Origin of the sequence: Brevibacterium sp. FAM 24630, from assembly GCF_049804075.1 — a bacterium.
In the GTDB taxonomy this organism is placed as follows: Bacteria; Actinomycetota; Actinomycetes; order Actinomycetales; family Brevibacteriaceae; genus Brevibacterium.
Window position 1 is genome coordinate 1 of sequence record NZ_JBNBZD010000007.1, and the last position, 186615, is coordinate 186615.

Below are 186615 nucleotides of genomic sequence, written 5' to 3' on the forward strand. Positions count from 1 at the left end.
CACCAGACAGATCCCGACGAGGACATCGTTGGAGTCAGTAGCAATTAGAGTCATGATGATCGATGGAACGGTCAGTCCCTACTCTGCCAGCCAGTCCCAGACCAGCCACTATCAATACTCACAGTAGCAATTAGGTGGGGGTTTCTAGGGTGAGCAGGTGTCGCTTCTTCACCTCGCCCCAGGCGTAGCCGGTGAGTGAACCGTCGGCACCGATCACCCGGTGACACGGCACGATGATGCTGATGGGGTTCTTCCCGTTCGCCGCACCGACCGCCCGGGCCGCGCTCGGTCTGCCCAGCATCGCTGCCAGCTGCCCGTACCCGACGGTCCGGCCGTAGGGGATCTCGGTCAGTGCCTGCCACACCGAGCGTTGGAATTCGGTGCCTCGAGCGGCCAGCATCAGGTCGAACTGTGTCCGCTCGCCGGCGAAGTACTCCCCCAGCTGGGTGCCCGTGCGGGTGAAGATCTCGAGTTCATCGTTCGGAGTCGGCTCGGCCCCGAAGGCCTTGTGCAGGCGCTGGATGGTCGCTTCGGAGACATCGAGGTAGACGCCCGTGAGGTGGATGCCGTCCGAGGTGGCCAGCATCGGTCCGAGCTCCGTGTCGAGCACCGTCGAATACACCGGCGCCGAGGCGATCGGCAGCTCGAGTGGACCGCCGATCGAGGCCGTCTGGTCCGGCTCGGTGGTCGTCGTCGACCTGGTCGTGGTCTGCTGGCGAATCGTGTGTTGAGAAGTCATGATTTCTCGTCCCTTCTTCAAGGATGGCGGGCGAGTCGAGTCGGTCTCGTCGGCTGTCATTTCAGTCCGGTCGTCTGCCATGTCAGTGTTCCGCCTGGGCGTGTTCTGCCCACAGGAGATGAGTGAGATAGGAGCGCCATGGGCTGCAGGCCGCGACGACGTCTGCCCAATCGCCTGCCGGAGCCGATTCGGCGAGCTCGGCCACGGACTTCTTCACTCCGAGGTCGGAGCCGAGGAAGACATCGGGATCTCCGAGTGCGCGCATCCGGATGTACCCATTGCTCCACGGTCCGATCCCCGGCAGGGCGAGCAGATCCCGGCTCGCCGCCTCACGATCGCTGCCGGCGCCGAGGTCGAGGCGCCCCTCGGCCAGGGCTGTCGCGAGGGCGTGGATCGTGCGGATGCGCGAGGCCGGCAGCGCCCAGTCGTCGGCGGGGACCGCGGCAATCGCCTCGGCAGTGGGGAAGAGTCGATCGACACAGTCGGTCCGCAGCTCCTCGGGAAGGGGCTCCCCCGCCCCTGCGACGAGCCGCTGAAGATGAGTGCGTGCCGCGGCCAAAGAGATCTGCTGGCCGAGGACCGTGCGCACGGCCAGTTCGACGGAATCGCAGTGTCCGGGCGAACGCATCCCCGGGTGCCGGTCGATGAGAGTTCCGAGTCCTGCCGCGCGCAGAGTCTGGGCGACCGCCACGGGATCCGCATCGAGATCGAGGATCCGCCTGGCCCTGGCCACGGCACTGCCGAGATCACGGGTGTCCGCCAGTCGCAGTCGACAGTCCACGAAGTCTCCGGCTGCTTGGCTCAGCGTGATGACCGCCGGGCCGTGTGCCAGGCGCATGGATCGGGAGTAGGCGCCGTCGGCAACGGTCTCGATTCCCGGCACGGCACGCACGGAGTGGTAGGCCAGGAGGTACTCGAAGTCGAAGGGCGGACGATAGGCGAGCCTGAGGACCAGCTGGTCGGCGACGGCACGGTCAGATCCTGTGGTGCGCAGCTCTCGCGGGCTGATCGAATACATGTCTCGGAAGGAGTCGTTGAACTGACGGATGCTGGCGAATCCCGCGGCGAACGCGATATCGCTCATCGGCAGCGCCGTGGCTTCGATGAGGGTCCTGGCCGTGCGCACCCGTTCGGTCCGGGCCAGCGCCAGCGGTCCGGCACCGAGCTCCTCGTGCATGAGGCGAGACAGCTGTCGGGAACTGTAGCCGAGTTCCGCGGCCAGGGCCTCGACTCCCCCGCAGTCGATGATGCCTTCGCGGATGAGGCGCACGGCCCGGGCGACGACATCACCGCGGGTGTCCCATTCGGGGGAATTCGGGCTGGCATCGGGTCGACACCGTTTGCAGGCGCGAAAGCCCGCTTCGGCGGCGGCCGCGGCGCTGATGAAGAAGTCGACATTCTCCCGTCTCGGGGTTCTGGCCGGGCACGACGGTCGGCAGAAGATCCCGGTGGTGTGCACCGCAGTGAAGAACATGCCGTCGAAGCGTCTGTCACGGGAGGTGACCGCCTGATAGCACTGATCGGTGGTGAGCATGCTCCCATTCTGGTCGCCGCAGGTGACAAATACTAGCGGATTTCAGACATGGCAGTGTCGGGGATGAGCCTCGGGAGAACGCGGACGAGCAGGAGGAGGATCAGCAGTTCGATGAGCGTCTGCGTGACCACAGTCGCCGGTCCGATGCCGTCGCCGGTGGCCGCTCGCACGATCGGGAGCATGACGAGAGAATTTCTCGTCACGGCCGACAGCACGACCGAACGCGCCTGTCGGGCCCCGAAGCCCAACGCGCGAGTCACCGCCCACGCGAGGGCACCGATGACGAGTGCGAAGACCGCGAAGACGATGGCGACGGTGGTCAGCTGAGCGATCGCGCTGACGATCAGCGGCGTCGATGAGGCGGTGATGACCAGCAGCGTCAGAGTCATCACCGGGGTCATCAGCGACGAGGAGGCCTTCACGAGCCGTTTCACGCGCAGTGCGCGTCGCGAGATCGAACGGACGATGATCGCTGCGGTGAGAGGGACGAGGATGAACAGAAACAGCGCCGAGACCAGTGCGCGCACCGGCAGGTCGGCGCTCAGATCACCGCCGGTGATGGCCCACAGGCTCACGGGCAGAAGGAGAAGCTGAGCGACCGTGAGCACCGGGGTGAGCACGAGGAGGTGCTCGTACGCACCGCCGGCGGCGCGAGTGAAGACGATGACGTAGTCGATGCACGGACACAGCAGGACGACGAGCGTGGCCAGCAGCATGGGCTCGTCGATGTCGAAGACAGCGACTAGCCCGGCCACGAGGACCGGGACGACGAGGAAGTTGAGGACCGCCACGGTTGCCAGGAACCGGACATCCTCGAAGGCTTTCGCCGCCCTTTCGAACGGAAGTTCGAGGAAGGTGAGGAAGAGAAGCACGATGAGACACGGCGTCACCGCCCAACCGGCGGCGTGCCCGAGAGCGGGAAGTCCCGCCCCGAGCAGAACACCGAGGGCGAGTCCGCCCACCCACCAGACGGCCTGGGCCGATGTCGACAAACCGATCTCGGCTCTCAGCCGTTCTCCGGCCAGTAGTGGGAATCGGGAACGGAACGCCTGCCGAAGATCGCCTGGCCGACTCGCACACAGTTCGCGCCCTCTTCGATGGCGACTTCGAAGTCCCCGGACATCCCCATCGACAGATGCCCCGGCCCGATGAGCTCGGGATCGGTGTCCCGCGCGCGGTCACGCAGCTCGCGCAGCATCTGGAAACAGGGGCGGACGCGTTCGACGTCTGAGGAGAATATCGCCAAGGTCATCAGTCCCTGCACCTTGAGAGTGTCGAATTCGCGCAGCTGCCTGAGGAACCCGCTCAGTTCCTCCGGGGGCATCCCGAACTTCGAATCCTCTGCAGAGGTGTTGACCTGGACGTAGACGTCGAGGCTGCGGCCCTCGCTCTGCAGCCGACGATCGAGGGCACGAGCGACCTTGATGCGGTCAAGGGCCTGGAATTCGGCGGCGAACTGGGCGACGAACTTCGCTTTGTTCGACTGCAGGTGCCCGATGACCGCCCAGTCGATGTCGAGATCGGCCATCTCCTCGGACTTCCGGTGGGCTTCCTGAACCTTGTTCTCACCGAGCTTGTGGCAGCCGGCCGCTGCAGCGGCCCGGATGCGCTCCTGCGGTACGGTCTTGCTCACCGGCAGCAGTTCGATCTCGGATCGATCCCGGCCCGCCCGCTTCGCTGCCGCAGCGATCCGCTGCTCGACCTCGGCGATATTGGTCCGGAAGTCCTCGACGCTCACGGCCGTCGAATACTGTTCGTCATGACTGAGTCCGCTGTTGTCTCCCATGTCCTCATGATAGGCAGGCGGCGCAGAAGCCACCGGCGAACGGCGCATGCTGATACTCCTGCGTCCACGATTCCGGTGGACAGACGGTGCACGCACGGAGGATCTCGGCCACAATGGGTCACGAGGGAGACTCTTGAGGAATGAGAAAGCCGCCGAATGACATCGACACCCACGCCGAAACGCCAGCTGGCCAATGTCGGCCCCATCGAACAGCTGCGCGGGGGCCGGCTGTGGCGACGCATCCCGCAGCTGCTCATCGGCCTCTACCTGTTCGGGGCCTCCATGGCGATGATGGTCAATGCGGGTCTGGGCATGATGCCGTGGGACGTTCTCAACGCCGGCATCCTCCGGCATATGCCGGTGACCTTCGGCACCGTCGTCACCCTGCTCTCCTTCGTCGTGCTCCTCATCTGGATCCCGCTGCGACAGCAGCCGGGCATCGGCACGGTCCTCAATGCGCTGCTCATCGGGCCCGCGCTCGACCTGACCCGACTGTTCCTGCCCGAACCCGATCACCTCGGGTGGCAGATTCCGCTCATGCTCGCGGGTGTCGCCCTCAACGGACTCGCCTCGGCGATGTACATCGGCTCCCAGTTCGGCCCCGGTCCGCGTGATGGACTGATGACCGGACTCGCCCGAGTCACCGGCCGGTCGATCCGGCTCGTGCGCACCCTCATCGAAGTCACTGTCGTCGCGATCGGCTGGCCGCTGGGCGGAGTCGTCGGCATCGGCACCGTTCTCTACGCGGTGGGGATCGGCCCGATCACCCAGGCGCTGCTGCCGACCTTCACCGTCGAACTCCGCCCCCGACAGAGGCGCTGAAGCCCAGAAGAGGCGCTGATCCCGGCCTGCGCCGGAGGGGACGAGAGCCGCCCGCCTCGGTTCACTCCATGGTGTCGAGGATGTCGACGAGGTCCTCGAATGTGGTGAGCGGGTTGACGATCGCGAACCGGGCGTTCGGACGCCCCGCATGGGAGCTGGGCACGACGAACGCCCGCTGGTCCTCGAGCAGTCGATCCGACCACGCATCGTAGTCCCCACGCTGCCACCCATCGCATTCGAAGACGACGACGGAGAGTTCGGGTTCGCGCACCAGACGCAGGTTCTCCCGCCGTCGGATCTCCGTAGCGATCTGCCGCGCCAGATCGATCGAGTGCCCGATCGCCTCCCTGTAGGCCTCGACCCCGTAGCTGGCCACGGAATACCACAGCGGCAGTCCGCGAGGTCGTCTGGTCAGTTGGATGGCGAAATCCGACGGGCTCCACTCCTGGGCGTCGGTGAGCGTGTCGAGGTACTCCGCCTTCTGCGTGTGCGCTCGCCTGCCGGAGTTCGGGTCCCGGTAGATCAGCGCGCAGGCATCGAAGGGAGCGAAGAGCCATTTGTGGGGATCGACGATGAGCGAATCGGCCTCCTCGACGCCGGCGAACTTGTGCCGTGCCTGCGGTGAGAGCATCGCGGCCAGTCCGTAGGCGCCGTCGATGTGCAGCCAGAAGTCGAACTCCTCCTTGAGCGCCGCGATGCCGGCGATGTCATCGATGGTGCCGAAATTCGTCGTCCCCGAGGTGGCCACCACCGCGATCACGGCATCACCGTGCTCCTGCAGCGCCTCCTTCACTCCTGCCGGCCGGAGGATCCCGTCCTCATCTGTGAGCACGGGGGCGACATCGACGTCCATGACCTCGGCCGCCGAGGCGATCGACGAGTGGGCTTCGGCACTGCACACGATGACCCAGCGTCCGGGGCGCTTGTCACCCAGCTTCTCCTTCTGGGCATTGCGTGCGGCGACGAGGGCCGAGAGGTTGCCGATGGTCCCTCCTTGGACGAACACTCCCCCGGCGGTCTCGGGCAGACCGAACTCCCCAGCCAGCCAGCGCAGCACTTCGTTCTCCGCATGGACGACACCGGCACCTTCGAGCCACGATCCGCCGTAGAGGGCGCTGGCGGAGACGACGAGGTCGAACGCGACGGCCGCTTTCGTCGGGGCGCTGGGGATGAAGGACAGGTACTTCGGATGGTCGGTCGAGATGCAGGCGGGAGCGAAGATGTGCTCGAAGATCGCCAGCGCCCGCGCCGACCCGAGCCCCTCCTCGGTGACGGTGGGACCGGCCAGACGACGCAGCTCGGCCTCCGAGGTCGGGTGGTCGAGCGGAGTGTCCTCGGCCAAGGTGCGACGGCGGGAGTATTCGAGAACGAGATTCACGAGGTTGCGGGTCTCGTCGGAGACGACGTGCATGCGGGAATGAAGACTGTCGGTCATGGGTGGCTCCTCGTCGGGCTCGATGATGGTGGGGGTCTCCCACCGTCTATGAGACTAACGTCATGCGCGGGATTTTGGGCAAAACCACGGGTTGATCGCAAGTTTTGATTTTCAGTCATTTTTACTTGCGATCACTGTCGGATCTGCGGTAGGTTCGCCCCATGAGTGGTGATCAGCCTCCCGAAGTGACAGCGGCTCGGGCGAGGGAAGCCATCGGCTGGAGCGGCCTGTCTCAACGACGCGTCGCCGAGGCGATCGGCATCGACGAGACGAAACTGTCCAAAGCCCTGGCGGGGCGCCGCCGATTCACCGCCGAGGAGCTCCTCGGCCTGGCCACCGCCACGGGCGTGACCGTGCGGTGGATCCTCGGCGACGAATCCCAGGTCTCGGCCCTGCCGCCGAACTCGTCGACCGACGCAGCCGCCGCACCCGAAGAAGCGACCCCGAGGCGCACGATCGCCGAGGCGGCGTGGACTCTGTTCGGCCGTCATGGCTTCGATGCCGTGCGCATCGCCGACATCGCCGAGGCGACCGGGGTCTCGACTCCGAGCATCCACTACTACTTCGCGAACAAGGCAGAGCTCTTCGACGCCGCTCTCGACTATTCGGTCAAGCTCGCCTTCGACCGGCAGATCGCCTGGCTCGCCGACATCGACGATCCCTCTCTGCGGCTCGAACGTCTCCTTGCGCTGCAATCGCCGCTGGGCCGCACCGAACGCGGAGAGTGGTCGATCTGGCTGCAGACCTGGGCGCGTCTGGCTCTCGAAGACGCAGCACTGGAGGACTATCCCCTCAGCTACGAACGCTGGTCGCGAACCGTGCAGACCACGCTCGAAGACGGTCAGCGCACCGGGTGCTTCCGACCCGGCGATGCCCGTGCCATGGCCGATGAGCTCACTTCGCTGCTCGACGGGCTCGGCATCAAAGTCCTCACCGGGGTGATGGATGCCGAGACCTTCACCCTGCGCCTGCGGTCTTACCTCGACCGTTCCATCATGCACACCAACGACACCACCGATCACGACAGAAGCACCGATTCGAAGAAGGAGTCATCATGAATCGCAAGGTCATCCTCACCTGTGCCGTCACCGGAGCCGGAGACACCACGGGCAAGAGCGAACACGTTCCCGTCAACCCCGAAGAGATCGCGAACGACGCGATCGCTGCCGCCCGAGCCGGCGCCTCGATCGTCCACATCCACGTCCGCGACCTCGAGACGAAGCAGAGTTCCCGTGAGGTCGCGTACTACCGTGAGGTCGTCCGCCGCATCCGCGCCTCCGACGTCGACCCGGTCATCAACCTCACTGCGGGGATGGGCGGCGACCTCGTCGTCGACCCGCAGGACCCGCTGACCACGATGCCGGGCACGGACCTCATCAACGCCCTCGACCGTCTCCCCCACGTCGAGGAGCTGCTGCCCGAGATCTGCACGATCGACTGCGGAACTCTCAACTTCGGCGAGGGTTCGAACATCTATGTCTCCACTCCGGACATGCTCCGTGAGGGGTCGAAGCGGATCCAGACCCTCGGCGTGCGTCCCGAGCTTGAGATCTTCGACACCGGCAACCTGTGGTTCGCCAATGTGCTCGTCGAAGAGGGCCTCATCGACGCCCCGCCGCTCTACCAGCTGTGCATGGGCATCCCCTACGGCGCCCCCGCGGACCCCGGCCTGCTCGCTGCGATGGTGAATATGCTGCCCAAGGGCGCCCAGTTCACGTCCTTCGCCATCGGCGCGAACCAGCTGCCGTGGGTCGCCCAGTCCGTGCTCGCCGGCGGTCACGCCCGCGTCGGGCTCGAAGACAACCTCTACCTGTCCAAGGGCGTCAAAGCCACGAACGCCGACCTCACTTCCCGCGCCGTCGAGATCATCAGCAGCCTCGGCGCAGCCGTGGCCACGCCGGACGAAGCCCGCGAGATCCTCGACCTGCGCGTCCAGACCCCGACCATCACCGGAGGCGATCTGTGAACGATTCCACCGCACCTGCCTTCCCCGACTTCGCGTCGATCGACACCGTCACCTGCGTCGGGGCCGGAACCATCGGCGGCGGTTGGGCCGCCTACTTCCTTGCCCAGGGATTCCGGGTGAAGATCTGGGACCCCGCCCCCGAGGCCGCACAGAAGTTCACCCGCCTCCTCGACGCCGCCTGGCCGGCGCTGGCCGAACTCGATATGGCCCCCGACGCCGACCGTGATGCATGGTCGGTTCACACCGACCTCGCCGAGGCGGTCGCGGGCACCGGATTCGTCCAGGAGTCTGCGCCGGAGGACCTGTCCCTCAAACGGGGTCTGCTGTCCCGAATCGATGCCGTGTGTGCCCCGGAGATCGTCATCGGATCGTCGACCTCGGGATACAGCATGACCGAAATGGCCACCGAGGCGACCCACCCCGAACGTCTCGTCGTCGGACATCCGTTCAACCCGCCCTACCTCATCCCACTCGTCGAGGTCGTCGGCGGCGAGCAGAGTTCGCCGGCGGCCGTCGACTGGGCCGGCGACTTCTACACTCGCATCGGCAAGTCCGTCATCCGGATGGACCGCGAGGTGCCGGGCTTCATCGCCAACCGCCTCCAGGAGGCCCAGTGGCGCGAGGCACTGCACATGGTCGAGCAGGGAGAGGCCACGGTCGAGCAGATCGACCGCTCGATCACCGACGGACCGGGACTGCGCTGGCCCTTCCAGGGGCCGATGCTCACCTTCCATCTGGCCGGAGGTGAGGGCGGAATGGCGCATATGCTCGATCACTTCGGGCCCTCGCTGAAGTCGCCGTGGACGCGGCTGACCGCCCCGGAGCTCAGCCAGACTCTGCGCGACGATGTCGTGGCCGGGTGCGAAGTCGAGGCCGGCCCGCGCACCATCGCCGATCTCGTCGCACACCGCGATGCCGGGATCATCGCTCTGCGCCGGCTCACCGCCCAACTGTCGACAGCCGGATCCGAGACCGTCGGCACTGACCCCACCTCAGGGACCGGGTCGGCCACCGCAGCAGATACGGCAGAGGCGAACGGTTCGGCAACCGAATCGAGCGCTCGAAGCGCCGAGCCCTCCCCCTGCCTCGCGCGCTACACCACGGAAGTGGCACCGGAGTGGATCGACTACAACGGGCATATGTCTGAGGCGTTCTATGTCCTCGTCTTCGGCTTCGCCACCGATCAGGTGATGGATGAGCTCGGGCTCGACGCGGGCTACCGAAACACGGCGAACGCCTCGCTGTACACCGTCGAATCCCATATCCGATACCTCGACGAGGTGGCTCTCGGCGCCCAGCTGACCGTGACACCCCAGCTGGTCAGTGCCGGTGAGAAGAAGCTGCACCTGGCGTACGAGATGCACGTGGACCAGCGCCTGGTGGCCACCGAGGAGATCGTCGCCCTTCACGTCGACCAACAGGCAGGAGGTGCTGTGGCCTTCCCGGACACGATCCTCGATCGCATCGACGAGGTGAAGCGGTCCCAACCGGACTGGTCAGGGCGCCACATCGGCTGAGACCCCGTGGACCGCAGACATCAGGTGCACAGTCATCAGGATTCGAGAAGTCGCGGCGTCTCGACGGAGTTATCCTGGTGCTCACACCGGTCCCGCACTCACGGGGCCAGGCCCGCAGAGGAGAGACCATGTCCACCACGACAGCCACCACCGAGATCGCATTCACAGCCGTCGCCGAGCTGCTCAACGAGCGCCCGATCCTGCGTCTGCCCGCCGATGCCAGCGGGCAGCTTCCCTCACGCGGTCAGGTCGCGGTGCAGGGATCGCTCAACGCAGTCGAGTTCTCCACCGTCGTCGAGCCCGATGGCCTGCGCGGTCATTGGATCGGCCTCGACGAGGAACTGTGGAACCGGCTCGGCCTCTCCCCCGGTGACGAGGTCGCCGCGGCACTGACTCCGCAGAGCCGGTGGCCCGAGGTCGTCGTCCCCGCTGATATGCAATCGGCGCTCGCCGATGCTCCTGCGCTGGCCGAGGTCTGGCAGGAACTCACCCCGATGGCCCGTTGGGAGTGGGTGCGCTGGGTGAAGTCCACGAAGAACGCAGCCACTCGGGCCCGCCGCGTCGAAGTCACTCTCTCGAAGCTCGAGTCGGGCCTGCGTCGACCCTGCTGCTTCGACAGGTCATCGTGCACGGACCCCGAGGTGTCGAAGAGCGGAAAGCTGCTCGGGCAGTCCTGAACCGGTCTCCGACCTCATTCGGGTGCGGGGTCGCGGAGCACCGACTGCTTCGGGCGGACGGTGAGCGTGAGCAGGGCGCCGACGACTGAGACGACAGCTGCTGAGGCGAACAGCAGCCAGAAGCCCCCGACGAGGGCCACGAGTCCTGCCCCCAGCAGGGGTCCGACCAGCTGTCCGAGGTTCGCTGCGCTGTTGACGAGGCTGAGATCGCGGGCGTGGTCCTCGGGATCGAGCAGCAGATCGGTGGCGAATGCGAGGCTCACGGCCATGTACGCGCCGTAGCCGGTCCCCATGAAGGCGGCCGCGACCGCGGTCACCGGGTAGCTCGGACTGATGAGGATGATGACGCCCGATGAAGCCTGGATCAGGGCGGTCGTCACCGTCCACAGCCGTCGGTTCCCGCTGCGGTCGGAGATCATCCCGACGATGATCGAGGCGATGACGACGAAGACCGTGTAGATGACGATGAGCACCAGCAGCTTGTCCTCGGCCGTCGCCGACGGCACCCCGATGCCGTAGAGCAGGAAGAACAGCAGCAGCGATGTGCCGCAGGCATTGCCCACATTGACGATGAAGCGGCTGACGAGCAGTCTCGTGAAGTTCGGGTCGAGGAGCGAGGACACCCGCGCCCGCGTCAGCGATGTCCGCTCATGCAGCGCCTGCACTGCCGGGTGCAGCGGCGGCGGATCGGGCAGCAGCAGTGCCGTGCCCACCCCGATCACGGCGATGAGGCCGGCGAGCACGACATAGGCTGTGCCGAGACCGAGGCCGAGCAGGACGACAGCGCCGACGCCGACGACTATGCCGATGGCCTGGGCCGAGCTGGCCGCCGCCGAGGCTGCACCCCGTTGAGCGTCGAGCTGATCGGCGATGAGTGCCGTCAGCGCCGCAGACGCAGTCGAAATGCCCACAGAGGTGATCACCCAGGCGCCGCCGACGTTGACCGGGCCCTCGGCGACGCCGGTGAGGACGAGGCCGAGAGCGGCACACAGCGAACCGCCGATCGCCCACGGTCGCCGGCGACCGAGACGAGAACGCGTGCGGTCGGAGAACCGACCGGCGATCGGGGCGATGACGATTCCGGCCAGCCCGCCGGCGGAGAGGACGAGTCCGGACCAGACGACGCCGTCGATCCAGTGACCACTCTGAGTATCGAGCTGCATCGGCAGGAGCAGTTGGACCGGGGTGAGCTGCACAGTCCAGATCGCCAGCCACGCCAGCGTGAACCATGCCATCCACCCGGGTCCGACCCGTTTCGCGGTCCCATCACCGGAGGCGGGACTCGACTCGATCCCGAAGCTCATGATCGAGCGGCAGCGATGAGTTCGCGATACCAGTCGTAGGAGGCTTTCGGACTGCGTCGGGCGGTGTGCATGTCGACATGGACGAGGCCGAAGCGCTGGGTCCACCCGTCGGCCCATTCGAAATTGTCGAGCAGCGACCAGACGGTGTATTGGTCGATCCGGACTCCCGCGGCTCGTGCCTCGGCGACGGCGCCGAGGTGGTCACGCAGATAGGCGATGCGCTCTCGATCCTCGATCTGCCCGGCAGCGGAGTCCGGTTCTGGGAAGGAGGCACCGTTCTCGGCGATGACGATCGGCGGCAGCGCCTGACCGTACCGGTTGCGCAGATCGATGAGGAAGTCGCGCATGGTGTCGGGCCGGATCGGCCACTGCGGGCCGAACCCCGTGGTCGGGGCCCCGGGCGTGGGCACCATGTCGAAGGGCAGCGGACCTGCGGAGGCGGCGCGGACGGTGATCGGATTGTAATAGTTGAATCCGTAGATCTCGTTGTGCGCCGAGATCACATCCATATCCCCGTCCCGGATGGGCATGTCGACGCCGAAGGCGCCGAGATCGGGATACGCGCCCAGCAGCAGCGGTTCGGCGAAGAGCCGGTTCATGATGACATCGAGGATCCCGGCTGCCTCGAGGTCGGCATCGGCGTCAGTCTCCGGGAGGATGAGGCTGTGGTTGATGGTCGGCGCGGCCTGCACTGCACCGCGTTCGCGCAGGATCGCTGCGGCGAGTCCGTGGGCGAGCAGCTGATGGTGGACCGTCGGCAAGGCGTCGAAGAGCATCGTATGCCCGGGAGCGAGTTCGCCGAGGGCATAGCCCTGCAGAGAGGTCGAGGCGGGTTCGTTGATCGTGTACCAATGTCGGACCCGATCATCGAGACGATCGGCGACGGCGGTGACATACTCGCCGAACCGGTCGGCCGTATCCCGGTTGAGCCACCCGCCTGCGGCTTCGAGGGGCGAGGGAAGATCCCAATGGTAGAGGGTCGGCTCCGGGGTGATCCCGGCATCGAGCAGTTCGTCGACGAGTTGATCGTAGTAGTCGAGTCCGGGTCGGTTGACCGCGGTGTGGGGCCCGCCGTCGGGGATGATGCGAGGCCAGGAGATCGAGAATCTGTATCGGTCGACGCCGAGTCCGGCCAGCAGTCCGACGTCCTCTGAACTGCGGTGATAGCTGTCGGGTCCCGGTTCTGCGCTGCTGCCGTCGATCACCGCGCCGGGTTTATCGACGAAGTCATCCCAGATCGATCGTCCGCGACCGTCTTCGCATCTGGCGCCTTCGATCTGGAAGGCGGCAGTGGCCGCCGAGAACCGCAGACCGTGCACAGCCGCACCAGCGACATCCATGTCTTCCATAACCAGAATATGTCACGGACGCATCACTGCCGCAATGCCTTCACCAGGGTGAGCACCGGTCAGCGCCGCCGATATGCGCTGAGACGGAGTGCTCAGGAGCCGGCTGCAATGCCCTTCGACATCCAGACCAACGGGATCTGCAGCGGCAGGCGCGCGAGTGCGATCGCGCGGGCTTTCGGCTCGTCCCGATGTTTGACCACGGTGTAGATGTTGGCGGGGAACACACCGATCATGAGCGCTGCGGACGCGGCACCGCCGAGGCGCCGCGTAGACGGAACGGCCAGGAGTCCGGCACATCCGAGTTCGGCGACACCGCTGGCATAGGTCCAGAATCGCGGATTGCCCAGCCGGGGCGGAACGATGGCGTCGAAAGGCTTCGGCCGGGCGAAATGGATGATTCCCGCCGTGCCGAGGAGCCCTGCCATGATCGCTGTCTGGATCTTCACTGATGGGCCACCTCTGCGGCTGGTGTCGGGACGACGAGTGGAGCTAAGGGGATTCGAACCCCTGACCTCTTCATTGCGAACGAAGCGCTCTACCAACTGAGCTATAGCCCCTTGCGCTCTTCAGCTTACGCCGCCTGCCCGCCGCAGATCAAAACGACGACTGTCTTGTTCGAACACCGCCTCACCTGGGCACGGATCCCTGGAGACTGCTCGGTGAGACGAGTACAGTCGTGAGCAGGTCCCCTCTATGAAAGGACGTGTTATGGCAGAGGAATTCGGAACCGTCGTCATCGGCGCAGGCATCGGCGGAGGAACCGTCGTCGAGTCGCTGCGAGACTCCGGATACGCAGGGTCCGTCGCTCTGGTAGGAGCCGATCCCGCCGCTCCCTACTACCGTCCTGACCTGTCGAAGAAAGTCATGCTCGAAAACTCGGACCCAGCCGAGTCCGCACTGCGCGGCGACGACTGGTACGCAGCACATGATGTGTCGACATTCTTCGGCTCCCCCGTCGCCGCACTCGACCCCACCGGACAGACGGTGACTCTGGACTCCGGTGAAGAACTGAAGTACGGGCAGGCGATCCTCGCCACTGGATCGACACCGCGCACACTCGACGTTCCGGGGACCCAGCTCGGCAATATCCACACACTCCGCGACGCCGGCGATGCCGTGGCCATCCGCTCCCAGTTCGGCGAGGGCAAGAGAGTCGCCGTCATCGGCGGAGGGTGGATCGGCCTCGAGGTCGCGGCCGCGGCGAAGACCCGGGGCTGCGACGTCACCGTCATCCTCCACACCGACGCTCCCCCGCTGTCTTCGGTTCTCGGCCATGAGATCGGTGAGCACTTCGAACAGCTGCACCGGAAGAACGGGGTGAAGTTCATCAAGGAGGCGGAGACGACCGCCTTCACCGGTTCCGATTCCGTCGAAGTCGTCGAGACGAGCGCGGGCAGCGTCCCTGCCGACCTCGTTGTCGTCGGCATCGGTGCGGATCCGGCCACCGGTCCGGCCGCCTCGGCGGGGTTGACGGTCGACGACGGGGTGATCGTCGACGAACACATGCGCACCTCTGACGGCAGCATCCTGGCCATCGGCGACATCGCGAATGCGCACAATGTGCTCCGCGAAGAGCGACTGCGGATCGAGCACTGGGACAACGCGGTGCGGCAGGCCGAGGTCGCAGCCTCGACGGTCACCGGCGGGTCCAAGGCCTATGATTGGCAGCCGTATTTCTACACCGACCAGTTCGACCTCGGCATGGAATACGTGGGTCGGGGCGGCGCCGATGACGAAGTCGTCATCCGCGGTGACCGGGCCGGCGGAGAATTCATCGTGTTCTGGCTCCGCGACGGCCGCGTCTCGGCGGCGATGAATGTCAACATCTGGGACTTCGGTGATGAGCTGCGGGCTCTCATCGGCAAGGAGGTCTCAGCCGAACGGCTGGCCGATGAGCAGGTGCCGGTCGGCCAGCTGTGAACCGCCCCTGCCGGAGGCACGCGCCCTGGAGCTGCCTCTGGCATCCTGGTAGGCATGGAATCGCTCTTCGCTGATGAGGCCTTCGACCGCCGGCCCGAGATCGTCGCCCCCGGAGCGGTCTGGCTGCCGGGTTTCCTCGGTCCCGAGGCGCAGTCATGGATCATCGCCCGCTACGCCGAGTGGCAGGCCGGTCCGGTCCCGCCGCATGCCACGGTGATCGCCGGTCACCCGATGAGTGTGCAGACGATCGGACTGGGCTGGCACTGGCGGCCGGGACGCTACGATCGCCGGGCCGACGATGTCAACAGAGAATTCGTGCTGCCGTTTCCCGACTGGATGAAGCGGCTGGGCCGTCAGGTGCTGCAGGCGGCGACGGAGGTCGTCGACGACAGCGCGGGATTCGGGCCGGATGCGGCCGGGGTCTGGGGGTTCGCTCCCGAGGATTACCACCCGGATGTGGCGCTTGTGAACTACTACGATGCGCACGCGAAGATGGGCATGCACCAGGACAAGGACGAATTCGATCCCGCCCCGGTCGTTTCTCTGTCCCTCGGCGACACCTGCCTGTTCAGGTTCGGCAACTCGGAGACCCGCAACCGCCCGTTCACAGACCTGCGCTTAGCGTCCGGCGATGCGTTCGTCTTCGGCGGGCCGGCCCGCTTCGCCTTCCATGGGGTGCAGTCGATCCGTGCGGCAACCGCGCCGGACCACGGACGGTTGGACCACCTCGGCGGGGGCAGGATCAACATCACCATGCGCACGACCGGTCGAGACTGACGACGACCGGCTTCACGCCTCTTCGGATTCGACGTCGATCACGCCTTCCGGTGGGAAGGCCAACCGGTTCGGAGAGGTCTTGCGGAACACGGGCTGCCCCGACAGCACGGTCGACCGGGCAAGCGTATTGCTGGCCACCGAGGACACGATGATCAGGCACAGCACGGCGACGACGGCCATGAGCAGGGATGACCAGGAGAAGCCTGCGGAATGCAGGTCGAAGACGTAGGCGGCGGCGACGATGAGCGGCATACCCAGCCCTGTAGCCGGTGAGAACACGTTGATCCGGGACAGAGCGTCACGGACGCGGAACATCGCCAGGGCGGAGCCGAGCAGCAGCAGCGACCCGGTGATGCCGAAGATCCCGACGAGGGAGGTAGCCAGAGTTTCGTTCATCAGCGGTGCCCCCTCGTGAGGATGCGCGACAGGGCGATGGTCGCGAGGATGCCGACCATGGAAGCCAGAAAGACCACGTCGAGGACGACCGAGGACGACACGGCGATGCCGAGCATCGTGACGATCGCGATGGCGGAGAAGTAGATGAGGTCGGAGACCACTGCCCGTGAACCCTGATCGCGGGCGGTGAGCACCCGGATCAGGCCGATGATGATGGCGGCGGCCAAGATGACGGCGCAGATGCCGACGACGACGATCACGACAGGTCTCCTTCCGGCTCGGCCCGCGGCGCCCGGCCCCGGGTCATGGCGAGCAGACGTGATTCCATATCGACCAGACCGGCCAGGGCATCCTCTTCGGAATCCTCGAACAGAGCGTGGACGAAGATCGCGGGAGGTGTCGTGCTGGTACCGGCCGCGATCGCGGCGACCAGGGTGCCCGGAGTGATCGTGATCGATGAGGCGAAGAGGGTGACTTCGAGGTCGGTGGCGCAGCGCATCGGCAGTTCGACGATCATCGGTTCCGCATAGTCGGCACGGAAGAGCCGGGCGACGATGGTGACCGAACCGGTGATGATGGCCCAGACGATGAAGCCGAGGTAGGACACTCCGTGGACGAGACGCATCATGGTGTCAGCACCGCCTGGATGTAGTCACTGTGGTCGAGCAGTCCGGTCGCCGCCCGATGCGTGAGGTCGAGCAGAGGCTCCGGATAGGCGAACAGGGCGACGGAGACGCCGATCATCACCGTGGCGGGTGCGAGCAGCCGAGCAGGGATGCGCACGCTGCGCAGGATCGGTTCGGCCGGGGCACGGCCGGTCTCGGCCGAGTCGGGCCGATAGGTCTGCATCGGCGGTCCCCAGAAGGTGTTGCGCCAGGTCCGCTGCAGCGCCAGGAGACTGATCAGAGCACCGATGACGATCGCGGCGACGAGGACCCAGCCGATTCCCCCGCCGAAATCCGTGGCCGCGGTGATGAGTCCGACCTTGCCCCACAGCCCCGATGTCGGAGGCAGACCGACGAGGGAGAACAGGCCGAGGATCATGAGCACGGTGGCCCACCTCTCACGGGACGCCAGGCCGGAGAGCTTCCGGAAGGACCCCGTTCCGTAGGTCTGTTCGACCGCCCCCATGATGAGCAGCAGCCCGGACATCGTGATCATGTGATGGATCATGTAGAAGGCACCGGCCCCCAGTGCCGCTGAGCTCAGCAGAGTGACGCCGAGGAGGATGTGCCCGACGCCCGCGGTCATCTGGAACCCGAGGACGTTGCGCACGCGCGCCTGCCCGAATCCGGAGAGCGCACCGATGAGGATGCTGGCCACGGCGACGACGAGCAGCACGTTCACCCACGGGGCGGGTTCACCGTAGACCGTGGTGTAGATGCGGTAGACGGCGTAGAGTCCGACCTTCGAATGCAGGCCGGAGAAGAGGGACATCATCCCCGCCGAGGTGTTCGGGTAGGTGCGGACGAGCCAACCGTGGAAGGGCGCGCCGCCGGCTTTGATGAGCAGCGACAGCAGCACCACTCCGAGGGCGATTCCCGCCTGCCCGGTCGGTCTGCCCTGGTCGGCGAGGACCGCGAGGTTGACCGTACCGGTGGCACCGTAGACGAAGCCGACTCCGATGAGCAGCATCGTGGAGGTGAGCAGGTTGACCATGACATAGAGCCGTCCGATGCCGAGCCTGCGCCAGGTGCCGGTCACGGCGATGAGGGCGTAGGCCGGCAGCATCATCACTTCGACGAAGACGAAGAAGTTGAACAGGTCCCCGGTCAGCAGGGCCCCATAGACACCGGTGAGCATCATGAGGATGAGCGCGGGAACGAACCGATACTGGTCCTCTCCCGTGGTGATGAGGAACAGACAGCTGATGAACGCGACCAGGGAGGTGAGCGCGAGCATGAGCGCGGTGAAGGTGTCAGAGACGAACACGATCGCCAGGCCGGGCACATAGTCGCCCACCGAATGCGCGAGCACCGGGGTGGACCGGTGGAGGCCGAGCAGCACGATGCCGCTGATGGCCACGAAGGCCGGGACCGCCAGGAGCAGCAGCCGGTCGAAGGTGCGTGAGGTGATGAGCACGCTCAGCGCCGAGGCGAGCAGCGGCACCCCGATGAGGAGGAGAAGCAGGGCGGAGTTCATGAGTCGCGCTCCTCCCCTGTCTCGGGGCTGCGTTTCTGATCGTCGTCATGACCGAGCACGGCCAGGGCGAGCATGAAGATCGTCACCGCCAAGGTGATGACGATGGCGGTGAGGACGAAGGCCTGGGGCAGAGGGTCGGCCGCTTCCGCCAGGCCGCTGCGGCCGGCGAGCGGTTCGCCTCGCCATGCTCCGACTCCGGCCGAGAGCAGAATGAAGTTCGCGGCATGTGAGATGAGGGTGAGCCCGAAGACTCCCCGGACCATCGACCGCTGCATCATGAGGTAGACGCCGCCGGTGGTGAGGACGCCGATCGTCAGTGCCAGAATCATGCTTCCTCCTCTCCGTCGACGGGTGGGTCCCCGTGGAGGATATGCGTCGAGGTGGCGCGCACCTTCTTCTCCTGCGCGGTCTCCACACTGCGGCGGCTGCGGTCGGGCCGCTCTCCGCGGATGGCTTCCATCGGCCCGCTGAGCTCACCGTAGAGCAGCTCGTCGGCGCGTTCACGGGTGCGTTCGACGTCGCGGCGGATGATGCCGTTGGTGAGCACATCGTCGCCGGCCGGCGTCGCAGCGGAGTCCGAGACGCCGAGGAGGTTGAACGACAGCAGCATGAGTCCGAGCACCGCGAGGTAGACGCCGAGGTCGAAGAGCATCGACGTCGTCCAATGCTGTCCGGCGAATTCGATGTGCATGGGCTTGAGGAACGATCCGGCGAAGAGCAGACCGATGATGCCGGTGACCACGGCGACGCCGACGCCGGAACCGATGAGGTAGAGGGGCGCGCGCGGCGGACCGATCGCCCGGTCCTTCGGTGTGGACAGGTAGGCCAAGCCGATGACCGCCGCACCGATGAGCGCGGCGATGAACCCGCCGCCGGGCGAATTGTGTCCGCGCCAGAACACGATCAGCGATGTCACCGCCAGCAGAGGGCCGAGGACCTTGATCGTCAGCTGCAGCGGGATGACGTTCGGCCAGGCCTCGTGCACGGCGCGATAGGCGGTGGTGCCCTTCGGGCGGATCGACACCCAGGGCGGCCGCGGCGGCTCGGGAATGTTCTCGGCCGGCGGGTCGATGAACTTGTCCTTGACTGTCGACATCACGGCGACGATCGCGATGCCGGCCATGCCGAGCACCGTCAGCTCTCCCAGGGTGTCGAGGGCACGGAATTCGACGAGGATGGTGTTGACGATGTTCTTCCCGCCGCTGATGTCGGGGGCATGGTCGAGGTAGTACCGGCCCAGATCGGAGCGTTCCCGGCGCCCGTTGAGGACGAGTGTGAGAGCGGTCATCGCCGCGCCGACGATGATCGCCAGGATCAGACGCGGGGACTGCTTGCGCTTCGGATAGCGCCAGAACGAGCGAGGCAGCTTCTGCAGCACGAGCATGATGACGATGATCGTCATCGCTTCGACGAGGAGCTGGGTCAGCGTGACGTCGGGAGCACCGAGGGCGAGGATCTGCACGGTGGCGAGGATGCCGATCGCCGAGAGCGCGACCACGGTCGTCAGACGGGAATGGGAGGTGCACAGGACGAGCACCGCGACGGTGATGAGGATCAGCAGGATGATGTCCACCGGTCGGCTCAGTCCCTGCTCGAGCGGCGGCAGACTCGGGTACACGAGGGGGATCGCACAGATGGCCAGCAGGCTCAGTCCGCCCAGGGAGATCGCCAGGTAGGGTCCGGAGTTCATCGGGCGGACGAACACACCGAGTCCGTGACCGACACGGCGCAGGCCCGCATTGAGGCCGTCGATGACGTTCGCTCCGTCGAAGGGCGGTGTGGCCCGGTGGAAGAACGCGAACACGCGGGAGCGGCGGAGGATGATGACGACGCCGATGGCGATGATGAGGCCCGAGGCGAGGAGTTCGGCGGTGAAACCGTGCCACAGAGCCAGATGCACCGATCCCGCGGATTCGGGCATCGCCGCCCGCACCACTTGGTCGAGCGGGTTGTCGAAGACGAAGAGGACGAAGCTCAGCGGAATCGAAGCGAGGATCGGCACTGCGGCGGCCGTGAGCATGACCGCCGACCCCCGGTGGATCTGCCGCGGTTCGGGTTCGCTACCGTCGATGAAGCTGCCCCACACTGTCTTCGCACAGTAGGCGAAGGTGAGCACTGAGGCGCCCGCTGCGATGAGCAGAGCCAACCAGCCGGCCCATGGACCGCCCGGCGCCTCGCCGAGGGCGGTGAACAGGGATTCCTTGGAGACGAAGCCGAGCAGCGGCGGAATCCCGGCCATCGAGCCGCAGCCGATGATGAGCACGACGAACGCGGCCGGAGCGCTGCGTCTGAGCTTCGGGATCCGCGCGAGGTCGCGGGTGCCTGCGAGGTGGTCGACGACGCCGACCATCATGAACAGACCGGATTTGAACAGGGCGTGGGCGATGACGTGCAGGGTGGCTGCGGCGATCGCGGCTTCGGTGCCGACGCCGATGACGGCGGTGATGAGGCCGAGCTGCGAGACCGTCGAATAGGCCATGAGCTTCTTCACGTCGTGCTGGTTGAGGGCGAACCACCCGCCCAGGCAGGCGGTGAAGAGACCAGCGGTGATGAGCAGGATGTTCCAGGCCGGGGTGGCGTGGAAGGTCGGCGAGAACCGCAGCATGAGGAAGATTCCGGCCTTGACCACCGCTGCGGCGTGCAGATATGCCGAGACCGGCGTGGCTGCGGCCATGGCATCGGGCAGCCAGGAATGGAAGGGGAACTGTGCGGACTTCGTCATAGCGGCGATGCCGATGAGCACGGCGACAGCGGTCGTCACCTCAGGCTGGCCCGCCCACACCGGGGAACCGATCGCCTCGCTCAGATGCGTCGTGCCGGTCACCGCGATGATGACTCCGGTGGCCACCAGCAGACTGAGTCCGCCGATGAAGGTGAAGAACATCGTCCGCAGCGCCGGTGCCTGTCCGGGGGAGCCGGAGCGAGCGATGAGGAAGAACGAGGCCAGTGACGTCAGTTCCCAGCAGACGAAGAGCACGAGCACATCATTGCTGAGCACGAGCGCGACCATGGAGAAGGTGAAGATCACCATCAGCCAGTAGAAGCTCGTATTCCGTCCGTGCGGGAGGTACTTCGTCGAATAGGCGAAGACGACCGCCCCGATGATGAGCGCGATGTAGGTGAAGACGACGCCGAGCCCGTCGGCTCGCAGGGCGAGGTCCACGCCGAACCGGGGAATCCACGGGTAGGCCGCTTCCGGGGTGTTCCCGGCCATCACCTCGGCGGCGGTGGGTGTGAATAGTGCGGCGACGCCCAGATAGGCGACCGCCAGCGGCCAGCCGCTCGCCCGGCCGGCGAACCGAGTGATGCCCGGGGTGATGACGACGAGCGCGGCGAGTGCGATGAGAGTGAGGATCATGACCGGCCCTCAGCGGCCGCAGACGCAGGTGATGGTTCCTTCACTCACTGATCCTTCATCGCGATGTGCGAATACTGATTATCGTAGACTTACGAAGAATCAGACTATCGACTCGGAGTTCCATGAGCAAAAGCACAATGACCCCTCGGCCCGAGTCGCGGCTGTCGGTGTTCTTCGACGCGCGCTTCACCCGCACAACGCATCATGACGGAATCTCCCGCTACGGCGCGTGCCTCCTCGCGGCTCTCCTCGAAGCCGTCGAGGACACGGATATCGACGTCACCGCCATCATCAGCGATCGGGCGCAGCTGGCCCTGCTGCCGGAATGTCGATGGGTCGAACTCAACGACCCCACCTCCCCCGCCGAGGTCGCCGTCGCCGGCAGGCTCAACGCCCTCGGGGCCGATGTCGTGTTCTCCACAATGCAGACGATGGGCTCCTTCGGACGTCGCTACGGCCTCATCCTCACCATCCACGACCTCATCTACTATTCGCATCCGCAGCCGCCGGGCGATCTCCCGCTGCCGATCCGTCTGCTGTGGCGGGCCTACCACCTCAGCTACACTCCGCAGCGGCTTCTGCTCAACCGAGCCGATGCCGTCGCGGCCGTGTCCGAGACGACGAAGGACCTCATCGCCGCCCACCACCTGACCACCAAGCCGGTGGCTGTGGTTTCAAACGCCGCCGAGGTGGCCGCGGCGAGCACGCGGACCGTGAACCGCAGCGATGCGAAGACGCTCATCTATATGGGCGCCTTCCTGCCGTACAAGAACGTCGAAGCACTCATCCGCGCACTCGAACACCTGCCGGGATGGACCCTGCACATCGCCAGCAGAATCGAGGGACGCCGAGAAGCGCAGCTGCGGTCGCTCATCCCCGACCGGGCGAAGGTCGTGTTCCATCGCGGGATCAGCGAAGAGGACTATGCTCGACTCCTCGACGAGGCGACAGCACTCGTCACGGCATCCCGCGAGGAGGGCTTCGGTCTGCCCGTCATCGAGGCGATGGCGCAGGGGGTTCCGGTCGCGGTCTCGGACATTCCGATCTTCAATGAGATCGCCGGTGCGGCGGCGGTGTACTTCGACCAGGAGGATCCGCGCTCGATTGCGGAGGCGATCACCCGGCTCACCGACGCGGGAACTTGGGAGAAGCAGTCACAGGCGGGCCTGGTCCAGTCGCAGAAATTCGATTGGGCCGACTCGGCTGCGGCTCTCGTCGAGCTCATCCGTTCGGTCGCTGCCGAACGGACAACGGGTGCGACGAAGCGCATCGGCGGTGCCGACGAGCGGGAATCGAGGAGCTGAGGCCGGGATTGCCGACCGGTCCGTCGGACGCAGGGAACGGGCTCAGCGGGTGTTCGTGCCCCAGCTGCGCAGCACCCATCCGCGTTCGGACCAGCCGAACTCTCCGTGCCCGCAGTTGCCGAGCACGCCGATGCGACCGGTGCCGGTCATGTCGAGGAGGATCTCCGCGGCCCCGCGGAGCACGGCACCGTGGGCGACGATGGCGATCGTCTCGGCGGTCGCCGATTCGACGATGTCGGTGATGGCAGCGGCGACACGGTTGCCCGATCGGGACCGGGATTCTCCTCCCGGGGGTGCGCCATCGGCACCGGAGACCCAGTCGGCGAGTTCGGACGGCCAGGTCAGGCCCACCTCGGCGCGGGTCGATCCTTCCCACTCGCCGAAGGCGGCTTCGCGCAGACGAGCGTCACGGGATGATGCGAGGCCGACGAGCGAGGCGAGGATATCAGCGGTCTCCGCGGCCCGGGAGAGGTCTGAGGAGACGATGTGCTCGGGGGCGAACTCGGCGAGCCTACGGGCGGCCTCAGCGGCCTGAGCGCGACCGGTGTCGTTCAGCGGCACATCGGACTGTCCCTGGAATCGCCCCTCGACGTTGAAGTCGGTCTGACCATGGCGCCAGAACAGGACGGTCTTCGTCATTCGTCTGCGTCGGGTTCGGGCAGGTTCAGGTCGATGACCGGCACGTCCTTCCACAGTCGCTCCAGCGCATAGTACTCGCGCTGTTCGGCGGAGAAGACGTGGACGACGATCTCTCCGAAGTCGAGCAGGACCCAGTCGCCCCCGCGTCCCTCACGCCGCAGCGGTGTGCGGTCGTGTTCGCGTTGGACGGCCTCTTCGACGGAGTCGATGATCGCATCGATCTGGCGTTCGTTGTCGGCGGAGATGATGAGGAAGGCATCGGTGATGTAGAGCGTGGAACTCACATCGAGGCCGATGATGTCGGTGCCGAGCTTCTCGTCCGCGGCTTTCGCGGCGGTCTGAAGCAGCTGAGTGGAATCGGCGATCTCGCTCACAAGATCCTTTCGCATGGATGCAGGAATGCAGGTGGTGTCACTGGAACATGATGAAGGCGACGACGATGAGGGCCAGCGCGAAGAAAGCGGCGATCCCGAGGATGATGTAGGGCATCTTCGAGGGCTCTTCCCCCATGAGGATCTGCCCGTCGTGTCCGGTCACCGACCTGGCGGGGATGCGGGTTCCCGGTGGGTTCTCCGTCTCCTCGTCTTCGTAGTCGCTGTTCGGCAGAGCCCAGGCTTCGGGGACGGCGTCCATAGGACGGGTCTCCGGGTTCGCAGCCAGTGCCCGTGCCGCATCATCGGATCCGGGCTCGTGAGCTGGGGTGTTCGCCTCACGGTTCGTCGCATCGTCTGCCGATGCCGTTTCGGTGCCGGCCGACGCTGCGGTCGGTTCCTCAGCGGTGCCGGGTTCGTCGGTCGTGGGGATCTGCGCCGAGGCCGCGGTGACGACACGCACGCCCGAGGTCGACGGCGGCTGGACGATCGGCATCCGGCGCGAACGGGAGGCCGGTTCCGGCCCGTCCTGTTCGGACTGTCCAACCTCGGTCTTCTCAGTGGGTTCGTCCTTCGCGGCAGGTTCTTCACTCCCCAGTGCTTCGGCAGCCGAATCAGCACCGTCCGTCTCGCCCGACGCCGCGGCATCGGTCGAGCCCGGAGCCGGTGTCTCGGTCGAGCCCGCGGCCGGTGCGTCGGTACCCGGCGTCGTCGGGGACTCGTCGACGGCGTCCTCGTCGAGAGCGGAGAACGGCATCGAGAGCGCATCGTAGGGTTCGCTCTCACGGGACGTCGGCCGCGGGGCGGAGTCGGCGGTCACCGGGGCTTCGAAGTCGCGTGCGGCGACTTCCTCGGTGGCTCCGCCGAACCCGGCGGCATCGTAGGATTCGTGTTCGGCCAGGGGCTCGCTCTCCGAGCTTTCGCCGAAGGCGGGGTCGGAGTCCGCGGTCGTCGTCTCGCCGGATGCGTCGTCGTCGACCGCTGCCGCGGCGGACTCTGTCACAGTGGGCGAAGACTTCGCAGGGGTGCTCTCGGCAGGCGCGTCCTCGCCGGCCTCGGCGATCTCGGGCAGCGGACCGGTCAGTCGACCCTCGGAGGCGGCCTGACGTTCGGCCAGTTCCGTCTCATCGGCGACGACGGGCAGGGCACCGGTCGACAGATCGCCATAGTGCGAGAGGCCGTGTTCGCGCAGGTAGCGCTTCTTCTCGGCCCGGGACTGGAAATGCGGCAGCGGGGCCCGTTGCGGATCGAGACGATCCTCGGCATGCACCGGGGGCCGCGACTCCTGCGGGTGGTCCGAAGCCAGGGCTCCGCGTGCGTGGCTGGTTCGCGGCGCAGGGGCGGGATCGATGCGGGAGCTCGCGGCGTGGTCGCCCTCAGCCTCGGGTGCACCCGTGTCGGACGTGCCTGCATCGCCGGCTTCCTCACGGGGTGCCGGCGGGGTCTCGGGCTTCTTCGGCGACGCCGGGGTGAGGAGATCGGCGCGAGAGTTCGGGGCCTCTTGCGGCTGCTCAGGAACCGCTCGTGCCTCGAACGCCTGTTCCGCCGCCTGCCGTTCGGCTTCGCGCCGGGCTCGACGTGACGTGAACTGCTCCTCAGCCATTCTCACTCCTGTACAACTCGTATTTCGCGATGTATTGCACGACGCCGTCCGGTACGAGATACCAGACAGGCGCGCCGTCCATCACCCGTTGTCTGCAATCCGTGGACGATATCGCCAGCGCCGGAATCTGCACGAGACTCAGCCGATCCACCGGGAGTCCCTCACCATGGAGTTCGTGCCCGGGGCGGCTGACCCCGACGAAGTGTGCCAAGGAAAACAGCTCATCCACATTCTTCCACGTCAGGATCTGAGCCAAAGCGTCCGCGCCGGTGATGAAGAACAACTCTGTATCCGAACCGTAGCTGCGGGCCAGATCCCGCAGCGTATCGATGGTGTAGGTCGGACCCGGGCGGTCGACGTCCGCGCGAGAGACGGTGAAGCGTGGATTCGATGCGGTGGCGACGACGGTCATCAGGTACCGGTGTTCGGCGCTGGTGACCTCTTCGACGTCCTTTTGATACGGCCGTCCGGTGGGGACGAAAACCACCTCGTCGAGGTCGAAGGTCGCTTGGACCTCACTTGCCGCGACGAGGTGGCCGTGGTGGACGGGGTCGAAGGTGCCGCCCATGACACCGACTCTGCGTCTGTGCTCTGCCATATCAGTGGCGGTGCGAGATGCCCTTCCACGACCGAGTCACAATGCCGATCGTGAGGAAGATCGCCAGGGTGGTGAGTCCGAACCAGATCGGATCCATCGGCAGCTCGGTGTGGGCTGCATGCTCAGCACCTTCGGCCGCGGCTGCCAAGATGGCTGCGTTCACGTGATTACTCCTTCTCATTTCCTCCGACGCGGAAAGTGCGCGCCGGTTTCACTGTTCTCTCATTTTCTCATGAACGACCCCGTTATTCGGCATCGACATGACTTCGATCGGTTTCGAATCCGCCGATGCGGGGCCGGGGAGGCTCCGATCGTGACGGTTTCGCCCCGGTTGGGAATCAGGAACGGATCTGTCCGTTGCCCATCATCACCCACTTCGTCGTCGTCAGCTGCTCGAGGCCCATCGGACCGCGAGCGTGCAGCTTCTGCGTGGAGATGCCGACCTCGGCTCCGAAGCCGAGCTCTCCCCCATCGGTGAATCGGGTGGAGACGTTGACCCCGACGGCCGCGGCGTCGATCGCGGCGACGAAGGTGTCGGCATTGTCGAGGTCCTTCGTGACGATGACTTCGGTATGCCCGGAGCTGTAGGCGCGGATGTGGTCGATGGCCTCTTCGATCCCGGTGACGAGCTTGATCGCGATCTCCAGACCGAGGTATTCCTTGGCCCAGTCGCGCCGTGAGACCCGGCGGACCTTCATCGTCGAGGGGGCCAGGGCAGAGACATCGGAGTCGGCGTGGACGATGACACCGGCCTGATCGAGGCGTTCGAGGATCTTCGGCAGCACCCGTTTGGCCGCTTTCTCATGGACGAGCAGCGTCTCGAGGGAGTTGCAGACGCTGGGCCGGTGCGTCTTCGAATTCAGCACGAGGTCGACGGCGGTCTTCACCGTGGCCGTGGAGTCGACGAACATGTGGACGTTGCCGACGCCGGTCTCGATGACGGGCACGATCGATTCCTGCACGACCATATTGATGAGTTCGGCGCCGCCTCGGGGAATGAGCAGGTCGACGAAGTCACGGGCGTTCATGAGCACGTTCGCTCCCTCACGGCCGTACTGGTCGATGCCGTTGATCGTGTCGGCGGGCAGCCCTGCCGATTCGACGGCGCCGCGGAGGACGGAGATGATCTCCGCGTTCGAGTTCTGCGCTGCCGAACCTCCGCGCAGCACCGAGGCGTTGCCCGATTTCAGGGCGAGCACGGCGATGTCGACGGTGACGTTCGGCCGGGCTTCGTAGATGGCTCCGATGACGCCCATCGGCACTCGCGTCTGGGTAAGCTTGATGCCGTTGGGCAGGGTTCGGCCGAGGACGACGTCGCCGACGGGGTCGGAGAGGTCGATGACGGCTTCGACCGAATCCGCGATCGCGGCGATGCGATCGGCGTCAAGACGGAGGCGGTCGAGCAGCGCTTCGCTCATTCCGTTCTCGGTGCCGGCGGCGATGTCGGCGTCATTGGCCTTGACGATGCGGTCGGTATGGGTCCGCAGCGCCTCAGCGATGGCGTGCAGGGCGGCATTCTTGTCGGCCGTCGAGGTCGTGGCCAGCAGGCTCGATGCGGTTTTGGCATTGCGCGCGATCCGGGTCACGCCGCGCACAGTCTTGGGGTGGATCTCGGCTGCAGCGCTCATGTGCTATCTCCCCCCGCTCACATGTGTGAGAACGAGATCGTTACGATGGATGACCTCTTTACGGTAATCATTTCCCAGACGGGTGCCAAGTTCCTCGGTCGTGGACCCGAACATCAGCGGCAGCTCCTCGGACGAGAAGTTCGTCATCCCCCGGGCGATGACCTCGCCGTCGATGCTGCGGATCTCGACCGGGTCGCCGGCCTCGAAGTCTCCGTCGGCCGCGGTCACGCCCGCCGCGAGCAGAGAAGTGCCTCGGGAGAGCACCGCCTGCTCGGCCCCCCTGTCGATGGTCACCGACCCGAAGGTCCGCGCAAGGTGCCGCAGCCACAGCAGACGTGTGCCGCGACGTCGGTGGGTGACCGCGAAGTACGTGCCCACTTCGTCCCCGGCCAGCACCGAGGCGACCTGGGGCGCCGATGTCAGCAACGCGGGGATACCGGAATCGGCGACCATGATCGCGGCGTCTACCTTCGTGGCCATCCCGCCGGTGCCCGTCCCGGCGGAGCCGACCCCGCCGATGGCGATGGTCTCGAGATCGCTCGGACCGTGCACATGATCGATGAGGCGCGAGCCGGGCCGGTCCGGGGGCCCCGAGTAGAGGGCGTCGACGTCGGAGAGGAGGACGAGTGCATCCGCGTGGGACAGGTGTGCGACGAGGGCTGCGAGCCGGTCGTTGTCACCGAAGCGGATCTCCTCGGTGGCCACGGCATCGTTCTCGTTGACGATGGGCAGAGTGCCCAGGGCGAGGAGTTTGTCGATGGCCCGCTGGGCGTTCTTGTACTGTGTCCGACGGATGAGGTCGTCGGCGGTGAGCAGCACCTGACCGGGCACGAGATCGTAGCGGCCCAGAGCACGGGTGTAGGCGGCCATGAGGAGCCCCTGGCCGACGCCGGCCGCGGCCTGCTGAGTGGCGAGATCGCGGGGCCGTCTGTTCAGACCCATCGGGTCGAGTCCGGCCGCGATCGCACCGGAGGACACGAGGATCACCTCATGCCCGGCGGCGCGATGAGCACCGATGACATCGGTGAGCGCAATGAGCTTGGCCTCGTCGAGGCCGCCGTCGATGGTGGTCAGAGACGACGAACCGACCTTGACCACGACACGACGCGCGGTCGCGATGTCCTCGCGGACGGCCGGCGCTGCAGTTCTCCCGTGCGAAGAGGCGCTCACTCCTCGTCGGTCCCCGACTCAGTGGCTGCCGACGGCTCGGAGCCGGCGCTGCCCTGACGCCGAGCACGCTCGGAGAGGCGTTCCTGTTCGAACTCGGCGCGCACGGCGGCCTTCGCGTCCATTCTGTCGTGGTAGGCGGCCTTGCGCTCCTTGCGGGTGGCGCGAGCCTCGTCCTCAAGTCGGGCGTCGGAGCCGCGGGAGCCGAGCAGTTCGGCTCCGCCGATGGTCGTGGGGTCCCAGTCGAAGACCACTCCGTCATCGCCGCCGACGACGATCGTGTCCCCGGGTTTGGCACCGGCCTTGAACAAGGCATCTTCGACACCGAGGTGTTCGAGTCGGTCGGCGAGATAGCCGACGGCTTCGTCGTTGCCGAAGTCCGTCTGCTGCACCCAGCGGCGCGGTTTGTCGCCGAGGACGCGGAACAGCGGTCCTTCGGCGTCGTGTTCGACGCGGATCTCGAAACCGCGATCGTCGACGGCCTTCGGGCGGATGACCACACGCTGCGGGGTGGCTTCGATCTCGGCGCGACGTTCGCGTTCGGCCAGCACGAGTTCGGCCATGGCGAAGGACAGCTCGCGCAGTCCGGCGTGGCTGACCGCGGAGATCTCGAAGACTCGGTACCCCGCGGCTTCGAGGTCGGGGCGCACGATGTCGGCGAGATCGCGTCCGTCGGGGATGTCGACCTTGTTCAGTGCCACGAGCTTCGGTCGTTCCGACAGCGGCAGCAGTCCGCTGCCGTCGTCGAGGTCGACGGCGTAGGCGGCGAGTTCGGATTCGATGATCGTGAGATCGGAGACCGGGTCGCGTCCGGGCTCCCACGTGGCCATATCGATGACGTGGACGAGGCCGGCACAGCGTTCGACGTGGCGGAGGAACTCGAGCCCCAGACCCTTGCCCTCCGAGGCCCCGGGGATGAGACCCGGCACGTCAGCGACGGTGTAGCGGGTGTCGCCGGCCTGGACCACACCGAGGTTGGGCACCAAGGTGGTGAAGGGGTAGTCGGCGATCTTCGGCTTCGCCGCAGACAGCGCAGCGATGAGGCTCGATTTGCCCGCGGAGGGGTACCCGACGAAAGCGATGTCGGCGATCGTCTTGAGCTCGAGGACGAGGCTCAGCGTCTCTCCGGGCTCACCGAGCAGAGCGAAGCCGGGAGCCTTGCGCTTCGTCGAGGCCAGGGCGGCGTTGCCGAGTCCCCCGCGTCCGCCTGCGGCCGCGGTGAACTCGGTGCCGTCTTCGACGAGGTCGATGATGATGCTGCCGTTGGTGTCCTTGACCACTGTGCCTTCGGGCACATCGATGACAAGGTTCTTGCCGTCGGCTCCATGACGCAGGTCGCCCTTGCCGATCCCCCCGCCGTCAGCGCGCAGGTGCGGTCGATGGTGGAGCGGCAGAAGAGTCGTGGACTGACGGTCGACTCGGAAGATGATGTTTCCGCCATTGCCGCCGTCGGCGCCGTCGGGGCCGCCGAGCGGTTTGAACTTCTCGCGCCTGATCGAGGCGCACCCGTTCCCACCGTCGCCGGCGGCGAGGTGAACAGTGACACGATCTACGAACTCGGTGGCCATAATGTCCTTATATCAGATGAAGGGTGAGTCGTTCGACTCACCCTTCATGGTCCCCTAACAGGGGAGAAATCCTATTGACGACGGAACGGATCCTAAAGGATCAGGCTCCGACGATGTTGACGATCTTGCGACCGTTGCGGGTGCCGAATTCCACGGCGCCTGCACTCAGTGCGAAGAGGGTATCGTCTCCGCCGCGGCCGACGTTGGAACCGGGGTGGAACTTGGTTCCGCGCTGGCGGACGATGATCTCGCCGGCCTTGACGGTCTGACCGCCGAAGCGCTTGACACCGAGGTACTGTGGGTTCGAGTCGCGACCGTTGCGGGTCGAGCTGACTCCCTTTTTGCTTGCCATGTGAGAAGTCTCCTCTTACTTGATGTTCGTGATCTTCAGGCGGGTGAGGTCCTGGCGGTGGCCCTGACGCTTCTTGTATCCCGTCTTGTTCTTGTACTTCTGGATCACAATCTTGGGCCCGCGGAGCTCGCCGGTGACCTCAGCGGAGACCGAGACCTTCGACAGGGCATCGGCATCGGTCGTGACCGTCTCACCGTCGACAAGAAGCACGGCATCGAGTTCGACGCTGTCTCCAGCCTTCGCCTTCATTCGGTTGACTGTGATGATGTCGCCGACGCTCACCTTTTCCTGGTGGCCTCCGGCGCGGACGATGGCATAGACCATGGTCGAACCCTCTTTCTGCTAATTCTCAAACGAACGGCGGTTGTCCCTTGGCTGCCGCGAAGAGTCTTCGCAGGCTTCCCATTGAGAGGAATCACCAGCCGTGGTGCGTCACACGCACCGACGGTCAATTCTAATCGAGACTGCGCGACATCGGCAAACCCGTTCGACATCGGTCGACGACTGAGATGCTGACTGTGAGACATCTCTCACAGCTTCATGAGTCTGCCTCATCTCCGCAGACGCCTCTGTCTCTTCAGCTGTCGCGCGACTCCGCGATGCGTTCGTGCCGGCGGATCACCTCGGCGACGATGAAGGCGAGGAACTTCTCGGCGAAGGCGGGATCGAGGTGTGAGTCCTCGGCCAGCACCCGCAGTCGGGCGACCTGCTCGGTTTCACGGGATTCGTCGGCCGGCGGCAGTCCGTGGTCGGCCTTGAGCTCGCCGACGCGTTCGGTGAGCTTGAATCTCTCGGCCAGGAGATGGACGAGGGAGGCGTCGATGTTGTCGATGCTTCCCCGCAGCTCCCGCAGCCGCTGAAATGCGTATGTATTGTCGTCTCTGTTCTGCTCCACGCATCCCAGTCTAACGATGCCCGGGCATGATTGTGCGCCGCGTCCGGGCGCGCGGCGCACAATCGGCAGACATGCCCGGGAATGCGGGAGTCTCAGTCGCTCAGGCAGGACGTTCGACAGAGACGGCGTCGACGGTGTCCGGGTCGCCGAGCGTGCCGGCCCTGCGGTCGGCCAGGTACTTCTTCATCTCCTTCTTCACCACCGGCATGAGCAGGTAGAGGCCGAGAATGTTGATGAAGGCACACATGAACAGGGCCGCATCGGCGAATTCGACGACCTTCGAGAAGGTGGCCACGCAGCCGATGACGACGAAGATGCACACGAGGGCGCGGAACACGGTGACGCTGCCCTTCGCCTTGCCGAACAGGAAGCCCCAGGCCTGCTCTCCGTAGTAGGCCCAGGTGATGAGCGTGGAGAAGGCGAAGAGCGCGACAGCGATCGCCAGCAGCACCGGATACCAGGACGCGACGGTGGAGAAGGCGTCCGAGGTCAGGGCCACTCCCCCGATCTCTCCTGCGCCGAGGTCCTCACGGTAGGAGGCCTGATTGGCCACGATGATCGTCAGCGCCGTCATCGTGCACACGATGACGGTGTCGATGAAGGGCTCGAGGAGCGCGACGAATCCTTCGGAGATCGGACGTCGGGTCTTGACTGCGGAGTGTGCGATCGGGGCGGAGCCGATGCCGGCCTCATTGGAGAAGGCCGAACGCTGGAAGCCGATGATCATCACGCCGACGACGCCGCCGGCGATGCCCTGCGGGTTGAAGGCGCCGGCGAAGATCTCGCCGATGGCGTTCGGGATGTTCGCGTAGTTGAGCCCGAGCACGAGCAGACAGGAGACGACGTAGAAGATCGCCATGCCGGGAACGAGCTTGTCGGTGACCTTCGCGATGGAGCGGATGCCGCCGAGGATGACGAGCGCCACGAGGACGGCGAAGATGATGCCGAATACGAGCGAGGCGAAGGGGCCGGCGAGGAATCCGTCGTCCCCGCCGGTGGCCGTGCGCACCTGAGCGAAGGTCTGGTTGGCCTGGAACATGCCGCCGCCGACCACGCCGAAGATGAGGATGGCGATCGCGAAGAGACCGGTGAGCGTCGTCGCCACCGGCTTGCTGAAGCGGCGGAAGGCCACGGGCAGGTACTTGAACGGACCGCCGTGGACCACGCCGTTCTCGTCGATCTCGCGATACTTCACACCGAGAGTGCATTCGACGAATTTCGTGCACATGCCCAGGAGGCCCGCGATGATCATCCAGAAGGTGGCGCCCGGACCGCCGAGCGCGATGGCAACGCCGACACCGGCGATATTGCCGAGGCCGACAGTGCCGGACAGCGCCGAGGCGAGAGCCTGGAAGTGAGTGACCTCGCCGGGGTCGTCCTTCGACGAGTACTTCCCGCGGATGATCTCGAGAGCGAGTTTCGCTCCGCGCGCTTGGATGAAGCCGAAGTAGACAGTGAAGGCCAGGGCCGCGAAGATCAGCCACAGGACGACGAACGGAAAGGAGAAGTCTCCGAGGGTGATCGGAAAGAAGATGATGTTGCCGAACCACGTGGCGATCGGATCGAACCATGAGTCGATGGCATCGTCGACCGGAGAGACCGGCGCTGCTGAGATATGAATGGTGTTCATGATCTGTCAACCTCCCTGAGACGCACATCACATTCAAGCGCCCCGACCCGCGGAGCCGGTTCAGTTATCAAACCGTTACCGAACCGCCCGCACGCGGCTGCTCCTGAGACCCGCGTCTCATTCTGTGGCCTAGACTGGAGGCATGACTCAGAACCCTCAGCAGCCAGCTCCCCGACGGAATCAGCCACCCGGTCATGGTCCCGTGCCCAGCGGTGATCCGGCCCCGCACTACCAGGCCGGGCACACGCAGCCGGCCGCGTATCCGGGCGCCGAACCCGTGACCAACCCGAACGGGCATTACGGTTCACAGGGGTCTCAGGCAGGCTCTTCGGGCATGTCGGATTCGGGGCCCGCTTATGGTCCGCCCGGCGGTGCGCAGGCGAACACGGGCGCACCCCAGCATCATGGTCCCGGCCCCGCCTCTCCGATCCCCCAGGAGGCTCGTCGTCGACGTTCGGCGCCGAACCCGACCTCGAACCGGTCCACTGACTCTCCACAGCACCCCACCTCGGCGAATGGGCCGACCCCGGCCCGAATCGTCTCTCCCGAGGGAGAACGGGTGCGCGAGAAGCCTGCGGGAGGAGTCTCCGGCTACTTCGCAATCGTCGGAGCCATCGGTCTGCTTCTGCTCGCCCTCATCCTTGGTGTCTTCGGCTTCATCATGACGTTCGTTCAGGTCGCAATCGGCGTCATCCTCATCGTCTTCGGTGTCCTCAGCTTCATCGCATCGATGTTCCTCTTCAAGGGCTGCACTTCGGTGGCACCCGGTCATGCCGTCGTCCTCCAGCTCTACGGCAAGTACGTCGGCACGGTCCGCCAGTCGGGCCTGCGCTTCGTCAACCCCTTCTACACGAAGGATCAGGTCTCCACGCGCATCCGCAATCATGAGACCTCGACGCTGAAGGTCAACGATCTCGACGGCAACCCGATCGAGATCGGTGCCGTCGTCGTCTGGCAGGTCAAAGACACTGCGCAGGCGATGTTCGAAGTCGACGACTTCGAGGAGTTCGTCGCGATCCAGGCCGAGACCGCGGTCAGGCACATCGCGAACTCCTATGCCTATGACTCGTCTGATCCACAGCGGATGTCGCTGCGTGACAATGCCGATGAGATCACCTCGAAGCTCTCCGACGAGGTGGCCGCCAGAGTGATGGCGGCCGGAGTGACGGTCATCGAGTCCCGCATCACCCAGTTGGCCTACGCTCCCGAGATCGCCCGCGCGATGCTCCAGCGCCAGCAGGCGACCGCGGTCGTTGCGGCGCGTCAGCTCATCGTCGAGGGCGCGGTCGGCATGGTCGAGACGGCCATCGAAGAGATCGAGGGACGACAGATCGTGCGGCTGGGTCAGGCCGAACGCAGCGATCTCGTCTCGAACCTCATGATCGTCCTCTGCGGTGATCAGGCGGCGCAGCCGACGATCAGCACCACCCGCAATCAGCAGTCGGCGGGCTGAGCACCGCCTCTCCAGAGCGTCAAGCGCCCCGCCGACGGAACTCCGTCGGCGGGGCGCTTGACTGTCCGCTCAGCAGACTGTCTGCTCAGCGCGGCGGCGGTGTCGCGCACCGCCTCGAGGCTCAGTTCTCGCCGATGATGACGAATGAGGTCGGCAGCTCTTCCTGGACCTTCTCACTCGTCTTCTTCGCAGGTGCCGGGGACTTCTTCGCAGCGGCCTTCCGGACGGGCGCGACGGCGGCCACCTTCGTCTCGGTGTCAGCACCGATCATCAGCGGCAGATCCTTCGGCTCCGGTGCGGGAGCGGGCGCTGAGTCCTCACTCTTCTGCGCACGCTTTGCCGATGAGACCTCGGCCGCGGGCTTCTTCGCTCCCGAGTCCTTGGACTCGGGCGTCGCGGCCGCGGTTTCGGGCTCCGCCTTCGAGCCCGCGTCCTTCGGCTTGTCTGCGGAACCGTCCGCAGAGTCCTTCGCGTCCGCGGTGTCGGACTGGCCGGACCGGGAGTTCGAGCGGCGACGCCCGTTGCGCGAACGCGAACGGGACTTGCCGGTGTCCTCGGCGCCCGACTTCTCCTCGTGCCCGCTCTCAGACTTCGCTTCTGCGGAGTCCGTTTCGTCCTTCTTCAGCGTCGCCTTCGCAATCGCAGCGACTGCAGAGCGGGAGGCATCGGACGAGACCGGCTCCTCCTGCGTCTCCGGTTCGCTCTGCTTCGACTTCGATCCCGAATCTCCGCGGCGCTTGCGGTCGCGACGGTTGTCGTTGTTCGATGATCGGTTGCCGCGGTGCGACTTCGATCCGTCCTCTTCGGAGCCCGGCAGCAGCAGGCCGCGACCGCTGAGGTCCTCTCCGGCGCTGACGAGGGATTCGGCCAGGCCGGTGCCGATGCGCTTGCGGGTCATCTGGACGAGACCCAGCGAGGTCACCTCGGCGACCTGGTGCTTCGTCCTATCACGTCCGAGGCATTCGACGAGGCGGCGCACGACGAGGTCGCGGTTGGACTCGAGCACCATGTCGATGAAGTCGACGACGATGATGCCGCCGATGTCACGCAGACGCAGCTGACGGATGACCTCCTCGGCGGCTTCGAGGTTGTTGCGAGTCACCGTCTCCTCGAGGTTGCCTCCGGAACCGGTGAATTTGCCGGTGTTGACGTCGACGACCGTCATCGCTTCGGTCCGGTCGATGACCAGCGAACCGCCCGATGGCAGGTTCACGGTGCGCTGCAGAGCCTTCTGGATCTGCTCTTCGATCCGGTAGTGGTCGAAGATGTCTTCGTCTTCGCTGTAGCTGTGGACGCGTTCGAGCAGGTCGGGGGCCACGGATTCGACGTATTCGTGGATCGTGTTCCAGGCTCCGTCGCCGTCGATGACGAGCGAGTTGAAGTCTTCGTTGAACACGTCGCGGATGATGCGCACGATCATGTCCGGCTCGCTGTAGAGCAGCTGCGGGGCGAGCACCTTCGTCGACTTGGACTTCTTCTCGATCGTCTCCCAGCGCTTGGCGAGGCGTTCGACGTCACGGGAGAGATCCGAATCGGTGGCTCCCTCGGCGGCGGTGCGCACGATGACGCCGTTCGAATCGCCGACGAGCTCTTTGAGCAGCTTCTTCAGTCGGGCACGTTCGTTGTCCGGCAGCTTCCGCGAGATGCCGGTCATCGAATTGCCGGGCACATAGACGAGGAACCGGCCGGGCAGGGAGATCTGGCTGGTCAGTCGAGCACCCTTGTGCCCGATCGGGTCCTTCGTCACCTGCACGAGCACGGGGTCGCCGGGGCTCAGCGCGGTTTCGATGCGACGGGCTTTGCCGTCCATGCCGAGAGCGTCCCAGTTGACCTCACCGGCGTAGAGCACGGCGTTGCGGCCCTTGCCGATGTCGATGAACGCCGCTTCCATGCTCGGCAGCACGTTCTGCACCTTGCCGAGGTAGACGTTGCCGATGAGCGAGGACTGCTGGCGGTTCTCTTTGAGATAGTGTTCGACGGCGATTCCGTCTTCGACGACGACGAGCTGGGTCTGGTCACCGCTTTCGCGCACGAGCATCGTACGTTCGACGGATTCGCGGCGGGCGAGGAACTCGGCCTCGGTGATGATCGGGCGACGGCGCCCGGCCTCACGGCCCTCCTTGCGACGCTGACGTTTCGCTTCGAGTCGCGTCGATCCCTTCAGGGACGTGACCTCGTCGCGCTCGGAGCTGCGTGTGCGGGAGCGACGACGGCGGCGCCGACGTGAGCCGCCGTCGGAGTCGTCGTCTTCGTCATGCTCATCCGAGTGGGAGTCATCGGAGCTGCTGGCATCGGAGTTGTCGTCGGAACCGTGATCGGACTTCGAGTGCGAATCGTGTGAGTCCGAATCGGACTTCTGCTTCCCACCGCGATTGTTCGACCGGGAGCCGCGACGAGACGACCGCGAGTTCTCCGAATCGGAGTCGTCGTCCTCGGAGTCCTGGGGCTTCTCCGACTTCCCGGAAGCCTCGTCGGCGTCGTCGTGGGAGTCGTCGCGGTTGCGCGAGCGGCGTCCGCGGCCTCCTCGACGGCGACGCGGACCATTGGAGTTCTCGTCTTCGTCATGGTCGCCTCGGCGAGAGGGCGAGGAGTCCTCGTCGGAGTCCTGGGAATCGTCCCAGTCATCGTCAGAGCCTTCGTCGTCGATGTTCACGACCTGAGCGTGTTCTGCCTTCGGCACCTGGAAGATCAGGCCGCCGTCGTGCGGAACGGACGGCGCGGGGCGGGGTTCGGCCGGCTCCGCTGCCGCCGGGGCGGGAGCGGCGAAGGGATTGCGCGGATCGAAGCTCACGGCCGGCTCACGCGGAGAGGAGTCCTCCGCCGAGTTCTCCTCGTCGTCTTCGTCGTCATCGGAGCCCTCGTCGTCGGAGCTCTCAGCGTCCGCGTCCCCGCGGATGAACTCCTCGAAGACGAGTCCTCGATTGGCGACGGCCTCACGGGCGGACTTGGGCCGGCCCCGGCGGGGAGCCGGCTCCGGTTCCTCATCATCGCCGTCACCGTCGACCTCGTCACCGATCCGCAGCGATTCGGCCGCCTCGGCGATGTCATCGAGACGTGCACGCACACTGTCGTCGACGTCGTCGGAGGAATTGCTCTTGGCGTTGACCGACTGCTCCAGATTCGCCAGATCGGCGAGGATGCCTTCGGTTGGATCTGTCGACTCTGTACCGTCGTTCGACATATCGTTCATCAGTTCTCCCAGTCCGAAGACGCCGTCCACACCAAACGGATCTTCGGATCCTTACATGGTCCCCAGTGGACCGAAACTTGTGGATGGCACGTTCCGGCTCGCGCTCAGCGCGTAGGCCTTCGGTGCAGCCTCATCTTGTTGTCGACCTGCGAGGTCATACCCTCGACTCGGTGGAGGCCCTTCTCCTGCTCGGTGTGAGAACAGGTATCCGTCATGCCATTATGTCACAGATGTCCGTCTGAGCTGAGGTTTCGGCCCTCGGGGTTTGCCGCGGTGAGGTCGGCCAGGCATTCTTGAAGGGTGAACAGTGCACAGAGCCTCTCCGATGACATCGATGCCACTCCGACCGTCTCTTCGTGGGTGCTGAGATCCGGCCCGTTCGGGATCTTCCTCATCGTCGGCTCGGTGATCGGCTTCCTCGCTTCCTTCTCCCTGTCAGCAGAGAAGTACGAGAAGCTGGCGAATCCGGATGTCGTGCTCTCCTGCGACCTCAACCCCTTCTTCTCCTGCGGTTCGGTCATGGAGCATGCGGAGTCGGAGCTGTTCGGGTTCCCGAATCAGCTTCTGGGCATCGCCGCGTTCATCATCCCGCTGCTCATCGGTGTCCTCATCCTCTCCGGCACCAGACTGCCCGGTTGGGTGATGATCGGACTCAACCTCGGGCTCGGCCTCGGCGTGGTCCTGGTCATGTTCCTGTTCTACATCTCGATCTACAAGATCGGCGTCGGCTGTCCCTGGTGCATCGTCGTGTGGACCGTGACGATTCCGATGTTCCTGGCGGTCACCGCCCGCAATGTGCTCTCCGGCCACTTCGGCCGCGGTGTCGCAGGCAACGCGTTCGCCCGGGTCGCCGCCAAGGAGAACATCGCCTTGTCCGTGCTCTGGATGCTCATCATCTTCGCCTGCATCGTCGTCCAGTTCTGGGCGTACTTCTCCAACCTGTTCTGAGGTTCTGCAGTCCTCAGACCCTGAGCTGCAGTGAGGGCGCCCCACCGCAGCAGTGGGGCGCCCTCACTGGTCATCCGCGACCTGCGCCTGCAGGTTCGGCCTGCACCGGCACGATCGATCTGTGCTCGCGGGCCGTGGTCTGGTCAGGCTTCAGCCGGGTACCAGATGCCGATCTCGCGTTCGGCCGATTCGGTGGAGTCGGATCCGTGGACGAGGTTCTTCTGCACCTTCTCACCCCAGTCGCGGCCGAGGTCACCGCGGATCGTGCCAGGAGCCGCGCTCGTCGGATCGGTGGCACCGGCCTGAGACCGGAAGCCGGGAATGACACCCTGGCCGGAGGCGATGATCGAGACGATCGGGCCTTCGGACATGAAGTCGACGAGCGGCTGGTAGAAGGGCTTGCCTTCGTGTTCGGCATAGTGCGCGGCCAGTTCCTCGGCCGTGGCCGTACGCAGGTCGAGCGCATCGATCGCGTAGCCCTTGGCTTCGATGCGTGCGACGATCTGTCCGACGAGGCCGCGTGCGACTCCGTCGGGTTTGATGAGGATGAGGGTACGTTCCATTCTGGTCCTTCCAAGTTCGAGTGGACGTCGGTGAACAGTCTACCCGGGCGCAACCGCGGTTCTGCCCGGAAGTGTTGGGGCTCAGGAGCGAGCGGCGACCTCACGGTCGATGCGGGCCGACCAGTACACTGCCGCCGCCCACAGGGCGAGGAACAGAGCACCGACGAAGAACATCGAGCTGAGCACGAATCCGGAGGCCAGCAGCAGCACCTGGACGATCCAGCCGAGGATCACACCGGGTCGTTTCTCACCGATGCGACGCGGCAGCAGGATCACCGCGACAACCGCGAACACGGCGATGATCGACGCTCCGATGAGCAGCTGTCCCAGAGTCAGGGTCTGCGCCGACTTCACGGACAGACCGAAGGTCGTGAGCACGGCGAAGTAGACGACGAGGAGCTCGCAGATGAGGATCGACCCGCACAGGACGGGATACTTGGATTTCACAGATCATCTCCCCTGCCCAGCAGCAGCCGGGCCTCGGCGACGGTGTAGAGCGACCCGGTGACGACGATGCCGGGGCTCTTCGCGTCGACGCCGTTGGCCAAGTCGATGGCCTTCATCAGCGCGGCGTTGAGGTCGGAGGCGACGAAGACGTCGTCCTCATCGACCCATTCGCGGGCCGCCTCGGCGAGGTCTTCGGCCGGCAGTGCACGGGCGCTGAGCATCTCGCTGACGACGAACACGTCCGCGCTGCGGTGAAGCTCTTCGAGCACCCCGTCGATGTCTTTGTCCTCAAGCATTGCGAGCACCATGACCACGTAGTCGAAGTCGAACGCCTCGGCGAGGGTGTCGGCGAGGACATGGGCGGCATCGGGATTGTGTGCCCCGTCGACGACGACGCTGGGCCCGGTGCGGACGAGTTCGGCGCGCCCCGGCGAGGTCACCCTCGCCAAGCCCTCGGCCACGGTCTCCAGGTCCAAGGGCTTGTCGTCGGCGCCGAGGAACGCTTCGACGGCGACGAGCGCGACGGCGGCATTGTGCGCCTGGTGGACACCGTGCAGCGGTACGAAGACATCCGAGTAGACGTCCCGTCGGCCCTGCACGGTGATGAGCTGTCCGTCGACGGCACGCTGCCGGTCGAGGAGGCGGAAGTCCCTGTCCTCGGTCACCAGCGGGACCTCACGACGGGCTGCTTCGGCATCGAGCACGACCTGCGCGGTTTCGTCCTGAACTGCGCTGACGGCGACCGGGGTCGGTGCCGGGCTCGGCTCGACAGTGCGGTCGAGGATGCCCGACTTCGTGGTGGCGATCTCCTCGATCGAGTCGCCGAGGAATGCCTGATGGTCGAGTCCGATCTTTGTGAACACGCACACCTGAGCGTCGGCGACGTTCGTCGAATCCCACTGCCCGCCCATGCCGACCTCGGTGATGACGACATCGACGGGAGCATCGGCGAACACGGCGAAGGCGAGCACGGTCAGCGCCTCGAAGTAGGTGAGCTTCGCGCGGCCTTCGGCCCCGAGCTGGGCGTCGACGATCTCGAGGTAGGGGGCGATCTCATCGAAGATCCGCACGAATGTCTCCGCCGACACGGGCGCGCCGTCGACGGAGATCCGCTCGGTCACCGAATGCAGGTGCGGGCTTGTGAACCGGCCGACCCGCAGTTCGTGCGCGGTGATGAGCGAGTCGATCATCCGTGCCGTGGATGTCTTCCCGTTCGTGCCCGTCACCGTGATCGTCGGGGCGGCGGTGTGGATATCGCCGAGGAGCTCACAGGCCCGCGACGTCGCGTCGAGACGCAGCTCGACCTGGGTCTCTCCCGCTCGAGCGAGCAGCAGGGCGTAGACCCGAGCGAGTTCGGCCCGGGAGGCTTCCTGGGCCTGCGGGTCGATCGCGGCCGCGGAGTCCTGACCGGGGCCCTGGGTGCTGTCGTTCCCGGTCGTGGTGTCCGCGACGCGGCTATCGTCGTTGCTCATACCGGGCTCACCGCCAGACGGGTGCCTTCCGGCAGCTCTTCGGGGGTGAAGACCTCACCGCCGTCGGCGGACTGGCCGAAGGTCAGCGAAGAGGCCAGGGTCTCTCCCGCGATGAGGCCCGAGTGGGGCTCGAGGGCGGCTGCCATTTCGGCGTTCGCTTCGATCGTCACGGCGATCCGGTCGGAGATGTGCAGGTCGAGCTGCTTGCGGATGCCTTGGATGGCGCGGACGGTGTCACGCGCCATGCCTTCGGCTTCGAGCTCCGGGGTGACCCGGGTGTCGAGGGCGATGAAGCCGGAGTCCAGTGCCGCGAGCTCCATGCCCTCGGTGCCGGATTCGGCCACCGAGTCCAAGGTGTATTCGCCTTCGACGAGTTCGATGCCGCCGCTGATGACGGTGCCGTCGGTGACCGACCAGTCGCCGGTCTTCGACGCCTTGATGACCTGCTGGACCTGCTTGCCCAGGCGCGGGCCCGCCGCCCGGGCGTTGACGACGAGGTTCTGCGACAGGGAGAACCCGGCCGCCTCCGCCTCGTCGACGTCGAGGACCGATACGGTGCGGACGTTGAGCTCATCGGCGATGATGTCGGTGAAGTCGCTGCCGAGCTCGGTGTCCGTGGCCACCGTCATCTGCGACAGCGGCAGCCGCACACGCAGATGGTGGGCCTTGCGCACCGAGGACGCGGTCGAGCAGATATCGCGAGTGAGATCCATCGCCGCCACCAGGTCGGCATCGGCGGGGAACGCCGCGGCGTCGGGGTAGTCGGCCAGGTGCACCGACCGTTCGCCGGTGAGTCCGCGGTAGATCTCTTCGACCGTGAACGGCAGCAGCGGGGCCGCGACCCGGCAGAAGGCTTCGAGGCAGGTGGAGAACACGTCGAAGGACTCGTGCGTGTCGACGCCGCCGTCCCAGAAACGGCGGCGCGATCGCCGCACGTACCAGTTCGTGAGCATATCGAGGTAGCTTCGCACGAGATCGCAGGCGGACCAGATGTCGAGTCCGTCCATCGCCTCGGCGAATTCGACGATGAGGTCATGGGTCTTGGCCAGCAGGTACCGGTCGAGGACCTGGGAGGAGTTGTATCGGGTCTGCGACTGATAGCCGGTCTGCCCCCCGTCGACCCCGTCGGCGGCATTGGAGTAGGTGGCGAAGAACTGCCAGGTGTTCCACAGCGGGAGCACGACCTGGCGGACTCCGTCGCGGATGCCCTGCTCGGTGACGACGAGGTTGCCGCCGCGCAGAATCGAGGAGGCCATGAGGAACCAGCGCATCGCGTCCGAGCCGTCGCGGTTGAAGACCTCGTTGACATCGGGGTAGTTGCGCAGCGACTTCGACATCTTCTGTCCGTCCGAGCCGAGGACGATGCCGTGGGAGATGCAGTTCGTGAACGCCGGACGGTCGAAGATCGCGGTGGCGAGCACGTGCAGCAGGTAGAACCAACCGCGGGTCTGGCCCACGTATTCGACGATGAAGTCTGCCGGGAAATGGTTGTCGAACCATTCGGAGTTCTCGAACGGGTAGTGCACCTGGGCATAGCTCATCGACCCGGAGTCGAACCAGACGTCGAAGATCTCAGGAATGCGGCGCATCACCGACTTGCCGGTCGGGTCGTCCGGGTTCGGACGGGTCAGGTCATCGACCCACGGGCGGTGCAGGTCCACTTCGCCGGAGTCATTGACCGGAAGGCGTCCGAAGTCGGCTTCGATCTCGGCCAGAGAGCCGTAGACGTCGGTGCGAGGATAGGAGGGATCAGAGGAGATCCACACCGGGATGGGCGACCCCCAGAAGCGGTTGCGCGAGATCGACCAGTCGCGGGCGTTCTCCAGCCATTTGCCGAATTGGCCGTGCTTGACGTTCTCGGGCACCCAGGTGATCTGCTCGTTGAGTTCGACCATACGATCCTTGAACTCGGTGACGCGGACGAACCAAGACGACACCGCACGGTAGATCAGCGGGTTCCGGCAGCGCCAGCAGTGCGGGTACGAGTGCTCGTAGGACTCGTGACGGACCAGCAGAGCATGGCGCGATTCCATCGGGCCGGTGTGATTGCGCAGGTCCTTGATGATGGCCTTGTTCGCATCGAAGACCAGTTGGCCGGCGTAGTCGGCCACGGTCGATTCGAAACGACCGGCGTCGTCGACGGGGCGGGCGGCGGTGATGCCGTAGGAGTCGGTGAGCTCCTTGTCCTCTTCACCGAAAGCCGGCGACTGGTGGACGATGCCGGTGCCGTCTTCGACGGTGACGAAGTCCGCGGCGAGGATGGTGTGCATGTTCTCACCGAATTCCTCCTGGCGGCCCTCGAAGTACGGGAACGGAGGCTCGTAGGCGGCGCCGACCAGTTCGCTGCCGGCGAAGGTGCGCACGATCTGCGGGTCCTCACCGAGCTCTCGGGCGTACGCGCCCAGTCGCGCCTCGGCGAGGATGAGGGTTCTGCCCTGCAGCTCCTCGGCTCCGTCGGTGCCGGGGATCACTGCGACGAGCGGGATCTCGGGGTTGACGGCCACCGCCTGGTTCGACGGCACGGTCCACGGGGTCGTGGTCCAGATGAGGACCCACTCTTCGGAGTCCTTGAGTTTGTACCCGATCGTCACCGCCGGGTCCTGGCGCATCTTGTAGACATCGTCGTCCATGCGCAGCTCATGGTTCGACAGCGGTGTCTCGTCCTTCCAGCAGTACGGCAGGACCCGGTAGCCCTCGTAGACGAGGCCCTTGTCCCACAGCTGCTTGAACGCCCAGATGACGCTTTCCATGTAGTCGACGCCCAGCGTCTTGTAGTCGTTCTCGAAGTCGACCCAGCGTCCCTGTCGGGTGACATACTCCTCCCACTCCTTCGTGTACCGAAGGACGGAGGAGCGGCAGGCGTCGTTGAAGGCGGCCAGCCCCATCCGGCCGATCTCGGACTTGTCCGTGATTCCCAGCTGGCGTTCTGCCTCGAGCTCGGCGGGCAGGCCGTGGGTGTCCCAACCGAAGCGACGCTCGACCTTCTTCCCGCGCATCGTCTGGAAGCGCGGGACCACGTCCTTGACGTAGCCGGTGAGCAGGTGACCGTAGTGGGGCAGACCATTGGCGAAGGGTGGGCCGTCGTAGAAGACGAACTCATTCTCACCGTTGACGCCGGCATCCCGCTGTTCGATCGACGCTTTGAATGTGTCGTCCTCCTGCCAATAGCGGAGCACAGCGTCTTCGATCTCCGGAAAGTTCGGAGAGGTGGATAGGCCGAAGGTCGAAGTCGATACCTTGGGGTAGAGAGGCTGAGTCATGAGCGTCCTTCTGGGTCACTGCGGTCACTGACACGAGGACGACAGTCTGCCGCGGTACCACCTCGCTTATCCGCAGTCGGTCCCGATGGGGCCGGGGCGCGGATCGCTCATTGTCAGGACTGTGACGGATCCACCCGTCCGGTTCTACTGAGATCCCCGCGATGGCTCGCAGGGTCCGTTCTTCCGGATGCTCCCCGGTGATGGCCGGATCAACGCACATCCCATCGTATACCCCATGGCCGCGCCCGGAAACTTCGCTTCGGCGCAGCCAAGGGGTGATGATCACAGCCCCTTGTGCCTGGCCACCTTGTACTGCTCGGCCTGCGCGATGGGACGAATGACCATGAGATCGACGTTGAAGTGATGCGGACGGGTGAGCGCGTAGACCACCGCGTCGGCGACATCCTCGGCGGTCAGCGGATTCTCGACGCCTTCGTAGACCTTCGCCGCACCCTCCTCGTCTCCCCCGAGCCGTTTGACGCTGAACTCCTCGGTCGCGACCATGCCCGGAGCGATCTCGATGACCCGCACCGGCTGGCCGAGCAGCTCGAGTCGCAGGGTGGCCGCAATCGTATGCGAGCCGTGCTTCGTCGCCACATAGCCACCGCCCTTCTCATACGCCTGGTGCCCGGCGGTCGAGGACATCACGGCGATGTCTCCGCGACCGGAGTCGATGAGTCCGGGCAGGAGTGCTTTGACGACGCGGAGGACACCGAGGACGTTGATGTCGAACATCTTCTTCCAGCCCTCGACATCGGAGTCGGCGATGGTGTCGACGCCGAATGCGGCTCCGGCATTCGCGACGAGCGAGTGCACGGCTCCACCGGCGAGCACCTCGGCGGCCATGGATTCGACGGCGGCGTCATCGGTGAGGTCGGCGACGATGTAGCTGGCTCCGGTCTCCTCGGCGAGAGCCTTGAGCTTGTCCTCACGGCGGGCCACGGCGACAACATCCCAGCCCTGGTCGCGCAGCTGCCGAACGGTGGCGGCGCCGATGCCCGAGCTCGCGCCCGTCACCACTGCTCTCAGTGTTTCCATCTCCGTACTCCCTGGTCTCGGTTCCGGTGATCGCGGGCACGATCACCTGTTTCGAGCCCAGTCTACGGACTCTCCGGCTCCAGCGGGTCGGGATCCGAGGCGTGCGGGGACAACGGCTCAACCGATGCCCCCGCTTGGCCCGGCGGCTGAGGATGTTCGTGTGCGCCTTCGGCCTTCGACTCACGCTGCTCCTTCGCTGTGGGCCGCGAGTGCGGGTTGCGTGGCCCGCCCTCGCCGAAGACCGCGCGGACTCCGGGGATCTTCACGGCCAACCAGGTGACGGCGGCGCAGATGACGGTGTAGGCAAGCGGCATGACGAAGGCGTGCAGCAGGACTCCGGCAACAGTCGTCGGCAGTCCCATCTCATTGCGCACCGGGTAGAGGACGAGCGGGTGGAGGAGGAAGACGCCGAAGGAATACGGGTAGAACCAGTGGAGGAAGCCGAAACCGGTGCGCAGGTGGTGGTGGAAGAGCAGATAGGCCGACAGCGAGGCGATGACGACGCCCGGAGACAGGTACTCGTAGGGAAACATCCACGGTTTCTCGCCCGAGCCGAAGCCTGCCCACAGAGCGGTCACGGCGATCGATCCGATGAGGCTGACCCAGGCGAGCACGACGGCCCTTCTGCTCAGCACGATGTCGCGCAGCACCCAGCCGAGGATGTAGAAGCCGGCCATGGGCAGGAAGCGGGTGGCGATATTGGCCTCGCCGACGTCGAAGATCATCGACACCCACTGGTCGAGCATGCCGATGCCCAGGAAGATCAGGCCCGTGCCCCATTGCAGGCGGCGGGAGCCGTGGACGCTGAGGAGACGGAAGAACGGGGTGAGCAGGGTCAGGCCCGCGAGGACGTAGAGGAAGTAGAGCTGAACGAACGGCGAACCGGTGAGGATGGCGATCCCCGGGCTCCAGCTCTCATCGTCAGGCTGGAGATAGTAACGGCGGAACAGAACGTAGACGGCCGTCCAGAACACGAGCGGGATGCCGATGCGCCACACACGCTTGCTGAGGAACTTCCGAGGTTTGCTCCCACGCGCGGGGTCGAGCGCCAAGGCACCGGAGATCATGATGAACACCGGCACCGACCACCGGCAGGCGGAGTCGATGAGATTGGCCAGCCACCAGTCGTGGCCCATGTCCGCGAAATTCTGTTCGACCACGGTGCCCAGGGAGTGGATGGCGACGACGGCGACGATCGCGATCGCCCGAGCCGGGTTCATCCACGCCGTCGAGGTGGCAGGCGGATTCTCTGTCGGAATTCTGTCCAAGGGCGCCATGCGTCCATATTCTCATTGACCGCCGCGCTCGCGTCTCAACTCGCATTCAGAGTATGAGTCCTGACGTTCCTCCTCTGTCCTGACGATCGGCTTCCCGACATTCCGGTCCACTCCTCGGTGCGGCTCCTTTGGGGGCGTGCAGCCGCCTCGCCGATCGGTTTCGACACGGTCGACGAATTTCGCCTGTGTTCCGGCGCGGCCGGGGCGGGAACCGGTTTGGCCAGAAGCGAACCGGGTGAGAAAATCAGCAATTATGAACACACCTGCCTTTTCGGACTCGACGCACGAGTCAGTGAACCTGCCTGACAAACCCGCCCTTGAGGGTCTGCGGGACAAATGGGACGCCGCGTGGAGCGAGCAGAACGTCTACGCCTTCGACGTCGAGACCGATCGTGAGCAGGTCTACTCGATCGACACTCCCCCGCCCACGGCTTCGGGGTCCCTGCACGTCGGGCACGTGTTCTCCTACACGCAGACCGACATCATCGCCCGCTACCAGCGCATGACCGGCAAGAATGTGTTCTACCCGCTCGGCTGGGATGACAACGGACTGCCCACCGAACGCCGGGTGCAGAACTACTACGGCGTCACCTGCGACCCCAGCGAAAGCTACGACCCGAATTTCCAGCCGCCGGAGAAGGCGCCGAAGAATTCTCGTGACTTCGTGAAGATCTCACGCCAGAACTTCATCGAGCTGTGTGAGAAGCTCTCGGCCGAGGACGAGCACGTCTTCGAGGACCTGTTCCGGTCCACCGGTCTGTCCGTGGACTGGACGTACACGTATCGCACGATCGACGACGACTCCCGCGCCGTGAGCCAGCGCGCCTTCCTCAAAGACCTCGAGGGCGGCCACGCCTACTCCCAGGACGCCCCGACGATGTGGGATGTGACCTTCGGAACCGCCGTGGCCCAGGCCGAGCTCGAAGACCGGGAGAAGGACGGCGCCTACCACAAGGTGAAGTTCTTCCCCGAAGGTGCCGACGGACTCGCCGACACCTCGGCCGAGCCGATCATCATCCTCACCTCCCGCCCCGAGCTCATCCCGGCCGTCGTCGCCCTCGTCGCTCACCCCGATGACGAACGCTACGCCTCCCTGTTCGGCACGAACGTCGTCTCACCCCTCTTCGGCGTCAGCGTCGAGGTGCGTGCCCATGAGCTCGCGAAGTCCGACAAGGGAACCGGCATCGCCATGGTCTGCACCTTCGGCGACCTCACCGACGTCACCTGGTGGCGTGAACTCGATCTGCCCACACGTGCGGTGATCAACCGCGGCGGCCGCCTCAACCTCGAGGTTCCCGAGTGGATCGCGTCCTCGCCGAAGTCCGATGCCGTGGCCAACTACGAAGCTCTGGCGGGCAAGACGACGTTCTCCGCGCGCAAGGACATCGCGCAGATGCTCATCGATTCCGGTGATCTCATCGGAGAGATCGAACCGATCACGCACCCGGTTCCGTTCTATGAGAAGGGCGACAAGCCGCTCGAGGTCGTCACCAGCCGCCAGTGGTACATCCGCAACGGCGGTCGCTCCGCCGAACTGCGCGATGCGCTCATCGCCCGCGGACGTGAGATCGAATGGCATCCGACGTTCATGCGCTCACGCTATGAGAACTGGGTGGAGAATCTGCACGGCGATTGGCTGGTCTCCCGTCAGCGCTACTTCGGTGTGCCGATTCCGCTGTGGTACCGCCTCGATGCCGATGGGCAGCCCGACTACGAGGATCCGATCGTTCCCGAATCGCTTCCCGTCGATCCCATCGCCGAGGTGCCCGCCGGCTTCACCGATGACCAGCGTGACGTACCCGGCGGGTTCACCGCCGATCCCGATGTCCTCGATACCTGGGCGACGTCGTCGCTGACTCCGCAGCTGCTCGGCGGCTGGTCACGCGACGAGGACTTCTTCGGCAAGGTGTTCCCCTTCGACCTGCGCCCCCAGGGACACGACATCATCCGCACGTGGCTGTTCTCCACCGTGGTGCGCGCGAATTCACTCAATGATGCGGCTCCATGGAAGCACGCGGGACTCTCGGGCTGGATCCTCGATCCGGACCGGAAGAAGATGTCGAAATCGAAGGGCAACGTCGTCGTGCCCTCGGACATCCTCGGCGAGGCCAAGCCCGGGTTCGGCCCCGATGCGGTGCGATATTGGGCTGCGAGTGCGAAGCTCGGTGCCGATACCGCCTATGACGTCACTCAGATGCAGATCGGGCGCCGTCTGGCCATGAAGCTGCTCAACGCCTCGAAGTTCGCACTGGCGCAGGGCGTGCACTCCGGTCTCATCGGTGCGCTCGGTGCGGTCACCCACGATCTCGACCGTGCACTGCTCACGCGGCTGTCCGCGGTCGTCGACCAGGCCGGAGCGCATATGGCCGACTACGACTACGCCCATGCTCTGCGTGTGGCCGAGAGCTTCTTCTGGGAGTTCACCGACGATTACGTCGAGCTCGTCAAGGATCGTTCATACGGTTCGACAGGCGAGGACGATCAGCTGTCTGCCCATGTCACGCTCGCCACAGCGCTCGATGTGCTGCTGCGCCTGTTCGCTCCATTCATGCCCTTCGTGACCGAAGAGGTCTGGTCCTGGTGGCGCACCGGTTCGATCCACCGTGCGCCGTGGCCGGCGGATGAGTCGCTGAGCCACCCGGAGTCGAGCGTGGATCCGGAGCTGTTGGCGTCGGTGGCTGCGGCCCTGACCGAGATCCGCCGCACGAAGACCGAAGCGAAGGTCTCGCAGAAGACCGGCGTCGCCTCGGTGACGATCCAGGCACCGGCTGCAGTCGTCGCTGCGATCAAGTCTGCCGAAGGCGATCTCAAGGCCGCCGGCCGTGTCGAATCGCTGACCACCGTCAAAGCCGGCGAGGAGATCAGCGTCGACGAGATCACCTTCGTCGACCAAGCCTGACCGGAGAGCTCTTGCCCGGTCCGCAGCATCGGACCCCATGGCACCCACCACGACGTCTCATCGCCGGCGGCGGATGCCATGGGGTTTCTTCGACTCTTCCGACGACAGCCCCGGGATGCGGCCGAGACTGCGCGGGCCCCTGTTTCTGTCACGGCGGAGCATCTCGAGTGTTCCCGAATGGGCACACGGCTGGCCGGGGACGACGGCCTCGCCCACGTACTATGGTTTCGACACCATAACCAGTCAGGACCTCCTGCCTGAAGAAAGGCCCACGGAACGTGAGAAGCGAACTCTTTTCCCAGCGCAATGCCGAGATCCAGAATCAGGATCGCTGGACCCTCCAGTCGAAGAAGATGCTGCGCACGGTGGTCACGCCGAACGCACCGATGATCGCCACCAAGGGCGCCATGGTCGCCTACCAGGGCGACGTCCGCTTCACCCACCAGGGCTCGAAGTCGGTCGGGCAGTTCATGAAGAAGGCAGCCACCGGCGAGGGCGGCAATGTCATGCGCGTCGAAGGTCACGGCGAAGTGTTCTTCGCCCGCGAAGCGTCGAACATCTTCATGATGGCTCTCGAAGGGCCCCAGGACGCTCTGACCGTCAACACCTCGAACCTGCTGGCCTTCGACGACGCGCTCAACTGGGAGATCAAGCGCATCAAGGGCGGTGTCGGTGCCATGGTCAGCGGCTCGGGACTGTTCAACCTCGAACTCGCCGGGCAGGGTACCGCGGCCATCTGCTGCAAGGGAGATCCGATGGTTCTCGACTGCTCGCAGCAGCCGACCTTCGTCGACCCGCAGGCCGCAGTGTGCTGGTCCTCGGCTCTGGCGCCACAGATCAAGACCGATGTCAGCGTCGGCACGTTCTTCGGCCGCGGCTCCGGCGAATCCGTGCAGCTGGCCTTCCACGGACCCGGCTTCGTCGTCGTCCAGCCCGCGGAGAATGCCGTCTATTCGGCGACTTCCAACTGACCCGGCCGCACTGATCCGCGCGGCAGTCTCTTGCCGCGCGGCAGTTGCGAGCACCATCCCCCACCAGCAGCTTCACACCACCCCGGTGCACCAGTGGGTGCTGCCGCCGACGGTGACTGATGCCGAAACTATCGGTGCAGACAGTCGGGTGCGCGAGGACGTACGGTCTGCGGTGCGCAGTGCGGAAACCGGTGAGGGCTGCGGGCACGCGGTTCTGCCCGGCGCAGCGGCGTCGGTGAGTCAGTCGACGGTGACGGAGTGCTCGGAGTCGCCGCGGTCGACCCGGTACCTCCTGAAGGCTGGGAAGATGAAAGCGCAGGCGAGCACGAGCACGATGACGGCGATGCCGCCTCCGGCCGAGGCTACCGTCGTGTTCGTCACCGCGGCCGCCGAACCGTGGAGCAGATCGGCGACGCGCGGCCCTCCGGCGACCACGACGATGAAGACACCCTGCATCCGACCGCGCATGTCATCGGTCGCGGCCTCCTGAAGCATCGTGGACCTGAATGCGGAGGAGATGATGTCCGCTCCCCCGCCCACGGCCAGTGCGCTCAAGGCGACGACGAGTGCGACGAGCCAGAGATTCGACACGAGTTCGAGACTGAGACCGAAGATCGTCATCGCCGAACCCCACACGACGATCGCGATGATCACCGCCAGCCCCTGCCGTTCGACGCGGGACACCCAGCCGGAGAAGATACCGGCCAAGGCGCTGCCGGCGGCCAAAGCGGCGAAGAGCAGCGAGAAGACGATGCCGCCTTCGTCAGGTCCGTCGAAGGTCTCGGTGGCGATCTGCGGAAACAGAGCCCGAGGCATTCCGAAGACCATGGCGATGACATCGACGAGCAGAGACACCATGACGACGGTGTTCGTCTTGAGATACCGGAATCCGTCGATGATGCCTTTGAATCCCGAACGGGTATCGGGCTGCTTCTTCGGCGGGAGGGACGGGAGTCTGACGACGGCGTAGAGGGTCGCGAAGAGGAACACCGCGTCGAGGACATACAGCAGCTGATACCCGAAGAGCGGGATGAGGGCTCCGCCGATGACCGGACCGATGACCGCGCCCAAGGTCATCACCGTCATGTTCAGCGAGTTCGCGGCGGGCAGCAGTCTCAGCGGCACGATCGTCGGCAGCAGCGCCCCTTTTGCGGGTTGGTTGAGACCGAAGAATGCCTGCTGCAGGGAGAATGTGCACAGCAGCAGCCACACGTTCTCCAATCCCAGGAGAGCCCAGAGCGCCAGCAGCGCGCTGGTGACGATGAGGCCGATCGTCGAGATGACGAGAAGTCTGCGGCGATCGACGACATCAGCCAGTGAACCGCCCCACAGTCCGAAGACGACGAGTGGAACGAAGCCGAAGGCTCCGGCCAGTCCGACATACGCCGAGGACCCGGTGATGTGGAAGATCTGTGCAGGAATGGCCACGACCGTCATCTGCGCACCGATGACGGTGACGATATTGGCCAACCACAGCCGCCTAAAAGCGGCGTACTTCAGCGGTCGGGTATCAGCGAAGAGCCTCATGTGTCAGAGGCTCAGGCAGATTTCTTGTTCGTCCTGTTCCGCGACTTCGGCACGAGCGTCGGTGCGACATTGCTGTCGACGACCTCCTTGGTCACGACCACCTCGGCGATGTCCTCTCGCGAGGGCACATCGAACATGACAGGTTGCAGGACCTCTTCCAAAATCGACCGCAGTCCGCGAGCACCCGTGCCGCGCAGCAGCGCGAGATCGGCGATGGACTCGAGGGCGTCGGTTTCGAAGGTCAGCGAGACATTGTCGAACTCGAACATGCGCTGATACTGCTTGACCAGGGCGTTCTTCGGTTCGGTGAGGATCGACATGAGCGCCGCGCGATCGAGGTTGGACACCGTGGCCAGCACGGGCAGGCGGCCGATGAACTCGGGAATGAGACCGAACTTGAGCAGATCTTCGGGCAGGATGTCGGCGTAGAGGTCCTCTTCGTCGTTCTTCGACTGCAGCAGGGCCCCGAAGCCGATTCCGTGCTTGCCCTTGCGACCGGCGACGATCTCTTCCATACCGGCGAATGCGCCGGCGACGATGAAGAGCACATTGGTCGTGTCGATCTGCAGGAAGTCCTGATGAGGGTGTTTGCGACCACCCTGCGGAGGCACCGAGGCCTGCGTGCCTTCGAGGATCTTCAGCAGTGCCTGCTGCACCCCTTCACCGGAGACGTCTCGGGTGATCGACGGGTTCTCCGACTTGCGGGCGATCTTATCGATCTCGTCGATGTAGATGATGCCGTGTTCGGCGCGCTGGATGTCGAAGTCGGCGGCCTGGATGAGCTTGAGCAGGATGTTCTCGACGTCTTCGCCGACATAGCCGGCCTCGGTCAGCGCGGTGGCATCGGCGACGGCGAAGGGCACGTTCAGGCGCCTCGCCAGTGACTGCGCCAGATAGGTCTTACCGGACCCGGTGGGACCGACGAGGAGGATGTTCGACTTCGCGATCTCCACATCGTTCTCGCCGCCGAGTGTCTTCGTGTCCTCACCGGACTGCAGGGAGCGGATACGCTTGTAATGGTTGTAGACGGCCACGGACAGAGCCTTCTTCGCCGGTTCCTGACCGACGACGTACTCCTGCAGGAAGTCGAAGATCTCACGCGGCTTGGGCAGCTCGAGTTCCGCCTGATCAGGAGTGGATTCGCTGAGTTCCTCTTCGATGATCTCGTTGCAGAGCCCGATGCATTCATCGCAGATGTAAACACCAGGTCCGGCGATGAGTTTCCGAACCTGCTTCTGGGACTTCCCACAGAAGTTGCATTTGAGCAGGTCTGCTCCGTCCGCACTGCGAGCCACTGTCACAACCTTTCGCCAGGACGCTTGGCCCCAACTCTACCGCTCGTGTTTCCTGTACCTCAATAGCTTCCCATACGTGGCTGACGCGAGCCGCCAGCAACGTCATTCGGTGTGTCGGCCGGCGAAGCCGAAAACGGGCCCGCACGGTCATCGCCGTACGGGCCCGTTCACACCGGATTCGTTCGGTCCGCGAAGGGCTCAGCTCGCGTTCTTGCGCGAGGAGAGCACCTGGTCGACGAGGCCGTAGTCCTTGGCCTGCTCGGCCGTGAGGAAGAGGTCGCGTTCGATGTCGTTCGAGACCTGCGAGGCTTCCTTGTTCGAGTGCTTGGCCAGAGTCCCCTCGAGCCATTCGCGCATCCGCAGCACTTCAGCGGCCTGGATCTCCAGGTCGGACGCCTGGCCCTGCCCCTGCCCCTGCATGGCCGGCTGGTGGATGAGCACACGCGCGTTCGGCAGGGCCAGTCGCTTGCCGGGAGAACCGGCGGCGAGCAGCACGGCGGCGGCCGAAGCGGCCTGGCCGAGGCAGACGGTCTGGATCTCCGGCTTGATGTACTGCATCGTGTCGTAGATCGCTGTCATCGCGGTGAACGAACCACCGGGCGAGTTGATGTAGAGGGTGATGTCCCGGTCGGGATCCTGCGACTCGAGGACGAGCAGCTGAGCCATGACATCGTCGGCGCTGGTGTCATCGACCTGCGCACCGAGGAAGACGACACGGTCGTCGAAGAGCTTCGTGTACGGATCCTGGCGTTTGAAGCCGTAAGGGGTGCGCTCCTCGAACTGCGGCATGACGTAACGTGACTGCGGCATGTTCGACGCCGTCGAACCCGGCATAAAGTTCATTGAATTCATTCTTCCCTCACTCCTGCTCAGTTGTTCTCGACGTCGGACGCGCGGGTGACCATCTTGTCGATGAAGCCGTACTCGAGGGCCTCCTCGGCGGTGAACCAGTGGTCACGATCATTGTCCTTGAGGATCTGCTCGAGCGACTTTCCGGTCTGCTCGGCAGTCAGTTCGGCCATCTGCTTCTTCATGTGCAGGATGAGCTCGGCCTGGATCTTGATATCGGTGGCGGTGCCGCCGATTCCGCCGAGCGGCTGGTGCATGAGGATGCGAGCGTGCGGGGTCGCGAAGCGCTTGCCCGGGGTTCCCGAGGACAGCAGGAACTGTCCCATGGAGGCGGCCATGCCCATCGCCACGGTCGACACGTCGGGCTTGATGTACTGCATGGTGTCGTAGATGGCCATGCCGGCAGTGACCGAGCCGCCGGGTGAGTTGATGTAGAGCGAGATATCGGCGTCCGGGTCCTCAGCGGCCAGCAGCATCATCTGCGCACAGATCGCGTTGGCGTTGTCGTCGCGCACCTCTGAACCGAGCCAGATGATGCGCTCCTTGAGAAGACGATTGAAGATATGGTCGTCCAGGCCCATTCCCCCACCGGCGTCGAGGCCGACGGGAGCTGTCATGTCGTGTGCGCTCACGTTTCACTCCTGTGTTCTGTGGATGGCTTGTTATGGACTCTAACCTCTGACCACCGGGTTTTAGTCCGCGGCGAGGCCTGTGTTCGCCCTCAGCGTGATCGTCGAGTCCGGATACGGCGAGACGGTGGGGTCGGATGATCATCCGACCCCACCGTCTCATCGGGAATCCACCGCCGAGGCGGCCGTTCCTCAGTTCTCTTCGGCGGCCTCTGCGGGTGCCTCGTCAGCAGCCTCCTCGGCCTCAGCCTCGGCTCCTTCTTCGTCGTCTCCGGCGGAGGTGAAGGCCTCCATGTCGACGACGTTGCCGTCGGTGTCCTTCACGGTGGCACCGGCGAGGACGGCGGCCAGGGCCTTGCGGCGCGAGACCTCTCCGACCAGGGCGTTGACCTGTCCGGAGCTGTCGAGCATCTGGGCGAACTCATTCGGGTTCATCCCGTACTGCTGCGATGCGGAGATCAGGTACTCGATGAGTTCGGGCTGGCTGACTTCGACGTTCTCGGCTTCGGAGACGGCGTCGAGGATGAACTGGGTGCGCAGGTTGCGCTCGGTCTCCTCGGTGACCTCCTTGCGGTGCTCGTCATCGTCGACACGGTCCTCGGACTCGAGGTGACGCTCGACCTCGTCGGCGACGACCTTGGCCGGGACGGGGACCTCGAGGGTCTCGATGAGGTGTTCGAGCACCTTGTCGCGTGCCTGGACGCCCTGATCGGTCTCCTTCTGCTTGCCGGCCTGCTCGCGCAGATCCTCACGCAGTTCGGCGATCGTGTCGAATTCGCTGGCCAGCTGAGCGAAGTCATCATCGGCCTCGGGCAGTTCGCGTTCCTTCACAGCACCGAGGGTGATCTTCACGGTGCCCTGCTCGCCGGCGTGCTCGCCGCCGGCGAAAGTGGTCTCGAAGGTCGTGGTCTCACCGGCGGAGAGTCCGTCGAGGGCTTCGTCCATGCCTTCGAGCATCGTGCCGGCACCGACCTGGTAGGAAATGTCGGAGGCGGAGTCGATCTCTTCGTCGCCGATCGTGGCGATGAGGTCGAGGGTGACGAAGTCGTCCTTGGCTGCCGGGCGGTCGACGGAGACGAGGGTTCCGAAGCGGGTGCGCAGCTGCTCGAGCTCGGCATCGACATCGGCATCGGTGACCTCGATGGGATCGACCTCGATGGCGATGGAGTCGTAGGCAGGCAGTTCGATCTCGGGGCGGACGTCGACCTCGACGGTGAAGTTGAGGTCACCGTCTTCGGTGCCGTCGAGTCCGGGGACCTCGGAGATCTCAACCTCGGGCTGACCCATCGGCTTGAGCTCGTTCTCTTCCACGGCGCTGCGGTAGAAGTCATCGAGGCCGTTGTTGATGGCCTCCTGAATGACTGCCGGACGACCGATCCGCTGATCGATGATGCGCGCGGGGACCTTTCCCTTGCGGAAGCCGGGAACGGTGACCTGAGCACCGATGGTCGTGTATGCCTCGTCGACACTCGGTTTGAGTTCGGCGTAAGGGACTTCCACGCTGATCTTGACCCGGGTGGGGTCGAGTTGCTCGACGGAGCTCTTCACAGTGCGACCTTTCAATTTCGACAGTCATGCATTTGCGGCCATCAACCGACCTGACCGGCTCAGCTCGTGGTCGTTGTCGACCATCTCGCAGCCTGATCGGCCAACCCGTGACCTTAAGGGGGAGCGAAAGTCCACGAATGTTTCGCGCACGTCCGCAAGACGCAATCACCCATATTACGCGAAACCCCTCTCGATACGCGAAACCGGCGCTATTTCATGGGGCGGCCTATCCGCGCCGAACGTAGAGCTCGTCGAAGGTGATGATGACATTGGCTGCCGTCCATGCCAGCGGCGCCACCGAGACCGGTTGCCCGTCGGCACTGATCTTCTCCGGCAGGGAACCCGCGAAGGTACGATGCTCGGCCAGCCAATCGAGGATCGCCTCGGCCCGATCGTGCTGCCCCAGACGCGCGAATCCCAGCGCCATGAGCGAGGTCGATGGGCTCCAGCTGGAGCGGTCGATGATCCATCCGTGACCCGGCTTGATGCCGCCGCCCGGCTGCTCGAGACGGTCCCATACGGTCACGAGGGCTTCGGCTTCGATCGCGTAGATGCGGGTGCCGGAACCGTCGGTGGGGACGAGCCCGGCGGCGGGCAGGTAGGCAGCAGCCGAATCGCACCCGCCCGAGGTCGGATAGCGCTGCAACCCGTTGGCGCCGAAGGTGCGAGCGAAGGTCGCGGCATAGGCGTCGACGGCCGGCAGGACGTCGCCGACTCCCCCGCCGAGGCGGCCCCACAGTTCCGGATCCGCCGCGGTCAGCGCGGCCAACGAGTCCATTCCGATCAGAGTCGGGCCGGCCAGACCGAGGGTGACCTGTGATTCTCCGACCTCCCAATAGTCCGGGCCCACCGGCGGCAGATGCTGTCCGCGGGCGGTGTGGTCGAGCAGTCTCCGGGTGGTTCTTCGCAGCAGGTCGGCCAACTCGTCGAGGTCGAGTCGGACAGCGGCCCGTTCCGCCGCAGCAAGGACGTCGGCAACGGCCCAGAGCACCAGTCCGAGAGCGTCGAACTGCGATTCCCGGTAGTCCGGCGACATCCCTGTCTCGGGGACCACTCTGGCGGCGAATGACCCATCGACGGCCTGGATGCTCTGCAGGTAGAGCAGTTGGCTCCAGGCCTGTCTGACAGCGCCGATGCGGGCCAGAGCTACAGCGGCGAAGGCCGTGTCACGAGGCCAGATGTACCTCCACGGGCCGACCCAGCCGGCCACGGTGGCCGGCAGTCCGTCACTGAGCACCCACAGATCCAGCAGCGCCGAGGTCGCGAGGCCCCGCCGGGCTTCGGGCACATGTTTTAACCATGCCGCGCTCTGAGTCAGGAATTCCCGCTGCCGCCGTGCAGGCGCCGCAACCGCGGCCCCGGGCACCACTCTCGACCCGTCGGGCAGACTCCGCGCCGCCTCGGCATCGAGGCCCTCTCTGCGTCCCGACCGTGTGTAGGCCACGGTCACCGAACGGACGGGATCGGGTTGGGCCGCCTCGGCGAGTTCCCGGGTCGCCGCCGTCGCCCCGAGCCCGATGAGGCCGAGACCGACCCCTCCGGCGATCAGCCGTCGACGCGACAGCGCGAATCCGGCACGTTGACGGCGGGGCCGGGCGGAGGACATGAGTGGGACTTCCTGCTGTGCGGAGCCGACACCGGACTGCGATGTCGCGGGGCGGCGATGACGGTATGGACGAATTCTACCCACACAGGCACGTGCGGGCATGAGAAAACCGGCCTGGCCCGAAGGCCAGACCGGTAGCTGGAGGGGATGACGGGAATCGAACCCGCACCATCAGTTTGGAAGACTGAGGCTCTACCATTGAGCTACATCCCCGCGGTGCGAGATCGACTATAGTCGAGTTCCTCTCCGCTCACCAAATCGAGGGTTCGTGAGCTGCGCCACAGGCGCGGTCGTCGTGTGAACTGCATCGCATTACCGCGACTGGTCGATTCCGGCGTGCATCTGGGTCCTGGCCTGTGGTTAGATGGGTGTCGTCGCGGGATGTGGCGCAGCTTGGTAGCGCATCTGTTTTGGGAACAGAGGGTCGCAGGTTCAAATCCTGTCATCCCGACGATCAGCAGCCGTTCGGACCAATCGGTCCGGGCGGCTCTTTCGCATTCTCAGGCTCTGCGGGGCCTGATCCTGGCGGCAGACGACCGCATCGGGAACAATGGGCGCACGAGCTGTTCGAGCGAACGACCCCGAGAGGTGCTCACGATGCTGGGCCGAAACCGACCGATCCGAAGCGAGCCATCGAAGCAGGGACCGGTCCGCATGGCTGCCGCGATCGCTGCGCTTGCCCTGCTGCTCCCGGGCTGCACCCAACAACCGCCCAGCCCCGAGGGGTCCGAATCTCCCGCGTCGGCCGACGACACCGCGCATCCGACCGCCGCGCAGTCGGATGGAGCTGCCGGCACCGGTTCCGAGGACGGTGCACCACAGCTGGTGGCAGAGGATCTCGACGCCCCGTGGTCGATCGCCTTCTTCAAGAGAACTCCGCTGATCAGCGAACGCGATTCCGGGCGGATCCTCGAACTCAGCGAGGACCGGCCCGCGCAGTCCCGCGAAGTCGCGACTGTCGAATCAGTCGTCGCCGAGGGTGAGGGCGGGCTGCTCGGGCTGGCAGTGGCCGATGAGAGTCTCTTCGCCTATTTCACTTCGGCCGAGGACAACCGCATCCAGCGGTTTCCGCTCTCGGGAGAGCCGGGCAGGCTCGAGCTCGGTGAGCCGGAGACGATCCTCGACGGGATCGCCAAGGCGAGCTTCCACAATGGGGGTCGGCTGGCGATCGGACCCGATGGCAAGCTCTATGCGACGGCCGGCGATGCCGGGAACCCCGCGGATGCGCAGGACCCCGAGTCTCTCAACGGTTCGATCCTGCGGCTCAACCTCGATGGCACCGTGCCCGCGGACAACCCGGATCCGGACTCCCCTGTCTACACCTACGGACACCGCAACGCACAGGGGCTCGACTGGGACGCTGAAGGAACGATGTACGCCAGCGAGTTCGGTCAGGACACCTGGGACGAACTCAACATCATCGAAGCCGGACGCAACTACGGCTGGCCGGAGGTCGAAGGGATCCCAGCCTCCAGCGACAGCACGGGTTCGGGGTCGGCCGGCGACTTCGTCGCTCCGGTTCAGCAGTGGAGCACCGAGGAAGCGAGCCCGAGCGGAATCGCCGTGACCGAGGATTCGATCGCCATTGCCAACCTGCGCGGTCAACGACTCCGCTGGGTCCCCCTCGCGGACACCGCAAGGCAGGAGACGCAGTTCGTCGGCGAGTACGGACGGCTGCGAGATGTCGTCTCCGCCCCGAGCGGAGAACTGTGGCTGATGACGAACAACACCGACGGACGCGGCGACCCGTCCGACGGCGACGACCGGATCCTCAGCGTGCGAAGTCGATGATCTGTCGCACCACCGTGCCGTCGGCCAAGGCGTCGAACGCGGAGTTGAGGTCGTCGAGGCCGATCGTGTCGGAGATGAGCTCTTCGACCGGCAGCTTCCCCTCCCGCCACAGCTGGGCGTAGACGGGGATGTCGCGACTCGGCACGGCCGAACCGAGGTAGGAGCCGACGACGGTGCGAGCCTCGGCGGTCAAGGTCACCGGAGTGATATGCGACTGCGCATCCGGTGCGGGAAGGCCCACGGTCACCGTCGTTCCACCCACGGCGGTGGCTTCGAACGCGGTTTCGAAGGCGCGCGGGTGCCCGACGCATTCGATGACGATGGGAGCCTTCCGGTCCCCGAGCTGTTCGGGGGTGAAGACTTCGGCGGCGCCGAGTTCTTTCGCCCGCACGAGTTTGTCCGGGTTCGCATCGACGCCGATGACTCCTGCGGTGTCGAGCGACAGTGCCGTGATGAGCGCTGCCATGCCGACCCCGCCGAGGCCGACGACCATCACTTCGTCGTCCGGTCCGGGGCGACCGGCGTTGAGCACCGCTCCCCCGCCGGTGAGCACGGCGCAGCCGAGCACAGCGGCGATGGGTGCGGGAACATCGTCGGCGACGGGGACGACGGATGCCCGGTTGAGCACCGCATGCGTGCCGAACACGGACGCGCCGAGGTGGTGGAGAACCTCGGCACCGGTGTCATCGTGCAGGCGCACCCGGTGACCGTCGAACGGCAGGGTCCCGGCGCCGTTGGTCACGCTGCCGGGCGTGCACGGAAGTTTGCCGTCGGTGCGGCAGTTCGGGCATTCACCGCACCGGGGCAGGAACACGGTGACGACCTGCTGGCCGACCTCGAGGTCATCGACACCGTCACCGAGCTTCTCGACGACTCCGGCTCCCTCGTGGCCGAGCAGCATCGGCAGAGGCCGGGGTCGGTTGCCGTCGACGACGGAGAGGTCGGAATGGCAGACTCCGGCGGCCTCCATCCGAATGAGCACCTCACCGGGTCCCGGGTCATCGAGGTCGAGGTCCTCGATCGTCATCGGCCGCGACGTCGCGAACGGACGAGGCCGCTCCATCTCACGCAGCACCGCACCTCTGATCTTCACAGCGTCCTCCTCAGACTGTTCGTCTCACAGCGCCTGGGCGCCCTGCTCTTCATAATCGGCCATGATGGAGATCCGGCGCTGGTGACGTTCGTCGCCGGAGAACGGTTCGGCGAGGAAGGCATCGACGATGGCGATCGCCTCGTCCTCGGGGTGCTGGCGGGCGCCGACGGCGACGATCTGCGCATTGTTGTGCTGACGTGCCAGCTTCGAGATCTCCGGGTTCCACGCCAGAGCGGTGCGTGCGCCCGTGACGAGGTTCGCCGCCATCTGCTCGCCGTTGCCCGAACCGCCGATGACGACGCCGAGGGCCTCGATTCCGGCGGACTGGTCATCGACCACGGCTTGGGCGGCGGCGATGCAGAACGCCGGATAGTCGTCGAGGGCGTCGTATTCGAGTGCGCCGTGGTCGACGACCTCGTGCCCCGCCTCTGCGAGGTGGGCTTTGAGAACCTGTTTGAAATCGAATCCGGCGTGATCTGTGCCGAGGTGAACCTTCATGTGCGTGCCTTTCGATGAACTCTGCGGAGCTGTCTTATCCGCTTTATCCGCGCGGGAACGGGTGGTGCTGGATCTTCAGTCGAAGTTCGGACCCTGGTCGCGGGTGCGTTTGAGTTCGAAGAATCCGGGCGTCGAAGCGACCGCGAGGACACCGTCGAAGAGTCGGCCTGCGTCCTCGCCCTTCGGTGCCGGGGTGACGACCGGTCCGAAGAACGCGGTGCCGGCCACACGGCAGATCGGCGTTCCGACATCATCGCCGACAAGAGCCAGCGCTTCATCGTGGGATGTCTGGAGAGCCGCGTCATAGTCGTCGGTCTCGCCGTATTTCATGAGCTCGGCGGGCAGCCCCACCTCGGTGAGGGCCTCGGAGACGGCCTGCTCGAAGGCCTTCTCCCCACCCGGATGGATACGGGTGCCGATGGCGGTGTAGAGGGGCTCGGCCACCTCTTCTCCGTGTTCGGCGATCGCGGCGGTGACGATGCGCATCGGCGCCAGCGCCCGGTCCATCAGTGCCCGGTAGTCAGCGTCGATGTCCTTGTCGCGGTTGAGGAAGTTGAGGCTCATGGGCCGGAACCTCACCTCGACATCGCGCACCTTGGCCACTTCGAGGCCCCAGCGGGAGGTCATCCAGGCCCAGGGGCAGGCCGTATCGAACCACAGATCGAGTGTTTCCTTGCTCACTGTCTCTCCTCTTCCATTCGGTCGTGGGCACCGAAGCCGGCCACCCGACGTTGCGCTGTTCAATCTATCAAGGCCGAGCGGGTACGGGGAACGCGATCGAATCACGGGCATCGGAGCCGAGGTCCTTGCCCGATGACGTGTCCATGAAAGAATGACCCAGTACACCCGGTTCCCGAAGCGAAGGTCGCCACACTGTGCCGCAATACAACCTCACCCGCGATGAAGCCCGCGAACGTTCCGCCCTCGTGGACGTCACGAGCTACGATCACACCCTGATCCTCACGGGAGTCGGTGAGAGCTTCCGCGTCCGCTCGCGGATCCGCTTCACCGCGGTGCCGGACTCGTCGACGTTCATCGACGCCATCACCGCCAGTGTCGAGCGCGTGCGTCTCAACGACGTCGACCTCGACCTCGCCGAGGTGGTCGGACCGGCGCGCATCACTCTGCCCGGCCTGGCCGCTGAGAACGAACTCATCGTCGATGCCCGCTTCTACTACATGAATACCGGTGAGGGCCTGCACCGCTTCGTCGACCCGATCGACGACGAGGTCTACCTGTACTCCCAATTCGAAGTCCCCGACGCCCGCCGCGTCTTCCCCGTCTTCGAGCAGCCCGACATCAAATCCCCGTACTCCTTCACCGTCATCGCTCCCGAGAAGTGGACGGTCGTCTCGAACTCCCCCACCCCCACGCCGAGCAGCCCGAAGGAGACCTTCGCCGAGCTCGACGAGGAGCCCATCGAGGGGACGGCCGTGTGGCAGTTCGCTCCCACCACGCCGATCTCGTCCTACATCACTGCCATCATCGCCGGCCCCTACCGGTCCGTGCATTCGAAGCTGACGTCCTCGGACGGTTCGATCGTGCCCTTGGGCCTGTACTGCCGGGCTTCGCTGCTCGAGCACCTCGACTCGGCCAAACTGTTCCGCATCACAAAGGCCGGCTTCGAGTTCTTCGAACGGGAGTTCGGGATCGCCTACCCGTTCGAGAAGTACGACCAGCTCTTCGTGCCGGAGTTCAATGCCGGAGCGATGGAGAACGCCGGGGCCGTGACGATCCTGGAGAACTACGTCTTCCGGTCGCGGCCGACCGAGGCATTGGTCGAACGACGCACGGTGACCATCCTCCATGAACTCGCCCACATGTGGTTCGGCGACCTCGTGACCATGCGCTGGTGGAACGATCTGTGGCTCAACGAGTCCTTCGCCGAATTCATGTCGACGCTGGCCACCGCCGAGGCGACGGAGTTCGCCGACGCATGGACGACCTTCGCCACGATCGAGAAGTCGTGGGCGTACCGACAGGATCAGCTGCCGAGCACCCACCCGATCGTCGCGCCCATCGAAGACCTCGCCGATGTCGAGGTCAACTTCGACGGCATCACCTACGCCAAGGGCGCTTCGGTGCTCAAGCAGCTGGTGGCCTGGGTCGGGCGGGAGGAGTTCTTCGCCGGACTCAGACGCTACTTCGACAAACATGCGTGGTCGAACACGGAACTCTCCGACCTCCTCGACGAGCTCGAGGCCACCTCGGGGCGGGATCTGGCCAGCTGGTCGAAGCTGTGGCTCGAGGAATCCGGCGTCAACCTCCTCGAAGCTGCCGTCGAGACCGAGTCCGACCCCGCGGCTGAAGGCAACAGCGAAGTCATCACGCGTCTGCAGGTGACACAGCGTCCGTGGGAGATCGCAGGACAGCCCACCCCGTCGCTGCGGCCCCACCGTCTTGCCATCGGCTTCTATTCGGAGTCCGAGACCGGCCGCATGGTGCGCACCCATTCCTTCTCCCTCGACATCGATTCCGAATCCGCCGAGGTGGTCGAGGCCGAGGGGCTGGCCCGTCCCGACGTCATCGTCGTCAATGACGCCGACCTCAGCTACGCGAAGGTCCGCTTCGACGCCCACAGCATGGACACCGCTGCCAAGCGTCTGAGTGACTTCGACGATTCGCTCACCCAGCTGCTCATCCTCGCCACTCTCTGGGATGAGGTCCGCGACGGTGAACGGCCCGTCCATGACTACATCGACACCATCACCGCCCATCTGGGGGCGATCACGCATTCCTCTGGTCTGCTCACGCAGATGCGCCAGCTCGAGACCGCGGTCTCGGCGTATCTGCCTCCGCAGCAGCGCGAGGCGATGCACGCCCGGCTGGCCGATCGCTTCTTCGAACTCCTCGAAACCGTGGACGAAGGCACCGATCAGGCGTTCCAGTTCGTCCAGGGCTTCGTCAAGCACGCAACCACGACCGGCCAGCTCGACCGGCTGCGGTCCTGGTTGCTGCCTGAGACCGAGAGGGTTCACGGGATCGCCATCGACACGGACCTGTCCTGGGACATTCTCGTCGCCCTCTGCGCCCATGACGGCGCAGATGAGGCTGCGCTCGAGGCGATGAGCCGCAAGGATCCCAGCGCCACCGGAGTCCGGCGGGCCGCAACCGCTCGTGCCTCCCGGCCGACGACGGAGGCGAAATCGTGGGCGTTCACCCGCCTCGTCGATGAGGCGGATCTGCCGAACTCCGAACTCAGCGCGCTCGCTTTGGGATTCGCCACGGGTCTGCAGACGTCGTCGGGTGAGAGCATCGCCGCGGCGGCTCCGCTGGGTCCCTTCGCAGACGAGTACTTCGCCCGCGTCGCAGGCTGGTGGGAGACTCGAACCCTGGAGATGGCTCAGACGATGACAGTGCGTCTGTTCCCGCCGGTGAGTTCCGACACAGTCGAGGCGACCCGACGCTGGCTCGATGACCACCCTTCGGCTCCGAAGGGCCTGCTGAGGCTGATGCGAGAGAACCTCGCCGATGCCGAGAGGGCGCTGCGGGTTCAGCGGGTGTCCAGCGCTTCCAAGGGATCGTTGAACCTCGCGCGTTAGTCTCGGGGCACCATGACTTCTGATCCATTGGAATCCACAGTTCAAGCCGCAGGTGACTTCGATTGGTCCTTCCTCCTCGGAGCCCCGCTGCGGATCACCGTCATCATCGTCGGTGCCATCATCGTCAATCTCATCGTGCGTCTCTTCATCCGTCGTTTCACGACGGCGGTGGCCAAGGGCACGGTCGGCAGCGAGAAGGCCGAAGGTGCCGGTCTCGCGAAGTTCTCGGCCACGGCGATGGAAGCGCAGCGCACCGGGATCGATCAGCAGACGATCAAGCAGCGCCGTGCGCAGCGGGCGAGGACCGTGGGACGGATGCTGTCGTCGGTGACGACGATCCTCATCAGTGTGATCGCTGCGCTGATGATCCTCGACGCGCTCAGCTTCAACATCGCCCCGATCCTCGCCTCTGCCGGTATCGCAGGTGTCGCCATCGCCTTCGGTGCCCAGGAGCTCGTCCGCGACTACCTCTCCGGGTTCTTCATCGTCATCGAGGACCAGTACGGCATCGGTGACACCGTTGACCTCGGTGAGGCCGTCGGCGAGGTCGAGGACGTCGGTCTGCGCCGCACTCAGGTCCGTGACCTCACCGGCACCCTGTGGCATGTGCGCAATGGTGAGATCCTGCGCGTGGGCAACCTGTCGCAGGGCTGGGCTCGCGCGGTCCTCGACATCCCCATCGACTACCGGACCTCGATGGACGACTTCCGCGAGATGGCCGCACAGATCACCCACAAGCTGAAGCAGGACCCCGAGATCGCCAAGGCGATGCTCGAAGACCCGGAGATCGCCGGTGTCCAGTCCCTGTCCGGTTCGTACCGAGTCATCCGCACAATGGTCAAAACCAAACCGAACCTGCAGTGGATGGTCGAACGCGCATTCCGCGCCGAACTCATGACCCAGCTGGCCGAGCGCGGCGGACAGATCGGTATGATGCAGGAGACGGTCCTGCGCACACTGCCGACCACCGAGGATGCCGCCACCACCGCTGCTTCCACGACCGGCGCGGACTCATCTGCCCAGCGTGCGCAGAGCACCGTCGGTGCCGCACCGACGAAGTCGACTGCGACCGCCGAGGACAAGCCCTCGGCGCTGCCCAGCGACCAGGAGATCCGCAGCACCGTCCAGGAAGACTCCCCGAGCGAAGGATCGAACGATGACGCAGACGACTGACGATTCGGTGTTCGCCGCCGTCGGAGGCCACGAAACCTTCAGCCGTCTCGTCGATGTGTTCTACCAGCACGTCGACGCGGATGCTCAGCTCATCGCCATGTACCCTGACGGCCACGAGCTCGAGGGCGCGAAGCATCGCCTGCAGACCTTCCTCGAACAGTACTTCGGGGGTCCTTCGACGTATCAGGAGGAACGGGGGCATCCGCGGCTGCGGATGCGTCATTTCGACTATCCGATCGACTTCGATGCCCGTGACCGGTGGCTGCGCTGCATGCGTGCGGCACTCGACGATGTCGCTCTGGCCCCGCTCTACGACGAGATCTTCTGGGACTACTTCCAGCGAGCCGCGACGGCGATGGTGAATACGGCCAATCCGAATATCCGCTGAGCGAGCTCGGACTCAGCGTCGAAGGCGCCGCTCAGCGAGCGCCGGCTCAGCGTCGAAGGCGGGTGAGCACGATTCGGCTCAGCCGCGGATCCGAGTGAGCAGGTGCCCGCCCGGAGTGACGAGACGCAGCCATCCCGCGGATTCCATGATGGTCAGTTCGCGGTCATCATCGCGTCCTGCCGCAGGAATGAAACGCAGGGCCGTGGCCGCGAAGGCGAGCCCGCTGGGCACGGCCGTACCCTGGTCGCCGAACATTTCGCGCGACCAGATTCGGGAGCGCAGCGCCTTGACCGCGTGAGCCCCTGAACCTTCCGGCGCTCCGCTGCTGATCTCGGCCACACCCTGTGCTGCGGTCTCGTGCAGACCGCCCACCGAAATCGTGTCCGTTGTCTGCCATCCTCCGCGCGGAGGCGCGATGCCCGTCCACGAGACGAGCACGGAGTTCGGGGGCACGGGCAGAGCCGTGCCGTTCTCCTCCCGAGCGAAGCGGTCGAGCAGGTTCGACAGCGGCACTGCTTCGTCCAGTCCGTCGAGCTCGGAATCATGCAGGCGCAGAGTCCGCATGGCCAGGACCAGGGGCGTCGAATCGCCCAATCCGTGGGGGAACAGCGGCGCCACGGAGGCGGCGAGGACGTTGGAGACGACCTGCAGCCGCATCGCACCGTCGGAATCGGCACGGTGGGCCAGGGTGGTGAAAGAGGCGAGATCCCGCATCGCCAGCGGGTCGGCGATCTGCAATGTGGTCATCGGCGTGCCCTCCGCAGCGGAACGGCGGTGCCGAGGACGGATTCCATCGCTGCGGTCTCGGCTTCGTTGAGGCGACGCGGTCGGCCGCTGGCGATGTCGATGAAGACGATGACGGTCTCGGCGACCGTGTAGACCTGCGAACCGTCGGGTTCGCAGATGGTGTAGCCGACCGTCACCGAGGCGGCCCTGACTTCGCTGATGACCAGATCGACCGCGACGGGTCCGGTGCGGTAGGGCATCGGTGCGCGGTATTCGATCGCGTGGGAGGCCACAAGCAGCTCGGTCGTCGCCGATGCGTCAGCGAAGATCGTCGGGATCTTCACCCCGCTGACAGCATCGGACACTCCGTGCCGGCCGGGCGTCGTCGGAGCATCGGAGCTGTGGGTCGGCGATCCCAGCGCGCGTACACGAGCCTCTTCGAGCAGCCTGAGCTGGGTGACATTGTTGACATGCCCGTAGGCATCCATATCGCCCCATCTCAGCTCCAGCAGTACACGGGTGAAGTCATCGAGCAGTGGATCGGTGGCGCCTGAGTGCATGCTTCCCATCATGCCACCTTTATCGACTCGGTGTCCCACGCGATAGGATCGTGGACCGTACGCGAAAAAGTCACCGGCGTTGCAGGGAGAGAGCTATGACCGAAGAAGCATCCACCGAAGCAGAGACCAACGTGGCGACGCTGCATGACATCCTCGATCTGCAGCGGCTCGAGTTCACCTCGGCGTCGAGCGAAACGGACTTCTTCATCGGCCACAGCCAGTACAAACCCGATGGTCGTGTCTACGGCGGTCAGGTGCTGGCCCAGTGCGTCATCGCGGCGGCAGCGACTCTGCCCTCCGACCGGCTCATCCATTCCCTGCACGGCTATTTCCTCCGTGCCGGGGATGTCAGCGAACCGATCGAATTCGGTGTCGAGCGCCTGCGCGACGGCCGTTCGTTCTCGGCCCGGCGCGTCCACGCCTATCAGAAGGGCGCGCCGATCCTTTCGCTGAGCGCCTCGTTCCAGGACGAACAGCCCGGTCTCGACCACGCCGAGCTGATGCCCACAGGTCTGCCGGCTCCCGAGGACTGCCCGGAGCTGCTCGACTACATCGGCGACGAGGATTCGGCGGTCGTCACCGACTGGCTGCGCAAACGTCCCTTCGAAGTCCGCCCGGTCGAACCGTCCCTGCACACCTCAGGGGTCTCCGATCCTTCGATCACCGAGCAGCATTCATGGTTCCGGGCCAGTGCCCCCTTCGGCGACGACCCCGTCCTCAATGCCGCAGCTTTGGCCTATGCCAGCGACTTCAACCTCCTCGAACCTGTTCTCCGTCATCACCGGCTGACGTGGAGGAGCCCCGGTCTGCGGGTCGCCAGCCTCGACCACGCCATGTGGTGGCATCGTCGGGTCAAGGTCGACGAGTGGATGCTCTACGTTCAGGAGTCACCGGCGGCACAGGGCGGACGGGGTCTCGGTTACGGACGGATCTTCTCCCAGGACGGGACGCTGCTGGCCACGGTGGCGCAGGAGGGCATGGTCCGGGTCAAGGAGAGCCGGTGAAGAACGATCCGATGCCGAGCGACCCGACGATGATGGACGTCATCGGCACGATCCTCAGCCGCCTGGTGAACGTGGCCCTGTTCATCGTCATCGCGCTCCTCACCCTCGCCGCGCTCAACGGCAGAACCGATCTGCCTATCGGGGTCTGCGCGATCCTGTCGGTCATCAGCGGGGTCATCGGCACAGTTCTCATCCGCCTCCTGTTCAAGGGTCTCGGAGCGCTTCTGCGCCCATCCGAACGCTGAACCGTACACTCGGTCAGCGGCCAGTCGACGATCTGCGCACGCCGGTTGAGAGCCGAACAGAGCAGCAGAATCATTCGATCAGCGCTGACCGGACACAGAAGTGCCCCCGCCACCGGGCGGAGGCACTTCTGTGGAGAATCGGCGGCTGCGGCCGGTGAGGCTCAGTCGCGGGTGAGACGACGGTGCGTGACCCGATGCGGTCGCGCCGCATCCTCACCGAGGCGTTCGACCTTGTTCTTCTCGTACGACTCGAAGTTGCCTTCGAACCAGTACCAGTTCGCCGGATTCTCCTCGGTGCCTTCCCACGCCAGAATGTGTGTGGCCACACGGTCGAGGAACCACCGGTCGTGGGAGACCACCACGGCACAGCCCGGGAACTCGAGAAGCGCGTTCTCCAAGGAACCCAGGGTTTCGACGTCGAGGTCGTTAGTCGGCTCATCGAGGAGAAGGAGGTTTCCGCCCTGTTTGAGGGTGAGTGCGAGGTTGAGACGGTTGCGCTCACCGCCGGAGAGGACGCCGGCCTTCTTCTGCTGGTCCGGACCTTTGAATCCGAACGCTGAGACATAGGCACGCGAAGGCATCTCCACCGCACCGACCTGAATGAAGTCGAGTCCATCGGAGACGACTTCCCACAGGCTCTTGTCCGGGTCGATTCCGCCGCGCGACTGGTCGACATAGGAGAGCTTGACGGTGTCGCCGACTTTGAGATCGCCGCCGTCGAGCTCTTCAATCCCGACGATCGTCTTGAACAGCGTCGTCTTACCGACGCCATTGGGTCCGATGACACCGACGATGCCGTTGCGCGGCAGCGAGAAGCTCAGACCATCGATGAGCTGACGACCGTCGAAGCCCTTCTGCAGGTTTTCGGCCTCGATGACGACATCTCCGAGGCGGGGACCGGCAGGGATCTGGATCTCTTCGAAGTCGAGCTTGCGGGTCTTCTCCGCTTCTGCGGCCATCTCCTCATAGCGGGCCAGACGTGCCTTGGACTTCGTCTGCTTCGCCTTCGGATTCGAACGCACCCACTCGAGTTCGTCCTTCAGCCGCTTGGAGAGTTTGGCGTCCTTCTTGCCCTGGACCTGGAGGCGCTCCTGCTTCTTCTCCAGGTAGGTCGAGTAGTTGCCCTCATAGGGGTAGAGGTGACCGCGGTCGATCTCGGCGATCCATTCGGCGACATGATCGAGGAAGTACCTATCGTGAGTGATCGCGATGACCGCTCCCGGGTAGGTCTTCAGGTGCTGCTCGAGCCACAGCACGGATTCGGCATCGAGGTGGTTCGTCGGCTCGTCGAGAAGCAGCAGGTCCGGCTTCTCGAGGAGGAGCTTGCACAGGGCCACGCGGCGGCGCTCACCGCCGGAGAGCACCGAGACCTCGGCATCCGGCGGCGGGCAGCGCAGAGCGTCCATCGCCTGTTCGAGCTGCGAGTCGAGATCCCACGCGTCGGCCGCGTCGATGGCTTCCTGGAGCTTGCCCATCTCTTCCATGAGGGCGTCGAAGTCCGCATCGGGACTGGCCATCTCCTCGGAGATCGCATTGAAGCGGTCGACCTTCGCCTTGATCTCGCCGACGCCTTCTTCGACGTTGCCGAGGACTGTCTTCTCTTCGTTCAGGGGCGGTTCCTGCAGAAGGATGCCCACGGAATAACCGGGGCTGAGTCGAGCTTCGCCGTTCGAGGGCTGCTCGAGTCCCGCCATGATCTTGAGGATCGTCGATTTGCCGGCGCCGTTGGGGCCGACCATACCGATCTTCGCTCCTGGGTAGAACGACATCGATACATCGTCGAGGATGACTTTGTCACCGTGCGCTTTGCGCGCTTTGTGCATGGTGTAGATGAATTCGGCCATAGTGTCCTCAGGCTATCGTTTCCGCGCGCTCAAGCGTTAATTGGCGTTCAGCCGCCGCCGAGCGAAGGGGCCTCGTCCGAGGAACCGGAACTGCCGTCGGAGCTTGGAGAGTCCTCGCTCGGCTGCGGAGTCTCTGTCTGCTCGTCCTTGCCGTTGATATCCTCCCCCGGCAGGTGGCCCTTGCCGTTGGAGTCACCTTCTTCGTCCCGCTTCTCCCCCTTCGGAGCCTTGACCCCCTTCGGCCTGTCGACCTCGCCGAACAGGCAGGAACCCGTCGACTCTGTGGGCTCCACGAGTTCTGCCGTCGCCTTCCCCGACCGGATCTCTCCGACGACACAGCCCCTGTCGGTCTTGACTCCAAACATCTTCGATGGGACATCGTTGCCCAATGGCGAGGCGTCGAGTGTGGCTTCGAGCTGATCGGGCTCGTAACCGGCGTCGAGCATCGTGGTGAAGAACTTCTTCGTCGACGGGACCGAGTCCTTGTCCCCCGTGATCGGTTTGAGTGCCTTGAGCACCTTGTCCACCTCGGCCACGGGAGCAGCGTGAGTCGTCTTCGGTTCGGGTTTGGCGTCGTCGCCGCCGAAGCCCAGAAGGGAGCAGCCCGACAATGCCAGAGTCAGTGCTGCGGCACCCAGCACAGGAACAAGACGCATCTGAAACCTCGGCGAGAGGGGACGATTGACAGTCTCACTTTAACCGATCGAGGCGGCTGGCGGTGGCAGCGAATCGATCAGAACGGCGCCGCCGCGGCAGCGGTCACTGCCGCGATCGCGGTATCGTCCGCGCTGGGCCCGTCGTTGTCGCCCGTCGCAGCGCTGCTGCCCGTTCCCTCTTGGTCGGCTCCATCGCTTTCAGCCGCCGACGCCTCCCCCTCAGCGACCGAGGTGTCGGCATCGGACGATGGGCGCTCACCGGCACCGGTCGTGCGAGCAGCAGTCGCCACCTCGGCTGCAGAAGGAGAACCGAGGCCCTCCCAGCCATCGCTCTCAGCCGTGCCGGTGTCCTCCGGCGCTTTCGACGGCTGATTCTCTGTCCGGTCCTGTCCCTTGGCCCTCCGGTAGTGCGCGGTTCCGTAGCGCAGGTCGGGACCGATGTGGTCGGCGACGACGGTCGGGGCGACGCCGCTTCGCTCTTCGGTTTCCCACTCGCGGTTGCGCAGACTGCCGGTGACGATGACCGCGGTGCCTTTGCCCAGCGACATGGAGGAATTGCTGGCCAGATCTCCGTAGCAGTCGATGCCGAACCAGGAGGTGCCGTCGTTGATGAATTCCCCGGTGCCTCTGTCGACTCTCCAGTGATTGACGGCAAGGCGGAAGGACGCACAGGCCCGCCCGGACGGCAGCGTGCGAGCAGTGGGTTCGGTGGCGATGGTGCCGGTGACGGTGATTGGAATGGCGGACATCGGTGTCTCCTCTTCGACTGGATGGCGGCACGCGATCCTCGGCGGTCGCGTGGTCCTCCAGTCAGCCCGGAACCGTCCTCCCCCGTCCAGAGATTGAAAATGCCCTGTGGATGACGCTTTTCCATCCACAGGGCACAGGAGACCGAGTCGCACTCATTGTGCGCTGAAGTCTCAGGTGAGCATTTCGTATGCCCGCCGATGCTCACCGATGACAGCCTTCACCGGTTCGAGGTAGGAGCTCTGCGCAACCTGACCGACCGCGTCCCGCAGTCTGGCGTCGACTTCGGCACCCGCTTCGCTGGCCCCTCTGTTCCGCGCCGATTTCGCCATCAGCGAGGTGATCACGGAGCCGATCACACCGATCACGAGCAGTCCGATGCTCACCACCCAGCACCAAGCCGGCAGCGTTCCGGAACCGATCGCCGCGGCCAGGGCGGAGGCGACGACACCGACGATTCCGATGATCGTGGCGATGAAGAAGACGATCTGCAGGGTGTGTGCAAGCGACCACCAACCGGGACGACGCCGGGTGATCTCCACAGCGGTGATGGCCGAGTCGAGGTTGTCGGAGAGCTCGTCTGTGCTTCTCTTCTCCGCTTCGGCGGCGTCGTTCTGCCACGCTCGGGGCATCGTGGACACCGATTCGGTGATCAGTTCGTGGGCCATCAATCGCACGTGCGCACTCTGCGCCTTGGTGGTCGCCGGGACCGAGGCGCGGACGAGTTCGTCACGGTCCTGTCCGTGCTTGGCGCCGAGTGGATCCGGAGCATTGCGCTGCATCCACGCGAGAACGGGATACCCGGTCTTGCGATAGGCACGACGAATGTAATCATCGTGAACCGTCTGCGCCACGGCGTCGACGCCGGCGGCATCGGACATCGTCTCGACGAGGCGGGAAGCTCCTGGCAGTTCGTCCGGAGGGGCGACGGGCTCGCCGAGTTCCTTCCGGATCCGTTTGGCCATGGCCTGCATATCCGCCAGCAGTCGTTCGGCGGCCGCTTCATTCGAGTCGACGGTATCGGCGAGGATGCTGCGCAGCTCGGGAATGCCCTCACGGGTCGCTGCTGAGGAGACGCGCACATTCGTTTCGCTGAGACCGTCTTCATTGAGCAGCTGTCGCAGATGGTCGGCCGCCGCCTTCTGCTCTTCCGGACTGAGCTTGTCGATCTGGTTGAGGACGACGACCATATTTGCGCTGTTCTCGGCGAGTTTCGTCAGATACTCCGAGTGCAGGGAGAAATCGGCGTACTTCTGCGGATCGACGACCCAGAACACAACGTCGACGAGGCCGACCAGACGATCGGATTCGACCCGATGCTCGACCGCGGTCGAATCGTGATCGGGCAGGTCGAGGAGGATGAGTCCGTGCAGTCGGCGCTGGTCGTCACCGTCGAGGGCGGATTCGCGCCAGGTGCGGCTGCGTTCGGGAACATGCAGCCAGTTGAGGACGTCGTTTCCGCCGTCTCCCCACACGCAGGCTGTCGGCCGTGACGTCGTCGGCCTCCGAACCCCCACGCGGGCGATCTCGAGACCTGCCACCGCGTTGAACAGCGAAGACTTGCCCGAACCGGTCGATCCCGCGAAGGCGACAACGGTGAAGTCCTCGCCCAGGCCCAATCGGTCCTCGGCCCGGTCGAGCAGATTTTGGGCATCGGCTCGAACGTCTCCGGCGAGTTTGTCCTCATTGAGCGACAGCGAATGCCGGATCCCTTCGGCCAGTCGTCGGATCTCGGTCTGTGCAGAACTGTTCACAATGCCACCTCAAGTCGTTCACCGGAGGCGCGCAGCGCGCCCGCTTGCCGCGCCGGTACCGCGGATATTCTCAGAGCGTTGTCGAACGGGGTCCGGCAGCCTCTCACGATTCCAGTCGCAGCGTCGAAGAAGCGCTGGCGGATCGAGGCGATGATGCCGGCGGCTTCGGATTCGCCGAAGATCGTTTCAGCCAAGTTGACGGCGACTCCTGCACCCTGGCGTTCGCTCTGCTGTTTGCCGAGCGGACGCTGCGGGTCCGAGAACGCCGCATATTCGACGACCGCGCAGACACCCGCCACTCCGAAGGAGAGGATCCGGGCCTTGGACTTCTTTCCCTGCCCGATGTCGCGCACCAGCGCGTTGACGTCGTCCGACCACGCGCTGACGGCGGCCTTCACTGACTCCTCAAGATCGCTGGCGACCTGCCGCAGTTCGGCCTGATCCTCGATGAGGGCCGCACCTGCCGCGGTATTGCGCCATTCGGTGTTGACGTCGTCGACCACAGCGATGGCCTGCTCACGCAGCGACACAGCGGCGCTGCGCAGGATCGCGACATGCAGCGGGGTCGCCGCATCGTGTTTGCCGGTCACGGCCGCCGAGATGCGATCGCGCATCCGCGCCATCGTCGGCTCGAGGCCGCGGAACAGCTGCCCCGTACCCACGAAGTCCTGCCAACGAGCGTTGACCTCGCCGTGGAGCACACGGCCGTCCGAGAACACTTCGGCCAGCCCCGCATCGGCCGAGCGGAAACTCTCCTCGAGGGATCCCGCCAGTGCGGCGTGCGCCTGTTCCTGCGACTGTGCGAAGTCGGCGAGCTCGCGGACACGGGCAGGCAGCGCAGCGACCGCGCCGGTGAGGGTGCGTGTCCGGATGCGCTCGAGAGACGTTCCTTCGGCACCGACCTGAGAGATCCAGGAACGGATCGGATAGATCGCCGAATGCGGCAGCAGACCGTTCTCGAGTTCGAGCTCGGCCACGGAGAAGATCGGTGAGTTCGCCAGTCCGGCGTCCGAGAGCAGGCTTGAGAGATGGTGCCTGACTTCGCGATTCGCCTCGGGCGGAAACCGGTCGAGGACGATGGCAACGGAAGTGTCACGGGCTGCGGCCGTCTTCAGCAGCGCCCAAGGGGCGGCATCGGCGTAGCGGTTGGCCGTGGTGACGAACAGCCACAGATCGGCGCTGAGCAGGGTCCTGCGTGAGAGTGCACGGTTCGTCTCGGAGATCGAGTCGATGTCCGGGCAGTCGAGGATCGCTGTGCCCGGGGCGATGTTCTCATCGGCGACCATGACGACGCCGGGCACCGCCGATTCCGGGTCGCTGCTGCGTGGGAGATCCGGCAGATAGTGCTCGGATTCGAAGAACTTGGCATCGGCGGGATTGTGGATGACAACCGGGTTGCCCGTCGTCGGACGACGCACTCCGGCGGGGCTGACAGCCCGCCCCACGAGGGAGTTCACCAACGTCGACTTCCCGGCACCGGTCGATCCGCCGACCGCGATGAGAAACGGGGTCCGGGAGCGGTTGATCCGAGGCAGAACGTAGTCATTGAGCTCTGCGGTCAGCGCCGCGTGCGCGCCGCGAGCGTCTTCGAAGTCACCGGTCCGCAGCGGGAAGCGCGTCTCAGAGACGCGTTTGACGATATCGTTCAGCGCTTGGCCGACCGGCGGCGTCACGGCACTCTTGCTCTCTGTCATCACGCTCCCACTCTCTATGTTTTCCCAGCTCGGCTCCAATTGCCACGCCGTGCCAGCGCCGAATTGCTCACAGCATGCAGGGGCAGGCACGAGTGTGGGTGCGCGCCCGAATACGCCCGGCGGCACGGAGCCGGTCGGATCCGAGCAGAGCCTCGTGCGAGGGCCCGAGACAGCAGAAGCGCCCCCGGCGGGGCTCGAACCCGCGACCTACCGCTTAGAAGGCGGTTGCTCTATCCGACTGAGCTACGGAGGCTCAAACATCGTAACCGATGGCCGAACGTGAACAGAAAGCGGCCCCGTGCGGAGCGGAACCGCTTCGGTTCCCTCCCCGCACGGGGCCGTATCGCTGATATAGGGGTTCAGTGACGACGCGCTGCCTGCTCCATTGACTTGCGCACGGTCACGAAAGACACCACCGCGACCCCGGTCATCGCCAGGATGACGGCAATCGCTTCGATTCCGAAGGCGAAGTCGACGACCACCGGAAAGAACCCGGCCAGCATGAAGCCCAACAGAGCCACCAGCGTCAGTGCAGTGGCGATCGAAAAGTATTTGGCACCGTTCATTGCTCATCTCCTTCTTCCGTTGGAAAAAGGTTAGCGCCTTCAGTGACTCACGTCACTGGGAATTCCTTGAAAATTTCAATCAGTTCTGTTCGCGCGCTTCGATCGCCGTCTCCAAACGTTCGAGCTTGCCGTCGATCTCACCGGTGTAGCCGGGGCGGATATCGGCCTTGACCACCAGGGAGACGCGGGTGCCGAACTCACCGACGGCATCTGTGGCATCTTTGATGACGGCGAAGACTTCGTCCCATTCGCCCTCGATCGTGGTGAACATCGAATCGGTGCGGTGCGGAAGTCCGGAGCGGCGCACGATGTCGACTGCCGCGGCTACGGCGACATGGACGGAGGCGTCGGCCCCTTCTCCCCCACTGGGCGCGACCGAGAATGCTGCGAGCATGTTGTTGTCCTTCCTTGAGCGAGCGGCGGAGGGCCCTCGGGCACTCCGCCGCTCTGCGGAACATCGCCGGGTCAGGCCTGAGCCGGGACGTTGATGATCAGCGAATCGCCCTGTCCTCCGCCGCCGCACAGAGCGGCGATTCCCGAGCCGCCGCCTCGGCGCTGGAGTTCGAGGGCCAGGGTCAGGACGATGCGTGCCCCGGAGGCGCCGATCGGGTGACCGAGCGCAACCGCTCCGCCGTTGACGTTGACCTTGTCCGCGGCGACGCCGAGGTCTTTCGAACTGGCGAGGCCGACTGCGGCGAAGGCCTCGTTGATCTCGTAGAGGTCGAAGGAGTCCGCGGCGACGCCTTCGCGTTCAGCGGCGACCGTGATCGCCTGCGAAGGCTGGTGCTGCAGAGTCGAGTCCGGCCCTGCGGTCCAGGCATGAGAACGGACCTCGGCGAGGATCGGGGCCCCGAGCTCTTCGGCCTTCTCACGTGACATGACGACGACGGCGCAGGCACCGTCGGAGATCTGCGAGGCGTTGCCGGCCGTGATCGTCCCGTCCTTGCGGAAGGAGGGCCGCAGCTTCGACAGAGATTCCGCAGTCGTGTCGGGACGCACTCCCTCGTCGACGGAGACGGTGACGTCGCCCTTGCGCGAGCTGATCGTCACCGGAACGATCTCATCGTCGAACGCTCCCGCCTCCTGCGCCTGTGCGGCCCGCTGATGCGAGCGTGCGGAGAACTCGTCCTGCTCCGTTCGGGAGAATTCGCGATCGCCGGCGTTGGCATCCTCGGTGAGTCCGCCCATCGCCTGGTCGGTGAAGGCGTCCCACAGCCCGTCGTAGTCCATATGGTCCTTGACGACGACATCGCCGTACTTGTACCCGGACCGCGACTTCATGAGCATGTGCGGAGCCTGGCTCATCGACTCCTGGCCGCCGGCGACGACGACGTCGTATTCACCGGCACGCACGAGCTGCGCGGCCTGAGTGATCGTGTTGATGCCCGACAGACACAGCTTGTTCACGGTCACGGCGGGAACCGACATGGGGATCCCGGCCTCGACGGCGGCCTGTCGGGCCGGCCCCTGACTGTTACCGGCCTGCAGAACCTGTCCCATGATCACGTAGTCGACGTCGCCGCCTTCGATCCCGGCCCGATCAAGGGCACCGGCGATGGCCTTGCCCCCGAGTTCGACGGCGCTGAGCTTCGACAACTCGCCCTGCAGACGCCCGAACGGGGTGCGCGCTCCGGCGACGATCACTGCATCAGCCATTTTTCCTCCTCGGATTCTCGCGCCCGGACTCGGTCCCAGCACGTGTGCTTTTCGACATCCACCAGACTAGTCGAGTCAGCTGTGGCCTTCGTCACGGGGTCTGCGATCGAGTTCCCACAGGAGCCTGTCCACCCCTGCGCATTCGCACCCAACACTCATAGAGTCTCCGTTAGAGTAGGACGAGGACAGCCCAGATCACCCCCTTTCCGAGACGACAGGAGTTCGCTTCAGTGACGCCCACCGAAGAATTCCGCACAGCGATGCGCGGCTACGAAAAGAGTGAAGTCGATTCGCGTCTGCAGCAGTTGCGCACCGAAGTCGAGTCGGTCCGAAAAGCGCTTGCCGATGCGCGCAGCCAGGTCATCAATGCGGATCGGGCGAAGCTGCAGATCGCCGGTGAGCTCTCAGAGGCCAAAGCCCAGCTGAAGAAGGCGGCCAACGACAACGCCGAGGCTTCCGGCCCTCCCGGAAGCCGCATCGACCATCTGCTCAAGATCGCTGAGTCCCAGGCGCGCGAGACCCTGGCTCAGGCCAATTCCGATGCCGAGACGATCAGGAACAAGGCTCGCGCCGAGGCGGCGTCTGCTCGCGCCCGAATGCACACCGAGAGCAACGACACTCTGTCCAATGCCCGGTCCGAAGCGGATGCGATCACCTCCTCGGCGGAATTGCGTGCCGAGGAGACCGTCAAGGCCGCTGAGAAGCGGGCCGCCGAGCTCAAGGCGACCACCGAGCGCGAGACCAATCAGGCCAAGGAGGCCAATGCGGCCGCCGCCAAGGAGGCCCGGGAAAGCCTCGACCTCGAGCTCTCCGAACTCCGTGCCACCGCGGAGAAGGAAGCTGCGGATCTGCTGGCCGAGGCCAAGACCGAGGCCGAAGAGACGATCGCCGCCGCGCAGGCGCAGGCCGACGAGCTGCTTGCCGCCGCCAAGGCCCGCGACGAGGCTTCGAAGAAGGCTGGCAACGACTTCGACGTCGAGCTCGCCGCGAAGCGCAAGGAAGCCGAGACCGAACGCAAGAAGCGCTACGAGCAGGCTCAGGCCGAGAACAAGAAGCTCATCGAGGAAGCCCAGGCTCGTGCGAGCAAGGCCGATTCAGAAGCCAAGGAAGCAGCCGAGCGCGCAGAGAAGACGCGCACCGATGCGGTGAAGAAGGCCGACGAGATCATCGCCGACGGCAAGTCCCGTGCCCAGACGCTCATCTCCGAGGCGCGAGCCACTGCCGAGGCGACGATCGAGGAATCGGCGGCCGAAGCCAAGCGCAATGTCGCTTCCGCACAGTCGCAGGTCGATCTGCTGACGAAGCAGCGCAAGACGATCACCGCCCAGCTCGATCAGCTTCGGTCGCTGTTCGCCATGCCCGGCGTGATGGGCGGCGACAGCGTCGATCCGGCGAAGGCAGAATCGGCCTCGCACGCCACCGAGCAGATCGCCGACGGCCAGGAGCTCGAAGACCTGTTGGCCGAAGACGACGATTCGGAAGCTGCGGAGAACGTGGAGGAGAAAGACGCCGCGGACTCGTCCGACAGCGCATCGACAGCGTCGAATACTGCGGCAGCCAAGGACTCCGCAGATTCTGCGGAGAAGGCGAGCGACGAAGAGGACTCGCCGGAGGATGGAGAGTCGGCTCAGCAGGCGGAGACTTCAACGGAATCTGACGCCGAGGCGGCTGAAGACTCGCAGTCAGCTCCGTCCGGAGAGGCCAAGCAGTCCGGTGAGTCCACCGGCAAGGGCAAGAACCTGCCGAACGGAGCCACCGACGAAGACACGATCGCCATCGACGCTCAGGTGTCCGGATCGAAGAAGAACAGCTCGAAGACGACTCGCTCACGCAACTCTCTGCGTTGACGCTGTCGCACGCGCCGCTCTGATTCGTTGAGCGACGCCGAAGCAGCATGAAGAAGGGCTCCGCCGAAGCGGGGCCCTTCTTTATCTGTGCAGCTTTCAGAAAGCGAAGGGTTCAGCGGAAGCGGTCGAAGCAGCGGGAATGCCAGTGACGTCGACTCTCCACACCGATCTCGATGCCGTGCCGGGCTTCCTGCCGCCACGCGACGATGTGGCTCGATGCTGCGTTGACATCCCGCCCGCAGCCGGGACAGATGTAGGACCTTCCGGAGTCATTGCCTTTCACGGTCTGCACCGACCAGGTGCCGTCCGGCAGCGACCTGCTCGTCCGCATGCCCGCGGTGGTCTCCGAAAGGTCACGCGGCTCCCGCTGCCATTTGTTCTTGCGACGCGAAGATGAAGATCGTGGCATTGGGCCATTGTCTCACGTAGGCTGTTGCGCGTGCGTCTTGTCATTGCCGAATGCTCTGTTGATTATGCCGGTCGTCTGACCGCCCACCTGCCGATGGCCACCCGCCTCATCATGCTCAAATCGGACGGGTCCATCCTCATCCACTCCGACGGCGGATCCTATAAACCGCTGAACTGGATGACTCCCCCATGCACGATCAGGCATCTCGAGCCTGATGCCGAGCAGGCAGAAGCGGGTCTGACCGAATTGTGGGAGGTCTCCCAGACGAAGACCGGCGATCGTCTGGTCATCTCCATCGCGAAGATCATCAACGATGACAGCTACGAGTTCGGGGTCGATCCGGGGCTGGTCAAAGACGGAGTCGAAGCGCATCTGCAGGAGCTGCTCGCCGAGCACATCGACACCCTCGGCGAGGGCTACAGTCTGGTTCGACGCGAATACATGACGGCGATCGGACCCGTCGACATCCTCGCGCGGGATCCCGGCCACCAGTCAGTCGCAGTCGAAATCAAGCGTCGTGGTGACATCGACGGCGTCGAACAGCTCACCCGCTACCTCGAGCTGATGAACCGTGACCCGCTTCTCAGCCCGGTCCAGGGGGTCTTCGCGGCGCAGGAGATCAAGCCGCAGGCCCGCACGCTCGCCGAAGACCGCGGCATCCGCTGCGTCGTCCTCGACTATGATGCACTGCGCGGGATGGATGATCCCGATTCTCGGCTGTTCTGAGGCACAGACACCCACTCATCATTGCGAAGCCTCGTGGATCGCCAGTCGGCGATTCGGGCAGTGGCCCGACGTCTATTCGAAGTTGAGCACGTCGCGTTTCTCAACGCGTTCGATGTCGACGCCGAGGCTGCGCAGGTTGGTCACGAAGTTCTCGTAACCGCGTTCGATATGGTCGATTCCCGACACCTCCGTCACTCCGCCGGCTCGCAGCGCGGCCATCACCAGACCGGCACCGGCACGGATGTCCGAGGCCTCGACTTCCGCCCCCGAGAGGCTGTCGCTGCCCGTGACGAGCGCGTGGTTACCGTCGATGCGCACTTTCGCACCGAGGCGGGCGATCTCCTGGACGAACCGCCATCTCGCCTCGAACAGGTTCTCCGAGAGCAGTCCCACGCCGTCGGAGACCGAGTTCAAAGCGATGACGAAGGGCTGCAGATCGGTCGGGAATCCCGGGAACGGCATCGTTGCCACCCGGATCGGGTGCGGCCGAGGAGCACCGATGACACGGAAACCGGCACCGGTCGTTCCATCGCCGAGAGTGATATTCGAGAGTTCTTCGACCGTGGCTCCGGAATCCTGCAGCTTCAATCCGATGTTCGGCATGAGGTCGAGCCCGATGCCGCGGACGGTGACGTCACCGCCGCTGAGCGCGGCGCCGAAGGCGAAGGTGCCCGCGACGATGCGATCGCCCACAGTCCGGTGGGTCACGGGCCGGAGGGACTCGACACCGCTGATGGTCAGTTCTGAGGTGCCGATGCCCTCGATCTGTGCACCCATCTTCACGAGCATGGTGCAGATATCGACGATCTCCGGTTCGCGAGCGGCGTTTGAGATCGTCGTCGCTCCCTCAGCGAGGGTGGCTGCCATGACGAGGTTCTCGGTGGCGCCGACGGAAGGGAATTCGAGGACGATCTCGGTGCCTTTGAGCCCGGAGGGAGCCTCTGCGACGAAGTATCCGTGATCGAGATGGACGAGGGCCCCGAGGGCTTCGAGGCCGGCTTGATGCATATCGAGCCCGCGGGAGCCGATGGCGTCACCGCCGGGAAGAGCGACATGAGCGGCGCGCATACGAGCGGTGAGCGGTCCGAGGACCGAGATGGAGGCGCGCATCGCGCGGACGAGTTCGTAGTCAGCTTGGATTCCGACTGCTGCGGGGACATCGATGCTGACGACTCCGTCTTCGGAATCGTAGTCGACATCGCAGCCGAGGCGGACGAGGAGTTCGACCATGATCCTGACATCGAGGATCGCAGGGACATTCGTGATCGTCGTGCGCCCCACAGCCAGCAGGCTCGCAGCCATGAGTTTGAGGACGCTGTTCTTCGCGCCTCGAACGTCGATGACACCGTCCAGTCGCGCCGGGCCGGTCAAACGGAAGACATCCATCAGGTGAAACGTCCCATCGTCGGGTTGAAGCCGGGAGGCGAGGATTCCAGCCATGAGGCCATCGTCGACAGTGATTCGGTATCCATCGCCAGAGACACCGAGCGCGGACGACCATCCGCTTTGCCGTAGGAGCAGTCGACGACGACGGCGTCGGGCAGCACCGAATACTGTTCGCCCGATGTGGGTTTGCGGCGGACCAAGATATCGAGGTCGGCACGCGGCAGCCTGAATGCTGCTCGCCTGGTCAGGGCGAAGACCGGGTACCAGTCCAAGGAGGCGACCGAGAACACGGCCACGCCCAAACGCCAACGTGGGCGAGAAGAATACTCCTCGCCCACGTTGATGGAGCAGTCAAAGGCGCCCGAGAGCTTCGAGATCGACCTGCGTCGAATCGTCACAACGACGATGAGAGCAAGCGCAAGTCCTACCAACGAGAGCAGAACGATCAGCAGGACAGAAGGGTTCACGGTTGCCAGTGTAACCTGCGGATCAGAGAAGTTCGGCCTGATCAGCGGCAATGATCACGCGGTTGTTCTCCACCGAGAGGAAACCACCATCGGCTTTGACCCTGATGGTGTCCTCTCCGGGCGTGAGAATCCGCGTTTCGCCGTCGGCGACGACCCCCAGCACGGGCTCGTGGCCCGGCAGGATGCCGATCTCGCCGTCGAGGGTACGGGCGATGACGCGCTTGGCCTCACCGACCCATACCTCGCGATCGGCAGCCACGACATTGACTTCAAGTGTCGCCATGGCTTACTTCTGCATCTCTTCGTAGTTGCGCATGACATCGTCAAGGCCACCGACGTTGAAGAATGCCTGTTCCGGGATGTGGTCGACCTCGCCGGAGCAGATCTTCGCGAAGCCTTCGATCGTGTCGGTCAGCGGCACGGTCGAACCGGGAACCTGCGTGAACTTCTCCGCGGTGTAGGTGTTCTGCGAGAGGAACTGCTCGATGCGACGGGCACGGTGGACGACGAGCTTGTCCTCTTCACCGAGTTCGTCGACGCCGAGGATGGCGATGATGTCCTGCAGCTCCTTGTTCTTCTGCAGGATCGCCTTGACCTCGTTGGCCACACGGTAGTGCTCGTCACCGACGACCAGCGGATCGAGGATCCGCGAGGACGAGGCCAGCGGGTCGATAGCCGGGTACAGACCGCGCGAAGCGATGTCACGGCTGAGCTCGGTCGTCGCATCGAGGTGTGCGAAGGTCGTCGCCGGAGCCGGGTCGGTGTAGTCATCGGCCGGAACGTAGATCGCCTGCATCGACGTGATCGAGTGACCACGCGTCGAGGTGATGCGCTCCTGGAGCAGACCCATCTCGTCAGCCAGGTTGGGCTGGTAGCCCACGGCGGAGGGCATACGACCCAGCAGGGTCGAGACCTCGGAACCGGCCTGGGTGAAGCGGAAGATGTTGTCGATGAACAGCAGCACGTCCTGGTTCTGCACATCGCGGAAGTACTCCGCCATGGTCAGCGCCGACAGCGCCACACGCAGACGGGTGCCTGGCGGCTCGTCCATCTGGCCGAACACGAGGGCGGTGTCCTTGAAGACTCCGGCCTCGTCCATCTCCATGATGAGGTCGTTGCCCTCACGAGTCCGCTCGCCCACGCCGGCGAACACCGAGGTGCCCGAGTGGTTGTGCGCGATACGGAAGATCATTTCCTGGATGAGGACGGTCTTGCCGACACCGGCACCACCGAACAGACCGATCTTTCCACCCTGGACATAGGGGGTCAGCAGGTCGATGCTCTTGATGCCGACTTCGAGGATCTCGGTCTTGGATTCGAGCTCATCGAACGCCGGCGCAGAACGGTGGATGGGCCACCGCTCGGAGATCTCCAGCTCCTCGCCATCGGCGAGGTTGAGGCAGTCACCGGTGGTGTTCCACACGTGGTGCTTGGTGACGTCGCCGACGGGCACCGAAATCGGCGCACCGGAGTCGACGACTTCCTGGCCGCGGACGAGGCCGTCGGTCGGCTGCAGCGACACGGCGCGGACGAGTCCGTTGCCCAGGTGCAGTCCGACCTCGAAGGTCAGCTTCCTGGTTCCTTCGGACAGATCCACTGTCGTGGTCAGTGCATTGTAGATCTCGGGCACGGAGTCGAGCGGGAACTCGATGTCGACAACCGGGCCGATGACTCGGGAAATCCGGCCGAGGGCAGTGCCCTGTGCCGGAGAGGTTTCCGTTGCTGTGGCAGTCATGGTCTCTTTCTCTCTGCTCTCGCCGGTCAGTCGCCGGCTGCCGATGCCGCGAGGGCATCCGCCCCACCGACGATCTCGGTGAGTTCCTGGGTGATTTCCGCCTGGCGAGCCGTGTTGGCCAACCGGGTGTAGGTCTTGATGAGATCATCCGCGTTGTCCGTGGCTGTCTTCATCGCCGCCTGTCGCGAGGCCTGCTCGGATGCCGATGCGCTCAGCAGAGCCGACAGAATGCGCGAATCGATGTATCGCGGCAACAGGGCGTCGAGCACAGCCTCCGCGCTCGGTTCGAACTCGTAGAGAGGGAACGCGGGCGCATCGGATGAACCGGCGGACTGTCCGCCCGTCGACGCCTCATCGGCATCGACGACCTCCAGCGGCAGCAGCCTCCGGTATTCCGGATCGTGCGTGACACTGGATACGAACTTCGTAAAGACGATGTAGATCTCATCCACACCCGACTCCGCAGACTCAGGATCGAAGTTCTCCAACAGAGCTTCGCCGATCTCCCGGGCGTTCTCCGCCGTCGGGTTCTCGGAGATGCCTGTCCAGGACTTCTCGATCTTGCGATCGCGGAAAGTGTAGTAGTTCTTGGCCTTGCCTCCGACCGTGAACAGCTGCACGTCCTTGCCCTCGTTACGCAGAAGCCGAATGAGTTCTTCGGCTTCGCGCAGCAGGTTCGCCGAGTAGGCGCCGGCGAATCCGCGGTCGGGCCCCATCACGAGCACAGCGGCCCGCTTGACGTTGTCCGACTCGGTGGTGAGAACGTGGTCGACGTTCGACTCGCTGGCCACCGCCGAGACGGCCCTGGTCAGGGCGTTCGCGTACGGGCTGGCGGCCTGCGAGCGGGCAATAGCCTTCTGAATCCGCGACGCAGCGATGAGCTCCATCGCCTTGAAGATCTTCCTCAAGGACTGAGTCGAGCGGATCTTCTGTTTGAAGACCCTCTGCTGGGCTCCCATCAGTTCTTCCTTTCGCCGTTACGGAACAGGTTCAACGCTTCTGCCGAACGATCTGCTCCTGCTCGACCTCGTCAGAGGAGGCCGTGGCGCTGTCTTCACTGCCGGCCTTCGACCCACCCTGATCCGAGCTGGCGAAGTTCTGCGAGAACTCGGCGAGCACATTCTTGAGCTCTTCGGCGGTGTCGTCATCGAGCTTGAGGGTCTCACGAATGGTCGTGAAGATGCCCGTCTTGCGTTCGATGTGGTCGTGCAGTTCGGATTCGAAGCGCAGAACGTCGTCGACCGGGATCTCGTCGAGGTAGCCGTTGGTACCGGCGAAGATCGACACGGTCTGCTTCTCGAACGGCATCGGAGTGTACTGACCCTGTTTGAGCAGTTCGGTCAGTCGAGCGCCACGGGCCAGATCGCGCTTCGTGGCATCATCGAGGTCGGAGGCGAACATCGCGAAGGCCTCGAGCGAACGGTACTGAGCCAGCGAGATCTTCAGCGTGCCCGAGACTCCCTTGAGAGCCTTCGTCTGAGCGGCACCACCGACTCGCGACACGGACACACCGACGTCGACAGCAGGACGCTGACCGGCGTTGAAGAGGTCGGACTGCAGGAAGATCTGGCCGTCCGTGATCGAGATGACGTTCGTCGGAATGAAGGCACCGACGTCATTGGCCTTCGTCTCGATGATCGGCAGACCGGTCATCGAACCGCCGCCGAGTTCATCGGAGAGCTTCGCACAGCGCTCGAGCAGACGCGAGTGCAGGTAGAACACGTCGCCCGGGTAGGCTTCACGGCCCGGCGGACGACGCAGCAGCAGCGACACGGCGCGGTAGGCTTCGGCCTGCTTCGACAGGTCATCGAACACGATGAGGACATGCTTGCCGTCATACATCCAGTGCTGGCCGATGGCCGAACCGGAGTAGGGAGCCAGGTATTTGTAGCCGGCGGGGTCCGAAGCGGGCGAGGACACGATGGTCGTGTACTCGAGAGCACCGGCCTCTTCCAGCGACCGGCGGACACCGGCGATGGTCGAGCCCTTCTGGCCCACGGCCACGTAGATGCAGCGCACCTGCTGCTTCGGGTCGCCGGTCGCCCAGTTGGCCTTCTGGTTGATGATGGTGTCGATCGCCAGCGCGGTCTTACCGGTCTTGCGGTCGCCGATGACCAGCTGACGCTGACCACGGCCGACGGGGATCATCGCGTCGATGCTCTTATACCCGGTCTGGAGAGGCTCGCGCACCTCCTGCCGATCCATCACACCTGCGGCCTGGAGCTCGAGCTCACGACGACCGACGGTCTCGATGTCGCCGAGGCCGTCCACGGGACGACCCAGCGGATCGACAACGCGACCGAGGTAGCCATCGCCGACGGGGATGGAGAGGACCTCTCCGGTGCGGTAGACGTCCTGTCCCTCGGCGACTCCGGAGAATTCACCGAGGATGACGACGCCGATCTCACGCTCGTCGAGGTTCTGTGCCAGGCCCAGGGTTCCTTCTTCGAACCGCAGGAGCTCATTGGCCATGGTGCCGGGCAGACCCGAGACGTGGGCGATGCCGTCACCAGCGGTGACGACCTTGCCGACCTCGGCCTTTTCCGAGCTCTCGGGGTTGTACGAATCAACGAACTTCCCGAGAGCGTCCCGGATCTCTTCCGGGCGAATTGTCAGTTCCGCCATCTGGTTTCCCTGCTTCCTTTTCTCAAATCTTGCGTCCGACGACCGGTGGGCCGCCTATGCCGGAAAAGCCGGCCCCTAGTGTCAACCTGCGAGCTTGCGCTGCACATCGGCCAGTCGATCGGCCACGGTCGAGTTCATCATCTCGTCGCCGACCTGCACCCGGACTCCCCCGATGACCTTGGGATCGACCTGGATATTGAGGACGAGTTCGCGGCCGTAGCTGGCTGACAGAGCTGCCCGCAGCCGTTCGGTCTGGGACTCGTTCAGCGGCTTGGCCACGGTTACGTCCGCAACCGAACGCTGCTGCCTGGCTGCGAGGATGTCGCTGTACTGGTCGAGAGCCTTCGCCACGCGCAGCCCACGCGGGTGCAGCGCGACCTGCCCGACCAATGTGATGGTGTCAGGCTGAGCCTTACCCGACAGCAGGTCGGAGACGAGAGTCAGTTTGCTCTGCCCATCGGCCTGCGAATCGAGCGCCCGAGACAGCTCGTGGTCGGATTCCAGCAGACGCGCGAAGCGGAAGATCTCCTCTTCGACCTGGCCGAGCTGTCCGCCGGCTTGTGCGGCAGCGGCGATCGCCGTGACTCCGGCGACCTCCAGGCTGGTGACCAGGTCCTGGGTCCGCGCCCAACGACGGCCGACGGCCTCATCGCTGATCCGCAGAACCGCATCCGTGATCCGAGTCGAGAACAGAGTCCGCAGCAGCTGCTGCTTCCTCTCGGCCGATTCGGACGAATCCGCCAAGGCTTTGCGCAGCGTGACGTTCTCGGCGAGAACTCCGACCACAGCCAGAGTGCCCTCGCCGATCTCACGCGGGTCTCCCCCGGAGATCTCGGAGTTCGCGGTCTCGAGGACGGCCTGCAGGGACAATCTGCTCGACTGGAGCATCACGCCCCCTTGACCGGCTGCGCGGACGATTCGGACTCGAGATCGGAGATGAAGCGATCGACCACATTGGCTGAACGCTGGTCATCGGTGAGGGATTCGCCGACGATGCGAGAAGCCAGATCCGTGGCCAGTGAACCGACTTCCGAACGCAGCTGCACCATGGCGGACTGACGTTCGGCGTCGATCTGATTCTGAGCCGATGCGATGATGCGGTCAGCCTCGGAGTGAGCCTGCGCCTTCATCTCGGCGATGATCTGAGCGCCTTCTTCCTGAGCTTCGGCGCGCAGCCGTGCAGCTTCTGCACGACCGTCGGCGAGCTGCTTCTGATACTCGGCCAGAGCCTGATCGGCTTCGGCCTGCACCTTCTCGGCCTTCTCAATTCCGCCCTGGATGCGCGCAGCGCGCTCGTCGAGGGTCTTGTTGAAGGCCGGGAGGACGTACTTCCAGACAACCAGGAAGACGATCAGCAGGCAGACGGCACTCCAGACGATGTCGTACAGGCCCGGGAGAAGCGGGTTCTCCGCGGAGGCGACGATGGTTACCGGAGTCATATCTCAGTGCCTCACTGATTAAGGAAGAACGGGGTCGCGATGCCGATGAGGGCCAGAGCCTCGATCAGAGCGATGCCCAGGAACATGTTTCCGCGCAGGGCGCCGGCCATCTCGGGCTGACGTGCGGTTCCTTCGATGGTCTTTCCGATGACGATGCCGAGACCGACACCGGGGCCGATTGCGGCGAGGCCGTAACCGATCGTCGAAACGCTACCTGTCACTTCGGCGAGCATATCCATAGGATGCTATTCCTTTCATAATGGAGTCGGGTGGTTGGCCCGACCGTGCAACTCGTGAGTTACGGATCTTGGGAGCTGACTCAGTGTTCTTCCGAGACAGCCGAATTGATGTAGACGCAGGCGAGCAGGGCGAAGATGTACGCCTGCAGGACCACGACCAGCATTTCGAGGAGGAAGACGAACATTCCTCCGGCGAAAGTCAGGATCGAGAAGAACTGGAAGCCGTTCGAGGCATCGAAGAGGAAGAAGCTCGTGGCCGAGAAGCAGAGGACGAGCAGCAGGTGGCCGACCATCATGTTTGCGAAGAGTCGGATTGCCAGTGTGAACGGCTGCGTCACGAACTTCGTGATGAATTCGATCGGAATGAGCAGGATGTGCATGGCCGGCGGAACACCGGGCAGGACGAGAGCGTCCTTGAGGTAGCGGCCGAAGCCCTTCTGTGCAATGCCGGCCCAGTGATAGGTGACGTAGACAGCGAGGGTGGCCACGAGGGGCAGACCGATGACACCGGTACCCGGCATGTTGAGGAACGGAATGAGCTTCGTGACGTTCCAGAATAGGATTCCGAAGAAGAGAGCCACGATGAGCGGCATGAACTTCTTCGCTCTCTCCTTGCCCATCGTGTCTTCGGCGATGCCGACAGTGACGAATTCCATGGCCAGTTCCAAGGTCGACTGGAAACGACTGGGGACGAGCTTCATGCGCTTGGCCCACACCGCGAGGATGATGACGACGGCGATCGTCGCCAGGAGGCGGATGAGCATCACTCGGTTCATCTCGAATGGAGTGCCCTCGAAGAGGAACGATGCCGGGAAGAACTCCGACATCGAAGGAGCGTGGTAGCCACCTTCTGCAGCATTGATCATTGTGTTCGCGGCGTTAAGAGTTCCCACGTTGTAAATTCTCTCCCATGGTCAAGGGCCCTGATGGCCTGGCCTTGGCCGTGCGCTTACAGCACGGCGTGAGGTTCAGGAGCGACAGAGGGCGCAGATACGCCCTAGCACCGGGTCTACTCTACCAATTGTAGAGAGTCACCGACAAATTCATCAGGCTTGTCTGTGCAATTTCTGTCAGCGATTGCGCTCAACACGTCATTCACCGGGGATCCCGACCCGCGGCACGGAGACCGAGCACCTTTCGGCACAGGTTCGCACCGTCGTCATCTGCGTTGTGCGGCGGGCTATCCGGCATCGGGATCGACGTACGGAACTCGCCCTTTGACGACCGTGAGCGCCTCGACGATCGAGGTGGAGAGGACCGCGACGACGATGGTGAAGAAGGCGACCGTGCCGTCGAGCCACGTCGCGTCCTTGATCCGCCAGATGACGATCATGAAGATGAAGGCCTTGAACAGGAACCCGACGCCGAGGAGCCCGGCGATGGTCGTCAGTCCCATGTTCCGTCCGAGGTACATGATGACCAGAGTGACGATGATGAACACGGCGGCCAATCCCCCGCCGACGGCTCCGCCGAGGAGTCCGGTGGAGCCCGACACCAGCCACCCGATGCCCATGCCCAGCGCCGCGACAACGAGGACGAGGATGATGCCGCGGATGAGCAGCGTCCTCCAGACCCGGGTCCAGGCGGCTTCGACTTCGGTTTCTGGTCGTGAGGTCGGATCTGTCACGAGATTTCCTCTCTGGCTTTCTGACGCATACGCAGGGGGTAGAAGGTGAAGACCAGGGTCACGGCGAACAGCCCTCCGACGATGCCGAGGACGAACAGCCAGCTCCGGAAGAGCAGCAGCACGGATCCGAACGCGATGAGCGCCGTCCAGGTGTAGAGGATGAGAACCGCTCGGGCGTGCGAATGGCCGAGCCGCAGCATCCGATGGTGGAGGTGCTTGGCGTCGGCGGAGAACGGCGACTGCCCTGCCCGCAGCCGCCGGACGACAGCCAGGGCGAGATCGAGCAGCGGCAGGAACATCACAGCGATGGGCAGGATGATCGGCATGAACGTCGCGAAGGCACGCTCCTGTCCGATGAGTGCAGGATCGACCTGTCCGGTCACGCGAATCGTCGAAGCGGCGAGCAGAAGCCCGATGAGCATCGAACCGGAGTCGCCCATGAAGATTCTGGCCGGGTTGAAGTTATGCGGCAGGAAGCCGAGGCACGTTCCCACGAGGATCGCGATGATGAGCGAGGCGAGGTTCGCGTAGGACTCCGGGGAGGCGTCGCGGGCCAGCCAATAGGAGTAGATGAAGAACGCGCTGCCGCCGATGGCGACGACCCCAGCGGCGAGGCCGTCGAGCCCGTCGACGAAATTCACTGCATTGATCGTGACGAGGACGACGAGCACGGTGATGATGATCGACATGCGCGGAGAACCGATGATGACTCCGCCGAAGGGAATCGAGAGCAGGGCAACGCCCTTGATCGCCATGAAGCCGGCAGCCAGAGCCTGCCCGGCGAGCTTCGCCATCCAATGCAGGTCCCAGATATCGTCGATGACTCCCAGCAGGCACAGCAGGCCCGCGGCTCCGGCAACACCGATGATCGGTCCCATCTCGACGAAGATGCGCTGCAGGAACGGCATCTGGGAGGCGAATACGAGCCCCGCCAGCAGTCCGCCGAACATCGCCACTCCCCCCAGCCTCGGCGTCGGCACCGAATGCACGTCGCGATCCCGCAGGGGTGAGAAGATCCGCCCGCGTTCGGCGACCCGCTTGACCATCGGAGTCAAGAGGTACGCCACCAGGGCGGAGACGATGAGGATGACGAGGTAGGCGCGCACTCAGCCGTCCAGGTCGATGAGTTCGGGGACGATCTCGCACAGCTCTTCCGCGCCGATGGGTCCGCGCCGGAGGATGCGCGGCACGTCGCCGCTGAGGTCGACGATGGTCGAGGACATCAGCGATTCGCGGGTTCCCCCGTCGACGTAGATATCGACGTCTTCGCCGAGCATCTCCTGGGCCTCATCTGCAGTGGTCGCCGCGGGACGTCCGGAGATGTTCGCACTCGAAACCGCGAGCGGTCCGGTGCGGCCCAGCAGTGCCAGAGCGTATTCGTCATCAGGCATGCGCACGGCCACGGTTCCGTGCGTGTCACCGAGATCCCAGTCCAGAGAGGGCTGTGCGTTGGCGATGATCGTCAGCGGACCCGGCCAGAAACGGGCCGTGAGTGCCAGAAGCCTCTGATCGACTCCGTCGACGAGTCCGAAGATGGTCTCCGACCGTGGGACGAGCACCGGTGGAGGCATGTCCCGTCCGCGCCCCTTCGCCGCCAGCAGCGCCGCCACGGCCGCGGCGCTGAAGGCATCGGCGGCGATCCCATAGACGGTGTCGGTCGGGATGACGAGCAGGTTGCCGGTGTCGACGACGCGTGCGCACTCGTCGAACACGAGGTCGCGGATGTCGGCTTGGGTGACGTCGAATCGTCTCGACACGAGTTCTCCGTTTCGAATCTCTGGGCTGTGGCTTCGATGACTCTGCGTTTCAGCGGTGGTGCCGCATCGTCATCAGTCATTCCTCCGTCTGCCGGCGTGCCACCGTATAGCGGTCGCGTCCAGTGTAGTCCTGGTGAGTGACGGCAGCTGTCAGGCTGGCCGTCGTCGCAAGCAGCTCGCGGACGCCGGGGCCCTGTTCTTCGCTGTGTTCCATGAGGAAGAGTCCGCCGGGCCGGAGGAGCTGCAGAGCCTGGGCGATGATGAGCTCAGGCGTTTCCAACCCGTCCTCACCCCCGTAGAGCGCGGCGGCGGGATCGTGACCGGCAACCTCGGGATCGCGGGGAATCGCTGCGTTCGGAACATAGGGAGGATTCGTCACCACGACATCGGCCCGCCCGAGCAGTTCCGGACGCCCGTGTGTGAGTGTCGTCGCATCCGCGTGGACGAATTCGACACTCGAATCGCCGAGGCGGGTGTGATCGAGGTTCGTCCGTGCCCAGTCGAGGGCGTCGGCTTCGCGCTCGACACCGATCACAACGGCGCCGTTGTGTTCGGTCGCCACGGACAGAGTGATCGCGCCCGAACCCGAACACAGGTCGATGACGAACGGGGGCCGTTCTCCGCTCAGCTCCGCGAGTTCTGCGAGCACCGCTCCGGCGAGCAGTTCGGTTTCCGGTCTGGGGACGAACACCCCGGGGCCCACCCGCAGTTCGAGGTGGCGGAAGTGGGCGATGCCGGTGAGATGCTGCAGCGGGATCCGCTGCCGTCGCAGTTCGCACAGTCGTGCGAATTCCGCAGTCTTCTCTGCGGGGACGATGTCGTCGAAGAGCCGACGACGGCTGAGCACGGTTCGGTCGATGTGCCAGGCGTGAGCGAGCAGCTCGACGGCGTCTGCCTCGGGGGTGGCGATTCCCGCCTCGGAGAAGAGGGCGATGCCGCCGCGCAGGACGTCGCTCACGCGTGCGGGTGTGACGGTGTCCAGCTCAGTCTCCCAGTGCGTCCAGGCGTGCGGCCTTGTCCGCTTCGCGGCAGGAGCCGATGACGGGGTCGAGGTCTCCGCCGAGCACCTGGTCGAGGTTGTAGGCCTTGTACCCGGTGCGGTGGTCGGTGATCCGGTTCTCCGGGAAGTTATAGGTGCGGATCCGTTCGGATCGGTCGACGGTGCGGACCTGGGAGCGGCGGATGTCGGCGGCTTCAGCGGCGGCTTCCTCGGCCTGTTTGGCCAGGATCCGAGCCCGGAGCATGCGCATGGCCGCATCCTTGTTCTGCAGCTGCGACTTCTCGTTCTGACAGCTCGCGGTGATGCCGGTGGGCAGGTGGGTGATGCGCACGGCCGAGTCAGTGGTGTTCACGGACTGACCGCCCGGTCCCGAGGACCGGTAGACGTCGATGCGCAGATCGTGTTCGTCCAGCTGGATCTCTTCGGGCTCGTCGACTTCGGGGAAGACGAGCACTCCGGCGGCTGAGGTGTGGATGCGGCCCTGGGACTCGGTGACGGGCACGCGTTGGACGCGGTGGACTCCGCCTTCGAACTTCAACCAGCCGTAGGCACCTTCGTCCTTCGCTTTGACGGCCATGCTGACGTCCTTGTATCCGCCGAGGTCGGAGTGCGTGGCATCGAGGATCTGGCTCGACCAGCCGCGCGAATCGATCCACCGCTGATACATGCGCAGCAGATCTGCGGCGAAGAGTGCGGATTCGTCGCCGCCCTCCCCCGCTTTGATCTCGATGATCGCTTCGCGTGCGTCATCGGGGTCCCTGGGCACGAGGAGGTCTTTGAGCTCACCCTCGACGTTCTCCATCTCCACGGACAGACGTTTGGCTTCCGCGGCGAAATCATCATCATCTTCGGCCAGTTCCACGGCTGCGGCGTGGTCGGCCTCGAGTTGGGCGAAGCGCCGGGCGGCCGCGGCGACTCTTTCGAGTTCCGCGTACCGCCTGGTCAGCTTCTTCGCCCGGCCGGCGTCAGCATGCACGGCGGGGTCGGAGAGTTCCTCCTGCACCCGCGCATGCTCATCGAGCAGTGCGCTGACGCTGGCCGTGAGGGTGTCGTCGGCCATCTCAGCTGTTGTCGGTCGAGGACTTCGGCAGGGGTGTCGTCTTCTGCACCTGCATGAGGAACTCGACGTTCGAACCGGTTTCCTTGAGCTTGGACATGAGCAGTTCGACTGCCTGCTGCTGTTCGAGTCCCGAGAGGAGTCGGCGCAGCTGCCACATGACCTTGGTCTCTTCCTTGGTCATGAGCATCTCTTCGCGGCGGGTGCTCGACGAGTTGACGTCGATGGCCGGGAAGATCCGCTTGTCGGCGAGCTGACGGCTCAGGCGCAGCTCCATGTTTCCGGTGCCCTTGAACTCCTCGAAGATCACTTCGTCCATCTTCGAGCCGGTCTCGACGAGGGCGGTGGCGAGGATGGTCAGCGAACCGCCGCCTTCGATGTTGCGCGCTGCGCCGAAGAACTTCTTCGGCGGGTAGAGCGCGTTGGCGTCGACACCGCCGGAGAGGATGCGGCCCGAAGCGGGCTGGGCGATGTTGTAGGCACGTCCCAGGCGAGTGATGTTGTCGAGGAGGATGACGACATCGGAGCCCATCTCCACGAGGCGCTTGGCGCGTTCGATGGCGAGTTCGGCAATCGTCGTGTGATCATCGGCAGGACGGTCGAAGGTCGAGGCGATGACCTCACCCTTGACCGCTCGCTGCATATCGGTGACTTCCTCGGGGCGTTCGTCGACGAGGACGACCATGAGGTGCGCTTCGGGGTTGTTCTCCGTGATCGCATTCGCGATCTGCTGCATGATCGTCGTCTTGCCCGCCTTCGGAGGCGCGACGATGAGACCGCGCTGGCCCTTGCCGATCGGGGTGATGAGGTCGATGAGTCGAGTCGAGTGCAGCTTCGAGGTGGTTTCGAGGCGCAGACGATCCTGCGGGTAGAGCGGCGTCAGCTTCGAGAACTCCACCCGGGAGCGCGCATCGTCGACGGTCAGTCCGTTGACGGAGTCGAGGCGGACGAGTGCATCGAACTTCTCACGCTTGCTGTTGCGCTGTTCGTTCTCGCGCGGCTGGCGGATCGCTCCGGCCACGGCATCGCCCTTGCGCAGGCCGTTCTTGCGCACCATCGAGGCCGAGACATAGACGTCGTTCGGCCCCGGCAGGTAACCGGAGGTGCGGAGGAAGGCGTAGTTGTCGTGGACGTCGAGGATGCCGCCGACGGGGATGAGCACATCATCGTGGCGGATGTCCGGCTCATCGTTGCCGCGACCGCGGCGCTTCCGGTCCCGACCGCGTCCGCGACGGTTGCCGCGATCGTCGTCGTCATTGTTCCGGTTGCGGCGATCGTTGCGGTTGTCGCGATCGTTTCCGCCGTTGCGGTTGTCCCGATCATTGCGGCTGTCCCGGTCGTTTCCGCCGTTGCGGTCGTTGCCGCCACGGTCATTGCGGTGTCCGCGGTCGTTGCCGCCACGGTCGTTTCCGCCGTTGCGGTCGTTGCCGCCGCGGTCATTGCCGCCGCGGTCGTCGTCGGATCGGTCGCTGTTTCGGCTGCGACGGTCGTTGTCCCGTCCGCCGCGTCCTTCACGATCCGAGCCGCGGTCACTGCGACCGCCGCGACCGGAGGACTCGTCGGAACCCTGATCCTGGTCGTCGTTCTGGCTCTCGCCGCTGCGCGACCGGCTGCGGCTGCGACGGGAACGCTGACGTTCCTGATCGCCGTCGTCCGACGATTGGCCGCCGGAGTGCTCGGCAGACTCATCGGCCTGTGCGGAGTCATCGGACTGCGCAGAAGCATCGGACTTCGGTTCGACGATGAGTGCCGGAGCTTCCTCGGCCGACGGAGCGGCGGCCCGACGCGAGGAGCGACGACCCGTCGCCTCCTGTTTCGGTTCGTCCTGCTTCGCCTCCGACTTCGGGGCCTTGCTGCGCGATTCCTCGGCGGCGGGCTTCTTCTCGACAGAAGCGGCCTTCGTCTCCGAAGATCCGCTTGAATGGCTGTTGATGGCGTCGATCAATTCGCTCTTGCGAAGACGACGGTAACCCTTGATTCCCAGGCCGGCTGCCATTTCCTGAAGCTGAGGCAACCGCAGCGCTGTGAGGCTGCCGGTACGGGGCGTGGAATCCTGAGTGGTGGTTTCAGACACGAAGGTCCTTCTCCCTCTTTCGGCCGTGCGGCATGTGCCGTTTGCTCACGGCGACGGAAACACCATTGACGGTGCGTTGTGAAAGAAAACCTGCTAAAGAATGAGCAGGAGATGTTCCAGAATATATGACATCGGCGGCGAACCTGTGAAGAACAGCAGGAAGCCGTGCACTGTCGGAACACCCACAGTCTACTTGTTCGGAGCCGATCTTGCGAATCGTTTCGTCAATTTTCTCGGCTCACTCGGTATCCCTCGAGGTCAATCGCGGTGCGCATCGCAATGACATCGGCGGGCACCGCGGACTCGGGCACCGCCTCGGCGAGGACGAGCACCGTCGGGCCGGCACCGGAGATCACGGTCGGCAGCCCCTGCGTCCTGAGCGAATCGACGAGTGCCATGGATTCCGGGTAGGCGCTGCGGCGGAATTCCTGATGCAGCTGGTCGCGAGTGGCTTCGAACAGGACCGAGGCATCGGAGACCAGACCGTGGACGAGCAGTCCTGCCCGGGCCGAATTCTCCGCCGCGATCGCATGATCGATGGCGGCGGGGATGAGCCCTCGGGCGACGTCGGTGTCCAAACGGACCGCCGGGATGAGCACCGTGACCTCATCGAGCGTGCGCACCGGCACCTGCCAGGACAGGACCGGGTCGGAAAGGGATACGGTGAGCCCGCCGAAGATCGCGGGAGCGGCATTGTCCGGGTGCCCCTCGACCGCGGTGGCGAGTTCGAGGACCCGTTCGCGGGAGAGCTCGATCCCGGTGTACTCGCGGCCGAGTTCAACGGCCAGACCGATCCCGGCGACCACGGCCGCGGCCGAGGAGCCGAGCCCGCGCGAATGCGGGATCCGGTTGATGCAGTGCAGACTCAGTCGTTCGGCCAAGCCCGTCTCTGCGCCGGGGAACTCCGCGGCGAGGACCTCGCCGATGATGCGCATGATCAGATGCGAGCGGTCGCGCGGCAGCACCTCGGCGCCCTCCCCTGCGACCTCGACGCAGGTGGCCGGGTCGACGGGGGCGTCGTGGACGGTCAGGGTGAGCGTGTCGACGATGTTCAGGGCCAGGCCGAAGGAATCGTAGCCGGGCCCCAGGTTCGCCGAGGTGGCCGGGACCTCGAGTCGCAGCCGCACGCTCAGCTGTCCTCGAGGCCGAGCGCGCGGGCGGCGCTGACGGCGTCGACGGAGACCCGACTGGTTTCGATCTCGGAGCCGTCTGCGGTGTGCAGGGCCCAGGAAGGATCCTTGAGACCGTGCCCGGTCACGGTCACCGCGATCGTCGCGTCGGCGGGAACCTTTCCGGCCTCGGCCGACTTGAGCAGACCCGCCACCGAGGCGGCCGATCCGGGTTCGACGAAGATGCCCTCTTCGCTGGAGAGGAATCGGTGCGCTGCGAGGATCTCGTCGTCGGTGACCGAATCGATGAAGCCGCCGGAGTCGTCACGAGCCGTCGTTGCTTGGTTCCAGCTCGCCGGGTTGCCGATGCGGATCGCCGTGGCGATGGTATCCGGTTCGTCGACCGGGTGGCCCAGCACCAGAGGAGCGGCGCCGGCGGCTTGGAAGCCCCACATCTGCGGCAGACGTTCGGCGATGCCGTGCTGCCGGTATTCGGTGTAGCCCTTCCAGTACGCGGTGATGTTGCCGGCGTTTCCGACTGGCAGGACGTGGATGTCGGGGGCATCGCCGAGGACGTCGACGACCTCGAACGCCGCGGTCTTCTGGCCCTCGATGCGGTCGGGGTTGACCGAGTTGACGAGGTGGACCGGGTAGGACTCGGAGAGTTTGCGGCACAGCGTCAGGCAGTCATCGAAGTTGCCGTCGACCTCGAGGAGCGTTGCACCATGGGCGATGGCCTGGCTCATTTTGCCCGGGGCGATCTTGCCGGTGGGCACGAGCACGGCGCAGGTCAGACCGGCCTTCGTGGCGTAGGCGGCCGCCGAGGCCGAGGTGTTGCCCGTCGACGCGCAGATGACGGCCTTCGCCCCGTGGGCGACGGCCTTCGTGATCGCCATCGTCATGCCGCGATCCTTGAAGGACGCGGTCGGGTTGAGACCCTCGTACTTCACCCACACCTGAGCGCCGGTGCGTGCGCTGAGTTTGTCCGCCTTGATCAGCGGAGTGCCGCCTTCGCCGAGGGTGACCGCCGGAGTGTCCGCAGAGATGTCGAGGAGACTGCGGTACTCCTCGACGACGCCCTGCCACTGGTGTCTGGGGTAGTTCATTGTCACTGTCCTTCTACGCGGATCACGGAATTGACGGCATGGACGACGGAGAGATCGCTGAGTCGATCGACCGTCTTCCGCAGCGTCGCATCGGTATTCGAATGGGTGGCGAGCACGAGCTTGGCGTGTTGGACGCCCTGCTCGTCGATGTCGCCGATGGTCTGGCGCATGAGTTCGATCGACGCGCCCTCGTCGGCGAACACCTCGGAGACCGACGCCAGCACACCGGGACGGTCCACAACGTCGAGGGTGATGTGGTAACGGGTGGTGATCGCCGTGATGGGCAGGATCGGGTAGTCGTCGTGGAAGGGACGCTCGTACTGTCCGCGTCCGCCCAGGACCTTCCGCCGAGCCACTGAGACGATGTCTCCGAGCACCGCCGAAGCCGTCGGAGCTCCCCCAGCTCCCTGCCCGTAGAACATCAGTTCGCCGGCGGCTTCGGCTTCGATGAACACCGCGTTGAAGGCACCCCGGACGGAGGCCAGAGCGTGGTTGCGATCGAGGAGCGCCGGGTAGACGCGGGCAGAGAGACCGGCACCGGCGGGCGACGAAGCCACGCGTTCGCAGACCGCGAGGAGCTTGATGACGAAGCCCTGGTCGCGGGCGGTCTCGACCATGTCTGCGGTGACGCCTTCGATGCCTTCGACATGGACGTCGTCGATCGACACGGGAGCGTGGAAAGCCAGGGAGGACAGGATCGCGGCTTTCGCCGCCGCATCGTGGCCGCCGATATCGGCTGTCGGGTCGGCTTCGGCGTAGCCGAGTTCCTGAGCGGTGCTCAGCGCCCGGTCGAAGTCCCAGCCTTCGGAGTCCATCTGGTCGAGGATGAAGTTCGTCGTGCCGTTGACGATGCCGATGATGCGTTCGATCCGGTCACCGGCCAGCGAATCGCCGACCGGACGGATGATCGGGATGGCTCCGGCCACGGCGGCTTCGTGTTCGAGTCGCACACCGGCCGAATCGGCGGCGGACATCAGCTCACCGTATCGGGCTGCCAGGAGCGCCTTGTTCGCCGTGACCACCGAGGACCCCTGTTTGAGCGCCGCGGTGATGAGCGACTTCGCCGGTTCGATCCCGCCCATGAGCTCGACGACGATATCGGCTCCGGCGATGGCCGCCTCGGCGTCGGTCGTCAGAAGCTTCTCGTCGATGCCCGGACGTGCCTTCGTCGCATCGCGGACGACGATGGCGCTGAGTTCCAATGGGGCGCCGATGCGTTCGGCCAGGCCGTCTGCACGGTTCTGGATGCGGGCGGCGACTTCTGTGCCGACGACTCCGCATCCGAGCATGGCAACCTTGAGTGCCTGCATATCCTCACCTTTTCCGCTGTTGTCGTTGACGCTCATCTGTTCTCCTGCTCTCCACCGACCATCCCCGGGTCGGTGGCGAACATCTGCGAATGGTCTTCGGGGGTCACGATCCACTCAACTCTATCGGCTTCAACGGCGAGCACACCCGGCCGGGGCAGGTGGTTGTAGTTGCTGGCCAGGGACCGGCAGTAGGCGCCCGTCGACGGGACTGCGACGAGGTCGCCGGCGGTGACGTCGGCCCCCATGTATTCGTCACGGACGATGATGTCGCCCGATTCGCAGTGTTTGCCCACGACGCGCACGATCGCCGGCTCCGCTCCCGAGGCTCGATTGGCCAGAGTGCATGAGTAGTCCGCATCGTAGAGCGCGGTGCGGATGTTGTCGCTCATGCCGCCGTCGACGGCGACGTAGGTGCGGGTTCCGCTGTCGGTGCTCACCTCTTTGACGGTGCCGACTTCGTAGAGGGTGAACACGGCCGGGGACACGATGGCGCGGCCGGGTTCGATGGAGACACGCGGCACGTTCGTGCCCAGTCCGCGGCATTCCTTGAGCACGACTGCGGCGAGTTCCTCGGCCATCTCCGCCACCGGGATCGGAGTGTCCTGGCTGGTGTAGCGGATGCCGAAGCCCCCGCCGAGGTCGACATCGGGCAGATCGATGCCGTGTTCGGCCATGACTTCGGCGCGGAAGGCCAGCACTCTGGCCGCGGCGACCTGGAAGCCGGAGATGTCGAAGATCTGCGAACCGATATGCGAGTGGAGTCCGTCGAGGCGCAGATGCGCCGAGTCCGCGACCATCTGGGCGGCTCGTGCGGCGGTGCCGTCGGCGAGTGAGAGACCGAACTTCTGGTCTTCGTGCGCGGTGGCGATGAAGTCGTGGGTGTGGGCTTCGACGCCGACGGTGACTCGCAGCATCACTGGGGCGAAGACTCCCTTGGCCGCGGCGACGGCTTCGAGCCGGGTGATCTCATCGAGGCTGTCGACGAAGATCCGTCCGACGCCGTAGTCGAGGGCGTACTCGAGTTCCGCGACGGATTTGCTGTTCCCGTGCAGGCCCACTCGGTCCCCTGGGATTCCGGCGGCGCGGGCGATCATCATCTCGCCCAATGAGCAGGTGTCGAGGCCGAGGCCGGCTTCATGGACCCACCGGGCCACCGCAGTGCACAGGAAGGCCTTTCCGGCGTAGAAGACATCGGCTCCAGCCAGTCCCTTCTCGGGCGAGAAGGCGCTGGTGAAGGTCGTCAGATAGGTTTCTGCCCGGGTGCGGAAGTCAGCGGCATCCATGACGAGGGTCGGCGTGCCGTACTGCTCTGCCAGGTCGGTCACCGAATGGCCGGCGATGGTGAGCACACCGTCGTCGGTCTTCGTGACATTGTCCGACCACAGGCTCGGCAGCAGCGCGTTGACGTCGTCAGGATAGGGCAGCCACACCGGTGCCGGGGTCGCGTGCAGAGTCCCTGCGATATGTGCGGGCATCAGATCCTCTCCGGGGCCGAAGCACCCAGTTGTCGAAGTCCTGCGGCGAGGACGATGATGACGGCTCGCACGAGCACGAGCCGCGAAGCATGCAGTGCGGTGATGTCGACGTTGATGGTCGGAGTCACCGCGCACCGGCTCAGCCAGTCCTCGGCCGCGGCCGCGACCAGGCTCAGACAGCTGAGGAACGGTTCGCTCTCGCCGAGGCGGCACGAGCGTTCGAGTCCGGCGGGAACGGAGGCGATGGCGGTGAGCAGACGAGCTTCGCTCGGGTGGTTGAGGCGAGAGGGTTCGGCCGCATCCGTGGTGATCTCGGCCCACTCGGCCCGACGCCGTTCCCGGCAGGCGGCCGCATGTCCGCGCTGCAGCACGGACACCGCGGCATCGTCGGCAGCCGCGTCGAAGAGACTGCCGCAGCATCGCCGCGATTCTGTCGCGGCCGCCTCGGTGCCGGTCGCCGACGACTCGGCTGCGGCGATGATGTCGAATGCCACGCGCGCACGTGCGGAGTCGGTGAGCCCGATGTTGACGAACCCGGGCCCGGCGACCACAGCGGTGGCCACTTCGGGAAGCAGTCGCAGTTCGGCGCACAGATGCTCGGCGAGTGCCAGACGGCGGCCCGGTTCGACCGCGGTCCGCAGCGCCACACGCGTCGACCAGTCGCCCAATCCGTGTCGGGCGGGTGCGACGAGGTCGACCTCCGAATCGGCCCCCGGAGACACGAGACCCGAATCAGCCGTCGCCAAAGCGCGTGCGAGTGCGGTCTGCAGGTCTTCCGGGGTCACTCGAACAGAGTACTCGGGGCCGGTCTGCGGGGACGAATCAGGTGTCATCTTCGCTCTCATGACGAGACGACCGGCCTCAGATCGCCCCGGGGCGGCACGCGGCGTGGCTGACGAGGAATTTCACTGCCACCGAGACGAGCACGACGGAGAACGCCGGCCACATGCTGTCGAAGCTCTGCACGAGGAAGGCGAAGATGAGCGGGCCGGTGCAGGCCAGCAGATAGCCTCCGCCTTGGACGAATCCCGACAGAGACGCCGCCGATTCCGCGTCGCGGGCGCGCAGAGTGATGAGCGTCAGGGCCAGCGGGAAGGTCGAGATTCCGATTCCGAGCAGCACGGTCCACAGCACCGGGGCCACGGTCGGCAGCAGCCACAGTCCGATATAGCCGACGGCCAGGCTGAGGCAGAAGCCGACGACGATGAGGTAGGCCGAGGCCATCTTCTGTGCCAGCGCGGGCAGAACGAAGCCGAGGACGAGGGGGATGGCGGTGACGAGCGCGAGCATGGCCCCGGCGAACGCCGCGTCGAACCCCGAGCGGGTGAGCAGACTCGGCAGCCAGGTGAAGAGGATGAAATTGTTGAACGAGGTCAGCCCCGTCATCGTCATGAGCGCCCACGCACGTTTGCTGCGCATGAGTCGGGCCAGTTCGCTGCCGCCGACGACGGCGGCGGCGACTTCGGTGGCCGGTGCGGGCCTGATCAGCCGGATGAGGATCCAGACGGCGACGCCCACCACACCGAATCCGGCCCAGACGAGCAAGGACCCGCGCCAACCGAACCCGGTGGCGAGGGGAACCGCGACGAGCGGGGGGATGAAGGTGCCGAACTGCAGCAGGCCGACATGCACGGTCGACATCAGAGCGACACGGTCTGGGAAGTACGACTTCACCAACGGAGGGAGGACGACGTTGCCGATGCCCATGCCCAGCAGAGCGAGCACGCTGAGGGCGAGGAAGAGCGCGGGAGAATCGATGACGGAGCGGGCTCCCAGGCCGATGGCGACCATGATCATCGCGGCCAGTGTCAGGCCGAGGCCGGAGAAGCGGGCATAGAGCCGCGGAGTGATGAAGCCGCTGAGTCCGTAGAGCAGCGGCGGCAGCATGCCGATGATCGCCAGGAACGCTGCGCTCAGGTGGATCTGTTCGCCCATGGCGTCGAGCAGCGGCGAGAGACCGGTGACTCCGGGCCGCAGATTGAATGCGGCGATGACGATTCCGACGACGATCAGAATGCGTGTGCGCGCAGAGTTCATGGGCTCTTTCCTATCAGACTCCCACAGGCATTCCTGTCGTCGGGGTCGCTCGACGGACGGCTTCGGGCTCAGTAGTCGAGTTTGAGGCCCTCCACGGGAGACAGTCGCGAGGCGCGTCGGGCCGGCACCAGGGCCGAGAGGATTCCTGCCACGATGGCGACCCCGAGGATGCCGAGGAAGGAGGGTGCGGAGAAGTCGACGATGAGTTCGGTGGAGTAGTCGTGGGTGACCAGTCGTGTGCCGACGATGCCCAGCGCCCCGCCGAGGGTGAGGCCCAGCAGAGCCGCGACCGACGAGATGAGCACCGCTTCCAGAGCCAGCAGAGCCCGCAGCTGGGCGATGCTCAGCCCCAGGGCCCGCATGAGTGCGTTCTCCCGTCGGCGTTCGATGACGGACAGGCTCACGGTGTTCGAGACTCCGATGAGCGCGATGAGCACGGAGACGAAGAGCAGCGCCACCGCACCGGCGAGCAGAACGTCGATGAGTTCGGAGTAGGCGCCCCGGGCGACCGCGGACCCGCCGACCTCGTCGCTGGGCACGTCGAGAGCTTCAGCCACGGACTGTTGGATCCGTGTGATCTCGTCGATGTCGACATCCTCGTCGAGGCGGATGAGCACCGCCGTCGTCGTCGCCGAGATGCCGAGGTCGTTGCCGACATCGGGGGTCGTGAAGAAAGCGAGGCTCGACAGCCCTTCTTTGCGCACGGGCACGTTGAGCTCGTTGAGACCGCGGACCCGCACGGTCGCGTCCGGATAGTCCTCGGGAACCACGACGCGGCCGGCGACCAGGTCGGCGGCGGAATCGCCGAGCACAGTCGCCGCAGTCTCCGGGTCGACGACGAAGACCGATGGTGTGGCGCCTTTGAAGTCCTCGACCGCCTCGGCGCGGTGAGCGGTGATGGCACGAGCGACCCCGGGGATCTCGCGCACATCGTCGAGCTCATCGGCGTCGACGAGTCCCGACAGGGGCACGGCGATGTCGACCGGATAGCGCTGGTCGAGTCCGTGGCTCAGCGTCGCCTTCGTCGACATCCCGCCCACGAGGATGGTCGCGACGAGAGTCACGCCGATGATCAGCGCCGTCGCAGTCGTCGCGGTTCGACGCGGGTTGCGCAGGGTGTTCAGCGTCGCCAGCTGGCCAGGAACGCCCCAGGGACTGACAGCGACTTCGCCGATCCAGCCGACGATCGGGGGGATGATCCTCGTCGAACCGATGATGAGTCCGGTGACGATGAGACCTCCGCCCAGAGCGCCGCCGGCGATCCAGACCTCTGTCGTCGACACGGCGTAGAGGGAGACGATGATGAGAGCCGCACCGAGGAGCATGACGCCGACGCCCACGAGGTGTCGCCGACGTCTGCGGGTCGACGGGGATACCGATACGTCGAAGGGTTGGAGGGCTTCGAGCGGTGTCACCGCGATGGCGCTGCGGGCCGGGCGGATCGTCGCGATGATCGTGAGGACCGCGCCGACGGCGACGCCGACGAGGAGCGCGGAGACGGGTACGGACAGGGTTTCGTAGGGGAATTCGTCGGGCCAGAAGCGCACGGCCGCTTCCATCAGGGCCCAGCTGACTCCGACACCGGCGACGACACCGAAGATCGAGCCGATCAGTCCGACGAGGAGTCCTTCGGCGACGACGGAGCTGTAGAGCTGGAGGCGGGTCGCGCCGAGGCAGCGCAGCAGCGCGAGTTCGCGACGGCGGCCGGCCACGATGACGGAGAACGTGTTCGACACGACGAGGATGGCGACGACGACGGAGATGCCGGCGAAGACGAGCAGCAGTCCCGTCACGGCGATGTTGCCGCCCGAGAGACGATCGGTCTTGACGGACACGGCGTCGGGGACGCTGAGGGCATTGAGGCTGCCGTTCAGCGCGGAGGAGTCGATGACCGCTTGCAGCTCTTCGCACACCCTGTCCGGGTCAGCATCGGGGTCGAGGGCGATCTGGACGGCGATGACATCGCCCTGCTGCGCGAAGTACTCCTGGTAGCCCGAGGCCGTCGTCAGTGCACGGGTGGCCCCGGGCAGTCCGGGGTCCTGTCCCATCTCGGCGATGCCGACGACGGTGAAGGTGATGCTGCTGTGGCTGGGCCCGCGGTAGACGGGCATGTCCGCATCTCCGGTCTCGACCGGCACCGGGTCGACGCTGAAGCGGACCTCGTCGTCGATGCCGAGGTCGAGCTCGGCGGCCGTCCGAGTGTCGAGGACGAGATCGGTGGTTGCCTCCGGGCGGTCGCCGGAGACCATGGTGAAGGTGTCGAGTCGCTCATCGGCGGGCACGGGTGACAGGGCGAAGGAGCTCTCTGAGAACGCGGTCCCCCGCCCGGTGGTCAGGGTTCGCGCCGACAGCGACGCGGAGCGCACGCCCTCGATCTCCGACATGGGCTTGAGCAGCGGAGCGACCTCGTCTCCCCCGACGAAGACGTCTTCGTCGGGGATGACGGTGAGATCCGCGTGCGCGAATGATCGTCCGACCGCACCTTCGAGGCTGCTCTGCAGCGAAGAATTGATGATGAGCGTTGTAGCGACGAATCCCGCTGCCAGGGCGATGCCGAGACCGATGGCGAGGAACCGGGCCCAATGGATCCGGATCTGCGCCAGCGCGACAGCGATCACAGAGTGCTCAGTTCACTCAGTGCTGTGACCACGCTCTCCCGCGTGGGCTGACGGACCTCTCCTGTGGCCCGCCCGTCCTTGAGCAGCACCACTCTGTCGGCGTGCGAGGCCGCGACCGGGTCGTGAGTGACCATGATGATCGTCTGCCCGTAGAGAGTCGTGGCGCGACCGAGCAGCGACAGCACCTCGGCCCCGGCATGGGAGTCGAGATTGCCGGTGGGCTCATCGGCGAAGATGACATCCGGACGGGTCAGCAGAGCTCGAGCTACGGCGACGCGCTGCTGCTGACCGCCGGAGAGTTCGTGGGGCCGGTGCTGCATACGATCTCCGAGTTCGAGGCGTTCGACGACTTCGGCCTTCCACTCCCGATCGATCTTCTTCCGCGCCAGGGACACGGGCAGTTCGATGTTCTGTTCGGCGCTGAGAGTGGGGACGAGGTTGAAGGCCTGGAAGATGAAGCCGACGCGATCACGCCGCAGCTGAGTGAGCTGCCGGTCGTTGAGGCGTGTGATGTCCTTGCCGCGCATGATGATCGAGCCGGAGTCGACGCGGTCGAGGCCGGCCAGTACGTGCATGAAGGTCGATTTGCCGGAGCCGGAGGGACCCATGATGGCGGTGAAGCGTCCCGATTCGAAGTCGACGCTGATGTCATCGAGAGCACAGACGGCAGTGTCGCCGCGACCGAAGCTCTTCCGCAGATCCTGCGCCCGCAGCACGATATCGGATTCGTCCGCCGAGGCGGCGCGCAAGGGCTCATCAGCAGGTTTCGACATCGCATGCCTCACATCGCGGTTCGGGGTTCTCCTCCGACTACCTTAGAGCGTGTCGGCATCGCCGACCACTCGAGGCGGAAATGCAGAACCGTCCACCTCACCTGATGAGATGGACGGTACGTGGTGCCCGCGACAGGATTCGAACCTACGACCTTCTGCTCCGGAGGCAGACGCTCTATCCACTGAGCTACGCGGGCAACGGGTGCAACTCTATCACCGTCGGGCACCACCTCACAAAAAGACACCGCGTGCAATCGAGTCTCGATTGCACGCGGTGGAAGGCACAGTGGCGACGGCGCGTTTCGCGGGCTCAGGCGCCCTTCATGTCCTTGCGCCCGGGGACGTATTCCCAGTGCCAGAGCTCGTAGGAATTGCGTTTGGCCCAGTCCGGGTTCTCCCAGCCGTATTTGCCGGCGTTGGCAACCAGCCAGTCGTACTGTTCGCCGGTGCCGCTCGAGGTTCCGGCGCCGAGGTCGAGCGCCAATCCCCAACCGTGGTTCGAGGTGCCGGGGCGTGCGGCGAAGCCGGGCTTGCGGGCAGCGACCGAGACCTGCGATTCCAGTGAACGATAGGAGTCGGTGATCGCGAGGTCCTTGCCGGTGTCCTTCTTGAACGCGGCGTTCATCTTCGCGAAGGCCACAGCAGCGTCGGCGCGCAGCTTGTGGTTGCCCACACCGATATCGCACAGCCAATCACTGGGCAACTCACCGTTGCTCACCTCGCCTTTCGGCGCTTCTCCCTCGCAACCGGGCAGAACGGTCTTCGTGATGGCGCGCGAAGCGGCATCGACCTTCGTCTGTTTGGCACTCGGGGCGCCGATGGTCATCGAGGTCTTGTCGTCTTCGTCGACCTTGATGTCGGCGGAGACGGATTCGGCGTTGATCGCGCGCTGCTGGGATTCGGCGGCAGTGTCGTCGACCTTCACTTCCTGGCTTCCGCTGAGATTGCCGGCGACCATGACGGCGGCGATCGCGGTGCCCGTGACCGACACGGTGGCCAGCGCGGAGAAGGTCGTGACCTGGCGCCGGCGAACCGAACGCAGCAGCGAACCATCGGAACCGCGGCTGCCAAGCTGAGCAGCGGCCAGACTCGAGTTGTGCCCTGCGGGTGTCAGCGGCTGGGATGCCGACCGAGCGGCCTCTCTGGCCATCGCAGCCCGCCGCGGTGAACCGGCGGCGGCGCGGGCCTCTGCGGCCATGGCGGCGCGACGCGGAGACAGAGTGGGGTCTTCATGCCCTCGCGACGGCGTTGTCACGGGCTTCTTGGAGAAGATCGTCGAAACCTGAGCAGAGGAATTCTGTCTGCGCAGATCGCGTCGGCGAACCGGCAACGCCTCGACGGTCGAGAGCTCACTCGACATAATGCTCCATACTGTTGGCATCGGTTGTTCTGAAAGGCCCGGATCCGGACCCCGAAAAGCTTATGTCACAACACTATAACGACATCGTTACAGAATGTCACGTTACCCTCATCCACCGTGTGTGACCTGGACATATGCTGAAACACGCTCCCTGCGGATCACTACAGATGACCTGCGTGCGGTGACGACGGTCACCGCTTCGTTATCATTCGTTATCATCTTCTGTGGGCATTCGGCAAGACCGATCCGGAGATGAGAAATCCGCACCCGCGAAGACCGGCGGCGCCTGCTTCGGGACTCCGAGCGAGACGATGGGACTGCGAGAGGCCGCCATTTCGTCAGGTTCAGCGGCGGAAATCGAACCGTCCCCGCTGCATCGCATCCTGGACCTCACCGACGAGCTCCTCGAGCACATCTTCGAGGAAGAGCAGACCGAGGACCCGTGCCTCCGAGTCGATGACTCGGGCGACGTGGATGCCGACCTTCTGCATCTGCGCCAGCGCCTCTTCAATCTCATCAGCGGCGGTGACGGTGAACAGCGGTCGGAACCGTTTGCTCGGCACCGGGGCGTCGAAGGCATCATCGGTGTCGGCGTAGAGGACGTCCTTGATGTGGAGGTAATCCTGCGGATAGCCGTCGTCGCCGACGACGAAATACCGTGAGAATCCGGTTTTGCCCACGAGCGTGACGAGTTCGTTCGGCGTCACCTTGTCCGAGATCGTGATGAGTTCGGACATCGGGACCATGATGTCGACCGCGGTCTTGTCACTGAACTCCAGGGCGCCCTTGAGCAGCCCGGTATCGTCGCTGAGCAGTCCCTCACGCTTCGATTCGGCGACGATCGATTCGACCTGTTCGATCGTGAACGCCTCATTGACTTCGTCCCGAGCCTCGACCTTGAACAGATGCAGGATCGCGTTGGCCAGACCATTGAGGGGTCGGATGACGAAGCCGAAGACGCGGGCGAGGAACACCAGCGGTGTCGCCAGCAGCATCACGGCCTGACCGGATGCAGCCAGAGCGAGGTTCTTCGGCACCATCTCACCGATGACCACGTGCAGATAGGTGACGACGCCGAGCGCCAGGACGAAAGAGATCGTCGAGGACAGGCCGGCGGGGATCCCCAATCCCTCGAGTGGACCGGCGAGCAGGTGGTGGATGGCCGGTTCGGCCACATTGCCCAAGAGGAGGGAACACACCGTGATGCCGAGCTGACAGATCGCCAGCATCAGCGAGACATGCTCCATCGCGTAGAGCGCGGTCTTCGCGGCAGCCGAGCCTTCGGCGGCGCGCGGTTCGATCTGGGACCGCTTCGCAGCGACCACCGCGAATTCGGCGGCGACGAAGAATGAGTTGCCCAGCAGGAGGACGACCAGCCAGATCAATCCGAGCCAATCGGCGCTCATCGGCTCTCACCTCCTGTCTCGAAGGCGCTCGCGTCGGTAGCGCGCAACACCACCCGCAGGCGCTCGATGCGTCGTCCGTGCATCCGCTCGACGCGGATGAGCGCATCATCGGTGCGCACGTGGTCCCCGGGTTCGGGAATCCGCCCGAGTTCCTTGAGCACGAAACCTGCCAAGGTCTCATAGTCAGAATCTTCGGGGATGGTGATCCCGATCGTCGAGGAGATCTCATCGGGGCGCAGCTGGCCGGGCACGATCCAGGACCCGTCGCGGGCCGGTCGCGCCGCGATCCGCATCCGGTCATGCTCATCCGCGACCTCACCGACGAGTTCCTCGACGACGTCTTCGAGGGTGACGACTCCGGCGGTGCCGCCGAATTCGTCGACGACCACCGCCATCTGCAGGCCCGTGGCGCGCAGTTCCATGAGGAGCGGATCGAGCCGCTGGGTCTCTGGGATCTCACGCACCTCGGTCATCAGTCCCCCGGCGTAGGCGTCGTCTCGGTTTGCGGGTGGAACAGCGAACGCCTGCTTGACGTGGACGACGCCGACGATGTGGTCTTTGTCCTCGGCGGCGACCGGGAACCGGGAGAAGCCGGTGTCTCGTGCCTGCTCGATGATCCTTCGCGCCGTGGTGTCCTTCTCCACGCTCGACATGCGGGTCCGCGGAGTCATGACGTCTTCGGCGGTGCGTTCCGAGAAGCTCAGCGTCCGTTCCAACAGGTCGGCCGTCTGCTCATCGAGCACGCCTTCCTCCGCGGAGTGGCGCACCAGGGAGGTCAGCTCCTCCGGCGACCGCCCGACCGACCCCTCCTCCTGCGGCTCGATGCCCATGGAGAGCAGGATCTTGTTGGCCGTGCCGTTGAGGAACGCGATGACGGGTCGGAACACGATCGAGAAGACGTACTGGATCGGAGCGGCGATCCGTCCGGTGGCCAGAGGGACTGCGATCGCAAGATTCTTCGGGACGAGCTCACCGAAGATCATCGACGCCACCGTGGAGAAGATGAGAGCGATCGTCAGCGCCAAGGACGCGGAGAGCCCGGGGCCCACTCCCCACGTTTCGAAGACCGGAGCCAGCAGTCGACCCAGGGACGGTTCCATGAGGTAGCCGGTGAGCAGCGTGGTGATCGTGATGCCGACCTGCGCCGCCGAGAGCTGGGTGGACAGGTGCGTCATCGAGGCGCGCAGGGTCTTGGCCCCGACGACGCCTTCGTCAACGGCCTTATCGGCCGTATGACGATCGAGGGTGAGCAGTGAGAACTCGGCCGCGACGAAGAGGCCGGTGCCGAGGATGAGGACCAGGGCAAGGGCAAGGAACAGCCATTCCATCAGCGACTGTCCTCGCTCCGTGCAGACCGAAGATCACAGTAGGTGAAGTGACGGACCCTCACGGGGTGAGGATCATCATCTGGGGCGCCGGCTTCCCGCCGGCCGAGACTGTCACTGTGCATGAACTGATCTTACCAACTTCCCGACAGCGGGCGGCCCTCTTCGTATCCGGCAGCGCTTTGGACTCCGACGGCGGCCACCCGCGCGAATTCCGCGAGATCGCCGGCGCCGGCGTAGGTGAAGGAGCTGCGCACTCCCGACGTGATTCCGTCGAGCAGGTCCTCGACTCCGGGAGACTCGGGATCGATGTACATGGTTGACGACGAGATGCCCTCTTCGAACAGCCCCTTCCGGGCCCGTGCGAACGCCGTCTCCGACCGAGTGCGGTTGGCCACCGCTCGGGCCGAAGCCATGCCGAAGCTCTCCTTGTACTTCCTGCCTTCGCCGTCGACCAGGAGGTCCCCCGGCGATTCGTGCGTACCCGCGAACCAGGAACCGACCATCACCTGCGAGGCCCCGGCGGCCAACGCGAGAGCGACATCGCGGGGATAGCGCACTCCCCCGTCGGCCCAGACGTGGGCGCCGAGCTCCCGAGCCGCCTCGGCGCATTCGAGTACGGCGGAGAACTGCGGGCGACCGACAGCTGTCATCATGCGTGTCGTACACATCGCACCCGGCCCCACACCGACCTTGACGATCTGGGCCCCGGCCGCCACGAGGTCGCGGACACCGTCGGCGGTGACGACGTTGCCGGCGACGATCGGCACCCCGAGGTCCGCCTCGGCGATCGAAGACAGCGTGTCGAGCATCTTCACCTGGTGGCCGTGGGCGGTGTCGACGACGAGGACGTCGGCGCCGGCCGCGACGAGGGCACTCGCGCGTTCGACGGCGGCACCGTTGACGCCGATGGCCACGGCGATCTTGAGACGGCCCCGCTCATCGACGTTCGGCGTGTAGATCGACGACCGCAGCAGCGACTTCGGCGTCAGCGAACCCAATACCGTGTTCGCATCATCGACGACAGCGGCGAATTCGGCCCGCGAGTCGGTCATCGATTCGAACAGCGACTCCAGCTGCGCATCATCGGACCAGTCGATCTCGGAGGCGCGGATGACATGGGGTGAGGAGTCGAGGAGCTCGGCGACCGAGGTGAACCGGTCGACGCCGCGCAGATCGGCGGCGTTGATGATGCCTTCGAGTCGTCCGGCCGAGTCGACGACGACGCCGAATCCGTGGGGACGCTTCGCCAGCACATGCAGGGCGTTGAGCACCGTGTCCTCCGGCGCGAAGCGCAGAGCCGATTCGAAGATCCGGTCCCGGCTCTTGACCCAGGAGATGGTGTCCTTCGCGGCGGTGAGCGGAATGTCCTGGGGCAGCACAGCCAGTCCGCCCCGGCGAGCCATCGTCTCGGCCATCCGGCGTCCGGACACAGCGGTCATGTTCGCGGCCACGAGCGGTGTCGTCGACCCCGTCGGATCGGTCGTGGTGAGGTCGACTTCGAACCGGGACGTCAACGATGACGAGTTCGGGACGAGGAAGACATCGGAGTAGGTCAGATCGCTGTTCGGGTCATTTGAGATGAAACGCATAACACTATTGTCCCCTATGTGCACATTGCAGGGCACATCGCGTTAGGCTGGGTGTTGTCGTTAAGCAGCAAGTCTTGAATCAGGAAGTAGGCGATCAACGCCGTGTCCGTCAATACTCCGAACCGCACCGTTGAAGACTTCGGGTCGAACGAGTGGCTGGTCGAGGAATTGTATGAGCAGTACAAGTCAGATAAGAACTCCGTCGACAAGTCCTGGTGGCCGTTCTTCGACAAGTACGAGAAGAACAGCGGCGGCGCGAAGCCGGCCGCTGACAAGTCCGCTGCGAAGCAGGAGGCGGAGCCGACTGCGAAGAAGTCGGAGGCGAAGTCCTCTGCCCCCGCTGCGGCACAGACGACCTCACGTGAGACCTCTCGCGGGGTCTCACCGTCTTCGGCCGAGTCCGAGACGCTGAAGGCCGAGACGAAGTCCGTGCCCCAGGTCTCGGCCAAAGACACCGAGCCCAAGCCCGCCCCGGAGGAGACGATCACTCCGCTGCGCGGCCCCGCCAAGCTCATCGCCAAGAACATGGATGACTCAATCGAGGTGCCCACCGCCACCTCGGTGCGGGCACTGCCTGCCAAGGCGCTCATCGACAACCGCATCGTCATCAACTCACACCTCAAGCGCACCCGCGGCGGCAAGGTCTCCTTCACCCACCTGATCGGCTTCGCCGTCATCCGGGCACTGAAGAACTTCCCTTCGCAGAACGTCTCCTACGATGTCCGCGACGGCAAGCCCGTGATGATCTCGCCGGCCCACATCAACTTCGGGCTGGCCATCGACGTGCCGAAGAAGGACGGCTCGCGCACCCTGCTGGTGCCGAACGTCAAGAAGGCCGAGACCTTGACCTTCCGCCAGTTCGTCGATGCCTATGACGGCCTCGTCGACAAGGCTCGCAAGGGCAAGCTGACCGCCGACGACTTCGCCGGCACCACTGTGTCCCTGACCAACCCCGGCGGCATCGGCACCGTCCACTCAGTGCCGCGTCTGACCAAGGGCCAGGGCTGCATCATCGGCGTCGGAGCACTCGACTACCCGGCCGAGTTCCAGGGCGCGAGCCAGCAGACCATCAACTCCCTGGCCGTGTCCAAGGTGCTGACCCTGACCTCGACCTATGACCATCGCGTCATCCAGGGCGCCGGTTCCGGTGAGTTCCTCAAACTCGTGCACAGCTACCTGCTGGGTGAGGACGGATTCTACGATGACGTCTTCGAGTCCCTGCGCCTGCCGTATGAGCCTGTGCGCTGGGTCCCCGACGTCTCGGCCGAAGACCAGGACGACGTCAACAAGACCGCGCGTGTCATCGAGCTCATCGATGCCTATCGCACCCGCGGTCATCTCATGGCCAACATCGATCCGCTGGTCTACCGTCAGCGTTCGCACCCGGACCTCGACATCAACCAGCACGGTCTGACCCTGTGGGACCTCGAACGCGAGTTCCCCACCGGCGGCTTCGGCGCCAAACCGATGATGCCCTTCCGCAGCATCCTCGGACTGCTGCGCGAAAGCTACTGCCGGACCATCGGCTTCGAGTACATGCACATCGCCGACCCGGTCCAGCGCCGCTGGTTCCAGTCGAAGATCGAGATTCCGCATCAGGAGCTGACCCGGTCGGAACAGGGCCACATCCTCGGTCGTCTCAACGCTGCAGAGGCATTCGAGACCTTCCTGCAGACGAAGTACATCGGACAGAAGCGGTTCAGCCTCGAAGGCGGAGAGTCCGCGATCGTCCTGCTCGACGAGATCCTCAACCAGTCCGCTGACACCGGGCTCGACGAGGTCGCGATCGGAATGGCCCACCGCGGACGCCTCAACGTGCTCACGAACATCGCCGGGAAGAGCTACGCGCAGGTCTTCCAGGAGTTCGACGGCACCATGTCCCCCGACAGCGTGCAGGGATCCGGTGACGTCAAGTACCACCTCGGCACGCAGGGTTCCTTCACCTCGCCGTCGGGCAACACCACCGGCGTCTACGTCGCGGCCAACCCCAGCCACCTCGAGACCGTCGACCCGGTCCTCGAAGGCATCGTCCGCGCCAAGCAGGACCTCATCGACCAGGGTGAGGCCGGCTTCTCCGTGCTGCCGGTTCTCGTCCACGGAGATGCCGCCTTCGCCGGTCAGGGCGTGGTCACCGAGACGCTCAACCTCTCGGAGCTGCGCGGCTATCGCACCGGCGGAACCGTTCACGTCATCATCAACAACCAGGTCGGGTTCACCACTCCCCCCGCCTCGGCGCGATCATCCTTCTACTGCACGGACGTGGCCAAGTCGATCAACGCCCCGATCTTCCACGTCAACGGAGATGACCCCGAGGCGGTCGTTCGGGCCGCACGACTGGCCTTCGAATACCGGCAGGAATTCAATCGGGACGTCGTCATCGACCTCGTGTGCTACCGCCGCCGCGGTCACAACGAGGGCGACGACCCGTCGATGACTCAGCCGCTGATGTACTCGCTCATCGAGAAGAAGGGTTCGGTGCGCAAGCTCTACACCGAGTCGCTCGTGGGCAGGAAGTGCATCACCGACGAAGAAGCCGCCGAGGCGCTCAAGGACTACCAGTCGAAGCTGGAATCGGCATTCGCCGAGACCAAGGAGGCCGAGACCGGTCCCTACGAGGGCGAAGCGTTCAACGCTCCCTACGAGCCCAGCGACATCGAGACCTTCAACGATGCCGAGACGGCGATCAGCTCCGAGATGCTCCAACGCATCGGTGAGGCCTTCGCCGAAGTGCCCGAGGGCTTCACGGTGCACAAGAAGCTGCGGGCGCTGCTCGAGAAGCGCAAGGAGATGTCGCTGACCGGTGGCATCGACTGGGGCTTCGCCGAACTCATCGCCTTCGGTTCGCTGCTCATGGACGGCGTGCCCGTGCGTCTGGCCGGCCAGGATTCGCGCCGCGGAACCTTCGTCCAGCGCCACTCAGTGCTCATCGACGCCGTCAACGGCAACGAGTGGACTCCGCTGCAGAACCTCACCGAGGATCAGGCCCGCTTCTGGGTCTACGATTCCCTGCTCAGTGAGTACGCGGCTGTCGGCTTCGAGTACGGCTACTCCGTCCAGCGCAAGGACGCCCTCGTGGCGTGGGAGGCTCAGTTCGGTGACTTCGCACAGGGTGCGCAGTCGGTCATCGACGAGTTCATCTCCTCTTCCGAGCAGAAGTGGCAGCAGAACTCCGGTGTCATCATGCTGCTGCCCCACGGATACGAAGGACAGGGACCCGACCACTCCTCGGGCCGCATCGAGCGGTACCTGCAGCTGTGCGCCGAGTCGAATATGACGGTCGCCTACCCGTCGTCCGGTGCTTCGTACTTCCACCTGCTGCGTCGCCACGCCGCGACGACGAACAAGCGTCCGCTCATCGTCTTCACTCCGAAGTCGATGCTGCGGCTCAAGGCCGCGGCGAACTCCCCGGAGGAATTCACCTCGGGCAAGTTCGAAACCGTCATCGACGATAAGGATGTCGACGCTTCGCAGGTCGAGCGCGTCGTCCTCGTCTCCGGCAAGCTCTACTGGGAGCTCAAGGCCAAGCGGGACAAGGACAACGACACGAAGATGGCGCTCGTGCGTCTCGAGCAGCTCTACCCGCTCGACGAAGCCGCCATCACCGCCGTCCTCGACCGTTTCCCGGCCGATGCGGAGGTCGTCTGGGCGCAGGAGGAGCCGGAGAACCAGGGCGCATGGCCGTTCATGGCTCTCAACCTGCCTCAGCTCCTCGGCGGTCGCGAAGTCAATGTCATCTCGCGTGCGGCCTCTGCCGCCACGTCGACGGGACTCAAGCACTTCCATGAGGTGCAGCAGAAGGAACTCGTCGAGCGGATCTTCAGCCGGTGAGCAGCGACGTCTCCACAACCATCGCCGTGGTCGGCGGCCCTCTGGTCGCCGGCCACGGTGATGGTCGTGGTCTCGGATGGGTCGGCAGGGTCACGGCCAGGACCCTGCCGAGCCTGCCCGAGCTGAAGGTCTATCCGCTGGCAGTGCCCGCCGAGGACTCTGCGGGCCTCCATGCCCGCACCATCGCCGAGGCCTCGCTGCGGTTCACCCCCGACGGAGACAATCGTCTTGTCCTGGCCCTGGGGTCCGGTGACCTCGATACGGGACGTTCCGTGGCCCGGGCCCGGCTCGATGTGGCCAATATCCTCGACGAGGCCCTGGCCCGCAAGGTCTCGACGTTCGTGCTCGGGCCCCCACCTGAGCACGACGGTGACCGCAATCGCCGCATCGCCGAGCTCAATGCGAGCTTCTCCGATGTGGCCAAGAGGCGCGGCATCACCTATGTCGACACCTTCACTCCCCTTCTCGGCCATCCCGTCTGGCAGCGTGAGGTCGCGTCTTCGCGCGAGCATCTGCCGGCACAGGAAGGGTACGGTCTGCTGGCCTGGCTCGTCCTGCACCGCGGATGGTTCGGCTGGCTGGGAGTCCAGGACGTCCTCGGCGACAGCTGAGACTCGAAATCCGTCCGCTCTGCGGTGGGGCGAAGACGAGGTCAACGACTTCGTGATGACTTTGCCCTGCTCAGACGATCATGAGATAATGAACCGTCTATTGAAGGAGATCACCATGAGCAAGCGTGGCCGCAAGCGTCGCGATCGCCGCCGTAACAAAGCAAACCACGGCAAGCGTCCGAACAGCTGATTCACTGATTCGCTCAGTGAATGACGAGGGCGGGAAGAGATTCGTTTCTCTTCCCGCCCTCTTCTACTCGTTTCAGGCTCAAGCCATCCGGCTCAGACTCCCGGCCAGCTGTTCTGTTCGAGCGCGATCCGCTGCCGGATCTTCTCCCGCAGCCCCATCGGTGCCCGGTCGTGGCTGCAGGAACGACGAACAAGCTCCTTGAGCAGCGCTTCGATCTCATACTCGTCGTGGCATGAAGGACACTGATCGAGGTGAATGGAGATCTCACGGATCTCCGTCGTCGTCAGTTCGCCGTCCAGATAATGGTAGATGCGCATCAGAGACTCGGCCCTGACGCTTTCGCAACATCCTTCGTCTCTCATTTCGCACCTCCCTCCGGACTCACGAAACCACGTTCGGCGGCGTAGTCGGCGAGCATCTCCCGCAGTTGGCGACGCCCACGGTGCAGACGCGACATCACTGTGCCGATCGGGGTCTCCATGATCTCGGCGATCTCCTTGTAGGGCAGACCCTCGACATCGGCATAGTAGACGACCATGCGGAAGTCCTCAGGCAGCGCCGAGAGAGCTTCCTTCACGTCGTTGTCGGGCAGATGGTCGAGCGCTTCGAGTTCGGCGGAGCGACCGCCCGAGGACGAGTGGCTGTCCGCTTGGGCGATCTGCCAGTCCTCGATGTCCTCGCTGCCGTGTTCCTTCGGCTGACGCTGCTTCTTCCGATAGTTGTTGATGAAGGTGTTCGTCAGGATCCGGTACAGCCAGGCCTTGAGGTTGGTGCCGGGCTTGTACTGATGGAAAGCCGCGTACGCCTTCGCGTAGGCTTCCTGTACGAGATCTTCGGCGTCAGCCGGATTGCGGGTCATGCGCAGCGCAGCCGCATAGAGCTGATTGACATATTCCAGAGCATCCCGCTCGAACCGCTGCGACCTCTCCGCAGCGGTTTCCGGGACTTCTTTGACTGATTCGGTCATCGCAGTCAATGGTACGCCCGTTCTCTCCAGGACGGCAGTGGCGCTCATAGACCTTCCCTTCTGCCTGTCGATTCGCGACGGGTTCGACCCGCCGAATAGCATCACTGTGTTCAACATCGGACCGAGGTCCCACTATTCCCGGATCAGCGGTTATGCTTGCCATTGAGATGCCCGCCACTGAAGGAAGGACCACCGTGTCTCCCATTCGCCTCATCGCACGGCCCATGTTGGCCGCCGGCTACATTCTCAACGGCGTCGACCGTCTGCTGAAGCCCGAGGCCGCCGCGGCTTCGGTCGGTCCGCTGCTCAACCAGGCTCGCAAACAGGTCGACGTGCCCGTCGACGCCGTCACTCTCGCTCGAGCGACCGGTGTCGCTCAGGTGGCGGCAGGCTCTCTGCTGGCCATCGGCCGTTTCCCCCGCGTGAGTGCCACGATCCTCGTCGGCACCTACCTTCTGGACACCGTCGGCGAACGTCTGTCTGCAGAGAAGGCGACGACGAAGGAAGAGAAGAAGGCACGCAACGAACGCACCGTGCTGCGCACCTCTCTGCTCGGCGGTGCACTGCTGGCCAGCGTCGACACCGCCGGTCGCCCCGGGCTGTGGTGGCGCACCCAGCACGCAGCCGAGGATCTGTGGTCGAGCGTCGAAGACACCTCGAAACAGGCACTGAGCGCACTCGGAGTTGACTGACATCCCTACGCACACTCCCCCGGTGACCGGCGATTGGCAACCGCCGGTCGCCGGTTCCCGCATCACAGCCACCGTCTCCGTGCCCGGTTCGAAATCCCTGACGAACCGCTATCTCATTCTCGCGGCCCTTGCCCAGTCCGGCTCCGAGCTCAAGGGCTGGCTGCGCAGTCGCGACACCATGCTCATGATCGAAGCACTCCGTCGCCTCGGTGCCGTCATCGACGAAGACGGCGATGTGCTCCACATCGAACCCATCGCTCTGGCCGGCACCGACGTCGGAACCGGTCCGGGCAGCGCCCCCGGCACCGAGGAGGCCCGACCGATTGCCATCGATTGCGGTCTCGCCGGCACCGTCATGCGCTTCATCCCCCCGGTGGCGGCGCTGACCGGTCGTGAGGTCGTCCTCGACGGGGACGAACAGGCACGGGTGCGCCCGATGTCGGTCACCGTGGATTCGTTGCGCCGCCTCGGCGCGCAGATCACCTCGACCGAGGGCATGCTGCCGATGACCGTGCATGCCTCTTCGCAGGTGCGCGGCGGCCAACTCGACATCGATGCCAGCGCCTCCAGCCAGTTCGTCTCGGGTCTGCTGCTGACCGGTGCGGTCATGCCCTTGGGTCTCGAACTCGTCAACACCGGCACGACCGTGCCCAGCCGCACCCATGTCGACATGACGATCGAGGTCCTCCGAGACGCCGGAGTCGACGTCAGCGAACCCGAGTCCGAACGCTGGATCATCGAACCCGGGCAGCCGCGCGGGCTCGACGTCCAGGTCGAACCGGATCTGTCGAACGCCGCCGCCTTCGCCGCGGCCGCGATCGCCGCGGGCGGGACCGTGACCATCGCTGACTGGCCCGCGCACACCACGCAGGCCGGCGACGGGTTCAGGAACATCGCCGAAGCCTTCGGCGCGCAGGTCTCGCTCGACCGGGACGGTCTGCACGTCACGGGCCCCGAGGAGATCTCCCCCGTCGATCTCGACCTCTCGGCCGTCGGCGAGCTGACACCGGTGGTCTCGGCACTGGCTGCCCTGGCGAACGGCACCTCGCAGCTGCGCGGCATCGGACATCTGCGTGGTCACGAAACCGACCGACTGGCCGCCCTCACCCGGGAGTACACAGCCCTCGGCGTCGACGTCGTCGAGCACGCCGAGGCCCTGACGATCACGGGCACCCGCGAACTGCGTCCGGCACTGTGGCACACGTACCACGACCACCGCATGGTCATGGCCGGAGCCATCCTCGCCTCGTGCAACGATGGGATGATCATCGAAAACGCAGGCACCGTGGCCAAGACTCTGCCGGCCTTCACTCAGCTGTGGGAAGCCATGCTCACACCCGGAACCTGAGATGGGGAAGATCTACCGCGACGAGGACTACCGTCCCCGACCGAACCGACGCGGCTCGCGTCCCCGGACGAAGAACCGCCCCGACCACAAGGACGCTGTGTCCGGACTGGTCACCGAGGTCGATCGAGGACGGTACCGAGTCATCCTCGCCGATGACGACGGGAAGTTCCCGTCTTCGGCCCACCGGCAGAAGACGGCGGGGAAATCGGGGCGTCGGGCCGCCTCGGTCACGGCCGTGCGGGCCTCTCATCTGCGCCGTCAGGCGATCGTACCCGGCGACGTCGTCAGACTCGTCGGAGACACCTCGGGCGATGAGGGGACACTGGCTCGACTGGTCGAGATCACCGACCGCAAGACCTTGCTCAGACGCAGCGCCGATGACACCGACCCGACCGAACGCGTCATCGTCGCCAACGTCGACGTCCTCGGAATCGTCACGGCCACGATCGACCCGGACCCCTCCTTCGGGCTCATCGACCGTGCTCTCGTCGCGGCCTTCGATGCCGGGATCACTGCCCTGCTCATCGTCACCAAGACCGATCTGCATCCGGCCACGGAGATCCGGCAGCGGTTCTCCGCCAGCGGGGTCGACATCGTCGAATCGGCGATCGACCCGGATGCAGACACCGTGGAGTCGGATGCGGAGATCCTCGACCGCCTCGGCGGGCGCATCAGCGTCCTCGTCGGACATTCGGGCGTCGGCAAATCCACACTGACCAATGCCCTCGTCCCCGCCGCCGAGCGCGCCACCGGGCACGTCAACGATGTCACGGGACGTGGCAGGCACACCTCCTCCTCCGCGGTCTGCCTGCCGCTGGAACACGACGGATGGCTCATCGACACCCCCGGTGTGCGCAGCTTCGGTCTCGCGCATGTCGACCGGGAGAATCTCATCTCCGCGTTCCCCGAACTCGTCGACGCCACAGCCGACTGCCCTCGAGGATGCACTCACCTCGCCGATTCCCCCGGCTGTCGCCTCGACGACTGGGTCGCGGAAGGCAAAGGCGGCCCCGGCGGAATCTCACGTCTGGAGTCGCTGCGCAGGCTGCTGCCCACGACTGGATAGGCTGGGAGCATGAACGACCTCGACTTGGCGAGAGAGCTCGCCGATCTCGCCGATTCCATCAGCCATCCTCGCTTCCGGGACCAGGATTTCTCCGTCGAAACCAAACCGGATCTCACTCCCGTCACCGAATGCGACCGTGCGGTGGAGAGGGCGATCGTGGACCGCCTCGGCGAGGTGCGCCCGGATGACAGCGTTCTCGGTGAGGAGTTCGGCTCCCACGGCGAATCCTCCCGCCGATGGATCATCGATCCCATCGACGGGACGAAGAACTTCGTGCGCGGAGTGCCTGTGTGGGCAACCCTGATCTCCCTCTATGACGGCGAGGCTCCGCTGCTCGGGATGGTCTCGGCACCGGCGCTCGGACGACGCTGGTGGGCCGAGACGGGCAAGGGGGCGTTCGCCGCGGCGCTGGGGGCTCCGGCGAAGCCGATCTCCGTGTCCGAGGTCGCGAGCCTCGCCGATGCATCGCTGTCGTATTCTTCACTGATGGGGTGGAAGGATCTGGGGATCCTCGACGAATTCCTCGGACTCTGCGAATCCCTGTGGCGCACACGCGGCTACGGCGACTTCTACTCGTACATGCTCGTGGCCGAAGGTGCTGTCGATCTCGCCTGCGAGCCCGAGCTCGCTCTCTATGACATGGGCGCGCTCGTGCCGATCGTGCTCGAAGCCGGAGGAACCTTCACCAACACCGCGGGAGTCCCCGGCCCCTTCGGCGGCAATGCCGTGGCCAGCAATTCCCATCTCCACGAAACCGCACTCGATCACTTCGGTCGGGTCTCCCCCGAGGCGATCGCATGATGCCGGACATCCAAGGCAGCCGACTGTGGCATGACATGGCCGAGGCCGCAGGACTGACCAACCCCGACGGAACGATCGGTGAGACCATCTACGGGCAGATGACGAAGCTGGCCGCCGACCTCGGTGCCGTCAACCTCGGACAGGGCGCGCCCGGGACAGAACCGCCCGATGAGCTCATCGCTGCCACCGCGGAAGCGATGCGCGCCGGTTTCAACCAGTACGCTCCCGGTCAGGGCTTCCCGCAGCTGCTGGAGGCTGTTGCGGCGCAGCGGCAACGCGACTTCGGCCAACGGGTCGATCCCGCCGAGGTGCTCTACACCGCCGGTGCCACCGAAGGGCTGACCGCCGCGATCCTCGCCCTCCTTCCCCGCGGCGGAACAGTCGTGTCATTCGAACCGTTCTACGACTCCTATCCGGCGGCGATCACAGCGGCTGGCGGCAACCTGCACACCGTGGCGATTCTGCCCGACGGTCAGGGCGGCTTTGCGCCCGACTGGGCGGAATTCGATGCCGTGATCGCGCAGGTGCGGCCGACGATCATCCTTGTCAACACCCCGCACAATCCGACCGGGCACATCTTCTCTGCCGAAGAGCTCGCCCATATCGGTCGCGCGGCCGAGTCGGTCGATGCCTGGATCATCACCGATGAGGTCTACGAACAGCTCGTCCTCACCGGGGCCGCACACATTCCACCGGCTGTGGCCATCGAGGATGCGGAGCGGGTCGTCACGGTCTCTTCGGCAGGCAAGTCCTGGAACACGACCGGATGGAAGATCGGTTGGGTCATCGCCTCGCCCACTGTCCTGAAAGCCATTCAAACGGTCAAACAGTTCCTCACCTTCACCGCCGGTGGGCCGATGCAGATCGGTATGGCCGAGCTGCTCTCAGGCAACTCCACGTTCGTCGGGGAGAACCGCGCATCACTGCGTGCCCGCGCAGATGTGCTCGTCCCGGCTTGTCGCAGCGTTGCCGGAGCGATGGTGTCGACACCGCAGGCCGGGTACTTCACCGTGATGGATTTCTCGGCGCTGACCGAGCTCGATGCCTTCGCGCTCAATGATCTGCTGGGCCGCGAGTTCGGCCTGGTCGGAATTCCCGTTCCGGCCCTGTGCCGACCCGGCAGTTCTGCCTACAGCGCTTACCGATCGTCGATCCGGTATTCGTTCTGCAAGTCGGTTGCCGATGTCGACCAGGGAGCCCAGCTGTTCATCGCACTCGGCACCCACCTCCGGGAGCATCCCGACGCGCTTCGCCGCTCACGCTGATGCGTTCCCGTGGCGTTTCGGCTTCGCGCTGAGGAAGCAGCTGCGAAAACGATGGGAGGGGCGAACCGCTTTTGAGCGGTTCGCCCCTCCCATCGTCAGTGCCCGATCGGGCCGGCGCTGAGACTTCTCTGCTCGATACCAGCTTGTTGCCGGGCCGATGGTGAAGGCCGAATCAGGCCTTGACGAGCTCGAGTTCGAGTTCGATCTTGACCTTATCGGAGACGAGGAGCTCGCCGCCGCCGAGCACGGCTTCGAAGGACATTCCGAAGTCCTTGCGATTGACTGTGGCAGTCGCCGACAGACCGGCGACCTGGTTTCCGTTGGGATCGGTGGCAGCGCCGCCGAACTCTGTCTTGAAGGCGACCTCCTTGGTCACGCCGCGCATGGTCAGCTCGCCGACGGTCTCGAACTCTTCAGAGTCAGAGGCCTTGATCGCGGTGGACGTGAAGGTCAGTTTCGGATGTTCTTCGGCAAGGAAGAAGTCACCGCTCTTGAGGTGGCCGTCGCGCTGCTCCTGGCGGGTGGAGATCGAATCGACGAGTGCCTCGGCGGAGACCGAGCTGTTCTCGAGAGTCTCGCCGACATCGACGCTGCCGCCGATCTCTTCGAACAGGCCACGGACCTTCGAAACGCCAGCGTGGCGGGCGGTGAACGTGAACTCCGAGTGGATGGGATCGATGTTCCAGGTACCGGCGGTGAGTCCCTGAGGAAGTGCAGTCATCATGTCTCCTTTTGGTTGAAATTTTAAGTACAAGAATGACTCTAGTTCAACTTTCAATCATGCGCAAGCCCCGCGGGTGAATGGCAAGTGGCCATGTGTCGGAGGTCACCTGTACTCGGTTTGGCCGCCAGGTGACCCCTCGTGTAGAGTTAAGAACACGCCGCGGGGTGGAGCAGTTCGGTAGCTCGCCGGGCTCATAACCCGGAGGTCGGAGGTTCAAATCCTCCCCCCGCCACCAAGGTGGCAGAACCCCCAGTCAGTTGAACTGACTGGGGGTTCTTCTCATTCACACACCTCGGCCTCGGGACTCCGGGGTTAAGGGTTATAGGCCAAAATGTGTGTACAGCAGCGGCGTGTCACGGACACTGATGTCATCGTGATCGACCGCCCCAGCCCTTTTGGATTCCGTTGCCGACCTCGATGCTGAACCCGGTCCCATACAGTCGGTTCGTTTCGTCTCTGCCTGTTCCGGAATCGACTATGGCGGGGCGTTGACGGTCGTTGTCCCATGCCTGCGGGGTGACGAAAGACCACGGTTTCCTGGGAGCCTGGGTCTGCAGGTACAGCAACCAATCGATACCACGGCGGGCGTGTTCGATCGACGGGCCCCGATGAGCACGGAGGAAGTCCTTGATCGCTTTGTCCGCGCCTCCTTCCAAGGCACTCGTCGCTCGCGCCGCGCCCTCGTCGAGAGTCGTGACTTTCGGCAACCGTTGGATCCAGGACGCGGTGATCTGGTCATGGATCTCCTCGGTGGGGCCACTTTGGAGTCACGTTCCAGCATCACCGGGTGCGGCGAGGAAACGTCGCGATCGACTGGGCCTGTTCGGCCAGGCGATGGCTGCCGAGCAGCCAGTTCAGAAACGCCTGGAACAGCGATTTCCGAGTGATATCTGTCTTGGACTGGGTCGTCGAGGCCTTTTACAACGCCACCTGGTGCGGCCTGAGCTGGTCCTGCCGTTCTTGACGAGCTTGCTGGCGCATAACCCCTCGTTTCCAACGATACGTCGACGACTGTGGCGAAGACCCAGCGCGGGCACTCGAAGCTCTATGAGTGGAATGTCGAAGCCGGACAAGCGCTGATGCACGACATCGCTCACTTTAGGGTAACACTGCGCAACGCCGATGATGCTGCGGTCTCGGCCACATGGCCCTACGGCCACGTGGCCCTACGTAAAGCACTGGCTCCTTCACCCAGAGTCACCTGCCGTGATACCCAGCTACCTGAGCCGAAAATCGAAGCTTGACTGACGATCACTGATCCTTCGCTCGGTCCGGCCAGCATGGCCGCCCTTCTCAGCTGCTCAGCTTGTCCTGCGACGATTTCGACGGTACCTCCGGGTCCTGCGACTTGATGAGCGAGAGTTCGAACTCCAATGTGATCTTGTCGCTGACGAGCAGGCCGCTCGAGTCCAGTGCCTTGTTCCACGACACCTCCCAGTCCTTGCGGTCAATGCGTCGAGTGCCCTCCAGACCCGCACGCAGCATCCCCATGTGGTCAGTGTTGATCCCGATGAGCTCAAGCGGCAGCGACACTGTCTTCGTCACTCCGCGGATGGTGAGAGGGCCGGTGACGACGAACGAGTTCTCGTCGACTTCATCGATCCCCGTGGCCTCGAATCGCATCTCCGGGTATTCCTCGACGTTGAAGAAATCAGCGCTGCGCAGGTGCTCGTCTCTGCCCTCATTGCGGGTGTCGACACTGGCCGTTCCGATCACCACGCTCACTGTCGACGAAGCCACGTCGCCGCCGTCGATCAGGGCCTCCCCCGACACATCGCTGAATGCCCCGCGAACGCGCGAGACCATGGCATGGCGGGTTGAGAACCCGACCCGCGAATGCGCTGGGTCGATCTCCCAGATTCCAGTGATTGCTGCTTCCTGTGGCATGTTCTGACTCCTTCATTCGGCACCCATGACGGCAGTCATGAGGCAGGATCTTGGTAATGAGGCGGACGAAGACGAATCAGACGCCGTCTTCATCTCGGTGCGACATGGTGGCCGCAAGTCCGTAGACACGGTCGGCTCCCGAGGCTCGAGCAAGTCGGGCGATCGCCGTCATCGTCGCCCCGTCGGTCCAGATATCGTCAACGACGAGGCAGGGGCCGTGAAGACGCCGTTCAAGGGCACTGGCGCTCAGCGCTCCCCCGGCGATCCGCCACGCGGGCCAATGGAGAATCACCAGGTCCTTTCCCGTCGCTGCGGCCAGACCACGGGCGAGCCGTGTGCGCAGGTTGGGCACTTCACCGAGTGAATCCGGCCCACCGATGATGACGGTGGCGGATCTGTATGCCGGATGACTTCTGACAACTCGAGTCAGGTCGTCGACGAGTGATTGCGTCGCCAATGCCCCGGAGCGAGGTCGTACAGGGAATGTCTTCGCTCGCTCGATCTGGTCGCCGGGGACACGGGATCTGTGCTGGTGGACGCTGCCAAGAGCATTTCTCGCACCTTCCACCGACCAGTCGAGCACTGAGACCAGATCCAGATCACTGACGTTGGGCAGGCTGAGCGTCTCGTTGAGGACGGTGACGAGGTCCTCCTTGTCACGGGTGAGAGATGACAGCATCCATCTGACCCGGACATTGAATTGAGATCTTCGCCGCTCGGGCACCTCCGCGTATCTGAATTCAGCACCGAAGCAGTACTCCAGATGTTCCAACGGCCCATCCGAGTCGACGGACAGATACATATCGAGATCGGGCGCGCCTGAACTCGTCGCAGACTCACGCAGAAGAACGTCGTGAATCCGTCCTGATCGGCGAGCGGCGACTACCGTGTACCCTCTGCTCATAGAATCGGGCCCCAACCACGCCCATACGCACTCCTTCTGCTCATTCGACTCCTTCTCCAGCGCCCCGATATCCGTCTCGACACGACGACTGCTGCGCGGCTATCGCCTGTCCTGCCAAAAGGCATACCCGACAAAGCTATCTGTGGTCTTGAGCCAGAATTGCCAGATTGCGGTGGCTGTGCGGGAAGTCTGCGCCGTTCAGCGGGCTTTGCGGCAGCGGGTTGCGCTGACATCGACACGGACCGGGCCCTGGTCAAACGCGGGAACCGCCCAGAAGACTGAGAGAGCTCGTGGCGGATGAGATCCCTTCAATCCTCAAGGACAAAAACGATTCCCCTAGCCGTCACCGGTGCTCGTCCGGTCCTCGCTGAGGAATCCGTCGAGCACCGAAGCATCGCGCTGCTTGCTCAACCTCGTAGAAGCCCCTGCCCACCAAAAAAGGCGGGTTCACGGCTCGTCACAACACTCTCGATGAGAGGTTGCGACGAGCACGTGAACCCGCCGATTGATCCTCGCGGCGTTCGCGTCAGGCGGCGGGACTCAATTGCCCGAGTCGCCTCCACTGTCGGCAGGCTCCGAAGCCGGGGCGGAGGAATCGCTCTTCGCTCCGTCCTCCGCGATCGAAGGATCGGCGGCCACCGCATCCTCAATCGCGTTCTTCAGGCGGTCCTGAGCCTTTCCGTACTCCTCGAAGTCACCCTTCTTCAGCGCAGCGTCGGAGTCTTCCATGGCCTTCTTCGCCTGCTGCAGCGCATCGTTGAGCGCCTTGTCCGGCGAAGCGGGCTTCGAGTCGTCGTCCGAACCGGACGAGGAACCGGACTGGCCCTCTTCACTCTCCTCGGTGCCGGCGTCTCCCGCGGTCGCACCGGAGTCGCCGCCGAACACCTGGTCGAGAGCCTCGTCGAGGGTCGGCGCGAAGCCGATGTCCTCGCCGAAGGCCACGAGCACGTGCTGGAGCAGCGGGTAGGAGGTCTCGCCGGCGGACCGGACGTAGACCGGCTGCACGTAGAGCAGACCGCCGCCGATGGGCAGAGTCAGCAGGTTGCCGTTCTCCACCTCGGACTCACCCTGACGCAGCAGGTTGAGGCTGCGCTGGACGTCGGGCGCGGTGTTGAAGTTGTTCTGCGCCTGACCCGGTCCGGGCACGGTCGTGTTGCGCGGCAGCTGCAGCAGCCGGAGCTTGCCGTAGCCTTCGGCAGTCTCGCCCTTCTTGCTGCCTGCGTCGGCATCGGCCGAGAGGAATCCGGTGAGGTTGTTGCGCGATTGCCCCTCAGACGACCGCGCCGGGATGTACGAGCTCGTCAACGAGAACGACGGTGACTCCTGACCGGGCATCTGCAGCGTCATGTAGAAGGGAGGCTGCGTCAGTCCGCTGCTGGCCTTCTTCGTCGGGTCCGTCGGCAGGGTCCAGAAGTCCTGTCCGGTATAGAACTCGCTGGCCGTGCTCACGTGATACTTCGCGAGCAGGTCGCGCTGAACCTTGAACATGTCCTCCGGGTAGCGGACGTGGCTCATCAGGTCACCGGACATCTCCGAGGAGGATTTGATGAGTCCTGGGAAGACCTTCATCCAGGTCTTGAGGACCGGGTCGTCCTTGTCCCACTGATACATGTCGACCGAACCGTCATAGGCATCGACGGTGATCTTCACGGAGTTCCGGATGTAGTTGACCTCATCATCCGGCAGTGTCGCCACAGCGTTCGGGGCAGTCGCCGTGGTCGAGTCCTCGGTGGCCTGCTGCAGCGGCTGCGGTGTCGAATAGGGATAGTCCTCGGCGGTGGTGTAGCCGTCGAGAATCCACTTGATCTTCCCATCGACGACGGCCGGGTACGGATCACCGTCGATCTTGAGGAACGGAGCGAGCTTCTCCACGCGCTCACGCGGGTGGCGCTCGTAGAGGATCTGCGACTTCTCATTGAGCGCATCGGAGAGCAGGATCTGCTCGTCCTGGAATTTCAGTGCGTAGGCCAGGCGATTGAACACACCGCCCACCGAGGGCCCGCCGTCACCGGTGAAGGTGTTGTTGACCTGGCCGGCGCCGCCCTTCTCATCCGAGGGATAATCGAGCTCGCGCGGGGTCGCTCCCTTCGGGGCACCGACGATCGAATAGTCAGGAGAGGACTCGCCGAAGTAGATACGCGGTTCGTACTCCGGGAACTCGCCCTTCGGAGGGATGTCCGACTCCATGAACGTCGGTTCGCCGTCGGAATTGCGCTGGTTGCCGTTGGCGGCCACCACACCGAAACCGTGAGTGTAGACGATCGCCCGGTTGAACCAGCTCTGGTTATTCACCGAGCTCGGAGCCAGCTCACGCACCGCAATGACGGTGTCGCGCATGTCGCCGTCGATGTCGTAGCGATCGACATCGAGCTTCTGCACGAACGAGTAGTAGGGTCGCACCTGCTGCAGCTGCCGGAACGTGTCGGAGACGAGATTCGGGTCGAGCAGGCGGATCGAGGCAGCGGTCTCGGCGTCCTTGCGCAGGGCGCCCTTCTTACCGCTGGTGCTCGGCTCATAGGGAGTCACCTCGATGTCGTCGAAGTCGAACGCATCGCGGGTCGCGTCGATGTTGTGCTGGATGTACTTCGACTCCAGGCTCTGCTGCGAGGGATTGACCTGGAACTGCTGGATCATCGCCGGGTAGGCGATGATCGAGACTCCGCCGAGGACGATGAGCGTGAGGGTCGCGATGATCGAGATCCGCCAGTTGCCCTTCCACGCGGTGTACACGAACAGCAGTGCCACGAGCACAGCCGCGATCGCGACGATCGCCATCGCCGGAAGTGCTGCACGGTCGTCAACGTAAGTGACGCCGGGAACGACTCCTCCGGTCGCGGTCAGCCGATCGTAGCGGGCCAGCCAGAGGCGTCCCGCCTGAACGATGACGAGCAGGGCCACCGTGATGCCCAGCTGCCACTGCGCCGTCTTCGTCAGGATCACGCCCTTCTGCTCCCCCGGGCGGATTCCGCCGAAGAGATAGTGAGCGACGAGCGCGGCGATGAGCGAAAGCAGCAGGACCATGCCGAGCTGGTTGCCGATGAGACGCAGTCCCGGCAGAACGAAGACGAAGAAGGAGTTGTCGAGTCCGAACTGCGGATCGGTCGAGCCGAAGGACGTGGAGTTGATCCATTCGAGGATCGTGTTCCAATTCGCCGAGGCGGTGATGCCGGCAAGCGCACCGACGACAGCGGGAATCGCGATCGTGGCGACCTTGCGCAGAGGTTCGATGGCCTCACGGTAGCGGTCGAGGTTCTCCTGGCGCGGTGTCGTCGGAGCATAGACCGGGCGATTGCGGTAGGCCAGATGCAGGCTCAGCCAGACGGGCACGGCCATGAGGATGAACCCGCCGATGAATGCCAGTCCGCGAGTGACCCACATGGTGCGGAAGACCTGGGCGGCCTCGATCTGACGGAACCACAGCACCTCGGTATAGACCTGGGTGAAGGCGATGAAGGCGATCAGCAGAATCGCCACGGATACGAGGGTGAGCAGCAGCGGCGAACGTCTGGGCCGATTCGCCGGCATGCGTGCGGAGGTGGGTGAGGACGAAGAGCTCACTACTGCCCTTTCTCATTGTTGTCGGCACCGTCGGCGGAACACTTCGGCAGATCGGAAGTGTTGCCGGCGGCGTACTGCTCCACGGCGGTCCGCGCGTCATCGAGGGTATCGATGCGCGCCACCGTGATCTTGGACTGGTCTGCAGCGGTCAGGACCTCGGCGCAGTTGTCTGCAGGCGAGAGGAACAGCGTTGCACCGTTCTCGGTCGCTGCCGCCACCTTCTGGCGGGCACCGCCGATGGGTCGAACCGTACCCGATGGAGTGATCTCTCCGGTGCCGGCGACGTGTTTGCCGCCGGTCATGGCTCCTGGGGTCAGTTCGTCGACGATAGCGAGGGCGAACATCGTTCCTGCCGAAGGCCCTCCGACGCCGTCGACGTTGAACTTCACGTCGACGGGGAATTCGAAGTCCTGCTTCATCGTGATGCCGATGGCCTTGCGACCGTCGATGTCGGCCGGGGTCAGGGTGATGTCCTCGGACTTCCCATCACGGTCGACGACGAGGTCGACTTCGTTTGTCGACTGCACCGTTTCGCTCATGGTCTGGGCGGCGTCCGGATCGGAGTCGAGCTTCTTGCCGTTGACCGACGTGAGACGGTCACCTTTGCGCAGCTTGCCCTCGGACGGCGACTTCGCCACGATCTCATCGACGAGCAGGTGCACCGAATAGGGTTTGTCGAGCTGCCCCATGGCCGCGGCCACCGCGACGTCCTGACTCGAAGACATCTCGACGGCGTTCGACGCGGTCACGTCTTCGCGAGTCGTGTCCAGCGGGTAGTAGGCCTCGGTCGGGACCACCGTCTCCTTGCCGTTGAGCACCGCGCCCAAGGCCTGCGAAGCGTAGACATCACGCCCCGGCCCGCCGCTGACGGCGACGGTGAGCATGTCGATGCGCCCGTCGGTGGGATACGTCTTCGCCCCGGAGACACTGATCATCGAGTCGCCCTGGTAATCACCGAGGGTGTTGAAAACCGGTCCCGGCAGCTGAAGCATATAAGGGACCGGCAGAAGTACGGCCAACGCGATGAAGACGTAGGTGAGGACACCCGAAGTCGTGGCCAGACGCGGAGTCTGTCGGCGTCTGGTGTCGCGACGTGGTTCCGCAGACACCGGCACGGCCCGAGGGGCGTTCTCTGTCATGTATTCCTTTCGCTGCACCGCCCCACCAGTCTAGTTGAAAGCTGAGGCTCCGCTTCACAGACTCCTTTCGCCCGGTGCGAACATCCTGCGAAACCTCGACGAATTGGGAAGCTTCCCACATTCGGAACCGTTAACGTGGGAGTCAAACCGATTCTTGGGGGCTGTAGAACAATGACCGATGACAACAACAATGAGCAGAATCCGTTCGAGCAGATCTTTGGGATGCTCTTCGGCGCCAATGGCCCCGGTTCCGGTGAGGGCGAGGACAAAAACGAGTCCGGCATGCCGCAGGGTTTCCAGATCGATCCATCGATGATGGCGACGATCATGAACCAGATGCAGGGGCTGTTCGGGCAGGGCGCCGATCCGCAGGCTCAGGCTGTGTCGATCGCGCAGAAGGCCGTGCCGACCCCTGACCCCGCAGTCACCGATGAAGCCGAACGTGCGACGACCGATGCTTTCCGTCTGGCGGAGCTGTGGCTCGCCGAAGCGACGGAATTCTCCGTGGCCAATCGCTCTGCGCGTCCGCTGCGCCGCACCGACTGGGTGAAGGAGACGATGCCCGGGTGGCAGAAGTTCGTTCTGCCCATCAAGGAGAACATGTCGACGGCGCTGACCGAGACGCTCGAGTCACAGGTGCCGGCGGAGATGAAGGGCATCCTCGCGGGAGCATCGTCGATGTTCGGATCAATGAGCGATTCGATGTTCGCCATGCAGATCGGCCAGGCCGTGGGCGCGCTGTCGGAAAGCGTCCTCACCGGCACCGAGGTCGGACTTCCCCTGCTCCCCCACGACTCTGCCGTCCTGGTGGAGACGAATGTGGAGTCCTTCGCCGCCGATATCGATATCGACGCCTCCGAGGTCCGGATCTACCTTGCCGCTCAGGAGCTCGCCCATCTCGCACTGTTCGAACGTGCACCGTGGCTGAGCGCCCAGGTCGAGACCGCTCTGACCCGCTATGCCCAGGGGCTCAAGGTCGACACCTCGCAGATCGAGGACATGGCGTCGAATATCGATCCGTCGAACATCTCCGACCTCAGCGACAACATCCGTCAAGGCCTGTTCAACCCCCCGACGACGGACGACCAGAAGCAGGCTCTGACATCCCTGGAGAACCTTCTCGCCGTCATCGCAGGCTGGGCCGACGTCGTCGTCTACGAGGCATGCAAACATCTGCCCGGTCGCGACCAGGTTCGTGAAGCGCTGCGCCGTCGCCGAGCGACTGCTGGACCGGCCGAGAAGACCTTCTCCACGCTGGTCGGCCTGCAGCTCAACCCGCGCCGCCTGCGCGATGCCGCTGCACTGTTCGCTTACCTCGAGACGCAGGGCGGGGCCGAAGCCAGGGACCAGGTGTTCTCTCACCCAGACCTGCTGCCGACGACTCAGGACCTCGATGACCCACTCGGATATTCGGAGCGCCGTCAGGCCGAATGGACCAACGAATCGAGCATCGACGAGGCCCTCAGCCGCATCCTCGCTGAAGGACTCGACGGCGCCGGCGGCACCGGAGACGAAACTCCTCAGGCTTCGGACTCCGACGCAGACTCCTCCGCCGACGCCTCGACGGACTCGGACTCGGACTCGGACTCGGACTCGGACGAGGATGACACGGACGCGAGTGACGATCGCTGAATGATCGAGCTCGAAACGGCCCGTCGGGAGATCGACCTGGCCCCTGCCGGACCGTTCCTCGAGGACTTCGTCGAACTCTTCGGCCTGCAGGGAGCGGATTCTCTGCGACGTGACGGCGGAGCTCACCACGTCACCGCGAGCTGTCTGGTCGTCGACCCCGATACGGAGTCGGTCCTGCTCAATCACCATCGCAAAGCCGGACTGTGGGGGCAGTTCGGCGGTCATCTCGAACCCGAGGACCTCTCTCTGCATGCTGCCGCCCGCAGAGAGGCCGAGGAGGAGAGCGGCATGCAGCTCCTCCACGTCTCCCCCGCCCCCGTCGACCTGCACGTGCATGACCTGTCATCGTCGTTCGGCAGCTGCACGCGGCACTTCGACGTCGTGTTCGCGGCCTACGCCTCGGTGACGGAATCGCCGAGCGTATCCGCGGAATCACTCGACGTGGCGTGGTTTTCGATGCGAGATCTGCCCGCAGCGCTCATGCCGGACCTGCCGGCACGCCTGCCGGGGCTCTACGCTGCAGCTCTCCGCTCGTCCGATGCTCATCGCTGACGGGCTCCGGGCTCTCAACACCCGCAACCGACGCCCTCCGGTCAGTCAGCTCCCCCGGCCGAACCGCTCACCATCACTGAAGCCTTCGAGGTAGAGCTTCGCATCCGCCTGCCTGGGGTGCCGGTTCGCCAAGGCGTGGAATTCCTTCGAATGCGGGCCGATCTGCAGATGAACGAGTTCATGGACGACCACTGTCTCAAGCACCCACCGGGGGACGGCCTGAAGCCGGTGGGAGATGCGGATGTCGCCCGTCGAGGTCGTCGTCGACGCCCACCTGCTGAGGTTCTGGTTCGTCACCCACCTGATCGAGGCAGGGCACAGCCGCCCAGCGAAAAAGCGGCGGCTCATCTCCTCGGCCAGTTCGACGAGATCGGCGGCGGAGGAATGATCGCGGGCGGAGAGACGATTGAACAGATCTGTCAGCGACCTGATGTTGTGCTCGACGCTGTAACGCACAGGTGTGCGCAGGACATAGGTCTCAATCTCCTTCGACACGGCCACGGTCTTCTTCCGCCTGGCCGATCGGCGCACTTCGATCTCACCGCGGGCGATCGCTCGCAGCACTTCCTCTTCGGTCCACCGCTGTCCTCTGGTCACTGCACCATCATAGGAAACGGCACTGACATCGCCGGGAGATCTCCATCACCGCTCCCCAACTTGTGAGTTTCCTGAGTATCACGGTTCTTTCGTCCTCGATCCGGTCGTCCACAGCCGCCTCGGCGATCGGAAACCGCCTCGAAGTGGTGTTGGCACCGACTGATGGATGGCTTATCAACAGATTCGACCGCGTACGAGCCGCCTTCCCTCCACAGCCCTACCAGCGATTCCCACAGCTTATCCACAGGCTGTTGACGTGTCTGTGCATGACGGTGCATTGACGCGGCGGCGAATGCGGAATAAGTTCTATGCTTGACCCCGGAAAACCCGGAGATACGTGCGGAAGGGGAAGCCGCACGAGTCTTCGCGAGCGCCTGGGGCATGATGCGGTTGAGGGCAAGCCCGAACATGTCTTCCGGCTTGTCCTCAACCGTTTCCCACAGGGTTATCCACAGTTCGCTGCGGCCCATGGCTATTCGCCCTCCGGTTCACTACCGTGGAAGTCTCAGAGCTGCCGAGGCGAAGGTGCCGAGATGTTCAGGATCTTTCCCAGTGTTCCCATCACATGGCGTTCGTCGTCGTGCGTCCAGTTCGGTGCCGATGATCCTGTGCTCATCGACGGGCTGCTTCCGGCCGATGTCAGTCTCATCGAGGATCTGCGGCTGGGCATCGGCTCTTCCCAGTTCTATGCGCGCGCTCAGGAGCTCGGGGCAGATCTCAGTCGGGCCAGCTCCCTCATCACGCTGCTCGGCGAGGCCGGCGTGCTGGTTCCTGAAGGTCCGGACTCGGGAGCCGTTCGGAAAGGCTCGCCCGTCTTCGCCGCCGCACGTTCCTTCGGTCTGGCTCCCGACCGAGTCTCACAGATCCTCGGTGCTCGTCCCGTGCTGGTCACCGGTCCGCTGCGGGCGCAGGCAGAAGGGCAGCTCGCTGCACTCGGCTTTGCGATCTCCTCAGCCCGTCGCATTGACGAGCTGAACCTGATGAGCGCTCCCATCGTCGTTGCGAGTTCCCATCTGGTTCCGGACCTGCATGCGGCCATATGGCTGAACGACCGTGAGATCGACCATTGCCAGGTGGTGCTCGGTGAACATGCCGTGGAGATCACAGGGCTCATCCGTCCCGGGCGGACTCCGTGCACGATGTGTCAGTGCCTGCATCGCAAGGACAGCGATTCCGGATGGCTCGAGCAGTATCCTCGCCTGCGGGCCCTTGCCGATCGCGAGACTCTGTGCGATCCCGCCGCGCGCATCCTCGGCTCGGCACATGTCGCTCAGCTGCTCCGGCAGGCTCTCCTGCGTCCCGAACTCGCTCTCGTCGCCCGGAGCATCTCGCTCGAGTCAGGAGGTGTGGACGACCACGGGCCGACCTTCCACGAGCGATGTCGATGTCGGGCGCCCGTGCCCGATTTCGGTTCACTCGGAGAGCAGGCTCAATAGACTCTTTCCGTACAGCTCGAGCTTCGTCGCCCCGACCCCGGGCACGCGTGCAAGCTCCTCGAAATCACGTGGACGGACCTCGGCGATGACGGACAGGGACGTGTCGGTGAGCACCAGGTAGGGCGGAAGCCCCTGTTCCATACCTACTCGAACCCTCCAACGCCGAAGTCGGTCGAGGAGATCGAAGTCGATGTCTGCGGGGCATTCGGAGCAGCGCCCCACAGCCCTGTCGACTTGCGAGACCAACGCTCGTCCGCATCCGCGACAGCGGTTGAGGCTCGCCGTATTCGCAGGCTTTCGCCCTCCGCCCCTCGCGTGGCCGACCTGTCCGAGTTCCGAGAGGAACCGGGAAGCCTTGCGAGGTTTCTGCTTCGACTCGAAGCGGGCCAGCGACCAGCTCATCGCCAGCTCCTTTCCGGCACGGGTCAGCGCAACGTAGAACAGGCGCCGTTCTTCGGCAATCGCGCGGGGCGTCTGCGCATAGCTGATCGGCAGGAGTCCTTCGCTCAGGCCCACAAGATGGACGCTGTCCCATTCCAGACCTTTGGCAGCGTGGAACGACGCCAAGGTGACACCTTCGATGTCGGGAGCGAACTGGTGTTCGGCCCGGTCGGCCAGATCATCGAGGAAGGCTCCCATCGGGACAGGCAGTTCCTGACCCGTTTGATGCTCCTCGGCGAGGTCCACGAGCGCTTTGAGCGATTCCCACCGCTGCCGGCTTGCTCCGGGACCGGGCGGTTCGCGTGTGAAACCGAGAGACCCGAGCACCTCCATCACGGCATCGGGCAGCCGCTGCCCGCTCGAGGTCGCACGCGCGGCCTTGAGCATGAGGACCGCTTCCTTGACCTCCTTGCGTGCGAAGAAGCGTTCACCCCCACGCAGCACATAAGGGATCCCCGCAGCGGCCAGTGCCTGCTCATAGGCGGGACTCTGCCCGTTCGTGCGGAAGAGCACCGCAATGTTGCGGGGACGACGCCCCGCCCGGATCTCAGCCGAGATCGCTTGGACGACACCGTTCGCCTCTGCTTCGTCGCTCGGGTATTCGGCCATGCTCGGGGGCTTGCCTTCGGCATTGTCGGTACGCAGGGTCAAGGCGGTCTTTGCCGTGTACCGGAGCAGATTGTTCGCTGTGGTCACGATCGACTGCGAAGACCTGTAGTTGCGCACCAGCCGGACCGTTCTGGCTTCGGGCATCGCAGTGCCCAGAGAACCCAGCAGACTCGCGTCGGCTCCGGCGAAGGAGTAGATGGTCTGTGCGGGGTCGCCGACGACGCAGAGATTGTCGCGTGGGCCCAGCCACCGAGAGAGCACATCGAACTGCAGCGGAGAGACGTCCTGGAACTCGTCGACGACGAAGTGTCGGTACTGTTCGCGGATCTCTGCAGCGATGGCCGGGTATTCGGCGAGGACGCCCGAGAGCACGAGCAGCACATCGTCGAAGTCGAGCAGGCGCCCGCGTGTCTTCGCCTCCCCATAGGCTTCGAAGATGCGGACCATGTCATCGACACCCAACTGTCCGGGCAGATCACGCGCCGCCGCCTTCGTCGCATAGTCGTCGACGCCGAGCAGCGAGGCAGCGGCGAATTCGATCTCCGAGGCGACGTCTCGGGTCAGCTCCCGGCTGGTCTCCAGACCGAGACTCTGCATGACCGATCCGATGATTCCGGCCTTGTTCTCGATGATGCGGGGAAAATCGCCTTCGGCGAATCGGTCCCAGAAGAAGCGCAGCTGGCGCAGAGCCGCCGAGTGGAAGGTCCGAGCCTGCACGGCGGGCACGCCGAGGCCCCGCAGCCGCGACCGCATCTCACCGGCCGCCTTTGCAGTGAATGTCAGGGCCAGAACATGGTTGGGAGGAAACACTTCGGTGGCGATTCCATAGGCGATGCGGTGTGTCATGGCGCGTGTCTTGCCGGTGCCGGCTCCGGCGAGGACGATCACCGGGGAGTCGAAGTGAGTCGCGACTTCGCGCTGCTCCTCGTCCAGGGCCTCCAGCAGGGCCGTGGCCGAAGCGTTCACGCGTTGTCCAACCAGCTGCAGAGAAGCTGACCGGCGATCGAGATCGTCGACGGGGCGCGAACGGCCTTCTCGGCTATGGCTGTGCGAAGCTCGTCGCGGGTGAACCAGCGCAGTGAAGCGATCTCGGACCTGTCCGCGGCGAATTCCCGGTTCGGTGCCTCTGCAGAGAACCCCAGCATGAGCGAACAGGGGAAGGGCCAGGGTTGGGAACCGAGGTACTGCGGGTTCGTGACCTCGAGGTGGGCTTCCTCCCAGATCTCGCGGATCACCGCATGTTCGAGAGTCTCGCCCGGTTCGACGAATCCGGCCAGAAGGGAATACCGGTCGGCTTCCCAAGCGGCGTTGTTGCCCAGCAGCACGCGTTCGACTCCGTCCTCATCCGTGTTGACGATGACGACGATGACGGCGGGGTCCGTGCGGGGAAAGTGCTCGCTGCCGGTCTCCGGGTCGCGGCGCACCCACCCGCCGAGAACCGGTGTGGTCGGAGCTCCGGTACGCGGAGAGAACCGGTGGGCCCGGTGCCAGTTCCCGACGCCGACGACTTCGACAGCAAGCGACACCTGCACATCGTCGAGAGCCTCGGCCAAATGCCGCAGCGGCAGCCAAACGGGTTCGGAGCTGTCGATGCCCTCCCCCGGAGCGGTGAGCAGATCGCTGGCATCACGTGCGCGGGAGACGTCGAGAGCGGAATCGAGGTGGCTGCGCCCCTCGTCATCGAGGGAGACTCCGATGTACCGGGTGCCCAGACGATCCCGACCGAGATAGATCTCCGTCTGCCCGTCCGGCACCAGACTGCGATCGCTGAGGAAGAGACCGCCGGCGGAGACGAGCAGCGTCCCGCGATGTTCGAAGACAGGCACGGCCCCTGCGGCCCAGATCTCAGACAGGTCGCCGTCCTGACCACGGGTGAGATGGTCACGATCGATTCCATGACGGGCGAGACTGATCGGCTGCACGGGAGGCAATGGCTTCATGTCTTCCACGATAACTTAAGCCCCTGACGCAGGCGGGCCCGAGCGAAGCAGCCTCCAGACACGCTCGACGGCGAGTCCCGTGTCTCAGCGCAAGGCAGACGGTAGATTGGGGAAGGTGGATACCAAGGCGCTCAAGTTGACTGCGATCGCGGCGACGATGCTCGACGGCTTCGCACCGACGAAATGGACACCCCTGCCGCCCCTCGACGCCGGAGTCCGAGTACTTCTCGGCGATGACCGGCAGGAGCTTGTCGCGACGGCCCAGACCCAGCTCGATCGCACCGCGGACATCGGATCCGCTGCCGAGGCGGGTCGGATCTACGATTCCATGTACCCGCACGCGGACTTCACCTGGCCGCATCTGCGCGCCATCACCGAAGTGGATGCCGAGTACTTCGAGACCTCCACACCGACGGCGGTCACCCTGGTCGATCCCCTGCCGGGTGCACCGCTCGGCGATGTGCCCATCGCCGATACGGCCCGGGCCAGTTCCTTCGCGCAGGCGCTGGCAACCGTGCATTCGGCAGCCCCCGAACCGGTGTCCGAAGCCGGGTTCCCCGTCGAAGATCCGTCCCGATCCCAGTTCCTCATCCTCGAACGACTCGATCAGGCAGCGAGCACCGGACGGGTGCCCTCAGCGCTGCTCCAGCATTGGGAAGAGGAGTTCGAGAAGGTCGCTCTCTGGCATTTTCTGGCCACGCCGATCCATGGGTCCATCGATGAGACCAGCGTCTACACCGATCAGGAGCGAGTGCTGGCCCTGTCCGAGATCGGCAGACTGCGTGTCGCCGATCCTGCCATCGATCTGGCCGCAGCCTCGGCGCTCATCGATCCGGCCGCGCTGCCGACGTTCTACGAGGAATACCGCAGCGCGCGCCCCCGAGCCGATGAGCACGTCATTGCACGTGCCGAGCTGCTCGCCGAATTCGCGGTCGTCGACTGGCTGCTCGAAGCCGTCGACTCCGGCGACGAATCTGCGATCAACGATGCCGCCGATCTGCTGACCTCGTTCAACGACGTGCTCTTCGCCGGCTCCGCCGATGCACAGACGGATCAGGCTTCGGCGGCCTCTGCTGAAGCGGACACTGGGAACTCGAACCCTGCCGAAGCATCGCAATCGGCCGGTGGCACGGCCGAACCGGACGTCGAAGCCGCCATCACCGAGAACGAACCCTCCGATGTGTTCATCCCCCGGGCACGGCCGACCGACACTGCGTCCGACGGCACTTCCGACCGCGATTCCGAACCCGGATCCGGTGTCACCACCGAGCCCACTCCGGACACGGTCGACGGTGACGAAACCGGTCCGATCTCACGGCCGGATCGTCCCTGAACTCACGAGTTCTGCCCCTAGGCTTCCGATCCGCCCCTGAAGCGAATCGGACCTGCCCGGGGCGCCACGCGGGCGATCGGTGGAACAGAGGCGTTCAGCCGAGGTCGTTGGCGTCGAGCCACTGGATGACGTCGTCCTCATCGGGCAATTCCGTGAAGCGGACGACCTCGTCGCTGCCGACGAAGTAGAACGTGCCCGTAACCTCGGTGATCTCCGGATGTGCACGCAGAATCGCGAATCGGTACAGCGCCAGCTGCCACTTCATCACCTCGAGCACCTGAGTGTCGGGCTTCTTCGACGTCTTCCAGTCGACGACCTCGGCATGGCCGTCGGTGATGAAGACCGCATCGATCTTTCCGGGCACCCGGAACCGACCGAGGACGAGCTCGAACGACATCTCGACATGGTCGGCCCGCCGGGTGGCGAACTCTGAGGCGAGGAAGGTCGACTGCAGCCGTTTGATCGTGGCGGCATCGATCGGGCGGACGGCTTCGTCCTCGCCGATGTCGATGCTCGACTGGCCGAAGTGCTGTTCGACCCAGGAGTGGAAGTTCGTGCCGATCTCAGCCGCCCGACTCGGTGGCGTCGGAATCGGTCGCAGCACCTGTGTGCGGAATCCCTGCGGATCCCGTCGCCACGAGACGAGAGCGGTTGCGGACAGGCGGTCGGGCATGCCGGCCGTCGCTGCCGCCCCCGGCCGGGCACCGACCCGCAGTGCTTGAGCGGCGTACCGGCCGACGTCCCCGTGAACGTCAGCCAGCGTCTCCAGACTCACCTCGGGACTGGCTTCGACCCATGATGCTGCCTGTTGCGCCGCGGCGACCTGCCGGGTGCGCGGCACCGGCCATTCGGTGGTCTCGATCCTGTCTTCTCCGGATTCATCGGCCGGCTCTGGAATGTCGACCGTCAGTCCCAACGCTTCGACCGCTTCGGTGAGGAATGGGGACAGCTCGTCGGGTTCCGTCCGCGATCCCATCAGTTCCGCGCCGAGCCACAGGTGGCGTTTGGCACGAGTGAAGGCGACATATGCCAGCCGTCTCTCTTCGGCCACATGTGCATCGGCGATATGTGGGCGGATGAAGTCTCCGATCCATTCGTCGAGTGCCTTCTTCGTGTCGAACTGTGCTTCCCGCAGGTCGAAGTCGACGAGGTGTGCGCGGTCTCCGCGCAGCGGATACGGCAGTGCGGTGCGGTCCATCCACCCCTCCTTGTCACGCGGTTCGGTCGGGAAGTCCTTGACCACCAGCGACGGCACGGCCACAGCATCGAATTCGAGCCCCTTCGAAGCGTGAACGGTCATGATGTTGATCGCCTCAGCGGCGGCCGTCGGTTCGGCCGTGCTCAGCGCATCATGGGCCTCCATGAGGCTCAGCCATGACAGGAACCCGGGAATCGAAGGGCGGTCGTCGGCGGCCGAATACTGGCTGGCTGCGGACAGGAACGCATCGAGGGCCGACCGATGCAGATTGCGCAGCGAATCGCTCAACCCCCAGACGTCGGAGTCGATTCCGGTCTCCGTCATAGCGGTTCGGATGATCGAGGAGATCGTGCCGGTGCCTGATCGAGTGGTGCGCAGGGCACGGGCAAGACGGACCAGCCGCTGCAGCGCTTCGGTGCTCAGACCAGAGCTGCGGTAGTCAGACAGCAGCGCTTTGTCGGTCGCCGAGCGCGGACCGTGGTCGAGTGCTCGGTCCACTTCGACGAGTTCGTCGAGACCTTCGACGATCGTCGCCTGATCGATGGCTTCGACGATGACCTCGGCGGGATCGGCAGCGGTCTCGGCGCGCTCTGCCTGGCGTCGTTCGGTCTGCCGGCGGGTGAAGGCCTGCAGCCCGGCGATGTCGGCGGCGCCGAGGCCGAGCATGCGGCCGCTGATGAGCCGCATGAGTTCGTCTCCGGCCATGGGATCGATCGCGGCGGTGAGCACCGACCGCAGGTCGGCGACGAAGGGGTCACTGAGGAGCCCGGAGGATCCATGCACGTGGACGGCGAACCCGGCGGCTTCGAGCGCGGCGGCCACCGGCGCGAAGTGTGCGCGTTTTCGGCACAGCACGGCCTTCGTCGCACCCTCGGGGATGGTGGCGAACCAGTCGGTGACTGCTCTCAGACCGTTGGTCAGATAGTCCGGGTCATGAGCGCCCGAGCTGACCTCGACACTCACCTCACCATCGCCGGCCCCGTCCCTGGCCGACAGTGGGGGTTCGCTGCTGTCGGTGAGCCCGTCGGCGATGCGGTTGGCAACCTGGAGAATGGTTCGGTCGTTCCTCCAACTTGTGCTCAGGGTCAGCGATTCGACGTTGTGGAAGTCGGAGGAGAAGCGGATCATATTGTCGGCACTGGCGCCGCGCCAGCCGTAGATGGCCTGCCTCGGATCGCCGACCGCGGTCACAGCGGTGGAGTGGAAGAGGTCGCGCAGCAGTGTGAGCTGGGCGACCGAGGTGTCTTGGAATTCGTCGAGGAGGACGATCTTCCACCGCGCCCGTTCGGCGGCGGCCGCTGCCGGCACCTGATCGATGATGCGTTGGGCGAACCGCACCTGGTCGGAGAAGTCCATCGCCAGGTTGCGTCGTTTCTCGCGCATATAGGCGTCGGCCAGTCGCGCTGTCCGGATCTTCGCTTCGAGCTTCGCCCGTCGCCCGTTGGGGTCGACAGGTCTGCCTTTGCTCGACACGAGGGCGGCCAGACACTGTTCGAGGTATTCGGTGACTTCACCGACATCGCGACCGTGGTCGTTCATCGCGCCGGCGAATGCGATGACATCGGAGATCATCGTCTCGCGGGAGAAGTTTCCGGGGATCTCATCCGGCGGGGTGGCGTCGATGAGGTCTCCGGCGATGGTGTGTGCGGTGGCATCGTCGAGGAGCACTGTTTCGGGTTCGATGCCGATGCTCACTGCGTGTTCGCTGACGATTGAGGCGGCGTAGGAGTTGTAGGTCGACACCGTCGGATTGTCCAGTCCCGGCAGGGAGAGCTCCTGTCCCATGCCGAGGTTGTGACGCAGTCGGGACAGGAGGACCCGGATGCGGCCGCCGAGCTCGCCGACGGCCTTGCGGGTGAAGGTGAGGCCGAGGATCTCCTCCGGGGACACGTGGCCGTTGGCCACGAGCCACACCACACGTTGGGAGATGACCGTGGTCTTGCCCGATCCGGCACCGGCAGTGACTTTCATCGACTGCGCCGGGTCGGCTTCGATGATGACCCGCTGCTCGGGGCTCGGTGGGAAAGCCTGCGCGGGCTCGGCCGCGGTCAGACGGGCCAGCTGCTCGGCGCTGTAGCGCATCAGTCATCCTCCAACATCTTCGGACCGATCGCCGGGCAGGACGATCGCACGGGGCAGGACTTGCATTTCTGCTGCTCGACTCGGGCAGGGAAGCTCGCCGCCCGCATCCGGCCGGACACGTCGTCGATGAGCTCGCGTGCCCACTTCGGGTTCTCGTCGATCTCGAGTGCCGGCTGCTCCCGGACGGTGCGGGAGGACTTGCGGAGGAAGACGAGCTCGGCCCCGAAGGCTTCAGCGTCGAGTTCCTCATCCTCGCCGATCCGGATGGTGCCGGAGTTGATCGCCTCCTGATACACCCCGAGTTGCGCGTGGCGGTCCATCTCCTTTCCGGCGACGACGTTGCGGCCGGTTTTGAAGTCGACGATGCGCAGTCCCCCGGAGACCTCCTCGACCCGATCGAGGCGACCGGTCACCTTCCACCGGCGCCCTGCGTCATCGACGCCGGCGGCATAGACCTGCGCTTCGACTCCGATGAGGCTGCCGGGAGCGTTCTCAATGTATTCGCCGAGGCGGTCGGCCATCTTCATCGCCACATCGAGTTCCCGTTCGCGTTCCCACTCGGCATCGAATTCGAGAGAGGAGAATTCGCCTGCGACGAAGTCGCGGATCGCTGAGGTCGGTCCTTCGGGGTAGTTCTCGGCGGCTGCGTGGATGATGGTGCCCAGGTTCTGTGCGGTCGAACTCGCGCGATCGCCGCCATTGCGAGTGAGGAACCAGCGCAGAGAGCAATCGGTGAAGGCTTCGACCTGGGACGGCGAGACGCGGACAGTGTCGGAGTCGGTGTACAGCGGATCGAACGAAGTGATGTCTTCGGATTCACGCCAACGGCTCGGGTCTTCGACTGCCGGGCTGGCCGCGGAGAACGCCCGCATCAGCTGCGCCCAGCTCAGGGTCTCGGAATCCGGGGCGTCTGCCTGCTGGGCTGCCGCGGTCTGCAGCAGATGGGCTCGGGCGTGTGCTGCCATCTCCGGCAGAGTCAGCGGCGGCAGCTCGTCTTCATGGGTGATCGCATAGCCGTCGGCGACCTCGGTGCCCTTGGCGGTTCCCGCAGCCAGCACGTCGAAGAAAGGGGAGGGTTCGGTTTCGGCATCGGTGACTGCGGTGACGATGACCTTCTGCTGGGCACGGCTGAGCGCGGTGTAGAAGAGCTCGCCCTCTTCCCGCAGGTTCGTCTTCTTCGCATGAGCGTGATATCCAGGGTCGGCTGTCACGGTCTCTCCGCTCGTCAGCACGGACGCGAGGTCGGTCAGTCCGAGGATGCCGCCGCGCAGCTTCGGGTTCGGCCACACTCCCTCGTTGACTTCGGCGATGATGACCAGCGGCACGCGCACATGAGCCAACGATGAGGGCGTGCCGACGCGAACATGGTCGGCGAATCCCGCAGTGTCGGCCAGGGAGTCCTGAGCGATGTCCTGTTCGGCGACGATCCCCGCGAAGGATCGTGCGGTGAAGCCGCCGCGGTCGGCGATCTTCTCGGCCAACGCGAACAGGCGCAGCACCGAGTCGAGGTAGCCGTTGGTCACGGACTCGGGGTCCTGCAGGGCTTCGTGCTGCCACTTCTGCGCGACACCGGCGGCTTCCCAGATCGTCCACAGTGCTTGGTGGGGGTCGTCGGTGCCGACTGCAGCGGCGGCGTGGAGCATGCGCGAGATCGTCGCCAGTGCCTGCGGGGACGAATCGTCGATGGGGCTGCGCAGCGCCAGCGCGAGAGAGGCGGTGCTGCTGGGCGCGGGGAACCGGCGGCGCACGGTGCGGCGGAAGCGGCGGATCTGCACGGGGTCGAGCCGAACGTAGATGCTGCCGGCCAGGGACAGGGCGAGTTCGGCGATGGACTCATCGTCGTCGAAATCAGGCGTCGTCGACAGCAGCTCCAGGAGCGGAGCTGTGGCCGGGTCGACGTTGAGCGGCTGCATCAGAGTGGCGATGGAGACACCGGAGGCCCGCAGCTCATTGGCGATCGACCGCGCGCTGTTCGCGTTTCTGCAGATGAGGGCCACATCCGACCAGGAGTGTCCATCTTCGACGAAGTTCGTGATCCGCCGGGCCAGATACCGGGTGCCCGAAGCGCTGCCCTCGAACACGTGAGTCTCCAGATGCGCGTCCAGTGCCGTCTCCGGAGACACCGACTCCGCGGGGACCTCGGCAGGTGCTCGTGTGTTCGCCGCCGACTCGTCGCCCAAACCACCAGCGGAGTCGAAGGACAAGTCCGCGGAGAAGTCGGCGGCGGGTGCTGCTGTGGGGCGTGGTCGGGGCATATGGCCCAGTGACCACCGGGTCGTGATTCGGGCACCGAAGCCGTCGATGGTCTCGGCCAGAGCGGGGTCGACGTCCCACAGTTCGTTGAGGACGATGGTGTCGAATCCCGTGTCCGCGGTGGCCCGGTCGATGATCGAGGCGTCCGCACCGTGGAAGCGCCCGGTCACCGTCTCCGGAGTTCCAAACAGGGCGATCGCGCTGCCGCGGTCACGCAGCTGTTCGAGGATGCCCCAGCTGGCCGCCGGGAAATCCTGCACACCATCGGCGAGGACCACCGTCGGCACCCGATCGGGAGCGAACGACCATGTTCTGCCGGCGGTCGCCTCGGCGGGTTCACGGAAGATCTCGAACGCCGCCAGAGCGAGCACGGTGGCGGAATCGACACCGCCGTAACCGGGCATCGACAGGATGCCGAGGTATTCGTCGAGGATCTCGGCGATCGCGTCCCACCGCGGATCGGGGCACCGGGCGAGGACGCGGCCGAGAGCGGTGCGACCGAAGTCGAAGATGTGCTCGCTCGGGCCGGTGACGGTCGATGACGGTTCGGGCGTGCGGATCCCGAAGTCGAACTCCATCACTCGGTTGAGTGCATCGCGGACCTCGGTGCGGAAAGCCGAGGTCGAGCGCACCTCGGCGGTGAGTTCCGAGGGCCACAGCGGTCCACGGGAGTGACCGAGCTCATGCCCTGCCAGCAGGTCGGCCAGGAAGACGTCCTGGTCGGCTCCGGAGATGAACTCGAGGTCCTCGCCTGTGCGTGTCGTGTGTGCGGCACGGGCGATTCCGTAGGCGTAGGAGGCGAGACTGCGGGCGGCGGCGCCGGTGAGGACCGCATCGGCGGGCGGCTGCAGCCGGTTGCGCAGAACATCGGCGTGATCGCGGTCGGGGGTGAGGACGAGGACCGCGGCCGGGTCGATCCGTGTGACCAGATCCGCGTAGACGGATTCGAGCAGCGTCGTCTTCCCCGTGCCCGGCCGGCCGATGATGTTCAGGCAGCGGCCCGAGAGCAGAGCGCCGCCCATCTGCTGGGTCATCTCATCCATACTCGTATTCCATCACGAGCCGCTGACACGAGGTTCCCGAAGCTGGAACCGGCGCGTCGCCGAACGGGCGGCTCGCGCGTCGCCGATGCCGACCTGATGCCTGGGGAGAGGGTGGACTTCGCGTAGCATTGAAGAATGTCGAGTCCACAACAGAGATTGCCCCGTGACCAACGCCGCGACCAATTGGTAGGTGTCGCACGCTCCGTCTTCGCCACCCGTGGATACCGAACGACCTCCATGGACATGATCGCCGAGGCTGCCGGGGTGTCCAAGCCCGTGCTCTACCAGCACTTCGACTCGAAGCAGGACCTCTACCTCGCGCTCATCGACTCCTCGGCCGCGCACCTGGATTCCCGGCTCGCTGCAGCGCTGGAATCGACGAACGACCCGCATGAGAAGATCCGGGCCACCTACCGCGCCTACTTCGACTTCGTCGTTTCGCACCGCGAAGAGTTCGTCATCATCTTCAATTCGGATGTCTACGAGCCGAAGGCGGAGCAGAAGCTTCGCGCCCTTCGTGAGAGTTCGGCCTCCCGCGTCGTCGCCGCACTGCAGGATTTCGCCCGGCTGCGCGATGATGAAGCGCGATTCCTGTGTCGTGCTCTCATCGGCACCGCCGAGGTCGTCGTCAAACAGCTCGACTCCCAGCGCGGCATCGACGTCGATTCCGCCGTCTCTCTGCTCACGCAGATGAGCTGGGGAGGCTTGAAGTCGTTCGCCGAACGCTGACCGTTACGCTCAGGCACCGGGCATCCGGACACCGGGTACGGGCACAGCGGCTCGCGCCTCACGGTTCGTCAGCCCACAGCGGAATCCGGCGGGAAGAAACCCTCCCCCGCTGACGTTAAGCTGGACACAGTCCAATCCATCATCCGCCACCCAGATCGGCACAAGGAGCACTATGGAAATCAAGATCGGCGTCAAGCAGACCCAGCGCGAGATCACCCTCGAAACCGACGAAGACTCGAAGGCGCTGGCCGCCCGCGTCGAGGAGAAGATCCAGTCCGATGGACTGCTGACGTTCACGGACACGAAGGGTCGCCAGATCTTCGTTCCCGCCGCTTCGCTGGGCTACCTCGAACTCGGCACGGAAACCGCGCGCCGCGTGGGCTTCAGCGCCTGAGCACACTGAAGCGCATGAATGCGGAACTGACAGATGGGCCCCGGTCGCAATGACCGGGGCCCATCCGCATTCACTCTCTCAGGCGACGAGGCCGAGCGCGGACATCCGCTTCGAATGGTTCGAGGTCACCGCCGGGATCAGCTCGACGACCATGTCCTCGTCGAGGCCGAGGAAGGGATCGGTGAGCAGGCTGCGTGCCCGCCCGAGGGTCTCGGCGACGAGCTTGCGGCCCCACAGCGCCAAACGCGACGCCAACTGCGTGTCGACGGCCACTTCGGATGTCAGACGATTGCGCGCATATTCACTGGCACGTGTATCATCGAGAATTGCAATAGCCAGGCTGTATCCGGGCTCCGCGAGTTCGTCCACCGCCGTGCGGTAGAAATCATTCATGATTCCGTCGAAGACGAATCCCTTCATGAGGCTTTCGTACCAGTCGCGAGGACGAGTCCTTTCAGCCAGCGTGTTGAAGGTCGGCTCGAAGTGCTGACAGAGCTCGATCACATCCTGGCCCATCTGATCGATGTGCTGTGAGAGCTGCTCGAAGTTCGCGAAGGACTGAGAGGCCAACCGCGCCAGGATGACCTTGTCATCCAGATCCGCTGCGGTCGTCGCGTTGGTGGCCATACGTTCGAAACCGGTCAGCTCGCCGAACGCAAGAAGAGCGAGCGTTGCAGCATCATTACCGGCCAATGGGACAGAATCGGGCATAGTTCAAGACTACCGGTTCTGGGCCATGACAAGCGCGAATGCGCTAAAAGGAGTTTGGAATATGGCGGAGACAGAACCGGATTTCGCAGAGCTGGGAGTCGCCGGACCGATCGTGGCCTCACTGGCCTCAGCAGGAATCACCCACCCCTTCCCGATTCAGGCACTGACGCTGCCCGTGGCGCTGTCAGGTGCCGACATCATCGGACAGGCCAAGACGGGCACCGGAAAGACCCTGGGATTCGGAATCCCCCTGCTCCAGCGCGTCGTCGGCAAGACCGAGGACTCCTCGGTGACCACCCACCCCGAGGCGACTCCCGACAGCGTCAACGACTCCAAGGAACCGCGTCTGCCGCAGGCCCTCGTCGTCGTGCCCACCCGTGAACTGGCCAAGCAGGTCGCAGCCGATCTCGTGACCGCCTCGGTGCAGCGTGACATCGACATCATGACGATCTACGGCGGCATGGACTTCGACCCGCAGATCAACCGGCTCAAGGCCGGTGTCGATGTCGTCGTCGGCACCCCCGGCCGCCTCCTCGACCTCTACGGACGCAAGATCCTCCGCCTTCACCGCGTGCGCACCGTCGTCCTCGACGAGGCCGATGAGATGCTCGACCTCGGGTTCCTGCCCGATGTGGAGAAGATCATCAACGCCGTGCCCGCACACCGGCAGACGATGTTGTTCTCGGCGACCATGCCGGGTGCCGTCATCACACTGGCCCGTCGGTACATGAGCCAGCCCACGCACATCCGGGCCCAGGACCACGAGGACCTGTCCATGCTGGGCAAGAACACGACTCAGTTCGTCTATCGCGCCCATTCGATGGACAAGTCCGAACTCGTCGCTCGCATGCTCCAGGCCGAGGGCCGGGGCCGCACGATCATCTTCACCCGCACCAAACGGACCGCCGACAAGCTCGCGGCCGAACTCGGCGACCGCGGCTTCGACGTCAAGGCTCTGCACGGCGACCTCGGTCAGTCGCAGCGGGAGAAGGCGCTGAAGTCCTTCCGCGACGGCAAGGTCGATGTGCTCGTGGCCACCGATGTCGCCGCCCGCGGAATCGACATCGACGATGTCACCCATGTTGTCAACTACCAGTGCCCCGAAGACGAGAAGACCTACGTCCACCGCATCGGTCGCACCGGCCGCGCGGGTCACTCGGGTGTGGCCGTGACCCTTGTCGACTGGGACGACATGCCCCGTTGGCGACTGATCAACAAGGCCCTCGGCCTCGACTTCGACGAACCGGCCGAGACTTATTCGACGTCTCCGCACTTCTTCGCCGACCTCGACATCCCGAAGGGCACCAAGGGTCGCCTGCCGCGCCAGCACCCCGAAGGTGAGGACGAGACCGGCGGGGAGAAGAACCGCGGGTCCGAGCGTCGCGGGTCCGACCGTCGCGGCTCCGGCCGTGGCGGCTCCGATGACCGCCGAGGCGGCTCCTCCGACCGTCGCGGCTCCTCTTCCGGTGCCGGTGAGGAAGGCCGCAAGCCGCGCCGCCAGCGCAATCGTCGGCGCACCCGCGGCGGCAAACCGGTCAACCGCGGCCATGCCGGCCAGGGTGGGCACTCGGCCACCGACGCCAGCGAGGACTGAACTGACGCCGGCGACGGCGCACAGACTTCGTTGAAGGGGCCCCAACCGTGCTCGGTTGGGGCCCCTTCGCCGTCCCGTGTCCGGATCACGGAGCCTCGTTCACTCTGCGTTCAACCTGATCTCCGAAGGCGTTCAATTCGGTGGTCAAGACTGTTCTGACGCCCTGTCTCCGATGACGAACGAGAGCGATTCATTGTTCAGTTCACGCCGTGTGGATGCCCCCTCCCCCGCAGCACCTGCCGGGGTCTCCGATCTCTCCCCGAAGAGTCAGGAGCTCGCGGCCGGTCTGGACCCGGCTTCCGAGTCGTCAGCGTCCGACCGCGCCTCGGACGCGGCCACCTCCCCCGGCACCCGCACCGGCAGGCGCCACCGGCACGATGTCGATGTCATGCGCGTCCTCGCCGGACTGACCGTGATGATCGGCCACTCCGGCGGTGTGCTCATCGGCCGCAGCGAGGAAGGCTCCGACGCCTGGTGGCTCGGTCATCTCGCCGAGGCTGTCAATCCCTGGGCCGTGCCCATGTTCTTCATGATCGCCGGGTGGGCCGTGCTCGCCGGTGCGCCCCCGCGCACAGAAGCCAAGATGTGGGACCGGATCGTGCGCCACCTGGTTCCCCTCGCCTCGTGGTCGGTCATCTTCGTCCTGGGATTCAACCTCTTCGACACCGACGAGGTGAATGTCCGCCATGACCTCGTGCGCAGCTTCCTCGAAGCCGGTCGCCCCGGCTTCCACCTGTGGTATCTCTACGCGTACATTCCGCTCATCCTCGTCTTCGGCACGCTCGTCCTGTTCTGGAGGAACGAGCGCCCGTGGAGGCTCGCGGCTCTCGCCCTGGTGCTGGCCGGATCGACGGTGTGGGCGCCGTTTCTGCTCGACCTCGTCGGCTCCGATCAGGACGCCTGGAAATGGGGATTCGCCACCTATCAGGTCGTCTACTTCGTCATCGGTGCCTTCGTCATCCAGCACGCCGGGGAGCTGCGTCCGCCGATCTGGACGCTGTGTCTGCTCTTCGCCGCCTCGGCGCTCGGTGTCCTCTGGTGGGAGTCGCAGAAGTCCTATCCGATCGAGAACGCGAATCCGCTCATCGTGGGGCTGGCGATCAGCGTGATCCTCCTCGTCTCCCGCTTGCGCCTCGGCACCCGCACGAAGAAGATCTTCGCGCGTCTGGCGTCAGCGTCGTTCGGCGCGTTCCTCGTCCATGTGTTCTTCCTCGAACTCTTCTTCGAACGCCTCTACGATGTCGAGGCCGGACCGGTCGTCCTCGTCATCCAGTACCTCGGTTTCCTTGCCGCCATGGCCGCCGTGTCCTATGCGCTGAGCTTTGCGTGGGGACGGCTGCGGCTGCGGCGAATCCTCGGCTGAGCTCAGCCTTGGATGTAGTCGACGCCGCCGGGTCGTGAGGCGGCGCGGTCGAGGAGTCTGGTGAGCATGTGGTCGGAGGTGACGTGTTCGCCGAGGCGGTTGGGTTTGCCCGTGCCGTGGTAGTCGCTCGACCCGGTGATGATGAGGTCGTTCTCATGGGCGAGTCGACGCATCGCCTCCCGTTCCTGAGGCGGGTTGTCCCGATGGTCGACTTCGAGCCCGTCGAGACCGGCGGCGATGAACTCGGTCATCGCTGAATCGGGCACGACCCGTCCGCGCATGGCGGCACGAGGATGGGCGAAGACCGAGACTCCTCCGGCTTCGCGGATGAGACCGATCGCGGTGATCGGGTCGATCGTCGGCAGCGCCACATGGTATTTGCCGCGGCTGGACAGGATGGAGGAGAACGCTTCAGTGCGGTTCTCCACGACACCGGCGGCCACGAGGGCATCGGCGATGTGCGGTCGCCCGATCGTCGCGTCTTCGCCGGAGACCGAGAGGACTGCGTCCATGTCGATGGGATAGTCCTCGGCAAGGCGCTCGATGATGAGGTGCGTGCGGTGCAGACGTGCCCGCCTGGTCTCCTGCACGACTTCGGCCAGTCCTGTGTTGTACGGGTCATGAAGGTAGGACAGCAGGTGCACACTGATGCCTTCGTAACGACAGGAGATCTCCATTCCCCGAACCAGCCCGAGCCCGTAGACGCGTGCGGCGTCCTCGGCCAGGGTCCAGCCCGCGGTGGTGTCGTGGTCGGTGATGCCGACGACGTCGATGCCCTCCATCGAGGCTTCGGAGATGAGTTCGGAAGGAGTTTGGGTCCCGTCCGAGAATGCGGTGTGCACATGGAGATCGATGACCATGATCACAGTCTATCTGCAACTGTCGTTCCCTCTTCCACATGTGCCGACGATGTCAGCCCCGCCGCATAGACTGGGTGGCATGACAGAGCAGAATTCAGATTCACCAGACACGTCTCAGGCCCTTTCCGACCGCGTCAACAACCGCTCGCATCGCCCCAATTCCCAGGCCTTCCGCGATTTCGTCGCCTCCGGCTGGGACCGCACCCCGCTCGACGCCGAGGCGTTGGCCGCCGCGGGCTTCACCCCAGCACGCCGGGCACAGGTCTCGGCCGCTTTCCCCGGTGAGCGCCTCGTCGTCCCTGCCGGCGGACTCAAGGTCCGCTCGAACGACACCGACTACCGCTTCCGTGCGCACTCGGCGTTCATCCACCTCACCGGGTTGGAGACCGATTCGGAACCCGATGCCGTCCTCGTCTTCGAGCCCGAGGACGATGGTCATGAGGTGACCCTGTACTTCCGTCCCCGCGCCGGTGCGGACACGGAAGAGTTCTTCTCCGACTCCCGCTACGGCGAATACTGGGTCGGTCCTCGCGCAGACCTCGAGGCCATGTCGACGATGACCGGCATCGCCACGGCGAACTCCGCCATCGTCGATGACGTCATCACGAAGGACCTCGGGGCGATCTCCGTACGTCTCGTGCGCCAGGCCGACACCCGCATCGACGCAGTCATCGACCTCGCCCGCACCCAGGTCCAGGCCGATCTCGAGACCTCCGAGGCCGGCGATGCGGAACTGGCTCAGCTGCTCTCCGAGCTGCGACTGATCAAGGATGACCATGAGGTCGCGGCCCTCCGCGAGGCCGTCGCGATCACGCGAGCCGGCTTCGACAATGTCGTCGGCGCGCTGCCGCAGGCCCTGGGACACCGACGCGGTGAGCGCGTCATCGAAACCGCTTTCGAGACCGCGGCACGTTCCGACGGCAATGGGGTCGGCTATGACACGATCGCAGCATCGGGCAACAATGCCTGCACCCTGCACTGGATCCGCAACGACGGTCGGGTCAGAGACGGCGACCTCGTCCTCGTCGACGCCGGTGCCGAAGCCGATTCGCTCTACACCGCTGACATCACCCGCACCCTGCCGGTGTCGGGGACCTTCACCGAGGTGCAGGCGAAGATCTATGATGCCGTGCTCGCGGCCTCGGACGCGGCATTCGCCGTCGCCGCCGATCACGTCAACCGTCCCGTGAGATTCCGTGAGGTCCACGAGGCGGCCATGGAAGTCATCGCCGAACGTCTCGAGGGCTTCGGAGTCCTGCCGGTCTCGGCCGCCGAGTCGCTCTCCCCCGAGGGGCAGCAGCACCGCCGCTGGATGGTCCACGGCACCAGCCACCACCTCGGACTCGACGTCCACGACTGTGCGCAGGCGCGAGCCGAGATGTACCTCGATGCCACGATCGAACCGGGAATGGTCTTCACGATCGAACCCGGTCTGTACTTCAAGGCCGATGACCTGCTTCTGCCAGAGGAGTTCCGCGGCATCGGTGTGCGAATCGAGGACGATGTCCTCGTGACTGCCGAGGGTGTGGAGAATCTCTCCGCGGACTTCCCACGCACCCGCGCCGAGGTCGAAGCCTGGGTCCAGGGTCGGAATCGCTGATGTCCTCGGCACACGACGCCCATCCGGGGACGGACGCGGACGCCGAGTCGATGCCGGTTGACGGCATCGGCCCGGTGCGCGGCCGGGGCATCCTCGAGGTCCCGGGACTCGGTCTCGGCCATGCGGGTGAGTTCACCCCGGGGCGCCTGACCGGGCTGAGCGTCGTGGTCCCTCCGTCCGGGTCCACCATCGGCGTCGATGTCCGCGGCGGCGGTCCCGCCACTCATGAGACCGATGTCATCGCCCCGGGCACGCATTCCTATGGTGCCGATGGCATCGTCCTCACGGGTGGTTCGGCTCTCGGCCTCGCCGCCGTCAGCGGCGTCGTCGATGCCCTCGCCGAGGCGGGGCACGGTTTCCCCGCACCCGGTCTGCCCGGAACCGTCATCCCACTCGTCCCGGCCGCCGCGATCTTCGACCTCGGTCGCGGGGCGGGGCCGGTGGCACCGCCGCGACCCGACGAGGGCGCGCAGGCGGCGAGGGACGCTCTGTCGACCGGCGCCGAATCGACCGCAGGGAAACCGAGTGCGGTGCCGCGGAGAGAGGTCAGGGGCAGCCTCGGTGCCGGTGCCGGTGCCCGTTCGGGGTTCCAGACGCTTCGCAGCGGACTCGGATCCGTCGCTGTCCGCCTGCCCGGCGGTGTCACTGTCGCCGCACTTGTCGCGGCGAACTCCCTCGGTTCGATCGGCACCTCGACCGGCGGTCTGTGGTTGGATCCACTGCTGCGGTCCTACGGATTCGATCTGCCGAGAGTCCGGGGGCTGCCGGTCGCGGCACCACCGGATGCGGCGGCGAAGAACACGACGATCGCGATCGTCGCCACCGACGCCGCTCTCGACCCGGCACAGGTGACTCGGATGGCATCGGGGGCGCATGCGGGCATCGCCCGAGCCGTCCAGCCTTCGCATACGCTCTATGACGGCGACACCGTCTTCGGCATCGCCACCGGAGAACACGCTCTTCCGACCGACTACGAGGCTGCCACCCGCGAACTCGTGACGATCACCGCGGCGGCCGCCGACGCGCTGAGCCTGGCGATCCTCGACGCTCACGTCTCGGCGGCCCCGGCGGGACCCGGATGGCAGCAGCCGCAGACCCTGAGCGAGATCGCTCCGGACTTCGCCTCGGCCTTCACCGCCGCGTTCTGAGCTCGCCGGCCCGGGGCTCGAGTCCTCCTGACAGTGACGGGGCCCGCCGAGCAGCGGGCCCCGTTTCTGTGCTCTCAGCGCTGGTGCCTCTCAGCAGGGCTGCGGATCAGTGTTCCTGACTGTGGGCACCGGTGACGCTCAGTTCTCGCGGGCGGACTGAGCTTCCTCGGAGTCCAGACCCTGCGGATCCTTGCTGCTCTTCTCCATCTGAACGTCGAAGCCGTCCTGGCGCAGCAGCTTCTGGGATTCGCTGTTCGCCTGGGCCTCGTCTTCGACCACGGTGAAGCGGATCGTCTGCGTGAAGTCACGACCGTAGCGGTCGGTTCCGGTCACCTCTGCGGTGTGAGTGCCCAGATCGAGGTTCGAGGGGATCTCGGTGCGCCACAGGTGCGAACTCGACTGTCCGACATTGCCCGAGGTACGCAGGTTCTGCGAGGCCGTGTACGGATCCGTGAACTCCCATCCCTTGGCCAGAGCCTCGCCCCGGCCGGGCTGTGTGTGCTCGCTCTGCTTCGGAGCCTTGCCGTCAAAGCTGACTTCGACTCGGGCATCGGAGGTGCCGGCCAGGAAGCTCGAGGTCAGCCATGTCTGCCCCTCCTTCAGATCATCACGGGTGACGACCCGTTCGGAGACCGGCTCCGGAGCGGTGCCCGCCTTGTCCGCGTCCTGCCAGTCCTGGGCCTTCTGGGCCCAGTCGCGCCACGCCGGCGAATTCACACCGAGCAGCAGCTGATGATCATCGGATTCGTTGCGCACGGTGTAGCGCTCGCTGCGCGAGGCACCGTCGAACTCCAGGGTGAGCACTCCCGGCTCCGAAGCGTCCTGAGTGAACGAGTACGGCAAGCCATCGGCGTTGAGCCCTCCGGAGTACCAGTCGCCGGAGACCGCACCGGCGACGATCTGCGTGTTCGGCAGCTTCTCGATTCCGGCCGCGGCCCATTCCTCGCGCGACTCACCGGCGATGAGGTTCTCCTGCGTGTGGGTGTGTCCGCCCACGGTCACGGCGTTCGGGTAGTCGGCGATGACATCGTAGAAGTCCTTCGCGTTGTCGACGACGACCTCTGTGTGCGTGACGATGGGCGCGTGTGTGGCGATGACGACCTGCGCGTTCTTCGGCACATTCTTCAGATCGTTCGCCAGCCAGGTCAGCTGCTCCTCGGTGATCCTCTCCTTGTACTTCTTCCCATTCGCCTTGCCCTCGTAGTCGATGCTGTCGAGCACGACGAAGTGGGTCTTGCCCACGTCATAGGAGAAATACGACGGCCCGAACTGGTCGCGGAAGGTGTCGAGGGCGTGAGAGTCGTCGACGGCGTCGTAGTCCTGATCGTGGTTGCCGGGGGCCACCCGCACAGGACCGTTCGTCTGCGCGTAGATGTCGCGCAGTTCGTCGTTGAGGCTGAGGTCGTCACCGACGTTGTCACCGAGCAGCAGCACACCGCAGGCACCGTAGTCCTCACGGTCGGCGAGGTCCCCGACCGCGCCGTCACGGGCATAGCCCATCTCGGTGGTGTCATAGGCCTGCGTGTCAGCGGCGATCGGGCAGTTCTGGTCCGACTTCGCCGACGCCGTCGATTCGACCATCGGGAAGTTCACTGCCTTCGGCGTCTGCCCGGTCGGTTCGATCCCGCCGAACTCGAGGTCACCGGATCCTTCGGGCAGATGGTTGTAGCTGAATTGGGCGACCTTGTCTTCATCGACGGGAACCTGCCATCCCGCCGGCTGGGTCACGGACACGGTCATGTTCTCCCGCACGGGCAGCTCATAGACCCCCTGGCCGTCGGTCTGGACGACGTCGACGCCGTTGGTGACCGCGACTCCGGCCACGCCCTCCTCGTCGTCGTCGAGCTTCGAATTCTCGTTGGCATCGTCGAAGACCCGACCCGTGAACTTCTGCGGATCGGCGGCCTGGCCCCGATCGACCTGCACGTGTCCCTCATAGAGTTCGGCCGGTGCCCCCGCCGCCGTCGCAGCGGTCGGTGACAGCAGCGGAGCGAAGAGTGTCAGCACGGCACAGGCACCCAGACCTGCGACGGTGGTGCGAGGGCGGATTCGGCGTATCTGCATGGATGACTCCTGTTGTCGACTGTGGCTGGATCTGCCGTGACACGACGCTAGGCAGGCCGAACGACAAGGGAGTGAAGTCGTCAGTACAGCTTGATGAATAGGAGAAGTGAGCGCGTGGAACACCTCCCCCAGACCGTCCGCGATTCGAGGTCACAGCAGCGTTCATGAGGCCGTCATCCCGGGATCGGCGGAATGTGAATTGAGTTCAATTCGCCGAGGCGGCCCCGCAGGACTCCGCCCACCCCGTAGTCTGAGAACATGTCTGGTCCACCGAAAAGAGTCTTCGTCGCCCGGCTCGTCTCCGCGCCCGTATTCGACCCTCTCGGCGATCAGGTCGGACGGGTTCGTGACGCCGTCATCGTCTATCGCGCGACCATGCGGCAGTCCCCACGTGTCATCGGCCTTGTCGTCGAAGTCCCGGGCAGACGCCGCGTCTTCGTCCCCATGGGTCGGGTCACCGCCATCGACTCCGGACAGGTCATCACCACCGGCCTGGTGAACATGCGCCGCTTCGAACAGCGCGGATCGGAGACGCTGGTCATGAACGATCTCCTCGACCGCAGGCTGCGTCTGCGGGCAGACGATTCCCCCGTCCTCGTCGAGGACGTCGGCATCGAGCAGCAGGTGAACAAGGACTGGGAGGTCACGCGCCTCTTCGTGCGTCGAGTCCCCGAACGCACCGCCTTCGCCGCGTTCCGCCGGCGCGGTGAGACGAAGCAGATCGACTGGACCGACGCCGACCATCCGGCCGACTCCGACATCGATCAGGAAGCCACCCAGCTCATCGCCGCCTACCAGGACACGAAGCCTGCCGACCTCGCCGATGTGCTCTTCGAGATGAACTCGGCGCGCCGTCTCCAGGTCGCCCGGGCCCTCGACGACGAGCGCCTCGCCGACGTCATCGAAGAGCTCCCGGCCGACACGCAGATCGAGATCCTCGCCGGCCTCGATACCGAACGTGCCGTGACGGTGCTCGAAGAGATGGAACCCGATGACGCCGCTGACCTGCTCGGCGAACTCAGCGACGACCAGGCCGAACGGTTCCTCGCCCTCATGGAACCCGATGACGCCGAGGATGTGCGGACGCTGCTGGCGTACGACGATGACACCGCCGGTGGCCTGATGACGACCGAACCGGTCATCCTCACCCCCGAGACCACCGTCGCCGAGGCGCTGGCCCACGTCCGCCGGGAAGACCTGCCTGCGGCCCTGGCCTCCGCGGTCTTCGTCTGCAGACAGCCCGTGGAGACACCGACGGGCAAGTACCTCGGGCTCGTCCACATCCAGGAGATGCTGCGTCATCCGCCGCATGAAGCGGTGGGCATCATGCTCGACACCGAGGTCGAACCGCTGCCGCCGGAAGCCCCTCTGGGCGAGGTGTCGAAGCTTCTGGCCGCGTACAATCTGGTCTCGGTGCCGATCACGGATGAGAACGACCGCCTCGTCGGAGTCGTCACCGTCGACGACGTCCTCGACGAGCTTCTGCCCGAGGATTGGCGCACGACCGGCCGTGATGAAATCAGGAGGGGGTAGACATGGCTGTTGACGATTTCGAGATCCCACGGTCGAGCAAACGCAAACTGCCGAACTTCGCCATGTCGCCTGAGACCTTCGGCCGCGGCGCCGAGGCGTTCGCCCGGTTCATGGGCACCCCCGCGTTCCTCGTGGGGATGACCGTCTTCTGTGCGGTCTGGCTTGGGTGGAACACTCTGCTTCCCGAGTCCTGGCAGTTCGACCCACGGTCGCTGAACTTCACTCTGCTCACCCTCATTCTTTCCCTGCAGGCCTCCTATGCCGCTCCGCTGATCCTCCTCGCGGAGAACCGCAGCACCGACCGTGACCGCGTCGAATTCGAACACGATCGGCAGCGTGCCGAACGCAACCTCGCCGACACCGAGTATCTGGCCCGAGAGGTCGCGGCGCTGCGGATCGCCATGCGAGAGGTCGCAACCCGCGACTTCATCCGCTCCGAACTCAAGGATCTGCTCAGGGAACTCGAAGAGGAGAGCAGAGAGCCCGGACGGTCCGCCGCGGAACCGAAGGACCCCGGGTACAGGGGCCAGGGGCCGGATGACGGCGCCGATTCCCAAGGGGTAGGGTTGAAGCCCCAGGAGCACTCATCCGGGGAGGAAAGGACGTGGACATGACTGGTCCCGATGTGGACACGGTGAGAGAGGCACTGACCGGCGTCATCGATCCCGAGATCCGCCGCAACATCGTTGAGCTCGATATGGTCGACGACATCAGCATCGACGGCGGCGAAGTCACCGTCACAGTTCTGCTCACCATCGCCGGCTGCCCGCTCAAGGACACGATCTCCAGGGACACGAAGGCTGCGGTGGCCCGCGTCGAGGGAGTCACCGAGGTGACGGTCGTCCTGGGGACGATGACACCCGAACAGCGGAAGGCGATGAAGGAGAAGCTGCAGGGAACCGGTACTCGCGACATCCCCTTCAACCGGCCCGACTCCCTCACCAAGGTGTACGCGATCGCGTCCGGCAAGGGCGGGGTCGGCAAATCCTCGGTGACGGCGAACCTCGCGGTTTCGCTCGCGGCCAAGGGTCTGCGCGTCGGCCTCGTCGATGCCGATATCTACGGTTTCTCCATCCCGGGCATGCTCGGACTTTCGGGCAAGCCGACCCGGGTCGACGAGATGATCCTGCCGCAGATCGGCCACGACGTGAAGGTCATGAGCATCGGCATGTTCGTCCCGCCGAGCCAGGCCGTCGTGTGGCGAGGCCCCATGCTCCACCGTGCCCTGCAGCAGTTCCTCACCGATGTGTTCTGGGGCGATCTCGACGTCCTTCTGCTCGACCTGCCGCCGGGCACCGGTGACATTGCGATCTCCGTGGCCCAGCTGCTGCCCGGTTCGGAGCTGCTCGTCGTGACCACCCCGCAGGCGGCCGCGGCTCAGGTTGCCGAACGTGCCGGCTCCATCGCCACCCAGACGAAGCAGACGCTGTCCGGGGTGATCGAGAACATGTCCTGGATGGAGATGCCCGACGGCAGCCGTCTGGATGTCTTCGGCACCGGCGGCGGCACCAGTGTGGCCGAGAACCTCTCGCAGACGCTCGAGACCACGATTCCTCTGCTGGCGCAGATTCCCCTCGACACACAGGTGCGCGAAGGATCCGACGCCGGCACCCCCGTCGTGCTCAGCCACCCCGAGTCCCCCGCTGCACAGGCCTTCGACACGTTGGCCGAGTCCCTGCGCAGGCGCTCTCGCGGACTGTCCGGCAGGTCTCTGGGTCTCAGCCCGGTCTGAGACAGTGCGGTTGCCTGTCCGTGGAGACGGTCTCGTCTACACACTGTTCTCCTGTGCGCTCGCGCTCAGCCTCTTCATCCTCCTGCCCGGTGCCGTCGTCACCGCGAACCGTCACGCCCCGCCGAGCGCGAAGGACCTGACTGCACAGCAGCATCGGACCACGGCGGCTGAGAACCGCGCCCTGGTGACCGAATCGATGCGCAGCTACGCGATCATCGCCGAGAAGCGAAGCCCGCGGCTGAACATCCATGTCTTCGGCGTGCCCGGGGCACCCTCGTTGAACTCAGCCGTCGAGTCTCGGCTGTCGACGATGATCGAGAAGGCGGGCGGATTCGACGGCAGAGCTGAGTTCTCTCCCCCGCAGACCTCGCCGGTCCACCGGTGGCCGACGGCGACATTCGCTCCGCTGCGGACTGCCTCAGGCGAACCCGCATCGGAATCTCAGGATGCGGCTCCCGGCCCCGGCAGAGATGCGCCCGATCCGGACTCGCTCGACATCGACAACTCGGTCCTCGTCGGAGGGGGCCGCTACCTCGTGACCACCGTCGAACAGCATTCACCGCAGCCGCATACCGCGGTGCTGCTCACCGACCTCGACGCCGAGACCACGGTCGATGCGCGCAGTCTCTTCACCGCCGCAGTGGACCCTGCGACGGTCTCCGGCGATGAATTCGGAAGGCTGACCATCGAGGGCACACCGGTGTCGGATGCGGAACTCACACCGCTGGGGACACAGGTCGCCGATGAGCTGCACACCCCGCTGAGACTGGTCCAGCCTGCCGACCAGCGGTCTCCCGACTTCTCCTGCGCACTGCTGCCCTGCGTAGCACTGACCTATGACGACGGTCCGGGAGAGGCCGCGACCGAACAGGCCATCCTCGATGCCGCCGCTGAGGCCGACATCCGCGTGACCTACTTCTTCCTCGGCAAGAACATCGATCACTTCCCCGAAGTGGCTCGCAAGGTCATCGCCGACGGTCACGAGGTCGACAACCACACCTATCGGCATCCGCGACTCAGCCAGATCCCCTCCGCGAAGATCCGTGCGGAGATCCGCCGGACCCGGAAGTCACTGAATTCGGTCGGTGTCGACACTGATCCTCTGGTCCGCCCGCCCTATGGTGCGCTCGACAAACGGTCCGCCCATGTCGTGGGCGTACCGTCGATCATCTGGGACGTCGACACCGGCGACTGGCAGCACAGGGATCCGAAGAAGATCGTCAAGGCGGTGAAGGCACATGCCCGTCCCGGCTCGGTCGTGCTCATGCACTCCATCCACCCCTCTACCGCGAAAGCCGCACCGGCCGTATACGCGACCGTCGCGGACAAGGGGTTGTATGCGGTGACCGTACGCGAGCTCTTCGCCGGAATCCCCTGGGAGAAGGCCGGGTCCTACTTCTGCCGCGGCTACGCCGATCCGCTGTGTTCGAACCCCGAGCACCCATCGGTGCAGAAGAACTGACAGTCGAGCTCTCCGCTCGAACCCGCCTCCGCTTTCGTCCCGGCGAACCGAAAGGGGTCCTGGTCCTTCAGGTGGCTTCGGAGTCGAACGGGGCGGCCGCGGATCGGTCTCGCAGGTCGACCTGGGCTTGGAACCGTTCGATCGGTGACTTCTCCCGCACAGTCGCCTCGGTGCCGGAGCTTTCCGCCGCAGTCGCCGGGTCCGCAGCGTCGACGGCGGGAGCCTCGAGCGGATCCCGACGTTTGGATTCGCGGATCGCAGCATCCTCTTCGACGAGGGCCTCTCGGACGATGCGCCGGGGGTCGTACTGACGCGGATCGAGCTTCTGCCAATCCACGTCGTTGAAGTCGTCCCCGAAGTCACGACGGACGCTGTCCTTCGCTCCCTCGGCCATCCGCCGCATCTGGCGGACGAAGTCACGCAGCTTCTCTGCGTATTCGGGCAGGCGCTTGGGTCCGATCACGACCAAGGCCACAACGACCAGGATCACCATTTCGGTGCCGTTGATACCCATGAACATGTCACCCAGTCTACCGTGGACGGCTGTAGCATCGACTCATGGTCAGCACAGGTTCGACGAGCGCCGGGTGCCGGGAGCGTCGATGGATGAGATAGCGGTCGAGCGCGTGCTGCGCATCGTCGAACTCGTCCCCGAAGCCCGTGTCGTCGCCTACGGAACCGTGGGTGCCGTCGCCGGCTGCTCGCCCCGCTATGTCGGGCGGGTGATGAGGGAATTCGGCTCGAACGTCACATGGTGGAGGGTGATCAACGCCGCGGGAGTCCTGCCGCCGGAGATCTTCGCCCGCGCCCGCAGCCACTGGGCCGATGAAGGCACTCCGCATTCCCATGCCCGGGTCGACCGGAGTGCGTTCCTCGACGTCGATGAGCTCGATGAGCTGTGGCGCACTCACGGAATCGAGCCCGAATGCGGTTAGACTTGGGAGGACTCAGCAACGGAAAGGAGGGGGCCGATTGTCACGTGAAATTGCAGGTGATCTCACCTTCTCCGAACAGTACAACGGCCCCGATCCCCTGCTCGATGCCGCCCGGACCCACTCTCACGAATTCGGTCTTGCGCCGGTGTCCCAGACGACGGCGAAGACGCTGACGCTCCTCGCCCGACTCCTCACCCCGGTCGCCGCCGTCGAAGTCGGAACAGGAGTGGGCACCTCGACTCTGGCTCTGCTGCGCGGTATGCCCACCGCCGGCATACTGACCTCCATCGACACGAACTCCACAGCACAAGGTGCCGCCCGCGACCTCGTCGATATGGCGGGAATTCGCCCGGGCCGCCTGCGGCTGATGAGCGGACGGGCCGAAGAGGTACTCAAGAAACTCGCTCCGGCCGCTTATGACATGGTCTTCATCGACTCTGAGCCGAGCAACCTCGAGCGCATGATCCAGCCATCGCTGCGTCTGCTCGACGCGCACGGTCTCCTCGTCATCCACCAGACGATGCTCAAGGGCGCTGTCGCCGACCCCGTCGACCGCAGCCCGCGGACCCAAGCGGCTCGCGGAATGCTCAACCGCCTCGCCCAGCAGGAAGACCTCGACCGGGTACTGTTGCCCATCGGCCAAGGACTGCTGCTGCTGCAGAAGAGCAGGTGAATGCGACAACAGCAGAGACTTCCGAGAAGTCTCTGCTGTTCGTGCGGTTCTGTCCGGCCGCTTCAGCGGCCGGAGGCTCAGAGCCCCAGAGTCTCTGCCAGAGTGTCGTGCAGTCCTGTGGCTTCGTCTCTGCTGAGCTCGATCACCAGACGTCCTCCGCCTTCGACAGGAAGCCGCATCACCATGCTTCGGCCTTCTTCGGTCACTTCCAGAGGTCCGTCGCCGGTGCGGGGTTTCTGGGCTGCCATGTGGGCTCTTCCTTCCGTTGTCATGCAAAGACGGTTCACACCAGGTGTACCGAATGTTGTACTTCGATTATTCCATGATCCGGACGATCCGGGTAACTTTCTCATAAACGATCGTTCACGGCGGCAGATCCGCCGGCGGGGTGAAGTGCCACAGGTAGGCCACCCAGATGATCTGGAACAGGATATATGCGACGAGCAGCGCGGCCCGGTAACCGCGTGAGCGCACCAGAGCCAGTGTCAGCGCCAAGGGGAACAGCGGCAGCAGCAGTCGCAGAGTCGAGGTCTGCGGGTTGAAGAAGATGAGCAGGTAGATGCCGTAGCCGAGGCAGAACAGCTGCAGCGTCCGCCCCATGCGCGCTCCGGCCGGAGAGAAGATCAGGCCGAGCATTCCCGCGACGACGATGATGAGCAGAACCGGGCCCAGGGGTCCGATGAGGTTGATCGACTGCGCCACCCATTGGACGACGAACGTCGTCTCTCCGGTGTGCCAGGCCGCCTCGGTGTCGGTGTAGGCGGTCAGCGACCCCGTCGCCCACCACGCGTGGAGCGGATGGATGAGGGCGGCCGCACATGACAGCACACCCAGGGTCCAGGATCGGACCACCTCGGCGGTGGGATAGGGGTCCTGGCGACGGTGGACGAACCGGTCGATGAGATGGAGGAGCATGAAGAACGAGAACGCCACTCCGACCGGTCGGGACAGGTCCATGAGGACGACGACCGGCAGCGCTGTCAGGTACCGGCGTTCGACGAGGAGGAACAGAACCATCGCCTGCAGCAGCAGTGTCAGGGATTCGGCGTAGCCGGTGGAGAGGATCGGCGCCGATGGGAAGAACATCACCAGCGCCAGTCCCATGAGCGCCTGGCCGGGATCAACGTATTTGCGGAAGAGGTGGAGGATGACGACGGCCGCCAACCCGGCGGCCACAGTGGATACGATCGGAGACAGGACTGCGTAGCTGACCCCGGTGAGGTCGGACAGGGTGCCGACGACCGAGGGGTGCAGCGGGTAGAAGGCCCACTGGTTCTCGGCGACCGCGCCGCTGTCGTCGGCGGGCAGGACGTGCGGGTAGCCCTCCTCGGCGACGCGGGCGTACCAACCGCCGTCCCAGAAGTTGAGGAAGTCGTTGAGGGTCGTCGTCACCGGCGATGATGACCAGTTCGCCGGATCCTGCCATTTGAGGACAGAGGCGAAGATCGACAGGCTCACGACACGGGAGACGAAGTACACGGCCAGGGCCTGCAGCCACACGGGCAGCACGATGAACAGTGCGCCGAGGCGGGAGAGTCGGGACGAGTCGAAGACTTCGGGGGCGAGGGTGATTCCGGGCAGGTCGGAAGGACGGCTCATCGTGGTTCGGCAGCCGTTTCCGGTGCCTCATTCGCGGTGTCGACGGGGACAGGGGATGTGGAGGGTGCGGGAGTTTCGGGCCCGGCAGGGTCAGCGGCTGCAGAGTCGACGGGCGTCTGGGCGCTCACATCGGTCGCGGATTCGAGGACGCGCAGGCGGTCCTGCAGGATCTGCATGGCCTCGTCGACGTCTTCCATTCGGTATCCGCGCAGTGCGGGCCTGAAACCCACCGTGTCGAGGTCCGCACTGGTGAATCCTTCGGGCAGGCCGGTCCACCGTTCCTGCGCCTCATCACCGGTTTCGGCGGCGAAGACGTTGAAGCTGGCCGCGATGACGATCACAAGGACGAAGATCGCGGCCGCGACACCGATCACAATCCACAAAGGCATGCGCCCATTTTCGCACAGACCCCGGTTGCGAACTCTCAGCGCAGGCCGCGCACGGTGTGTCTCGGCACGACTTCACCGGTGATCGCCAGGGTCACATCGATGGCGTCGGCGGTGGCGCGGACATCATGGGTCCGGATCATCGCCGCTCCCTTCTCGACAGCCAGCGCAGTTGCTGCGATGGTTCCGTGCAGCCGGTCCTCGGGCGCGACATCGCCGATGGCTTCGCCGACGAAGTCCTTCCTGGAGATCGCCAGCAGCACCGGAAGTCCGGTCGCGGTGAAACGGTCGAGCTCCCGCAGCAGACGCAGCGACTGATAGGTGTTCTTCCCGAAGTCCGGGGTGGGGTCGATGATGATCTTCTCGTCGGGGACACCGGCGGCACGGGCCGCCTCGGCGAGGTCGATGACTCCGGCAAGTGCTGCGTCGACGATGTCCCCGGCATGGAGGCCGTAGCGATTGCGGTGCGCATCGGTGCGGGGATCCAATCCCCCGGTGTGGGAGCAGACGAGGCCGACCTTGTTCCGGGAAGCCACCTCGGCCATCTGCGGATCGACCCCGGCCCACGTGTCGTTGAGAAGACCGGCGCCGGCCCGGCAGGCCGCTTCGGCGACTTCGTGGCGCCAGGTGTCGACGCTGATGAGCACGTGCGGGTGGGCTCGGGCCACGGCCTCGATCGTTGGGCACACGCGGTCGATCTCCTCGGCGACGGAGATCTCCCGACCCCTCCCCGCACGCACTCCCCCGATGTCGACGATGTGCGCGCCGTCGTCGGCGGCCGCGGCAACCGCGGTGATCGCCTCGTCCAAGGTGGCGGCGGATTCGTAGAACGAATCGGTCGTGCGGTTGATCACCGCCATGATCGCCGGTGCCCCCGCCCGGGCCTGGCTGAGGTCGAAGCGGGACATATCCGCGGCAGCGTCGGTGCGATCTTTCACGATGTGCTTCCCGCTTCGATCGTGGCCACGGCCTCGTCGATATCGTCGGTGAGGGTGAAGAGGGACAGATCCTTGTCGCTGATCGTGCCGTTGGCGAGCAGGCTATCGCGCATCCAGTCGACGAGACCCTGCCAGTAGGCGGTGCCGAAGAGGACGATCGGGAATGACGTCACCTTGCCTGTCTGGACCATGGTGAAAGCTTCGAAGAGTTCGTCGAGGGTGCCGAAGCCGCCGGGCATGACGACGAAGCCGCGGGAGTATTTGAGGAACATCGTTTTGCGGACGAAGAAGTAGCGGAAGTGCACGCCGAGCTCGACGTGGTCGTTCAGGCCCGATTCGAAGGGCAGTTCGATGCCCAGGCCGATCGACACCCCTCCGCCGTCGACGGCGCCGAGGTTGCCTGCCTCCATGATGCCCGGTCCCCCGCCGGTGATGACGGCGTTGCCGGATTCGGCCAGCCGGCGGGCGATCTCACGAGTGTCCGCATACGCCTGAGTGTCGGCGTGGAGCCGGGCTGAGCCGAAGATCGCGACGGCCGGTCCGACCTCGGCCAGGGAGCTGAAGCCTTCGACGAATTCGGCTTGGATGCGCATCACCCGCCACGGGTCTTCGTGCACCCACTCCGCACTCGTCCCCGCTTCGAGCAGACGCTGGTCCGTCGTCGTCTCCGGCACCTGGTCCCCGCGCAGACGCAGCGGGCCCTTGCTGTAGTACTCGGGCTGCCTGTCGCTCGGGGCGGGGCCGTCACCGCTCGGGACGGCGCCGTAGTCAGCGGATTCGCCTCTGTCGTTCACCGTGTTCACCGGCCTTCGAGGTAGCTGAGCAGGGTCCGGGTGGCCTGCTCCACCTCGGCGACTCTGACATGCTCGTCGGACTTGTGGGCATACAGCGGGTTCCCGGGACCGAAATTCACCGCCGGGACCCCGAGCGCACTGAACCGCGACACGTCGGTCCACCCCAGCTTCGGCGCCGGCGACAGGCCGAGTGTGTCGATGAAGTCCTGCGCAATGGGCCGGTCGAGGCCGGGCCGGGCACCCTCGGCAGCGTCGGTGACGACGATGTCGAAGCCGGTGAAGAACTCGCGCAGGAACGCTTCGGCTTCCGCGGCGGACCTGCTCGGGGCGAACCGGTAGTTCACGGACACGACGCATTCGTCGGGAACGACGTTGCCGGCCACACCTCCGCTGATGTTCACCGCGGACAGGGATTCGCGGTAGTCGAGCCCGTCGACCGTGACGGTCTCCGTCTCATGTTCGGCCAAACGGGAGAGCACCTGCGCAGCGGCATGGATGGCGTTGACGCCCATGAACGCGCGCGCCGAATGCGCGCGCACCCCGGTGGTGGTGACGTCGACGCGGATGGTGCCGTTGCAGCCGCCTTCGACCGAAGCATTCGAGGGTTCGCCGAGGATCGCGAAATCGCCTGTCAACCAGTCCGGATGAGTGCGCGCGACCCGGCCGAGACCGTTGAGTGAGGCGTCGACTTCCTCATGGTCGTAGAAGACCCAGCTGACGTCGCGGCTCGGGTCCTCAAGGGCTGCGGCCGTGGACAGCTGCATGGCGACTCCGGCCTTCATATCGCAGGATCCGCGTCCCCAGATCACTTCGTCCGTGGGGTAGTCCGCCCCGGTCATCGTGGTCCTCACCGGCGGCAGGTTGTCTTCGACGGGAACGGTGTCGAGGTGTCCGGCGACGACGATCCGTTCGGCCCGGCCCAGGCTGGTGCGGGCGACGACCGTATCTCCGTCGCGAAGGATCTCGAGTTCCGGTCCCGGGCCGCCGCTGATGCGTTCGAGCACCTCGACGACGGCGTCGGCCAACACGGTTTCGTTGCCGGAGACGGATTCGACCGCGCAGAGGCGGCCGGTGAGTTCGGCCGGGTCGCCGAGGGCGGCGAACAGGTACTCACCGAGCTCAGTCGTGGGTGCGAAGATGGACTCGGTCTCAGCAGATGGATCGACAGTCATGTCCCTTAGCCTAGTACTGCCCCCACCGTCTAGGCTTAAGGCATGACAGAACGCATCGTATCCGCACGTGGACTTGCCACGATCCATTCCGACATCGTCCTCTCCGTCTGGTATCCCACCCTGAGCACGGCTGATACCCCCGAATCCGCCGAGGCGGCCGCCACCGCCCGCGCTGCCGACGACGGTCTCGACGCTCTCGTGGGCACCGACGACGCTCGCGGCACCCGCGCCGAAGTCGTCACCACCACGATCGATCTCGACGCAGGCCCCGCCTCGGCGGCGGATGCCTACCTGCGTCTGCACGCCCTGTCCCAACGACTGGTGACGCCCAACGACGTCAACCTCGACGGGATCTTCGGGCACATCGCCAACGTCGTGTGGACGTCGTTCGGCGCCTGCTCCCCCGATGAGTTCGAGGCCACCCGCGCGAAGCTGCTCGCTCGCGGTCCCGTCGCCGTCTACGGACTCGACAAGTTCCCCCGCATGACCGACTTCGTCATTCCCTCCGGTGTGCGCATCGCCGATGCCGACCGTGTCCGCCTCGGCGCCCATTTGGCCCCCGGCACCACCGTCATGCACGAGGGCTTCGTGAACTTCAACGCCGGCACGCTCGGTTCGGCCATGGTCGAGGGACGCATCTCCCAGGGCGTCGTCGTCGGCGACGGCTCGGACATCGGTGGCGGCGCGTCGATCATGGGCACGCTTTCCGGAGGCGGCACGCACCGAATCTCGATCGGTTCGGGCAGCCTCTTGGGTGCCAACGCCGGTGTCGGCATCTCGATCGGAGATGACTGCATCGTCGAAGCCGGCCTCTACATCACCGCCGGCACACGTGTGACGGTCCCCGGTGAGGACGGCGCGGTGGTCAAGGCCGGCGAGCTCAGCGGCAAGAACAACATCCTCTTCCGCCGCAATTCGGTCTCCGGTGCCGTCGAGGCCATCGCTCGTGATTCCAAGGGCATCGAGCTCAACCCCGACCTGCACTGATCGCTGGCTGAGCCTCGGCGGTGTTTGAGGTTCCGCGGTCGGCTGCCGGCATCTGCGGCCGACAGTCCATCTGACCACTGACGTTTCGGTCCGAGGCGACCGCCTGACTTGGGGTTTCGGCCGAGACGACCGCCTGACGTGGGGTTTCGGCCGAGGCGACCGCCTGACGAGGGCGCGTTCACATGAAGTGAGCGCGCCCTCGCCGCATTCACTCGCACAATCACTCGCGTCAACGAGCAGATCCCCAAGCATCCGGTACCCGCAGCATCGCCCCCGGCAGCACCCCTCACCCCTGCAGTCACCACTCACCGTCTCCGCCAATTCCAACAGCAATCATCACAACCCCGTGGTCCTGCAGGGCGTTGTGCGGCTAACGGTGACGGATGCCTGTGATGGGAAGCGTCAGCAGCTGCCGGAGGGGCTTCCAGCGCTGTACAATCCTCCGACTCAGCGGTCCTACTCCAGCCCCGTCCACGAGGACACCGGGCCGATACCCACGACCCATTCGCGACGAAAGTGGACCGCGCCGAGGCAATTTCGGACCGGGTTTCAAGCATCACCCACCGCTAGCCGCACACCACCGTGGTCCTGCAGGGCGGTGTGAAGCTACCGGTGATGGATGCAGTCGCCAGCTGTAGATGAAACGGCTAGCGGTACAAAGCGGCGGAAACGGTGAGGGCCGCTTCCCCGTAGGCGGGAGATGCTTAGCCCAAGTACGGGGCCGCCGGGGTGCGGCGGTGCGGAGAGAGGTTCCCAGGGTGCGGCAGCAGCGGGAAGCGGGGTGCGGAGCGAGGTTTCCGGGGTGCGGCAGCAGCGCTCGGCGGGACCGCCGGGGTGCGGCGGTGAGGTGAGGCCGAAGTCGGTGAATGCGCAACGGCGCCGGGCAGAGAAATCTGCTCCGGCGCCGCTTGACGCTGTCGGCGCCGCTTGACGCTGTCTCAGTCGACTCAGCGGTCGCTGATCTCCTTGTAGTCGCGGGAGTGCGCACCCGTGTAGATCTGGCGTGGGCGGCCGATCTTCGTCTCGGGATCCTTGATCATTTCGCGCCACTGAGCGATCCAGCCGGGCAGACGACCGACGGAGAAGAGCACAGTGAACATGTTCGTCGGGAATCCCAGAGCCTTGTAGATGAGGCCCGTGTAGAAGTCGACGTTCGGGTAGAGCTTGCGCTCGACGAAGTAGTCGTCGGCCAGCGCGATCTCCTCGAGCTGCTGAGCGAGCTCGAGCAGCGGATCGCCACCGGAACGAGCGAGCACCTCATCGGCGGTCTTCTTGATGATCTTTGCGCGCGGGTCGTAGTTCTTGTACACGCGGTGTCCGAAGCCCATGAGACGCACACCGTCTTCCTTGTTCTTCACCCGCTCCATGAACTTCTTCGGACCGTCGTCCGAGGCTGCGATGTTCTGCAGCATCTCGAGCACTGCGGAGTTCGCTCCCCCGTGCAGCGGGCCGGCCAGGGCGTTGACGCCGGCCGAAATCGACTGGAAGACGTTGGCCTGGGACGAGCCGACAAGACGCACGGTCGACGTTGAGCAGTTCTGCTCGTGATCGGCGTGGAGGATGAACAGCTGATCCATGGCCTTCACAGCCAGCGGGTCCGGTTCGTACTCCTCGGCCGGAACACCGAAGTTCACTCGCAGGAAGTTTTCGACCAGGCTCAGCGAATTGTCCGGGTGGATGACCGGCAGGCCCATGTTCTTCCGATGAGCGAGAGCCGCGATGGTCGGCATCTTCGCGAGCAGGCGGAATGATGAGGTATCGATCTGACCTTCGTCAAAGACATCGAGGTCATCTTGGTAGAACGTCGACAAAGCCGCGACCGCCGCTGCAACCATAGGCATCGGATGCGCATCGTAGGGGAAAGCGCGGAAGAACCGGCGCAGATCCTCATGCACGATCGTGTGTCCGCGCAGGCGGGCGTCGAAGGCATCGTACTGTTCCTGCGTCGGCAGCTCACCGTAGATGAGGAGGTAGCAGACTTCGACGAAGTTCGACTGTTCAGCGAGCTGCTCGATCGGATAGCCGCGGTACTGCAGCACACCTTCGTCACCATCGATGAAGGTGATCGACGACGAGGTGGATGCAGTGTTGGCAAACCCTGGATCGTAGGTCACCGAGCCGGTCTCTTTCAGCAGAGAGCCGATACGGTATCCGTTGTTGCCCGCTGACGCCGACACCTCGGGCAGCGTCAGCTCCGTATCAGCGATCCTGAGGTTCGCCTCCGAAGTCATTCGATCTCCTCACCGTTGACGTACCCCAAGAACTTCCTGAGGTGTCTTGCACAGTTCCTTCAAAGACTACCGACAAGTGCAGGAATGAGAAAATCAGTTCACCCTGCATCTACTCGTCAGTAATACTGTTGATCTCGACAAATACGAGATTTTTCGTCCTGAATGCAGCCTCTGCGGACACTTGGCAGAAGCTTAGAATTCAAGGGTTCCTTCCTGATCGGACCCAGCACAGGGATGCGCCCAGCGCAGAGTCCGCACGCCCGACCGATCCGCTCGGCTAGGCCGCTGCCTGACGAAGCCGCTCGGCTGCGGCCGAGATGCGCTCATCGGTGGCCGTCAACGCGATCCGCACATGGTCATCGGCTGCCTCACCATAGAATTCGCCCGGTCCGGCAACGATGCCCAGCTCAGCGAGATCGGCCAGTGAGTCCCAGCAGCTCTTCCCAGCCGTCGACCACAGGTAGAGTCCCGCGCTCGAATGATCGATGCGGAATCCGAAGTCGACGAGTCCAGAACGCAGCAGTTCCCGCCGCTGTCGATAGACCTCTTTCTGAGCCAGCACGTGTGCGGTGTCCCGCAGGCCGGCGATCATGGCCGCCTGGACCGGGAAGGGCACGATCATTCCCGCGTGCTTGCGCGAACGGGTCAGGTCGGCGATGAGCTCGCCGTCACCGGCGACGAACGCGGCACGGTAGCCGGCGAGATTCGACTGCTTCGACATCGAGTAGACGCTGAGCACACCCGTATGGGACTCCCCCGCGACCGAGAGCACGCTGGGAGCCGGTCCGTCCGATTCCCAGTTGAGCAGTCCGTAACATTCGTCGGACGCGAGAACGACTCCGGCGGCACGAGCCCGGCGGACCACCTCGGCGAGGGTGTCGGCATCGAGCACCTCCCCGGTCGGGTTGCTCGGGGTGTTGATCCACACCAAGCCGATGCCCTCGAGCGAAACTCCGGCGACGATGTCGGCGGCGTCGATGCGACGGCACTCGACTCCCGCGATCGTTGCCCCCATCTCGTAGGTCGGGTAGGCCGCGGACGGGCAGGCCACGGCCAGCCCCCGCTGTCGAAGACCCAGCAGCGTGGGCAGCCAGGCCACGAGCTCCTTCGAGCCTACCGTCGGCAGGATCTCGGTGGCGGGATCGAGCTGGACGGAATGCCAGTTCTCATACCACCAGGCGATCGCTTCGCGCAGCTCGGCGGTTCCCGCCGTCGTCGGGTACCCGTGGGCGTCTGACGCATCGGCCAGAGCCCGACGGATCACCTCAGGCGTGGGATCGACGGGCGTGCCGATCGACAGATCGCACACACCATCGGAGTGTTCGGCCGCGCGGCGGCGGAAGTCGGTGAGCCGGTCCCAAGGGTAATCCGGCAGCTCAAGTCCGTAGGAGGTCACCATTGCTCAGACGTCGTGGCTCTGCGGGGGAAGGGCGGAGATGATCGGATGATCCTTGTGGGTGTTGCCGAGCTTCGCGGCACCACCGGGCGATCCGAGGTCATCGAAGAATTCGACGTTCGCCTTGTAGTACTCTTCCCATTCGTCCGGGACATCGTCCTCGTAGAAGATCGCCTCGACGGGGCAGACAGGTTCACAGGCACCGCAGTCGACACACTCATCGGGGTGGATGTAGAGACTGCGTTCGCCCTCGTAGATGCAGTCGACAGGGCATTCGTCGATGCACGCCTTGTCTTTGAGATCGACACAGGGCTGGGCAATGATGTACGTCACTGGACTGACTCCTCGCAAGACTCACAGATGGTGCGCATATACGTCCCACAATACGCCTTCGCCCGATCTCCTTGCCCACCCGTCTCGGGTGATTCGCATTGCATCTGCCCCGGGCGGTGATGCGTTGCGGCGGCGGGCCGCCGTGGTGACTTAGGCTGGGAGGGCACAGATCCGGCGGAGGAAGGCGAGAAGTGGACGATCTGCAGCCCGGCAGACGAGTGGTCGTGCGGTATGCGCTCGATCCCGGGGACACCCATTCGACCTCTGATGCGCTCGGCGTCATCACCGATGCCGACGAGGCGGGTGTCGAGATCGACACGAAGCGCGGTCCGCTGCGCATTGCCCGAGCCCAGATCCTCCTCGTGCACGAGGTGCCGCCGGCCCCGACGAAAGCCGGCCGAACTCATGAGATCGTATCCGCCGTCGACCTCCGCCGAATTTCGGCCGCGGCCTGGCTGCCGCAGGATGTGTCCTGGCTGCATGTGGAGAACCTGCGCAACGAGGGCAGCGAATCCGGCGCGGATATGAGCCTGCTCCAGAAGGGGTGGCTGCTGCGCAATTCCGAGTCCGCGACGCGACGGGCCAACAGCTGCCTGCCCGTGTCCGATTCCGGCCTGGGCTGGGAACAGGCCCTCGACGCGGTCGAGGAGTGGTATCGGACGCGGGAGAAGCCCAGTCGGATCCAGATCTACTCGGCCGATGATTCGGCCGCGCTGGCACCGGAATGCGAGGGGCTTGCTCCCCTGCTCTCGGCACGCGGCTACACCCCCTCCGAGGCGGTGCTCCTGCTCACAGGTGCCACCGCGGAAGCCGCGGCAGGTGCGTCCTCCCCCGCCGAGGCGGCCGCCCCCGGTCTGCTCATCGACGTTGCCGATGCGCCGACTCCCGAACATTTCGCGGCGTGGACGAGTCAGCGCAGTCCCGGCGACGCTCCGGATTCGGCCGAAGCCTTCCGTGCGCTCATCGCTGCCGACCAGCCGTGTGAGTTCGTCACCGCCTACGCCGCGCATCCCGACGGCTCCCGGTCGATGGTCGCCGCCTGCCGTGTCGTGGAACGCAGCAAATGGGGCGTTGTCACGAACCTCATCACCCGCCCCGACCTGCGCCGTCGAGGCGCCGGGCGATCAGTGGCGCAGGCGGCGGCAGCTCTGCTCGCTCAACGTGGTGTGCGGTCTTACCTCGTCGATATCGAAGCCGGCAATGAAGCGTCGATCAACCTCTTCACTTCACTCGGAGCCACCGTCCGTCATCGTTCGTGGTACGCCGAGCAGCGCTGAGTTCGGCCAGCTGAACCGCGGCCGAGTCGCACACACGCGGAGACGGTCCCGAACAGCGTCGGGTTCAGTCTTTGCACTCGACCTTGTTCACGGGGCGGTAGACGGTGGTGAACCCGTCCTGCGTCGTCCGTCCCGAGCTGATGTCCTTGAGGGTGCGGGTGATCTTGATCGACCATCCGCCCTTCGGCGCCTGCGGGGTGCAGGAAGGACCGCTCTCGGTGACGGATCCCGGTGAAGTGCGGTTGAACCGGTCGGAGGCATCGGCCGAGACCTCGTACTTCTTGACGCCGAAGACCTTCGCATGGACTTCCCCGCCCTTGAGGTACATGTCGAGGACGACCGGTGACTTCGAGGTGTTCGTGAACTTCAGGTCGATCGACGACCAGTCGAGCGTCGACTCCCGGCCCTCGGGGTAGCGGGAGATGTAGCGCGAGTGGGCCTGGTGCTCGTCGAGGTCGAATCCGGCGAAGAACGCCGCATTGAACAGAGTCGTCGACACCTGCGAGACTCCCCCGCCGTAGTCCTCCTTCATCTGTCCGTCCGAGATCACGCCGGCGGGCTTGTACCCGTTGGCGCCGGTGCGCTGGCCAAGGGCCTCGTTGAGGGAGAACTGCTCACCCGGCTGCAGCACGGTTCCCGAGACCTTCTTCGACGCCACGCGCAGGTTGGTGTCGCGGTTGGGATCCGAGCTGTACCCGGTGGAGAAGTGGGAGACGGTCGAGGACATATCCGCCTTCTCCGCGTCCTTCGTCGTGAAGTCGGGTTTGACCGAAGCCAGGGAGACCGTCGGGTTCTCGTCTTTGCCGTTGATGGCATCGGTGACCGCGGCGCTCAGTTCCTTCGCTTTGATCCCGATGCCGTCCTCGGCGGGAACGACCTGCGGCTTTCCGTCCTTGATCGTGTAGCTCGCATCCTTCGCCGGTTTGCCGATGCCCTTGTTCGCGGCGAGCACCGATTCCTGCAGTTCGTCCTGGTCGAAGACCGGAACGAGTTTCGAGTCCTTCGCCTTGAATGTCAGCGTCTTCGCAATGATCTTCGGAGAGACACTGAGCTCACCGCCCTTGACGGACGAGTCCGCGCCCTTGCCGGGCTTCGCGGTGATCGTCACGTCTGCGCTCACCGCATCCTCGGCGAACCCATCGGCCGTCTCCTGCGCCTCGGCGGTGGTGATGTCCGGTTCCACGTCGCTCGGTTCGACGGGCAGCGCCCCATCCGTGCGCAGCCAATGCTTGTCGATCGCGGTGCGCACCTGTGCGGTGTCGACAGTCTGCCCGTTCTTCCCGTCCTTGACCTTCGGAGTGGTCTTCTCAAAGCTCAGCTCCGCGTTCGTCGGTTCGACGGCAAGCGATTCGGTGACCTTCGCAGTGGCGGAGTCGAACTTCTCCTCATCGACGTCGATGACCGGGGCGACCTCGTCCTCCCCGAACAGGCGGTGCCAGATGACGGTGGGGTCGAGGGAGAATCCCGTGACTCGCTCGACCGTCGCCTCGGCGTCGAAGGTGATGCCGGCCTTCGTCGGATCGAGTTTCGCCGTCGGCTCCCCGGCTTGGAGCACAATCGTCTTCTCCGCCTTCTCGCGCAGATCGTTGCGCAGAGTGTTCTCCGCTTCGGTGGCGCTCTTGCCGCCGATGTCGATGCCGGCGACGGTGGTTCCCGATCCCAGCACGCGTCCGCTGAAGAATCCGATGATGATGTAGAGCGCCGCAAGGACGACGACGCTGAGCAGGACGACGACGGGCCAGATCTTCTTCCGCGCGTCATCACCGGCCGGCCGCCGACCGGGGTGCGAGTTTCCGTCGGATAGGGTCTGAGTCGACATCATTCTCCCGAGAATGTCGCGAACGACTGGTTCGGCTGTGTGCGGACGAGTCTAACGAGTCTAACGAGTTCGACTCGGCCCGCGCACGCTGATGAATGAGAACACCGCTGCCAGCAGCATCGGTCCCAGCAGCCAGACGACGGAACGCAGCATACCGGTGACGATCATGTCGGCGCCCGGCAGCCAGCTCGGCTGTCCGAGAATGTAGGACAGTACGGCGATGACCACTGCTGCCAGGAGCATCGGTGCGCTGCTGCGATACATCGTCTTCAGATGCCACAGCCCCGCCGCGGCCAGCAGCAGAGACAGCACGAGGCCCCACGGCAGAATGAGCGGAGTATCGCCGAGGTTGACCACCGTGGCATTGAGATGCTGCATGGCACCGAGCAAGGCGATGATCACCGCGAGCACGGCAGCGTGCAGGTACGCGAAGACCCCCGGTCTGCGCGGTTCCCGACGACGACGCATCGGCGCCGCACCCTGTTCCTGGGCATCCACCGCTGCGAGGTCGAGACCGGTGAGCACGTGCGGAGCCGGACCCTCACGCAGCGCCTCGGCGGGAATCTCAGCTCCGGCACCGATGGAGAAGTACTCGTGATCGCCGATCGCCTGCCCGACGCCGTTCGACAGGGCGAAGAAGCGATCGGAGACGCTGACCTGGGTGCGGTGGGCCTGCAACGCTGTGCGTTTGGCCGGGAGCACCGAGGACACATCCTGACCGATGACGATCTGACCGACCGGAGGTTTGGCCGGGATCGAGTCGGCGGCGGCGAACCCGGTGGCAGCGAATCCATCCTGTGCGGGGTCGAAGATTCGGCGGGCCACATCGGTGGGGGTGTCGACAAAGAGCAGCCGACCGACCCGCCATTCGGCGAGGTCGATCGCGGCCGTCGTCGCTTCGTGGACCCGGACGTGGTCGGGGTGGCCGTAGCCGCCGTTGGCGGCGTAGGTGATGACCGCGTGCGGGCAGAAGGCGTCGATGACCGCGGCGATTTGCCGTGCCACGGTCGTGACATCGGCCGCGCACAGGGCATCCTCGGACATCTCGGAGGCGGGACGGGCATGACCGTCGGGGCCCCATTCCATCCCCGAGTCCTCGAAGACGCGTGTGGATCCGCCGAGGAAGGTGTGCAGGCGCACCCCGAGGGCACGCATCGCCTCGGCGATCTCCTGTTCGCGGACCTCCGCCAGACCGGCACGGTCGCCTTCGAGGTGTTTGAGCTCGGCCGGGATCACCTCGCCGCCCTCACCGCGCGTGGCGGTGAGGACCATGACCTCGGCACCCTCGGAGACCAACGCAGCGATTGTGCCTCCCGTCGTGATCGTCTCATCGTCGGGATGAGCGTGCACGAGGAGGACGCGTGGCGTGGCGGTCATGTGTTCCTGGGTGCTCTGGGTGCTCGAGGTCATACGGTGTGCTGGATCAGGCGTTCTGGCGGCGCAGCTTGGCGTAGAGCTTCGCACGTTCCTTCTGATCGAGCTCAACCTTGCGGATGCGGATCGCACCGGGAGTGACCTCGACGCATTCGTCCTCACGGGCGAATTCGAGGCTCTCCTCCAGGGTGAGCCTGCGCGGCGGGGTGAGGTTCTCGAAGGTGTCCGCCGAGGCCGAACGCATGTTCGTCAGCTTCTTCTCCTTCGTGATGTTGACGTCCATATCGTCGGCACGGGAGTTCTCGCCGACGATCTGGCCCTCGTACACCTCGGAGGTGGGTTCGACGAAGAAGGATCCGCGGTCCTGCAGGTTGATCATCGCGTACGGGGTGACGACACCCGGGCGGTCGGCGACGAGTGAGCCGTTGATGCGGAACTCGATGCTGCCGGCCCACGGGGCGTATCCGGCGGAGATCGTGTTCGCGATGCCGGTGCCGCGGGTCTCGGTGAGGAAGCGGGTGCGGAATCCGATGAGACCACGCGCGGGAACCTTGAATTCCATGCGCACCCAACCGGTGCCGTGGTTGGTCATGGTCTCCATCACACCCTTGCGGGCGGCGAGCAGCTGGGTCACGGCGCCGAGGTAGTCCTCCGGAACGTCGATCGTGAGCTCCTCGAAGGGCTCGTGGAGTTTGCCGTCGACCTGCTTGGTCACGACCTGCGGTTTGCCGACGGTGAGTTCGAAGCCCTCGCGCCGCATCTGCTCGACGAGGATGGCCAGTGCGAGTTCACCGCGCCCCTGCACCTCCCACGCGTCTGGGCGCTCGGTCGGGACGACCTTGAGCGAGACGTTGCCGACGAGCTCCTGGTCGAGACGGTCCTTGACCATGCGGGCGGTCACCTTCGTCCCCTTCTCGCGGCCGGCCAGAGGCGAGGTGTTGATGCCCACGGTCATCGAGATCGCAGGATCGTCGATGATGATCGCCGGCATCGGCTTCGGATCGTTGATGTCGGTGAGCGTGTCGCCGATCATGATGTCTGGGATGCCGGCCACGGCGACGATGTCGCCGGCCGAGGCCTCCGTGGCGGGGACGCGGTCGAGACCCTGGGTCTCGAGCAGTTCGGTGATCTTCACCGTGCTGATGTCGTCGCCGCGGGCCCATGCCACCTGCTGGCCCTTCTTCAGCGTGCCGCCGAAAATGCGCAGCAGAGCCAGACGGCCGAGGAACGGCGAAGCGTCGAGGTTCGTCACGTGGGCCTGGAGGATGCCGTCGGAGTTGATCTCCGGGGCCGGGATCGTCTCGAGGATGGTCTTGAACAACGGCTCGAGGTCAGGGTTGTCCGGAACCTCTCCATCGGCGGGCTGTTCGAGGGAGGCGGCACCTGCCTTCGCGGCCGCGAAGACCACGGGCACGTCGAGGACGGCGTCGACGTCGAGGTCGGGAACCTCATCGGCGAGATCGGAGGCCAGCCCCAGAAGCAGGTCCTGCGCTTCCTCGACGACTCCGTCGATGCGGGCATCGGCACGGTCGGTCTTGTTGATGAGCAGGATCACCGGCAGCTTCGCCGCCAGCGCCTTGCGCAGAACGAAGCGCGTCTGCGGCAGCGGGCCCTCCGACGCATCGACGAGGAGAACGACGCCGTCGACCATGGACAGTCCGCGTTCGACCTCGCCGCCGAAGTCGGCGTGGCCGGGTGTGTCGATGACGTTGATGACGATGGGGTCTTCACCGGCCGAAGGGCCGTTGTAGAGGACCGAGGTATTCTTCGCGAGGATGGTGATGCCCTTCTCGCGTTCGAGGTCACCTGAGTCCATGACGCGTTCGGCGAAGTCACCGTGTTCGCTGAACACACCGGTCTGCCGGAGCATGGCATCGACCAGCGTGGTCTTGCCGTGGTCGACGTGTGCGACGATTGCTACATTGCGGCGGTTTTCCCGTCGTGTGATGGCTTCAGTCATCAAGAACCTTTTGAGATAGAGAGATCGGTCCAGCCCGGACCCAACAGACGATTATACGGCCACTCGCTCACAACCGTTGACAGCCGGGGTCCGGGACTCGGCACGACCGTAAATGCGAAATGTGGGTCACAGACCCGAAGGCAGACCGACAGTAGGAGCCGATCTGCTTCGGTTCTGCGACCACATTCGCCGGCAGACAGCGGGATGCTGCGTGCCCGAATCGCCGGGTCAGGCGTTCATCGTGGCTTCGAGGACGGCGTCCCTGGCCCCGCGACGCTTGCGCTTCGCAGGCGCGATCAGGCCGCGTGACTCACGACGCCAGGTCGATTCCAGCTCCGGGGATGGCCGCGAGCAGCTCCCGGGTATAAGCCTCCTGCGGGGACTCGAACACTCCGGCCGCCGAGGACTGTTCCACCACTCGCCCCTTCTCCATCACGATGACCTGATCGGCGATCTGCTTGACCACCGCGAGATCGTGGGTGATGAACAGATAGCTCAGCCCGAGGTCGGCCTGCAGTTCGGCAAGCAGACCGAGGATCTGTGCCTGGACGAGCACGTCGAGAGCGGACACCGCCTCATCGAGAACGACAACCTCCGGTTCGAGCGCCAGGGCGCGGGCGATGGCCACTCTTTGGCGTTGGCCGCCGGATAGCTCATTCGGATAACGCGACATCACCCCTGCGGGCAGGGACACCTTGTCGAGAAGATCGCGCACCTTCTTCTCCCGTTCCGACCTTGATCCGACCTTGTGAACGACGAGCGGCTCCTCGATGGAACGGAAGATCGGGTACATCGGATCGAGTGACGCATAAGGATTCTGGAACACCGGCTGCACCCGCCTTCGGAAGTCCAACTGACCGGCACCGGTGCGCAGTCCCGCGATGTTCTTACCGTCGAACTCCACGGAGCCCGAAGTCGGCTCGAGGAGACCGAGCACCATCCGCGCCACCGTGGACTTCCCCGAACCCGACTCCCCCACGATCGCCGAAGTGGTTCCCCGTTCAAGGTCGAAGCTCACCGAGTCGACGGCGGTGAAGCCGATCTTGCGTCCCAGCGCGCCGGCCCGCACCGGGAACTCCTTTGTCAGGTCCCGCGCCCTGATCACGTGCGGATGCGCCACGGCTTCCTCGGCCTCCTGAGCGACGGTCTCAGCAGCCTCCCGGACCTCCTCCCGCTCCTCCACCGCGATCCGGTGGCTACGCAGGGACGGCGCCGAGGAGATCAGCCGCTTCGAATAAGGATGCCGAGGATTCTGAAGTATCTCCAAGGCGGGACCTGATTCCACAACATTGCCCTTGTACATAACGATGAGGTGATCCGCTCGCTCCGCGGCCAAGCCCAAGTCATGGGTGATAAGCAGTAGCGCGACTCCGAGCTCATCGGTAAGAGAATTCATATGATCGAGGATCTGGCGCTGGACGGTGACGTCGAGAGCGGAGGTCGGCTCATCGGCGATGAGCAGCTCCGGTCTGGCTGCCAATCCTGCGGCGATGAGCGCTCGCTGCCTCATCCCACCGGAGTATTCGTGCGGGTACTGCGCTGCTCGTTCAGCAGCGTTGTTCAGTCCAGCTTCCTCGAGGAGTTCTATGACTCGGGCGTCGGCCTCCCCCGGGTCGGCGATGTCATTGACCTCAACGACTTCCTTCACCTGAGACCCCACCTTGTAGAGTGGGTTGAGGTTCGACATCGGGTCCTGCGGGACAAGTCCGATCTTCGAACCGCGGATACTCTCCATCGTCGCGTCGTCGGCTTTCGTCAGATCGTTACCCTGGAACTCGATGGAGCCAGAGGTGACATGTCCGGTGCCCGGCAGAAGGTCGATGATGGCGTGCGCCGTGGTCGATTTACCGGAGCCGGACTCTCCCACGATCGCTACAGTCTGGCCAGCGTAGATCGTGAGATCGACGCCATTTACCGCGGGTACCTCCTTTTTGTCGGATGTGAAGGCGATATGGAGATCTCTGATGGTAAGTAGCGGTGCGGGCATCATTTCCTCACTTTGGGGTCCAGTGCGTCCCGGACAGCGTCGCCGAGCAGCATGAAGCTGAGCACGGTCAGCGCCAGTCCACCGGCCGGGAATAACAGCACATGCAGATTGGATCCGGTACGAACTTGACTCTGTGCAGCTGCGATGTCGTTGCCCCAGGACACGATCGAGCTGGGCAGACCGATACCGAGGAAGGATAGGGTCGCCTCGGCGACGATGTAGACACCGAGGGAAACGGTCGCGGTGACGATGACGGGAGCCAAGGAGTTCGGGATGATATGACTGAACAGCGTCTTCATCTGAGAAGAGCCGATCGCCTTGGAAGCGTCGACAAACTCGAGATGTTTGATCTCCAGCACTGCTCCGCGGGCGATCCTCGTGAACTGCGGCCATCCGAAGGCCGCTAGCGCGATGACCACTGCGATCACTCCGCCCCAATACCCACGGTCCGGCCAAATGTTGTTGAGCGCGGAAAGCCCCACGATCGCGGCTAGCAAGAGCGGGATCGCGAAGAAGATATCCGTGACACGGGAGACGAAGGCGTCGACCCAGCGCCCGTAGTATCCTGCCAGGGCTCCAGTGATGATTCCGATGATCATCACGATGATGGTCGTGAGCAGACCGACCACCACCGAGGCCCGGGCACCGTGAATGACACGGGAGTAGACATCGTACCCCTGTTTGTCGAAGCCGAAGGGGTGCCCTGATTGCGGACCCTGTAGGCTCTTCGACAGATCTGCCGATCGGGGGTCGACCCCGCTGAAGAGTCCGGGAACGATCACGATCACCAAGATGAAGAGGAGCAGCACGGCGGAGACCCAGAAGAGCCAATTGCCCTTGAGTACCTTCCACGCCTCTTTCCACTGACTCTTCGGTGCTTCCGTAGTGTCCACGGTTCCGGTAGCTTCGAGCGGAGTCTGCTCGATGTCGGCGACGAAATGGTTCTGGCCGGGCAGAGGCTGCTCGGCCGATGCGGTTGGGTCAGACATAGCGAATCCTCGGGTCGAGAGCGGCGTAGAGAAGGTCGACGAGCAGGCTCATCACCACGTAGATAAGCACCATAACCGTGACCACGGAGACGACAGTCGGGTTCTCACCGCGCAGGATTGCCTGATAGGCGAGATTGCCGATGCCATTGATATTGAAAATTCCCTCCGTCACCACGGCGCCACCCATAAGCGTTCCTAAGTCAGCGCCCAAGTAGGTAACCACGGGAATCATCGAATTTCGCAGTACGTGCCGCCTGTTCACCTGAGTCCGGGGCACACCGTGAGCCAACGCTGTGCGCACATGGTCTGCACCGAGATTCTCAATCACCGATGTCCGGGTCAGCCTGAGCACATAGGCGAAGGAGACAAGACCGAGCACCACTGCGGGCAGCACAAGGTTCGTGAAGGTCACGTTTCCGCCAACGGTGGGCGGAACCCACCCCAATTGGACTCCGAAGACGAGTTGCATCGTAAAGCCGAGCACGAAGATTGGGATGGCGATGACGATGAGCGAGACGACGAGCATGGTCGAATCAAATATCTTCCCTCGTCTGAGTCCGGCATAGAATCCTGCGATGACGCCGAGGACCGCCTCGATGACCAGCGCCATAAACGCAAGCTGGAAGGTCACAGGCAGGGCTCGAGCAATGAGATCAGATACGGGCTGTCCAGAGTAGGAGAGACCGAAGTCCCCGACCATTGCACCTTTGAGGAAGAGCAGCCATTGGACGATGAAGGGCTGGTCAAGGTGGTATTGCGCTTCGATTTGAGCCCTGGCTGTCTCCGAAACCGGCTTCTCACCGAACAGGGCAACGATCGGATCACCCGGCTGGAGGAAGACCATCGCGTAGATTAGAAGAGTGGCTCCCAGCACGACCGGAATCGTCTGGAGAAGTCTGCGTGCTATGTATCCCCACACAGTTTTTCGCCTTCCTGCAGAAGGGAGTGCCCATGCCCGAGGCGATTGCCCGGGCATGGGCACTCACGATGGTGTGTCAGTTCTTGACGATGAGGTGGTACGCCGGCTTATTCTGCCAGGTGAACTCGAAGCCTGAAGTGTCGGCACTAGCCGCACCGTAGGAATTGCGAGTCCACAGCGGGATTGCAGGAAGGTCTTCGAACAAGACTGCCTGAGCCTTGGTCATGTCCTCGTTCCGCTTCTTTCCCTCAGCGGCCGCGGCCTTGCGGATCGCGTCATCGAACTTCTTATTCGAGTAATCTCCGTCATTCGACCCTGCTCCCGTCCCGAACACGGAGGCAAGGTAGGAGAATGCCGATGGGTAGTCCGGCTGCCATCCGGTGCGGAAGGCAGAACCGATCTTGCGGGAGGTGATGAGCTCGCGGAACTCGGCAAAGGTGGAGATCGGCTTGGGTTCGGCCTTGATGTCGAGATTCTTTCGCACCTGGTTAGTCACGGCCTCGACCCATTCGGTGTTGCCCGCGCCGTCAGCGTTGAAACCGAGCTCGAACTTCCCTTCGAACTTGTTGATTTTGTCGGCTTCGGCCCAGAGCTTCTTCGCCTCGTCAGCATCGAATTCGAGCACCTCATTGCCGGGAACATCCTTGGATGCGTCAGGCATCGCCGGAGAGCTGAAGTCCACAGCTGGCTCGTGCGTGCCTTCGAAGATCTGCTCCGTAATGGTCTTCCGGTCGATGGCTCGGGAGATGGCTTGACGACGCAGCTTACCCTCTTTGTCATCACCGAAGTGCTCGAGCGAATCGGGGATCGTCACTGTCGTATTGATCGGACCGGGCTTGTTGATCGCCTGGATGGATTCGTCTTCTTCGAAGGTGGACAGGGCACTTGGCGGGATCTCATCGCTGACGTTGAGCACACCGGACTGGACATCGGTATACGCAGCCTCGGGATCGGTATAGAACTTGAAGGTGATGCCACCGTTCTTCGGCTTGCGATTGCCGTCGTAGTCCGGGTTCGTCTTCAATTGGGCTTCGACGTCATGATCCCAAGATTCCAGGGTATAGGGGCCGTTTCCGATCGGCTTCTCGCCGAATGCCTCCATGTCTTCGAACGCCGACTCCGGTAGCGGGAAATAGCTCGAATAGCCGAGGCGGTCGGCGAAGTCCGAAGCGGGACTCTTGAGCTCGATGGTGAAAGTCGAATCGTCCTTGACTTCGAGGCCTGAGATGCCCTCGGCCCCTTTCTTGAAGGTGCCGTCACCGGTGGTGCCCTTGATCGGTTCGAAGAAGTACGCGCCCAATTGGGCGTTCTCCGGATCCGCACCGTAGTTCCAAGCGTCGACGAAGGAATCCGCAGTCACAGGAGTACCATCACTGAACTCCCAGCCGTCCTCGAGCTTCACGGTCCAGTTGACGTTGTCCTCGGACTCGATCGATTCCGCGACTTCCATCTGAGTCTCGCCTTCCGGCGAATAGCTCACCAGACCGGCCCATAGTTCGTCGACAATGTTTCCACCCCCGACCTCATTCGTCGAAGTCGGGATAATCGGGTTCTGCGGTTCGATGCTCCTGGCCGCGATCGGTGTATCGGAGTCACCGCCTTCGTCGCCGCCCGACGAACCACAACCGCTCGCGATCAGCCCCAGAGCCGTGGCACCTGCCACGAGCGCGGGAATGCGCTTTGCCTTCTTCATGGACGTCCTTCTTTCTATGTCGAATGCGACCTCCGGCTCGGGCAGTGTGACTCACTCAGGAAGCACCACTGCTACCCAGTAGTACTCCTACTCAGGAGTGCAGAGTCGCTGCCCGCTCGGAGGGGATAAAGACGACTTTATCAGCAGGCTCACATTCTGTTACTGAAATCACGTGGCTGTCCGGTGAAGGCAAGACGTACTGCAGTGATTGTCGGGGAATGGTGGACAGTTGTCCTGTATTGACGGACCAGGTCTGCCTGATGCTTCGGGATACTCTCGGTCTCTTCGAACGCGTCAGGTTGCCCTCCAGCGCGCCTTGCCGGCGGGCGAAGATCAATATAGAAACGGCAAGCTTTGTCCAGTCTCAGTGGTTACGATGACCAGGTGGCCAGCAGTGAGATGGATCGCAATTCAGGAAGTCTTCAGCCGACCGTCGTGCGGACGACGAGTTCGACTGCCCTGTACTTCGTCGCCAGCGGGCTGAGCGCCATCGGCGCCGTCTCGATCCTCATAGGTGACTTCTCCCTGCGCGGACTCGCCGCCGCCGGGATCCCCCTGGCAGTCGGGGCTCTGGTCTTCGTGCTCTATCGCTTCCCTCGTGTGGAGCTGCACCGTATGGAGCTCATCCTCGTTAACCCTTGATCCACCGATCTGCTTGATGTCCGGTGGCCCACTCGAATTTGAGCTTGGGCACGATGAGTGGGCAGGAGGTAGTGTCCCGGTCTCTCACCGGTCTCTTCCACATTGAGCCTCCCAGAGCCTCCTCCATGACTGCGGTCTCGGGCCCCCTTTCAAGGGCGAATTGGTCAGGTCGACATTGTCCGGGGTGGTCCCAACGCCGATTGCCATAACCGGGAGAACTCCGTCGCCCACGGCCAGGCTCTGGGCAGGTGCAGGATCAGTTTCCTGGCCCGGTGAGCAATCCGAGCCGGAACCCCGATGATCCGTGTCCGCAGCGTCTGGGCGCGCACTTTGCTCATCC

The 186615-nt window shown here is 64.9% G+C and carries 161 protein-coding genes, 6 tRNA genes and 1 pseudogene; 49 read left to right on the forward strand and 119 right to left on the reverse strand.

Features of this window, described 5'->3' with window-relative positions; all coding sequences use genetic code 11:
* Positions 1-130: 130 nt before the first annotated feature.
* The 4 genes from ACPUD7_RS07080 to ACPUD7_RS07095 all read right to left on the reverse strand — a co-directional run bounded on the left by ACPUD7_RS07080 (position 131) and on the right by ACPUD7_RS07095 (position 4059).
* Entirely contained in the window at positions 131-739 is a 609-nt protein-coding gene (locus ACPUD7_RS07080) for a methylated-DNA--[protein]-cysteine S-methyltransferase (RefSeq protein ID WP_425119490.1), read from the reverse strand.
* An 82-nt stretch (positions 740-821) separates the two neighbouring features.
* Positions 822-2273, reverse strand: a complete 1452-nt coding sequence (locus tag ACPUD7_RS07085) for an AlkA N-terminal domain-containing protein (RefSeq protein WP_425119491.1) — start codon at positions 2271-2273, stop codon at positions 822-824.
* 32 nt (positions 2274-2305) lie between these two features.
* Complete coding sequence (locus ACPUD7_RS07090; protein WP_425119492.1) at positions 2306-3265, reverse strand: arsenic resistance protein; 960 nt, start codon at positions 3263-3265, stop codon at positions 2306-2308.
* A gap of 14 nt (positions 3266-3279) precedes the next feature.
* On the reverse strand, positions 3280-4059 hold the full coding sequence (locus tag ACPUD7_RS07095) for a YggS family pyridoxal phosphate-dependent enzyme (RefSeq protein ID WP_425119493.1): 780 nt from the start codon (positions 4057-4059) through the stop codon (positions 3280-3282).
* Positions 4060-4215: 156 nt separating this feature from the next.
* Here ACPUD7_RS07095 and ACPUD7_RS07100 point away from each other — a divergent pair, with 156 nt between their 5' ends.
* A complete protein-coding gene (locus tag ACPUD7_RS07100) occupies positions 4216-4881 on the forward strand; it encodes a YczE/YyaS/YitT family protein (RefSeq protein WP_425119494.1) in 666 nt (221 codons plus the stop codon).
* A gap of 61 nt (positions 4882-4942) precedes the next feature.
* Here ACPUD7_RS07100 and ACPUD7_RS07105 read toward each other — a convergent pair whose 3' ends face one another.
* Complete coding sequence (locus ACPUD7_RS07105; RefSeq protein ID WP_425119495.1) at positions 4943-6316, reverse strand: pyridoxal phosphate-dependent decarboxylase family protein; 1374 nt, start codon at positions 6314-6316, stop codon at positions 4943-4945.
* A 161-nt stretch (positions 6317-6477) separates the two neighbouring features.
* Here ACPUD7_RS07105 and ACPUD7_RS07110 point away from each other — a divergent pair, with 161 nt between their 5' ends.
* The 4 genes from ACPUD7_RS07110 (at position 6478) to ACPUD7_RS07125 (ending at position 10476) form a co-directional block, all read left to right on the forward strand.
* Positions 6478-7374, forward strand: a complete 897-nt coding sequence (locus tag ACPUD7_RS07110; RefSeq protein WP_135538511.1) for a TetR family transcriptional regulator — start codon at positions 6478-6480, stop codon at positions 7372-7374.
* Entirely contained in the window at positions 7371-8282 is a 912-nt protein-coding gene (locus ACPUD7_RS07115) for a 3-keto-5-aminohexanoate cleavage protein (protein WP_425119496.1), read from the forward strand. The genes ACPUD7_RS07110 and ACPUD7_RS07115 overlap by 4 nt, the downstream gene beginning before the upstream one ends.
* Positions 8279-9799 (forward strand): 3-hydroxyacyl-CoA dehydrogenase NAD-binding domain-containing protein, encoded by a 1521-nt coding sequence (locus ACPUD7_RS07120; RefSeq protein WP_425119497.1) that lies wholly within the window; start codon positions 8279-8281, stop codon positions 9797-9799. Before ACPUD7_RS07115 ends, ACPUD7_RS07120 begins: the two co-directional genes overlap by 4 nt.
* A 128-nt stretch (positions 9800-9927) precedes the next feature.
* The gene (locus ACPUD7_RS07125) at positions 9928-10476 is read left to right on the forward strand and encodes a YdeI/OmpD-associated family protein (RefSeq protein ID WP_425119498.1); all 549 of its coding nucleotides are present in this window, start codon (positions 9928-9930) and stop codon (positions 10474-10476) included.
* 14 nt (positions 10477-10490) lie between these two features.
* Here ACPUD7_RS07125 and ACPUD7_RS07130 read toward each other — a convergent pair whose 3' ends face one another.
* From ACPUD7_RS07130 to ACPUD7_RS07145, 4 genes are all read right to left on the reverse strand, one after another.
* Entirely contained in the window at positions 10491-11780 is a 1290-nt protein-coding gene (locus tag ACPUD7_RS07130; RefSeq protein ID WP_240689650.1) for an MFS transporter, read from the reverse strand.
* Positions 11777-13129 carry a glycoside hydrolase family 1 protein gene (locus tag ACPUD7_RS07135; protein WP_205683316.1) on the reverse strand — a complete coding sequence of 451 codons (1353 nt, stop codon included), beginning with the start codon at positions 13127-13129 and terminating at the stop codon, positions 11777-11779. Before ACPUD7_RS07135 ends, ACPUD7_RS07130 begins: the two co-directional genes overlap by 4 nt.
* Positions 13130-13221: 92 nt before the next feature.
* The gene (locus tag ACPUD7_RS07140) at positions 13222-13575 is read right to left on the reverse strand and encodes a DoxX family protein (protein ID WP_135538518.1); all 354 of its coding nucleotides are present in this window, start codon (positions 13573-13575) and stop codon (positions 13222-13224) included.
* Positions 13576-13613: 38 nt separating this feature from the next.
* A tRNA-Ala gene (locus ACPUD7_RS07145) sits at positions 13614-13686 on the reverse strand.
* Between the two features lie 151 nt (positions 13687-13837).
* Between ACPUD7_RS07145 and ACPUD7_RS07150 the strand changes: the two genes are divergently transcribed.
* Positions 13838-15049 (forward strand): NAD(P)/FAD-dependent oxidoreductase, encoded by a 1212-nt coding sequence (locus ACPUD7_RS07150; protein ID WP_425119499.1) that lies wholly within the window; start codon positions 13838-13840, stop codon positions 15047-15049.
* A 54-nt stretch (positions 15050-15103) separates the two neighbouring features.
* Positions 15104-15826: an alpha-ketoglutarate-dependent dioxygenase AlkB family protein gene (locus ACPUD7_RS07155; protein ID WP_425119500.1), complete on the forward strand. Its 723-nt coding sequence runs from the start codon at positions 15104-15106 to the stop codon at positions 15824-15826.
* Positions 15827-15838: 12 nt separating this feature from the next.
* On the opposite strand, the gene ACPUD7_RS07160 is transcribed toward ACPUD7_RS07155, so the two are convergent.
* The 6 genes from ACPUD7_RS07160 to ACPUD7_RS07185 are packed head-to-tail and all read right to left on the reverse strand — an operon-like array spanning position 15839 to position 21722.
* Entirely contained in the window at positions 15839-16222 is a 384-nt protein-coding gene (locus tag ACPUD7_RS07160) for a cation:proton antiporter (protein WP_425119501.1), read from the reverse strand.
* Entirely contained in the window at positions 16222-16482 is a 261-nt protein-coding gene (locus ACPUD7_RS07165; protein WP_135538526.1) for a monovalent cation/H+ antiporter complex subunit F, read from the reverse strand. The genes ACPUD7_RS07160 and ACPUD7_RS07165 overlap by 1 nt, the downstream gene beginning before the upstream one ends.
* Positions 16479-16850: a Na+/H+ antiporter subunit E gene (locus ACPUD7_RS07170; RefSeq protein ID WP_425119503.1), complete on the reverse strand. Its 372-nt coding sequence runs from the start codon at positions 16848-16850 to the stop codon at positions 16479-16481. The genes ACPUD7_RS07165 and ACPUD7_RS07170 overlap by 4 nt, the downstream gene beginning before the upstream one ends.
* Complete coding sequence (locus ACPUD7_RS07175) at positions 16847-18364, reverse strand: monovalent cation/H+ antiporter subunit D family protein (protein ID WP_425119504.1); 1518 nt, start codon at positions 18362-18364, stop codon at positions 16847-16849. The genes ACPUD7_RS07170 and ACPUD7_RS07175 overlap by 4 nt, the downstream gene beginning before the upstream one ends.
* A complete protein-coding gene (locus ACPUD7_RS07180) occupies positions 18361-18693 on the reverse strand; it encodes a sodium:proton antiporter (RefSeq protein ID WP_135538531.1) in 333 nt (110 codons plus the stop codon). Before ACPUD7_RS07180 ends, ACPUD7_RS07175 begins: the two co-directional genes overlap by 4 nt.
* Complete coding sequence (locus ACPUD7_RS07185) at positions 18690-21722, reverse strand: DUF4040 family protein (protein ID WP_425119505.1); 3033 nt, start codon at positions 21720-21722, stop codon at positions 18690-18692. Before ACPUD7_RS07185 ends, ACPUD7_RS07180 begins: the two co-directional genes overlap by 4 nt.
* 122 nt (positions 21723-21844) lie before the next feature.
* Here ACPUD7_RS07185 and ACPUD7_RS07190 point away from each other — a divergent pair, with 122 nt between their 5' ends.
* Positions 21845-23026 (forward strand): glycosyltransferase family 4 protein, encoded by a 1182-nt coding sequence (locus ACPUD7_RS07190; RefSeq protein ID WP_425119506.1) that lies wholly within the window; start codon positions 21845-21847, stop codon positions 23024-23026.
* A gap of 42 nt (positions 23027-23068) precedes the next feature.
* On the opposite strand, the gene ACPUD7_RS07195 is transcribed toward ACPUD7_RS07190, so the two are convergent.
* From ACPUD7_RS07195 to ACPUD7_RS07250, 12 genes are all read right to left on the reverse strand, one after another.
* A complete protein-coding gene (locus ACPUD7_RS07195) occupies positions 23069-23665 on the reverse strand; it encodes a histidine phosphatase family protein (protein ID WP_425119507.1) in 597 nt (198 codons plus the stop codon).
* The gene (rsfS, locus tag ACPUD7_RS07200; RefSeq protein ID WP_240689652.1) at positions 23662-24039 is read right to left on the reverse strand and encodes a ribosome silencing factor; all 378 of its coding nucleotides are present in this window, start codon (positions 24037-24039) and stop codon (positions 23662-23664) included. Before rsfS ends, ACPUD7_RS07195 begins: the two co-directional genes overlap by 4 nt.
* A 37-nt stretch (positions 24040-24076) precedes the next feature.
* On the reverse strand, positions 24077-25639 hold the full coding sequence (locus ACPUD7_RS07205; RefSeq protein WP_425119508.1) for a hypothetical protein: 1563 nt from the start codon (positions 25637-25639) through the stop codon (positions 24077-24079).
* On the reverse strand, positions 25632-26237 hold the full coding sequence (gene nadD / locus ACPUD7_RS07210; RefSeq protein ID WP_135538543.1) for a nicotinate-nucleotide adenylyltransferase: 606 nt from the start codon (positions 26235-26237) through the stop codon (positions 25632-25634). The genes ACPUD7_RS07205 and nadD overlap by 8 nt, the downstream gene beginning before the upstream one ends.
* Before the next feature lies 1 nt (position 26238).
* The gene (locus ACPUD7_RS07215; RefSeq protein WP_167854366.1) at positions 26239-26400 is read right to left on the reverse strand and encodes a hypothetical protein; all 162 of its coding nucleotides are present in this window, start codon (positions 26398-26400) and stop codon (positions 26239-26241) included.
* A 175-nt stretch (positions 26401-26575) separates the two neighbouring features.
* Positions 26576-27865, reverse strand: coding sequence for a glutamate-5-semialdehyde dehydrogenase (locus ACPUD7_RS07220; RefSeq protein ID WP_425119509.1), 1290 nt, complete (start codon positions 27863-27865; stop codon positions 26576-26578).
* Between the two features lie 3 nt (positions 27866-27868).
* Entirely contained in the window at positions 27869-29035 is a 1167-nt protein-coding gene (gene proB, locus ACPUD7_RS07225; protein ID WP_425119510.1) for a glutamate 5-kinase, read from the reverse strand.
* Positions 29032-30600, reverse strand: a complete 1569-nt coding sequence (gene obgE / locus ACPUD7_RS07230) for a GTPase ObgE (RefSeq protein ID WP_425119511.1) — start codon at positions 30598-30600, stop codon at positions 29032-29034. The genes proB and obgE overlap by 4 nt, the downstream gene beginning before the upstream one ends.
* A 100-nt stretch (positions 30601-30700) precedes the next feature.
* Positions 30701-30952, reverse strand: coding sequence for a 50S ribosomal protein L27 (gene rpmA / locus ACPUD7_RS07235; RefSeq protein ID WP_135538551.1), 252 nt, complete (start codon positions 30950-30952; stop codon positions 30701-30703).
* A gap of 15 nt (positions 30953-30967) precedes the next feature.
* Positions 30968-31276 (reverse strand): 50S ribosomal protein L21, encoded by a 309-nt coding sequence (rplU, locus tag ACPUD7_RS07240; protein ID WP_135538553.1) that lies wholly within the window; start codon positions 31274-31276, stop codon positions 30968-30970.
* Between the two features lie 253 nt (positions 31277-31529).
* On the reverse strand, positions 31530-31847 hold the full coding sequence (locus tag ACPUD7_RS07245) for a chorismate mutase (protein WP_240689656.1): 318 nt from the start codon (positions 31845-31847) through the stop codon (positions 31530-31532).
* A 100-nt stretch (positions 31848-31947) separates the two neighbouring features.
* Entirely contained in the window at positions 31948-33477 is a 1530-nt protein-coding gene (locus tag ACPUD7_RS07250; RefSeq protein ID WP_425119512.1) for an alanine/glycine:cation symporter family protein, read from the reverse strand.
* Positions 33478-33619: 142 nt separating this feature from the next.
* Between ACPUD7_RS07250 and ACPUD7_RS07255 the strand changes: the two genes are divergently transcribed.
* Positions 33620-34930 (forward strand): SPFH domain-containing protein, encoded by a 1311-nt coding sequence (locus tag ACPUD7_RS07255; protein WP_425119513.1) that lies wholly within the window; start codon positions 33620-33622, stop codon positions 34928-34930.
* 121 nt (positions 34931-35051) lie between these two features.
* Here the strand turns inward: ACPUD7_RS07255 and ACPUD7_RS07260 are convergent, their stop codons facing one another.
* Entirely contained in the window at positions 35052-38120 is a 3069-nt protein-coding gene (locus ACPUD7_RS07260; protein ID WP_135538558.1) for an Rne/Rng family ribonuclease, read from the reverse strand.
* Positions 38121-38420: 300 nt separating this feature from the next.
* Here ACPUD7_RS07260 and ACPUD7_RS07265 point away from each other — a divergent pair, with 300 nt between their 5' ends.
* Positions 38421-39068 (forward strand): vitamin K epoxide reductase family protein, encoded by a 648-nt coding sequence (locus ACPUD7_RS07265; RefSeq protein WP_135538560.1) that lies wholly within the window; start codon positions 38421-38423, stop codon positions 39066-39068.
* A gap of 143 nt (positions 39069-39211) precedes the next feature.
* Here the strand turns inward: ACPUD7_RS07265 and ndk are convergent, their stop codons facing one another.
* From ndk to ACPUD7_RS07295, 6 genes are all read right to left on the reverse strand, one after another.
* On the reverse strand, positions 39212-39631 hold the full coding sequence (ndk, locus tag ACPUD7_RS07270) for a nucleoside-diphosphate kinase (protein WP_425119514.1): 420 nt from the start codon (positions 39629-39631) through the stop codon (positions 39212-39214).
* A gap of 81 nt (positions 39632-39712) precedes the next feature.
* Positions 39713-40078, reverse strand: coding sequence for a DUF4233 domain-containing protein (locus tag ACPUD7_RS07275; RefSeq protein ID WP_425119515.1), 366 nt, complete (start codon positions 40076-40078; stop codon positions 39713-39715).
* Entirely contained in the window at positions 40075-41550 is a 1476-nt protein-coding gene (locus ACPUD7_RS07280) for a bifunctional folylpolyglutamate synthase/dihydrofolate synthase (RefSeq protein ID WP_425119516.1), read from the reverse strand. Before ACPUD7_RS07280 ends, ACPUD7_RS07275 begins: the two co-directional genes overlap by 4 nt.
* A complete protein-coding gene (gene ileS / locus ACPUD7_RS07285; protein WP_425119517.1) occupies positions 41547-44810 on the reverse strand; it encodes an isoleucine--tRNA ligase in 3264 nt (1087 codons plus the stop codon). Before ileS ends, ACPUD7_RS07280 begins: the two co-directional genes overlap by 4 nt.
* A gap of 282 nt (positions 44811-45092) precedes the next feature.
* Positions 45093-45848: an SDR family oxidoreductase gene (locus ACPUD7_RS07290; protein WP_135538570.1), complete on the reverse strand. Its 756-nt coding sequence runs from the start codon at positions 45846-45848 to the stop codon at positions 45093-45095.
* 62 nt (positions 45849-45910) lie between these two features.
* Positions 45911-47125, reverse strand: coding sequence for an acyltransferase (locus tag ACPUD7_RS07295; RefSeq protein ID WP_425119518.1), 1215 nt, complete (start codon positions 47123-47125; stop codon positions 45911-45913).
* 253 nt (positions 47126-47378) lie between these two features.
* Between ACPUD7_RS07295 and valS the strand changes: the two genes are divergently transcribed.
* Both valS and ACPUD7_RS07305 read left to right on the forward strand, forming a co-directional pair.
* Positions 47379-50024: a valine--tRNA ligase gene (gene valS / locus ACPUD7_RS07300; RefSeq protein ID WP_425119519.1), complete on the forward strand. Its 2646-nt coding sequence runs from the start codon at positions 47379-47381 to the stop codon at positions 50022-50024.
* A 278-nt stretch (positions 50025-50302) separates the two neighbouring features.
* Positions 50303-50995: an AIM24 family protein gene (locus ACPUD7_RS07305; protein WP_135538575.1), complete on the forward strand. Its 693-nt coding sequence runs from the start codon at positions 50303-50305 to the stop codon at positions 50993-50995.
* Between the two features lie 240 nt (positions 50996-51235).
* On the opposite strand, the gene ACPUD7_RS07310 is transcribed toward ACPUD7_RS07305, so the two are convergent.
* From ACPUD7_RS07310 to ACPUD7_RS07340, 7 genes are all read right to left on the reverse strand, one after another.
* Positions 51236-52522: an MFS transporter gene (locus tag ACPUD7_RS07310; RefSeq protein WP_425119520.1), complete on the reverse strand. Its 1287-nt coding sequence runs from the start codon at positions 52520-52522 to the stop codon at positions 51236-51238.
* An 11-nt stretch (positions 52523-52533) separates the two neighbouring features.
* Positions 52534-53817, reverse strand: a complete 1284-nt coding sequence (gene clpX, locus ACPUD7_RS07315; protein WP_425119521.1) for an ATP-dependent Clp protease ATP-binding subunit ClpX — start codon at positions 53815-53817, stop codon at positions 52534-52536.
* Between the two features lie 198 nt (positions 53818-54015).
* On the reverse strand, positions 54016-54660 hold the full coding sequence (locus tag ACPUD7_RS07320; RefSeq protein WP_135538581.1) for an ATP-dependent Clp protease proteolytic subunit: 645 nt from the start codon (positions 54658-54660) through the stop codon (positions 54016-54018).
* 26 nt (positions 54661-54686) lie between these two features.
* Positions 54687-55283, reverse strand: a complete 597-nt coding sequence (locus ACPUD7_RS07325; RefSeq protein WP_135538843.1) for an ATP-dependent Clp protease proteolytic subunit — start codon at positions 55281-55283, stop codon at positions 54687-54689.
* A gap of 204 nt (positions 55284-55487) precedes the next feature.
* The gene (gene tig, locus ACPUD7_RS07330) at positions 55488-56843 is read right to left on the reverse strand and encodes a trigger factor (RefSeq protein WP_425119522.1); all 1356 of its coding nucleotides are present in this window, start codon (positions 56841-56843) and stop codon (positions 55488-55490) included.
* Between the two features lie 226 nt (positions 56844-57069).
* The gene (locus ACPUD7_RS07335; protein WP_425119523.1) at positions 57070-58449 is read right to left on the reverse strand and encodes a hypothetical protein; all 1380 of its coding nucleotides are present in this window, start codon (positions 58447-58449) and stop codon (positions 57070-57072) included.
* A 139-nt stretch (positions 58450-58588) separates the two neighbouring features.
* A tRNA-Gly gene (locus tag ACPUD7_RS07340) sits at positions 58589-58662 on the reverse strand.
* Between the two features lie 164 nt (positions 58663-58826).
* On the opposite strand from ACPUD7_RS07340, the gene ACPUD7_RS07345 reads away from it, so the two are divergent.
* Together ACPUD7_RS07345 and ACPUD7_RS07350 are read left to right on the forward strand one after the other, a co-directional pair.
* Positions 58827-58900: transfer RNA gene (locus ACPUD7_RS07345), tRNA-Pro, on the forward strand.
* 203 nt (positions 58901-59103) lie between these two features.
* A complete protein-coding gene (locus ACPUD7_RS07350) occupies positions 59104-60240 on the forward strand; it encodes a PQQ-dependent sugar dehydrogenase (RefSeq protein WP_425119524.1) in 1137 nt (378 codons plus the stop codon).
* Here the strand turns inward: ACPUD7_RS07350 and ACPUD7_RS07355 are convergent.
* The 3 genes from ACPUD7_RS07355 to ACPUD7_RS07365 form a co-directional block, all read right to left on the reverse strand.
* Positions 60221-61333 (reverse strand): alcohol dehydrogenase catalytic domain-containing protein, encoded by a 1113-nt coding sequence (locus tag ACPUD7_RS07355; RefSeq protein ID WP_425119525.1) that lies wholly within the window; start codon positions 61331-61333, stop codon positions 60221-60223. The two genes, ACPUD7_RS07350 and ACPUD7_RS07355, sit on opposite strands and share 20 nt — an antisense overlap.
* 24 nt (positions 61334-61357) lie before the next feature.
* The gene (locus ACPUD7_RS07360; RefSeq protein ID WP_135538591.1) at positions 61358-61831 is read right to left on the reverse strand and encodes a ribose-5-phosphate isomerase; all 474 of its coding nucleotides are present in this window, start codon (positions 61829-61831) and stop codon (positions 61358-61360) included.
* Between the two features lie 75 nt (positions 61832-61906).
* A complete protein-coding gene (locus tag ACPUD7_RS07365; protein WP_425119526.1) occupies positions 61907-62512 on the reverse strand; it encodes a DsbA family protein in 606 nt (201 codons plus the stop codon).
* 194 nt (positions 62513-62706) lie between these two features.
* Between ACPUD7_RS07365 and pepN the strand changes: the two genes are divergently transcribed.
* Genes pepN through ACPUD7_RS07380 form a run of 3 tightly spaced genes read left to right on the forward strand, consistent with a single transcriptional unit; the run spans position 62707 to position 66934 of the window.
* A complete protein-coding gene (gene pepN / locus ACPUD7_RS07370; RefSeq protein WP_135538595.1) occupies positions 62707-65373 on the forward strand; it encodes an aminopeptidase N in 2667 nt (888 codons plus the stop codon).
* A gap of 12 nt (positions 65374-65385) precedes the next feature.
* Positions 65386-66546, forward strand: a complete 1161-nt coding sequence (locus tag ACPUD7_RS07375) for a mechanosensitive ion channel family protein (RefSeq protein ID WP_135538597.1) — start codon at positions 65386-65388, stop codon at positions 66544-66546.
* Complete coding sequence (locus ACPUD7_RS07380) at positions 66530-66934, forward strand: globin (protein ID WP_135538599.1); 405 nt, start codon at positions 66530-66532, stop codon at positions 66932-66934. The genes ACPUD7_RS07375 and ACPUD7_RS07380 overlap by 17 nt, the downstream gene beginning before the upstream one ends.
* Positions 66935-67012: 78 nt before the next feature.
* Here the strand turns inward: ACPUD7_RS07380 and ACPUD7_RS07385 are convergent, their stop codons facing one another.
* Both ACPUD7_RS07385 and ACPUD7_RS07390 read right to left on the reverse strand, forming a co-directional pair.
* Entirely contained in the window at positions 67013-67681 is a 669-nt protein-coding gene (locus ACPUD7_RS07385; protein ID WP_135538601.1) for a hypothetical protein, read from the reverse strand.
* A complete protein-coding gene (locus tag ACPUD7_RS07390; RefSeq protein WP_425119527.1) occupies positions 67678-68232 on the reverse strand; it encodes an acyl-CoA thioesterase in 555 nt (184 codons plus the stop codon). The genes ACPUD7_RS07385 and ACPUD7_RS07390 overlap by 4 nt, the downstream gene beginning before the upstream one ends.
* 83 nt (positions 68233-68315) lie before the next feature.
* On the opposite strand from ACPUD7_RS07390, the gene ACPUD7_RS07395 reads away from it, so the two are divergent.
* Together ACPUD7_RS07395 and ACPUD7_RS07400 are read left to right on the forward strand one after the other, a co-directional pair.
* Positions 68316-69224, forward strand: a complete 909-nt coding sequence (locus tag ACPUD7_RS07395) for an acyl-CoA thioesterase (protein WP_135538603.1) — start codon at positions 68316-68318, stop codon at positions 69222-69224.
* Positions 69221-69469 carry a hypothetical protein gene (locus tag ACPUD7_RS07400; RefSeq protein WP_135538605.1) on the forward strand — a complete coding sequence of 83 codons (249 nt, stop codon included), beginning with the start codon at positions 69221-69223 and terminating at the stop codon, positions 69467-69469. The genes ACPUD7_RS07395 and ACPUD7_RS07400 overlap by 4 nt, the downstream gene beginning before the upstream one ends.
* 161 nt (positions 69470-69630) lie before the next feature.
* On the opposite strand, the gene ettA is transcribed toward ACPUD7_RS07400, so the two are convergent.
* The 9 genes from ettA to ACPUD7_RS07445 form a co-directional block, all read right to left on the reverse strand.
* The gene (gene ettA, locus ACPUD7_RS07405) at positions 69631-71313 is read right to left on the reverse strand and encodes an energy-dependent translational throttle protein EttA (protein WP_425119528.1); all 1683 of its coding nucleotides are present in this window, start codon (positions 71311-71313) and stop codon (positions 69631-69633) included.
* Between the two features lie 47 nt (positions 71314-71360).
* A complete protein-coding gene (locus ACPUD7_RS07410) occupies positions 71361-71969 on the reverse strand; it encodes a DUF6993 domain-containing protein (protein WP_425119529.1) in 609 nt (202 codons plus the stop codon).
* Positions 71970-72046: 77 nt separating this feature from the next.
* Positions 72047-72718, reverse strand: coding sequence for a single-stranded DNA-binding protein (locus tag ACPUD7_RS07415; protein ID WP_135538611.1), 672 nt, complete (start codon positions 72716-72718; stop codon positions 72047-72049).
* Positions 72719-72889: 171 nt separating this feature from the next.
* A complete protein-coding gene (locus ACPUD7_RS07420; protein WP_135538613.1) occupies positions 72890-74470 on the reverse strand; it encodes a GTPase in 1581 nt (526 codons plus the stop codon).
* The gene (locus ACPUD7_RS07425) at positions 74467-76164 is read right to left on the reverse strand and encodes a dynamin family protein (protein WP_425119530.1); all 1698 of its coding nucleotides are present in this window, start codon (positions 76162-76164) and stop codon (positions 74467-74469) included. The genes ACPUD7_RS07420 and ACPUD7_RS07425 overlap by 4 nt, the downstream gene beginning before the upstream one ends.
* A gap of 179 nt (positions 76165-76343) precedes the next feature.
* A tRNA-Arg gene (locus ACPUD7_RS07430) sits at positions 76344-76417 on the reverse strand.
* Positions 76418-76523: 106 nt separating this feature from the next.
* Entirely contained in the window at positions 76524-76730 is a 207-nt protein-coding gene (locus ACPUD7_RS07435; RefSeq protein WP_135538616.1) for a hypothetical protein, read from the reverse strand.
* A gap of 79 nt (positions 76731-76809) precedes the next feature.
* Entirely contained in the window at positions 76810-77124 is a 315-nt protein-coding gene (locus ACPUD7_RS07440; protein ID WP_135538618.1) for a thiamine-binding protein, read from the reverse strand.
* A 71-nt stretch (positions 77125-77195) separates the two neighbouring features.
* Complete coding sequence (locus ACPUD7_RS07445; RefSeq protein WP_135538620.1) at positions 77196-78386, reverse strand: acetyl-CoA C-acetyltransferase; 1191 nt, start codon at positions 78384-78386, stop codon at positions 77196-77198.
* Positions 78387-78616: 230 nt separating this feature from the next.
* On the opposite strand from ACPUD7_RS07445, the gene ACPUD7_RS07450 reads away from it, so the two are divergent.
* Positions 78617-80233, forward strand: a complete 1617-nt coding sequence (locus tag ACPUD7_RS07450) for a cell division protein (protein WP_135538622.1) — start codon at positions 78617-78619, stop codon at positions 80231-80233.
* Positions 80234-80345: 112 nt separating this feature from the next.
* On the opposite strand, the gene ACPUD7_RS07455 is transcribed toward ACPUD7_RS07450, so the two are convergent.
* A complete protein-coding gene (locus ACPUD7_RS07455; protein ID WP_240689660.1) occupies positions 80346-80642 on the reverse strand; it encodes a hypothetical protein in 297 nt (98 codons plus the stop codon).
* 30 nt (positions 80643-80672) lie between these two features.
* Between ACPUD7_RS07455 and nucS the strand changes: the two genes are divergently transcribed.
* On the forward strand, positions 80673-81368 hold the full coding sequence (gene nucS, locus ACPUD7_RS07460; RefSeq protein ID WP_135538624.1) for an endonuclease NucS: 696 nt from the start codon (positions 80673-80675) through the stop codon (positions 81366-81368).
* A gap of 72 nt (positions 81369-81440) precedes the next feature.
* On the opposite strand, the gene murA is transcribed toward nucS, so the two are convergent.
* The 29 genes from murA to ACPUD7_RS07605 form a co-directional block, all read right to left on the reverse strand.
* Positions 81441-82754, reverse strand: a complete 1314-nt coding sequence (gene murA / locus ACPUD7_RS07465) for a UDP-N-acetylglucosamine 1-carboxyvinyltransferase (RefSeq protein ID WP_135538626.1) — start codon at positions 82752-82754, stop codon at positions 81441-81443.
* A complete protein-coding gene (locus ACPUD7_RS07470) occupies positions 82754-83221 on the reverse strand; it encodes a DUF2550 domain-containing protein (protein WP_135538628.1) in 468 nt (155 codons plus the stop codon). The genes murA and ACPUD7_RS07470 overlap by 1 nt, the downstream gene beginning before the upstream one ends.
* Positions 83222-83243: 22 nt before the next feature.
* Complete coding sequence (locus ACPUD7_RS07475; RefSeq protein WP_135538630.1) at positions 83244-83504, reverse strand: F0F1 ATP synthase subunit epsilon; 261 nt, start codon at positions 83502-83504, stop codon at positions 83244-83246.
* Positions 83505-83507: 3 nt separating this feature from the next.
* On the reverse strand, positions 83508-84956 hold the full coding sequence (gene atpD, locus ACPUD7_RS07480; RefSeq protein ID WP_135538632.1) for a F0F1 ATP synthase subunit beta: 1449 nt from the start codon (positions 84954-84956) through the stop codon (positions 83508-83510).
* 26 nt (positions 84957-84982) lie between these two features.
* A complete protein-coding gene (locus tag ACPUD7_RS07485) occupies positions 84983-85915 on the reverse strand; it encodes a F0F1 ATP synthase subunit gamma (protein ID WP_135538634.1) in 933 nt (310 codons plus the stop codon).
* Between the two features lie 31 nt (positions 85916-85946).
* On the reverse strand, positions 85947-87581 hold the full coding sequence (gene atpA, locus ACPUD7_RS07490; protein ID WP_135538635.1) for a F0F1 ATP synthase subunit alpha: 1635 nt from the start codon (positions 87579-87581) through the stop codon (positions 85947-85949).
* Positions 87582-87662: 81 nt separating this feature from the next.
* Positions 87663-88469: a F0F1 ATP synthase subunit delta gene (locus ACPUD7_RS07495; protein ID WP_135538637.1), complete on the reverse strand. Its 807-nt coding sequence runs from the start codon at positions 88467-88469 to the stop codon at positions 87663-87665.
* Complete coding sequence (locus ACPUD7_RS07500; protein ID WP_135538639.1) at positions 88469-89020, reverse strand: F0F1 ATP synthase subunit B; 552 nt, start codon at positions 89018-89020, stop codon at positions 88469-88471. The genes ACPUD7_RS07495 and ACPUD7_RS07500 overlap by 1 nt, the downstream gene beginning before the upstream one ends.
* A gap of 11 nt (positions 89021-89031) precedes the next feature.
* On the reverse strand, positions 89032-89259 hold the full coding sequence (gene atpE, locus ACPUD7_RS07505) for a F0F1 ATP synthase subunit C (protein ID WP_062861556.1): 228 nt from the start codon (positions 89257-89259) through the stop codon (positions 89032-89034).
* A gap of 80 nt (positions 89260-89339) precedes the next feature.
* On the reverse strand, positions 89340-90152 hold the full coding sequence (atpB, locus tag ACPUD7_RS07510; RefSeq protein WP_240689662.1) for a F0F1 ATP synthase subunit A: 813 nt from the start codon (positions 90150-90152) through the stop codon (positions 89340-89342).
* Positions 90153-90439: 287 nt separating this feature from the next.
* A complete protein-coding gene (locus ACPUD7_RS07515) occupies positions 90440-90886 on the reverse strand; it encodes a hypothetical protein (protein WP_135538641.1) in 447 nt (148 codons plus the stop codon).
* On the reverse strand, positions 90883-91992 hold the full coding sequence (locus ACPUD7_RS07520) for an MraY family glycosyltransferase (RefSeq protein ID WP_135538643.1): 1110 nt from the start codon (positions 91990-91992) through the stop codon (positions 90883-90885). Before ACPUD7_RS07520 ends, ACPUD7_RS07515 begins: the two co-directional genes overlap by 4 nt.
* On the reverse strand, positions 91993-92643 hold the full coding sequence (locus ACPUD7_RS07525) for an L-threonylcarbamoyladenylate synthase (RefSeq protein ID WP_425119531.1): 651 nt from the start codon (positions 92641-92643) through the stop codon (positions 91993-91995).
* Positions 92644-92719: 76 nt separating this feature from the next.
* Positions 92720-93601 (reverse strand): peptide chain release factor N(5)-glutamine methyltransferase, encoded by an 882-nt coding sequence (prmC, locus tag ACPUD7_RS07530; protein WP_425119532.1) that lies wholly within the window; start codon positions 93599-93601, stop codon positions 92720-92722.
* Between the two features lie 25 nt (positions 93602-93626).
* The gene (gene prfA, locus ACPUD7_RS07535; RefSeq protein ID WP_425119533.1) at positions 93627-94703 is read right to left on the reverse strand and encodes a peptide chain release factor 1; all 1077 of its coding nucleotides are present in this window, start codon (positions 94701-94703) and stop codon (positions 93627-93629) included.
* Between the two features lies 1 nt (position 94704).
* Positions 94705-96774 (reverse strand): transcription termination factor Rho, encoded by a 2070-nt coding sequence (gene rho / locus ACPUD7_RS07540; protein WP_135538651.1) that lies wholly within the window; start codon positions 96772-96774, stop codon positions 94705-94707.
* A gap of 224 nt (positions 96775-96998) precedes the next feature.
* The gene (gene thrB / locus ACPUD7_RS07545; RefSeq protein WP_135538653.1) at positions 96999-97901 is read right to left on the reverse strand and encodes a homoserine kinase; all 903 of its coding nucleotides are present in this window, start codon (positions 97899-97901) and stop codon (positions 96999-97001) included.
* A gap of 2 nt (positions 97902-97903) precedes the next feature.
* Positions 97904-98989, reverse strand: coding sequence for a threonine synthase (thrC, locus tag ACPUD7_RS07550; protein ID WP_135538655.1), 1086 nt, complete (start codon positions 98987-98989; stop codon positions 97904-97906).
* Positions 98990-98991: 2 nt separating this feature from the next.
* Positions 98992-100299, reverse strand: a complete 1308-nt coding sequence (locus tag ACPUD7_RS07555; RefSeq protein ID WP_135538851.1) for a homoserine dehydrogenase — start codon at positions 100297-100299, stop codon at positions 98992-98994.
* Positions 100300-100331: 32 nt separating this feature from the next.
* Positions 100332-101774, reverse strand: a complete 1443-nt coding sequence (gene lysA, locus ACPUD7_RS07560; protein ID WP_135538657.1) for a diaminopimelate decarboxylase — start codon at positions 101772-101774, stop codon at positions 100332-100334.
* Positions 101774-102559, reverse strand: a complete 786-nt coding sequence (locus ACPUD7_RS07565; protein WP_167854371.1) for a DALR anticodon-binding domain-containing protein — start codon at positions 102557-102559, stop codon at positions 101774-101776. Before ACPUD7_RS07565 ends, lysA begins: the two co-directional genes overlap by 1 nt.
* A 76-nt stretch (positions 102560-102635) precedes the next feature.
* The gene (locus ACPUD7_RS07570; protein WP_135538661.1) at positions 102636-103811 is read right to left on the reverse strand and encodes an MFS transporter; all 1176 of its coding nucleotides are present in this window, start codon (positions 103809-103811) and stop codon (positions 102636-102638) included.
* 68 nt (positions 103812-103879) lie between these two features.
* Positions 103880-106429, reverse strand: coding sequence for an ABC transporter permease (locus ACPUD7_RS07575; protein ID WP_135538663.1), 2550 nt, complete (start codon positions 106427-106429; stop codon positions 103880-103882).
* On the reverse strand, positions 106426-107202 hold the full coding sequence (locus ACPUD7_RS07580; protein WP_135538665.1) for an ABC transporter ATP-binding protein: 777 nt from the start codon (positions 107200-107202) through the stop codon (positions 106426-106428). Before ACPUD7_RS07580 ends, ACPUD7_RS07575 begins: the two co-directional genes overlap by 4 nt.
* Positions 107203-107323: 121 nt before the next feature.
* A tRNA-Arg gene (locus tag ACPUD7_RS07585) sits at positions 107324-107399 on the reverse strand.
* Between the two features lie 113 nt (positions 107400-107512).
* Positions 107513-108562, reverse strand: a complete 1050-nt coding sequence (locus tag ACPUD7_RS07590) for a M15 family metallopeptidase (RefSeq protein WP_135538715.1) — start codon at positions 108560-108562, stop codon at positions 107513-107515.
* A 344-nt stretch (positions 108563-108906) separates the two neighbouring features.
* Entirely contained in the window at positions 108907-109968 is a 1062-nt protein-coding gene (locus ACPUD7_RS07595) for a hemolysin family protein (RefSeq protein WP_135538717.1), read from the reverse strand.
* Entirely contained in the window at positions 109965-111296 is a 1332-nt protein-coding gene (locus tag ACPUD7_RS07600) for a hemolysin family protein (protein WP_135538719.1), read from the reverse strand. Before ACPUD7_RS07600 ends, ACPUD7_RS07595 begins: the two co-directional genes overlap by 4 nt.
* Before the next feature lie 131 nt (positions 111297-111427).
* On the reverse strand, positions 111428-112885 hold the full coding sequence (locus ACPUD7_RS07605; RefSeq protein ID WP_425119535.1) for a GuaB1 family IMP dehydrogenase-related protein: 1458 nt from the start codon (positions 112883-112885) through the stop codon (positions 111428-111430).
* Positions 112886-112987: 102 nt separating this feature from the next.
* On the opposite strand from ACPUD7_RS07605, the gene ACPUD7_RS07610 reads away from it, so the two are divergent.
* The 3 genes from ACPUD7_RS07610 to ACPUD7_RS07620 all read left to right on the forward strand — a co-directional run bounded on the left by ACPUD7_RS07610 (position 112988) and on the right by ACPUD7_RS07620 (position 117514).
* Complete coding sequence (locus ACPUD7_RS07610; protein ID WP_135538723.1) at positions 112988-116713, forward strand: multifunctional oxoglutarate decarboxylase/oxoglutarate dehydrogenase thiamine pyrophosphate-binding subunit/dihydrolipoyllysine-residue succinyltransferase subunit; 3726 nt, start codon at positions 112988-112990, stop codon at positions 116711-116713.
* Positions 116710-117324, forward strand: a complete 615-nt coding sequence (locus ACPUD7_RS07615; RefSeq protein ID WP_135538725.1) for a GDSL-type esterase/lipase family protein — start codon at positions 116710-116712, stop codon at positions 117322-117324. Before ACPUD7_RS07610 ends, ACPUD7_RS07615 begins: the two co-directional genes overlap by 4 nt.
* A gap of 115 nt (positions 117325-117439) precedes the next feature.
* Positions 117440-117514, forward strand: a complete 75-nt coding sequence (locus ACPUD7_RS07620) for a 50S ribosomal protein bL37 (protein ID WP_135538853.1) — start codon at positions 117440-117442, stop codon at positions 117512-117514.
* 92 nt (positions 117515-117606) lie between these two features.
* Here ACPUD7_RS07620 and rsrA read toward each other — a convergent pair whose 3' ends face one another.
* Together rsrA and ACPUD7_RS07630 are read right to left on the reverse strand one after the other, a co-directional pair.
* Positions 117607-117876 carry a mycothiol system anti-sigma-R factor gene (gene rsrA, locus ACPUD7_RS07625; protein ID WP_135538727.1) on the reverse strand — a complete coding sequence of 90 codons (270 nt, stop codon included), beginning with the start codon at positions 117874-117876 and terminating at the stop codon, positions 117607-117609.
* Complete coding sequence (locus tag ACPUD7_RS07630; RefSeq protein WP_425119536.1) at positions 117873-118529, reverse strand: sigma-70 family RNA polymerase sigma factor; 657 nt, start codon at positions 118527-118529, stop codon at positions 117873-117875. The genes rsrA and ACPUD7_RS07630 overlap by 4 nt, the downstream gene beginning before the upstream one ends.
* A 146-nt stretch (positions 118530-118675) precedes the next feature.
* Here ACPUD7_RS07630 and ACPUD7_RS07635 point away from each other — a divergent pair, with 146 nt between their 5' ends.
* Genes ACPUD7_RS07635 through ACPUD7_RS07655 form a run of 5 tightly spaced genes read left to right on the forward strand, consistent with a single transcriptional unit; the run spans position 118676 to position 123653 of the window.
* Entirely contained in the window at positions 118676-119173 is a 498-nt protein-coding gene (locus tag ACPUD7_RS07635; RefSeq protein WP_135538731.1) for a DoxX family protein, read from the forward strand.
* A gap of 22 nt (positions 119174-119195) precedes the next feature.
* On the forward strand, positions 119196-120521 hold the full coding sequence (aroA, locus tag ACPUD7_RS07640) for a 3-phosphoshikimate 1-carboxyvinyltransferase (protein ID WP_240689672.1): 1326 nt from the start codon (positions 119196-119198) through the stop codon (positions 120519-120521).
* Position 120522: 1 nt separating this feature from the next.
* The gene (gene rsgA / locus ACPUD7_RS07645; RefSeq protein ID WP_135538735.1) at positions 120523-121587 is read left to right on the forward strand and encodes a ribosome small subunit-dependent GTPase A; all 1065 of its coding nucleotides are present in this window, start codon (positions 120523-120525) and stop codon (positions 121585-121587) included.
* A 9-nt stretch (positions 121588-121596) separates the two neighbouring features.
* Complete coding sequence (gene hisN, locus ACPUD7_RS07650; protein ID WP_135538737.1) at positions 121597-122388, forward strand: histidinol-phosphatase; 792 nt, start codon at positions 121597-121599, stop codon at positions 122386-122388.
* The gene (locus tag ACPUD7_RS07655; RefSeq protein WP_425119537.1) at positions 122385-123653 is read left to right on the forward strand and encodes an aminotransferase class I/II-fold pyridoxal phosphate-dependent enzyme; all 1269 of its coding nucleotides are present in this window, start codon (positions 122385-122387) and stop codon (positions 123651-123653) included. The genes hisN and ACPUD7_RS07655 overlap by 4 nt, the downstream gene beginning before the upstream one ends.
* Before the next feature lie 172 nt (positions 123654-123825).
* Here ACPUD7_RS07655 and ACPUD7_RS07660 read toward each other — a convergent pair whose 3' ends face one another.
* Complete coding sequence (locus tag ACPUD7_RS07660; protein ID WP_135538857.1) at positions 123826-124374, reverse strand: YceI family protein; 549 nt, start codon at positions 124372-124374, stop codon at positions 123826-123828.
* Positions 124375-124535: 161 nt separating this feature from the next.
* On the opposite strand from ACPUD7_RS07660, the gene ACPUD7_RS07665 reads away from it, so the two are divergent.
* Positions 124536-124612: transfer RNA gene (locus ACPUD7_RS07665), tRNA-Met, on the forward strand.
* Positions 124613-125670: 1058 nt separating this feature from the next.
* Here ACPUD7_RS07665 and ACPUD7_RS07670 read toward each other — a convergent pair.
* The 4 genes from ACPUD7_RS07670 to ACPUD7_RS07685 form a co-directional block, all read right to left on the reverse strand.
* The gene (locus ACPUD7_RS07670) at positions 125671-126264 is read right to left on the reverse strand and encodes a YceI family protein (protein WP_425119538.1); all 594 of its coding nucleotides are present in this window, start codon (positions 126262-126264) and stop codon (positions 125671-125673) included.
* A gap of 76 nt (positions 126265-126340) precedes the next feature.
* Positions 126341-126943: a phosphoribosyltransferase gene (locus ACPUD7_RS07675; RefSeq protein ID WP_425119539.1), complete on the reverse strand. Its 603-nt coding sequence runs from the start codon at positions 126941-126943 to the stop codon at positions 126341-126343.
* 765 nt (positions 126944-127708) lie between these two features.
* Positions 127709-130726, reverse strand: a complete 3018-nt coding sequence (locus tag ACPUD7_RS07680) for a UPF0182 family protein (protein ID WP_135538745.1) — start codon at positions 130724-130726, stop codon at positions 127709-127711.
* Positions 130726-131865, reverse strand: a complete 1140-nt coding sequence (locus tag ACPUD7_RS07685; protein ID WP_135538747.1) for a YlbL family protein — start codon at positions 131863-131865, stop codon at positions 130726-130728. Before ACPUD7_RS07685 ends, ACPUD7_RS07680 begins: the two co-directional genes overlap by 1 nt.
* Positions 131866-132036: 171 nt before the next feature.
* Here ACPUD7_RS07685 and ACPUD7_RS07690 point away from each other — a divergent pair, with 171 nt between their 5' ends.
* Positions 132037-133497, forward strand: a complete 1461-nt coding sequence (locus ACPUD7_RS07690) for a zinc-dependent metalloprotease (RefSeq protein ID WP_425119540.1) — start codon at positions 132037-132039, stop codon at positions 133495-133497.
* Positions 133498-134049 carry an NUDIX domain-containing protein gene (locus tag ACPUD7_RS07695; RefSeq protein ID WP_135538751.1) on the forward strand — a complete coding sequence of 184 codons (552 nt, stop codon included), beginning with the start codon at positions 133498-133500 and terminating at the stop codon, positions 134047-134049.
* 45 nt (positions 134050-134094) lie between these two features.
* On the opposite strand, the gene ACPUD7_RS07700 is transcribed toward ACPUD7_RS07695, so the two are convergent.
* Complete coding sequence (locus tag ACPUD7_RS07700; protein ID WP_425119541.1) at positions 134095-134646, reverse strand: M48 family metallopeptidase; 552 nt, start codon at positions 134644-134646, stop codon at positions 134095-134097.
* The gene (locus ACPUD7_RS07705) at positions 134643-135116 is read right to left on the reverse strand and encodes a hypothetical protein (RefSeq protein WP_135538753.1); all 474 of its coding nucleotides are present in this window, start codon (positions 135114-135116) and stop codon (positions 134643-134645) included. The genes ACPUD7_RS07700 and ACPUD7_RS07705 overlap by 4 nt, the downstream gene beginning before the upstream one ends.
* A gap of 63 nt (positions 135117-135179) precedes the next feature.
* Here ACPUD7_RS07705 and ACPUD7_RS07710 point away from each other — a divergent pair, with 63 nt between their 5' ends.
* Positions 135180-136082, forward strand: coding sequence for a hypothetical protein (locus tag ACPUD7_RS07710; RefSeq protein ID WP_135538755.1), 903 nt, complete (start codon positions 135180-135182; stop codon positions 136080-136082).
* Here ACPUD7_RS07710 and ACPUD7_RS07715 read toward each other — a convergent pair.
* On the reverse strand, positions 136059-138098 hold the full coding sequence (locus tag ACPUD7_RS07715) for an ATP-dependent DNA helicase UvrD2 (RefSeq protein WP_135538757.1): 2040 nt from the start codon (positions 138096-138098) through the stop codon (positions 136059-136061). The two genes, ACPUD7_RS07710 and ACPUD7_RS07715, sit on opposite strands and share 24 nt — an antisense overlap.
* The gene (nudC, locus tag ACPUD7_RS07720; protein WP_425119542.1) at positions 138095-139072 is read right to left on the reverse strand and encodes an NAD(+) diphosphatase; all 978 of its coding nucleotides are present in this window, start codon (positions 139070-139072) and stop codon (positions 138095-138097) included. Before nudC ends, ACPUD7_RS07715 begins: the two co-directional genes overlap by 4 nt.
* Positions 139073-139187: 115 nt before the next feature.
* Between nudC and ACPUD7_RS07725 the strand changes: the two genes are divergently transcribed.
* Positions 139188-140405 (forward strand): aminoglycoside phosphotransferase, encoded by a 1218-nt coding sequence (locus ACPUD7_RS07725; protein ID WP_425119543.1) that lies wholly within the window; start codon positions 139188-139190, stop codon positions 140403-140405.
* A 94-nt stretch (positions 140406-140499) separates the two neighbouring features.
* On the opposite strand, the gene ACPUD7_RS07730 is transcribed toward ACPUD7_RS07725, so the two are convergent.
* Together ACPUD7_RS07730 and ACPUD7_RS07735 are read right to left on the reverse strand one after the other, a co-directional pair.
* Entirely contained in the window at positions 140500-143685 is a 3186-nt protein-coding gene (locus ACPUD7_RS07730) for an ATP-dependent helicase (RefSeq protein ID WP_135538761.1), read from the reverse strand.
* Positions 143685-146981 (reverse strand): PD-(D/E)XK nuclease family protein, encoded by a 3297-nt coding sequence (locus ACPUD7_RS07735; protein ID WP_425119544.1) that lies wholly within the window; start codon positions 146979-146981, stop codon positions 143685-143687. Before ACPUD7_RS07735 ends, ACPUD7_RS07730 begins: the two co-directional genes overlap by 1 nt.
* A 135-nt stretch (positions 146982-147116) precedes the next feature.
* On the opposite strand from ACPUD7_RS07735, the gene ACPUD7_RS07740 reads away from it, so the two are divergent.
* Positions 147117-147710 carry a TetR/AcrR family transcriptional regulator gene (locus ACPUD7_RS07740; protein WP_135538765.1) on the forward strand — a complete coding sequence of 198 codons (594 nt, stop codon included), beginning with the start codon at positions 147117-147119 and terminating at the stop codon, positions 147708-147710.
* Between the two features lie 172 nt (positions 147711-147882).
* Complete coding sequence (locus tag ACPUD7_RS07745; RefSeq protein ID WP_135538766.1) at positions 147883-148104, forward strand: DUF3107 domain-containing protein; 222 nt, start codon at positions 147883-147885, stop codon at positions 148102-148104.
* A 78-nt stretch (positions 148105-148182) separates the two neighbouring features.
* On the opposite strand, the gene ACPUD7_RS07750 is transcribed toward ACPUD7_RS07745, so the two are convergent.
* Complete coding sequence (locus ACPUD7_RS07750; RefSeq protein ID WP_135538768.1) at positions 148183-148815, reverse strand: ferritin-like fold-containing protein; 633 nt, start codon at positions 148813-148815, stop codon at positions 148183-148185.
* Positions 148816-148876: 61 nt separating this feature from the next.
* Here ACPUD7_RS07750 and ACPUD7_RS07755 point away from each other — a divergent pair, with 61 nt between their 5' ends.
* Positions 148877-150409, forward strand: a complete 1533-nt coding sequence (locus tag ACPUD7_RS07755) for a DEAD/DEAH box helicase (RefSeq protein WP_135538770.1) — start codon at positions 148877-148879, stop codon at positions 150407-150409.
* A 172-nt stretch (positions 150410-150581) separates the two neighbouring features.
* Complete coding sequence (locus ACPUD7_RS07760; protein ID WP_135538772.1) at positions 150582-151772, forward strand: acyltransferase family protein; 1191 nt, start codon at positions 150582-150584, stop codon at positions 151770-151772.
* 2 nt (positions 151773-151774) lie between these two features.
* Here the strand turns inward: ACPUD7_RS07760 and ACPUD7_RS07765 are convergent, their stop codons facing one another.
* Positions 151775-152632: a PHP domain-containing protein gene (locus tag ACPUD7_RS07765; RefSeq protein ID WP_135538774.1), complete on the reverse strand. Its 858-nt coding sequence runs from the start codon at positions 152630-152632 to the stop codon at positions 151775-151777.
* 79 nt (positions 152633-152711) lie between these two features.
* On the opposite strand from ACPUD7_RS07765, the gene ACPUD7_RS07770 reads away from it, so the two are divergent.
* Both ACPUD7_RS07770 and ACPUD7_RS07775 read left to right on the forward strand, forming a co-directional pair.
* Entirely contained in the window at positions 152712-154232 is a 1521-nt protein-coding gene (locus ACPUD7_RS07770; protein ID WP_425119545.1) for an aminopeptidase P family protein, read from the forward strand.
* Complete coding sequence (locus tag ACPUD7_RS07775; RefSeq protein ID WP_425119546.1) at positions 154232-155380, forward strand: P1 family peptidase; 1149 nt, start codon at positions 154232-154234, stop codon at positions 155378-155380. The genes ACPUD7_RS07770 and ACPUD7_RS07775 overlap by 1 nt, the downstream gene beginning before the upstream one ends.
* Positions 155381-155518: 138 nt before the next feature.
* On the opposite strand, the gene ACPUD7_RS07780 is transcribed toward ACPUD7_RS07775, so the two are convergent.
* Positions 155519-157444: a calcineurin-like phosphoesterase C-terminal domain-containing protein gene (locus ACPUD7_RS07780; protein WP_425119547.1), complete on the reverse strand. Its 1926-nt coding sequence runs from the start codon at positions 157442-157444 to the stop codon at positions 155519-155521.
* Between the two features lie 258 nt (positions 157445-157702).
* On the opposite strand from ACPUD7_RS07780, the gene ACPUD7_RS07785 reads away from it, so the two are divergent.
* From ACPUD7_RS07785 to ACPUD7_RS07800, 4 genes are read left to right on the forward strand one after another with little or no spacing between them, the layout of a single operon-like run.
* On the forward strand, positions 157703-158977 hold the full coding sequence (locus ACPUD7_RS07785; protein ID WP_425119548.1) for a magnesium transporter MgtE N-terminal domain-containing protein: 1275 nt from the start codon (positions 157703-157705) through the stop codon (positions 158975-158977).
* Between the two features lie 2 nt (positions 158978-158979).
* The gene (locus tag ACPUD7_RS07790) at positions 158980-159591 is read left to right on the forward strand and encodes a DUF1003 domain-containing protein (RefSeq protein WP_425119549.1); all 612 of its coding nucleotides are present in this window, start codon (positions 158980-158982) and stop codon (positions 159589-159591) included.
* Complete coding sequence (locus tag ACPUD7_RS07795; RefSeq protein ID WP_135538782.1) at positions 159588-160709, forward strand: Mrp/NBP35 family ATP-binding protein; 1122 nt, start codon at positions 159588-159590, stop codon at positions 160707-160709. The genes ACPUD7_RS07790 and ACPUD7_RS07795 overlap by 4 nt, the downstream gene beginning before the upstream one ends.
* A 10-nt stretch (positions 160710-160719) precedes the next feature.
* Positions 160720-162171: a polysaccharide deacetylase family protein gene (locus ACPUD7_RS07800; protein WP_425119550.1), complete on the forward strand. Its 1452-nt coding sequence runs from the start codon at positions 160720-160722 to the stop codon at positions 162169-162171.
* 67 nt (positions 162172-162238) lie between these two features.
* Here the strand turns inward: ACPUD7_RS07800 and ACPUD7_RS07805 are convergent, their stop codons facing one another.
* A complete protein-coding gene (locus ACPUD7_RS07805) occupies positions 162239-162691 on the reverse strand; it encodes a twin-arginine translocase TatA/TatE family subunit (RefSeq protein WP_135538786.1) in 453 nt (150 codons plus the stop codon).
* A gap of 82 nt (positions 162692-162773) precedes the next feature.
* Here ACPUD7_RS07805 and ACPUD7_RS07810 point away from each other — a divergent pair, with 82 nt between their 5' ends.
* Entirely contained in the window at positions 162774-163106 is a 333-nt protein-coding gene (locus tag ACPUD7_RS07810; protein ID WP_135538788.1) for an MGMT family protein, read from the forward strand.
* A gap of 37 nt (positions 163107-163143) precedes the next feature.
* Positions 163144-163779: an O-methyltransferase gene (locus ACPUD7_RS07815; RefSeq protein WP_135538789.1), complete on the forward strand. Its 636-nt coding sequence runs from the start codon at positions 163144-163146 to the stop codon at positions 163777-163779.
* A gap of 77 nt (positions 163780-163856) precedes the next feature.
* On the opposite strand, the gene ACPUD7_RS07820 is transcribed toward ACPUD7_RS07815, so the two are convergent.
* The 6 genes from ACPUD7_RS07820 to dapE all read right to left on the reverse strand — a co-directional run bounded on the left by ACPUD7_RS07820 (position 163857) and on the right by dapE (position 168668).
* The gene (locus ACPUD7_RS07820) at positions 163857-164027 is read right to left on the reverse strand and encodes a DUF3117 domain-containing protein (protein WP_135538791.1); all 171 of its coding nucleotides are present in this window, start codon (positions 164025-164027) and stop codon (positions 163857-163859) included.
* Between the two features lie 115 nt (positions 164028-164142).
* Positions 164143-165378 (reverse strand): hypothetical protein, encoded by a 1236-nt coding sequence (locus ACPUD7_RS07825; RefSeq protein WP_135538793.1) that lies wholly within the window; start codon positions 165376-165378, stop codon positions 164143-164145.
* Entirely contained in the window at positions 165375-165767 is a 393-nt protein-coding gene (locus ACPUD7_RS07830; protein WP_135538794.1) for a DivIVA domain-containing protein, read from the reverse strand. Before ACPUD7_RS07830 ends, ACPUD7_RS07825 begins: the two co-directional genes overlap by 4 nt.
* Before the next feature lie 35 nt (positions 165768-165802).
* Positions 165803-166702, reverse strand: coding sequence for a dihydropteroate synthase (folP, locus tag ACPUD7_RS07835; RefSeq protein WP_240689682.1), 900 nt, complete (start codon positions 166700-166702; stop codon positions 165803-165805).
* Positions 166699-167496 (reverse strand): TIGR00730 family Rossman fold protein, encoded by a 798-nt coding sequence (locus ACPUD7_RS07840; protein WP_135538796.1) that lies wholly within the window; start codon positions 167494-167496, stop codon positions 166699-166701. The genes folP and ACPUD7_RS07840 overlap by 4 nt, the downstream gene beginning before the upstream one ends.
* A 5-nt stretch (positions 167497-167501) precedes the next feature.
* A complete protein-coding gene (gene dapE / locus ACPUD7_RS07845; RefSeq protein ID WP_135538798.1) occupies positions 167502-168668 on the reverse strand; it encodes a succinyl-diaminopimelate desuccinylase in 1167 nt (388 codons plus the stop codon).
* A 42-nt stretch (positions 168669-168710) separates the two neighbouring features.
* On the opposite strand from dapE, the gene dapD reads away from it, so the two are divergent.
* A complete protein-coding gene (dapD, locus tag ACPUD7_RS07850) occupies positions 168711-169655 on the forward strand; it encodes a 2,3,4,5-tetrahydropyridine-2,6-dicarboxylate N-succinyltransferase (RefSeq protein WP_135538800.1) in 945 nt (314 codons plus the stop codon).
* Positions 169656-170602: 947 nt separating this feature from the next.
* On the opposite strand, the gene ACPUD7_RS07855 is transcribed toward dapD, so the two are convergent.
* From ACPUD7_RS07855 to fdxA, 3 genes are all read right to left on the reverse strand, one after another.
* Complete coding sequence (locus tag ACPUD7_RS07855) at positions 170603-171886, reverse strand: citrate synthase (RefSeq protein WP_425119551.1); 1284 nt, start codon at positions 171884-171886, stop codon at positions 170603-170605.
* Positions 171887-172163: 277 nt separating this feature from the next.
* Positions 172164-173285 carry a succinyldiaminopimelate transaminase gene (gene dapC / locus ACPUD7_RS07860; RefSeq protein WP_135538804.1) on the reverse strand — a complete coding sequence of 374 codons (1122 nt, stop codon included), beginning with the start codon at positions 173283-173285 and terminating at the stop codon, positions 172164-172166.
* Positions 173286-173288: 3 nt separating this feature from the next.
* The gene (gene fdxA / locus ACPUD7_RS07865; RefSeq protein WP_135538806.1) at positions 173289-173615 is read right to left on the reverse strand and encodes a ferredoxin; all 327 of its coding nucleotides are present in this window, start codon (positions 173613-173615) and stop codon (positions 173289-173291) included.
* Positions 173616-173806: 191 nt separating this feature from the next.
* Here fdxA and ACPUD7_RS07870 point away from each other — a divergent pair, with 191 nt between their 5' ends.
* Entirely contained in the window at positions 173807-174892 is a 1086-nt protein-coding gene (locus ACPUD7_RS07870) for an N-acetyltransferase family protein (protein WP_425119552.1), read from the forward strand.
* Positions 174893-174956: 64 nt separating this feature from the next.
* Here ACPUD7_RS07870 and ACPUD7_RS07875 read toward each other — a convergent pair whose 3' ends face one another.
* The 7 genes from ACPUD7_RS07875 to ACPUD7_RS07905 form a co-directional block, all read right to left on the reverse strand.
* Positions 174957-176714 carry a VanW family protein gene (locus ACPUD7_RS07875; protein ID WP_425119553.1) on the reverse strand — a complete coding sequence of 586 codons (1758 nt, stop codon included), beginning with the start codon at positions 176712-176714 and terminating at the stop codon, positions 174957-174959.
* Between the two features lie 57 nt (positions 176715-176771).
* Positions 176772-178088 carry a PIG-L family deacetylase gene (locus ACPUD7_RS07880; RefSeq protein ID WP_425119554.1) on the reverse strand — a complete coding sequence of 439 codons (1317 nt, stop codon included), beginning with the start codon at positions 178086-178088 and terminating at the stop codon, positions 176772-176774.
* A gap of 46 nt (positions 178089-178134) precedes the next feature.
* Entirely contained in the window at positions 178135-180045 is a 1911-nt protein-coding gene (typA, locus tag ACPUD7_RS07885) for a translational GTPase TypA (protein WP_425119555.1), read from the reverse strand.
* Between the two features lie 310 nt (positions 180046-180355).
* Positions 180356-182035: a dipeptide ABC transporter ATP-binding protein gene (locus ACPUD7_RS07890; protein ID WP_205683320.1), complete on the reverse strand. Its 1680-nt coding sequence runs from the start codon at positions 182033-182035 to the stop codon at positions 180356-180358.
* Positions 182032-183021 (reverse strand): ABC transporter permease, encoded by a 990-nt coding sequence (locus ACPUD7_RS07895; protein WP_135538814.1) that lies wholly within the window; start codon positions 183019-183021, stop codon positions 182032-182034. The genes ACPUD7_RS07890 and ACPUD7_RS07895 overlap by 4 nt, the downstream gene beginning before the upstream one ends.
* Entirely contained in the window at positions 183014-183940 is a 927-nt protein-coding gene (locus tag ACPUD7_RS07900; RefSeq protein WP_205683321.1) for an ABC transporter permease, read from the reverse strand. Before ACPUD7_RS07900 ends, ACPUD7_RS07895 begins: the two co-directional genes overlap by 8 nt.
* Positions 183941-184016: 76 nt before the next feature.
* Complete coding sequence (locus ACPUD7_RS07905; protein ID WP_135538818.1) at positions 184017-185633, reverse strand: peptide ABC transporter substrate-binding protein; 1617 nt, start codon at positions 185631-185633, stop codon at positions 184017-184019.
* A gap of 384 nt (positions 185634-186017) precedes the next feature.
* On the opposite strand from ACPUD7_RS07905, the gene ACPUD7_RS07910 reads away from it, so the two are divergent.
* On the forward strand, positions 186018-186275 hold the full coding sequence (locus ACPUD7_RS07910) for a hypothetical protein (RefSeq protein WP_135538820.1): 258 nt from the start codon (positions 186018-186020) through the stop codon (positions 186273-186275).
* Positions 186276-186439: 164 nt separating this feature from the next.
* On the opposite strand, the pseudogene ACPUD7_RS07915 reads toward ACPUD7_RS07910, so the two are convergent.
* A pseudogene (locus ACPUD7_RS07915) lies at positions 186440-186615 on the reverse strand (IS1380 family transposase); the annotation flags it as partial.

Bases quoted from the DNA above. Each gene is read 5' to 3' on its own strand.
- murA (WP_135538626.1), bottom strand. From the start codon at position 82,754: ATGGATGTCTTCCGTTTGACCGGCCCGGCGCGACTGGACGGTGTCATC.
- ACPUD7_RS07805 (WP_135538786.1), bottom strand. From the start codon at position 162,691: ATGTTCATGGGTATCAACGGCACCGAAATGGTGATCCTGGTCGTTGTG.
- ACPUD7_RS07895 (WP_135538814.1), bottom strand. From the start codon at position 183,021: ATGTCTGACCCAACCGCATCGGCCGAGCAGCCTCTGCCCGGCCAGAAC.
- ettA (WP_425119528.1), bottom strand. From the start codon at position 71,313: ATGGCCGAATTCATCTACACCATGCACAAAGCGCGCAAAGCGCACGGT.
- ACPUD7_RS07710 (WP_135538755.1), top strand. From the start codon at position 135,180: ATGTTCAGGATCTTTCCCAGTGTTCCCATCACATGGCGTTCGTCGTCG.
- ACPUD7_RS07555 (WP_135538851.1), bottom strand. From the start codon at position 100,299: ATGCAGGCACTCAAGGTTGCCATGCTCGGATGCGGAGTCGTCGGCACA.
- ACPUD7_RS07100 (WP_425119494.1), top strand. From the start codon at position 4,216: ATGACATCGACACCCACGCCGAAACGCCAGCTGGCCAATGTCGGCCCC.
- ACPUD7_RS07905 (WP_135538818.1), bottom strand. From the start codon at position 185,633: ATGAAGAAGGCAAAGCGCATTCCCGCGCTCGTGGCAGGTGCCACGGCT.
- ACPUD7_RS07185 (WP_425119505.1), bottom strand. From the start codon at position 21,722: ATGATCCTCACTCTCATCGCACTCGCCGCGCTCGTCGTCATCACCCCG.
- ACPUD7_RS07425 (WP_425119530.1), bottom strand. From the start codon at position 76,164: ATGACAGAGAGCAAGAGTGCCGTGACGCCGCCGGTCGGCCAAGCGCTG.
- ACPUD7_RS07765 (WP_135538774.1), bottom strand. From the start codon at position 152,632: ATGGTCATCGATCTCCATGTGCACACCGCATTCTCGGACGGGACCCAA.
- ACPUD7_RS07810 (WP_135538788.1), top strand. From the start codon at position 162,774: ATGGATGAGATAGCGGTCGAGCGCGTGCTGCGCATCGTCGAACTCGTC.
- atpA (WP_135538635.1), bottom strand. From the start codon at position 87,581: ATGGCGGAACTGACAATTCGCCCGGAAGAGATCCGGGACGCTCTCGGG.
- ACPUD7_RS07440 (WP_135538618.1), bottom strand. From the start codon at position 77,124: ATGCTCGCAGCATTCTCGGTCGCGCCCAGTGGGGGAGAAGGGGCCGAC.
- ACPUD7_RS07335 (WP_425119523.1), bottom strand. From the start codon at position 58,449: ATGTCCTCCGCCCGGCCCCGCCGTCAACGTGCCGGATTCGCGCTGTCG.
- ACPUD7_RS07735 (WP_425119544.1), bottom strand. From the start codon at position 146,981: ATGGATGAGATGACCCAGCAGATGGGCGGCGCTCTGCTCTCGGGCCGC.
- nudC (WP_425119542.1), bottom strand. From the start codon at position 139,072: ATGAAGCCATTGCCTCCCGTGCAGCCGATCAGTCTCGCCCGTCATGGA.
- ACPUD7_RS07690 (WP_425119540.1), top strand. From the start codon at position 132,037: ATGACCGATGACAACAACAATGAGCAGAATCCGTTCGAGCAGATCTTT.
- valS (WP_425119519.1), top strand. From the start codon at position 47,379: ATGAACACACCTGCCTTTTCGGACTCGACGCACGAGTCAGTGAACCTG.
- ACPUD7_RS07175 (WP_425119504.1), bottom strand. From the start codon at position 18,364: ATGAACTCCGCCCTGCTTCTCCTCCTCATCGGGGTGCCGCTGCTCGCC.
- ACPUD7_RS07205 (WP_425119508.1), bottom strand. From the start codon at position 25,639: ATGGCTGAGGAGCAGTTCACGTCACGTCGAGCCCGGCGCGAAGCCGAA.
- ACPUD7_RS07780 (WP_425119547.1), bottom strand. From the start codon at position 157,444: ATGCAGATACGCCGAATCCGCCCTCGCACCACCGTCGCAGGTCTGGGT.
- ACPUD7_RS07880 (WP_425119554.1), bottom strand. From the start codon at position 178,088: ATGACCGCCACGCCACGCGTCCTCCTCGTGCACGCTCATCCCGACGAT.
- ACPUD7_RS07685 (WP_135538747.1), bottom strand. From the start codon at position 131,865: ATGACAGAGAACGCCCCTCGGGCCGTGCCGGTGTCTGCGGAACCACGT.
- rsgA (WP_135538735.1), top strand. From the start codon at position 120,523: ATGGGGAAGATCTACCGCGACGAGGACTACCGTCCCCGACCGAACCGA.
- ACPUD7_RS07730 (WP_135538761.1), bottom strand. From the start codon at position 143,685: ATGCGCTACAGCGCCGAGCAGCTGGCCCGTCTGACCGCGGCCGAGCCC.
- rpmA (WP_135538551.1), bottom strand. From the start codon at position 30,952: ATGGCAAGCAAAAAGGGAGTCAGCTCGACCCGCAACGGTCGCGACTCG.
- ACPUD7_RS07795 (WP_135538782.1), top strand. From the start codon at position 159,588: ATGACTGGTCCCGATGTGGACACGGTGAGAGAGGCACTGACCGGCGTC.
- ACPUD7_RS07310 (WP_425119520.1), bottom strand. From the start codon at position 52,522: ATGAGGCTCTTCGCTGATACCCGACCGCTGAAGTACGCCGCTTTTAGG.
- atpD (WP_135538632.1), bottom strand. From the start codon at position 84,956: ATGACTGCCACAGCAACGGAAACCTCTCCGGCACAGGGCACTGCCCTC.
- ACPUD7_RS07415 (WP_135538611.1), bottom strand. From the start codon at position 72,718: ATGTCCGCCATTCCAATCACCGTCACCGGCACCATCGCCACCGAACCC.
- ACPUD7_RS07170 (WP_425119503.1), bottom strand. From the start codon at position 16,850: ATGATGCGTCTCGTCCACGGAGTGTCCTACCTCGGCTTCATCGTCTGG.
- ACPUD7_RS07325 (WP_135538843.1), bottom strand. From the start codon at position 55,283: ATGACAGCTCCCGTCGGCCTCGACGCCGGTGGGGGAATGGGCCTGGAC.
- ACPUD7_RS07500 (WP_135538639.1), bottom strand. From the start codon at position 89,020: ATGACTCCGGTAACCATCGTCGCCTCCGCGGAGAACCCGCTTCTCCCG.
- ACPUD7_RS07135 (WP_205683316.1), bottom strand. From the start codon at position 13,129: ATGGAAGACATGGATGTCGCTGGTGCGGCTGTGCACGGTCTGCGGTTC.
- thrC (WP_135538655.1), bottom strand. From the start codon at position 98,989: ATGAACTACCCCAGACACCAGTGGCAGGGCGTCGTCGAGGAGTACCGC.
- ACPUD7_RS07705 (WP_135538753.1), bottom strand. From the start codon at position 135,116: ATGGGCCGCAGCGAACTGTGGATAACCCTGTGGGAAACGGTTGAGGAC.
- ACPUD7_RS07495 (WP_135538637.1), bottom strand. From the start codon at position 88,469: ATGCTCCAGTCGAGCAGATTGTCCCTGCAGGCCGTCCTCGAGACCGCG.
- ACPUD7_RS07790 (WP_425119549.1), top strand. From the start codon at position 158,980: ATGGCTGTTGACGATTTCGAGATCCCACGGTCGAGCAAACGCAAACTG.
- ACPUD7_RS07445 (WP_135538620.1), bottom strand. From the start codon at position 78,386: ATGGCTGATGCAGTGATCGTCGCCGGAGCGCGCACCCCGTTCGGGCGT.
- ACPUD7_RS07755 (WP_135538770.1), top strand. From the start codon at position 148,877: ATGGCGGAGACAGAACCGGATTTCGCAGAGCTGGGAGTCGCCGGACCG.
- ACPUD7_RS07095 (WP_425119493.1), bottom strand. From the start codon at position 4,059: ATGGGAGACAACAGCGGACTCAGTCATGACGAACAGTATTCGACGGCC.
- ACPUD7_RS07390 (WP_425119527.1), bottom strand. From the start codon at position 68,232: ATGATGGGAAGCATGCACTCAGGCGCCACCGATCCACTGCTCGATGAC.
- ACPUD7_RS07125 (WP_425119498.1), top strand. From the start codon at position 9,928: ATGTCCACCACGACAGCCACCACCGAGATCGCATTCACAGCCGTCGCC.
- ACPUD7_RS07630 (WP_425119536.1), bottom strand. From the start codon at position 118,529: ATGAGCGCCACTGCCGTCCTGGAGAGAACGGGCGTACCATTGACTGCG.
- ACPUD7_RS07695 (WP_135538751.1), top strand. From the start codon at position 133,498: ATGATCGAGCTCGAAACGGCCCGTCGGGAGATCGACCTGGCCCCTGCC.
- ileS (WP_425119517.1), bottom strand. From the start codon at position 44,810: ATGACTCAGCCTCTCTACCCCAAGGTATCGACTTCGACCTTCGGCCTA.
- ACPUD7_RS07475 (WP_135538630.1), bottom strand. From the start codon at position 83,504: ATGGCGACACTTGAAGTCAATGTCGTGGCTGCCGATCGCGAGGTATGG.
- ACPUD7_RS07350 (WP_425119524.1), top strand. From the start codon at position 59,104: ATGGCTGCCGCGATCGCTGCGCTTGCCCTGCTGCTCCCGGGCTGCACC.
- ACPUD7_RS07595 (WP_135538717.1), bottom strand. From the start codon at position 109,968: ATGAGCGCCGATTGGCTCGGATTGATCTGGCTGGTCGTCCTCCTGCTG.
- ACPUD7_RS07380 (WP_135538599.1), top strand. From the start codon at position 66,530: ATGACGCAGACGACTGACGATTCGGTGTTCGCCGCCGTCGGAGGCCAC.
- ACPUD7_RS07605 (WP_425119535.1), bottom strand. From the start codon at position 112,885: ATGCGTTTCATCTCAAATGACCCGAACAGCGATCTGACCTACTCCGAT.
- ACPUD7_RS07110 (WP_135538511.1), top strand. From the start codon at position 6,478: ATGAGTGGTGATCAGCCTCCCGAAGTGACAGCGGCTCGGGCGAGGGAA.
- dapE (WP_135538798.1), bottom strand. From the start codon at position 168,668: ATGACTGTCGATCCATCTGCTGAGACCGAGTCCATCTTCGCACCCACG.
- ACPUD7_RS07655 (WP_425119537.1), top strand. From the start codon at position 122,385: ATGATGCCGGACATCCAAGGCAGCCGACTGTGGCATGACATGGCCGAG.
- ACPUD7_RS07745 (WP_135538766.1), top strand. From the start codon at position 147,883: ATGGAAATCAAGATCGGCGTCAAGCAGACCCAGCGCGAGATCACCCTC.
- ACPUD7_RS07105 (WP_425119495.1), bottom strand. From the start codon at position 6,316: ATGACCGACAGTCTTCATTCCCGCATGCACGTCGTCTCCGACGAGACC.
- ACPUD7_RS07115 (WP_425119496.1), top strand. From the start codon at position 7,371: ATGAATCGCAAGGTCATCCTCACCTGTGCCGTCACCGGAGCCGGAGAC.
- ACPUD7_RS07320 (WP_135538581.1), bottom strand. From the start codon at position 54,660: ATGAACTTTATGCCGGGTTCGACGGCGTCGAACATGCCGCAGTCACGT.
- dapC (WP_135538804.1), bottom strand. From the start codon at position 173,285: ATGGTGACCTCCTACGGACTTGAGCTGCCGGATTACCCTTGGGACCGG.
- ACPUD7_RS07385 (WP_135538601.1), bottom strand. From the start codon at position 67,681: ATGACCACATTGCAGATCGCCGACCCGCTGGCGATGCGGGATCTCGCC.
- ACPUD7_RS07250 (WP_425119512.1), bottom strand. From the start codon at position 33,477: ATGAACACCATTCATATCTCAGCAGCGCCGGTCTCTCCGGTCGACGAT.
- ACPUD7_RS07740 (WP_135538765.1), top strand. From the start codon at position 147,117: ATGTCGAGTCCACAACAGAGATTGCCCCGTGACCAACGCCGCGACCAA.
- ACPUD7_RS07130 (WP_240689650.1), bottom strand. From the start codon at position 11,780: ATGAGCTTCGGGATCGAGTCGAGTCCCGCCTCCGGTGATGGGACCGCG.
- ACPUD7_RS07195 (WP_425119507.1), bottom strand. From the start codon at position 23,665: ATGACGAAGACCGTCCTGTTCTGGCGCCATGGTCAGACCGACTTCAAC.
- ACPUD7_RS07360 (WP_135538591.1), bottom strand. From the start codon at position 61,831: ATGAAGGTTCACCTCGGCACAGATCACGCCGGATTCGATTTCAAACAG.
- ACPUD7_RS07180 (WP_135538531.1), bottom strand. From the start codon at position 18,693: ATGATTCTGGCACTGACGATCGGCGTCCTCACCACCGGCGGCGTCTAC.
- ACPUD7_RS07085 (WP_425119491.1), bottom strand. From the start codon at position 2,273: ATGCTCACCACCGATCAGTGCTATCAGGCGGTCACCTCCCGTGACAGA.
- ACPUD7_RS07160 (WP_425119501.1), bottom strand. From the start codon at position 16,222: ATGAACGAAACTCTGGCTACCTCCCTCGTCGGGATCTTCGGCATCACC.
- atpE (WP_062861556.1), bottom strand. From the start codon at position 89,259: ATGGATATGCTCGCCGAAGTGACAGGTAGCGTTTCGACGATCGGTTAC.
- ACPUD7_RS07410 (WP_425119529.1), bottom strand. From the start codon at position 71,969: ATGCGTCTTGTTCCTGTGCTGGGTGCCGCAGCACTGACTCTGGCATTG.
- ACPUD7_RS07675 (WP_425119539.1), bottom strand. From the start codon at position 126,943: ATGCTGTCATCTCTCACCCGTGACAAGGAGGACCTCGTCACCGTCCTC.
- ACPUD7_RS07080 (WP_425119490.1), bottom strand. From the start codon at position 739: ATGACTTCTCAACACACGATTCGCCAGCAGACCACGACCAGGTCGACG.
- ACPUD7_RS07875 (WP_425119553.1), bottom strand. From the start codon at position 176,714: ATGATGTCGACTCAGACCCTATCCGACGGAAACTCGCACCCCGGTCGG.
- ACPUD7_RS07660 (WP_135538857.1), bottom strand. From the start codon at position 124,374: ATGACTGCACTTCCTCAGGGACTCACCGCCGGTACCTGGAACATCGAT.
- ACPUD7_RS07155 (WP_425119500.1), top strand. From the start codon at position 15,104: ATGGAATCGCTCTTCGCTGATGAGGCCTTCGACCGCCGGCCCGAGATC.
- ACPUD7_RS07375 (WP_135538597.1), top strand. From the start codon at position 65,386: ATGACTTCTGATCCATTGGAATCCACAGTTCAAGCCGCAGGTGACTTC.
- dapD (WP_135538800.1), top strand. From the start codon at position 168,711: ATGACAGAACGCATCGTATCCGCACGTGGACTTGCCACGATCCATTCC.
- ACPUD7_RS07485 (WP_135538634.1), bottom strand. From the start codon at position 85,915: ATGGGAGCCCAGCAGAGGGTCTTCAAACAGAAGATCCGCTCGACTCAG.
- ACPUD7_RS07570 (WP_135538661.1), bottom strand. From the start codon at position 103,811: ATGAACTCTGCGCGCACACGCATTCTGATCGTCGTCGGAATCGTCATC.
- lysA (WP_135538657.1), bottom strand. From the start codon at position 101,774: ATGCCCGCACATATCGCAGGGACTCTGCACGCGACCCCGGCACCGGTG.
- obgE (WP_425119511.1), bottom strand. From the start codon at position 30,600: ATGGCCACCGAGTTCGTAGATCGTGTCACTGTTCACCTCGCCGCCGGC.
- ACPUD7_RS07395 (WP_135538603.1), top strand. From the start codon at position 68,316: ATGACCGAAGAAGCATCCACCGAAGCAGAGACCAACGTGGCGACGCTG.
- ndk (WP_425119514.1), bottom strand. From the start codon at position 39,631: ATGGAACGTACCCTCATCCTCATCAAACCCGACGGAGTCGCACGCGGC.
- ACPUD7_RS07455 (WP_240689660.1), bottom strand. From the start codon at position 80,642: ATGCCACGATCTTCATCTTCGCGTCGCAAGAACAAATGGCAGCGGGAG.
- ACPUD7_RS07435 (WP_135538616.1), bottom strand. From the start codon at position 76,730: ATGAACGGTGCCAAATACTTTTCGATCGCCACTGCACTGACGCTGGTG.
- ACPUD7_RS07295 (WP_425119518.1), bottom strand. From the start codon at position 47,125: ATGGCGCCCTTGGACAGAATTCCGACAGAGAATCCGCCTGCCACCTCG.
- rsrA (WP_135538727.1), bottom strand. From the start codon at position 117,876: ATGAGAGACGAAGGATGTTGCGAAAGCGTCAGGGCCGAGTCTCTGATG.
- ACPUD7_RS07760 (WP_135538772.1), top strand. From the start codon at position 150,582: ATGACGAACGAGAGCGATTCATTGTTCAGTTCACGCCGTGTGGATGCC.
- ACPUD7_RS07580 (WP_135538665.1), bottom strand. From the start codon at position 107,202: ATGTCGAAACCTGCTGATGAGCCCTTGCGCGCCGCCTCGGCGGACGAA.
- ACPUD7_RS07750 (WP_135538768.1), bottom strand. From the start codon at position 148,815: ATGCCCGATTCTGTCCCATTGGCCGGTAATGATGCTGCAACGCTCGCT.
- ACPUD7_RS07825 (WP_135538793.1), bottom strand. From the start codon at position 165,378: ATGAGCCGTCCTTCCGACCTGCCCGGAATCACCCTCGCCCCCGAAGTC.
- ACPUD7_RS07260 (WP_135538558.1), bottom strand. From the start codon at position 38,120: ATGAACGATATGTCGAACGACGGTACAGAGTCGACAGATCCAACCGAA.
- hisN (WP_135538737.1), top strand. From the start codon at position 121,597: ATGAACGACCTCGACTTGGCGAGAGAGCTCGCCGATCTCGCCGATTCC.
- ACPUD7_RS07770 (WP_425119545.1), top strand. From the start codon at position 152,712: ATGACAGAGCAGAATTCAGATTCACCAGACACGTCTCAGGCCCTTTCC.
- rplU (WP_135538553.1), bottom strand. From the start codon at position 31,276: ATGGTCTATGCCATCGTCCGCGCCGGAGGCCACCAGGAAAAGGTGAGC.
- ACPUD7_RS07190 (WP_425119506.1), top strand. From the start codon at position 21,845: ATGAGCAAAAGCACAATGACCCCTCGGCCCGAGTCGCGGCTGTCGGTG.
- ACPUD7_RS07830 (WP_135538794.1), bottom strand. From the start codon at position 165,767: ATGCCTTTGTGGATTGTGATCGGTGTCGCGGCCGCGATCTTCGTCCTT.
- ACPUD7_RS07670 (WP_425119538.1), bottom strand. From the start codon at position 126,264: ATGCCACAGGAAGCAGCAATCACTGGAATCTGGGAGATCGACCCAGCG.
- ACPUD7_RS07785 (WP_425119548.1), top strand. From the start codon at position 157,703: ATGTCTGGTCCACCGAAAAGAGTCTTCGTCGCCCGGCTCGTCTCCGCG.
- ACPUD7_RS07255 (WP_425119513.1), top strand. From the start codon at position 33,620: ATGACTCAGAACCCTCAGCAGCCAGCTCCCCGACGGAATCAGCCACCC.
- ACPUD7_RS07820 (WP_135538791.1), bottom strand. From the start codon at position 164,027: ATGGCAGCCCAGAAACCCCGCACCGGCGACGGACCTCTGGAAGTGACC.
- ACPUD7_RS07890 (WP_205683320.1), bottom strand. From the start codon at position 182,035: ATGATGCCCGCACCGCTACTTACCATCAGAGATCTCCATATCGCCTTC.
- typA (WP_425119555.1), bottom strand. From the start codon at position 180,045: ATGACTGAAGCCATCACACGACGGGAAAACCGCCGCAATGTAGCAATC.
- ACPUD7_RS07855 (WP_425119551.1), bottom strand. From the start codon at position 171,886: ATGACTTCGGAGGCGAACCTCAGGATCGCTGATACGGAGCTGACGCTG.
- prfA (WP_425119533.1), bottom strand. From the start codon at position 94,703: ATGGCCGACGACACCCTCACGGCCAGCGTCAGCGCACTGCTCGATGAG.
- ACPUD7_RS07220 (WP_425119509.1), bottom strand. From the start codon at position 27,865: ATGAGCGCTGCAGCCGAGATCCACCCCAAGACTGTGCGCGGCGTGACC.
- ACPUD7_RS07290 (WP_135538570.1), bottom strand. From the start codon at position 45,848: ATGGAAACACTGAGAGCAGTGGTGACGGGCGCGAGCTCGGGCATCGGC.
- ACPUD7_RS07775 (WP_425119546.1), top strand. From the start codon at position 154,232: ATGTCCTCGGCACACGACGCCCATCCGGGGACGGACGCGGACGCCGAG.
- ACPUD7_RS07280 (WP_425119516.1), bottom strand. From the start codon at position 41,550: ATGAGCAACGACGATAGCCGCGTCGCGGACACCACGACCGGGAACGAC.
- ACPUD7_RS07150 (WP_425119499.1), top strand. From the start codon at position 13,838: ATGGCAGAGGAATTCGGAACCGTCGTCATCGGCGCAGGCATCGGCGGA.
- nadD (WP_135538543.1), bottom strand. From the start codon at position 26,237: ATGGCAGAGCACAGACGCAGAGTCGGTGTCATGGGCGGCACCTTCGAC.
- ACPUD7_RS07590 (WP_135538715.1), bottom strand. From the start codon at position 108,562: ATGTCGAGTGAGCTCTCGACCGTCGAGGCGTTGCCGGTTCGCCGACGC.
- ACPUD7_RS07600 (WP_135538719.1), bottom strand. From the start codon at position 111,296: ATGGAATGGCTGTTCCTTGCCCTTGCCCTGGTCCTCATCCTCGGCACC.